The following is a 223,071-nucleotide window of genomic DNA, read 5'->3' on the forward strand; positions in this document are numbered from 1 at the left end:
GCGTGATCTACGATTTCATAATGAAGCTGAAGAGAAATCCCAAAGAACTCGAGATCCTGGGAAACGGCGAACAGAATAAATCATACATCTACATTGACGACTGCATTTCAGCAATGTTCCACGCCGTTAGAAATGCGGACGAGACTGTCAACATATTCAACATAGGCAGTGAGGACCAGATAAAGGTCAGGAGGATAGCGGAAATCGTGTGTGAGGAGATGGGACTGAATCCTGTTTTCAGATTCACCGGGGGAGAAAGGGGCTGGAAAGGAGATGTGCCGGTAATGCTTCTTGCCATAGAGAGACTGAAGAGTCTTGGATGGACACCAGAATACGGCAGCGAAGAGGCCGTAAGAAAGACCGTGCAGGATTTACTCAACGAGGGCGTAATCAACGGTTAAATACCCCACACCGATCATCGCCATCGTGAATGCAATAATTACTGAGAGAGGGGCAGAAATTCCCTCAACGTTACCGTTTACTGCCATGGTAAATGCCTGCACGGTAGACAGTACAACTGGAAAGAGAACGGGAAACAGCAAAACTGGCAGAAGAAGTTCTCTCGCCCTGGATTTTATTACGAGAAGGGATAGTGAGCTGCTGATGACCACAAATGCAAGATTTCCGAGCGTTATAGACACGACAGCAAGAAAGAGATTTTCAGGATAAATGCCGAAAACGGCAATGAATATGGGTATCAGAAGTGCCTGAATCATGAGCATCAACACACCATTGAAAACAATTTTGCCGAAGAGTATCGAGGTTGGTGGCAGGGGTGAGATCTTCAGCGCCTCAAGTGTTCCTGTTTCAACCTCCTTCAGAAAAGCTCTTGAGTAGCCGAGCATTCCGGCAAATATGAAGACGAGCCAGAGAATTGCAGGATCGGGATTTTCCATCGTAGCGCTGAAAAGCATGATCGAAAGCAGCGCAAAGAGAAACATGAAATTGATCGTGTTTTTCGTTCTGAACTCGATTTTCAGATCCTTAAATGCCACTTTCAGAAATTTCATAGCATCACTCTCCGGTAAGTCTCCTCAACGTCCTCGATTTCCCCATCATAGACGATTTCGCCATCTCTCAGCATTACAACCCTCTCGCAGAGTTCTTCAGCCTCGCCGAGATTATGGGTGGTGAAGAGTAAAGTGCTTTTGTAGTCTCTCACTGCCTCAAAAAGCCTTTCCCTGCCCTCAACATCAAGTCCGGTTGTTGGTTCATCCAGTATTAAAATATCCGGCTCGTTGAGCAGTGCCCTTGCAATCGAGAGCCTCTGCTTCATACCCCGCGAGTAGTTCCGGACGAGGTCGTGTCTCCTCCTCCACAAACCGAACTGTTCGAGAAGCTCTCTAATCCTGCCATCATCAACACCATAGATTCCGGCAAAAAACCGAAGATTCTCATAAGCGGTCAGATCATCGTAAAGGAATGTGTTGTGGCTGACAACACCCATTCTCGACTTGACAGACTCATCAATCCTCTCACTTCCGCAAACAACCACGCTACCCCTTGTAGGCCTGATCTGGCCAGTTATTATTCTGACGGTTGTGGTCTTCCCGCTTCCGTTGGGACCGAGCAAAGCAACCCTTTCGTTCTCCGATACCGAGAAACTCACCCCTTTAAGAACCTTTACCCTGCCAAAGCTTTTTTCAACATTTTTAAGCTCAATCATACAGTTCCTCCAGCAAGTTTTCAACGCCGAGAGCTATTCCATCCACCTCGATGTCCTTGCCCTTCGCACCGTCACCGACGACATACACGTTCTCAAATGGCGTTCTGCATCCCGTGTCCTTCCCCGCCATAACCCTGTTCACGGGCCAGTCTCCACGATAGCTCTGGACGGCAATGATCTCATACTCGTATCCTTTAAGAATTTCCCTGAGGTCCCTCAATCCTTCAGCAATCTCCTCAATTCTGCCATCCCTCAGGGGCTGATGTGCCTGAAGCATGTGCTTTTCTCCAAGATTATCGTCAGCATTGGTTACCTCATTCATGCCAGAGATCTTCCTTCCCGGAGTGAGCAAAACACCACTGTGCCCTATGAAGGGTTCCTTCAGGGCGATGGTGTATTTAACACCTCTGCTTTCAGGCGGGGTGCTGATTTCCTTTCCGGCAAGCTTCATGGTGAGCCTGTGGCCGATGTTGGAGATCAGAACGTCAAACTCCCTCTCATCCTTCCCGTAAATCTTAACCGACCCTTCCGGCCTGATAGCACTGATTTCACATCTAAGGTTGATTTTTCCACCGTTGGATTCGATGATTTCCACAAGCTCATCAATCACAGCCCTGCATCCGCCCACCGGTACCCCCGGACCCCTGTATTTCATCGTCTGCTCCACTATCGGCATGAGCTCGCTGAATCGCATCTGGTCAGGAAAAACACTCAGACTCCAGCCGAGGAACGCTTCAAGAGTTTTTGATGCTTTTTCTGATAACGATTTTGAGAATTCGTCCAGCTTTCTGTCTCTTCCGAGCTTCAGAAGCAATGTTTCAAGATTCAGCTTTAACCCGTCTGAAAAAGGGAAGCTTTTCCTTGTAACCTTCTCAAACTCCCCATCCCACAGAATTTCAGCTTCAGGATTTGAATTCACAATTTCAACATCTGCACCTGCCTTCCTGAGAAGTCTGGCCAGTGGCCCCCTGCTCCCGTGAGGTATCATGTGCAGCGCTCCCGTGCTTACCTCATAACCCCTGTATAGGATGGAGGTGAACCTTCCACCGGGAAACGGAAGTTTTTCGAAAATTTCGACTTCTTCTCCCTTCGAAGCCAGAATTGCTCCAGTTAGCAACCCCCCAAGCCCTGCACCGATTATCCCGACTCTCATTCAACCACCAGTGCCGAAAGCGGACAGTAATGTATGCATCTTCTGCAGAGGGTGCATTTCTCGTGATCTATCTCCGCCTTCCCCAGAACATCTATCGCATCAAACCTGCACGAAAGCATGCAGAAGGCACATCCGACACATCTTTCCGTAACAATTACTCTCTCCACAACAGTAAATGAAAGGCCGGAATTAAAAAATTTCTTTCCAAGATTATGCCTTCAGAACCCCAAGCTCTGTGAGTCTTTCCGGCAGATACACATCCGTCACGTAATCGAGACCGTATTTTGCGAGAGCCTGCTGTTCTGATTTCTTTTTAAGATCGAGCTGAAGCTTGACCTCAGTTTTCCAGAAGTCAGTATCAAACCTCGGATCAGTCAGTATGGCGTTCAGTGCCTTTATGTCCTGCTCGGTTAGCTTGTCAGATGGAAGCTTGTACTTCACGATATCGGTTGGCCTTATCCCCACGAACATTGCCGAAGGGGTGGCGAGATACTCACTCAGATGTGCAGATTTTATGCTCCCGTAGGCAACACTGGCGTAAATCCTGTAACTCCAGGGATCACCATCTGTAAAAACCACGACCGGAAGATTTAGTTCGGTGTTAAGCCTTTTAAGCAGTCTTCTGGTGCTTCTTGCTGGCTGTCCCTTGAGGTGGACTATTATTGCATCAAATTTCTCGTCAAAGCCATTCTCAACAAGCCTGTCTCTCATACCACCTGTTTCTATGGCTATGACGAATTTTGCATCGTGATCAACGAATTCAAGCTTATCCACATTAACAGGAATCTGGTATCCTCCCTCACCAACGTCCTCCTGACAGTGAATTTCTCTCACACCCCTCCTCGTCTCTTCCCTGATTCTCACCGGGCCTATGACTGTTGCACCATCCTCTTCAGGCCTTATGTGGAAATGCTCTCTCTGAAAAGCCGTTAGAATTTCGAGGTCTTCAATCAGTCTGTCGCTGTCAGACTGGTCGTCAAACTTCGCCAGGCCCCAGTTCTCTGAAATGTAGTAAAGCTCTCTGAGTGTGGAGGACTTGTTGATTCTCAGCTGATCCTTGATGAAACCCATAACATAAGCCATCCTCAGCATCATGTATGCTCCTTTGAGTGTTTTAGCAGTCCTTGTAGAGGTTCGGTCTCCGTAAACCCACACCTCACTCTCTTCATTGAATTCTATGTTGTACTTCGTCCTCGTGGAGATCTTTATCTCAGGAATTTCTCCATTCTTGAGCTGGTTGTATATAGACTCAGCTATGGAGAGCAGAGACTCAAGTGCTTTCTTCTCCATATTCATAGTTCACAACCTCTGCACCGGCTACAAGTTCCTTCTCAATCCCCTCAACCAGGGGCCTGCTGTTCACGTGTCTCCCACTGAATTCATACTCTATTCTTTCAGTCTCCCCGGGATTTATTTCAACGTCCCACTTTGCAGTTCTGTTACCATTTATCCCTCCGTCACACATCTCATAAATCCTCAACCTTTTTCTGGAATTTGAAAAATTGGATATCTCAACCACAGCTTTATTTCCGTTCACAGCCCTTGAAACGTACACCTTGCCCATAATCCTGGCAATGACCTTTTCGGGATCCACCATCTCTTTTTCCACAACCTCGCTTATCTTTTCTGCAAGCAAAGGCAGAATTCTCATCAGCTCCTCTTCTTTCTTCTTCTTTTTCTGTATCGAAACTTTTCTGTCCAGGTATTCCTTCAGCTTCCTTCCGCACTCCTGAAGGGCAAGCTTTGCCTCGTCTATAATCTCAGGCACAGTGGCAACAGCTTCCTTCGATTCAGACACATAAGGAACGTTTGTCGAAGCGACGTGAACAAGAATCACCATGGGAGCTACCGGAAGCTCGCTTTTAGACTGCTGAAGGCCGTAATTCTTCCAGTTCACACTCACAATCGCCTGGGTTAAGGCACATCCGCTTTGCTGGTAAAGCAGGGGGATCTTGTTTGCAAATCTCAGCACAGACACTTTGTCCTCCTTCAGACTGCCTCCATAAGCTATTCCTGCCTCAACGAGGAAAGGATGGCCGGAATGAACCTTCGGCTTTCTCGTTACGGCATACACAAATTCGGGAGAGTACTCCTGCATGAGACTTTTCATTATGAGCTGGCTTCCGATCGGAGAGAGGCAGTCTATGGGGGGCGGAAGGAGATCAGTCTCCCTGAAAGCATTCACCAGCCTTTCGGCATCTTCTCTCGTGAGCTGAGATGGCGTAAGATCTGGACTCAGGCCCGCTTTCTGGAGAATTTCTTCGCTTATCTTGTCGCCAACCCTGACAAACTCGCTTTTCAGGAAGTTTTTGAGGTCCCTTGCCTTTGTGGTTTTCAGCATTGCCATCAGCGTACCAATCTCAATGCCGTGAGGGTGGGGTTTGATTTCCTTTGGTGGCTCAGGTGGCACATCGCTGACCCTATCAAATTCGAAAACCTCACCATCTGGAGAGATGAAGGTTATCTTGGCATGGGGGTTCACGACGGACGTTTCCTTGAGGTATTCCAGAACGCTCTGCTTCCTCTCCCTCACGTAACTGCCCCTGACTTCGAGCTCAATTCTCGTTCCGTGCGGGCTGTACCACTCAACGTCCTCTTCTCTCAGAATTTCGGGTTCGTTCTTTTTCGTGTCAATCATAATTTCAAATCTGTACGCCTTTCCACCCTCTACCTTGGACGTTACAACAGCAGGTTTTCCAGTAGTAATCTGGGCGTACAGCACAGCCGAAGAGATTCCAATTCCCTGCTGTCCTCTGCTCTGCTTGATTGCATGAAATCTCGAACCGTAGAGAAGTTTCCCAAAAACCCTCGGAACGTGTTCTCTGTCGATTCCAGGACCATTGTCCTCAACAACTATCCTGAACGTGTTTTCCGAGACTTTCGTAATCTTAACAAGAATGTCGGGGAGAATTCCTGCCTCTTCACAGGCATCGAGACTGTTGTCCACCGCTTCCCTCACACACGTTATCAGGGCTTTGGATGGATTGGAGTAACCGAGAATGTGTTTATTCTTCTCAAAGAATTCTGCAATGCTTATTTCCTTATGTTCCGAGCTCATATCATATTTCTGCGCCTATTACCGTGCTCGTTTTTATAACACCCTCTATCTCCCTTATGGTATCGACGGTTTTGTTCAGCTCTGAAAGGCTTGATGCCTCGATAATCACAACGAAATCGAACTCTCCAAACACGTGATAAACATCCCTGACATTTTTCATTGCTTTGAGTTCAGAATAGACCGGTTTTTCCTTGCCGGGCGAGACGCTGACCATTGTAACTCCGATTACCATGTTTTCTTCTTTAACTGGAAAATATATAACGTTTTTCCTCAAAAAAGAGCCTTGAGCCAGGATTCATGCCTGCAGACCTGCCGGGGACATGAGCAGAAAGAAAAGATATACCAGAGCCCAAATCAATCATCAAGTCCAAATTCCCCCAGATATGCATGCACGTTGATCAAAAAATCGTTGAGCTTCTCAAATGGAACGATTACAGAATGGTGAAAATAGACCAGATCGTCAATGAGAGGAACAACCACGGGAACCACCCTCCTTCCAAGAATTCTTTCAAGCCTTTTGCATCTAATCGCATGTTTTTCGGCTTCCCTTTTAATTGCAGAAAGCCTGTACCACTTTTCAGTATATCTCTTCGCATCTATCCCGAGAACAAGATCAAATCGCTCTGCAACAACATCAATCTCCGCTCTGCCAGATTCATCTCTAAAAACATACCTGAACCTCGTCTCGAACCCGTGTTCCTCGAGTATGTTCCTGACGATTTCCTCAAATTCCTGCCAGGAATTCATGGTTCTTCAGCAGATTGACCATGCCGAGGTTTCCAACGACCATGACATCTCCTGCAGGATTTGCCTCTCTGAAATCTGCGATGTGGGCATTGGGGCCTGTTTTTACGAAATCCTTCACATCCACTACTGCATCAATCCACGCCCCATGCCCTCCCTGTTCATACACGGTCTCGTTATCCAGCTCTCCACGAATAAATTTCCCGGCAAGCTCTTCAACATCCATATTCCTCACAATGGACGTGTGATGCTCCATGAGGGAGTAGATTCTGCCATCTCTGTCAACCACCGCAAAAACCGTGTGTCCATTGCCAAAATTCATCACCAGTGCCGGGAATTCCACAGCATCAAGCATTGCCCCCCCTATCGCCGCAAACACAGTATCGATGACATACACCTCAGATTCTCCACCAAGAAAGTCCAATATTGCGGTAACGGCTGACTTCATCCTGTTGTAATGCTCAGGGACTTCATCGGCAGGATAAAGGAAACTCTCCAAGTATGGGGAATTGTTCAATACCTTCTCGAACACCCTGAACCTGAATTTTCTGTTGCTCTCAGTAGGAGAAAAGCCGTGATCCTGCACAGCAACAACAAATTTATCGGGCATGCCAATGCCAAATGACTCCAGCATTGACGAATATGCAGCCATGTCAACATCAGTCATAAACACTTCACGGGCGTTCTCAACCTTCTCATCCACAATACGAATTCCAAGCTCCTCAACCCTCTGAAGGTTATCGTTTATCGTGAGAGCAGGCTTCTCAAAAGCATAAACGCTAACTCTCTCCAGCGCATCCCTGACTGCCCTTGAACTCGGACCTCCTCCCATCGTGTAGCCCGTGAGCAATATATCCTCTCCTTCAGCAGCCAGTTTGCGTACCCTTTCCGCCACAATTATCGTTGGGGAAGGCATTACAGCCTTGGGACAGTTTCGAACATTCTCTCCCTCAATATACAGCAAGAAGTCCTGAGTCCCCGTACCAACATCCAGCGTGAAAACCTTCACATCATCTCAGAAATTCGCATGAGATATAAAGCTTAACCAGTTTTGATTCCAAAGTCCTGAAGCTTCCTCTGAGATGGGTCGAATGCTACCGCGCGCCTGATGCTGAAGCCCAGCTTCTTCAGTTCAAGCAAACTGCGCCCCTCTTCTACAAGCCTGGAGGTTTTTAATCCTAAACCCGGAACCTCCAAGGGTCTCAGCTTTTCCCCTTTCTCAAGCTTTCTGAGTGCAAGAAGTATTTTTGGATCCTCATTCGTGAGATTACCGTCAACCATGACTTCTTCCAGCTCTTTAACATCAAAGCCATACAGTCTGATGAGCGCATCAGCCCTGTAAAGCTTCACGACCCTGACCCTTCTCTCACCCCTCATGTCCTCAAGGGGCGTCCCTTTGAGTGGTGTAAAGCGGGAATAGTACACCCTCTTAACTCCCTTCCCGTAAAGCTTCTCCGCCACCTTAAGAATCTGCACGTCTTTTTCTCCGAGTCCCGCAATCATCTGCGTGGTAAAACTCCTACCAGCTCTCCTCGCCATTTTTAGAGCAATTCTGAGAGTTCTTGAAAAATCGGACCTTGACTTTGTGGAACACAGCTCGGTTAGAAGCGAGTATGATGGGCTTTCCAGATTAACACTGATCCTGTCGGCAAGCATTACCGCCTGTTTTATCTGATCTCTGCTGCAACCCGGTATGATTTTGAGGTGAAGATAGCCGTCAAAATTTCTTCTTATTATCTCCGCGCTTTCGATGATTTCATCCATCGACCTTTCAGGGTCTTTTATAGAGTTTGAGATAAAAGCGCCATTCACAAGCCTCTTTTCCATTAGAAGTTCAAAAGCCCTGGTTATTTCTCCAGGTGTGGCTCTGTAACCCCTATTCCAGGCATTATTGCAGTAACGACAATCGTACGAACATGAAGAGCTTATCAGCGTCTTGAAAAGGTTCAGTCCTGCCGAACGATAGATCGCTCTAAAAGGATCAAACACACACCTTTCATGACATACGTCGAAACGGGAAAGCTGAATCAGCCTTCTAAGCTTAGATAGTTCCACAAAAAAGAACATGCGATGAAGTCAATAAAAGAATTTCTCAGACCGTGTACAGGTCTGTTCCCAGCATATACCTGAGACCGGCAAGGCAACCCGGCACGGGCTTTAGTGACCGCGGGCTGAACGGCTCGCCCGAAGGCTCGCCGCTTACACCCCGGCCCTATCAAACGGGTCTTTTACCCGCGCCCTTAAGGGCGGCTCTTTTCGGGGGCGGTTTCAGGCTTAGATGCTTTCAGCCTTTAACCGCATGGCGCGTAGCTGCCCGGCAGTGCCCTGCCGGACAACCGGTCGACCAGAGGCGCCGGAGGCTCGTTCCTCTCGTACTAGAGCCTCCTTCCCCTCAGCCGCCCAGACACCCCCGTTAGATAGCAACCGACCTGTCTCACGACGGTCTAAACCCAGCTCACGATCCCCTTTAATAGGCGAACAACCTCACCCTTGGCCGCTGCTGCACGGCCAGGATGGGGAGAGCCGACATCGAGGTAGCAAGCCCCCGGGTCGATATGTACTCTCGCCGGGGACAACTCTGTTATCCCTGGGGTAGCTTTTCTGTCGTCACCCGGCCTCATCAAAAGGCCAGGGTGGTTCGCTAGGCCCGCCTTTCGGCTCGTGACTCCTTATTGTGCGGAGTCACGTCAGGCCGGCTTTTGCCCTTGCACTCTACGGCGGAGTTCTGACCCGCCTGAGCCGACCTTTGGGCTCCCCCGATACCTTTTCGGGGGAGTGGCGCCCCACCCAAACTGCCCACCTACCGATGTCCCCGCATTGCGGGTTAGCCCCACAGCTAAGGATGGGCGGTGTCTCATCGACGGCTCCATCCCCCCCGGAGAGGGGACTTCGAAGCCTCCCGCCTACCCTGCGCATCCCCAGCTGTGAGGCAACGGCAGGCTGCAGTAAAGCTCCACAGGGTCTTCGCTTCCCAACGGGGGTCCCCAGACTCTGCACTGGGATGTCGGGTTCGCCGGCTTCCGGCCGGGGACAGTGGGGGGGTCGTTAATCCGTTCATGCAAGCCGCCAATTAAGCGGCAAGGTATTACGCTACCTTAAGAGGGTCATAGTTACCCCCGCCGTTTACGGGCCCTTCGCCCGGTTGAACCCGGGTTTCAGGTACCCGCACTGGGCAGGACTCAGGGGCTGTACTAACCCTTTCGGGGTTGCAGCCCCCTGTGTTTTTAGTAAACAGTCGCCCCCCCCTAGGCACTGCGACCTGCGGTCTCCTAAACCGCAGGCACCCCTTCTAGCGAACATACAGGGCTAATTTGCCGAATTCCCTCGGCCGGAATGTTCCGTCACGCCTTGGCTTGCTCAGCCAGGGCACCTGTGTCGGTTCTCGGTACGGTCCTCCCGTCCCCCTTTTCACGGGCCCCAGGAGTCAGCCGACTTACGCCATCACGCCTTCACCCCCTTCTCTCCATTACGGAACTCCGGGGGCTTCGACGCTTGGACGGGCTGGCAACTCCCGCTCGGCCTATCCCGAGGCGTCGGGGCCTTACGGCAACCGCAGAGCGGTCGGACGGGGGGTGCGGGAATGTTAACCCGCTTCCCTTTTCGGCGGCTCCGAGTTACGGACCACCTTAGGACCGACTAACCCACGGCTGACGAACATTGCCGTGGAACCCTTGCCCTTCCGGCGGCCGGGATTCTCACCCGGCTACGCTGCTACTACCGCCAGGATTCTCGTTACCGACGGCTCCACCCGAGCTTACGCCTCAGGCTTCTACGCCATCGGTACGCCCCCCTACCGGATCACCTTTCGGTGCCCCGGGGTATCGGCGGCCGGCTTGAGCCCCGTCCATTTTCGGTGCCCCGAGTCTCGGCGGGTGAGCTGTTACGCACTCCTTAGAGGGTGGCTGCTTCTAAGCCTACCTCCCCGCTGTCTTCGACCCGGGACCTCCTTTATCGTTTACACTTAGCCGGCACTTGGGGGCCTTAACCCCGGTCTGGGTTGTCTCCCTCGCGGACATGGAGCTTAACCCCATGCCCGGACTCCGCCCATCTACGGCGGTAGTGGATTCGGAGTTTGACAGGGGGGCGAGGGTGTCACCCCCCGACTCCCCCAATCAGTGCTCTACCCCACTACCAGCCTCCGGACGGGTCATACTGCGGTATGTTTCGGGGGGAACCAGCTATCCCCGGGCTCGATTGGACTTTCACCCCTAGACGGGGGTCAGAGGAGCGATTTGAACATCAACACCCCTGCGGGCCTCCACGGCTCTTTCGAGCCGCTTCACCCTGCCCCCGCCTAGATCGCCCGGCTTCGGGTCGTACGGCAGAGACTACAGGCGAGCACACCCCGCCCCTCGCAGAAGCTGCGGGCTGTCGGTTTCCCTTCGGCTCCGGGCTTCAAGCCCTTAGCCTCGCCTCTGCCGTACACTCCCTGGCCCGTTCTTCAACACGTACGCGGCAACTCCGGTGTCCCGGTTCGTACTTACGCCTCGCGGCGCTTTCCTTCACCGGGCTTACCCTTTCGAGCCACCGCTCACTATCCCCGGCCAGTTTCAGGCTCTTTTCACTCCCCTTTTCGGGGTTCTTTTCAGCTTTCGGTCACCCTACTATTGCGCTATCGGACTCGGGACGTATTTAGCCTTGGGGGTTGATGACCCCCTGCTTCCCGCGAGAATTCCAACCCGCGGTACTCAGGGAACCCCACCTTGTAACCTGAGAGCTTACGCCTACGGGGCTATCACCCTCTACGGCGCCGCGTTCCAGCGGACTTCGGCTTCACCCCCAGGCATTAGGCAGGGCCCTACTACACCACATTCACCCTCCCTTACGGAAGGGTGTTCGGTTTGGGCTGTGCCGCTTTCGGTCGCCCCTACTAACGGCATCGCGTTTGCTTTCTTTTCCTGCGGGTACTCAGATGCTTCCTTTCCCCGCGTTCCCGCTCCCTGACGGGAGCGTCCCCGAAGGGACAGGATATCCCATTCGGGGATCCCGGGTTCTACGGCTCCCTGCGCCTCCCCCGGGCTTTTCGCAGCTTGGCACGCCCTTCGTCGGCGCCCGAGCCCAGCCATCCACTGACCGGGATATTTGCCGGAAGAGCCTCACCGGTCCCAGTAAGTACCTGGGAACAGACCTGTACACGGCCTCACCGCCCCCATGGGGCTAAGCCCTTCCCCGGCGACTTTTCCATCGCCGGGTGCACCTGAAATACAAGAATTAATGGACTCGTCGGGATTTGAACCCGAGGCCTCCGCCTCGCAAAGGCGGCGCTCTCCCAGCTGAGCTACGAGCCCATGGACCTGTCAGCATTTAGGCTCCGGTGGGAGAAAGGCCCGCTACGTTAGGAGGTGATCCAGCCGCAGATTCCCCTACGGCTACCTTGTTACGACTTAGCCCCCCTCGCGGACCCTGGGTTCGAGAGTGCCCAAAGAGCACCCCCTCACCCCTGACCCACTCGGGTGGCTTGACGGGCGGTGTGTGCAAGGAGCAGGGACGTATTCACCGCGCCATTTTGAGGCGCGATTACTACGGATTCCAGGTTCACGAGGGCGAGTTGCAGCCCTCGATCCCAGGTTAGACCGGGTTTAGGGGATTACCTACCCCTTTCGGGGTCGGTACCCATTGTCCCGGCCATTGTAGCCCGCGTGTAGCCCGGGGGATTCGGGGCATACGGACCTGCCGTTGCCCGCACCTTCCTCCGGCTTAGCGCCGGCAGTCCCCCCAGTGTGCCCGGCATCCCCGAAGGGATCCGCTGGCAACTGAGGGCGCGGGTCTCGCTCGTTGCCTGACTTAACAGGATGCTTCACAGTACGAACTGACGGCGGCCATGCACCACCTCTCAGCTAGTCTGGTAGGGTCTTCAGCCCGACCTTCATCCAGCTGTCTCCCCCGGTAAGCTTCCCGGCGTTGAATCCAATTAAACCGCAGGCTCCACCCGTTGTAGTGCTCCCCCGCCAATTCCTTTAAGTTTCAGCCTTGCGGCCGTACTTCCCAGGCGGCGGGCTTAACGGCTTCCCTCCGGCACCGGATAAGCTCGTGGCTTACCCGACACCTAGCCCGCATCGTTTACAGCCTGGACTACCCGGGTATCTAATCCGGTTCGCTCCCCAGGCCTTCGTCCCTCACCGTCGGAGCCGTTCCAGCCGGGCGCCTTCGCCACAGGTGGTCCTCCCGGGATTACAGGATTTCACCCCTACCCCGGGAATACCCCCGGCCTCTCCCGGTCCCTAGACTGGCAGTATCCCCCGGCATTCTGACGGTTAAGCCGCCAGATTTCCCGGAGGACTTACCAGTCCGGCTACGGACGCTTTAGGCCCAATAATAGTGGCCGCCACTCGGGCCGCCGGTATTACCGCGGCGGCTGCCACCGGCCTTGCCCGGCCCTTGCTGTGGGGAGCTTTTTAGGCTCCCCGACAGCCGATGCGAGGCATCGGCACTCCGGCTAACCCCGTCGCGGTTTCCCGCATTGCGGAGGTTTCGCGACTGCTGCGCCCCGTAGGGCCTGGACCCGTGTCTCAGGGTCCATCTCCGGGCTCCCACTCTCATGGCCCGTACGGATCTTCGGCTTGGCGGGCCGTTACCCCGCCAACTACCTAATCCGCCGCAGACCCATCCTCGGGCTGCCCGAAGGCACTTTCGGTGATAGGGCATTCCAGCACCTATCACCTATGGGGGTTTAGCCCCAGTTTCCCGGGGTTATCCCCCTCCCGAGGGCAGGTTGTCCACGTGTTACTGAGCCGTCCGCCGGTGCCTGCATCCCCGAAGGGATACAAGCCCCCTGACTCGCATGTCTTAGCCTCAGCCGGATAGCAGCGGCCTCTGGCAGGATCAACCAGAATTGGCGGGGAAAAGGGTGAATACGTCCCTTCTCCCACCGGATCTGCCTTGCTGACAGGCCCATCTCAGACGTGTCTCACCGGACACGTCCTCCTTAGCTATACCGCGGGTGGGAACACCGCCCCTCATTACAGGCATTACGCCCTTTCGGGGCCCTTGCCGGTCCCGCGGTTTTGGTAATATGTTATTGAGACTTTATGATTTATAAGCTTTATCGTGCATCTCAACCCCCCTTGCGGGGATTTTTCTGCTGATGCTTGGTTATATAAACCTTGCCCTTGATCTCAGGGGCCTTCAACCTCGGAAAGCCCCCGCACGTGTAATTCCGCTAAGTACAGGGTGGAAATATAAAGCTTTTGGCTGAAACCCAAGTGAAAAATAATTAAGGATGTTAAGAAAAGAGATTTCTGCAGGGATACTGCCAGATGCTGAATAGTTCAAGTTCTGGAGAAATAATCAAAACTGAATTTAGGGATGTCAGTAAGCTAAAGCCTCTTCCTGATAAATCCGTCAATTTCCCCTCCGATTTCGGATATCCAGTCCACGTTACCGGGGGGAGATGCAGCCTGCCTTAGATATATGCTTTCTACAATTCCGGCAACTTCGTGAGGAGTCTTTCCTGTTGTATCAATTTCGTGCACTTCCGCACACATTTCGAGAGATTCAACAAGGATGTAGTCCACTATTTCCGCTTCAAGGTTCTCCAGAATCTTGTCCTCATCCCAGTTCTTGCTCTTCATCCTTTCTAAAAGCTCGGCCGGGTGACACCTCAGGACAGCACATCTGTCAGCAACATGGTGGCTGAGATGTCCCTCCACAAAATCGCATTCCCATTCGTCCGGATCGAATCTCTCGGCAAGACAGTCGAGGTCGACCACGAGTTCATCTCCTTCTCTGGATATGCAGCCATAATATTCAGCCACCTCATTCAGATGAATGACTCTGTAACCTTTTTTCCTGAGTATCTCCGAAACCGTGGTTTTTCCAACTCCAGGAGTGCCGGTTATTGCGAACATAGTACTTCCCTCAGCGCATCAACGAAGATTCTGTTCTGCTCCTCGGTCCCAACACTCACCCTGACCGCATTTTCGCCAGCGCCATCGAAATTCCTTAGAGATCTTACAATCACGCCCCTCCTTTCAAGCCTCTCTGCAAGATCACGGGAGGAAATATCAGTCTCGAAAAAGATGAAGTTGGCATCAGATTTCACAGGCCTTGCGATTTTTTTAAGCTCGGAATAAAGCCATCCTCTGCCATAAATGATTTTTCTCACCGTTTCCTTCATCCACTCGGTGTCCTCCAGTGCCGCAAGTGCGGCAGATATTGCAATGGATGAAAGAGAGAAAGGTGGATTGACCTTCATGAATGCCTTTCTCAACGACGGGTGCATAATCCCGTAGCCAACTCTGAGGTTCGCCAGCCCAAACGCCTTTGAAAACGTTCTACCTATGATCACGTTCTCATATTCTGCAAGTTTCAGCATATCCCTTTCCGCAAACTCAGCATAGGCCTCATCAATAAACACGTATCCTCTTACAGACTCTATCACCTCCCGGACAAAGTCAAAATCTTCAGAGTTGCCTGTGGGATTGTTTGGCGTACAGATGATTGTAAGTTTCGCTCCTTTCACATATTCTGCCATTCTGTAATTCGCATCCCTTTTCAGCCTGATCTCATCCGCTCTGTAAATTCTGGCGAGAATGGAGTAATACGGAAAGGTTGGAGGAGCATAGCAAACACCATCTCCAGGATCAATGAGCATCTTGAAAACCGATTCAAGGACTCCGTCCATTCCGGCTGAGAGTGCAATCATTTCTGGCTCATATCCGATGTATTCAGAAATTCTCTCCCTGAGTTCCTCAGGATCGGAAGGGGGATAGACGTTGAGGCGATATGGATTCTTCAGAATCTCCGCCACCAGTGGGGAAAAGCCGTAAGGATTCTCGTTGGATGCAAGCTTGATGATTCTCTTCAACCCGTATTTTTTCTTTATCTCTTCGATGCTCTTTCCGGGAACATATTCCGGTATCCTGTCTATGTCACTCCTCATCTTCTCTGCTTATTTTTATTTCAATCTCAGACCATTTCTCCGGCACACCCTTCAGGGTTGACACGAGGGCAACGATGACCTTCAGAAAGACATCCTTCACGTAGCGGTTTACAGGAATCTCCTTTCCATCTATTTTTATCTCGACCAAATCAATCACCCCTGTAATAAGGCTCTCTCAACAGTATCGCATCTCTTATAACGTTTAATAATCTTTCTCCGCTTAAGCCACGAACGTCAACAAGATTGTCGTTTCTCATAAGACATGGTTTTATTTTTCCATCAGCTGTAACCCTTATTCTGTTGCAGGAATGGCAGAACTCCGAATTATCAACAGGCTTTACAAGTTCAACGGCAAAGTCATCGAATATGTACTGCCTTCTTTTCTGCATGCCCCTGACCCTGATTTCCCTCGCACTTCTTTCAAATCGCTCTTTAAGCCGGAACACGTCAAAATACCCCTCCCCATTATAGTTAAGATTGACAAGTTCTATAAATTGCAGAATAAGTTTTCCTCTGAACCTTCTGGCGAATTCGATCATTCCATCAATTTCATCAAGATTCAGTCCAGCAATTAGGACCATGTTGAGCTTTACGGGAGTCAAACCGGCTTTAATTGCTTCTTCTATCCCCTCAATGACCCTTTCAATCTTCCCGCCTCTCGTCATTGCCCGGTATTTTTTCGCATCAAGGGTGTCAAGACTCACGTTAACTCTGTCCAGTCCAGCACGTTTCAAATCATCGACATACCTGCTCAAAAGCTGTCCGTTGGTTGTCATCGAGATTTCATCAAATTTTGGAAGCTTTTCTACGACCTCTACGATATCCTTCCTCACAAGGGGTTCTCCCCCTGTGATCTTGACCTTCCTGATACCCAGTTCTTTGAAAGCTTCGGCAATTTCGGCTATCTCGTCTGGAGAAAGCTCATCTCCACTATGATAACCTTCCCTGTGACAGTAAAAACAGTTCAGGTTGCACCTCGAAGTTACAGAAATCCTCAGATTCGTGATCTTTCTTCCAAATCTGTCGACAAGCATAGTTTTTCAGCTCGCTCCACGTCTTCACGGGTATTTACATTAAAGAAAGATATCAGATTTTTATCAATTTTTCGTAAACATTCAATATCATAAAGAGCAACGTTATTGCTCCGGAATACGGGAGCAAGTATCTTTCTCTCGTTTTTTTCGAAGCTTCTCTCGATTTCGTGAATAATATTCGGAGAGTATACAGCCAGCAAAGGCTCAAGTCTTCCATCATTCCAGACCGGCAGCAGCACATCTGCATCACATTTTTCAGCCTCAGCATACAGCTTTTCCAAAACTTTTGCCTTAACAAAGGGCATATCGCAGGCAACAACTACTGTCCTGCGCCTGAAGTGTTTTAAAGCTGAATGTATCCCTGCAAGGGGGCCAAAATTCCTCACGGAATCCACAACACAGCAGTGGCCTTCAAAAAGCCGCTTTTGGCCTTCATCTCTGCAGACAATAACTGTTTCAAATTCGGCAAATTCCTCTGTGAGCCTTTCAATAATCTTTTTTCCACAAATTCTTATCTGAGACTTTTCAGCACCGCCAAGCCTCCTCCCCTTCCCCCCGACGAGAATTGCGACGTTCACATCAGAAATGGATTAGTTATTTAAATAGTTGTTCCCAAACGCCAGACATGGATGTGATTGAAGAACTCAAAGCTGTCAGAGGCAGAGATATCCCCTACTCGAGAGTTCTCAGCTCAATGTGCACTGTCCCGCATCCTGTTGCGGCTGAAGCTCACAGTTTATTTATTGAAACAAACCTTGGAGACCCGGGCATTTTCGTCGGAACCATGGAGCTTGAAAAAAAGGTCATCTCAATGCTGGGCAGACTGCTGGGCAACGAAAATGCTGCCGGGTACATATCATCCGGAGGGACTGAAGCAAATATTCAGGGAATCAGGGCTGCAAGAAACCTGAAAAAAGTGGAGAAACCAAACATAGTCATTCCAAAATCTGCCCACTTTTCATTCGAAAAAATAGGCGACATCCTCGGAGTAGAGATAAGAAGAGCAAAGCTGGACGAAAACTATTGCGTGGATGTATCGGAAGTTGAAAAACTTGTGAACGATAACACCGTGGCGCTCGTGGGCATAGCCGGAACAACAGAGCTTGGACAGGTGGACGATATCAAAGAGCTGGGAAGAATTGCAGAAGAACAGGACGTTTTTCTGCACATCGATGCAGCTTTTGGTGGACTTGTTCTACCATTTCTTGACGAGAGAATCCCGTTTGATTTCGAAGTAAGGGCTGTGAGCTCGATAACCGTCGATCCCCACAAAATGGGCATGGCCACGATCCCCGCGGGAGGGATACTTTTCAGAGACGAGAACTTCCTCAAAGCCCTCGAAGTTGAAACACCCTACCTGACAACGAGGTTTCAGTACACCCTAACCGGAACGCGACCCGGAACAGGTGTCGCCTCAACCTATGCGGTGCTAAAGCATCTTGGATACGATGGGATGAAAAGGATCGTGAGGGAGTGTCTCAGAAACACCAGAGCGCTCGTGGAGGAGATGAAAACCCTTGGGTTTGAGCCTGTGGTGGAGCCTGTGATGAACGTGGTTTCATTCCACGCACGTGATGCCGGCAGGCTGAAGGATGAACTATACAGGAGAAGATGGGTGATATCAACCATCCGGGAACCTGAAGCCATCAGGATGGTCATAATGCCACACGTAAATGAGGAAATGATAAAGGAATTCATTTCAGATTTCAGGCAGATGCTCATCCAGCTCGGATATCAAAGTTAATCCAAAGATTTAACTAAGAAGCAGGGAAAGGTAAGGTAATGATACTGGGAATATGTGGAAGTCCCAGGAAGAAAGCAACGCATTTCGTTCTTGAAAGAGCCTTGGAAATGCTCGAAGAAATGGGATACGAAACGGAATTTTTCACCGTGAGAGGCAAGAAAATAAATTTCTGCACTCACTGCGATTACTGTCTCAAGCACAAAAAGTGCGTGTTCAGCGACGATGTTTCCGAACTTTACGAGCTGATTGAAAAAGCAGACGGCCTCATTCTCGCCACCCCCACATATAACAGCGGCGTCTCAGCACAGCTCAAGGCGATCATGGACAGGACGAGGGCTATTCTGGCAAAGGACCCAAACATCCTCAGAGGAAAGGTGGGCATGGGCATTGCGGTCGGTGGCGACAGAATGGGGGGGCAGGAGATTGCCCTTCTTCAGATCCACGCATTCTTTATTCTGAACGGAGTTATTCCCGCTGGGGGAGGTGCTTACGGGGCAAATCTGGGGGCAACGTTCTGGAGCAAAGATACGCTTGAGGGAGTCATGGAGGATGAAGAGGGTTTCCGAAGCCTGAAAAAAACAATTAAAAAATTCGCAAAATTTATTGCCGAATACAGAACCGGAAAGGTTAAAAGTGCCTGAAATGTAATTATTTTTATGGATAAAAAGCTCAGAATTGCCTGGGGAATCACGGGAGCAGGGGATAGAATCAAAGAGACATTTGACGTTATGAAGAATATAAAAAGGAACCACCCCGTCGAAATAAAGGTATTTGCCTCCAAGGCAGGTGAGCAGGTTTTAAAATGGTATAAAATGGTGGACGATGTTAAAAACTCTTTTGACGGTTACAGGGTGGAAGTAAACGCCAATTCTCCATTTCTCGCAGGTTCGATTCAAACGGGGAAGTATTCCTGTCTGGTGATAGCTCCCGCAACCGCAAACACAATTGCAAAGATATCGATGGGTATTGCCGACACTCTGCTGTGCAATTCTGCCCTCATGGCTCTAAAGGCGTATGTACCCGTCATAGTAATGCCCTCCGATTACGAGGAAGGAGAGGTCATCACAGACCTTCCAGATGGCAAAAAACTCAGACTGAGAATCAGAAAAGAGGACGTGGACCACGTTGAAAAGCTTAAAATGATAGATGGCATACTGGTCGTAACCGAACCTGAGGAAATCGAGAGAAAAATAGCAGAAATACTGAAATCGAGATTGAATGAAGAATGAACTCTGGCAGCAGAATGCTCTAAACCAGCAGTATGGATTCCGAGGAATATAAATACCACCTGCGCTAACCTGTTATTATGAGTTTGAGAATTCTCGTTTGTCCGGTGTGCAACTCCACGGACGTGGAGCTTGACACAGGCGGGGTTTCTGGAAAGTACTACTGCAAGAACTGCGGGTACATTGGCAGCTATGTAATGGAAATGACTGAAGGGGAATATGAAGAGATGCACAAAATGGAGGAAATGAAAAAGGAACATGATGAAAGTAAATGAGAAACTTCTCAAAAATTATATACCCAGAGTGTCCCCGCTGAGCATGGACTGCAACGGCACAGTAATTCATGATGGAAAAAAGGCAATTGTGAGTTTTCCTGCCGAATTGGTGGATACACAATCCATAAATCTCCTGATGAAGAACTGTGACAGGATTATTCTCGCAATGCCCTGGAAGAATATCGTTTATCTCGGGCTTAACAGGTACAGATTCTATGACGGGAGGTACATACCTGTGGATTACAGAGACAACGGAGAGGCGGGGAAAAAAGCCGAATTCATCAGAAAACTTGCAGAAGGTAAAATAAAGCAGGATGAAATAATATATCCCGGAAATATTTTCGTTGAAGAGGTTAAGGAAAACGGAGTTCTCGAAAGACCCTTTTTTGGCGAAGCCAGTATTGACGTTTCAAGGCTGAATAATCTGAAGCTAACAGCGGTCTACGGGTACCTCATGAACGAGGATGGAAGCTATGCAGACCCGGACTTTGCAAGAGACTTTGCCGACGAGAAAGGTTTCGAGTTTACATCAATACAGGAGATAATCGATAAAAGATTGAAGGGGGAAAAGCTCGTCAGACGGGTTGTTGAGGCAACACTTCCAACCAAATTTTACGGCACGTTCAGAGCGGTGGGGTACGAGACGCCCCTCGGAGAAATCGTGGCCCTCGTGAGAGGAAGCAACCTAAGAGAGGTTCCTGTCAGAATTCATTCTGAATGTCTCACCGGCGACATTTTCCACTCCCTGAGATGCGATTGCGGAGAACAGCTTGAAAAGGCACTGAAAAAAATTGATGTCGAAAACAGAGGTGTTCTTATATACATGAGGGGTCATGAGGGCAGAGGAATTGGCCTGCTCAACAAGCTCATGGCATACAGGCTTCAGGAAGATGGCAAGGATACGGTCGAGGCAAACCTGGAGCTTGGATTCCCATCAGACATGAGAAGTTACGGCATAGCGGCGCAGATCTTGCTTGACCTCGGAGTGAAAAAAGTGAGACTCATGACAAACAATCCGGAAAAAATTGAGGAACTCAAGGCCTACGGATTTGAGGTCGTGAGAGAGCCGATAGAGATTGAGCCGCACGAAGAAAACTACGTTTACCTGAAAACCAAGAAGGAAAAGATGGGGCACATGATCTGCATAAATGATTGATTGTATTTGCAATACCCGTACCCACCACCATTATTTCAGCCATCCGGGTGCCTTGGGAAAGATAAACAAGCTTCAGAACTCCTCCTCCCACGTGAGAATCGTATGAGTGTAGGTGCCTTCTTCCTCCCTGATACCCCTCCTGACCTCGGAAACGTGGGCATGCTTTGCCCCTATCCTTTCGAGAATGAAGTCCACAGCCTCCTCAGGATTGGAGTCGCCACATGTGTAGACGTCTATGGCTGCATACCCAAGCTCAGGCCAGGTATGAATCGAGATGTGAGATTCGGCAATTATAACTGCCCCTGACACCCCGGCAGGCATGAACTTGAAAAAATGAGATGCCTTCACAGTCATTTTTGCGTGCTTTGCAGCATCCTTGAAAATCCTCTCTATCTTCTTTGGATCCGAGAGAACGTCCGGATTGCACCCTGAAGCCTCCACTATAATGTGTGTCCCCTCTGTTCCCACGACGGGAGTCATCGCCTTGAGTTTCTCGTCTGGATTTTAAAATCTATTCCTCTCCTGAGGGCCGATGAACTGCAATCACTACCCCCGACTCTGATTATCTCTGCTCTTCCACTCGAGATAGCTGCAGTAAGGGCAGAACGTCCATGATTTGCCCTTTGAAGGCCTGATTCTGAGAATAGACATGTCATGCTTATCGCATTTTCTGGCTGTGATCTCAAGCCTCCCCTTCTGCGGTAAGGGCAGTGTAAATCTGCATTCAGGATAGGATGTGCATCCGATAAATCTCCCTCTCGCTTTCCTTATCTCAAGGTCTTTGCCGCATTCTGGGCATTTTCCGACAACCCTGTCCTTTCTGACACCCTCACGTATTGCCTTTCCAAGCTCCTCTTCATTGACGTTATCCAGGACGTCCTCGAGGAATTTTGCGCTTTCCTCAACAACTACCCTCTGATCCTGCCTTCCTTCTTCAATCTTATCCATATCCTCCTCCAGCTTTGCAGTCATGTCGGGGAGGGTTATAACCTCGGCTTCCTTTTTGAGTGCATCTATAACAGCAAAGGCCACTTCAGTCGGTTTCAGAGGGTTGCCCCTTATGTATCCTCTCGAATAGAGCTTTCTCAGGATTTCGTGCCTTGTAGACTTTGTTCCGAGGTTGTACTTTTCCATGAGCTTTATTATTGAACTCATCGTGTATCTGCCGGGCGGTTTTGTCTTCTTTTCCTCGATTCTCTTTGAGAGCACTTTCAGGGTCTGACCCTCATGCAATACGGGCAAAAAGCTCTCCTCAGCCTTGTAATAAATGTATATTGCCCTCCATCCCGGATTTACCAGCTGTTTTCCTGTTGCCTTGAAAATCTCACCACTGGCGTCAATTTCCACCTGTCTCACCGCCCACAGTGCGTCAGGAGCGAGAGTGGCAAGGAATCTCCTCACAACAAGCTCGTAAATTCTCCACTCATCTTTGGAAAGGTCTTTTCTGCTCGCCACATCGACGGGATGGATTGGTGGGTGATCCTTCGTCTCCTTCTTACCCCTTGACGGTTTCATGTGCGCTAAAGCAATTTCCGCCTCAGCCTTGAACTCCGAATTCAGAAATTTGCTCACGATCGCTTTCAGATTTATTGATGGCGGATAAACGGTATTGTCCGTCCTGGGATAGGATATGTAACCATTCATGTAAAGGTTTTCAGCAATGCTCATCGCCTTATCTGGAGCCATGAACTTGCCAGCCTCCCTCAGAAACTCGGTTGTGTTGAACGGTATCGGCTTCCTTTCAGAAACATCCTTTTCGACGTACTTCTTTACGACAGCATTATCACCGATCCTTGAAAACGCCTCTTCCGCTTCTTCTTTCTTCAGAAATCTTTTAATGTGTTTGGCAGAAAACTTCTCTCCGTTTTTGAACTCTGCAAAAATTTCCCAGTATGGAATGGGCTTGAATTGCTGAATCTCCCTCTCTCTTTCGACTATAAATCTGAGAGTCGGAGACTGCACCCTTCCAACGCTCAGAAAATCCTTTCCAAGCCTTCCTGATGAAAGGGAAAGAAGTCTCGTGAGCAGCGCACCCCACATGAGATCCACAATCTGTCTCGTCTCTGCCGCCTTGGCGAGATTGAAGTTTATCTCTGTCGTGCTGGAAAATGCCTTTTTTATCTCCTGAGGGGTGATGGCAGAGTATTTTGCTCTATCGGCTTTAACTGATGGATTTGCCTTTTTTATGATTTCCAGAGCCTCTACTCCAATCAGCTCTCCTTCCCTGTCATAATCCGTCGCGATGGTTACTCTCTCTGCTTTCTGTGCAAGCTGAGACAGGGCTTTCGCAATATTTCTCGCCTTCACCTTCTTTACCAGATCTGCCTTAAGCAACGACTTTAACGGAACCTTGCTCCAGTTGTTGTATTCCTTTGGATAATCAAGCTCAACTATGTGTCCTCTCAATCCAACAACCGCATTTTTTTCATCCTGCGAGAAATAAACGTTAACTCCGTCTATCTTCCTTACCTTAACCTTGCCGAAGAGAATTCCGGCTATCCTCCTGGCGGTGTTGTCCTTCTCAGTTACTATCAGCCACATCCAGAACCATCTCAAGGTATGACTTTCTTATGCTTTTCTCTCCACCAAGCCCAAGCATTTCAGCATACTTGAAAATCCTCCTTTTTGCATCCTCGACATCATCGCTCTCAATCTCAAGCTCAACAAAGCTCCCAACACCCTCAAGATGGTCGAGACAGATTACAACATCTCCATCTCTGTAGATCTTCCTTTTTTTCACAACTTCCCCTGCCTTTCTGAATCCCAGTTTTTCAAGTATTTTCCTTGCTGTTTCAGAGTCGTCCAGCCTCACCTTAAACTCTTCCCTCGTTTTCGTCTCCAAGTCAATTTTCCTGCCCTTATATGTCAGCGTTATGCCCTCAACATCTCTTCTGATTCTGAGAGCCTCATCGGTTTCACGAAAATCCCTGCATGGATGATTGAAATAATAATCGTGCTCAATCTTTTCTATTACAAATTCAGCCCTATCCCTCAAAATCCTCTCGATTTTTTCGGGGTCCGAGATTCTGAATTTAATCTCAACTTCCATAACGCCCCTTTAATGGTAAACTTATAACCTTAACCATACTTTTTTAAATCCAGTATTTGAGTGGGTCTCAGGTGGTAACAATGATCAAAAAGGGAGACTTTGTCAGGGTAAGCTATACCGCAAAGCTTGAGGATGGAACCGTGATAGACTCCACAGACGAAAGCGTGGCGAAGGAGCACGGAGTCTATGAGGAGGGAGCAAGATACGGCAGCATTGTTGTCGTGGTTGGAGAGGGGCATGTGCTTAAGGGTCTCGATGAGGACCTTGAAGGAAAGGAGGCAGGCTACAAGGGAAGCGTGGAGGTCCCTCCGGAAAAAGCGTTCGGAGAATATAACCCGGATAACAAGGAAGTAATTTCAATAACAAAATTCAAGGAAAGGCCTGTTCCGGGCCAGAGAGTCCAGGTTGGAGAAAAGGTTGGTACCGTTGAGAAGGTTATTGGGAGGAGAGCCATTGTTGATTTCAATCATCCGCTCGCAGGGAAGAAAATCATATTCGAATACGAGATTGAGGAGATTATAGAAAAGCCTGAAGAGAAGATAAAATACCTCTTCCTGATCTACACCGGGAGAGAGCTTGAGCCAAAAATCGAGGATGGAAAGGTTATTGTCGAAGTTCCTAAGGATGCCTCATTCAACCAGTACTTCCTGCTGGGCAAATACACAGTTGTGGATCAGATCTTCAAGCACATAGAGGGTGTTGGAGAAGTCGTGTTCATGGAGGTCTTTGAAAAACCGGAAGAGAAGAAAGAAGAGCAAAACGACACAGAGGCAGAAAAAGAACAGAAATCTGAAGACACAGAAGAAGAGAAAGAATAAAAACCCTACAATTCTTTTCTTAAATCAAGAACCCTTTTTGCTTTTCCTTCAAATCTTTCAAGGGTCCCCTTCTCAACAAGATCCACATTCACCCTTATGCTGAGTTCCTTCTGCAACGCCCGCATGACATTATTCCTGATCCTGCTGAAGTCCCTCAGTTCACCCGTAAAGATTTCATCTCTCATCTCCACTCTGACAGTAATTTCATCGAGGCTGCCATTTCTCGTTATCACAACCTGAAAATGATCTCCAACCTCAGGCAGATTCATTAAAACATGCTCAATCTGGCTCGGATAGACGTTTATTCCCCTGACCACAATCATGTCGTCTGCCCTGCCAATTATCCTGTGAATCCTGGGATGAGTTCTGCCACAGGAACACCTGTCATACTCCATCAGGTATGTGATATCTCCCGTCCTGTATCTCAGCAGGGGCATTGCTTCCTTTGTCAGCGGAGTTAAAACAAGCTCACCCTTTTCACCTTCTCCAAGCTGTTCGCCCGTTTCAGGATCAACAATTTCAACCAGGTAGTGATCATGCCAGATGTGCAGCCCATTCTGTTCCCCGCACTCGAAGGCAACTCCCGGACCATTCATCTCACTCAAACCATAGCTATCGAAGGCTTTCAAATCAAACGCTTCCTCAAGCCTTTTCCTGGTGCTGTCGCTCCAAGGCTCTGCCCCGAAACATCCGATACGGAGGGGGAGGCTTTGAGTGTCTATGCCCTTTTCCTCCGCAACCTCCTTTATTCTGAGAGCATAGCTCGGGGTTGCATGGATGACCGTGGTGCCGAAATCCACCATGTACTGAAGCTGTTTCTCGGTGTTACCGGTACCTGTGGGAACCACCATCGCCCCTATTCTCTCAGCGGCATAGTGAAAGCCCAGTCCTCCAGTAAAGAGTGTGTAGCTGACAAGATTTTGAAAAACATCTCCCCTCCTCACTCCAACCATGTAAAGACATCTCGCAACCATGTTTATCCAGTTCTCAAGGTCCCTCTCAGTGTAGGCAACGACTTTGGGCTTTCCCGAAGTTCCTGAAGACATGTGAATTCGAACAAGCTCGGATTTATCGACAGCCATCAGGCCAAATGGATAATTCGCTCTCAGATCATCTTTCGTCGTGAAGGGAAGCTTGACAACGTCTTCTATCCTCCTGATGTCATGGGGAGTGATATCCATTTCCCTCATCTTTTTCCTGTAAAAGGGGACATTATCATAAGCCCGCCTGACAACCCATCTCAGCCTCTTGACCTGAAGCTCCTCAAGCTGATTCAGGGGCATGATTTCCTCACGTTGCCAATAGCTACCAAATGGCATACTTTGGACATCGGTGCATGAGGTTTTAAAAAATTTATCTAAAAGAGACGAAGTTGATTCCAGAGACGTTTCACTATCAGGTTGGGTAAAAGGTACCGGTATTGCTGCCAAATTACCGAATCTGCATTTTCGGGATTGAAGCACAGCCAATGGAATTGAGTTTCATAAAGAAGAATAATATCGCCCGTAAGATTGCGAAATTGGGACATGTATTGCGGATTCATATTCCAAAAATAATTTATATTGAATTTATCAAAAATACTGTTGGATGACCCAGTTAGTCGTAAATCTGAACAGCAAGATTCTCGCAAGGTTGCTCGCAAGGGCGTATGTGGCAGAACACACAGAATGCGAGGCCATTTCCGAGACCATGCTTCAGCTGGGAGACGAGAACATATCCAAGTCGTTTTTCAACCTGATAAAAGACAATGAGATCCACAAGATGATGATTGAAAATGTAATCGAAAGATTGAGCTTCAGTATTGAAGATTTCAAAGAGTATTCCATCAGAACAATAGGAGTAAAAAAGTTCGATTTTACGGAAGACTTTACAACCCAGCAGTTAAACGAGATACTCAAATGGGAGAGATGGGCAAGAGACTACTACCGGAACCTGCTTGAGCAGGACTTCTCCCAGATATCACAGGAACTCGGGGAGGAGACTGCAGAATTCGTGAAAGATACACTCAGAAAACTCATCCAGTGGGAAGAGATGCACATAAAACTGATAGAAGACCTGATGTCCAAAGCGTGAGGTAAAAAATAGGAAAGAATCAGAGCTGGCTTGTTGCGAGCTTGATGTCCTCAATCTTGACTGTCTTCCTGCCAGAATGCTTGGCAAGCTCTACAGCCTTCTTAGCAACCTGAAGAGCATAGTCCTCTATTGCCTCCGCCAGTGCTTTCTTTGCATCCTCACTAACCCTCTGCGCACCAGCCTGCCTAATAATCCTCTCAACTGGAGCAAGTGGCAGTTCCATCAAAACACCTCCTTAGCTTTTTTCGAGTATAAATTAAGTAATTCCATTATATAAATTTTTGGGTTGTTTCGGGATGAGACTGAACTCAGTTCAACCAATAAAAGATGTTACCAATCACATCACCAATTCGATATTCCTTCAACGCTCCATTGAGGAAAATCAGCAAACTTTATACTCAGGACAGTATTACTGCCAGTATGGAAAGGCTGTTTGCCCCATGGAGAATAAGATACATCCAGGCTCCAAAATACGAAGGCTGTATTTTCTGCGATTTTCCAGGAGAAAACAGAGACGAAGATAGGTTGATATTATTCAGGGGGAAGAGAAATTTTGTCATAATGAACAACTACCCCTACAACCCGGGACATGTGATGGTGGCTCCTTTCAGACATGTTGGCAATCTTGAAGACCTGAGTCAGGAGGAGCTTACAGAGATGATGAGGCTCGCCCAGACCTGCACAAAGGTCATAAAAGAGGTCATGTCTCCTGATGGTTTCAATATCGGAATAAACATGGGCAAAGTTGCGGGAGCCGGAATAGAAGAGCATATCCACCTGCACATCGTGCCGAGATGGAATGGCGACACCAATTTCATGCCTGTGCTTGCAGATGTGCGGGTGATACCGGAGGCTGTTAAGGAGACCTACAAAAAATTAAAAGATGGCTTTGAGAAATTCAGCGACCTTTGAACCCGAACAGATTCCTTGCAATTATGAGCTTCTCAACTTCTTTCGCTCCCTCATAGATTTCAGTAATCTTGGCATCCCTGTAGAACTGATTCACAGGATACTCATCAATGTAGCCGTAGCCACCATGGAACTGCAACGCCCAGTTGGCGGTTTCAACAGCAATTTCTCCGGCATACCATTTCGCCATTGCCGATAGAGTGTTGTCCGGCTTACCCTGCTCGACCTGAAGCGCTGCAGCTCTGTATGTAAGGGTTCTTGCCGCTTCGATCTTGGTCGCAAGCTCGGCAATCTTGAACTGAATGTACTGGAAAGCTGCCAGAGGCACTCCAAATGCCTTCCTCTGCTTCACATAATCGATGACAAGCTTCAAAGCGCCCCTCGCAATTCCAACTGCCTGGGCGGCCACCCAGACTCTGCTGATGTCAAAGAATTCCATCATGTAGTAGAAGCCCTTACCCTCCTCACCGACAAGGTTGCTTGCCGGAACTCTGACGTTGCTCAGGCTCACTTCTGCGGTGTCCGTCGCTCTTATGCCCATCTTGCCCTTTATCTTGTCCGCTTTATAGCCCTCTCTATCTGTTTCAACGATAAAGTAGCTTATGCCCCTGTGTCTTGTTTCAAAGCTTTCCAGCTCACTCGTTCTTGCAGTTACAAGAATGAAGTCCGCTATCGAACCATTGGATATGAACTGCTTTGTGCCATTCAGCACCCATTCATTGCCGTCCTTAACCGCCCTCGTCTTGATGCTCGCCGAATCACTGCCTGCATCCGGCTCCGTGTTTGCCATGCCCATTATCGCATCTCCGCTGGCAACCTTTGTAACGTACTGCTCTTTCTGCTCCTCACTGCCGTGCAGAAGGAGAATTTCAACTCCAAACGTTGGAAGGAGGCACGCAAGGCCGAGGCCCGGATTGACAGCCGAGAACTCCTCCATCACAATCATCTGTTCGATTGGCCCATAGCCTCCACCGCCATACTCTTCAGGAATCGAGACCGCATGGAACCCGAGCTTTGCGCACTTTTTGAAAAGCTCCCTTGGAAACTTCTCCTCTCTGTCACACTCTATCGCAAGCTCCGGTGTGAATTCCTTTTCAGCAAATTCCCTCGCAGCCCTTCTTATATCCTCCTGTTCCTCCGTAAACTGAAAGCTTATCGCCATAACACCACCTCACAATCAAACGTGAAGATTTAGTGTATTTCGGAGTATATAATTTTTTTCGGTTGGATAATTTGTTTAACGGCTCCGTCAAAACATAGTAAAATATTTAAAAGAAAATTTGAAAAAATCTTAAAATTCATGACAGATTTGGCCAAAATAAAACGTTTTCCATTTTTTTCGAGGTGAAAAAGCCCGGACAGCGTCAAAAGGCTTATATAATGAACTAATGTTACAAATAACTATGGCAGTTGCAATTATTGGCGCCGGACAGACAAAGTTCGGCACAAGAAAAGACGTTAACATGCCAGAACTTGCATGGGAAGCCATTAAACAGGCAATGCAGACAGCAAACGTGGAACAGAAGGACATCGATTTTATGGTTGTGGGCAATGCCGGCATGTGGAGCAGTGAAGCAGCAGTACCCGCCCTGATGTATGAATACGGCAAATTTGAGAATGTTGGGAGCATGAGAGTAGAGGCTGCATGCGCCACAGGAAATGCCGCAATCAGGGTTGGTTACACGGCAATCGAGAGCGGTGAGGCAGATGCTGTGCTTATTCTCGGAGTCGAGAAGATGCAGGAATCACCAAACCCAACAGTCATAGAGCTGATCGGAAGGTTTGGAAGCTATTTCTGGGAGTTTGAGAACCTCGGCCTCACGTTCCCCGGATACTACGCAATTCACGCAACAGCATACATGGCGAAGTATGGGGCAACTGAAGAAGACTTTGCAAAGGTAGCTGTGAAGAACCACCACTACGGGGCCAAGAACCCCTACGCCCAGTTCCAGAGAGAAATAAAGCTTGAACAGGCACTTAACGCCCCGTATGTGGCCTGGCCATTCAAGCTATTCGACTGTTCTCCGATAACAGATGGTTCAGCAGCCGTAATTCTTGCAAGTGAGGAGAAGGTAAAGGAATGGGGCATCGAAGAGAAAATCTGGATACACAGCCAGGGTGTTGGCACTGGCACAGCCAACCTCAGCAGAAGAGAGAGCTTCACTTCTCTGAAGTCGGCATCATACGCTGCAGAGGTTGCCTACAAGAAGGCAGGAATTGATATAGACGCTCCATACAAGTACTTGGATGGAGCTGACGTCCATGACTGCTTCACAGCAGCCGAAGTTATCGCTTACGAGGATTTGAGATTTGCGAAGAGAGGAGAGGGTGTGCAGCTTGTGAGAGAGGAGCAGACATACATAGGCGGAAGAATACCTGTCAATGTTGATGGCGGTCTGAAGGCCAAAGGACACCCGATTGGTGCTACTGGTGTCAGTCAGGCAGTGGAGGCATGGAAACAGCTCCTCAGCAAGGCCGAGAACGGCAGGCAGGTTGATGTGAAGAACGGAAGATATCTCGCTCACAATGTTGGCGGAACAGGTCATTACAGCTATGTTACAATATACGGGCTTGAAAAGCCGAGGTGATGAAGTATGGAAGATTTGAGAAAAGCTGCTGAAACGAATATTAAGGAATACGGATTTCCGGTAGCGATAGATGAGAAAAGCGGGGCCCTTCAGTGGGTCGATATGAGGGAACTCCACCTGAAGTACATAATATCAATCGAGAACATTCAGGAATTCTTCGAGGGGTTGAGAGATGGCAAGCTTCTCGCCACCAAGTGCAAGAAGTGCGGAGAACTGTTCTTCCCCCCACAAAAGGACTGTCCAACGTGCATGGACAGCGACATGGAGTGGTTCGAGCTGAAGAAGGAGGGTGTGCTCGAAACCCTGACAGTTATATTCGTCAGGCCTCCAAGCTTCTCCGCCTATGAGCCATACACGGTTGCGATTGCAAAACTTGACGATGGTGTTAGAGTTACTGCATGGCTCAGAGGAGATCCGCAGAAGGTCAGACCTGGTCAGAGAGTAAAAATCGAAATCGCTAAAAGAAAGGAAGGATACCTGATGTACGAAATCGTTCCTGTTGAGGGGTGATAGAATGGAAATAAAGAAGGTTGCCGTCCTCGGCGCTGGAGCAATGGGTTCGGGAATCGCACAGGTTGTGGCCCAGGCAGGTTATGAAGTCTGGGTTAGAGACATTAAAGAAGAGTTCATTCAGAAGGGGAAGCAAACAATCGAGAAAAACCTGAGAAAGGCGGTAAACAAGGGGAAAATCAGCCTTCCGAAATACAAGGAAATCTCGTCAAGATTGCACTTCACAACAGACATGAAAGAGGCTGTTGAAGATGCAGACCTCGTTATCGAGGCTGTCCCCGAGGTAATGGACATCAAAAAGCAGGTATTCCAGGAAGTGTGCCAGCTCAACAAAAAGGCGATCCTTGCCTCAAACACATCCGGTCTGAGCATAACAGAACTTGCAAAGGCAACGGACAGGCCTGAGAGATTTGTGGGAATGCACTTCTTCAACCCCGTGCCAGTAATGGCACTCGTTGAGGTTATCAGAGGAGAGCAGACAAACGACGAGACTGTTAATGCTGCCGTGGAATTCGTTAAGAGTATCGGAAAGATACCTGTTGTCGTCAAAAAGGACGTTGAGGGGTTCATAGTTAACAGATGCCTCGTACCATACCTCGTTCTCGCAATTGATGATGTCGAGAAAGGCGTTGCTGAACCTGAAGAGATAGACGCCACACTGCTTTACGAGTACAAGATGCCAATGGGACCACTTGAACTTGCAGACTTTGTGGGACTTGACATCCTCTACTTTGCAGGCCAGCAGTGGTCGATTGTTCCAAAATCAAAACTGCTTGAAGAGAAGTTCAACAACAAGGAGCTGGGAATGAAAACCGCCAGAGGATTCTATGACTGGAGAGCCGGCAGGCCGAAGATACCCAAAGAGAAGGCAGGGAAGTACGATGGCCTGAGAATTATCGCACCAATGGTGAACATCGCCGCTGGACTCATAGAGATGGGCGTTGCTGATGCGAAGGAAATCGACACGGCCATGAAGCTGGGCACAAACATGCCGAAAGGGCCTCTTGAACTGGCCGATGAGATCGGGCTCGATGCCGTGCTTGCCAAAGCAGAGGAGATATACAAGGAGAAGGGCTACGAAATCCTCAAACCATCAGAATACCTGAAGAAGCTCGTTTCTGAAGGCAAACTCGGAAAGAAGAGCGGAGAAGGATTTTACAAGTATGAGGCAGGAACATACCAGAACATCAGAATAGAGAAGCTCGAGGGTGGCATAGCAAAGGTCGTGCTTAACAGACCTCACAGACTGAACGCAATAACACTCGAACTTCTTGATGAGCTTAAGAGAGCCTTTGCAGAGCTGGAGTTCGACGATGAGGTCAGGGTGGTCATAATAACAGGAGAGGGCAAGGCATTCTCAGCGGGACTCGACCTGCAGGCCGCTGGCACGGATGACGTGCTCAACCCACCCGTTGCCATGCTTCTCGCCGCAAAAGGACAGGATACCTTCACCACAATAGAGAAGTTCCCCAAGCCTGTGATAGCAGCAATAAACGGATACGCATTTGGAGGCGGATGCGAGCTTTCACTTGCGTGTGATTTCAGAATAATGGCAAAGAACGCACAGATCGGCCTTACAGAGACGGCACTTGGCCTCATTCCGGGATGGGGTGGTACGCAGAGAATGGCGAAGATTCTTGGAATAGCCAAAGCCAAGGAGCTGATAATGTTCGCCGAAAGAATCAGCGGAGAAGAGGCAGAGAGAATAGGGCTCGTGAACAAGGCAGTGGAGCCAGAGAAGCTCTGGGATGAAGTCATGGCATTCGCAAAGAGGCTTGCCGAGGGGGCACCGGTTGCTCTCAGACTTGCAAAGTACGCAATCAACTTCGGTTACGAGCTGCCCGTTGAGACAGGACAGGCTCTCGAATCGGCATACTTCGGCCTTGTGGCAGCCACACAGGACGTCAGAGAGGGATTTGCAGCGTTCTTTGAGAGAAGAAAACCCAATTTCAGGGGCAAATAAACAATTAATCATTTAATTTTTAATTTTTGGAAAGAGTTATTAAATTTCCCGGAAGGAAGTCCAGTTAACCGGAGGTGGTAAATTGAACATTATCGTGCTGGCAAAACATGCAGCTGACCCTGAAAGTGAAATTAGGGTTTCTCAGGATGGAAAAAGTGTTGACGAGAGAGGGCTGGTTTTCGATATAAACGACTGGGACAGGTATGCTGTTGAAGAGGCAATCAGGCTGAAGGAAGAGCATGGTGGAGAGGTCGTGGTTGTAGGTGTCGGGCAAACAGAAGATACACTGAGAAAGTGCCTTGCGATGGGTGCGGACAGGGCGATCAAGGTTCCTGTAGAGCCAGGAATGGATTCATATCAGACAGCGATGGCAGTAAAAGAGGCAATCTCGGGAGAGAAATTTGATCTGATACTTGCAGGCCTGATGAGCCAGGACTACAACAATGCACTTGTGGGTGTCCTTCTTGCTGGAATGCTCGACATTCCGTTCGCCACTGCAGTTACGAGCATAAAGGTGGAGGATGGCAGAGTAAGGATCATAAGAGAGCTTGAAGGAGGCTTTGGAGAGGAAAACGTCCTCTCACTTCCGGCGCTCCTCACAGTGCAGAGCGGTATAAACGAGCCGAGATACGTATCAATCATGGGTATCAAGAGGGCAAAGTCAAAGGAACTTAAGGAGGTAAGCGTTTCTGTTGAGGGTGGCTACACGGAAATCGACAGAATATATACTCCACCTGTAAAGAAGGCTGAACTGATTGAGGGTTCACCGGAAGAGGTTGCGGAAAAGCTTATTCAGATTCTCAAGGACAGGGGGCTGATCTGAAATGAGGGTTTTTGCAGTAGCAGAAATCAAGTTTGGGGAGCTTGATCCGGTCAGCATCGAGCTGCTCAATCTTGCAAACTCCATTAAAGGAGACGGGACTGCTGAAGCAGTAGTTATTGGAAACAACATTTCAAACTACGCTGAAGAGCTTGCAAAGTATGCAGACAAGGTATGGAAAATAGAGGACGCCAGCCTGGAGAACTACAACCCGGAGCTTTACGTGGACGTGCTGTTCCAGCTTTTCAGCAAGGAAAAGCCAGATATTGTACTGGTTGCCAACTCATCCAGAGGTTCCGAGTTCGCTCCGGCACTTGCGACAAAGCTGAACGCCCCAGTAATTACGGACATCGTTGGACTCGACACCAGCAATGGAATAAAGGCAACAAGATACATATTCCAGGGCAAGCTGCTTGTGGATATTCTTGTGAAGGATGGCGAAACCAGCGTGTTCACAGTAAGGCAGGGTGTATTCAAAGAAGGCAGCGAAGTCGGAGGAGAAGTTGTTGATGCGGGTATAAAGCCTTCAATAACTCCAAAAAGAGAGTTCTCACAGATCATAGAGCCAGAAGTTGGAGAGGTGGATATAAGCCAGGCAGACATAATTGTCTCTGTGGGCAGAGGTATAGAGGATGCGTCAAACATAGAGCTTGCAGAAGAGCTTGCCGATGCACTTGGAGGTGTTGTTGCAGGAAGCAGGCCTGTTATCGACAGCGGCTGGCTTCCAAAGGACAGACAGGTTGGTATTTCAGGTAAGACCGTAAAGCCCAAACTCTACCTCGCACTCGGTATAAGCGGTGCCTTCCAGCACATCATGGGTATGAAGGACAGTGAACTCATAATAGCCGTGAACAAAGATCCTGAGGCTCCAATATTCGGAGTGGCACAGTACGGAATCGTCGGAGACATATTCGAAATCGTGCCAGCCCTCGTAGACAAGCTCAGAGAGATAAAGGGCTGAAATCAGCCTTTAATTTTTTATTTCAGGGTGATAGTATGGGTGATGAGGCAATAGTCAACGCCACAGTTCTGCTTGCTGAAAAACTCTCAAAAGATGAGGAAAAGCTCTCCGAGGTTGTTTCAAAAATTGTCGAGCTGGTAGAAAGCGGAAACGCATCGAGATTGCTTGAGCTTGCAGGTACTCTTGCTCCACTCATCGAGACTGCTGGCGTGTTTTTTGACAAGGAAACAGAAGAAGTTGTTCAGAATCTGATTGAAACGCTTGGCGCAGTTGCGCTCAGCATTGACAGCAATACCATCAGGGTTGTTGAGGCCATGGTTGATGCCCTGAACGCAAGCACCGAATTCACCCCGGTCACGCTTACAGGATTGATCAGAGCAATGAGAGATGAGAATGTGCAGAAAACGCTTGGATTCTGTATAAAATTCGCCCAGGAGTTCGGAAAAAGACTTTAACCATTTTTTAGATTTTGCCCAGCAGAAGTAAGGCAATAAGGGCGATTACTACCAGAATAGCCACATCGATAATTCTTAGAATGACCGTTCCATTCTCCTCCGAGCCTGCAAACAGCACGACTTTCTCGCCTGAGGGTACACCTTTTTCCGTGCTACCTCTGCTTTCAGAGGGAGCTTCCGAAATCTCAATCTCACCATCGTCCATTAAAACCCTGAACAGTTCATCTTTCATGCCAACCCCAGAAGATACTTCAGCTTACCATACTTTTTAATTTCGGTCCTGATGCCGGCAATGTTCATGGCCAGTCGGGTCACATCTCTGGATACTGCTGATGAAGGGTGGCTCACAACGAACGGTATGCCGTTCTCCCACGACCTCCTGACGATGCTGGATTCTCTGATGATTCCGGCAATCTCAGTATGGACTCTTTCCTGTATTTCATCAAGAGCCTTTTTATCTCCCCTGTACCTGTTCACCACAACCCCGCTCACATAAACTCCTGCCTCAGTCGCAACATTCACAACCCTGCTGGCATCAGAAACAGAGATTCTGTCCGGGTTCGTTACAACGTATGTTTTTTCAGCAGACAGCATTGGCATCAGAGCGTATTTGCTCAGCCCTGCTGCAACATCAATTATGAGAAAATCATAGTCCGGCTCGAGAATTTCAACTATATCACCAAATCTGGTGATGTCAGCTTTTTCAAGAGAATCAAGTGAGGTCGATGCAGGAAGAACATCGACGGACACCTTCGCCCTTCCGACAACGTACTCCACCCTCTTTATGGCATCCTCAACCATCCCGGGATTTCTGAGGGCATCCAGGAATGTCTGGTCAAACTCCTCAAGTCCTATGAGGACGTGAACATTCGGGAGAGCAATATCACCATCAATTATCAGAGTTCTTCCGACAGACGAAAGAGCGATGGCAGTATTTACGGAAATTGTGGTTTTTCCAACGCCACCTTTCCCAGAAGTGATCGCTATTACGGGCATCCAATCATTTATGCAGCGGATTAAAATATAATTTTTTTGAATTTCTAATTTAGCACGAATTTTAGGTTCCCGAAATTTATTTATTCATTAAGTCTCAAGCTCTGGGGAATGACAGTCATAAGATTTCTCGGAGGATGCAGGGAAGTTGGAAGATCAGCAATAATGGTAGATTCAATCATACTGGATTACGGTCTGAAGCCGTCGTCCCCTCCAGAATTCCCTGTAAATGGTGTCAGCCCAAAGAGCATCATAATATCTCATGGCCACCTTGACCATGTCGGTGTCGCTCCGAACCTGATGGATGTTGACCCCAAGGTATTCATGACCCCGCCAACAAGAGACCTTTCAGACATTCTGCTCAAAGACTCGATGAACATTATGGAGAATCCGCCGTTCGGAAAGAGAGAGTACATGCAGTTCCACAGCAACACGAGAGAGGTTGGTTATGATGAGCCGTTTCTGTTTGACGGATGGGAAGTTACGCTTTTCAACGCCGGACATATTCCCGGAAGTGCCTCAATATACATGTCGAGAGACGTGAACATACTCTACACCGGAGACATTAAGCTCGAAGACACCAGACTGCTCGAAGGTGCAGATACATCATTTCCGGAGACGGACATCCTCATCGTCGAGTCCACGTACTTCGGTGTCAAGCACCCCGAAAGGAAAGAACTGGAGAAGCAGTTCGTCGAGAGCGTGATAGACACGCTCGATAAAGGAGGGCATGCAATCATTCCTGCTTTTGCCGTTGGAAGAACTCAGGAGATTATGATGATCCTGACCAAACACGGGATAACCCCATACGTGGATGGAATGGGAAAGGAAGTTTCAAGAATGCTTGAGAACTACCCCGACTATCTGAAAAGCGTTAGAGAGCTGAAAAGGGCGATTAAAAGATCAATAATAGTGGAGAGGGGCAAAAGAGAGAAAGTCCTGGAAGAGCCGTCAGCAATAGTAACCACTGCGGGAATGCTCAACGGGGGACCTGCACTGTTCTACATCTCAAAACTGTACGGCGATGAGCGTTCCAAGATTATACTGACCGGGTATCAGGTCGAGGGCACCAACGGGGACAAAGCACTCAAAACCGGCGAGATAGATCTCGGAATGAAGACCGTGAAGCTCAAAATGAAGGTCGAACAGTACGATTTTTCTGCGCATGCAGATGATGCCCAGCTCAAGGAACTCGTAAAAAAGGTTGTGGACAGGGGGGCCGAGAAGGTCTTTGCAGTTCACGGAGAGGACACAGAGGCTTTCGCAAGCTGGATTTCTGAAGAAATAGGTGTTGAGAGCTATGCTCCAAGAAATGGAGACATGTATGTAATATGAGGATACTGGCAGTTTCAGACATCCATTCTGAGTTTGAAATGCTTGAAAGGCTGATAAAAAAAGAAAGGGCAGATGTTCTCGCAGTTGCCGGAGATGTAACTCACTTTCGCCCCTCAGACGTCAGAACATTTGAAGCGATAATCGAGGATTTCGACGGCGAAATTTTGGTTGTTCACGGGAACTGCGACTATAGGGACTCACTGGACAGAGAGGATGGAAGGTACAGGTTCATACACGGAAAGAGCTACAGAATAGAGCAGCTTACCTTCCACGGTCTCGGTGGTTCCCCAATCACACCATTCAGCACACCCTCAGAATACCCTGAAAAACATTACAGGGACATCCTCAAAAGTCTGAGCTACGGGGAGACCAATGTACTCCTGTCCCACTCTCCACCATACGGGATACTCGACAGGACATATTCAGGAATCAATGCTGGAAATACGGTGATAAGAGAGAATCTCGATAAGTTCAACCTGATAATATGCGGACACATCCATGAGTCAATAGGAGCAGTGAGGGTGGGGAGAAATACCCTTGTAGTCAATCCCGGTCCGCTGAACAGAGGATATTACTCGATCATCGAGATTGATGATGAGATGCGCCCCACGCTGCTGAAGCTTCCCTGACGGTTTCCACCGGCTGCGGGTCAGTTTCCTGTAAACAATCATCAGCAATACCTTTTTATCCGGCTTGTTAACACAATAAACAGAAAAGTATATCACCTCTACAGGTAACTTAAGAAAAATTGATATGGTATCAAATTAACTTGATGGTGGTAGAATGGAACTGAGCAATACTGCAAAGGTTGTTCTGGAAAAGAGATATCTCCTGAAAAACGAAAACGGGGAACCTGTTGAAACACCCGAAGAAATGTTCTGGAGAGTTGCAAGGGCGATAGCAAAAGCAGAGGAGAATTACGGGGGAGATCCGGAAAAATGGGCCAGGAAGTTTTTCGAGATAATGGACAGGCAGGAGTTCATGCCCAACTCCCCGACACTCATGAACGCCGGCACACCTCTGGGCCAGCTTTCAGCCTGCTTCGTCATCCCCGTTGATGACAGCATCGACGGAATATTCAAGGCCCTCTGGGACATGGCGAGAGTTCAGAAGAGCGGAGGAGGGACTGGATTCAGCTTCTCGAGAATCAGGCCCAAGGGGGACATAGTGAAGTCAACCATGGGTGTGGCAAGCGGGCCTGTGAGCTTCATGAAGATCTTCGATGCCGCGACAGAGCAGATAAAGCAGGGCGGGAAGAGGAGAGGCGCGAACATGGGAGTTCTGAACGTCCACCACCCGGACATAGAGGAGTTCATAACCGCAAAGTGGGAAGAGGGTGTGCTCAGGAATTTCAACATAAGCGTCGCCGTAACCGAGAAGTTCATGGAGGCGCTGAAGAGCGACGGGGATTACGAGCTCATAAACCCGAGAACGGGCGAGGTCATGAGGAGGATTCCCGCCAGGAAGATCTTCAACCTGATTGTTGAGGGGGCATGGAGAAACGGAGAGCCGGGAGTGATTTTCATAGATGAGATAAACAGGCACAACCCCACCCCACACGCTGGAGAGATAGAGGCCACGAATCCCTGCGGTGAACAGCCCCTCCTTCCGTATGAGTCCTGCAACCTCGGCTCAATAAACCTCTCAAAGTTTGTTGACGAGGGCAAAAAGGACTTCGACTGGAAGAGGCTGAGAGAGGTCGTACGACTCGCAACAAGATTCCTCGATAACGTCATAGACGTGAACAGCTACCCCATCCCGGAAATTGCGGAAATGACCAAGAAGAACAGAAAAATTGGTCTGGGAGTTATGGGCTGGGCCGATGCGCTGTTCAAGCTCGGCATACCCTACGACAGCCCCGAAGCCGTAAGCCTGGCAGAAAAGGTGATGAAGTTCATTCAGGAAGAGAGTCACAGAATGTCTCAGGAGCTTGCAGAGGAGAGGGGCGTGTTCCCCAACTGGGAGGGGAGCGTGTGGGAAAAGGAGGGCATCAGGATAAGGAACGCCACCACCACCACAATAGCACCAACGGGGACGATAAGCATCATCGCAGGATGCAGCAGCGGAATCGAACCCGTGTTTGCCTTGGCATACAAGAGGGCGAACATCCTCGACGGCGATGAGTTCTTCGAGGTGAATCCTGTCTTTGAGAGAACACTAAAGGCCCTCGACCTCTATAATGAGGACATCCTCACCAAGGTCGTTGAGGAGGGCAGCATTCAGGGGATCGACGAGATTCCCGAAGAGATTCGGAGAGTGTTCAAGTGCGCCCTCGACATCTCGCCAGAGTGGCACGTCAGAATGCAGGCTGCCTTCCAGAAGTACACGGACAATGCGGTGAGCAAGACAATAAACCTGCCCAACCACGCAACGAGGGCAGATGTGGAGAAAGCGTTCCTGCTTGCCTACGAGCTGAAGTGCAAGGGTATAACGGTGTACAGAGACGGGAGCAGAGAGGAGCAGGTGTTATCTGTAAAGAAGACCGAGAAGAAGAAAGAGGAGGAGAAGGTCAGACCGCCTGCCAGGTTCCAGAAGCCGAGACCCAGACCCAGAATAACGAAGGGGACGACGGTGGAGACGAGGACTGGATGCGGTTCTCTCTACGTCACGATAAACGAGGACGAACACGGAATAGCGGAAGTTTTCGTGCAGCTCGGAAAGAGCGGTGGGTGTGCTGCATCCCAGACAGAGGCAATAGGCAGGCTGTTGAGTGTTGCTCTGCGAAGCTGGGTTGATCCGGAAGATCTGATAAGGCAGCTCAAGGGAATAAGGTGCCCCTCAGTTGGCTTCGACAACGGAGAGATAATAACGAGCTGCGCAGACGGTGTTGCGAAGGTTCTGGAGAAGCACCTAAGGGGAGAGTTCAGGAAGATAAAAATGGACGTTAAGGGCGTGAAGCCACTGACCGAGTTCACCGGTGAGGCTCAGGAGGAAAGCCACGAAGCCCAGAGGACAAAGCTCATAGGCGGGATGTGTCCGGAGTGCGGAAACATTCTCGAGTACGGAGAGGGCTGCATGACCTGCAGGATGTGTGGATTCACCAAGTGCGGCTGACTTCCGATCTCTTTTTTATTTCAGACTTTTATTTCGCGAATTCGTTTTCCCGGCTGTGATGCAGCAACCAAATCCGGGGATGCTTTTTAACGCCTGCTGGAGAGAGTCAAGAGATAGGTATGGGTTTGATGGACAGGCTGTTCAGGAGGGGTGAGAACGCAGCAGGCAGGCCCATCAGTGTCGACCATTCCAGCTTTGACGAGATCCTGAAGTCCAGCAGATATGCAGTCGTGGACTTCTGGGGAAAAAACTGCCCACCATGCGAGGCCATGGAGCCGATCCTGAAAAAGCTCGCCAGAGAGTACGAGGGAGAGGTCATCTTCCTGAAGGTAAATGCAGCTTCCAGTCAGGAGATATCCCGGAGGTTCAGAGTGAAGAGCGTCCCCGCGTTCCTGTTCTTCGAAAATGGAAGGCTGAAGGGCAGAAGGGTCGGAGCAATGTCGTACGAAGCCTTCAAAAAGTGGGTTGAGAGCATGATGTCCTGAAATCACTCCAGATCGATGACCTTCCCCGGATTCAGAATGCCGTTGGGGTCAAAGACCTTTTTTATTGCCTTCATGAGCTCTATGCTTTTTTCGGGCAGGGTTTTCAGCATGTCCGCTTTTTTGACCGAACCTATACCGTGCTCTCCGGTGATGTACCCCCCAAGCCTGCTCGCCACGCCAAACGCAAACTCCTTGAATTTCAGATATTTTTCCAGCCATTCGTCCTCACCCATTCCCGACTTCAGTATCTGCTGGTGGACATTTCCATCTCCCGCATGCCCGAAGTGCAGAACCCGAATGCCGAGCCTTTCAGCCTCCTTCTGGCAGGTTTCAACAAACTCCGCTATGCTCGCAGGCGGAACCGAGACGTCAAGAACCTCAATCGTCTCGCCCTTGAGTCCCTCGTAAATCAGGCTTCGAATCTCAAGTATTTCCCTCTGCTCCCTCCTGCTCACCCCAACAAGAACGTCAAGTGCGCCGTGATTTTTCGATATTCTCTCAATTACCTCAGCCTTTCTGATCAGCTCGTCCTCATCCATTCCATCAACGATTACCATCAGGTGAGCCTTACCTCCGCTGCAAGGCCACCTCTTGCCGGTTACCCTCTCCCCAGCCCTTATGGCCTCGATATCCATGTATTCCATCGCGAGAGGAGTGATCCCGCTCCTGAGTATCTCCGGCACAGCCCTGATTGCGTTCTCTGCGCTTTCAAATGGGATGACGAGCGTGTATGTCGCCCCTGACTCCGGAATCAGGCGGAGAACTGCTTTCGTTACAGCGCACAGCGTCCCCTCGCTCCCAATTATGAGGTGAAGCAGATCGTAGCCTGTTGCGTTCTTTATCACCTTTCCGCCGAGATTCAGCACCTCGCCGGTTGGCAGCACAACCTCAAGGCCAACCACATAGTTTCTCATCACCCCGTACTTCACCGCTCTGGCCCCACCAGCGTTGTTCACGACAAGCCCTCCAATCTGAGCACCCTCGTCACCGGGGTGAGGCGGAAACGACAGGCCTGGAATTCTCTCAACAGCATCGAGCAGCTGTCTAAGCGTAACTCCTGCCTCGCAGACTGCCATCAGATTCTGCTCGTCAATCTCAATTATCCTGTTCATCCTTTCCATTGAGAGAACGATCCCCGGTCTCGTGGGTATTGCTCCACCGCTCAGCCCCGTACCACCGCCCCTGACAAACACCGGAATTTTACGCTCGTTTGCAAGCTTCATTATCCTGGAAACCTCTTCCGTGCTTCCCGGCTTTACCACAGCCACATCCCTTGATGCCTCCGGTCTTATCAGAGGGGGAGTTTCGTCGTAGAGGTAGCTCTCAGGATCGAGAACCACGTTCTCACTACCAACAATTTCCCGGAGCTTCAGAACCACGTCCCTGGAGAGAGAAGAGGACACCGCAACCACCGGGCACATTTGGAAATGATTAATCATAAATGTTACGATATCCCATGAGCCAGATAGAGCCGGAAATTCACCTGGACAGATACTCACAGAAAGGCTTTTCTATAGCTGACCAGATCCAGTACATGACCCTCAGAGACGCAGTATATTACACTGGAATCGCCATATCGGCAATATCCACGTTTCTCCTGTTCGTTTCATACATCATGCTGGTTTCAGGCAGCGCAATCGCCATCACCGGAATACTTCTCCTGGCATATTACATCCTTGCAGGCTCTGCAGGTAGTATTCTCACAGCACTCGGCCGAACCCCGGAAAATCCCACAAGATTTGCACCACCGGTTCTCGGGTTGATTCAAACAGTCATCGTGCTCTTCCTGATCATAAAGATAAACACATTCAGCATCGCAATTCTGCTGCTGTTCATCCCGCCACTTCTGCTGATGGGAAAGAGAGTGATTTTTCGCTGAACTGATACAGCCTTTCGGTCTCTTAAAGGTTTGATTTTAACGGAGATTTACAGCGTTGATGGAGTTCTGCAGGCTTCCTTTCAATCCCTTAAAGGTCTGATTTTAACGAAGAAGGCCATGAGTGGAATTGCTGAGACGAGAAGGACTTTCAATCCCTTAAAGGTCTGATTTTAACCCACTACAGAAGGCCGAACTCACAGAACATATATGAAACTTTCAATCCCTTAAAGGTCTGATTTTAACATATATGCTTGTTTTCGTGTCTGGCTTTATCCTTGCTCTTTCAATCCCTTAAAGGTCTGATTTTAACGAAACTGTCTGAAGTCCTTGAACCTGATTCCTCTGCTTTCTTTCAATCCCTTAAAGGTCTGATTTTAACCACCGAGCATGGCAACGAGATTAAGTCCGACTGCGAGAGTCTTTCAATCCCTTAAAGGTCTGATTTTAACCTTGTACTTCGTTACCTGTGTACATTCCTGCACCACACGCTTTCAATCCCTTAAAGGTCTGATTTTAACAACGAAAACGAGCATATAAGCCCAATTATAAAGATCCCCTTTCAATCCCTTAAAGGTCTGATTTTAACTAGAAACCCTTAAAAAGTTGAATTGCAGAAAAGTTAATCTTTCAATCCCTTAAAGGTCTGATTTTAACTCAATTATTTTTGGAGGTGTATATGTGTGGTGAGGGTCTTTCAATCCCTTAAAGGTCTGATTTTAACGGATTTCGAAAAAACGGCTTTGGTTGATTATGATTTCTTTCAATCCCTTAAAGGTCTGATTTTAACTGAGAGTATTGAGTGTATCACCACGCCAAGCACAAGTACTTTCAATCCCTTAAAGGTCTGATTTTAACCTCCGGTAATAATCTCTCAAATTCCTTTAAAAAGCTTTCTTCCCGCTTCTTTCATTTAAATACTGCAGCGAACCTCCGGTGATGCGTGTTGTTTATAACGTTGTGCGACTTTTATCCTGGGGTTTGTTTTTCGATTGTGGATTTTTTATGGGCTTTTTTCTGAATTTAATAAAATCTGTCAGGGATGAGTCAGATAATAAAAATAAACTGGCTCAATTTCAGGAAAGGAGGAAGCGAAAATTAAAAGTTTTTGCTATAAAAATCTAAGATAAAAAGATGTGCGACCCTGTTTGAGACATTGTTTGAAGAAAAGAAAGCAGAAAAAGTTCGAAAATTTGAAACATGCCTCAATCCTCTAAGATTGCGGATCAGACAATTATGTTGTACATATCCAGCCTGCTCTCAACCTCGTTCATCCTCTCCTGGAGCTCTTTAAGAAAGTTCTCCACCCTCTCGACAGCAAGCCTCTTGCATTTACCGCATAAAAGCCTGCCCTCCCTGCAGTCCCTTTCGATTTCCTCAAGCTCCCTATCGTCCAGCAGGTGTATGGTGTAGAGCTCGAAAATCACGCACTTCTCGGGCTGCCCGCCAAGCCTCCTCTGCTCCTCTGCAGTAGCTCTCCCTCCAGTAAGGGCTCTCATGACCTTTTTTCCAGCATCTTCGGGAGTGTCAAGCAGGGAGATAAAGCTCTCCGGTTTTGAAGAGCTCATCTTCCCGCCCTGAAGTCCGGTTATGAAGCGGTGGTATGTGGAGGATGGGGGAATGAACGCATATCCGCCAGCACTGACCTCCAGCTCCCTGATTCTCTCCTCAACTTCCTCAGGCTGAGCGAAAACATCAACATGCTCCTCGTAGAACTTCATCTCAAAGTCCAGATCTCTCAACCTCTCCAGATATTCACTTCCCTTCCTGCTTCTCACCCTCACACCATTTTCAATCCTCTCGAAAGCAAATATGGAGACTCTCGCAGCCAGATCTCTTGTCAGCCTTATGTGGGGGTCCTGATCAGCCCCGACGGGAACGACGGTGGGCTTGGGGCCGCCATAAAATGCAATCTGGGGCAGGAGAATGTCGCCTGCCTGGACAGATGTCACGAACATCTTTGCGAGAGTTGTTTCACCATCAAAACCGTATATCGCCTTCAGCTCGCTCCAGTTGACCTCCTCGGCAAGCTCGAAGGCAAGACTTTTCACCCTCTCGTTAGCGCTCTGGAAGTAAATGACTGAGTTTTCGCTGAGACCGAGGGCGATTATCGCCTTGATGTACTCCATACCTATTTCTCTTGTCCTCTCCCAGCTCAGTCGCCTTACAGCGTGGGCCTCCATGTCAGCAATGCCAACAAAGGCAATACCACCCATCCGGTTGTGCCAGACAATCTCGTCCATGGTCATCTTGTGGCCGAAATGCGGTAAGCCTGAGGGCATGAACCCAGACATCACCGCAAATTTTTCACCGCTTTTCATCGCCCTGACAATTCTGTAATAATCACGATGTCCGAAAATTATCCCCCTCTTCATCAGGTGCATGGGTTCATCAATCTGATCAAGGATCGGGCTGAATGGCTCGATACCGAATTCCTGAATCAGCCTGTCGTAGTCAACCTCACCGCTGACCTCCCAGGGAGTGATCATGGGCATAGCTCTTGATGAGTAAATAAAAACTCTTTGATTTGCCTGCAGAAAACTATTTATCTTTGACTGTATAAAATAAAAATCATGGCAAAAACATCTCTCGGTCTTGATGAAAACGTTGAGGCTGCTCTGAGCTACGTGCTGGGCTTTCTCACAGGAATTGTATTTTATCTGCTTGAAAAAGAGAGTAAATTCGTGAGGTTCCACGCAATGCAATCCATAGTTGTCTTTCTCTCAATCGCAGTCCTCCAGAAAGTTCTCATGTTCATACCGTTTTTCGGGTGGCTCGTCTCCTGGCTCCTCGGACTTCTCGGCTTTGCACTGTGGATCGTGCTGATAATCAAGGCATACCAGGGTGAGATGTTCAGGGTGCCGGTAGCCGGAGATTTCGCCGAGAAATACGTTTGAACCCACCGCACACCAAATTTTTTACGCCCGCAGTTTTACGGAAACTTTAAAATACGATAAGCAGTGGTGGATTCATGGGTTTCTTCGGCACAAGGGCTGGAACCTTCTCAGACGTGAGCCTCGTGCTTGAGTTCCTCGTCACATTCGCATTTCTGCTGGGATACTATTTCGCAAGGAAAAAGGACATAAGCTCGCACTACAGGACAATGGTATCCGCCTTCGCCCTGGATACGTCGTTCATGGTGAGCTACATGGTGAAGTCACTCGTCGAAGGGAGAACCGAGTTCGTGGGGCCAGCAGTCATCAAGACCTACATTTACCTGCCAACAGTCATTTTTCACTCGATAATCTCCATCGTCGTTCTGGTGATGGCCGGATACATGGTTTACCACGGTTTCAGGAACACGGAGAAGACCAACGGCAGAAGGATGCTGAGGGGCGTGCAGAAGCATCACAGGCTCGGAAGGCTAACCATAATAACCTGGCTGCTTTCGTTTGCGAGCGGGCTCGCGATATACTATCTGCTTTACGTTGCAGAGTTTTAAATCCCCATTTTTTGCGTGCGAAATTCTGAGTCAGCATTTTCATGCGCATAAAACCCAATATGGGACGCCCAAACCAGAACAAAACCCGTGTGAACCTGACAATAAACAGGGATAGATTGAAAGCTTCGAGGCAATACATACCCGATCTCTCCGATTTCGTGGAGAAGAAGCTCTTAGAATTCTTAGAATTCGTAAACCACCCAGTAGAAAAAAGTTTGATATGCGGCCGCCGGGATTCGAACCCGGGCAACGGGCTCGGGAGGCCCGTGTCCTACCGCTAGACTACGACCGCCTTCTCACAGACTTAAGTTGCTCGGGTAATATATCCCTTTCGCTGGGTTCTGGAACCTACCTTCAGAAAGATTTTTGGTAGCCAGCACAGAAAAGCCATGTGAGCATTCTGGATGAACTTGAGAGGATTGAGAAAAAGCTGAAAAGAGGGGAAGACGTCAGGAGAGAATTCTGGTTGCTCGCAGGCAGAATAAAGAGGTCAAACGTTCGGGATGACGACATCCTATCAAGAGTAGCAAGGATCAGAGACGAGATGTTCGACAGAAAAGTTCTCTTCGGATTCAGAGCAGGTTTTTCCGCATTCTCATTCCTGTTTATTCTATCCAACACCCTGCTTTACCTGATTGCCTTTAAACCCATGCCTGACAATCTTAAACTCGTCAGCATTGCCGCTGTGGAACTCGCAGCCCTGTACACCTCATTTCTTGTGGGCAGGTGTCTTTCGGCAACTCTGACGGGGATAGAGGTGGATGGCTTTTACAGATACACCCCTCTCGAGTTTGGAGTCAAGATCAACTACCTGAGCTACCTGAAAGCATCCCAGAGAGACAGAGTGCTGCTCTATTCAGGAGCGATCGTTCTTGAACACATCACAATGCTTGCCCACACGCTGTTTCTTCTCTCCATCAAATCGAGCTGCTGGATCATTCCGGCATTCTTTCTGATCGCAAATCTGCCATTCTCATACCTGATGCACAGAGCTATGAGAACGGGAGAGCTTCACAGACTGATCAGAGAGTACAGAATTTTAAGAGAGGTGAGAGCAAAAGCCAATAAATAATCATTTGGTTTTTACCGTTTTTGTCAAAACCACTCTCAGCTTAAATACATGTTCTGACAAAGTAGGTACTGAGGTGATGAAGGATGATCTCAATAAAGCTCCTCACGTCCCCAACCTGCCCGTACTGTCCGAGGGCGAGGGAAGTCGTAAAGAAACTGACTGAGGAAGACGGGAACGTTATCGCTCTGGAGCTGAGTGTTACCACGGACGAAGGTCTGAAAGAGGCTCTGAAATTCGGAATATCCGGTGTTCCCGCGATAATTATAAACGACGCTGACGTGATACTGGGTGTCCCTAAGCTCTCAGACCTGAAAAGGCTTGTTGAAAAATACAGGTACAATTGAGATGGAGGTGAAAAAAGAATGAAGGCACTCACAGAAAAGGATTTTGATGAGGAAATAAACAAAGATAAGCTCGTTGTAGTGGATTTCTGGGCAGAGTGGTGCATGCCGTGCAGAATGCTCACTCCGGTACTGGAAAAGCTGGAGAAGGAGTACGATGGAGTTGAGTTCGCGAAACTGAATACCGACGAATGCCCCAACGTCGCAATGAGATTTGGGATATTCAGCATCCCCACGGTGATGATGTTTTACAGAGGAGAAGTGGTAAACAGCTTTGTCGGAGCCATGCCAGAGAGCGTTGTCAGAAGAGAAGTGGAAAAGGCGCTTGAAAAGATACAGGCATGAGAGTCATAAATTACGGGGATTGCAGGGTCGATGTAGGCCTTTGCAATCTCCGGTGCCCCTACTGCGTTCATCTGGAACATGAGTTAAGAGACGTCAGCCCGGATGAGATAGCTTCATCGCTCAAAGGCTGTGAAAGTGTGTACATTGGCGGAGCAGAACCGACAGTCCATGCAGACCTTGCAAAACTGCTCGAAAAACTGAAAGAGAACGGTTCATACATTACACTGAAAACAAACGGATATCTGCCGTCAAAGATTGAAGAAGTCCTGCATTATGTTGACAGGTTCGTATTCGAGATAAAGGGAGATTTTAACGACATTGACACCGTGGCATTCATGTCTGGTTTGAGCAGAGAAAGAGCGAGAAAATACATCAGTAATCTGGAAAAGAGTCTGGAAATTGCAAGAAAGGGTGGAAAAACCATAAGACTCTGGTTCAGAATAATTCCCGGATATGTGGATGAAAAACGCTTCACCAGAATGCTTGAAAAAGTTGGCATCGTGGACGAAATCCTCCTCTACCAGTTCCTTTCGAGACCTGACTGGGATAAACCCGTAGAGGGTCTTGAAAAGCCCGATTACAAGTTTGTGAGAAAGCTGGGTGCAATCGCAAAACAGTATGCAGGCAGGGTCATAATCATCGGAGACAGGCGGGAATCGATATGAGAACCATAAAGGATTCAATTACAAGCTTGAACTGCGAAACAATTCTGGAGTGCTTTTACGGGATCAACGACAGTGATGCACAGATATACCGTCTGCTAATAAAAAGAAATCTCAAAATAGAAGAAATAAGCCAGATCCTCGGGAGAGGGGAAAATTCCGTCTACAAATCTCTGCAGAAACTTCTGATTGCCGGACTCGTTGTTAGAGAGAAAAAAGTGCTCCCGGGAGGGGGCTACTACTACACATACAGATCAGTATCTCCAGGCAAGTTAGCTGAAGAGATGCGCAGGATTATGAAAGAATGGTGCGAAAAAGTTGCATTTACGATAAATGAGTTTGAGGAAAAGTTCGGAGGTGATTGAATGCCACCTGCAGTTCTTGGATGTCAGGGTTGCGGAAGGTGTTCACAGGTGTGTCCAACGGACGCCCTGATAAGACAGGGCGGCAAGGTCGTGAGAATCGATGCGGACAGATGTATGGAGTGCTACAAGTGTGTTGAGGTATGTCCGTACGGTGCACTGATAAAGATGGACTGAATGACGAGACGGCACGGAAGGGTTTCACGCTTCTCGAAAAATATGCTGAAAGCGGAATCATACCTGAAAAAGAACTTGACCACGAACTGATTCTGTTCTTTTATTCCGAAAAACTTGCCTTTCCCGTTTCCGCTCGCAAAGACTCTCTGTCATGGGGTATGAGAGAAATATCTCTGCAGGACCTCGAAATCCCGTACATCATAAGAGAGCTTTTGAAAAACAACTGTGACTGGAAGAAGGCAGTGAGAGAATATTTCAGGAGGATCGGTGAAAGTCATCCTGAAGATTTTGTGGAGATTGTTGAAGAACTCATCAAAAGAAGGAGAAAGTTTTTGATTTCAGGGACAGAGATCGTGGATCTCTGCAAAAAATATAACAGAGATGGGGGAGTCGTGATAGCCGAACTAAAAGGCGCCGGTGTGATAAGCCCACATTCAGGCTGTGGCAGAGCAGTTTCCAGGCTGGAAAGGATCCATGGTTCTCCACTGTACGAAATAAACAGATTTCTGATAAAGCTCGTAGAAGGCTAAAGTATGTGCAGAGCCACCTTTCTTTTTCTCTTTCTGGTGTCAAAATTTATCAGGACTATCTGCTGCCAGGTTCCGAGCACGAGCCTCTCCTCACTGAAAGGAACAATCAGGCTCGTCCCGATTACGGCAGATTTCACGTGAGATGAACCATTGTCGTCGTTCCATGTTTCATGGTGTGCATAGTGTTCGCCATAGGGTGCAAGCCGGTCCATCATTCTCGGCAGGTCTTTTTTCAAACCCGGCTCATATTCAAGCGTTGTTACTGCACCTGTCGAACCAACGCTGAATACAAGAACTGCCCCCTCCTTTTTCCCGCTCTGCTTAACAAACTCCTGAACCTCAGGAGTTATATCCATAACCTGATCCCTGTCCATTTCAAACTCCAGAAACTTCATCTGAGTCCCTCCAGTGCAAGATTCACAGCTTCTTCAGGGCTTTCAGCAAGAACCAGCCCATCAAGCTTTACAGCAGGCCTGTAAGCCACCACTCTTTTTCCCTCCTTGAGGGCAATCGCCATCTCGGAGATTGTGCCATAACTGCCCCCAACGGCTATGAGAGCATCGCTCGAATGGACAATGACCATGTTCCTCGCATGACCCATATCGGTTGCAATGATGTAATCACAGTATCTGTTTGCAAGCTTTTTGTCTTTAAATGGGATTATGCCAATGACCGTGCCACCTCTGCTCTTTGCACCTCTGCTAACAGCCTCCATCACTCCCCCAAGACCGCCATTTATCACCACCGCACCGTTTTCGGCAAGAAGCTGTCCTATCCTGTAAGCAGTGTCACAGATATCCCCATAACACCTCCCGCTTCCTATTATTCCTATCTGCATGATACCACCTCTGAGAGAGGTTGAAAAACCCGGACAGATATTTAACGGCCCGAAACAATATAAAAATATGCTTGAAAGGGTCATCGATCCAGAGAAGATTAACGTTCAGGCCGATTGCATCGAGATGAGTGAACTGTACGCTGGAGAGAGAGTGAAGGAGGGCAGAATTGTAAAGGGATTTGAGCTTGTGGAGGTAGGCAGGGGTGACGGGATCGAGATCGTTGGAGATCGCAGAGACATAATGGGTATCCACGTTCTGGTTTCAGGTGTAACTGATGACTCTGCCCAGGCAATTGAGAGCATTTTTTCCGAAGTTATAAACAGGATGAGAGGGGTAGAATACAGATTCAGGAAGGAAAACGTCAGAATAATCGTATCTGAAGAAGTCGAAGAAAAATTTTCGGCTGAATGCGTTGGCAGAATCATATACGACGCAGTAAAATCGATTCCAGCCGTCAAATCGGTGAAAGTCAGAATGATATGCGATGAAAACGAGTTTATGAAAATCATTGAAAAAAGCCGGAGAGTCCATGAAAATCGAGAAAAGAAGTCAGAAAGTTTAAAGGACAGTGACGTGGGCAGGTTTTATGGCTGTGTGTCCTGTCAGGTTTACCTTCCCCATCACGTATGCACAATCACTCCTGACAGACCCTCGCCGTGCGGAACTATCTACAGCGAGGCAAAAGCAGCAGAGGAGCTCAAGCTCGTACACTACTATTTCCCGGTTGACAGAGGCAGAACCATCGACGAACACAAAGGAGAATACGAAGGTGTGAACAGAGCTGTTGAGGAAATGAGTGAGGGAGCAATAACAAAAGTAAAACTGCATTCAGCTCTCGATTCCCCTCCACCCACCGGAAATTATGCCGAAGCGATAGTATTTTACATTCCGGAGGAGGACGGTTTCGGAATTGTTGACAGAGGCTACCGAAAAAAGACACCCACAGGACTCACGTTCGACAGTATGGAAAAAATCATCGTCGGACAGCAGGTTGAGGGGTTCGTTGGAGTGAGCTTCGCATACATGCGATCCAGGAGCTTCCTCAAAGGCGATGGAGGGTGGAACAGGGTGAAATGGGTCTCGCCGAATGTCTATGACTTCATAATGGAGTTCCTGCCATACGAGCTGCTGAAAAGTATAAAAACCATGGGCTAAGCCCTGAAAACTCCAGTTCTTCTAACCATCTACGTATTCCGGGCAGGATGCAGAAAAACCCTCTTCTCCGGACTCGTTTACACAATGCAACATCTGACTCACATAAACCCAAGAATCCTCCCCAGGTAATAAACGTAAAATATCACAAGCATCCCGCCCTCCCACCTTGTCATCTGCCTGTCCTGCGTCATGAAAAAGTACAGCAGGGTCGCAACAACCATCAGGGGCAGTGCAAATGACCTTATAGTCTCAGGGAAGATTACTGTTCCGAACAGTGCTGAAATCCCGGTTACTCCGAAAGAGTTGAAAATATTGGAGCCGAGAATGTTACCTATTGCCATCTCGGATTTTCCTCTTCTCGCCGCCATCAGGCTAACTGATAGCTCTGGTAGAGACGTTCCGAGTGCAACGGCAGTTGCCGCTATTATTTCGGCACCCACACCAAGCTCGTGCGATATTTCAACAACCGACCTTACAGTGTATTCTGCACTCAGGTACAGGAGGATTGCACTTCCTGCAAGCACCACAGCATCTTTAATGCTGAATTGCTCTGATCTGCCCCCACCATCACCCGCAGTCGTAACCGCATATCCGAGATAGACTGCGAGCCCGGCAATCGAGATTACACCATCTGCAATGGAAAAGCTGCCATCGTAAGCAAGGATTGCCAGCATAAAAGCCGATGCAATGAGAAGTGGCAGATCAACCCTGAGCAAATCATACTGAATTGTGATCTTTTTTCCCACAATCCCGGAAAGACCTATGATGAGGAAAATGTTGGTTATGTTCGATCCCACCACGTTACCTGCCACAATCTCGGGAGACCCCATTGCCACTGCGGCAACAGATGAGGCAAGTTCTGGGAGAGAGGTGCCTATCGCAACAACTGTAACGCCAACTATAAAGTGAGGCAGGCCAAGACGGATGCCCAGTTTTTCCGCAGATCCCGTAAAGTAGTCTGAAGATTTTATCAGAGTGCCCAGACTCAAAATGAACACGGCTACCCAGAAAATCACGATGTTTCTGCTACAGCACTACTTTTTATAATTTTCCGAACAGAAGAGAATTCTAAAATACATTTTCCAGCATTGTGACCAAACGGGGGATGAAAGATGATCAGGATTGACGGAAGTTATGGTGAGGGAGGAGGGCAGATTTTAAGGAGCTCCATCGCTCTTTCCTGTATAACCGGTGAAGACGTTGAGATTTACAATATCAGAGCCAGCAGGCCAAAACCGGGGCTTGCGGCCCAGCACCTGAAAGGAATCGAAACGGCAAAGGTGCTGTGTAACGGAAGGGTTGAGGGTCTGAGGGTTGGGTCTACAAGAGTCATATTCAGGCCTGGAAGGATACGCGTAAGGGACCTGAAGGTAGATATAGGCACTGCTGGGAGCATAACTCTCCTTTTGCAGACACTCATGCCCCCACTGCTTCATGCTGGTAGAGAGTGCCGAATCGAAATAACAGGCGGAACGGACGTCAAGTGGAGTCCAAGTGTGGATTATTTCGCATTCGTGCTTGGAGATGTGCTGAAAGAAATGGGTGCAGAATTCGAAATCGAACTGATAAGAAGGGGGTATTACCCCAGAGGTGGGGGCAAAATTGTCGTAAAAATACTAAGCGGAGAACTGAAAGGAAAGAAATTCAAAAGAGTGGAATGCTGCACAGTCAGGGGAATAAGCCACTGCTCGAATCTTCCCGCACATGTTGCCGAAAGACAGGCAAAAAGTGCCGAAGAGGTTTTGAGAGAACATGGGTTACAAAGCGAAATAAGGACAGAGGTCAGGAGAGATGTGTCCACTGGCTCAGGTATTACGCTGTTCTGCAAGTACAAAGGCTCAATATCGTACGGAGAAAAAGGCAAGCCCGCAGAAAAGGTTGGTGGTGGGGCTGCACTCGAAATTATAGGAGAGATTGGCTCGCCCGGTACATTCGACAGACACCTTGCCGATCAGGTGATGATCCCAGGCGTTATCGCAAGAGGAGTTACGGTGTACAGCTCAACAGAGATCACACGGCACATACTCAGCAACGCCTATGTCATCAACAGCTTTATCGATGGTTCCGTAGAAATAAAAGACGACACAATCAGAATATCGGGGATCTGAACCTCATATACCCATACTGGGAGATCTGCTCTTTATGAATAAAAATTAACGGCGAAAACCTTAAATATGAGTTTATATTAATTAATCATGCGAAAAAAAGTAAATGATTAATAGTTATATTTGGAGGTGTCTCAATGCAACTGAGCAGGAGAGATTTTAGCAAAGCTCTTGCAACCCTGGGCGCAACCGGATTTCTGCTGAGATACAAAACAGAGATTGTAAATGCTTTTGAAACGGCAAAAAGCAATGGGGTGAATCTGTTCTGGTTGCAGGGTCAGAGTGATACTGCCTGTACGGTTTCACTTCTTCAGGCCTCCGATCCAGACCTTTACGACGCTGTTGAAGAACTGAAGGTTGGAATCAACTTCCACCCAACAATCATGCCATCATTTGGAGATGAGGCAATAAGTGTTCTGGAGAATACTGAACCAGATATACTCGTTCTCGAAGGTTCCATTCCCACAGGAGACATGGAATACGCATGCACCTTTGGAGAGAGAAACGGAAAGGAGGTAACTCTTGTCGAGTGGCTGGACGAGCTGATTCCAAGGACGAAAGTGGCGATAGTCGGTTTTGGAAGCTGTGCCACGTACGGAGGGATACCCTCTGGAAGGGATTTCGACGGAAAAAGCCCGACAAATGCTGTGGGGCTTTACCAGTTCCTGAAGGACAGGAAACCATCAGTGCCGGTGGTGCTGATACCCGGCTGTCCGGGACACCCAGACTGGCTGATGGTCACGCTCGCAAGTGTGCTGCTCGGGATTGTTCCCGAGCTTGACGACCACTGGAGGCCCAAAGCATTCTTCTCAAACCTGATACACGACAACTGCGCGAGGAGGGGATTCTACGACGAAGGGTGGTTTGCTGAGAGCTTCATGGAGAGCGACATGAGGTACAACAAGTGCCTGTTCAAGCTGGGGTGCAGGGGGCCGATGACGCTCTCCGCATGCAGCGAGACCAAGTGGAACGGAGGAATAAACGTCTGCATGAATGCCGGAGCGCCCTGCATAGGGTGCATGCACCCCGGATTTCCGGACGAGACTTCGCCGTTCTTCAAGGCCCAGAGCAGGCTGGAGATAGACCTGACGAAGACCGTATTCACGACACTGACCGGAGCGGTTCTGGTTGGTGCGGGAGCCTACATTGTAACCCATGCAGTAAGGGAGAGCAAGATTGAGAAGGAAAGGAGGAAAGAGAAATGAGGTACGTTCTGAGGTTTGATGTCCACCAGAGGCTCCAGCATCTGCTCCTTCTCACCAGCTTCATAATTCTCGCAGTCACAGGCCTTCCACTTCTCTACAGATATACGGACTGGGGCATGGGGCTGATCAATGCTATGGGAGGGGTTGAAAACGTACGAGGGTGGCACAGACTTGCCAGTTTCGTGATGATTTTCGCAGGAATTTACCACATCCTGTGGGCCCTGGCAAAAAGACCGACAACAATGATACCCAGGATGAAGGATGTCCGGGACTTCATAGCGGACGTGAAGTTCGCATTTGGCATGTCCAATGAGGTGCCGGAATACCACAAGTTCAGCTACGTGCAGAAGTTCGAGTACTGGGGTGCCTTCTGGGGAATGGTCATAATGATCTCAACCGGGCTCGTGCTGAGCTATCCGGATATTTTCTCTCCATCAGGAGAGTGGTTTGCCGCTTTCAGAGTTGCGCACTGGGAGGAGGCAATTCTGGCTGTTGTTTTCATAGCGAGCTGGCACATGTACTTCAGCCATCTCAGGAAGAAGTTCTTCCCCTTCAACAAGGTCATCTTCACCGGCAGGATGGAACTGGACAAGGCGGAGGATGAGCATCCCCTCTGGGTTGAGGAGGTGATTAAGCGTGGAAGTGGTAATTGATCCGGTTACGAGACTTGAGGGTCATCACGGAGTGAAGCTGAACGTGGAGGGTGGAGTGGTCAGGGAGGCGAAGGCTCTCGCAACGATGTTCAGGGGGTTTGAGAGAATCGTGGTTGGCAGGGATGTGAGGGACGCACCGATAATCCTGCAGAGGATATGCGGGGTCTGCCACAACGACCACAGACTTGCGAGTCTGTTTGCAATTGAAAACGCCGCAGGACTCGGAAACGAATGGGGTCACGGGCTACCCGAACCGGCGCTGCTGCTCAGAAACGTCATCGCAAGCCTTCAATACGTCTTCGACCACCCGGTATGGGCTTACGCTCTCACTGGCCCCGATTACTGCGACCAGATACACAAAACCGGACTTACAAGGTTCAACCCGCTTGTTGGCCAGGGCGTGAAGGAGGCCGTCTTCGCCCAGAGAAGACTTCACCAGGCCATGGCATATATCGGTGGAAAGGTGCCGCACATCATGACACCCATTCATGGCGGGGTAACCCTCGAAATAGACGAGAAGGTGATTAGCAGGCTGATCAGCATCGTTCTCGATGTCAAGAAGTGGGCAATAGGGGTTGGACTCGGAAAGACCACGCTCGAACACACGGCCGATGTGGCCGGATACATCATAGACGACGTCTCCAGAAAGATTCAGGACGGTAAGGAGATCACGCCGCCTTCAGATCCGGAGATCGGCAGGGGCCTCTACGACCTCGTGTCGCTCATCGTGGTGATGGCAAACATGGGCCTGGCTGAAATGGGAGATAGAACACCAGCGATGCTGGCATACGGATTTCTGACAGATGCTGAAGGAAAGCTGTTCTTTCCATCAGGCTTTTTCAACGGAAGCGAGCTTGAGAAGTTCGACTACAGAAAGATAAGTGAAGACGTGAAGCACTCATACTACAGCGACGATGCAGGTGGGGAGTACGTGGGTAATGAGGACACGAGAAAACTCGTTCCGAAATACGGAAAGAGCGGCGCATACACCTGGGCCAAGGCACCCAGATACGCTGGCAAGCCGGCAGAGGTGGGGCCTCTCGCAAGGATGGTGGCCAAGGGTTTCAGAGACGGGTGGGAATACGGAGACCCGCTTGACTTGAGAAAGAGCCTTGCAGGGGGAAGAACCGCAAGCAACGCTCTGGCGAGGAACATTGCGAGGATTCAGGAGGAACTCCTCATGATAGACTACCTCGAAAACCTGCTCCTCCAGCTGAAAGACCATGCAGGCAAGAAAACACACATCGAGTTTCCGGAAAACCTGACGGGAGAGGGTGTCGGACTGAGAGAGGCCCCGAGAGGGGCGCTGGGACACTGGATGAGGGCGAAGGACGGGAAGGTCGAGAACTATCAGGTCATAGCTCCAACGACCTGGAACGTCTCACCGAGAGATTCAGCCGGAAATCCCGGACCGCTTGAGGAAGCGCTTGTCGGAACTCCGATGGAGAATGAAGATCAGTGGGACGTCGTGAGAGTGATACACAGCTTCGACCTCTGTCTGGCATGCACGGTCCACGTTTTCACCAACGATGGCAGAAAGTGGAACTTCATTGTCTAATTTTTTTATCATGCCCTTCCCCTGTTTTCTCCATGGATTATGGCTGAAGCAATCATGTGTGCCATTCTCAAACACTCCGGAATGTTTCCCTTCAGGGATGCAAGCCTCAAGTACTCTCTCGCCTCTTCCAGCCCGCATCCTTTAAACTGGATAAATACCTCTCCTGCATCATAAACAGGTCCGGCTTTTTCAATCATGTTTTTTCTCGTTTCGAAGCCATCCACGTTTTTCAATGCGCTGTAAATGTCATCAAAATTGGGCCGCTTCCTCATCACAACGACAACAGGCATATTAAGCCGCTCATGTATGGCTTCAATATCTGCTATGTTGAACCCCCCGAATGTTATTCCACTCAGAAATATGCAGTGAACAAGTTCTCTGAATTTTGACCTTCCGAGCATGGAGATTATCCGGTCAGTAACGTCAAAACCATCAACAGCAATGCTGTCGACAAGAACCCCTTCGAGATACGAATTGCCCTCGGTTACTGCACCAACAATGCTGGCCCTATCGTTCCTGAAGCTGTCATCAAAACCAACAAATCGATATCTTTTCATCAGCAGTTATAATGGCTTTTCACGTATTTAACCCCATCCACCTTGCTCAATTCCTCTCCGCTATCTGCGTTCACGATGAAGTGATAATCATAAAAAGCCTCATAAACCTCAGGGAATATATCCCTGAGCTTTCTAAAAACCTCTTCTTTCCTCGCCAGGTCCACCCAGACCTCAAAATAGGGCATGCTAACCCCTCAGACCGGCAATATCATATACTCCAAAAACGATTATAAAAAATAAGATTATGCCGACTGCAACCCTGATTGTGCTGATTACCCACCAGTACTTGAGAATCCTCACGAGGTTTTCTTCGTCCATCAACCATCTGAAAATCCGCTCTGAAATCATGCCTCAGCCTGCTCTTTCTTCCCCTTGATCTTCTTCAGCCTGATGATATTCTCTCTGTCCATTTCTTCAAGCTTGAACGTGATATATCCTGCAGCTTCCTCCATCCTCGGGATGACATTGAACTCGAGAGCATTGACCCTCCTCTTGGTCCTCTCAATCTCGTCAATGAGCCTTTTCAGTGTGGTTTCAATCTCAGCAACCTCAAGAATCGCATCTACAAGCTCTTCGTATGCTTCGACAGCCTCATCAATTCTTGCAGTTGTACCAATTATACCGTAATTTCTCTCCCCAACACTCTTTCGGACTTTTTCCCTTTTTATAACCGGAACAACAACACCCATGATGTTCTTTCGCTTGAGGGTGAATGACGGGGGCTTGTCCACAGACAGTGCAATTGATTTCACGGCGATAACACCATCTGCCGCCATTGCAAGAGCGAGCTTCTCCTGAGCCTCCTGATAGCTCCGAACCATCTCGTCAATAACCTTCTTCGCATCTTCGAGTATCGTCCTGAATTCCATTATGAGGCCATCTCTTTTCATTTTCAGGAGCGAGTGCCCCTTCTTTGCCATTGTTATTCTCCTTCTGAGCTTGATGAGCTCCATTCTCGTTGGCTGGACGTCCATTGTCTACCACCTCAAAAAATTAAAAAGTTATTCAGCCGTTTTTTCCTTCTTCTTGTATGCAGGGTGATACTTCACTATGTACTTCCTCTCGATCTTTGTCAGCTCGCTTTCTGGAAGCATCGAGAGGAGGTCCCAGCCAATATCAAGGGTCGTCTCGATGTCTCTGTCCTCGTATCTTCCCTGCTGTACGAATCTCCTTTCAAACTCATCCGCAAATCTGAGGTATCTTCTATCTCTCTCCGAAAGCGCCTCCTCACCAACAATTGCAACGAGACCTCTGAGATCGACACCCTCAGCATAGGCTGCATACATCTGGTCGTTCCACTGCACATGATCATCTCTCGTCTTACCCTCGCCAATACCTTCTTTCATCAGCCTGCTGAGTGATGGCAGAACGTTGATGGGCGGGTAGATACCCTTGGCGTGCAGCTCTCTGCTGAGCACGATCTGTCCCTCTGTGATGTAGCCGGTGAGGTCCGGAATCGGGTGAGTGATGTCGTCTCCCGGCATCGTAAGGATGGGCATCTGGGTGATCGTACCCTTCCTTCCCCTGATTCTTCCTGCCCTCTCGTAAATCGTAGCAAGGTCGGTGTACATGTAACCCGGATAGCCTCTTCTTCCAGGCACTTCTTCTCTCGCAGCGGAGATCTCTCTCAGAGCCTCACAGTAGTTGGTCATGTCAGTGAGGATGACGAGGACATGCAAGTCATACTCGTAGGCGAGGAATTCAGCAGCGGTGAGAGCCATTCTCGGTGTAAGCAGTCTCTCAATGGCAGGATCGTTTGCCAGGTTCAGGAAGACCACTGCTCTTTCGAGTGCTCCGGTCCTCTCAAAATCCTTCATGAACTGGTGAGCCTCTTCGTAAGTGATACCCATGGCCGCAAAGACGACAGCGAACTCTTCTCCTTCCCCTCTAACCTTTGCCTGCCTTGCCACCTGCAGGGCTATATCGTTATGGGGAAGACCTGAACCGGAGAAAATGGGCAGCTTCTGTCCTCTGACAAGGGTGTTCATTCCGTCTATGGCCGATATACCGGTCTGTATGAATTCTCTTGGATACTCTCTTGCGTACGGATTAATAGCCGCACCAATAATCTCCCTTCTCTCCTCCGGAACGATCTTGGGCCCACCATCGATTGGATCTCCTGAACCACTCAGAATTCTCCCGAGCATGTCGTAACTGACGTTAAGCCTGATGATGTCTCCGGTAAACCTCACAGTTGATGAGGTGTCGATACCTCTCGTACCCTCGAAAACCTGAACGACAACGACATCCTTTGAGGTGTCAAGAACCTGTCCTCTCCTCGTTGACCCGTCGGGCAGTGTTATCGTAACCAGCTCACCGTAACCAACCGGCTCTGTCTTCTCAACAAAGACAAGAGGTCCGGAAACCTGAGTGATTGTTTTGTATTCTTTCATTTATTCCACCCCCAGATTTGCCTTAATCTTCTTCAGTGCGTTATCAAGTGCCCCCTGGTAATCTTCCTCAAACTTGGCTCTCGCAAGCTCGTCAATACCCTCGACGCCAATTATTTCATCAACGAGCTTTCCGGATTCAAGTGCCTTGTAGAACAGGTCATTGACGTCCTTTATCGCTTTGAGCAGGTCATACTGTTTCTTGAGGTCACAGTATGTATCAACCGGATGATAGGCATACTGCTGGAGATACACTTCTCTTATCAGCCTCGCAACCTCAAGCAGAAGTCTCTGGGATTCCGGCAGAGCATCGCTACCGACAAGCTGCACAATCTCCTGAAGGTTTGCCTCCTCCTGCAGCACAGTCATTGCCCACTTTCTCAGCTCGCTCCAGTCTGAGGCAATATTCTGATTGAACCAGTCAGCAAGGATGTCGGCATAAAGGCTGTAGCTCTGGAGCCAGTTTATAGCCGGGAAGTGTCTTCTTGCTGCAAGCTTCGCATCAAGAGCCCAGAAAACCTTAACAATTCTCAGAGTGTTCTGAGTCACAGGCTCTGAGAAGTCACCACCGGGTGGTGAGACCGCACCAACAACCGTGACACTTCCAATGTTACCGTTCAGCGTCCTGACTCTTCCAGCCCTCTCGTAGAACTCTGCAAGTCTTGAAGCGAGATAGGCAGGATATCCTTCCTCACCGGGCATTTCCTCAAGTCTTCCAGAGATTTCTCTCATTGCTTCCGCCCATCTGCTCGTTGAATCTGCCATGATACTGACATCATATCCCATATCTCTGAAGTACTCGGCAATCGTGATTCCGGTATAAACACTTGCTTCTCTTGCGGCAACAGGCATGTTTGATGTGTTTGCGATAAGCACCGTTCTCTCCATGAGTGGTTTACCTGTCCTCGGATCCTCGAGCTCCGGGAACTCCTCCAGAACCTCGGTCATCTCGTTGCCCCTCTCACCGCAACCAATGTAAACGACGATGTGCGTGTCACTCCACTTGGCAAGCTGGTGCTGTGTGACTGTCTTACCACTTCCGAAGGGTCCCGGAATTGCCGCCGTACCACCCTTGGCCACAGGGAACATGGTGTCAAGAATCCTCTGACCGGTTATCAGAGGGATCTCAGGTGGAAGCTTTTCCTTGTAAGGCCTTGGAACTCTAACGGGCCACTTGTGAGCCATTTTAAGCTCAGTCCCGTCATCGAGAACGGCAACAGTATCATCAACCGTAAAGCTGCCTTCATATATCTCAGATATCGTTCCCGAAACGTTTGGTGGCACAAGCACCTTATGCTCAAACATCTCTGTTTCCTGCACTGTTCCAAGAATGTCTCCTCCACTAACCTTATCACCCTTCTTGACGACCGGTTTGAACTCCCATTTCTTTGATTTGTCAAGTGCCGGAGCATCGATACCCCTTCCAATGAAGTCACCACTTGCATCTTTCAGTGCTGGCAGAGGTCTCTGAACACCATCGTAGATTGACTTCAGCAGCCCTGGACCGAGCTCAACGCTAAGTGGCATTCCCGTGTTCTCAATTTTGTCCCCCGGCTTTATTCCGGACGTGTCCTCGTAAACCTGAATCAGTGCCTTCTCTCCTACGAGACCTACAACCTCTCCCATCAGTCCCTCTTCTCCGACCCTGCAAACGTCATACATTCTTGCCTTCAGCCCTTCCGCAACCACTAAGGGCCCTGATACACGATAAACCTTTCCAATTAATTCCTTCACTTCCATAAGTCAACACCTATAGCCCTTCTTATCTTTTCTCTAATTTCCTCAACTCCTCCCTCCTCGCCGAGGGCAACAAACGTTGGCTCAACACTTTCATCGACCGCCCTTCTCAGAGCGAGAGGGAGCTTTTTCAGGAGATCATACTTTATGACCGCAACACCAATTTCCTCGCTCCCGAGTACCTTTTCAACAGTTTCAACAAGCTCCTCATCAGTCCTAACATCAAAAATATCCCTGATGCCTACGAGTCTGAATCCCAGGTTGAACTCCGGATCGCCAATAACTGCCAGCCTCTTCATACCATCACCAGCTGCTCCTTAATCTCATCCACACTCATACTGCTCTCCTTGCCCCTCGCTATGATTCTGAGGTTGTCCACTTCAACCTTCTTGAGAATCATATACGCAAGAACGGGGAGTATCGACAGCGGATAGTTATGGGACTTTCTGAGCATCTTTTCAGCCCAGTTTTTCGTGAGCATGTTTTCGATCTTGGACACCGGCTGTGTTCCGATCATCTCCTTCACGCCATCAACGAACCAGTACCCCTCCAGAGACTTAACAAGCTCATCAATGTCCATTGCCGCGAGTCTTCTTGCCTCATCCTCGGATAGCTGATATCCATGGGGAATGATTCGTCCTGCAATCTCTTCGACAGTTGCTCCTTCCTTTTTCAGCCGGAGAATCGTCTTGACGTTGGTGATATCGATCTCCATCCTTATGGAGTCTATGAAATATTTCATATCTATGCTCTCTGCACTGAGCCTTGCAAGAGACGTGTAGTAGAACTTGTCGAGTTCATCCTCAACAACGGACAGCTTCTCTCCGTGCAGAAGCTTCTCGAGAATCGGGTAGAACGGCTTCCCCCTGAACACCTCCACAATCTCCTCGACGCTTTCTCTGGCAATGAGGGACTTAAAGAACTCTTCGTCGAATTCTCCCGCTGGTATAAGTGTCCCTTCAATTTCTTCGTCAGAAAAACCAAACATCTTGCCCCTTATAACGTTCTTTATGTTCCAGTAGTCCATTTTCCTGAGATAGAGGACAATCAGGTCCCTTGGCAGACCCTTTGAGATCCTGATTAACTTCCTGTAAGTTCTGGCAAGATTGAGGGAAAGAGCCTGGTCAATAAGGTCAACGCCAGAATAGCGATATGCCAGCTCATCTATTTCCTTTTTGTATTCAGTCTCTTCGAGATACCTCGCAATTTCGTTGAGATCCATATTGAGAAGCTTCGGGTATTCTTCCTCAGGTATGAGCTTCCTTTTCATCACTCGAACTCTGGCAACAATATATGCCCACTCAGAAATCTTTGTTCTCCTTATTATCTTTGAAATCATTTTCATCACCCGAAGAGCTTCTCGTATATATCCTTCATCTTAGACTCGTAAAGCTCCTGAAGGAGGTTATCAAACGTCAGATTTATTCTGTACTCACCATCCTTCGTTTCAAGCACAACTCCGCCAAGGCACTCAATATTTCCCGCATATTCCAGATTCGTGAGTTTCTTTACAATTGCTTCGTCCCTCTCGTTCGAATAAACAACATACTCTCCATCGCCATACTTCTCCAGCAGAGCCTTAAGCAGCGCTTCCCGGTCACCATCGTCCAGGTTCCTGACCCTGTCAACGAGCGTCTGATAAACCTTCTCAACCACTTCTCTTTTCCTCGCAAGCTCTTCCTTCTTCATTTCGAGATTTATTCCTGAAATCTCCTGCCTCCTGAGCCTCTCAACTTCCTTCTCTGCTTCTTCTCTCGCCTTCTTCAGAATTTCATTGGCCTCCTCTCTTGCATCCTGAATTATTTTCTCCGCTTCCTCTTCTCCAGACCTCTTAATCTCCGCAATCTGCTGCTGCCCCTTCCTGACTATCTCCTCAATTATTGGTTCCAGTGGCATTGTCTGCACCTCTAAAAAAAATGGGTTTGCTGAAGTTACATGAACATCAGCAGGAACGCAACGACAAGGCCGAAGATGACAATTGTTTCTGGGATAACGGTCATCAGCAGACCTCTACCGAAGAACCCAGGATCTTCGGCCATTGCACCTACAGCAGCAGCACCAATTCCCTGCTCACCAAGACCAGCACCAATTCCAGCCAGACCAACAGCCAGACCAGCTCCAACAGCCACCATACCTTCAACCGCCATTTACAACACCTCCATTTTTAATCCTCTTTTGTATATTTTCTCCTCCTACCAAAGGGGCTGTAAAGTTTGCCCCCACCTTCAAAGAACTTAACAAAAAACTCTACATAGTGCAATCGAAGGCTCTGCAACCCCGGATCGAGGATACCGAGGAGAATGTTTATGACATGCCCTATAAGGAACACAACGATTGCCACAACAATTCCTACGGGCCCCGAAGGCCAGAGCATTTCAAAAGCCATGTAGTTGAACGCTATTGCAAAGCCAACACTGGCAAGACCAACAGCCAGCAATCGAGCGTAGCTGATTGTGTTGCTGAGAAGCGTGAGATACTCGATCAGAAACATCGGACCCTCGCCAATGATCGTGAGAATCGCCCAGCCTGCAATGAATGGCATTGCAAGCAGATATGCTGCGTTCATCTGGAACACAGGTACTCCAGCGATATTATTGACTATGAAACCCGTGATAATCAGAGCTATGCTGATCAGAGCCATCAACCAGTTGAACTTCTCTTCAACTGCATGCTTCCATCCGTGTTCCTTAGCAACATTTCTGATACCAATCACGTACGCCAGAGCCATGTGAAGAACACCTATTGCTATGGTGAGGACCAGCAGCTTTGGCGCATCATGAAGTCTGTTTGCAACTGGATGCATCTCTGCAAAATAGCGTGCAATTTCACTTTCATGGCCCAGGAGCTTGGCGAAAAGCGATTCCTCTCCGAACAGCTCAAATCCAAAGAATTCGCCGTATACAAACCCGAACACAATCGTGGAGATTGCAGAATAGTTGAGAACCTTGAGCAATGCCTGCCAGCCCTCTGTTTTGAACTTCGTTGAAAGCCAGAGACCAAGCCCCAGAATGACGAGACCGTAACCGATATCTCCGAGCATAAAGCCAAAGAATATCGGGAACAGCACTGCCATTATCAGTGTTGGATCAACTTCACCATATTTTGGAACAGCATACGAGGTCGTGAGAAGTTCAAAGGGCTTCGCAAATCCCGGATTTTTCATTGCTGTTGGTGGGTCCCACCTTGAATCACTTATCTTAAGGGCAACCACTTTGCCAGCGCTTACCTCCTTAAGATGCTTCTCAAATTCGTCAAACCTCTCCTCAGGCACATAACCTACCAGTACAAAAGCATACTTGGATGTTGCGGCCTTCAGCGGAAGTTCACTCTTCTCAAGCTCTATGCTCAGATACTCCTCAAGAGCAAGGAGCAGATCAAGATTCTCCCCCTCATACCTCTTAAGCTCATCATTCAGCTTCTCAAGCTCGTTTCTCAGAGACCTCTCTTCCTCCTCAAGCTGTTTCAGCCGTTCATCATAACTCACAGAGATCTCGGGAACCTGAATTTCTCTAAAGGCGAATTCCTGAAGTACTTTGAGAACGTCATCAGCATGGTCATTTCTGACGAAGACGGCAACAACCGTCTCACCATCGTACTCTGCCGTGAAAACCTCCAGCTCTTTTGTTACCCCAATCAGCTTTTCAAATGGGTTTGCTTTTACGAAACCCACAAAGACAGAAAGGTTTCTGTATCCGGTCAGCAACTCAGATGGGACTCCAAGAGCCTTCAAAGGATAAATAACTCTTCTCTCGTCGGCAATCCTCCTTAGTCCCTCCTCTATCGCCCTTATCCTGTTAATCCTCGAAGTTATCAGTTCCTCAAGCTCGCCAACTTTTTTGTCGAGTTCTCTATCCAGTTCGCTTACACTGAAGGTCCTTTCCGGCTCGTAACCATCCTTAATTCCGGCATGAGACAGGAGGGACCTCACAGTCACAAGGAACTTTGAAAGCCGGGAGGCTTTTTCAAGTGGCTCACCAATCCTGAAGTACTCGTCCTCTTCACTGTAATCCTCGATATGCAGACTGCTGAGCCTGTAAAGAGCATTTGAGGTTACCTCAAGATATTCCTTCGGTCCCACTACCGAAACTTTAACCATCCTCACAGGCTCAAGCATTTTGGATCATCCTCTTGAATTCATCATAGAGGAAGTTAACAACATCATCAACCCGCGATTCACCCCTCTTCACGATTTCATTTATCTCTGCCATTCTCTTTTCCCTGATTTTCTCCTTTTCCGCCTCTATCTCTGCTCTCGCTTTCTCGATGACATCCGCCTTTATCTTTGCCGCCTCCTTATTAGCATCCTCGATAATCTTCCTCGCTTCATCCTTAGCAGAAAGAATTTTCTTCTTCCTTTCCTCTTCGGCCTGCCTGATCTCTTCTTCAATTTTCTGCTCGGTCTCTTTTATTTTTTTAAGGATCTCTGTTTTTTCCATGACATTTCACCCCATAAAAGTAAGTCTATGCTACAGCGTTCCTTGCAACAACGGTGTGATATTTAAGGATTTTCTTTTTTCACAATTATTAGAAAATCAAAGAGGGAAAACCCTGACCGATTCACCCCTCTCAACCACCTCGGTGTTTTCGTCAATTATCGTATAGCAATTCGCTTTTGTAATGCTGCTCAGAATTCCAGAACCGTAAGATGATATAGGCTGAGCGACCATTCTGCCGAAATCGACTCTCAACCGGACGAAACTCGTAAAGCCTGCCTTTGAATAAATGTTATCAGAAACTCTGGCAAAAAACGACATATCTTCGCTAAATCCAAGCATTTTCTGTATTGCCGGTTTGAGAAAGAGGTAAGCTGATGCAACGCATGCCGCCGGAAAACCGGGCAGTGCAAGAACAGGTGTGTCATCCACCATGGCAAACAGTGTTGGTTTCCCGGGCCTCAAAGCCACACCTCTGAAAACAACATCTCCAAGCGTGTCCAGGACGCTGTATACAAGGTCCCTTTTCCCCACTGACGTGCCGCCCGTTGTAACCACCAGATCATAATCTCCGGCATTTTCAAAGATTCTCCCGAGCTGGGATACCTCATCCCTCACGATGTCAGTAACTTCAGCATCAGCACCCCATTCTCTCAGATATGCGGCAATCATTATTCCGTTGCTCTCGTAAACCTTCCCCTCAACCAGGCGCTCTCCTGGCTTCAGAAGCTCGTCACCGGTGGGAACGACAAGAACCCTCGGCCTTCTGAAGACCTCAACACTCTCCACGCCCGCACTTCTGAGCAGGGCAATGCTGTGTGCCCTGAGCAGTGTTCCCTTTTCAGCAATTACATCTCCTTTCCTGACATCTTCTCCTCTCAGCCCGACGTTTTCATGTTTTCTCACAGCTTTGTAAACCGCAACAAAGCCTTCGATTTCCTCAGTGTCTTCAACCCTGACAACAGCATCAAAACCCTCTGGGAGGGGGTCGCCTGTGTGCACCCACACAGCATTCCTGCCCTTTTCGAGCAAAACAGGATTCATTCTTCCAGCCTGTTTGACCTCTGCGTGTCGGACAGCAAAGCCATCCATTGCTGCCCTGTTGTAATGGGGTATGTCTATCCCGGACATAACATCTCCGGCAAGAATTCGCATGTGTGCATCTTCAATAGGAAGAGTTTCAACGTCCTCACTGCCAAAAGGTTCTATTCTTTCAAGAAGCCTGCGTTTTGCCTCCTCAACACTCGTAAGGCTCCCAAACAGCATCTCAACCACCGCTCACCGGAGGTAAAAGGGCAACGACGTCTTCGCTCTCCAACCTCAGATTTGTATCTTTCGCCTGCCTTCCGTTGACCATGATTATAGCATAACTGTAGAGCTTTTCCATTCCCGGATACCTGAGTTTGAGATTTTCCAAAAGCTCCTCAAGCGTTTTAGCCTCAATCTCCAGATCGTTCGTGCCAGCAACCTCCCTGAAATTTGCAAAAAACTTTACCCTGACCACGCCACTCACCTTCCCGCCTTTCCCCTGTCTCCATGGCTGGGAACGAATTCAACGCCCGGGTGCCTCTGCATTATTGGCTGAGAGTAGAGGTCCATAAGCTCATACACCTCCTCCGGCACATCAGTTGAAACGTTCAGCCCAAATTCCTCAACGACACGGTACGTGAGCGGATAATCATGGGTCCACTTTCCCTCAGTCAGGATTCTGGCTATCTCTTCAGCCTTTTTATCCCCCACCTTATCTTTAAGCAGTGAAAAAACAAGATCTCTCACCTGATTGATTGCTTTTTCGGCTATATCTGCCATTATTACTGTCTGATCATCGATGTCCTTTACGTCCTTCTTTTCCAGAACTTTCAGGATGGATGGGGCAGGGTAGTTCATCAACTGCGGATCCACGGGACCAAGAACCGCATGGGGGTCCATGATAATCTCATCAGCAGCAAGAGCAATCAGCGTACCGCCGCTCATCGCATAGTGCGGAACTATAACAGTGGTCTTTGCCGGGTGCTCGTGAATTGCTCTGGCTATCTGGGTTGCAGCGAGAACAAGCCCACCAGGAGTGTGGATTATGAGATCTATGGGTTTGTCCTTTGGCGTACTTCTTATTGCCCGGAGAACCTTCTCGGAATCATCAATATCAATGTATCTGTAAATTGGAATCCCAAGGAAACCGACGCTCTCCTGCCTGTGGATCAGGGTTATAACGTTGCTCCCCCTTTTTTCAGCCAGTTTTTGCAGAACCTTTCTTCTCGTATTGAAAAGCATTTGCTGCCTCATCTGGGGGGCAAATAGCAGATAGAAAAAGAGCAGAAACCAGATTATGGACAGGGGATCGTACATAATTCTGAGCTTTCTCAATACTATAAAACTCTTTTGGAACTCTCCAGGGACATATTACGGCCTGAACATTACCTGAGACGTGGTTTTCAGCTTTTTCCTGATTCTTTGCATCTCGTACGAATAGAGCATCATGATGTTGTCAACATACCTGTCAAATCCAAACGCCTTCTCAATAAACTCGGCATGCCTCCTGTCCCGGACATATATTACATACTCTCCCCCGATGCTTGCCATTTCGAGGATTATCGGGATCATAAATCTGTCCTGCTCGAATTCATCCACGTAACAGGCTATAAACTCCAGCTCCTCCCGTTCTATGTAGTAATCTATTCCATCCCTGCCCCGGATTTCGGGACTATCCATTTCAAGCAGTGCTTTCAGACTCTTTCTTTTTTCAGGCAGGTGTCGGTTTATTGTCTCAACCAGCTTGAAAAGTGTTCTTTCACCAATCTCCATCATATCCACCCCAGTTCGATATTCCCGAAGTCAACGTTGAAATGCCTTGAAAAATTATCCTCCCTCAAACTGAGCTCGAGGGTGTTGAAACTCCCGATTATTGCGAGAGGTTTTCCCCTCTCAACATCCTCGTATTTTTCGACGAGGGGAATCTCATGACCCCTATACATGAAACCAGTCACAGAATATTCCTCAATCTGATTTCTCGTTATGTTTGTCACAGCGTTCCCAAATCTGTCAATATGCACAACCCTCCCCACAATACGGCCACCCTCAACCCGTGCATCAAAAAGATCAAGCTTTACAGGCTCTCCTTTAAACCTTTCAAAATGTTCCATCCTGCCCTCTCTGATCAGCGCCCCCGCGGGAGCGAATATGTCCCTGCCATGAAAGGTGGACGAGAAAGCGCCAGAAAACTGACTCACAGATTCCTTAATCCTGAGGATTTTCCGTATGCCGTCCTCAACAGCAGATGGAAAAGCGATGCCATTGTCCGGACAGACAAACCAGTAATTTTCAGTTTTGATGACTATCGCAGCCCTGTCACCACCGACTCCCGGATCCACAACGCTGATGAAGATAGTTCCGGCTGGAAAGTATCTGTAAGCAGAGTGGAGCAAAAAAGCCCCTTCAAAAACGTTTTGAGGGTGGATGGAGTGCGTTAAATCAATAACTTCATCCTGTGTGATTTTCCTTATCACTCCTTTCATCACTCCGGGGTAGTAATCACCAAAGTCTGTAAGTAGTGCGATCACCATCTTTCCAAGTGGGTGAGTTCATCTATATTAAACCTTCTTCTTGCCTCCGGCGCCTCAGCAGGATAGCCTACAGGCAGAATTGCCGCTGGTCTTGCGTAGCTGGGAATTCCAAGGATCTCTGAGACCACCTCATCATCATAGGCCCCAATCCATACCGAAGCAAGACCCATGCAGTGTGCCGCAAGAAGGATGTTCTGAACTGCAGCTGCCGCATCCTGTTCGGCATAAATTTTCCCCCTGTCACCGTATACCTTCATGCTCCGGGGATAGTTTGCAACAACCACAATTACCACGGGCGCCTGAGCGATGAACATCTGCCTCAGTGAAGCGACCGCAAGTTTAAGTTTGGTCTCGTCATCTCTCACAACCACAAAATCTCTGGCCTGCAAATTTCCTGCGGAGGGGGCTGCGTTTCCGGCCTCAAGAAGCTTTCTGATCATCTCATCATCAACATCCTTTTTGAGAAATTTTCTGACAGACCTCCGGGAAAATATTGCATCAAGGCACTCCATATTGTTTGTTCATGGGAAAAGACCAATAAATTTCTTTCCTTTACCCACGATCAAAAAACCAGCTAATATAATATGCCCCGGATTTTTAACTGATGAAATGCTTCCCACCAGTACTTCACCCAGAGGTTACCGATGTCATCATGCCATACTCCGGGATACTCAACACAACCATGACCTGCACATACGAACACACACCTTCCCGTAATTTTATCTAAAGAGTTGAATCGGTACAGGAATTAGCATACTTACCTAACGGGCGATAGAAGTAAACTGAAATGAAATCACAACAGAATAAAATTTATATACCTCCAATTCATGAAAAGAGAATTGAGGTGATAAAATGGCTGAGTTGCCACTTGCCCCAATCGACAGATTGATAAGAAAGGCTGGTGCTGAGAGAGTTAGCGAGGATGCAGTAGAAAAGATGGCTGAGGTCCTTGAAGAATACGCACTTCAGGTTGCAAAGAAAGCAGTCGAAATTGCAAAGCACGCAAACAGAAAGACTGTCAAGGCAGAGGACATCAAGCTTGCTCTCAGCATGTAATTTTTCTTTTATTTTTATTTTTGATAGATTTAAAAAGCAAAGTCTTTACCAGGATGGCAGTATCAGCGGGATGTTGCAAGAAAGATGGTAGCTACGATGGTTGCAGATTTGCTCTCCACCTTCCGACTTTCCAGTCCTTTTTACTGGAATTTCTCCATTCATGAATAACAAAAATTTCCTGAAAGATATAATATTTTCTATTATTATTGCAGCGAGTATAGCAGGACATGCAACTGTTATATATTCGGGCACGAAAGCATATTCATGGACGGTAAGGGCAAGATAGAGTGGGCAGAGAAGAACATGAGAGTTCTTTCCAGAATCCGAAAAAGATTTGAAGAAGAGAAACCACTGGATGGGCTGAGAATAGGTATGGCACTCCATGTTGAGGCAAAAACCGCTGTTCTTGTCAGAACTCTTGTTGCTGGCGGTGCTGAGGTTGCGATCACTGGCTGTAACCCGCTCACAACACAGGATGATGTTGCAGATGCACTCAGAAAAGAGGATGGAGTTTCATGCTTTGCCAGAAGAGGCATGAGCAGAGAAGAATACTACCACGCCCTGAATGCAGTTCTGGACTTTGAACCTGATATAATCATAGATGATGGAGCAGACCTCATATACCTGATCCATGAAAAGAGAAAGGTTATAGCCGACAGAATTCTCGGAGCGAGTGAGGAAACCACAACAGGTGTGAACAGGCTCAGATCCATGGAAGAAGACGGCGTTCTGCTCTTCCCGGTTATAGCCGTGAACGATGCATACACAAAATATCTGTTCGACAACCGCTATGGAACCGGACAGTCCACGTGGGACGGGATATTCAGAGCGACAAATTCTCTGATCGCAGGGAAAAAAGTGGTCGTTGCGGGATACGGGTGGTGTGGTAGAGGAATAGCCATGAGAGCGAAAGGATTGGGAGCCAAAGTAATCGTAACCGAGGTAGACGAGATACGGGCGCTTGAAGCCGTTATGGATGGTTTCGATGTCATGACGATGGATGAAGCTTCGCTCATAGGCGACATATTCATAACCGCAACGGGAAACAGAGATATCATCACAAGAAAACACTTCCTGTCAATGAAGGACGGGGCAATTCTCGCAAATGCAGGGCATTTCAATGTGGAAATAAACGTTGAAGAGCTTGAAAAAATGGCCCACGAGATCAGAGAGCTCAGGCCAAATCTGAGGGAGTACAACTTGGGCAATAAGAAACTCTATCTGCTTGCAGATGGGAGGCTCGTCAACTTGGTATCCGGAGACGGACACCCCATAGAGGTTATGGACATGAGCTTCGCAAATCAGGCTCTCGCTGTGGAGTACATCGCCAAAAATGCTGAAAAACTGGAAAACAAGGTTTACAGGATGCCCGAAGAGCTGGACAGAGAGGTTGCAAGAATCAAGCTGGAAACAATGGGAATAAAAATCGATGAGCTGACAGAAGAGCAGGCAAAATACCTCTCTGACTGGAGGGAGGGGACTTGATCTGGATATATCGCCCTTACAAAAACGCTCTTGCGAGAAAAAGATATCTGAGAACGATTGCAGTCTTCTTCGCATTCGCCCTGTTGCTCATTGCGTACAGATACACAAAATACGGACTTACGCAGGAGTTCTACATACCCTCTCTGGCACTCATGCTATCTCTGCTGTTCTTCTCAGCACTGATACTCAGAAAACCGAGAGCATGTTACACAGACTATGAAAACATTTACTGCGGGAGCAAAAGGATAAAAAAAGCTTCAGCCACATTCCATCCTGATTACGAGAATCTCGCAGTGCATGTGGAGGGCGACAAAAAGGCAACACTCTATTTTGAGAAAAAAGAGGACCTCGAAAAATTCCTGAAAGAAGTGGGGTATTAACCGGTGAAAGATATGTTCGAATTATACGACATGCCGCTTTTCAGACCGCCCAGTGAGGCACACAGCCTGATAATTCAGGCGACCATCGGCTGTTCCCACAATAAATGCACATTCTGCGGGATGTACAAGATGAAAAAATTCAGAGTTAAGTCCGTTGAAGAGATCAAGAAAGAAATGGAGATCTTCAAAAAGTTTTATCCCAAAACGAGGAGGATTTTCCTCGCCGACGGTAATGCGCTCTGTATGGAAACCGATGACCTGCTGAAAATTCTGAGATATGCCAGAAAACTTTTCCCAGATCTCGAGAGAGTATCTGCATACGCCACTCCGATGGACATTCTTGAGAAAACGGGAGAGGAGCTTGGAGAGCTTGCGCATGAGGGGCTGAAGATGATTTATCTTGGAGTGGAGAGTGGAGATGACCAGATTCTGGAAGAAATCAGGAAAGGGGTCGATTCTGAGAAAATGGTCAAAGCCGGAAGGAAAGCCATAGAATCAGGAATGATTTTGAGCGTTACTGCAATCACCGGACTTGGTGGGAAGGATTTGAGCTACAAACATGCTAAAAACACCGCAAAAACACTCAACAGAATGAAACCACAGTTCACAGCATTTCTGACGCTGATGATTGTCGAAAACACCCCGCTTTACCCGAAGATGAAAAAAGGAGAATTCAGACCGCTGAATCAGACCGAAGTTCTCCAGGAATTGAGATGGGTTATCGAGGACCTCGACTACAGCACGGTTTTCAGGGCAAACCACGCCTCAAACTACCTGCCGATAAAAGCGAACCTTCCAGAAGACAGAGACAGAATTCTGAAGCTTATAGACCATGCAATGGAACATCCCGAAATTTTAAGGCCTGAATACATGAGAGCGCTGTAATCCCTTTTTTTGGGATTAAACCCAAAAAATGAGAAAGATTTATATACTGAGGCTCGAACCCATTTTTAATGACTAATGTTTATGGCAGGGCAAAGCAGGATATCTTCAGAAAACGGAGTGAAATTGAAGAGATCAAAAACAGAAGGTTCAGGAAGATCGTCAGATACGTTTATGAGAATTCACCCCTGTACAGGAAGAAATTCAAGGAATCAGGGGTAGATATAGACAGGATAAAAAGTGTGGAGGACCTATCAGTGCTGCCATTTACAACCAAACAGGAGCTTAGAGAGAGCTACCCGCTCAAAGCAGTCTGTGTCCCAAAAGAAAAGGTGGTTAGAATTCAGATGTCCGGTGGAACCACCGGTCAGCCTGTGATCATACCCTACACGAGACATGACGTGGAACAGTGGAAGGAAATGATGATGAGGGCTTTCTTCCTTGCAAACGTAACAGAAAGGGATATCATCCAGATAACCCCTGCTTTTGGACTCTGGAACGGAGGATTTGGATTCCACTTTGCGGCAGATGCGATAAATGCATTTGTTATACCCATCGGCCCCGGAAATACGAGAAACCAGATCAGGTTCATGGTAGATTTTGGAACGACTGTTCTTGCCGGAACCGCAAGCTATCCGCTGAGAATTGCAGAAGTTGCGGACGAGATGGGGATAGATGTGGCGGAACTGAACGTCGAGAAGCTCATTCTCGGAGCCGAACCGTGGAGTGAAGAGATGAGAAGACAGATAGAAAAAACATTTGACGCAAGAGCTTATGACATTCCCGGTCTGACAGAGATGGGTGGAGTCGGAACCGTGGGCTTTGAATGTCCCGAAAGGGAAGGTCTGCATATCTGGGAGGACAATTACATAGTGGAAGTCGTTGATCCAGAAACCGGAGAGGTCCTCGATGAGGGTGAAGAGGGAGAGATCGTTTACACGGCTCTCAACAGAGAAGGTATGCCGCTGATAAGATACAGAAGCGGTGAGATCAGCACAATTATCGGCAGAGATGGATGCGAGTGTGGAATTGAGCATATCAAAATAAAGAGGATACGGGGAAGGACGGATGACATGATAATCTACAAGGGAGTGAAGTTTTACCCCACAGACGTCGAGAGCATTCTCGCAGAACACGGCGTGGTGAACTACAGAATTCTCGCCATTAATGGCAGGCTCGAAATTGTTTTTGAAGGGGATGAGCGGATTAAATCTGCGATAGCAAAAGACCTTGCCGAATTCGTTGGCATCCATCCAGCCATCAAAGTTGTTCCCATCGGTCAGCTTGAGCGATTTGAGGGCAAGGCCAGAAGGCTGATAAGGGGTTGAGGTGGTGAATATGGTTATAGCCGCAATTTATGCAATCAGCATTCTGATGATGATCGCCGGAGCGGTGATTGCATACAGAAAGGTGTGAGCATGATTATAGCCGCCGTATTCACTGTATATCTTATTTTAATGCTGATAATAGGTGCTGCAGAGTACAGAAAATCCAGGGGGTTGCTTGACTACTATCTTGCAGGAAAGGGGCTCGGAGTTACCCTCGTGAGTTTTTCCTTTTTCGCCACGTATTTCAGCACGTCCGCATTTCTCGGAGGTGGGGGTTTTGGATTTGTTGCCGGATTCCAGTGGTCCGCATTTCTCACATTTTTCCACGTTTTATTCGCAATACTCGCCTGGTTGCTTATAGCCCCAAAGCTCAAACAGCTCGCAGAGGAGACCTCGTCACTCACCATACCTGAAATATTTGGCTCTAAGTTCGGAAAAGAAGTGCAGATGCTGTCATCAGCGGTGATCATAGTCTTCTTTTCATTCTACATGGTCTCGATATACAAGGGGGCGGGAAATCTCCTGCAGGTGATGCTGGACATACCGTACACCCACGGATTGATTATAACCGCACTGATAGTGGTGCTGTACACATCAATCGGAGGCTTCAGGGCGGTTGTGTACACGGACCTGATTCAGGGATTGCTCACATTCACAGGCGGCATAGTGCTTTTCGCCTCGATCATTTACTTCCTCGGAGGTTTTGAAGTGATGGAAAAACTTGCCGGAACGCAGATATTTGCAGGCAAAGGAGCGCTGCTGTTCGAGGTGGGGAAGCTTGCTCCTCCGCCGATAATGAAGGCGGGAATGGTCATCCCGTTTATCCTGAGTCTTACCTTTGCGATCAGCATCGCCCAGCTTTCATCCCCCCAGCTCGTGATCAGGTTTGTCGCTGCCAAAAATGAGGATGTCCTGAAAAAAGGGGCTCTGCTCACACCCCTGATAATTGGTGTCTTTGCAATATGCGTATTTTCAATTGGACCGCTGGGCTGGCTCATAATACCCCAGTTCGATGACCCGGTCAAGTACCTGAAGGACTCAGACCTCGTTGTGCCAGTCATAGCAATGAAGGTTCTGCCTGAAGGTATCAATGCACTGCTGCTAACCGCAATAATCGCCGCAGCAATGTCAACGGTGAATTCACTGCTGCACATGATGGCAACATCACTCACCAAAGATATTCTCAACAGGGAGAATATAGCCCTGACAAGAACAATGGTCTTCGTTCTTTCCCTGATACCACTCTACATAGCTCTGAAACCTCCAGAGATAATCGTGGGCATTGTTGGCGTGAGCTTCTCCGTGATCACATCCGTTTTCCTGGTACCTCTGCTCGCAATGCTGTATGCAAAGCCATCAAGATACAGCATTCTCGCCTCGATGGTCGTCGCACTGATTGCATCAGTCGTCTGGTATTTCATGTATTACAGAGTTTACTGGATATATCCCGTTGTTCCCGGATTGATTGCGTCAGCTCTGACATACATGATTTTTGAAAAATTTTTTAAATAATTCTGAATTAAGCTTTACAATGGAAAAGATTGACGCTATGGATTTAAAGATTCTTTCGGAACTTCAGGATGACGCAAGAAAAAGCCTCAGGGAAATTGGAGAAAAGCTGGGAGTAACTGAGGCAACAGTCCACAACAGAATAAACAAGCTCAGAAAGCTCGGAATAATTGAGAAATTCATTCCCGTAATAAACTACTCCAGACTCGGTTATGATTTGACGGCCGTTATAGGCATAACAGCCAAAGGCGGAAAAGTTATAGATGTGGAAAAGTTTCTCGCCGAAATGCCGAATGTTACAGCCGTTTACGATGTTACGGGAGAATATGACGTGATTGCCGTTTCGAAGTTTAAGGACAGAGAAAGCCTGAACGAGTTTGTAAAGGAGATTGGAAAGCTCGAATTCGTGGAAAAAACATACACGATGCTTGTGCTTAACGTGGTGAAAGAATCCCACATGATAGACATATTAAAAGTCTTCGAGCTTGATTAAAATAATAACATAAAATATCCATTTTACATTTGGAGCGGAGAAAGCACTTATATATTCATTTTTCAAACCATGTTCGATGGCAAAGAAGAAGGAAGTGAATAAGGAAAACGAGAAAAAAGAGCAGATGAGCCAGTCCTCAAAAAATGCTGATGAGGGAAGCACAGTGCTTGACATTGAAGATCTTCCATTTGTTGGCCCCGCAACGGCTGAAAAACTTAGAGATGCTGGTTATTATTCCATAGAGGCGATAGCCGTTGCATCACCCTCCGAACTCAGTGCCGCTGCTGAAATTGGAGAAAGCACAGCAATGAAGATCATCTCCGCAGCAAGAAAGCTTGCGAATGTCGGTGGTTTTGAGACGGGAGACGTTGTTTACGAAAGAAGAAAGAAGGTGGGTAAGATAACCACAGGTAGCAATGCCCTTAACGACCTGCTTGGAGGAGGAGTTGAAACCCAGGCCATAACTGAACTTTTTGGTGAGTTCGGCAGTGGTAAAACGCAGATATGTCATCAGCTTGCCGTGAATGTTCAGCTACCCCGAGAACAGGGAGGACTCAATGGAGCAGTGGTTGTGATTGACACGGAAGGGACGTTCAGGCCGGAGAGGATCATCCAGATGGCCGAAGCAAAGGGTCTTGACCCGGACAAAGCTCTGAAAAACATTTACGTCGCTCAGGCATACAACTCAAACCACCAGATGCTTCTGATAGATAATGCCAAGGAGCTGGCCAACAAGCTCAAAAAGGACGGAATAAACGTCAGGTTACTCATCGTTGATTCCCTGACAGCCCACTTCAGAGCGGAATACGTTGGAAGAGGGACGCTTGCAGACAGACAGCAGAAACTGAACAAGCATCTCCACGATCTCCTGAGATTCGGCGAAGTCTTCAATGCAGCAATCGTTGTCACCAATCAGGTGATGGCGAAGCCAGACCAGTTCTTCGGAGACCCCACAAAACCCGTTGGCGGACACATTGTTGCCCACACCGCAACATTCAGAATTTACCTGAGAAAGAGCAAAGGCGAGCTCAGAGTTGCAAGACTGATCGACTCGCCCCATCTGCCTGAATCAGAGGCAATATTCAGGGTTACCGAAAGGGGTATTGAAGACAAATAATCGAAATTTTTTATTAATTTAGTAAGATAGATGTCTCTCCAACTCCCAAAAGATTAACCTTAAAAATAGCCTCTTCCTTCATTACAACATGGATATTGAAGACAGACTCAGCATAGCAACAAGAAACATAGAAGAAGTTGTAACTCTCGACGAGCTTAGGACTCTGCTGGAAAGTGGAGAGAAACTTACGGCATACGTCGGCTACGAGCCAAGCGGGGAAATCCACCTTGGACACATGATGACCGTGAACAAGCTTATGGATCTGCAGGAAATAGGCTTTGAAATCACAGTTCTTCTTGCGGATGTTCATGCTTACCTCAACGAGAAGGGAGATTTTGATGAAATAAAAAAGGTGGCAGAGTATAACAGGGCAGCATTCATAGCACTCGGACTGGATGAAAGCAAGGCAAAATTCGTGCTTGGAAGCGAATATCAGCTTGAACAGGAGTACATGCTCGATGTTCTTAAAATGGCCAGGATTACGACGATAAACAGGGCGAGAAGGAGCATGGACGAGGTCAGCAGAAGGAGGGAGGATCCCATGGTCTCCCAGATGGTCTATCCGCTGATGCAGGCCCTCGATATTGCGCACCTAGGCGTAAAGGTTGCTGTTGGGGGTATGGATCAGAGAAAGATTCACATGCTTGCAAGAGAGAACCTGCCAAAGCTCGGTTATGATGTGCCGGTTTGCATGCACACACCCATACTGGTGGGGCTGGATGGAGAGAAGATGAGTTCCTCGAAGGGCAACTACATCTCGGTGAGAGACGACGAACAGACAGTCGTGAAAAAGCTGAAAAAGGCATTCTGTCCTGAAAAGCAGGTGGTGGATAATCCGGTAATGGATATCATGAGATACCATGTATTTCCCAGATTCGAAAGAGTGGTTATCGAAAGGGATGAGAAATTCGGTGGTGATTTAGAGTACGAAAACTTTAATGAACTTGCCGAAGATTATTCAAAGGGTGAAATTCATCCTCTTGATGTGAAAATTAATGCTGCGAGATATCTGAACATGATTCTCGATGGAGCAAGAAAAAAACTGAAAAAAATGGGGTGGTGACTTGAGTGAAGGTGAAGAAGTAATCAGGGTTAAGCTTCCGGATAAAAATAAGAGAGAAATGTTCGGGATCGTTACAAACATGCTCGGAGCCGGACACATTAAGGTGAGGTGCGAGGACGGAAAGGAAAGGCTTGCAAGGATCCCGGGAAAAATGAGAAAGAGGATCTGGATCAGGGAAGGAGACGTGGTCATCATAGTGCCATGGCAGTTCCAGGATGAAAGGGCGGATGTGATCTGGAGATACACCAATCCTCAGGTCGAGTGGCTGGAGAGCAGAGGATACCTGAAATTCTGAGATGAAGGACATAAAAAGAATAGAGAAGCTTCTGGATCAGTTAAGGATAAAGGAAAAGGACAGCGATGCCAGGAAGATTTTTGCAGAGGTATTTGATGAAAGGACACTGAAAACTCTTTACAAGCTCTCAGCCAGAGGTTACATACAGGCTCTGGGAGGAGTTGTGAGCACAGGAAAGGAGGCAAATGTTTTCTACGCCGACGGAAACATCAACGGAGAGTTCAAACCCCTTGCCGTCAAAATTTACAGAATCGAGACATCAGAGTTTTTCAAAATGGACGAATACCTGTTCGGAGATAGAAGGTTTGACATGAGAAGGGTTTCAAAAAAAGAGATTATATTCACCTGGGTCGAAAAGGAATTCAGAAATCTTGAGAGAGCATTCAATGCGGGAGTTAACGTTCCAGAACCATACACATACCTGAAAAACGTGGTGCTTATGGAATTTTTGGGAAAAGATGAGGTGCCATACCCCACCATTTTTGAGCTGAAAAGAGATCTGCCAGAAATTACAGATGTTGAAGAACTCTATTCCAGAATAAAGGAAAACCTGGCCAGACTATACAGGAAAGCAGAACTCGTTCATGCTGATCTGAGCGAGTACAATATTATCCTTAAAAATAACGATCCCTATTTCATCGACATGGGGCAGGCGGTGTTAACAGACCACCCCCTTGCAAACTCATATCTGGAGAGAGACCTGAGAAACCTTATAAGGTTCTTCTCAAGATATGGTATTAAGGAAAGTCCTGAAGAACTGATTTCATCAGTTAAGGGTGATTGAAATGGAAACGATTGAAATCAAGATTCCCTCCGACAGGGTCGGTGTTATAATCGGCAGAGAGGGAGAGGTGAAGAAAAGACTTGAGGAGGAGACTGGCTGCAAGATCAGCATTGACGGCAGAAACGGGATTGTAAGAATAACGAGAGGCGAGGATGCGGTTGGATTTCTTAAAGCAAAAGACGTTGTCAATGCCATTGCGAGAGGATTCAATCCAGATACCGCAATGAAACTGCTTGATGATGACTTCACACTTTTTGAAAGCATTGACTTGAGCCAGTACGTCTCTCCAAAGGCGCTGGAGAGGATAAAGGGAAGGATTATCGGCAAGGAAGGCAAGATCAGGAGAATGATAGAGGAAACGCTGAACGTGAAGGTCTCGGTGTACGATAAATACGTCTCCATAATAGGTCCGATGGAAAACGTTGCCGCTGCAAGAGAGGCAATTATGATGCTCGTCGAAGGTTCCCAGCACTTCACCGTCCAGAAGTTCATGGAGAGAAAGAAAAGAGAGATCGAAATGCGGAGCATGGACTGGTATCCCAGTCCGTAAATTGCGGGAATTCGCATGACTCTGTAACCCCCGACACTTTTTAAACATTTGAATTATTATTCATAAAGGTGGTTCAGATGCATCAGACAGTTAGTGATCGGGAAATTCAGGAAAGACTCGCAGGTATCGGCAGAAAGATAGCGGTAATGAGCGGCAAAGGGGGCGTGGGAAAATCAACCGTAACAGCTCTGCTCGCAATCCACCTCGCCAGAGAGGGCAAAAGAGTCGCTGTTCTGGATGCGGATTTTCTCGGACCGAGCATCCCCAAGCTGTTTGGACTTGATGATGCAAGCATTGGATTCACAGAAAAGGGCATTGAGCCAGCCACTACAAGAAAATACGGAATAAAGATACTCTCGATACAGTTCTTACTGCCAGAAAAGGATACACCAGTTATCTGGAGAGGGCCGATGATTGCGGGCGTGATAAAAGACCTGCTCGGGAAAACAAACTGGGAGGGTATGGACTACCTGCTTTTCGACCTGCCTCCCGGAACTGGAGACGCTCCGCTCACCCTGATGCAGACAGCAAAGCTCGATGGGGTCGTGATGGTTGCTTCACCCACAGAGCTCACATCCATAATTGTTGAAAAAGCCCTTAACATGGCAAATATGATGAACACGAAAGTCGTGGGGCTTGTGGAAAATATGAGCTTCTTCAAATGTCCTCACTGTGGAGAGATCTCCCACATATTCGGAAAACACAGGGCAAGGAAGCTTGCAGAAAAATACGGGCTGGAAGTTCTTGCAGAGATACCCATCGACCCTGAGCTTGCGGAGCTTTCGGATTTGGGAGAGATCGAGAGCTACGAGACCGATTACTTCCGGGAGATCACCCTCTGAGCAAAGTCGTAGAGGTCCCTGAAAACAAAATCTGGAGTTAGCCCAGCTTCATTTACCTTTTTTTCGTAATTATATTTGGTTGTAACCCCTGAAAGCACCAGAACCGTCTTTAACCCGGAATTTTTCCCCGCGAGGACATCAATCTCAATCTGATCCCCGACTATGGCTATCCTGTCCCTCTCGACACCAAGCATCTGCACCGCCTGCTCCACGATAACCTTGGACGGTTTTCCAACCACTGCATCCGGCTCCCTTCCAGTCATCCAGTAAATTGCCCCAATAACAAGGCCTGTTCCTGGAACAGGGCCGTCTTCACCGGGAAATATCCTGTCAGGATTCACTGCAACATATTTCACCTGGTCATTCAGAGCGAGTCTCAGTGCCTTCGTGAAGATCTCGAAGTTTATGTTTCTGTTCGATGCCGCAACAAGGTAATCTGCATCGGGATTTTCAACTACCTCGTGTCCTTCATTTTCCAGCTCCTCCACAAGTCCGTGCTCTCCGGTTGTATACACCCTGGATTTTCCATCACGTTCTCTTATAAAAACAGCAGTTGCGTGTGTTGCCACAATTATCTCGGCCTCACCCACGTCCATCCCATAGCGTGAAAACTTCTCAACCATCATCCTTCTGCTCCTTGCCGAATTGTTGGAGACGAATACTGTTTTTATCCCGGCATCCCTCAAAAGCCTGTAACCCTCAATGGCCCTTTCTATGGGCTTTTTACCACGCGATATGACACCATCAACATCCAGAATGACTCCTTCAATGTCCATCGTATCCACCAGGCCCTCAATGCTTAAAAGAGTGTCGAAAGCGTTTTATCTTTCTAAGTAAAGTGAATATATGGTCCGTCTCACCGGTATGGAAGGCATAGGAACAAAATATGAACTTGAAACGTCAAAAGGAGATAGGATAGCAGTGGTATTTTTACTCAACCGGAGAGTCCAGCTCTACATACAGGAGAAAGGCTGTGAGAAACCATGTTCTATTGAAATGAGCGAAAACGAGTCAAAGAGACTCGCCACGATCCTCAGCGGCGCTCCGGTTGAAAAAGAAAAGGAGAGTATAGAAGTTGATTTCATGGGAATACCGGATTTGACCCTTGCACTCCACACATACACGGTCGGCAGGAGCATGGCGGGAAAAACAATTGAAGAGCTTGCAATAAGAAAAAGAACAGGAGTAAACGTCATAGCAGTATCAAGAAAAGGCAATACCATAATCAGCCCGCCCCCACATCTGATTTTCGAGGAAGAAGATCAAATAGTGGTTATCGGAAACAAAGACCAGATTGAAAGGTTTGAAAAGGAGATACTGGGTGCCTGAATGGAGATCGCAATTGCCGGGCTGGTTTGCCTGATTTTTGCGATAATTGCAAGGAAGCTATCTTTTCCGGCAATCCCGGTCTACATTATCGCAGGACTTGCTTTAGGAAGCTCTGGATTTGGAATACTGCAGGCTGACGAGGTCTCAAAAAAGATAGCCGAGTTCGGCGTTGTTTTCCTGCTTTTCTACATAGGCCTGCACATAAACCCGAGGGAAATAGGAGCTAAGAGAAAAACAATATTCGCTTCAGGCTTTTATGATTTGCTCATAAACTTTGCACTTGTCTTTATTCTGCTGTCGGTCACCGGATTTGAGCTGTCCAGAGCGTTCATCATAGCATCCTCACTGTACATCTCAAGCTCCGCCATCGTTCTTCAGTCACTCATCGAGAACAGGAAGCTCATCCTCAAAGAAGCTGAAATCATTGTCTGGATGATGGTTTTTGAAGATATCGTCATCGCAATCCTGATCGTCCTGAACAGCATAGGCTTTTCCGACCTGATGTATTTTTTTGCCAAGCTGACTGTATTCACGGTCACAGTACTAATCCTTTCAAACACCGCACCCAAGTACCTGGATAGGGCCATGGAAAGAGATGATGAAGTTCCCCTCCTCCTCGTTTTTTCTGCCGGTCTCCTCGGTCTGGCAATTGAAGAGCTTTTCCAGATACCCTACGCATACGCCGCAATACTCATTGGACTGATGTTCTCACAAGTCAAAAGCGTGGAAGAGATGGTCATACCATTCAAAGATGTTTTTCTGATCCTTTTCTTCTTCTTTTTCGGGGTTTCAACAAAGTTCGATATGGGTGGACTTGCTCTCGGAATCGTTCTCGCCCTGGTTGCTATTTCAGGAAAGGTTGCCTCCGGACTCCTCACCGGATTGAGAACCGAAAAATCCTGGAAGTCCGGACTTGAAATCGGGCTCAATACAATTGCAAGAGGAGAATTTTCAATATTCATGGCTTTCGCATTCGGAGATGTGCTGACAGCCTCCGCAATAACAGTAACGGTTTTGATAACGTCGATACTCGGTTCACTGACCTCGAGGTATTCGGAAAAAATAATTTCCATACTGGGCAGAGCCAGTCAATAGTAGTACTCCAGGACGTTATAATACGTGTCCCTCCTGTACGGAATTCTTCCGGCGGATTTTATCCTCACAACAATTTCGTCAACCCTCGCAGGTCGGAATGGCTTTCCAGTAGCTCTGACAACGTTTTCCTCCAGCATCACACCACCAAAGTCGTTTGCACCGAAGCTGAGTGCGAGAGTTGCGATATCCATTCCCTGTGTTAACCAGGAAACCTGGATGTTCCGGATGTTGTGAAGCACTATTCTCGAAACCGCAAGTATCTGCAGGTATCTTGCGGGGGGTGCAGGTCTCCTCACCATTCCATAAAGCTCAGTATTTCCGGGCTGGAAGCTCCAGGGGATGAAAGCTGTGAAACCACCGGTTTCCTTTTGCAGATCTCTGATCCTGAAAAGATGCTCTATGATGTGTTTTTCACTTTCGATATGCCCGAACATCATTGTGGCTGTTGTTTTCATCCCGATCTCATGTGCCGTTTTCATGACTCTCAGCCAGTCATCAACAGTTCCCTTGCTGCTTATTTCAAGCCGAACCTCATCAGAGAGTATCTCTGCCCCTCCGCCGGGAATGGAGTCCAGACCCGCTTCTCTCAGCCTCGATATTACCTCCTCAATGCTGATCCCCTCCATCCTGGAAAGGTAAACGATCTCCGGAGGGGACAGACTGTGAACGTCAACATCGAATTTTTCCTTTATTTTCCTGAAAAGCTCTTCGAACCACTCAATGCCAAGCTCGGGATTAATCCCTCCCTGTAGCATTATCTGGGTGGCCCCGTGATCCACAGCCTCCTTAATTCTTCCAAGAATTTCCTCATGGCTCAGCAGATATGAATCGTGCTCATCTCTTGCATAAAAAGCACAGAACTTGCATTTCGAAACACAGACGTTGGTGTAATTGATATTCCTGTCGATAACAAACCCGACCTCGTTTCCGCATTTCTTCACCCGGATTCTGTCGGCTATGTATCCCAGCTCATACAGCGGCAAATCAAAAAGCTCCAGAGCTTCCTCAAAGCTCAGATCCTCTCCAGCAATGTTCTTTTCAAAGTAATCCACACTCATGACCCAGCTCACCAAAAACCCTGAGGCTCTTTTCTTCCTTCCTGCTCATTTTGTGAACGAGCGCTTTGAAGTAAGTTCTCAGGAATTCGACGGGCATCCGGTATTTCAGGCTTGCTATTTCGGCAATTTCATCGATGTTTTTCAGCCCCCTCTGATATGACCTCAGTATGTCCGAGTCCACATGTGCAGCATCGGCACTCATTAATGAAGCAGAAATTCCGAATACAGCAGGCAACCCTGTGAGGTCCTTCCATTCCTCTCCCACATCCATGACGATCCTGAACACCATTCTTGCGGTTATCGCCTCGTCACCAATAACAAGAGCATGGTCAAAATCCTTCAGCATCTCGAAGAAATTCCCGCCGTGAGGCACGAGACGGTTTATCAGGCCATTCTGCCTTCGTATGATTTCAAGCATGCTCACAGAAGTCAGGGATTTCGAAGTAACGGCAATTGGTGAGTCGTCAAGCCTCTTTTTCCTGGAGACCACAACAACGCTGTAAACCTCTCCATCACTCCCAACGCAGAAGGAGTATTTCCTCAACCTCTCACGGTTCTTCAAATAAAAAAAGCTCGGAACCGGAGCATAGTCGATTTTACCTTCCAGAAGCATTTCTGCGAGTTTTTTGGGGTGTTCCTCAACAAACTCATACTTCTGCTCTTTTTCAAGATGATAGTAGGGCAGAAAGTTGTTGACAAGCCCAAATTTTCCAACCCTCATGAGTAAACCTCCAGAACGTTGAAAAACGCATCCCTCTCTGCAGGAATTTTTCCCGCATCCCTTATCATATCAACAAGCTTCTCCTTTGCAAGTTCCAGAGGTGTTTTCGCTCCGGCGGAGTGTGCTATCCTCTCGCCCATAACTGTACCATCAACATCATTTGCACCGTAGTTGAGAGCGATCTGTGCGAGTTTTTCCCCAATCATTACCCAGTAAGCCTTAACCCCTTTGAAGTTAGAAAGGGCGATTCTCGATACCGCTATGGTCTTCAAAATCTCCTGAGGAGAGACTTTGTGAAGGCTGTCAAAAGAGGTGTTTGCTGGGTGAAATACCAAAGGAATAAAGGAAACGAAACCCCCTGTTTTTTCCTGCAGCCTTCTCAGCCTGTACAGATGGATTGCTCTGTCTCTGTAATTCTCGATGTGTCCGAAGAGCATCGTCGCATTGCTCTTTACTCCAGCGTTGTGAGCAATTTCCATAACCCTGAGCCACTCCTTCGAGTTCGCTTTATCTGGGGCTATTTTTTTCCTTACACGCTCTGCAAGTATCTCTGCTCCACCACCGGGAAGCATATCGAGCCCCGCATCCTTCAGCCTGGAAATATATTCACGAACGCTCATTTTCTCCTTTCTGGCGTAATAGCTCACCTCCGTTGCGGTCAGAGCCTTTATAACCACATTTCCGCCCGTATTTTCCTTTATTTCCCTGAAAATCCTTTCAAAGTACTCAATATCGACGTCAGGATTGTGACTACCAACGATGTGCAGTTCTCTCGCACCAAGCCTGTATGCTCTCAAAGCCTCCTCCACAACCTCCTCAGGCCTCAACAAAAACCCGTCAGACCTGTAATACGCACATATCGGGCACCTGGAAACGCACACATTGGAATAATTTATGTGCTTGTTAACCGAAAAGGTGGCGATCCTTCCGTTAATACCGTCTGCAACTTTTCCAAGCTCGTGCAGATCCCTGTAAAACAGCTCCTCAATTTCTTTCACTTTCAAGTTCTTCAAGCCTCCTCCGGATTTCTCTCATCTCCCTCTTGATCTGAATGTTGACCCTCATCATTGAATCGCTCAGAAAGCCGACGGCAATTATCAGAATCCCGCTCACCACAAGCATTGATACGAGATTGACGAGCAGGAAGTGAGATATGTTCCTGAACCAGTCATACACGACATAAATCCCGCCAGCAAAGCCCAGAAGGAGAAAAACCAGCCCTATGAGGTAAAAGTACCTCCCCGGACTGTATCTCCCAAGAAGATTGTATATCGTATACACAATCCTGTAACCGTCGCTGAACGGTTTCAGTTTGGTTTTCCCCCTCCTCTTCCGGTAGTAAATGGGAACCTCCATGATTCTGAATCCGTTTGCTATTGTCTCGACTGTCAGTTCTGTCTCAACCTCAAATCCCATCTTTTCGAGGTTCACATTTTTGTAAACCTCTTTCGTCATGGCACGATAGCCTGAAAGTATATCCTGAAGGTTTACACCATAAAGAATCCTGAAAATCAAATTGATTATCTTGTTTCCAAGCAGATTTAGCTTTCTGAAGGCTCCTTCCTCAAAATTCAAAAGCCGGTTCCCCACAACGTGGTCAGCTATCCCCTTTTCAATCGGCTCGAGCAGCTTTTGAACATCTTCGGGCATGTATGTGCCATCGGCATCAATCATCACGACAACGTCATCATCAAGAATCTCGAAAGCCTCCCTCACTGCCTGTCCCTTGCCCTTCCCACTCTGAACGATGACCTCTGCCCCTCTCTCCTCAGCTATCTCTCTCGTTCTGTCAGTACTGTTCCCATCCACAACCGTGATCCTGCTAAAGCCCTGCTTTTTGAATCCCTCTATCACATCTCCGATCGTTTCCTCCTCATTCAGGGCCGGAATGAGTATTCTGACATTCATATTCTGAATACCTTGAGAACGCTCAGAACCGGGATGCCCTCCACATCATCGTGGCTCCTCTTGTCAACTATCACCGCTGCTGCTATAACGTTTCCGCCCCTCTTCCTTATGCTCTCAGCCACCTCGTGAATCGTTTTTCCTGTGGTGATGATGTCATCAACAACCACACACGCCTTTCCGGAAACGTTTGCAAAGTTCTCACTGAATGTTCCCCTCGCATGGCTTTCCTCGCCATCCCATTTGAGCTTCTTTGGATAGTATATCGAAAGCTCACAGCCAATCTCCTCAGCGACCATCGTCGCTACCGGAATGCCGGAAGTTGCGACACCAACAATGACATCTGCATCTCCGGCATCAAGAACCATATCGGCAAGTATTCTCGCCATCTCTCTGAGCCTGAATGATGAACCGTTAATGCTTTTCAGCTCAACATAAATATCAGATGGAGGTCTTTCCGTTCTTGAACTGGTTAAAAGCCAGATTGCGGTATCACGGGATATGTTCAATTCATCAGCAATTTCGCCGGTAGTCAGACCCTTCTCCTTGAGCTGCTTTGCTCTCTCAACAAGCTCCTCAATTTTACTCATTTTTTCACCACCTTTTTAAGCCTGGTTTCGCTCCCGCAAATCTCACATACCTCTTTCTCAGTTCTCCTGCCACAACCCTTACATACACGAATCCATTTAAATTCTTTTTCAATGCCCTTCTGCAGAATTCTTTCCAGATTTAACCCGAGCTTTCTCGCCACATTCTGAACAGCATAATCATCGCTCACAACTGTCGCATTATATTCCAGTGCCTTCGCCAGAACCCGTATATCTGTCTCGCTGAGCTTGTAAATGTCCCCGGTTTTTTCTGCCGCTTTTTTCACCTCAGAAATGAACTCTTCCCTCGCATCCTCAACCCGAATATTCTTAATCTCAAAATAGAGCCTGGAGTTCTCATCCCTGATCTCGTTAACAACCTCCGGGACGGTTACCATATCATCAAAAATTGCCTTCCTGAGTATTATTGCAGACGTGTCGAGGACATGCATCATGGTCATGCCAGCGGGAGTGCATAAATTTTTTAGTTCAGAGCCTGCGATGTCTTGGCACAGCACTGCCAAGGTGCGGCAAAAATGGAAAGCTTTATATGCCATTGTGTCACTAAGACTCACAACAACCGAGAGGTGATGAAAATGGACGAGAAAGAGAGAAAAGATGCGGCCGAAATACTGAAGGATCCCAGGCTGTTCAGACCGACATGAGATAAATCCAGCAGTATTGGGCAAAATTCCTATCCAATCCCTTTTACTTTACTCACAGGCTTTTAGGAGTCATCCGGTATTTTTGCACTTAAGCTAATGTTTAATGAAGCGAATAACCCCTCCCAACTGTGGATAGCTCGCCTCTTTAATTCTCCCACCCTTCAATTATTGCTCTTCGTGATTCGATCAGTCTCCCGATTATATCCACATACAATTATGTTATGAAACGGGAAAAGCCATGTCAAAGGAATAGCAGATACACAAGAGCGCTCATGACTGCGATTCCCATAATGAAGCCCAGTGCAATTCCTTTTTTAAATTGACTTTTACCATATTTTTTGTATTCTGAGGACATATCATTGATTAAACTCTTTTTTTCTTTGATTTTATTTTCCAAAACGATTATGGAGTTCTTGAGTTTGCTTATTTCTTTGTTTTTTTCAATTATCATATCGTATACCGAGAAATGTGTTTTTTCTCCGCTCAGGGACTCTTCTAAATTTTCACCCAATACGTATAGTATCTGGAAAACATCCTTTGCTATAGCCCTATTGATTCTCATGAGTTTATCATAAAGCTGCTTAAAAAACTTATAATAATCTTCAATCAACTCCTCTTTTATTGATAAAAGATTTTTGCCATTGTATTTTTTATAAATTTCATCTCTCCACTCTTCGATTTCCTTCGCAAGATGTGCTTCAATAGTAGAGTGCTTTACCGTTGTATAATCCACCCTATTTGTCTTTTCTTCTATGCCTCCATGACCATACAGCAATCCAATAACATTATTTAATTTAGGATTGATAAGTTTTGTAATAAGGTCGTGAAAGTCCTCAACTCTTGTTTTCCCTCCCCTATCTCCAATTCGATTAACGAGCTTTTCACACTCTTCCTCCATTTCACGCAGAGACCGTTCCAGAAAAGCTATTTTTTCTTTGAGATTAGACATATTTATATCTTGTTCTACCATAACATTGTAATACGAGAACAATTCTATGTATCCTGTCAGCTGTTGCTCCAGTACACGGCCCAGCTCATACAGATTCTCAAATACCTCTTTTGACAGACTTATATCCAATTTCTTAAGTTCAGGATAGAGATTCAAAATCAAATTGTGATAATCTTTAAGAAAATCCCTTTTGATTAGCTCAAATTCTCGATTACCATATTTTTTATAAATGCCATCCCTCCAGTCATTAATCTTACCGATAATTAACTCTTCCACAGGTCTCCATCTAACCGAGATCGAATCTACCCTGTATTCTAAGTTTCTCTTATTGCTTTTATGACTCTGAAGAAGCCCGATAACATGATTTAACCTAGGATTTAGGATCTTTGTGACAAACTCGTAAATATCGCTTACTTCGCCCATACCATCTGACATCATTCTCCCCCCACGAGAGAATTATTCGTGTATAACTATTTTAAACTTTTCAATCTATTATTTCAATCTATTCAGGAAAAGTAGAGGAGAATTAGTAGCAATATGCAGTTGAATAATCAATATTACGCATCTTTCCTTCTTTTGCATTTAAAGACCGTCTTCCCCGTTCTTTCTCATCTTTATAGATCAATTAAATATCGAAAATGTTATGTTCAGCAAAATAAATTCAGGTCTAAAATATGGCGAAGTGTCATCACTGCGGTAAAGAAGCTGCACTACCTTTCAGATGTAAGTACTGTGGAAACCTTTTCTGCGAGGATTGCAGGTTACCTCCAAAGCATAACTGTTCTGGTATTAATCTATGGTTTCAAAGAGCATCGCCAAGTAACCTGAAGAGGGAAGACGAATATCTCCCCGTTAGATTCAAACCCAGTACAAGTCATAAAACGAGCAAAGATCCAACCAAAAAGAGTGGTAAATCCAAAAAAATAAAGCCAAAATACAAAAAATCTAAAAGAAAGTCAACAAAATTAAAGATTTTGTTATTATCCATGCTCATTGCCTTGTTGGGAATCGGGGTTTATTATAATACCAGCAATTTGCCGATTAAGGTTAACGACTTGGATGGAATTTTGCCCAATACAACACAAACCGAGGTCGTAGAGAACGTAAAGGAAGAGTTAAATAAAGCCAAAAAAAGTGTAAATCAGACTTTGCAAAAGGTTATCAGAACACCATCAAGAGAGAAGATAACGAATGAGACAATCCATGCAGTTCTTGAATACCTTAATAAAGAGAGAACGAAAAGAGATTTACCAGCGGTTAAGCTGATAAGCACTGGAATTGCCCAATTTAGGGCAGAGGATATGATCAAGCGAGATTATTTTAGCCATTACGATCCTGAAGGATACCCTCCATTCTATTATTACACCCAGAAAGGAGGAGTTTATGCAATGGAAGAAAATTGTGGCGAATATCGAATTGTTGGAGGGTTTTTGTATCCGAATGATGTGCCCGACTACGCTGTAAAAAGCGTTAAGAGTATGATTTATGACGATGCGTTGTCCGACTGGGGACATAGAGATTCTCTCCTAGATCCCAGCAACAATTACGTCGATATCGGTGTTGCTTGGGACTCGAATAGAATGGTATTGGTTCTACACATGACAAAAAAGTATGTAGAATGGACTAAAGTCCCCAAAGTGGACAATATGGTGTTTTCAGCTTCTGGGAAGTTAAACCAGGATCTGAAGTTTGAAGGAGTCATGGTGTATTATCATCCGCCACCCAGAGAGGAATTCAATAAGAGGCACAGTTATGACATAGGAGACCCCATTGCTGGCGTAGTCCCGGGACGAGCCTATTACGAAGATGTTGAGACGTGGAGACCTTTAAAATGGACCATAGCTGGTCAAAAGTTTGATATCTCCTTTAAAATAAGACCAATTAAAGGCCCCGGTTTCTATACAGTAGTGATATGGGCAGAGAATAAAAGTGGACTTAAGCATCCTTTCGACCCTGAGCGCGATAATTACTGGACAGTTCTTGAATATACTGTCTTTGTTCAGTCCTAACCAAATTTCGCCTTTGCAACACAAAAAAACAAGCTTTTTGAGAGATTTTTTAGAAAAAATGTTCTAGTTCAATCGGAATGAGGTGATACCCCTATTTTTCTAAAATAAAAGCAAATGCAGTCAATCCAAACAAGCCCATAACAACAAACAGGAAGAAAAAGCCAGTACCTGCCCACAATGCCCCACTGAAAGATTTAGACGATAAAACAAAATTGATTGCATAAACAGTTAAACCACCATACACTCCCGCAATGTAGCTTGCCATATACTGGTTTCTATCGTTTTTTGGAACCCTTCTTTCAATCTCCTTTTTTATGAACATCTCATAAACAATAACGACTATAGAAAGAGCAAAAAGCAACACACCAATCGCAAAAATATGAAGCCCAAGTGTGACTGTGCTGATTGAAATTTTAATAGGATGTATTGCCATCCAGTAACCCGCACCTGTTATCATGGAAGAAGAGATAAGCAAGATTATTGGTACGTTCCTATTGTTTAATCCCATATTACTACTTATGGATTTTTGGATGTTTTAAAAGTATCTATGTCAGAGGTATTTTTCTGCATAATCTTTCACCCAATCATCTAAGTTATTCTCACCGGCGTCACACCATATAACATACTTTTGAACGGAGTCTATAGAAATCTGGTAAAGAAACATTTATTATTTAGGTGAACAACTCTCCGAAAGATAATCTCATTTTTAAAAAATTCCATAATCTTATTATGTATCCCCGAATTTCAGCATCTCATATTACATCTAACTTCGAAACCAGACTCAAAGAATTCTTAGAATGGGTAAATCACCCATTAGCATCCTCTTCAAACACACAAGTGACGGGCCGGAGGGGATTTGAACCCCAGACACCGGGATTAAGAGGATTGCAACGCCAAAATAAAGCCGTAGAAACGGAGATTTTCGACTTAAAAGACTTCTACGAGGAGTTTAAACCTGAATTTGAAAAATGGCTTAAATAAGGAAAGTTCCAGAACTTTGCCATAGAGCATGGACTGAAAACTGAGGCAGTCCGGTTTATTGTGGGACACTCTCCAACAACTGTTGGGAAAGCTCATTACTACAACCTCAGGAAGTTGGCCAGAGATGAATATCGGAAACTGATTGACAAATTCTCAATCTAACCCCAACTGTGGATCGATTCCACCTCTTTTACTCCTCTCTTTCAGTAATCAGCAAATTAAATATACCATTGTATAACAATAACAGATATGGTAACTGAGAAAGGAAGGCTTGTAATCCCGGTTTCCCTCCCTGAAGGTCTGGTTAAGGAACTTGATGAGCTCGTAAAAAAGAAAGTATTTTCTTCAAGGTCTGAAGCTCTCAGATACGGTGCAAGACTCGTGGTTCTCCTTGAGAAAGGAGTCCATGCAGAGGCTGAAGATTACGCATACGAAATAATCAAGGAAAGGCTTGAAAGGAGAGTCAGGGATGTATCCGGACACTGATGTCATACTATCTCAGATAAAGGAAAAAGACTGGCTCAAAGATATCGTGAAAAGAAAACTCGAATCCATAGATGAGGAGTTTGTTACCTCTGCGATTACAATCGTGGAGTGTCAGATTGTGCTCGTAAGAGAATTCGGAAGGGATGAGGCAGTGAAGGTTCCTGAAAGAATCAAAGAGCTTGGTGTCATGATCCTTCCCCTAAGCAAGGAAGTTCTTGAAATTTCATCTGACTTGCTTGAGAGGTATCCAAAACTGAATGTTTTTGATTCGATACATCTGGCTCATGTAGTCCATGAAGGTGAAAGAATACTATCAACCGACAGGCTGTTTGACGAAGTTGAAAATATTGTCAGGGTGGATCCCTTAAAGTGAGTGATGCCGTTTGTCTTTTTCACCCATTAAATCCCAGTTATCACCTTAGAACGTGCTAAGATTGTGGTGCAAAAATCAGAATATTCCCCTTCCTTGGAACTCGAAAGAATTTTCGAACTCCTCGAGACATGGACCTGTCGAAAGATTGTTAGACGAACTGACCGGGTATCCCCGGTAACACCACATAGTTGGAGTGTATACATTGACAATATTCCGAAATAATTTCACCCTGTAAACAACCACACCATATCACCCCAGAAGCTTCAAGGGAGTGCATCCCTAACCTGTCCCAGTTTCCCGAAAATCGTCTCCTGGAGTTTCTGAAGTGGGTTAATCACCCATTAGCTTCCACTTCAAACACACAAGTGACGGGCCGGAGGGGATTTGAACCCCCGACACCGGGATTAAGAGTCCCGTGCTCTGCCTGGCTAAGCTACCGGCCCTTATCACTCCAACCCACTGAAGCGATTTATCAATTTTTTGGTGATTGATGCCGGACGGAATTCCGGTGAAAGGTGGGAAGAAAGTCCGGACGATATGCACTAAGCCCGAGGGGAAATCACGCTGACACTCGTTCTGAAAATGCAAATTCCCCCACCATTCAATCCGCCCCAAATTTTATAACCCCCTGAGATAATGACGGGATATGATATTCTCTCTGCTGAGGGACAGAGATGCGCAGTTTTTCATAATGTATGCCAGCTCGAAAAACGCAAACTTTCGCTATGCCACAAAATTCTGGATTCCCGATCCCGCATTTTACATGATAGGTGATGATGGCACGGAGCTGCTCGTTGTGAGCGAGATGGAAAAAAAGAGGGCAGAAAAGGAGAGCAGAGTTAGAGAAATCGCAAGCCTGAACGATCTCGGATTCTACGAGAAAATAAAAGAGGGCAAAAACGCAAAAGAAGCCCTCACCGAGACATATATTGAGCTGCTCAAAACACATCATGCCAGAAAAATCTTAGTTCCGGATGATTTTCCTGCATTCATCTACGAAAAGCTCGCTCAAAATTTTGATGTGGACGTGGTGGAAAATCCCTATGCGGACATGAGGAAAATAAAAACTCCAGAGGAGATAGAGCACATAAGGGACGTGAGCAACGCCATAATCGACGCTTTTGAGTTCTTTCTGAAACTGCTTGAGAAGGAGAGAGATTCTGAAAAGCTGAGAAACAGGGTTGAAGCATACCTGTACGAAAGAGGCTATCTTGCCCAGGACACGATCATTGCTGGAAAGGCAAGCAGTGCTTACCCTCACGACATCGGGCATGGGAAAGTTGAAGGCCATGTTATCTTTGACATATTCCCCGGAAGCAAAAAAACCGGATACCATTCGGACTTTACCAGAACAGTTGTAATTGAAGAGAATCGGGAAATTGAAGACATGCTGATGGCATGCATAGAAGCGAAAAACGCAGCGATATCCATGGTGAAAGAAGGTATAAGCGGTGAGGATATTCATTTCAGGGTTTGTGATATCCTCGAATCTTACGGATACAGAACAACAAGACAGAAGGCAAGAGAGGGCTTTATACATTCCACCGGACACGGAGTGGGACTTGAGGTGCATGAAAAGCCGAGAATATTTGATGGTGGGGAAGAACTTAAAGCAGGGATGGTCATAACAGTAGAGCCAGGCCTGTATTACGAAAAAGTTGGCGGTGTGAGGGTTGAGGATGCCGTCGTTGTTAAAAAAGGCGGGTGTGAGATATTAACGAAATTCGAAGATTACGTGAGGCTGGGAAGATGATGGAAAAGCATGTTGAGGCGGGAAAGATCCTGAAAACAGTTAGAGAAGAGGCGGTAAAGCTTATCCAACCAGGAACCAGAATGATTGAAGTTGCTGAGTTCGTGGAGAACAGAATAAGAGAACTCGGCGCAGAACCTGCGTTCCCGTGCAACATCTCGCTAAATGAAGATGCAGCACACTGCACGCCTTCAAAAAATGATGAGAGAGTATTTAAAGATGGAGACTTGGTTAAGCTGGACATTGGAGCTCATATCGAGGGCTATATCGCAGATACGGCAATAACCATCGATCTCGGAGATCATGAAGAGCTGGTAAGGTGTGCTGAAGAGGCACTTAAAAATGCCATCGAGATTATAGAGCCGGGAATAACCACGGCAGAAATAGGGGAGGCTATTGAGAACACCGCAATAGATTTCGGTTTCAGGCCTGTTTACAACCTAACGGGGCACGGTTTCATGCCTTACATCGCCCATGCCCCTCCGTCCATCTACAACTACAAAACAGAGAGAGGTGTGAAGCTGGAGGAAGGGATGATATTTGCCATCGAACCATTTATTACACCCGGAAAGGGAAGAGTCGTCGAAAGGAGTGAGGTCGAGATATATTCGGTTATTTCCAGCAGACCTGTAAGAATGAAAATGGCAAGAGAACTGCTCTCCGAGGTTGAGAAGTACAGAACGCTACCATTTGCGAAAAGGTGGCTTTCGAACCCAAGAGAAATAATAATATCGAAGCTCGTGAGGGATGGGATTTTGAGAGCATATCCCGTGCTTTCAGAGGTGAGCGGAGAACCCGTGAGCCAGGCAGAGCATACAGTAATTGTTACCGAGAGCGGAGCAGAGATCATAACTTGAACTTCTTTATGCCAGAAAAAACAGTGACAATATTTATTTCTCTCGAATTCGGGATGGGGTAGTCTCCATACCTGACGAGCATTTCGGGATTCATCCGCTCAATCGCCTTTATGCATTCAAACATTCCGTCCATTGTGATTTCATCAGGGTCTCCTGAAAAAACTACAAGAGCTTTTCTCGCGCTTTCTATCTCAAATCTCGCTCCAATGGTTGTCAGCGAGGTTTCATAAAGCCTGACCATCCTTTCAGTCCTTTCAGCAATTGTCGTGCTTGAACTCCTTGCCCTCAGCCTTCTAATAATCTTGAACGGCAGAATCTCTCCCGAAGTCCCGGTTACTGTTACTCCGTCCCCCGAAAGAGAATTGAGAAAGTCACTCGTATCAACGACAACCTCCCCGCTCAGCCGTTTTCTTGCATCAATTTCGCCCACGAGAGATAGCACGTTGAACGCCTTGAGCAGGTTGTGCTCAAATCCGGGTGTTTTTTCAAAAACAAACACATAGTCGAAAGAATTCATCAGTTTCTTCACCCTCAGAAGAGAGATCGAGACGCTTGAAGCATCCGAAAGTTCAGGAATCATGGCGATGCAGAGCCTTGGCTCCTCGGTTACAACTTCCAGCTCGTCTCCAAACCTCACTGCTGAATAGAAGGAAAATTCATCCTCCACATCGCATACAACCAGAGATGCTTCGTAAAGCTCGTTGAATGAGAGAATGCTGTTGAACGCGCTTCTGACGTCAACATCTCCATCTCTGAAAACGGTGTAAAATCTCCGCTTATCATCAACGTGCCTTATTGATTTGAGCTTATCAACGCTGTTCACGACTGCAAACGTCTTGAAAAGGCTGATGTTGTTTACCCTCGCACCCCTCGATGCAAAGAGATCTGCAATCCACACTGCATCCCCGGTCCCTATGGTCAGAAGTTTCATTCAGATTTGAATTTAATAATTCAATTTAAATTACTTTTCGAAACCGAAGTTGAGTTTCGCAGAATGTCAGGCTAACCGAGCCTCTCGAAAAAAGCATCTATGCCGCCAAAATTCCGGATTATCCTCATGTACAGGTCATCCAGTATTCTGCTCGATGCTCCCCAGACCAGTTCTCCGTCGCACTCGAAATTGGGTCCCCAGTCAGCAATTCGTCTCGATTTGAGAACGAGGTCGAGTCTGTCGACGAGAACCCTGTCAACCTCGGCATCATTTATTACAAATTCCGCTTTATCAATCACGCCCACCACAGGGTGAATTTTTATCCTGTGCTCAATAACCTCCTGAGGGGTCAGAAAGCCAAGAACCTCAACCTCTTCAGCATCAACACCAATTTCCTCTTCAGTTTCCCTCAAAGCTGTATCCACCGGGCTTTCATCTTCGTCCTTCATCCCACCGGGAAAGGCTATGTGTCCTGCGCTCCTGCTCAGTGTCTTTTTTCTCTTGATCATCACAATCTCAGGATGTTCCGAGTTTACAATCGGTATGAGTATTGCCGCAATTCTCTCGGTTCTCACATATTCGAGCGTTGAATCCAGGATGTTCGCAAGCATTTCATGCAATCTCACAGTCTAACTCCCTCGCCATCCTTTATAAGCCTTCCACAAATTTGAAGGGGACAGGTGTGAAGCACAGAATCCCGACCGCAAACGTTACCATTCCGAGAAAGAGATACCTCAGGGGCAGCGGACTGTCATCGTAAGGCTTTGGATGCCTCTGCATCGAGAAGAAGAATGCCAGTATTGCCCAGAAGAACCAGATTCCCCCCGAATCCTTGAAGAAATATCCTGCAGCGAGCAGAACAAACGGAAAAATCCTCGAAATCGCATCAGCCCTGTTTCCCAGCATCGCCCTCATCACATGCCCTCCATCAAGCTGGCCAACAGGGATTAGATTCAGAGCAGTAACAAACATCCCCACCCAGCCTGCAAAAGCGACGGGATGAATGTACTCACCGGTAAATCCAGCAACGCCTGCCACGAATCTGAAGAGCAGTGGCTCTCCGAGCATTATTCCACCGCCACCCTCAACACTCAGTTCAGGAACCGGCAGTTTCAGTCCTATATAGGTGACGATCAGTGCCGCCACGACTCCGGCAAGTGGACCGGAAGCACCTATCTCCAGCAATGCCCGCCTGCTCTTTATCACACCCCTCTGCCTGATTACGGCACCTAGGGTACCTATGATAGTCGGAAAGGGTATGAAGTAGGGCAATGACGCTTTCATCCCCCATCTCTTTGATGCGATGAAGTGACCCATCTCATGGCTTCCCAGAACGAACATAAGGGCAACTGCAAATTTCAGACCGAGAATTAAGTCAAATGAGCCGTAAAACGTGGATCCTGTAAACGTGATGCTCGCAAAAGTTGCGATGAACAGTATCACGTTCAACCTGTAACTCTCCTTCCTCCTTTTCAGTTCCAGAATGAACTCACCGAAATGTGTCTTCAACCTCACATCATAGTTCTCAGAGAGTTCCTGAAAGAGATACTGCACCTCCTCCGAATTGAGATTCACAAGAGGCAGGACATAATACCTCTCAAAATCATCTCCCCTTTCATGATGGTAAACATGAAAATACTTCTCAATCCTCTCTCTCAATTTCAATCCACCCCTCATCAGCATTGATTCTGACAAAATCCCCTGATCGAATCATGTTGAAACTGCTGGCTTCTGGCATATCCACCAGCGGGATTTCCGCAATTATGGCGCCAACAGCAACAATAGCCTCGCTTTTTTTCATCACAATCCCCGCAGGAGCGCATCCATTCTTTTTCATCCTCAGAAGGATGTACGTGCCGACAGTAGATCCCCTGCCTTCAGGAAAGACGAATATCTTCCCGGCTATGCTCTCACCATAAATATCGCTGTCCGAATCAACAATTACTCCGGTTTCGGGATTGACATCCCCCAGAAAGGATACCGGTTTTTTTGAAACAATCGCATAACCTTCAGCCCTGCCCCTTGAAATGCTCCTCACTCTGAGTTTCATTCGGCAGCCCTCCTTATGCATTCCTCAACAGAGCCAAAAATGGCCTTTACTCCCCTCAGTTTGGGCAGATACTCAAAAGCCTTTCCGCTATTGACCATTACACATTCAAACCTCTCACTCGCCGGTGAGACAACCATACACGTATCCGCAAAAACCCTGACTCCAAAGCCTCTTATTTTTTCGACAAGCTCAGCATACTCATTCATTACTGATCTCGACGTGAAGAGCCATACCTCTCTTTTAACCCTGCCATGTCTCTCGAGAAGGGTGTAAACCTCCTTAAGCTCATCAGGTGATAAATGAGGACATCCGATAGCTATGAGGTCTGGTTCACAGCCTCCAAGCTCTACATCCGGCTCGACCTCGATTTTTTCTGCAAGAATATCGAAATCTTCCCATTCAGGGGTCTGCCCCTTGACATGGAACATTCCTGCTCCACCGCTTGCGGCCAGTGCAGCACCAAACGCCTTGAGTTCGTCCTTAGAAAGCGTTCTGTCAAACTCCACAAAGGGGATGCTGGCACCAACCAGCTTCCCGACCTCGTATCCGGCATACGCAGGTTCAATCCCCCTGACAATTACTCTGATCTCCGGAGCCCTGTTTTCCTTTAAATGCAAACCATACATCGGGGTTTTACCGACAATCGCTGCGGCCAGGGCGGAAATTCCGCTCTCTCTGTTGGTTCTCGCCCCAATCACGGAGTTAGCATAAATCACGGCAGAGCTTTCCGCCCATGCAAGGTGGTCCCCATACGAGGGCGTATCGATGTAATAGGGAGTGCATGTAAGCGTCATTTCTACGCCCAGCCTCTTAAGAGCGCTGAGCACCATCATCTGCTTTTCATAAAATTCCTTGCCAATACCCATTTCTCGCCATTTCTCAATGTCCATGCCCGCAGGATTCACGTAACTCTTAACCGCAACTCTGGCGTTCAGGGATTCAAGCCATTCAAGCCCGGCATCGCCAATATTCCCGTAAGAAATTCCAGAAATTTGTGCAGATTTTATCTCCACGAGCCTTTCAGCCCCGTATATCTCTCCAAGAGCCACAAGAATTTCCATGCACTTCCTTACCGTTTCGTTCTCACTTTCGAGCAGCATTTCTTCATCCTTCGTGAGATACATTGAATGAAATTTCGGGGACAAAAATAAATCAGTTTCCATAAAGCATGGATGAACTTTTTATGTAGCCGTGCATATACCCTGCTGTGCAGCCACCTGAAGACCGGGACATGGAGCTGAGAGAACATCTTGCCGAACTGAAGGACAGGGTTACAAAGGGTATCATACCCTTTTTCCTGGCCACGGGAGCTTTTTTTTACTTTTCAGACAGAATACTGACATTCCTCTGGCAGCAGCTTTTCCCCGAAAAAGACATGGTCGTTTACACGCCTACCGAATACATGATTGCAAGAATTCTGATTTCCGCATTTCTCGCCTTTCTGGTAACATACCCCTGGATAATTTACCAGATATACCTGTTCATGAAGCCAGGACTCTATCCTCACGAGCGGGAGTTCGTCAGGAGGCTCGCACCATTCTCATACGTAACATTTGTAATAGGTGTTCTCTTTTCATACTACATAATTCTGCCAAAACTCTACAGCGTTACGGTTGTTGAGTACTTTGGTGCTGAGCCGTTTCTGTCAGTGAGAAAAGCTCTGAACAACGCGGTAAAGCTGTCCCTCTCCGTAGGGTTATCATTTCAGATTCCGGTTGTAACACTCATAGCCGTAAAGCTGGGGCTTGTCAGCCACAGGTGGCTGAGAGACAAACGACTGGTCGTGTATGTGGTCGTGTTCATCCTCGCCACAAACCTCACACTCGATTTTACAGGAGTTACCCAGATGATTGTGCTTGCGGCAGTTGTCGTGATGTATGAGATAAGTATATTAATAGCCAAGGTATTTGAGAGGGATACGCAATGAGGATAGTGATAGCTGGAGCCGGCGAGGTTGGATACAACATCGCAAAAGAGCTTGCTGAAGATTACGATGTCACGGTAATCGAGAGTGATCTATCAAAAGCCCAGGAAGTTGATAAGCTGAATGTGGAGGTTGTGATGGGAAATGCAGCAAACGTTGCTGTTCTCAAAAGAGCAAGTATTGAATCTGCAGATCTGTTTCTTGCAGTTACTGGCAACGACGAGATTAACCTGCTCTCAGCTCTGGCTGCAAAAAAGCTGGGAGTTAAAACCGTCATAGTAAGGGTAGACAAGCCGGAATACGCAGACAAACCGGTGATACGGAATCATCCTGTGGGATACGATGTCCTCGTATGTCCAAACCTCGTTCTTGCCAGTTATCTTGCAAGGCTGGTAACGATTCCCGGCTCTGTGGAATTTGCAGAGCTTGAGGATGCGATACTTGTGGAGATGGCGGTGAAGGAAAATTCGCTCCTCGCAGGAAAAACGATTGCCGATGCAGGATTCCCGAAAAACGTTATTGTTGCTGCCATACACAGAAAAGGCAAAATCCTGCTCCCGAGAGGAAATACAGAAATACTGCCCGGAGACATACTGGCAGTATTTGGAAAAAAAGAGGAAATTCAGGTTCTGAGGGGAGTGATAGGCGAGCCAGTTGTGAGAAACGTTTTCATTGTTGGTGCAGGCGAAATCGGTGTTTATACTGCAAAAATACTCGAAAAATCAAATCTGAACATCAAGATGATAGATCTGGATGAGAGCATCGCTGAAAGGGCAAAAAAGGAATTGAAGAGGACAAAGGTCATTGTTGGTAACGCGACCGACATAGACCTGCTAATGGAGGAGGAAATCGACAGGGCAGATATTGCAATCGTTGCCACCGAAAGCGATGAGAAAAATCTGCTCATCGCACTGCTTGCCAAAAGTCTTGGGGCAAAAAAGGCGTTTGTCAAGGTAGATAAAAAGGAGTACATACCTCTGTTTGAGAAGGTGGGTGTTGACGCTGCTGTCTCGCCAAGAAGAGCAACATACCTCGAAGTTATGAAACTCCTCAGGCTAATGGACATAAGGGCGATTGGAGAGGTGAAGGAGGGCGTCGTGGTTCTTGAGATCGAGAGCGGGATTGGAGGAAAAAAAGTCTCGGAGATAAAGCTCCCCGAAAGCACAATAATTGTCGCAATCAGAAGGGGAGGTGAGATCGAGATCGCCAAAGGAGATACCGAGATAAGCAAGGGAGATTTAGTATACATCATAACCACGTGGGAGAATGTAGAAAAGGTGAAAAAAAGGCTGGTGGCATGAACACCAAACTGGTGGTCAATTATCTGGGTCAGATTTCGATTTACTATTCTTTCATATTCATCCTGCCACTCATATCGGCCCACATATACGGGGAAGACCTTTCCGCATTCATAATACCCATGGTCATTTCGATGGCGCTCGGGATTGTGTTCTATGTCTCATCAAGGCCTGAGAGCGAATACGCAAAGTACAAGGAGGGTTACGCCATCGTGGGGCTTGGATGGCTCATAACAGTTCTTGTTGGCTCCATTCCGTACATCTACTACGGCGTGGGTTTCATAGATGCCTTCTTCGAGACCATGTCAGGATTCACGACAACCGGTGCCACAATTTTTGACAGAGTGGAAAACCTCCCCAGATCGCTGCTCCTGTGGAGAAGCTTAACACAGTGGCTCGGAGGTATGGGCATTGTCGTTCTCTTCGTTGCAATATTCCCCGCCCTCTCAAAGAAAGGAGAGACTCTGCTACAGGCTGAGGTTCCCGGACTGAAAATAGAGAAAATAAGGCCCAGGATGAGAGACACTGCATTAAGACTGTATGCAACCTACATGATACTGACCGTGCTTGAAATTGTGTTCCTGAAACTGCTTGGCGTTTCATTTTTTGATGCAGTAAACCACACCTTCACAACCCTGTCCACCGGAGGTTTCTCGACGCACACGGAGAGTGTTGCGTATTTCAACAGCCCGGCAATCGAGTTCATAATTTTCGTTTTCATGGTTCTCGGCGGTTCAAATTTCGTCCTGATTTATCTTTTGCTGACCGGAAAGCCAAAATTCCTCAGAGACGTGGAATTCAGGTTTTACATATTTATCCTCATACTCTCGGGAATCATACTGACAGCGATGAACCTGAGCAGCTATGATTTGCTTGAATCCATAAGATACTCATTTTTCCAAGTTGCAAGTATAATGACCACCACGGGGTACACCACAGCCGACTTTGACGCATGGGGCGACTCGGCAAAGATTCTGATTCTGATGCTCATGTTCATAGGAGGTTCGACCGGCTCAACGGGTGGAGGAATTAAGGTAATTCGAATATATCTGCTCTCCCTGTATTCCCTCAATCAGATTCTGAAAAGCGCCGAACCCAGATCCGTCAGGCTGATAAAGCTCAATGGAGAGGTGGTTGACTGGGACATACTGCACAACATCACAGCATTCTTCTCATTATATGTCCTGATCTTCGTCTTTTCAACATTTCTGGTGTCGCTTACCGGACTCGATGCAATATCATCCATCTCTGCAGTCTCAGCAACCATAAACAACGTTGGTCCAGGGCTTGGTGCAGTTGGGGCCACAGAAAGCTATGCCTCACTCCACCCCCTTGCAAAGGTCGTGCTTGCATTCAACATGTGGATTGGGAGGCTCGAACTCTTCACAGTCCTTTCGCTTTTCATACCTTCATTCTGGAGGGAGAGGTGGTAGTCAGCCAATAACTATCTTGAACACTCCCGGAACCTGAAGGAACTCATCCACGAGCTTGCCCGGTATCTTCGTTTCCGTCACCACCGTGAGCTTGCTTTCAACGCTGAGTTCGGGGTCTTCAGCAAGCATGTATCTTATGGATATTCCTTCCCTTGCAAGTATCTGGGTTACAGCAGAGACTATTCCCGGTTTCTGACTGTCCGCATAAACCTCAAGAACACCGAATCCAAGAATTCTGGCAACTTCAGCTATGTATGCAACAGGTCTGAGGGATGAAAAGACCTTCCTAAGCTCTTCGTCATCCTCTATGTTCTGGATGGCCGAGACCACAACCTTTCGGTCAACACCAACCGCATCGGCTATTTTTGTCGGGACGAGCTCAATATTGCCACAGTAGGCCTTACCATCCCTAACAGAGATGCCGAGCTTCAAGAATTCCTTTGCAACGGCTATCTGCGAGGGGTACCTCTCAAATTTTTCCCGAATTTTGCTCCACATGGTCTCACACCAGGTACCTTTCTATCTCATAAACTTTCTTCCCACAGTATTCGCATCTCGCCACAACGCCACCGCTGTTCTCTACTCTGAATCTGGCCAGGACCGGTTCCCTCGGATCGTTGGATATGCAGTTTCTGTTGGGACATTTGAGTATGCCCTCAACCCTTTCAGGCAGCGAAACCTTGAATTTCCTGACTATCTCGTAGTTCTCGATTATGTTTATTGTAGCTTCCGGGGCTATCAGAGAGATTCTGTTCAGCTCCTCCTCACCAATGTACTTTCCCTCCACCTTCACGATATCCTTTCTTCCCATTTTGCTGCTCTCAACATTCATAGCCATGCTGACCCTCTCTCTGCTCCCGCTCCTCACACCAATAATTCTCAGAACTTCGAGGGCCTTGCCTGAAGGGATGTGGTCTATGACGGTCCCATCCCTTATCTTGCTGATTGTGAGCAGATTCATAACAGCACCTCCGCAAGAATCGCCATTCTTACAGGCACGCCGTAAAAGGCCTGTCTGAAGTAAACAGCATTTCTCAGGCCGTCAACATCATAGGCAATCTCGTCAACCCTTGGCAGAGGGTGCATGATTATTGCATCGCTGTCTCCAAGCATCTCCGCAGTTATCCTGTAACTTCCGGCAACCTTTCTGTATTCCTCCTCATCAGGAAAGCGCTCTTTCTGAATTCTTGTTACATAAACTACACCCACTTCCTCGATAGCTGTTTTGAGGTCGCACTCCACAAAGTTGACATCCATTTCAAGCATTTCTTCCGGAAGCTTAAGGGAATCCGGAGACACGAGATATATCCTGGCGTTGAAGAGGGCAAGAGCTTTTATCAGGGAATGAACAGTCCTTGAATACTTCAAATCTCCTACAAGAGCGATTTTCAGATTGTCAAGCCTCGCCTCTTTCTTTATTGTATAAAGATCCAGCAGGGTTTGAGTTGGATGCTGTCCTGCCCCATCTCCTGCATTTATCACCGGAATACTGCATATCTCGCTTGCAAACCTCGCAGCCCCCTCTCTGTAATGCCTCAGCACTATGCAATCAGCATACTGCTCAACAACTCTAAGCGCATCTGCAAGACTCTCTCCCTTGGCAAAGCTTGAAGCCTCAAGGCTTCCAAGATTGATCACATCGCCCCCCAGCCTTTTCATTGCAGACTCAAAACTCATCCTTGTCCTTGTGGAAGGCTCAAAGAAGATGTTGGCAAGAAGTTTTCCCTCAAGGATCCTGAGTTTCCTTTCGCCTCTTGCAACATCCAGAAACTCATCAGCTCTTGAAAGAATGTGTTCGATATCCCCCCTGCTGAGGTCATCTATGGAGATGAGATTCCTGAATTTCGACATCAAAATCTGATTGAAGAGGATATATTTAAGCGCTTTGCAACCTCTTTAAAAGTGAAATCACTCCATCCAGGGTGTATTCTTCCGGAATCAGTGCCTTCACGCCGAAATTCTTGAGCTTTCCTGCCGTTGGCGGGCCTATCGCAACAGTTACAATTCTGTTGAGCTGTCCAACGACTCTTTCAAAAAGATTAATCTCTCTTGCATTTTCCATGAAGCTCTCAGCAATCATTGAACTTGAAAAAATCACTGCATCCACCCTGCCCCCGGCGATTTCCCTCACAGCCTCCTTCTGCATTGTGCCTTTCAGTGGCACTATTCTGTAAAGCTGATATTCCTTTAAATCACACACCTCTGAAAGTTTGTTCAAAACGGGGTCGCCCCTATCACTCCTCAGCAAATTTACCTTTTTGCCTGCAACCATTTCTCTGAATTCCTCATAAAGGGTTTTTGAATCATATTTCGAGGGAAGCAAGGACTCCCTGCCAAGAACATCCCTCGTTTTTGGCCCGATGGCTATTATTGTCCCCCTCAGAAGGTTCTTCTTCAGGGCTATTCTGGCTGCGGTCTGGCTCGTTATTACCGTGAAATCCGCATCCCTCACACTCACATCATTTTCCTCAATGCCTATCATCGGCACTGCCAGAACGTCATAACCCTGGCTCCTCAGGAGGTCCGCTGTCCCGCTCAGATATTCCTCAGGTCTGAATACAGCGACCCTCATTTCTGACAAACTCCAGAATGAATCTGACTATTCCACCAACGTCGTCTTTCTTGAAGACCGGATAGCCGTCAACATCAGCATCGCAAACCACGGCAAGAATTCTCCCATGAGTGAACCTGCCAATTTCTTCAGGCCGGTTTACCACGACAATCCTATCCTTTCCCGCTCTGCTGAACCCCTCTGTAAGAACAAGGTCGTAATCTCCGTCCAGATATCTCTCGAAAATCCAGTCAAGGCTGTCATTTTCGGCTCTTCTTATGAATGCCATTTTTACGGGAGATGAGACTATAACATCTGCACCGCTGCTGTAAAGCTTCCAGGAATCCTTACCCTCCCTGTCAATCTCAAAATCACCGTGTGCGTGGTGCTTTACAACCGCAACCTTCAGCCCCTCTTCCCTGAGCTTCGGAATGATTTTCGTGAGAAGTGTGGTTTTGCCGCTGTTTGAAGTACCAACAAAGCTTATCAGCCTCGTCATAGGAATCGCACCGTCTCCAGATTCATTGGGGCACGGGTTTCAACCCTGTAGGTCTTGTAGATTGCTGAGGCGAGTTCTATGCATTTGTTCTCATCACCGTGAATCGTTATAACCTTCTCAGGTTTCTGTTTCAGCGCCCGCACATAATTCAAAAGCTGTTTTCTGTCAGAATGTCCCGAAAACCCATCAACGGTCTCAACTTCCATATTGATTGTTACAACATCTCTCTTTCCTCCGGATGACGGTAGTGGCACCTCCTTCCACCCTTTCTGAATCCTCCTTCCAAGCGTCCCTTCAGCCTGATAACCCACGAAGACTATCGTGTTCCTTTCGTCTGGGGCAAAGGTTTTGAAGTACTCCATGACGGGTCCGCCATTGAGCATACCGGAAGTGGCCAGAATCACAGATGGTTCGGAGCTTTCTATAACCTCCTGTCTCTTGCCCGGAGAGTCCACCCTGACAAAGCTTTCACTTATGAACGGGTTAATACCCTGGTGGAAGATAAGGTCCCTCAGGTGAGAGTTGAGGTATTCGGGATAGGCCGTGTGGATGGCCGTTGCCTCATAGATCATCCCGTCGAGATACACAGGAACAGGCTCAAGTATCTCGTTCCTTATTGCCTCCTCGAGAACTATCATAACCTCTTGGCTTCTTCCCACCGCAAAAGTCGGAATGAGCACCTTTCCTCCACGTTCAATAGTTCTCTTTATGACCTCTATCAGTTTTTCCTCAGCCTCCTTTCTCGAAGGCTGGAAATCCTCTGCTCCACCATACGTCGCCTCCATTATGAGGCCCTCGATTCTCGGAAAGTTCGTGAATGCCCTGTCGAACAGCCTTGTTTTTTCAAACTTGAAGTCGCCGGTGAAGGCGATGTTGTACAGCCCCTCCCCCACATGGAAGTGTGCAATCGCAGAGCCGAGAATGTGACCTGCATTGTAGAATGTGAGCCTTATATCAGGAGTTATGTCCGTAACAACTCCGTAATCAAGAGGTATCGTGTGCTTCAAGGCCTCCCTGACATGCTGGGACTCATACGGAGTTGGATTCCCCTCTCTCGCTGCAACCTCGATAAAGTCGAGCTGAAGGAGGACCATAAGGTCTCTGGTTGGTGGCGTGAGATAAACCGGCCCCCTGTAACCGTATTTGAAGAGGATGGGCAGCAGACCACAGTGATCAAGATGAGCGTGAGTTATTACGACCGCATCAATACTGTCGAGGGGCTGAATTTCAGGCACATAGAAGTAAGGAGACTGATGAACATTTCCAACATTGACTCCGCAGTCTATGAGCACCTTGCTTTCAGGAGTTTGCAGGAGGTAGCAGCTCCTTCCAACCTCCCTCGAACCACCAAGAAACGTTACTCTGACCCACCTGTCCTCATAAATCGTCCCCCTGTGAATCCTTTCTCCGATTCTTTTGAGAATCTCCTTCCTCTCATCTTTTACATTTATTAGAAACTCCCTGACGTTTTCTATGGTCTTTGATTTAAGAGGGGCGGTCCTCACGGCTTTGGGACTCCATCCAACGGCCTTCATTATTTCTCTGAGTGTAACACCATTCTTTCCGATGACGATCCCGGGCTTCTCCGCCTCAATTATGACCTCACCATTCTCTTCATCAAAGAAAAATCCCGTAATCTGTGCCTCTTCAGGCACAATTTGCCTGATGATTTCCTTTGCTTCTTCTGGAGGTCTGAGGTTCTTTGGATCAGGTCTCACAATGATTCTCTTCCTCAGGTCTTTTGCAAGCCTCCTTACAACATCTCCAGCTTCGGCAAACTCCTGAAGATTGTCCACGTAAATTACAAGGAGCGGCCCCTCAAACTCAATGTTTTTAATTCTTACACTTTCCGGGACCAGCTCCCTGATTTTCTCCTTTAACTGCCTGATGTATTCCTTGCTTGACATGATACCCTAACCTGACAAAATAGATTTATTTTCTGAATTTTGAGAGAATCTGCTCAACTTCCTCTTTCCTAAGCTCATAATACATTTCTGGAGTTATTTTTACCACATCGATCCCATCACCGCTTGCAGAGTCTCTTTTCATTGCTGAGTTTATTGCCCTCACCGCAAGCTCAACTGCCTCATCCACTGTCAGACCCTCTGTGTAGGCATCTTCAAGCACACCGTACGCCATTGGAGAGCCTGAACCTGTCGCAACTATGTCTGTCTCCTCAATAGCTCCCCCAATAGGGTCTATGGAGAATACACTCGCACCATTTTCATCCACCCCTCCAATGAGCAGCTGAACAAGATACGGGAAGTACCTTGTTGAGTGGAGGAGATTAGAAGTCATGGTGGCTATCGCCCTAACCGTAGGTCTTTTTTCTTTCTGTGCCTCATAGAGATTCATCTCAACCTTGATAAGCCTCGCAAGGAACTGTGCATCACCAACACTTCCCGCAGTTGTCATCGCAACCCTGTCAGAGACCTGGTAGATTTTTCTGGCCCTCTTACTGGCAATGAAGTGACCCATTGTTGCCCTTTTCTCCGTTGCCATCACAACGCCGTCACGGCACACTATCCCTACGGTTGTCGTTCCTTTATACACCTTATCCTGTAACATTTCTGGCATCATAAACATCTCCTTTTTTCTGGATTTTTCGAAGAAAAGCCCGATGGCTGTAAACATTTTACCCAGAATGTTTTTAAGTTTTGCGTTTGATGTATTGTTATATGCATAACCGCCAAGATCAAAAGCACAAAACACACCCTGCAAGGGGTCATTTGCCTCCCTGCCCGAAAACCGTTAACCGGCAGAGATGGAAATCTAACTCCTCAGAAGAATCACATCCAAAACGTTGCTGTTTATCTCCCTTGCTTTTTCAAGGACTGTCTTTCTGTATTTTTCAGGATCAATCCCCCTCAGGATTTTTCCCCTCATCTCCGGAATCGCCCACTTGATAATCAGAGACGGCAGCCCGGCGATGACTATCTCCCCATCAAGCTCCCGAAGAGCCTTCTCAAAATAAACCCCCATGACGAACGGTTGAAAACCTTTCAGATTTTCTCTCGCCCACTTCCACCCCTTCCTGCCTGTCGTGAGCACCACGCGATCATACTGCTTGGCTATCATCACCTTGGCATCAACAAGCTCATCACACCAGGGTTCGACGAAGCCAGTGGTTCCGAGGATGGAAATCCCACCCTTTATTCCGATTCGGGGATTGTCCGTGAGAGTGGCTAAAGCATTACCTTTGGGAATAGTTATTCTGACTGAACCATCATAATCGTATTTTGCTCTTGTCATTTCGATATTTCTGAGAATTTGATTCCTGGCCGAGAGACTGACAGCAGGTTTTCGTCTGAACCTACCAATACCCTCTCCAAACTCGAGACTTTCACTCACCTCTGCTCTTATCTCAACACCGTCAGTGACATCAAACGAGTGGTCTCCAGAGAATTTTTTTGCCACTGCCACCCCGTTTTTTGCTTTAACTCCCACCTCGACATATATCCCGGCGGGAGTCCATACCTCGACCTTCTCACTTTCTCCGAAAAGGGATGCTATCGCTCCTATCGCCGAAGCTGAGGCGGTTGTCGCAGTTGTTATACCTCTCTTCAGCCATCCCCTGTGGGTGAGAATGTAAAGTCCTGACTCTATCCTGCTCCTCACTCTGTCAGGGCCTGTCTTCTCTGCCTCCCTTTCGACCCATTCCTCCGGGTAACTGTAAAGTTCAAGAGGGTCTTTCATAAGCAAGATTCACGAGGGCGTTGAACACGGCAACTGCGAGTGTCGAGCCACCTCTCGTGCCTGCGGTCGTGATTGACGGAATATCAAGCTCCCGGATCATTTCCTTCGACTCACTGGCATTCACAAACCCCACGGGCGTTGCTATGATGAACTTTGGCCTCACACCTTCCTGCACGAGATTGTAAAGAGCTATTGCCGCAGATGGTGCATTGCCCACAATGGCGATTCCTCCATCCACCTTTTCCCTCAGAGCGTACATTCCGCACATGGCTCTCGTAAGTCTGGTGTCATTCCCATGCTTAACGGCCACAAACACATCCCCTCTGAACCTTCTCCTGTTTATCCCCGCAGAAACCATGTTCACATCGCACACAACTGTTGTGTTCTCAAGCACCGCCAGTATTCCTGCCTCAACAGCGTTTCCTTTAAAAACGATTAGATCCTTTACATTCGGATCTCCGGTTGCAATTATGCACCTCTGAATGACTTTTTCTTCCAGAGTTTCTCCCCTGACATACTTCTCCACAATCCCGTAACTCTTCCTCACAATTTCGTCCGCATCTAACGTGACGTTGCCCATATCCTGCACATTCACACCTCCAGATCATATTTCTCCGAATATCCTCTTGGAGTTATCATCTGACCACCATCCACGATTGTTCCAGACGAAGGGATTATGATCAGCGTATGCATGTCCGCAAGTCCTACAACCTCATCGAGTCGCACAACCCTGATATCCTCACCATCCCTGCAAACATTTCTGGCGAGGGCAACAAAGCAGTTGCCCCTGTACTCCTGAATTATTTCAACAGCATTTTCCAGCCGGGATTTCCTCTTTCTGCTCGAGGGATTGTACAGCGCAATAACAAAATCCCCCTCAAGTGCAGTTCTCAGCCTCCTTTCGATGAGGGCCCATGGAGTGAGCAGGTCACTCAAACTGATCACGGCATGATCCCCGGCTATGGCAGAGCCAAACAGAGGGGAAGCTGCATTTAAGGCAGAAACTCCCGGAACCACTTCCCAGTCAATTTCGATTCCATTCCTGTAAATGACCTCCGCAACAAGAGGGGCAAGTCCGTAAATGCTGGGATCTCCACCGCTAACAAGACAGACAAGATAACCTTCCCCTGCAAGCCCTATGGCCTTTTTCACTCTCTCAACCTCTCTGCCCATTCCGCTCTCTACGATCTTGCCAGTTATAATATCTCTGACAAAATCAAGGTATCTTTTATGCCCTATAACATAATCTGCACTTTCAAGGACTTCTTTAGCTTTAAGCGTAAGCAATTCCCTGCATCCGGGTCCTATCCCAACGACATAAAGCTTACCTTGCGATTGCAACTGTAACGCCTCCGTAAATTTTTTTGGGAAGTAAAATCTTTTTTTCTCTCGAAAAATAAAGAGCACATGCCTCGCTAACACTCTTAAGTCCGATACGGTCAGCCTTAGATTCAGACAGGACTTCCGTGCTGTTAATTTCCTGATCACTCAGAAACATGAGAGGTCTCTTAAAGTAATCAGACACCCTTATCAGTTCCTCGCTGCCTTTTTTTCCCTCCCACGTTGAAATTACACGGATATCATTCTTTCCAGCCCCAATTTCCTTCAAAGCCCGTTCAATAGCGCAGATTATTTCTTCAGCCATGGAATTTTTCCTGAATCCGATGCCCACACTCAGCCCATCCTCGAACTCCATTGCGGTGGTTATCACTGCCCTCATTCCAAGCTTCTCAAGCCTCAGAGCAATCTCGTTCGCTCCATGGTGCCCTCCCAGGAGAGGTACTGCATAATTCATCCCCTTGTCAATCACCACGATAGCAGGATCAGCCCATTTGCTCTTTATAATTCCACACACCCCCCTGACGACAATGCCGGTGGGCATGATGGCAACGATTGCATCACAATCAGCAAGTTTCTCCCACACATTTTTCTCATAGATTACAATTTCTCCACTTAAAAATCCGGCAACTTTTTTCAGCTTTTCCAGGTCTTTTTCAAATCCAACTACCGCGATGCGTATAGTATCGACCTCCTTGCAGTTTTTATGGCTCTGCCTATGATTATTGTTGCAGTTTTTCTGATTCCTGCCTTTTCTACCTTGTCAGCGATATCGGCAAGAGTTCCCTCAATAACCCGCTCGTCCTCTCTGCTCGCCCTGTAAACAACGCACACGGGCTCATCATAACCTCTGATTTTCCCCACTCTCTCGGCAATATCTCTGATTTTATCTATCCCCAGCAAAATTACCAGCGTGGAATTTGTTCTCGCAAACTCCTCAATCTCATCCTTCTCGAGTGTCATGCCTGCCGGTCTTGTTACCACCACACTCGGGATGTCTGGCGAGGTTAACTCGCTCTTCATTGCGGATGCGGATGCAAAGATGCTGCTGACTCCCGGGATCACCTCAACCTCAATCCCACGCTTTTCAAGCTCCGCAATCTGCTCATTTATCGCCCCGTAAATGCTTGGATCGCCGCTCTGCAACCTGACCACAAGTTTCCCCTCTCTGACGGCCTTTTCAATTAAATCAACGATTTCCTCGAGACTTTTCCCGTAGCTGTCCACCTTTTCACCACTGAATTCATCCAGAAACCCAGCCTCAACAAGCGAACCCGGGTAGATTATGAGATCTGCCTCCTTTAGCAGTTTGTAGGCTTTTACTGTAAGAAGTTCCGGGTTGCCAGGACCGAAACCCGCAAAATATACCTTCATCTCCACCCCACCAGCAAAGTGAAATACGACGACTTTTCTTTCGGCTCCCCAATGGACTCTCCCTCCATGAACATCCTCTCTACCTGGACAACTCTGTAGCCCTCATTTCTGAGCGTTTCAGCCAGTTCCAAAGACTTGACTGCTTTTAAAACAACTACATATCGCTCTTCGCCATCGAGAGCCGAACTTACTCTGAAAGAAGAGTCAACAAACCTTTTAAGTTTTGAGAAAACGGCTGTAAAGCTCGGTACACCTGGAACAAGTTCAACATCAACTCCAGGATTCCTCTGTTTCACAGCATGGAACACATCCTGAAACGTCGAAAAAAATGCAACATCTCCCAGCACACAGAAAGCTATGTCCTCTTCAACGCATCTCTGTGCAAGCTCACTGGAAAGCACATCAACAATTTTCTCAGCATTGCCCATCGGAAATTCAACGACTCTGACATCCTCCCTGTAATTTCTTACCACGTTCTCAGCAAGCCTTCCCGGCACAATAACTTCATCCACCTGCTCGATCACTTTTTTAGCCCTGAGAGTTACAAGTTCCGCATCGCCCGGCCCAAGACTAACTCCGTAAAGCATGCCCGACCACCACGAAAACAGGATTGTAAGATTTAAAAGCCATGCCTCCCGCAAGTTCGTAGCTTTTAGATATGCTTGCAAGAACTATCTCCTCAAACATCCCCTTCTCCTTAAGCTTTTCTGCAACCCTGAGAGCCACATCCATTCTCGCACAGTTAACTGCAATCCTGTTTGCTCTGCAAACATCAATCATCCTCTCTATGTCCCTCGTCCCGCCGAAAAAAACCCCATCAACCTCATGTTCTTTCAGAAAATCGTAACCATCTGAGTATATAACCTCCACATTTGTCCCCCTGAATTTTTCCTCAAGCCGTGAAACCAGTTCTCCATCCACCTCAACCGCATAAACCTTGTGGACATATCTCGAAAAGAATTCTGCCACCCTTCCTGTTCCACTACCTATGTCAGCAAACACCCAGCTCCTGCCCGGCATTAACTTTGAAAACACTATGCCAATGACCTCATCCTTCGTGAACTTTCCTTGATTAAGTTTACTTTCCATTGGAACAAGAAAATTTGACATTGTATTAAAGCATTGCCTTTTGGAGTCGAAAATGTTCGGGATAACAAATAAAGCCTGGAGGGAGAACATACCGCCATGAACGAAACAAAATGGCGTTCATTCATTATTGAGCATTACAGAAGGTTCTTTCAGGTCTTTTTCTTCACTCTTGCAACATATTCATGGGTAAGGCTTTACCTCTTCGTCAAGCATTTCGACGCTGGCTGGCCCTACGTGAGCAGACCTGTATCAATCGAAGCTTTTTTACCAATTGGTGCACTCGTATCATTAAAAAATCTGATCGTAAACCATTACATTGATCCAATCCATCCGGCAGCTCTTGTAATATTTCTTTCAATAATACTATCAGCGGTACTTCTGAAAAGAGGTTTTTGCGGGTGGGTATGTCCGGTCGGATTCCTCTCGGAGATGGTGAGCCTCGCAGGAAAGAAGATTTCAGGGAAAAACCTCAGGGGATTCAGTTATGCCAGAATCATAAAATACCTGCTTCTGCTGTTCTTCCTTTATCTCATCCTCCCGATGAGACCAGAAGAGCTTACAGCGTTCATCTTTTCGCCATACTGGGCGATAGCAGATGTTAAACTGCTGGATTTCTGGCTTAAGCCAGGAACCTTGACAATTGCTGTTACTGCACTGATAATCATTCTAACCCTTTTTGTCAGAAACTTCTGGTGCAGATTCCTGTGCCCTTACGGAGCCCTACTCAGCATTCTATCATACCTATCGCCGGCAAGAATTGAAAAAACCGATTGCACATATTGCAGAAGATGCGACGAAGTATGCCCCTCGTTTATCGAGATAAGTGAGAGGGAATCGGTCAACGGTCCGGAATGCATAATGTGCCTGGAATGCGTTAAAACGTGTCCTCATGATTACCTGTCTCTTAAAGTGGCGGGGAAAAGCATGAGCAGGTTCATATATCCTCTGACGATTGTCGCCATGCTGTTCGGGTTCTTCATAATTGCAAAGCTGAGCGGCCACTGGGACAGCATTCTGACCTACGAGGACTACAAAAAGTTGCTTGCACTGAGAGAGTTCATAGGACACTGAACCACAATTTTTTAAATGCAGTGACGTAATGAAGCTGTGCTGTTCGTTGTCGGAGTTGGACTCAAGAAAGAACATCTCACGGACGAAGCAAAAAAAGCAATTTCAAGAGCTGAGAAGGTTTATGGAAGCGAAAGAGCGTTAACAATTGCCAAAGAGTGGGTTAAGGGAAAAGCGACTGTTTTGAAGAGGTTCGATGAAGACGTTTACAGAAAAATCGAACGTGAAGGTGCAGAGAGAGATGTTGCTGTTCTCTCAACGGGTGATCCGATGGTTGCAGGCCTGGGCAGATTTTTCAAAGATGCAAAAATAATCCCCGGGATTTCGAGCGTTCAAATTGCACTTGCAAGGGTTAAGGCTGACATCTGCGATGTGAGCGTTTTCAATGCCCACAGCCAGAATCCAGAATTTTTGGGGCAGAGAAACATGCTGATCCTGACAAGAAAGGGTGTCCAGCTTGACTTTCCAGGAAAAAAGATGGTGATACTCGAAAATCTCGAAAATGAAAATGAGAAGATTTATGAAGTCCAGGACTCCTTTACCGCTGAGGAGAATTACACAATCGTCTTTGTGAGGGTGAAAGAATGAAAAGGGGTTTGATTATCGTCGGACACGGCAGCAATCGGCCCCACTATGCCGAAGTTATGGCAGAGCATAAGAAGAGAATCCAGAGCTTTGGCATATTCGATGAAGTCGAGATAGCCTACGCCACGGGAGACAGAGAACCCACACCCGATGCAGTTGTCAGAGAAATGCAATCGGAGTTGATTTTCCTCGTTCCAATGTTTCTATCCTATGGGTTGCATGTAACGAAAGACCTGCCAGCGTTCTTCAACCTCGACGAGGGAAGGGGAGTGAAAGTCACGGAAATGGATGGCAAGAAGATTGTCATCTGCGAACCCATCGGCGAGGATACGTTCATAACCTACGCCATTCTCAACTCCGCATTCAGGGCAGGAGGTCAGCAACATCTCCAACAATGAACAGTACCGGCCCTTTGAAATCCCTCATTTTTTCACCTATGTTCTTCAATCTTCCCTTAACGATCCTCTGAGTATCCAGAGTGCCGTTCTCGATTGCAACGGCAGGTTTATCGGGGCTGATACCAATTTCAATCATCCTCTCCGCAACGCTCTGGATGCTATCCCTCCCCATCATGACCACAAACGTTCCTCCCAATATCGCCTCAATCCCGAAATCCTCTCTTCCCGAAAGAACTGTGAGTGATGAAATCCCCCTGGCAGTCAGAGGAATTCCGGCAAGGACAGGAACACCATTCAAAGAGCTTACTCCGGGAATTATTTCAAACGGTATTCTGTTCGCCTTCAGAAAGAGAATTTCGTCCGCAAGCCTGCCAAAAATTCCGGGATCCCCTCCCTTCAGCCTCGCAACAGTCTTCCCCTCAAGCGCATATTTTTTCATCATTTCGTTTATTTCTTTCTGCCTTTTCTCCCCGTTACCATCGCCTTTTCTTTTTCCAGCATAAACAAGCTCTTTGTTTTCACAATCAACAAGCTCAAAGATTCCTTCATCGATGAGCGCATCATACAGAATTACATCCGCTTTTTCAAGAGCCTTGAGTCCCCTGAGAGTTATGAGTTCGGGGTCCCCAGGACCTGCTCCAACAATATACACAAAGCCCCTCATACCCTCACAACCTCTGTTTTCTGAACGGTGACCTTTACAGGATAATTGACCGCTTCCCTCTTCACAACATCTATCATGCTTTCAGAGCATACAAGCATTATCCTTGAACCCCCTATGGCCCTAAGGAAAGCCCTTTCCATTGCAGCAGATGTTATATCCGGCTCAACTCCTTCTCTCTCAAGCCATTCTCTTGCACTTTTCCCCATAACAGCCACGAAGTCAAATTCATCTGGATCCGGGAGGCAGGAATTATCGGGAACAATCACGACCTCTCCGCCATTGTACCATGTCCTGACCCCACACCTCTCCGCGATGGAGTGATCGATGTAAACGTCATCGAAGATGACCCTGCCCTCATTCATGATCAAAAACCTGTCCCCCACAGCCCTTGCGAAGTCGTAATCGTGTGTTGAGATTATCAATCCTCTCCCCTCCTTTTTCATTTCCAGGACAATCTCAATTATCTCTTTCAACCCGAGACCATCCACTCCTGCCGTAGGTTCGTCCATCACCACATAATCCGGCTCCATTGCGAGGACTCCTGCTATTGTTACTCTTTTCTTTTCTCCACCGCTGAGCCTGCTGCAGAGTCTGTTTTCGTAACCACCAAGACCGAGCTTTTTCAGAATTGACATGATTTTACCGTCATCTCTAATCCCCACATTTTCAGGCCCGAAAACGACGTCCTGCCATACGGTCGGAGCGACGATCTGGTCGTCCGGATTCTGAAAAACAAATCCTATTTTCTTCCTCAGCGCAACGAGTGACTTTCTGTCGTATTTCACCTCCACCCCATCAACATAAATCTCGCCTCTGTCAGGTCTTAAAAGTCCGTTCAGGTGCATTAAAAGAGTTGATTTTCCCGCCCCATTCCTTCCCATGAGTATCGTTACCTCTCCTTTCTCAGCAACCATATCGATTCCCTTAAGGACATCCCTGTCCCCGTAAGAAAACCACAGATTTCTGACCTCTATCAGAGTACCACCCCCGCAAGAGTCAGGAGAAGGACTATCACCAGTGCATGAACCGTCCCTCTATTCCCTCCTGTAACGACCGGGACTTTTCCCGAGTAACACCTTGCTTCCATCGCCATGTCCAGTTTTTCCGCTCTATCCAATGATTTCACAAACATCGAATATCCAATCAAAGCAGCAGTCCTCACGAAACTCTTTCTGTTCGCAAAGCCCAGTCTTGATTCTGCAGATGTTTCAAGCCTGAAAAGCTCGTCAAGAAAGATCTGTATGCTCCTGTAAATCAGAGACATCATTTCAACGACAAAATCGGGCAATCTGAGTTTTTTCAGGGCAGACAGCAATTCGGGAATGCTGGTTGTAAAGATCAGGTAGAGCATGAGCGAGAGGGACGAATACGTTCTCAGAAATGTCCTGAAAGCTGTCTCCACACCTTCCCTGCTGATGAGCCATACGAGATGCTCACCAGGCGTGATGACAGCAATCACAAAGAGAGCAGGAGCTATGAAGTATGACGGCACTCTCAAAAACCTGAAGTAGCTGAATCCAGTCGAGTAAAGACACAGGGCTGAGAAGATGAGGAATGCTAAGAGAAAAACCGGTGTTTTGTTGAACGCATACAGGAGAATAAATGAAAAGATAACAAAATAAACGTTCACCGGCCCATCTATGAGTTTTCTTGAGTTTGCCTGGATTTCCTCAAGCGTTTCGTGCATCTCTACCAGCACCGTGCCTGCCGATCACGTAACCAACGACAAACGCTCCGATACCTGCCTGAACACTGAAGAGCAGGCTCTCGATTTCACCGCTCGGTGGTTCCCAGACCGGTGAAAACCACGGCTCATAGTCAGGAGAGAGCTGTTTTATTGCCTCCTCAGCTTTCTCATCCGCTCCTGACCAGTTTTCAGCTTTTGCCAGCGGAAGCTGGAGAACCATAAATGCCAGTATCAGCATGAACAGCATCCTTTTCACGCCACCACCCCTTCCTTCACCGCATTGCGGTCAATCTGTGCAATGTAACCTATGAGCAGAGCAGAGAAAATTCCCTCAACAATCGCAACCGGAATCTGAGTTAGAGCAAAGATGCCCATGAACGTGAGCGCCGAGTTTATCATGCTGGTCCCCGGAAAAGCCAGTGCGAGCTGCAGAGACGTCACAACATAGGTGAACCAGTCGGCAACAACTGCGGTTATGAATGCATTCACCTTGAGGCTCACCCTGCCCTTCAAAGCCCTGTAAACCAGCCACCCGGCAAATGGTCCCACAATACCCATTGACGCCGTGTTGGCACCGAGCGTTGTAAGCCCTCCATGAGCAAGGAGCAATGCCTGATACAGAAGAACTATTGCCGAAAGAAATGCAGTAACCGAAGGCCCGAAAAGCATCGTTGAAATTCCCGTGCCAGTTGGATGAGAGCAGCTACCGGTAACGGGAGAAGGAATTTTCAGAGACGACAGGACAAAAATGAACCCCCCAGCCACAGCCAGCAGAGCTTTGTTTTTCGGGTTCTCATCAATCAGTCTCTTTGACTTCACTGCTCCGTAAACAACGAAAACCAGCGACACTGCATACCAGAACACGGCCCATACCGGTGGAAGAAAACCCTCCATGATGTGCATTAAACCACCTCTCTTGATTTTTTGTCAAGAAAAATTGACAATATTTAAAAAACTTTCGAAGCGGATGATTAAAAAAGAGGGGGAAAATTCATGCACGCCTTCGTAATTGCCGGAACAAACAGTGGTTCTGGAAAAACATCCATAGGAATATCCATAACCTCAGCTCTGATGAAAAGGGGACTGAAAGTTCAGCCGTTCAAGGTTGGTCCCGATTTCATCGATCCAACACATTACTCCTTTTGCGAATGGGGAGTGAACCTCGATGCATTCATGATGGGGGAAGACGGTGTCAGAAGGTCTTTCTGCAGGTGGACAAGAGGAAAGGACGTCGCCCTGATCGAAGGCGTTATGGGGCTATATGATGGATACAACCTGACGACCTTCTCGTCGACCGCCCACATTGCCAGAATCCTGAATATTCCAGTCATACTTACAATGAACGTCAGGGCAATGTCAGTATCGGCACTGGCCATGTTTGAAGGATTCAGAAATTACGACAGAAGGCTTAACGTGGCAGGAGTTATATTCAACAGCGCAACGAAATTCCATGAGAGACTGAAGAGGGTTTTTGAGGAAAAGGGCTACAGGGTATTCGGAGTTGTGCCGGAAACAGACCTGCTGAAAGTGGAGAGCAGACACTTGGGACTGCACTTGGGTATGGAGGTGGAGAGAGACCTGGACAGGATTGCTGAATTTGCCGAAGAACACATAGACATAGACGGAATCCTGGAGATAAGCGAGCTGGAAATTGATTGCAAGGAATTTAAAGAGACTGAAAGAGGCGGATTCAAAATCGGAGTTCCTTTTGACGAGGCATTCTCGTTTTACTACAGAGATAACCTTGAGGCTCTCAGGAAGTTTGGCAAAATTGAGTTCTTCTCCCCCCTGAAAGGAGAAAGAATCGAATGCGATGCATACTACATCGGGGGCGGATACCCCGAACTTTACGAGTTTCCGGAATTCCTCAGGTTTATAAGGAAGGAGGCCCTTGACGAGAAACCCATCTATGCTGAATGTGGGGGCATGATGGTTCTCTCAAGAACGCTCGAGATTGACGGAAAAAAAAGAAAAATGGCGGGTGTCCTTGATCTGGACATCGAATTCACGAAAAAACTCCAGGCACTCGGATACATCAGAGGAGAGGTTATACGAGACAACCCCTATTTCACCGGATCTTTCAGAGGTCACGAATTCCACTACAGCGTCGCTCACCCTGACAGCGATGTGAAGTTCGCCTTCAGAACGGATGGAAAGGGAATCGCATGTGGTCTGGATGGGGCTATGGCCCACAGAACGCTCGCAGGTTACAGCCACATTCATTTCCATTCGGCAAACATCAAAGAATTTCTTAGGGGAAACGCTTAAATCCTTCATAATCTGATTTGATTTTAAGGTGATATGATGAAGGTCGTGATTGATGAGAGCACATGTACGGGCTGCGGGACGTGTGAGAGCATCTGTCCTGAGGTTTTCCAGCTGGGCGACGATGGTCTCGCCCACGTTGTTGGCGAATGCGAGGGTCTTGAGGAGTGCTGCCAGGAAGCCGCGGATAACTGCCCGGTAGAAGCAATAACGATAGAGTGAAAATTTCCATTTAAATTAAGATTTCTATTTATATTTTCCACGGAAAAGAATTTAAAGCACATCTCAGGCCATAAAGTAATGCGAAAACTTGTTGCAGCGGTGGTCATCGTACTGCTATTCTCGGGAATCGCCGGAGCCTGGGATATACAGAGGCTTGAATACAATGCCAGTACCTCCACCCTGAAAATAAACTACGACCTGAATCCGTTTGAAGGCTTCCTTGCATTTATTCTCGGAGGAGAATTTTCAAAGAAAATTACGGAAAATTTCATCCTGGGGAACTACACCTTAGTCCATGCCGGCTTCACATCCGTAACGATTCAGCTCAATGAGACAGTGCATTTCAAGGAACCTGTTGCCGTAAAAATAGTAAACGGAAACGAAAGTTATTTCCTCACAAACGTCACCGAACTGAGGCCAGAGTTTGAGAGACCAAAAAATTAGAGTCTTATCTCCCTTAGAATATATTCAGGAGGTATCTCTTTTGCGAGAACTATATGCTCATTGACCTTTATCAGCCTTATACCGTCTTCTCTCGCCTTTTTTGCATCTATTTCCAGAATTATTGGCTCGTCAGTCCTCAATCTTGCAACTTCCTCGCTTTTTTCAAGTGTCGTTGAGAGATGCACATAAGCCTGGTTGACAGGCTTGATTCCAAGATCAAGAAGTCTCACGGACTCCTCCTCGCTTGTACCATAGTAGAGCAGGTCTTCCTCAGCATCGGGCATGTCTGTAAGCTTAACGTCAACGCTGTGTCCATATCTCGCCCTTATTTTTCCTTCCTTGAGCTCATATCTGCCCTTCCTATCGCTGTAGATCAGGGCTTTTACAACCCACCTGTTCGCCCACCTGTACCTCCTCGAAACTATTCTCAGCAGGCGTTCAAAGTCCACCCATCCATTTTCATCCATTTCCAGACGGAATTTGTCAGGAAAGTGCCTCAGAACGCCCGATATGAACTTTCCGAGTCTCTCAACCTTTTCCTTCGGAATCACAACCTCTCCAGAATAGCCGCAAACATCACAGGTTTCTCCCCTGTAAAATCCATGTTCCGGGCAAATCCTAACATCCTCCATACCTCACCACCCAGACTAACGCGAGTATTGCACCGATTGCACTGCAGGTTTCAAGGCTCACTCCTCTGAATGTTACGTCAAGGTTGTATCTGGCTCTCTTTATTAAATCTTTTGGGAGACCCTTTCTTCCAAGACCGATGAGAAAACAGGCAGATTTAAGTTTCCGAATATCCTCAAGCGACAGAACATTATTTTCCGGTTTGGAAGTTGTTGCAACAACCTCTCCAAAATGGGAAGGGATTTTACTGATTAAATGCAGCCTTCCCTCATCTTCAAGCATTTTTAGATACCTGCCACCCCCACCGATGGTGGTGTAATCCATAACGTCCCTGACAAGCTCGCCCCGTTCCTTCCAGAAATTGAAATCAAAGAGGGCGAGATGAAAGTCGTAAGCATAACAGAGCGGAGCAGCCCTTGCTATTGTCCTGAGATGGATCTCATGAAGCTTCAGTTTATCATACGTGTTAACCAGACATGCAACCATCATTTCAAACCCTCCAGAAACCTAACCATATTCCTGTAATGACTGCCAAGCCAGTACAGCTTTCTGCACTTCTCACAGTACCAGAGCTCGTACCTTTCCATCAGGTTCTCCTCTATGCCTTCCATTTTCATCACCTCCTCTGCCTCATGTTCAGTCGGCTTTCTCAGAGGGGTGTTGCAGACACTGCATCTCTCCATCCTGATCTCTGTATTTATCCCAAATCCCTGCATCTCTCTGATCTGCTCAATTACACTGTCGCTGTCGATGAAAACAGCACTCCTTCCTTTTTTGACGCATCGTTCGTAAAGCTCCTTATCTCTCGTCAGGAGAATTCTGTCCAGGAAGTTTTCAAGAAGAAATGTGTCCTCATCATCAACTTCGAAGTCTCCGATGTAAAGAGTGTCATACCCAAAGATTCTGAGCCAGGTTGCTAGCTTGCCAAGCATCCTGTCAACCACGAACCTCAAATTCCATCCACCACCTTGGATCGGTATTCTCAAGCTTCCTGTAAAGTGATTGCCCTGAACTCGTTTTCAGCTCAATGTTCTGTCCAAAAAGCTCTGCATCAGAGTTTCTCAGCCCATATATTCTGCTCTGTACATACAGTTCAAGCTTATCGGCATCATGGACGATGTCAGCATACCTTTCAAGCATATCTTTCAGCAGTCCCGCTTCCTCAAAATCCATCTGGTCATCAAACGCTTTTTCTGTATCCACATCAACATACATCTTCGCAAGCTTATGAAGGTCAAGGGTTCTTGCCTCTGCTGAATCGTGAAACAGTGCTGCAATACCGCACTTAGCAGCATCATCCAGATTACCGTATTCCATTAAACCGAGAAAGAATGCTATTACGGCTGACAGAAATGAATGCTCGGCAACGCTTTCAGGATTCTCGATACCTACTTTCAGCCAGCCAGACCTCGGAACAGATTTCAGCGAGGCGAGTTCAAATATCAGGCGTTCAAGAGGCATACAGAGAATTTCTCAATGCTTAAATAAATGTTTGCGGTACATTTCTCGATGAAAATTGAGCTGAACGACAGAAGACTCGACATGTTCACAGAACTGAAAAAGGGTGCGAGCGGGGAGGAGCTGGCGAAAAAATTCGGCGTGAGCCGGACATCTGTGTGGAAATTCGTCCATAAACTTGAGGAAACAGGATACATTCTGGAGAGAAGGCCAAAGTACAGAATCGTATCCAAACCTGACCCGTCACCATTCGATATGGCTCTCGCCCTGAAAGAAATTCCGGGGCTGCAGAACTTCCACTACTTCAGAGAAGTTGACTCCACAAACAGACTTGCAAAAGAGGTCGAAAATTCGGCAGTCTTTGCAGAGACCCAGAGTGCTGGAAGAGGAAGGATCGGCAGGAAATGGGAGAGCCAGAGGGGTGGGCTGTATGTTTCATTTTCTCTGAACCTCAGCATTCCTGTAAACGAAATACCAAAACTGACCCTTCTGGCGGGGGTGGCTGTTGCCAAAACACTTGAGAATTACGGAGCAAGGATAAAATGGCCGAATGATGTACTGATAAACGACAAAAAGGTGTCAGGAATACTGAGTGAGTTTGTAGGGGAAGAGCTTTCGGCCAGAGTAATCATAGGAATAGGAATTAACGTTAAGAACGAAATACCAGATCATCTGAGAGATAAAGCAGTATCCCTCAAAGAAATTGACGAAAGTGTCAGCATAACAGATGTTTTTGTCAGGCTGTGCAGAAATCTTTCAGAGCTGATGAAAAGATACCCTTCAGAGTGGGAATCAATACTCGGAGAATGGAAGGGGCTCAGCAGCACCATTGGAAAGCATGTGGTAATCGATGCCGGAGGACGAAGATACATGGGTATGGCCATGGACATCGACATAGATGGGGGCCTGATTATAAGAACAGAGCGCGGGAATGAGAAAATAATTTCCGGGGAGTGCTTTTACACCAACTACTGAACAAAAATTATTTAAATGGATGTTCTCCATGGTAGATGTGCTTACGGGCTATCTCGTCAGAGAGATGAAAGATGAAGAGGTTGAAGAGATTATCATTGCCGAATACGAGCATTTCGGATACAGCGTTTTTGCAGACCTTTCAAAGACCGACTACAGCAAGAAAGTGATAGTGTGTGAAGAAGACGGAGAAATTGCGGGGTTTGCTGTTCTGTACTGGGACGAAAACAGTTTTCACATCGGGAGCCTTATTGTGGACAACAGGTACAGAGGGTCCGGAATAGGTAAGGCTCTCGTGGATGGGGCAAGAAAAGAGGCTTTCAAGCGTGGGTTCAGAAAAATTTACGCAGATGTCTCGGTGAGCAGCTCGGCGCTTGACTTCTACATGAGCAACGGATTTGAAATAGAGGAGACCATAAAGCATTACTACGGAATCTCCAAGCACGCTTTCAGGCTTTCTCTGACCGTTTAGACCTGAGATCTTTTAATGGTTCCGTTTCAATTGGTTTTTCTTTAATCAACCCTTCGGGCCTATAGTAGAGAATCACTATCATCAGAACGCCGAATATTATATACTGCAGCCAGTTCACATCAAACGGAAGATTCAGCAGTGATGCGATCTCATGCTTATACCCGTCAAGCAGCCTCCAGATGACCACAAAGCTCATAACTCCCGCAAGAACACCTCTGTTATTGGAAATTCCCCCGAGGAGGACCATTAGGAAAGGATAAAACGTCCAGTTTACCCTTGCAAATAGATTAACAATCCCAATAACGTTTCCGGCATAATATGAATACAGCACACCGGCCATTGAAGCTACTGCAGAGCTGAATGCAAGGGTTTTGATTCTCACCCACATTATGTCCTTTCCAGAAAACTGCAGAGCGACTGCATCTTCCCTCATCGCCCTGAGCAGTCTTCCATAAGGGGAATTGAGCGCCCTTTCGAGAAAGAGGTACGTAATCAGCGCAAAGAAGAGAATCAGACCCACAAAAACCCATTCTCTCACGCTTCCAGAGACAAACGCAAGAACGTCAGGTACGGGGGCACCATAGTATCCCCCGACAAGGGCAGTATTGTTGTACGCGATCATGAACATTATCTCTGCTATCGCCAGGAGAGTTATTGCAAGATAATCGCTTTCAAGCTTTGCGCTGGGAAGGATGAAGAGGCCACCTATTGCGGCTCCAACCAGCCCCGCCAGTGCCAGCGAGAAAAGCAAAAGCCCTATGCCAAACGCGGGATTGGCTGCGATAACTTCATCGACCACGCTTTTCATGAAACCGCTGGCCTGAGTTATGGTGTCACCCTTTATGGAAAACGCAGATATCAGAATTCGGTTGACAATTGCGCCGGCGGTAAACGCTCCAATAAGCACCGCCAGAGCCTTTCCAAAGTTGGGAATTCCGCCGTAACCATATTCAATGTTCAGACTTAAGGCAATAATCGAATATATTCCAAACCACAGCAGTATTGAGCTTATCAGCGTTTCCAGCGCCATATATACCTCCTCCAGTTAACAGACGTGAGTCCCTTAGGTATGAAGAGCAGGGTTAGAATCAGGATGGTGAGAGAGACGGCTTTGGTGTAAACAAGAACAGACATTCCAAATATCTTACTCAACCAGAAGGTCACAAGACTTTCAGACAACCCCACAAGATAGCCTCCAAGGATTGCACCGTATATCGTCGAAAGTCCCCCAACAATACTGGCAGCGAATATTGAAACAATGATCATCTGACCGGTGGTCTGAAAGGTTTCCTGAAGGAATGGAAGCAAAGCTCCAGCAAGACCTGAAAAAGCTCCGGAAAGCAGCCAGGAAAACAGCCTTGTAGTTTCCACATTGACTCCCATGATCTCCGCCAGTGAGGGATTTTCCATCGATGCCCTCATGGCAACGCCAAACTTTGTGCGGTACAGAAGGAAAAAGAGGAAAGCAAGAGAAAAGACCACTGCCAGGGTCGAAGAGATGAGTATCCCCTTTATCCCGGCCAGCTTGAAATCAAGGCTGATAAAATTGAACTTGGATGCATCAGCCATAATCATCTTGGACATTGACTCAGAAAATATGCCGATCAGACCGAGGAGAATGAGGTCCCAAGAGAGGGTTGCAATCATCAAAATCAAAATTGATGCTTCCTTCTGTATGAGAGGTTTAAGCACCAGCAAATATGTCGACACTCCGATGAGCGCCCCAAACATGATGGAAAACGGAATTGAGAAATAGGGCGTTGGAAAATTGAATATTGTATACGTAAGGTATGCAAAATAAGATGCGAATACTGCGAAACTTCCCTGAGCGAAGTTGGGCACGGAAGTTGTTATGTACGTGATGGTCAGGCTTATTGCCAGAAGTGTGAGAAGATTAGCATAGATTACTGCATTGTTGACAAGCAAACTCATAGCATGCTCTTGCAGTAAACTTTTTAAAAAATTAATGGTCATTATCCATCATGACCTTGAGAAATTGTGTCATAGCCCTGATTATAATGGGGCTAATGCTGCCTTTAGCGGCTGCCGAGGAGATAAAGATTGGCGTTATGGTCGATCTCTCCGGGCCACTGACGACGTATGGAAACGACATAAAAAATACTCTCCAGATTGCGAAGGAGGACATAAACAACTATTTCAAGGAAAAGGGGATGGATTACACTGTAGAGTTCTACGTTGAGGACACGAAAGTCGATCCAAATGTTGCCCTGCAGAAAATCCAGTCCCTGAACAGCAAGGGTATAAAGCTCGTAATCGGACCAATGGGAAGTGGTGAGGTTGCGAACATAAAGGATTACGTGACGTCAAACAAGATAATAATCGTTTCGCCTTCTTCAACCGCCCTGCCAACGATAATCGGATTTGCAAAGCCTGAGGATAAGAAGTTCATATTCAGGTTTGTTGGAACCGATGATCTGCAGAGCAAGGCAATAGCCAGCGAACTGAGAGATGCAGGTGTGAAGGGCGTCGTGATAACATACATAGGAAATGCATGGGGTAAGGGACTTTATGAGGAGATAAAGCCACAGCTCGAAGAGCTCGGCATAGAAGTTGCCAAGGTTGTTGAATATCCTGACCAGGTTCCGGCAGACTTCTCACCCTACATAACAAGCCTTGAAGAGGGTGTTAAGGCTCTCGCAGACAAATACGGATACGATAAGGTTGCCGTTGTTACGTTCTCATACGAGGAAGTTTACACCATGCTTGCTCAGGTTCCTGACGAGTCTCCACTCCTCGGAGTTGTGTGGTTCGGGTGTGATGGAAACGCGCTCAGCGATAAGACCGTTAACGTGAAGGATAAGGTTACCAAGGTGGGGACGTTCTCAACCCTCTTCGAGTCAAGAGGTCCAGCATACGATGACCTCGCAGTGAAGTATAAGGAAGCAGGATACGGAGACTCCCCATACCAGTATGCAATGAACGCATATGATGCTGCATGGGTTCTTGCTCTTGCGTATGCAGAAGTTGTCAAGGAGAAGGGTCAGTACGACCCGGATGCAATGGCTGAAAAGATGCCGGTGGTTACAGAAAAGTACAGCAATGGAGATTACGGGGTTGAGCCGGTCAGCGGAAAGATCGTGCTGAACGAGTGGAACGACAGAGCAAGCGGTGATTACGCGATATACTACGTGAACAAGGAGGGCAAGTGGGAAACCGCAGGAATCTGGAAGTTCGCAACACAGAGTGTTGACTGGCAGCACAAACCTGTCTGGCCAGAGGCACCTGCCAAGAAATCTGAATCAACACCAGGATTTGAGATAGTGGCTGGAATACTGGGCATCGCTCTGGCTATCGGGCTGAGAAGAAGACTATGATTCTCCAGACATACAATCTTTCTAAATTTTTTGAGGGTCTCAAAGCCCTCGATAGTGTGAGCATTTCTGTGCCGAGAGAGTCACTGACACTAATTATAGGTCCCAACGGTAGCGGAAAAACAACGTTTATAAACACGGTTACAGGGTTCTACAGAGCCGACGGAGGAAGAGTGGAGTTTGCCGGCAAGGACATCACCAATTTTCCGCCCCACAGAATATTCAAAGAGGGCATGGTCAGGACATTCCAGATACCGAGACCGTTCAAGAAACTCACGGTTATAGAGAACATGCTCATGCCCCTGGAAAATCCTGGAGAAAGTCTAAGAGGAGCAATTTTAAAAAACTGGGTGGATTTCGAGAACGACGCCGTAGAAAAAGCATACGATATACTTGAATTCCTCAACATAGATCATCTAACCTTCGAGAGAGCCGAAACATTAAGCGGTGGACAGCTTAGACTTCTCGAAATAGGCAAAGCTCTGATGACCGATGCAAGGCTGATTGTAATGGATGAACCCCTGGCAGGAGTTGCACCCGCGCTGGCCCATGAGATACTGAAAAAAATAAAAGAACTGTGTGATGCAGGAAAAACATTCCTCATTGTGGAACACAGGCTGGACATAATTCTCGACTATGCAGACAAGGTGTATGTTATGGGCAATGGGAGGTTAATTGCAGAAGGCGGCAGAGAAGTGATAGAAAAACCTGAGGTCGTGGAGGTGTATCTGGGTGCTTGAAACGAAAGGAGTTTCATCAGGTTACAAAGAACTCCACATTCTTTTTGACATAGATTTTAAGGCAGAAAAGAACAGGATAACCGCAATAGTTGGCCCTAACGGGAGCGGAAAATCCACGCTCCTCAAAACCATCTTCGGATTCACAACCATCTATGACGGCAGGATTTTATTCGAAGGGCGGGAGATAACACACCTTCCACCACACGAGAAGACCAAGCTCGGCATAGCCTATCTCCCCCAGACCGACAACGTCTTCACAGACCTGACAGTCAGGGAAAACCTGGTAATCGCAGGCTACATTCTCGACGAGAGTGAATTCAGAGACAGGCTTGAGCTTGCACTGAACGTTTTTCCAGAGCTGAAGGACAAAATGGACAGGAAAGCTGGAATGCTGAGCGGTGGAGAGAGACAGTTTCTGGGTATAGCTTCAGCTCTGATAAGAAGAGCAAAGCTGCTCATGCTCGACGAGCCCACCGCAATGCTATCCCCAAAGTTCGCATCACAGGTTTTCGAGAGAGTCGTGAGCCTGAGAGACGACCTGAAGTTGACAATAATTCTTGTTGAACAGAATGTGCTGAAAGCACTGGAAATAGCGGACAATGCACTCATGCTGATAGGTGGAAAGGTCGCGTTTTTCGGAGGAGCAAAGGAATTGCTCGAACACGAGAAATTCGAAAGGTTCGTTGTCGGATACACGCTATGAGGGGTAAAATTATATAGCCTCACGTAAAAATATATGCTGAAATGCAGGGATTGCTGATAACCAACGTGATAAAAATTCTGGATCGGGCAGGATATGTCGTTACCGATTTAGCTGAAACTAAACCGAGATGTTTTGATATTGTTGCAAGAAGAGAGGATACAGTCCTATTCCTTAAAGTCCTGTATAACATAGACTCCTTCAAGCAGGAGATGGCCAAGGAAATGAAAATCATCGCAAAGGCGCTCAAGGCAAGCCCCATAGTTATAGGAGAGAGATACAAGGCAGACTTCCTTGAAAGAGGTGTTGTGTACACGAGATACGGAATTCCGGTAATAAATACCGCAACATTTTATGATGTCGTTGTGGACAACGAACTGCCCCTCATCTACTCTGCCCCGGGTGGATATTATGTAAAACTTGACAGCGAAAAAATAAAGAAGGTGCGAGAGGAGAAGGGTCTGTCTGCAGGCGAACTTGCAATGCACCTCGGGATCTCAAGAAGGACTGTTATGCTGTACGAAGAGGGTATCGACACAAACGTCGAAAATGCCATCAAGCTCGAAGAAATTCTCGGAGAATGTGTTGTTAAAGAGATAGATATCTTCAATTTTGTGAAAGATGATGAGGGGGAGGTTGCCCACCCCGGATACGGGGAAAGAGAAGAAAAGATAATACAGGATCTTAGAGAGATTGGAGTTGACGTGATCCCTGTCAAACACGCACCCTTTGACGTGATTTCAAAGCCCGAGAACGAACCTGTTCTCACAGGTATAAAGCAGGTGAGGGAAATAGACAAGAGAGTGGACCTGATGGGGAGAATTAGCAGAATCATTTCGACCATGGCTGCATACATAGTCGAAAAGAAAGTGAAAGTGCAGAGCGACAGCGTGGTTATCGTAATGAAGGAAGAGCTTAGCTGCGTTTCAAATCCAAAGGACTTTTACAATTTGCTTGAGGAAAAGAAAGACAACCGTGCAAAGTAAGATTATTGCCGATTCTATTCTAAAGCTCTCCTCAAACCGGCCAGACGTGGTCCTGATGAGATGTGGTGGCCAAGTAAAGCGCAACACGACTTCATCTGAAACAAATTCCTAAAATCAGACCTGCTCAGGTTGAATAAATATCTTCTGAAGTCTCACCAATTGCGAATTGAAATGCACAGCACTTCTCTTTTAAAGCTACAGAGCCTCGCAGCCCTTTTCTTTACCAAAATATTTATATAGAAGTTTCATTCCACTAATGCCAGAGACCCGGGAGGTGAAAGGTATGGCGGTACTCCAGGGTCAGCCTGTACTGATTTTGAAGGAAGGCACTCAGAGAACTGTTGGAAGGGATGCCCAGAGACTCAACATAATGGCCGCGAGGGTTATTGCTGAGGCTGTTAAAACAACTCTCGGTCCAAGAGGAATGGACAAGATGCTTGTTGACAGCCTTGGAGATGTTGTGATAACAAACGATGGTGTTACAATTCTGAAGGAAATGGACATCGAGCATCCAGCAGCAAAAATGGTTGTTGAAATCGCAAAGACTCAGGAGAACGAGGTAGGAGATGGTACAACAACTGCCGTGGTTCTTGCAGGAGAACTGCTCAAGAAAGCTGAAGAGCTGCTTGACAACGAGATTCACCCGACGATCATCGCCAAGGGTTACAGACTTGCTGCAGAGAAGGCCATGGAGGTTCTCGACAACATTGCCATCTCAGTCGACCCAAGTGACGAGGAGACGCTCAGAAAGATAGCAGCGACCGCAATAACAGGCAAGCACGCAGAATATGCCATAAATCATCTGAGCAGCCTTGTCGTTCAGGCAGTCAAAAAGGTCGCAGAACAGGTGAACGGAAAATGGGAGGTTGACGTGGACAACATCAAGATAGAGAAGAGACAGGGTGGCGGTGTCGAGGACACAGAGCTCATAGATGGTATAGTCATCGACAAAGAAGTCGTCCACCCGGGAATGCCCAAGAGGATAAAGGACGCAAAGATACTCGTGCTTAAGGCAGCCCTTGAAGTTAAGGAGACAGAAACTGATGCAGAAATCAGAATAACCGACCCGGAGATGCTCCAGAGGTTCATCGAGCAGGAGGAGAAGATGATAAAGGACATGGTGGATGCAATCGCAAACACCGGAGCGAATGTCGTATTCTGCCAGAAGGGTATCGACGACCTGGCCCAGTACTACCTCGCCAAGGCAGGAATTCTTGCTGTCAGGAGAGTTAAGCAGAGCGATATTGAAAAGATTGCCAAAGCAACAGGTGCAAAAATAATCACTGATCTCAGAGACCTCAAATCAGAGGACCTCGGTGAAGCAGAGCTGGTCGAGGAGAAGAAGATCGGCGACGAGGAGATGGTGTTCATCAGAGGCTGCAAGAATCCAAAGGCCGTGACACTGCTCGTGAGAGGAGGCACAGAGCACATCGTTGACGAGGTCGAGAGAAGCCTGACAGACTCTCTGAAGGTAACAAAGGCTGCAATAGAAAACGGAAAGGTTGTTGCCGGCGGCGGCGCACCTGAAATCGAGCTTGCTCTGAAGCTCAAGGAGTGGGCACCGAGTCTGGGCGGTAGAGAGCAGCTTGCAGCCGAGGCATTCGCATCAGCTCTCGAAGCCATACCAAGGGCGCTCGCAGAGAACGCAGGGCTTGACCCGATAGACATACTGGTCGAAATAAGAAAGGCCCATGAAGACGGTAATGCCTTCGCAGGCGTCGATGTCTTCGAGGGCAAAGTTATTGACATGAAGGAGAAAGGAGTCCTTGAACCGCTCAGGGTGAAGAAGCAGGCCATAAGTTCAGCAACTGAAGTGGCGATAATGATCCTGAGAATCGACGACGTCATTGCAGCAAAGGGACTTGACAAGGACAGTGACAAGGGCGGGGACGATTTCGACAGCGGTGACTCTTCAGATGATGAATAACCCCCATTTTTTTCATCAATTCATTTTCAAGTATTTCAGGACTTTTGCGAGTTTTTCATCGAAGTTTTCATCCCTGAAAAACGGGTCAGACAGAATGACCTGATCCACAATGGTCATCAGCTCTGAGAGTTTTTCCGCAAAGGCCTTCTGAGTTCCGCTCAGGGTGAATTTCTCCAGCAGGAAGTCTCTATGCTGAAGAAGCTCTATGAAATCAGATTCGTCGCTCAGGTCATCCCCCTTCTGTCTTTTCAGGATGAGCTTCAAAAGGTCTATTCTGGCAACACGCTCGAAAACATCTTGATATCCCATCTCACTCAAAAAACTCTTGCTGCTGCCCATAACGAGGGCGGAGGCAAGAAGGAGGTCCTGCTCAAACTCTGATGGGAGTATCAGCGCCGGACCGTAAGCTGCGTTGAATTTGGCACAGGAATATCTCAGAGCCCAAGTAACGTGTTCGGGAGAGATGTGATTGAGCAGGATGCCATCAGCCGTATTTGAAAGTGTTCTGATTGCAATTTTTCCCGTGCCCCCTGCAACAACGGGGAAATCATATTTCTCCTTGATTTTTCTTATGCATCTCTCTGCCATCCCGACGTTCCCACCGTCTCCAGCAGCAATGCCAACAATAATCCTATCTCCGTACTTTCTGAATTTTCCGAGCTCTGAAATAATGTTTCGGCATTTTGTCGCCCTCAGAATTCCAAAGCCCACGTTCAGTTCAGTATTCTCAGCGATGAGTTCGGCAACATGAAACGGACTCCTGAAAAAGTCTGAATCTCCTATCCAAACGGTTCCCACAACCTTTTCGGCCCTTACAGCCTTTTCGATCAGAACTCTGTCCTCAAAGTCACCGTTTATATTGATGGCAATCCTACCAGTTTTCAATAAGCTTTCGAATGTCATCCTTATCGATTTCTTCTTTTTCCACCTTCATCTTAGGCCTGTAGATTTTCTGTTCAAGTTCCTTTGCAAGTATTTTCGCTGCAAGCTTTGCTACGCTGTAAACTTCCTCTGCATCCTCAAAAACCTTCTTTCCCCGTCTCTCCTCCTTATCCCTGTCCGAAAAATAGTTACAGAACAGGCATTCATAGGGGTGGAGGGGCTGAGGCTCGGAATCTATGTCCAGTCTCGAATATGTCTCAAGAACACAGTATTTCCCGTCGCTGTACCTGCACTTCTTCGCCCTCTCCACACCCTTTTTTCTCGCAAAGTTCAGGAACTCAACCGCCTCTTTCGGAATGTCTCTCTTTCTCTTGAAGAAATACCATTCCAGAAGCTGGATCACGAATTCTGACGGAGAGACTCCAAGCTCCTCACATTTCCTCAACAGTGCCCTTTCGATGTCCGGAGGGATGTCAAATGCTATCTTCATTTCTTCTTCCGGCCCTTCTTTTCTTTCACATCAGCCTCGCCACTTTTCTCAGTCTCACTCTCTGCCGCACTCTCGTTTCTGAACGTTCTCGCAAGCCTGTGGAAGCCCCTCGCATTGGCTGTTACGGGATCATCCGGCACCTTTATCTCGCCGATGTCTCTGAAATGCTCGGCGAATTTATCATACACGCCGGGCAGTTTCGCTCCGCCCCCACTCAGAACAATATTCTCAACAAGTGAGACGGAAAGACCTTCGAGGAGCATGTTCACCCTGTTCACTATCCTCTCCACCCACTCCTCAATAACTCTGTTATATTCCTCCTGAATATCCTCTTTTCTGACGACAATCTTCTTGCCTCCTCTGACCCTGCCTACCTCATACCCTTCCTGTGAAAGAAGCCGGGTCATCTCCTCAGGAGTTATGGAGATTCCAAACCTGTTCCTTATCGTCATCTCCATGGTGTCATAGACCTTGTCCACACCCACCAACATAGTGTCCCCCTTCAGATACTCCATATCAGCAAGAACCACCACATCAGTCGTGCCAAAGCCGATGTCGATGCAAACACCCGTTTTTAGATTCATGTATGCCATTGAGCCCACAGGTTGAGGAAGAAGCAGAACATCAGCACCTATTGCGTTTTTAAGCTCATCAACAAGCTCGGCCCTTTCCTTCTTGGAGCTTTTGACCGGTAAGCCTGTTGTTACAAAACATCCCCCATCTACCCCGAGGAGGTTGAGAGCGTGTTTTGCGAGTTCGATATAGGAGCCATGCATTAGCCTGCCCTCATGCAGAGGTCTCAGCACCTCAACGTTCTCCATGTTCTGCGCCATGTACGCAGCTTCATCACCAACGTAAACCTCACGCTCATCTGTACCCTTCAGACTCCACTCCTTCTCCTCACCGTAAACAACAAGGCTCGGGAAAATTATGACGTTCTCACCATCCGCAGTTGCCTTGGTGTAGTTTGTTCCAATGTCAAGCCCGACGAATTTCATGAGATTACATGGGCATGAAAATTAAAAAAGTTTGCATTAAAATAAAGAAAAACAGGGAGGTTACCTCGCCCCCTGGATAAATGCCTTCACGTCCTCCGGAACGCTTTTCTCTGCCGATTTGTTCAGCACACCATCGTCAAGGAAGTCAATCGTATCATAGATGATCTGCTTCACATACTCCGGGTTGTGGACGAATGCACCGGGTTCGCGAGCAAGCAGGTTGAGGTTGTACGCGGCTCCAAGAACGTCCTTGCTCGGCCAGTCCTTGAACGCGTTTGCAAACGTGTGCTCCTCAGCATTGGGCGTGCCGTAGAAGTACGGATACCTCTCCTCATCGTAGTAGATGCCCTTCTCCGCCAGAAGCTTTTCAATTGTCTTTAACGCAGATTCGTACTGAGATTTTCTCTCGTTTATCGTTGATATCAGGGCATTCTTGTCATCTCCGTGGCACTTCTTGCAGAGCGTGTCGTACGCCTTGATGTCCACTACAGCCCCATTTTCGACCACAACAGCCTCAAATGTGTGGTCTGCATTGTTCATGTGGCATGCGGTGCAGAGAGACCATCTATACTTGCGTGCGGGTTGGATGCAACATAGTCCCTTCCCTCAAACTCGTAGGGCAGAGTTCTGAAGATTATGCCTCCCGCAGCCAGATAGTGAGAGTTGAACGCTCCAAAGTGCTTGCCCTTTATCTCCTCAGCCAACTTTATCGCAGCCCCGCTGCTCCTTCCCGAATGGCACACCATACACAGATTGGATTCGCCGAGATCCGGCACTGATGAAATCCTGTCCGCGGGCTCTGAATACTCCGCAACCCTCTCAAATTTACCGGGGTTTCTCAGCTCAAAGCTTCCATCCTCAACCCTGTGGCAGGCCCAGCAGTACAGGAATTCCTTCTGCTGTCCTGTCAGCAGGAAAGTGTTGTTCTCCGGGTTGTAGTTTTCAGGATCGCTTACAAAGTTTCTGAAACCCGTCGAGGTGTGGCATTTCTGGCAGGGCTGCCTGTTGGGCTGCTTGAAATCATAGTGGACCCATGCTGGCGCATCTTCTTCGGTTACGGCCTTGGTGACGTCCTCCTCTTTCACCTCAAGCACATGCCCTCCATGGGCGGAGCGTCCCCACTCCTCCATCTTTGGAACTGCCCCTTTGGAGAAAGAGTTCCAAGCTTCATGCCCCCCACAACGCCATACCCGAAAATCTTAGGGTTAACTATTAATAATTAAAAACATAAAAAAGAGTTTCGGGTGAATTGCCATGAGAAGAGTGTTGCTGGCACTCTTGATTTTTGCCCTATTGATTACCATAGCGAGCGCAAATGAGTGCATCGACTGCCACAGACAGGTGACTCCCGGCATAGTTGACCAGTGGCTTTCAGGGAATATGAGCAAGTACTTCGGCTGTGAGGCCTGTCATGGAAGTGATCATAAAAACTCTGACGACTGGCAGAATGCGAAAATGCCAACTCCAGACACCTGCAAAGCCTGCCACCCTAAGCAATACAACCAGTATGCAAGCGGGAAGCACTACTATGCGTGGATAGCCATGAACGCCATGCCCGCACTCCAGCACGTACCGAATCCTCAAAGAGATCTTGAGGGATTTAAAGGATGCAGCGGATGCCACAAAATAGGACACATCGAGGAGAAGGAGGGGTACAGGTACGGTGCTGCTGCATGTGATTCCTGCCACACCCGCCACAAGTTCAGCAAAGAGGAAGCAAGAAAGCCTGAGGCCTGTTTACCGTGCCACATGGGCTTTGACCATCCACAGTACGAGATGTGGTCAACCAGCAAGCACGGAGTCATATACAGGATTGAAGGAGACACGGGCAGGGCACCAAAATGTCAGACCTGCCACATGGCCAACGGAAATCACAGCGTCATGACCGCATGGGGATTCCTGGCCCTGAGGGTTCCTGAAGATGATGAAGAGTGGTGGAAGGATAGAGTAACGATCCTGCAGGCCCTCGGAGTGCTGGATGAGGACGGAAATCCGACGGAGAGGTTTGAAATTGTCAAGGCGGGCAAGGTTGCGAGACTGAGCAAGGAAAAATGGCAGACAGAGAGGGAAAGAATGATCACAATATGCAGCCAGTGCCATTCTGAGAACTTCGCCAGAGAACAGCTTGAAGCTGGTGACAAAATGATAAGGGAAGCAGACAGAGTGTTTGCAGAAGCTATAAGGACTGTTAAGGAGCTTTATGATCTCGGAATACTTGAAAAGCCAGATGACTGGAAATATGCTCCCGACCTGCTGCAGTTCTATGAGGTCAAAACACCGATAGAGGAAGAGCTTTACCTGATGTTCATGGAGTACAGAATGAGGACATTTCAGGGAGCGTTCCACATGAACCCGGACTACAGCTTCTGGTATGGGTGGGCACCACTCAAAGAGTCACTGATCAAAATAAAGTACGAGGCTGAGAAACTTAAGGCTGAAAAGCTCGGAGAGAGCGAGGTGGTTACAACGACAACACCAGCTCCGGAAAAAACAGAAGCTCAAGAAACTAAATCAACTCCAGGATTTGAAGGCATCGTTACAGCCTTAGCAATAGTTTCGGCAATGATATTTGCAGGAAGGCGTGCAAAATAACTCCTTTAATTTTTTATCCTGAAGGCTTTACTGCCGAAGCACAAAACCCGAACTTTTAAATTTTATTCTGCAAAATCAGAGACCATGTTCGACAGAAAGACGAGGATGATGCTCATAATGGGTGTGCTGAACGACTGTTTTGGAGATGTAAGAACCACAATAGCCAATCTCTCGGAGTTTATAGCATCACACCCGGATTTTAAGGAAATTGACGAGCTTGAGTTGAGGGAAATACTCAACAAAGCTTACGAACTTGAGAGAAAAATATTAGAAACGATGGATAAAGCCAAAAAAGAAGTTTATGACTCGACGTAAGAAATAACGGCATTGGCCATTTCCATTGTTTTTAACTCTCCACCAAGATCTGGTGTTGTTCTGCCCTCGGATATGGCTTTCTCGACCGCACCCTCTATCCTGTCTGCATGATCCTGATAACCAAAATGCCTGAGCATCATGCACGCCGTCAGGATCATTGCCGTCGGGTTGGCAATACCCTTTCCGGCTATGTCGAAAGCTGCCCCGTGCACGGGCTCGAAAATTGCATAGCTCTCCCCCACATTTGCCGATGGTGCAAGCCCGAGCCCGCCAACAACTCCCGCTGCAAGGTCTGAAACGATGTCGCCGAACATGTTTGTCGTCACGATCACATCAAACATCTGGGGTTTCATGGCCACGTACATGCAGGCTGCATCTATGTAGTAGTCGTTCGCCTCTACGCCCTCATACTCTCCGGCAACCTCGTAGAACACCTGCCTGAAGAGTCCGCACGTCTTCTTCATCACGTTCGCCTTGTGCAGGGCCGTAACCCTTTTCCTGCCCTCCCTTTTTGCAAGCTCGAAGGCGTACCTCACAATCCTTTCGCTCGCCTCTCTCGTTATCACCCTCACAGCCTCGGTTATGCCATCAGCGACCTCAAACTCCAGGCCTTTGTAGAGACATTCGGTGTTCTCTCTCACAATGACCATGTTGACGTTCTCGTGCAAAGCCGGAACGCCATTAAACGTTCTTGCAGGCCTTATGTTGGCGAAGGTGTTGAGCTCCTGCCTCAGCCTGACTATGACGTCCGCTGCGGTCTCTCCAGCCGCTCCAAAAAGCACCGCATCGCACTTCCTGACCTCCTCGAGCGTTTCGTCCGGCAGGGCCTTGCCGTATTTTTTCTCCGCCTCATCCCCTGCCTCAAGCCAAACATATTTGAAGGGAAGATTGAAATTTTCCAGTACCAGCATTGCTGCTTCCATTACTTCCTGTCCGATACCATCTCCAGGGATGACTGCTATTTTTTTCATTTCAGCTCACCGTAAAGATTTCTGGCAAAATTAACAAGACCCCCACTGTCGAGAATGTTTCTGAGAAATTCCGGTAACGGGTTGAATTCGTATTCCTCATTCTTCGTTTTATTCACAATAACATTTCTCTCATAGTCAATTTCAAGCTCATCCCCATCATCAATCCTGTCCGCATTACTGCATTCGATAACCTTCAGACCTATATTTATCGCATTTCTGAAGAAGATTCTGGCGTAGCTTTTGGCAATCACCGCCTCGATCTTTGTTGCCTTCAGTGCGAGGGGTGCGTGTTCTCTGCTGCTCCCACAGCCGAAATTCTCTCCTGCCACTACAAAATCCCCTTTCTGAACGTCCTGTGCAAAATCAGGTCTGACGTTCTCAAAAACATGCTCCGCAAGTTTATCCGGCTCATTTATGACAAGATATTTTCCCTGAATTATTACATCAGTATCAATGTCATCCCCAAATTTCCATGCTCTGCCCATGTGAAGGTGTGGCATCCTTCCAGTTATAAATCTTTCACTTTCAAGTTCAAAAAGATTTAATTGAGGCATGCTCGAAGCATAAACCATGAAGGTCAGATTCATCACCTCAAATAAAGGCAAATTCGAGGAAATGAAGCACATAGGGGAAAAATACGGCATAGATGTCGAGTGGGTCAGCATGGAATATCTGGAACCCCAGGGTAGCAGCTTGGAGTTTGTTGCCAGAAAGAGCATTGAGATGATTGGTGCCAAACCACCGTTTTTCATTGAGGATAGCGGTCTTTTCATTGAGGCACTGAATGGTTTTCCGGGCGTGTACTCATCATACGTTTTCAAAACAATAGGCAATGAGGGGATACTGAAACTCATGGAGGGTGTGGAGAACAGAAAAGCCAGATTCGTATGCGTTATAGCATACACTGATGGAAATGAAATGCAGATTTTCACGGGAGAAGTCGAGGGCGAGATTGCACATGAGGCGAGAGGAGAGGCCGGTTTTGGATACGATCCCATCTTTGAAGTTAGTGGCAGGACATTTGCTGAGATGGGTGAGGAAAAGAATGCTGTGAGCCACCGGAGAAGAGCAGCAGAAAAATTTTTCAGCTGGCTGGCAAAAAGTTTTTAATCGATAGGTACTGCTGAGTGGAAGGGGTTGATAAAGATGGCAAGGATGCATGCAAGAAGGAAAGGAAAATCAGGATCAAATAGAGTTTACAGAGATTCTCCTCCTGAATGGGTGGATTTGAAAGCGGAGGAGGTCGAGAAACTCGTTATCAAGCTCTATAACGAAGGATACGAGCCGAGTGTTATCGGAACAGTCCTGAGAGACACCTACGGAGTGCCTTCAGTAAAGCAGATTACAGGAAAGAAAATAACGGAAATACTCAAGGAGAACGGTGTTGAGATAAAGATACCTGAGGACCTGAAATCCCTCATAAGGAAGGCAATAAACCTGAGGAAGCATCTGGAGACTCACAGAAAGGATCTGCACAACAAGAGGGGATTGCAGCTGATTGAAGCAAAGATCCACAGGCTCTCATGGTACTACAAGGAAAAGGGAGTCCTGCCCGAAAACTGGAAGTACGATCCGGTCAAGCTTGAAATTGAGCTGTTCAGATAATGGCACACCTCAGAGGTCATCACCTTATCTGCCTAAATTTTTTTAGAGGCGAAGGATACAGTCAGGATTTTGTGAATAACCTGTTCAGAATTCTCAAAGAAGATCAAATCAGCGTAATTTTCGGTGCCGACGATGTCTGCACGAGATGTCCACATCTTGAAGATGGACTATGCAATTACGAGGAGAATGCAGAAGAACACATTGTTGAGCTTGATCAGATGGCGTACAGGTTGCTGAATGTTTTCCCGGGAATGGAGATTTCCTGGAAAGATGTGAAAAACAGGCTGCCAGAGATAATGGGGGCCTGGAAGAAGTTTGCATGCGAAAACTGCGACTGGAGACGTGTCTGTGAGAGCGATGATGAGTGGAACAGTTACTGATGAGATTCACGCAAAAGGCCATGAGAACATAACGGCAAGACACAGGACCACCTTGGAGGTCACCAAAGATGCAGAGATTACGCCAAGGGGAGACTGCATCGTGGGTGTGAGGGCAGACAAATCTGTAAAAGATCTGAACGAGGAGATAAAACGCAGAATTAGAGAGGGGGCAGAACTGAAAATCAGCCTCATACTGCCAGACTACGGGAAAAAAATCACATTCCATGCAGCTGGCAGTGAAAAGCTTGAACTCACTCACCCCACTGACGTAGTTATAAGAAAAAGTGATTATACCTGTCCGAGAACCCTTGGAATTCACTCGGAGATCGCTTCAGCAGACATAGACAGAGAGTTTGCAGACCTGCTCAGAGACAGAAAAACCACTGTGATTCTGAGAATAGAGGTCTGAAAAAATTTATATTCGGATAATACAATTAAAAATCAATGATGCAAAGCAGTCCGATTCTAAGAAAGCTGTATATGAATCTCGCAGCGTCATTCATAGTGGGATTGGTACTCTATTTCATGCTCTTTGGACTGTACAAGATAGTAGCCGGAATGAATATAATCCTGAACACTTCACTGATATTTGCGGTCTTTGCAGTCTCGTTCATAATATCGGGAGTGATTCTCGAACACAGAAGTCAGAATCCTGAAAGGCCATATTACCTCATAGGCGCCCTTATTATTGCACTTGTTATAACCTTTGTATTCCTCTGTACAGTAAATGGACTGCTCGTTACTGCCAAGGAAGGCCTGCCAGATACTGAGATTTTCGTGACATATGTATCCGCACTGACGGCAATGGCCTTTGCGATAATAAAAATCCTGAGCAGGGGAATTCCAGAAACGAGATATTAAAAAATTGGTTTAAATTAGTCCGGCTCTCTGGAGAAGCAGAATATCTTCGGTCTCCAGTTTTTCTCCTCTCTTGAACATCTCGTAGATCTCCTTCGCTTTTCTGATCAGTTCCTCTTTCTCTCTCTGCTCCTTACTCTTGCTCTGCTTGGCCTTCAGCGCCTTGATAATCTTGTCAAGGTCCTTTATGTCCTTCCTGGTTTTGATTATCTCAGCATGATACCTGTCTGCCTCTTTCCTCGCCTCAACCGCTTTTGCATGGTATTCGTCGGCCTTCTTCCGAGTTTCATCGACGTTCTTCAGAAGCTCAACGATCTGCTCATGCACGCCATCTGCCTGCTCCTGATAACCCTTAATCTGCTCCGTTAGACTTCTGACCTCTTCTTTCAGCTTCTTTATCTCTGCTATGAGCTTCTTGAACTCCTCGTGCTTCTCAAGCTGTGTTTTTCTCTCCTCAAGTTCCCTCTTGAGCTTCGCAATCCTCTCAACAAGCTGTCTTTCTTTTTCAATCGTAAGAACGGCAGTCTGCTGCTTGAACTCAAGTCTCCGTATCTCCTTCTCTATCTCCCCAAGTGGCCTTCCTCCTCGGTCTATGTTCCTCCTGAGCTTGTCAAGGTCCTTGTAAAGGGCATCTATCTTCTTGTGAAGTTCGCTTCTCTCCGCTCTAAGCTCCTTTGCTTTCGAATTTAGCTCATCTCTGGACTTTTTCAGCTCTCTGACCTTGTTCAGCAGTTCCTTTACCTGCGCATTCAGTTCATTTCTCTTTTCAGCCAGCTTCTTGGACTCCTCGTTCAGCTCGTCCCTCTTCCTGATAAAATCCTTAAGATCCTTCTCCAGCTGTTCTCTCCTCTCAACCAACTTCTCCAGCATCATGGTCTCACAACAGCAATCTTTGTAGTTGCTTAAAGGCAGGATTATGGGGGGAATTTAAACTTTATGCTGTCCGGTTCCGAGGAATGAATATAAAAGTTTCGGGATTTTGTTTCAGTAGCCCACCAGAGTTCTGTAAGGATTATTCATTGATTTTGCAGGCTTCATGCTTACAGTTAATGGCGAGCATGTGGAAAAACTAAAAAAGAGTTTTCAGCAAATTTTCGGGAATTCATAAGCCGGATGTTCCTCAAACGTGTACTTTACCGTGTTGAACTGAGATTTGAGCTGCTTCACCCTGTTTCCTGCCTCCTTTTCAGAAATTTTTCCAGTGATGACTCCGTGGATAATCTCGGCAATCTCTTCCATCTCAGGTTCTTTCATTCCCAGCCTCGTCAGTTCCTGAACACCCATCCTTATGCCAGACGGATTTGCAGTATCCTTCAAACTGTCCCATGGCAAAAGATTTTTGTTCAGTATTATCCCCGCAGCTTCAAGTTTTTCGGCAACCCTCTCTCCTCCACCGTGCCTGCTCACATCAACGGCAACCTGATGCGTTTCCGTGAATCCCCTGTTCTCTCCAACAACATCCAACCCAAGCTCATGAAGTCTCTCAGCAAGCTTCCTGGCGTTATCAATCACCTGTCTTGCATAGCCCTCTCCGTAAATCTTCATTTCCATGGCCGATACGGCGTAGCCTGCAAGTGTGTTCAGGTGGTGGTTGCTGACCACTCCCGGAAAGACCGCTCTGTCTATAACATCTGCCAGCTCTTTTCTGCAGAGTATTACCGCCCTCTGCGGGCCGAAGAAAGTTTTGTGGGTTGAACCGGTCATGACATCCGCCCCTTCTTTGAGCGGCTTCTGAAACTGTTTTCCCGCAATCAGTCCGAGAACGTGGCTTGCATCAAACATTATTTTCGCATTTATTTCGTCCGCAATTTCTTTAAGTTCTTCCACAGGTTGTTTGAAGAGAATGAGACTCGTGCCAAGAACAAAAAGCTTCGGTTTTTCCTTCAGAGCGATTTTCCTCGTTTCTTCAATATCTATCTCAAAGCTATCGTTATCAAACGGATAGTAAAGGGTTGAAAGTCCCCTCAACCCGGCAGCCGATACCCTGTCATGGCTTATGTGCCCACCACAGGGAACTGAGTAGGCCATTATCTTATCTCCCGGATCTGTCAGAGCGAAGAATACTGCAAGATTTGCAACAACACCACTTACAGGCTGAACGTTGGCATGCTCCGCTTCAAAAAGCTCCTTTGTGAGAGAAATGGCGAGGCTCTCAATCTCGTCTATGAACGCGCATCCCTGGTAGTACCTCTCGCCAACCCTGCCCTCGGCATATCTGTGACCCAGGTCGGAAACGTAACACCCCCTCACAAACCTGCTCGTCAGATTTTCGCTCGCAATCATGGGGAGGGAGTCAGCGTAAAACCTGTGATGCCTGTCAATTATCCCGTACACTTCCCGGTAATCCATGGATTTCAGGTGTTCAGATTACTTTTTAAATTTTTGCGCTGCGCGGTATCTGCCCTGAAGGCATGAGATCAGCCGGAGCTTCTTGAGAGCCACACAACGACCAGCAGGACGAAGACGAGTCCCGAAAAAGCAGTCCCGAGCACAACCTTTCCGGAAACGAGCCCCAGGTTGTAGATCAGGGTGGCTGTGAACACCGCAGCCAGCAGCACCTGCACTGTCAGGAAAACCACATAAGGTCTCTCCACCGGAAGCCTGAGTATCAGAGGCTCCTTCGCCGAGAATGCTGTCAGAGCGATCACCGCAAGCATCACTGTTGAGGGGATCACCAGAATCCCGGCAATCTTGCCCGCAAACCCGTCTGGCGTCCCATCAATGGTAAAGTGAACTGCGACGACATCCGGAAGGGAGTTCCAGGAAAGGGCTGCGATGAGCAGATATGCGAGCAGTGGGACGGTCTGAAGCAGGATGGGCTTCTCCACACTTCCGGCAGAGAAGGGTTTCATTTCTCCTGGAGGGGATGACATGTCTTCCATCTCGTACGTCTCCTTGGCTATCCGGTAGCTGACGTACACAAGGGGAACGAGGGATAGAAGATAGATGGCGATGAAGGCGTGGATCGGGGGGTTGAGCAGAAGGACAGCGAGCAGCATGGCCACTCCAACGAGCACGCTGTAAGCGCCGGCAAACGCGTTGGCTTTCTTCCACGCCTCTCTCGAGAGGTAAGTGTATCCCATTCTCACCCCAACGTACGGGTTTGGCCTGTCCCTCACAAGCAGCGTGACGATTCCCATAAAGACCAGCAGCAGAGAAAGGGACACCTCAATCTCCACCATCACCACCTCCGAGAACCTCCAGAATCTTTTTAATTTCGAGTTCGAGCTCACTTAAAACCTCTCTGCCAAGTTCGGTGAGCCTGTAGCACTTTCTCGGCCTGCTTTCCACCACCCAGAAGCCCTCTATCAGCCCCAGCCTCTGAAGACTCTTCAGCAGGTCGTACATCGCACCCTCACTCGGAGCGAAGCCCATTTCCTCGAGCTTTTTTCTGATGAAGTACCCGTGCATCTCCTCCTTTTTCAGCATTGAGAGGATCAGGTACGAGTACACTCCCGACCTGAGCTCCCTCCTGAGCTTCTTCAGCGCTCTCCCCTTCCTGTCGAACATACCTCTTAATGAGAGGTATCGAAGCTCGATGTATAAAAGCATTGCGAAGCGTGACAATGGATGTTTCAGCGGCAACATTCCGTTCCAGAAGTCGTCAGTCCAGCGCGATCTTGCCTGCTGGGAAACATTTTAAAGCCCGAAAAAAGACTGTTTGCATGCGTTACGTGACTCTAACAGTGCTGCTCGTCATCTCAGCTGTCCTCATCGCGGCCCTCCCTTCAGAAAGCAGGCTCGGTGAAACGTACAAGCTCGTCTACATTCACGTCCCGATTTCTCTGGTCACGATAGCCACCACCCTCCTGCTTCCGCTCGTCCACCTCAGATTGCCGGGGTTCGTAAAGGGTGTTTCGCTCACAACCACAGCATATGCGGCAGTTCACCTCATTCTCTCCGCAGTCTTCATGTACGCAGCGTGGGGAGGAATAATCTTCTCCGAGCCCAAGTTCGTTTTCAGTCTCGTTCTGCTGTTCTTCACAGCGACTCACACAGCCCTGTGCCTTGTGGATTTGAGACTCGCCAGATACTACTCCCTCCTTGCAATTGTGATTGTTCCGTACTTCTACTTTCAGGCGGCCTCGGCGGGCTTTCAGCTCCACCCAAAGGGCGTAGAAATGCCGGCCTTTCTGTACCTTCCGTACACTCTCACATTCCCGCTGGTCGCACTCACGTACATCACGCTGGCCGGAAAACTGCAGAAGCTCTGACCAGCACCGCTTTTTTATATAAAAGATGATGACAGTATGCAGGTATGAGCAGGTGGGTTTACCCCATTCTGGGCATGATCATACTGACCATGCTCGGCGGAATATACACCTTCAGCCTCTTCTACAAACCCCTCCAGGAGTTCTACGGGATCTCAAATGTTGCGCCCCTCACACTCGCGTTCTCCCTCATAACGCTCACCTACTCGATCTTCATAATCCCCGCCGGCCTTCTGTACGACAGGCTCGGTCCGAAGATCCCGCTCATCACCGGTGCGTTCACCATATTCTCGGGATACCTGCTCGCGAGCCAGATGAAGAACTTTGACTGGGACACGGCAAGGGTCCTGTACTACGTCGGCCTGGGCTTTCTGCCCGGGCTCGGAATAGCGCTGGTTGACGCGGTCCCGAGACCGCTCGCATCCAAGTGGTTCCCCGACAGGCCAGGAACTGCTATCGGGCTCGTTGCTGTTGGATTCGGGATCGGAGCTGCGGTTATGACGCCCGTAATAACCGGCATGCTTGAGAAGTTTGGAGTGTTCAGGACCTTCGCCCTTGTGGGGCTGATGTACTTCGCCGTGATCGTTTTCTGCGCGCTGCCAATGAGGGATCCTGAGTCGAGAAAAGGAGAGTCCGCTCACGACCTCGATCTCGGCATGGTTCTGAGGAAAGGAAGGTTCTACAGGCTGTGGTTTGCGTTCTTCCTCTCGTCATTTGCAGGGCTGATGGTGATAGGCAACGCGGCCCCAATTCTGCGTGAGGGGGCAAGGAACACTCCGGAGCTTGCTGGACTCGTTGCCGCGTTTCTGATCATCACCTCCTTCGCGAACGCTGGTGGCAGATTCGCTTGGGGTTTCGCTCTCGACAGGCTCGGAGTTTTCAGGGCACTCAGGTTCAACTTCCTGCTGTCCGCAGCTGCCTCGCTTCTCTTAGCCTTCACGTACTCCACCTACGTCGTCTTTCCCCTCGCATCCGTGATATACGCGAACTACGGCGGAGTTCTTGCGATGTTTCCGGCCGCTGTTTCAATTTACTTCGGCAGGAAGTACGCTGGCAGGATATACGGGGCGATATTCACCGCATGGGGTTTCTCGGGACTGCTCGCTCCGTACACGGGAGGGCTGATAAGGGATCTGACGGGGGAGTACGTCTACGCGTTTTACGTTGCATTCGCCGTGAGTTTGATTGCGGTGGTGCTGATGATGGGGAAAGAAGAGGTGACGAGAGAGCCGGACAGAGTAGGAAACAATTAAAATGAAAGCCTACCCGGAGTGTCTAAGCCAGACTGCAGCCAGAACGGATAGCAGCGCGGCAATTACAGTGAAAGCTGGGGTTTCGGCCCCTCTACTACTCCCGGCAGCGGTACCGTTCTCCCCGGGTGTTCCCACTGACCCGGGAACCGTGCTCCTGTTTTCCGTTACAGATGGTCCAGGTGTTTTTTCGCCAGATGTTCCGGGAGCTTTCTGAGGTGGCACAACATTAGGTCTGCTCTCCGTCACGTTTTCGCCCTCCGCATTCTCCGTCCCGTGCTGTTGCGGGGGGGAAGTGCCGTTTATCTCATGCCCGGGTGTCACCGTGGGACCGGGTGTGCCGATCTGTCCGGGCCCACTGGGAACCCCGCCACCTCCACCTGTGCTTCCTCCAGAGAGCGTGGAGACTGGCGCGGGAGTGAGAGACTCCTCAAGTTCCGGAGTCTGAGCTGGCTGAGGCGTGGGCTTAGGTGTTGGAGTGAGTTCAAGGGTTGCCGTCGGTTCAGGTGTCGGGGTCGGCGTCTGAAGCGGAGACGTGTTTACAACATCAAAGCTTACAGAGGAGTAATTGATAAGCTTCGGTGGGTCACTCCTATCGTAAACGTACACCACCACTTCCCAGCTCCCGGGAAAGACCACAAAGGAGTCCGAAATAGATGTAGATGTGAAGTCCTTCGTTACTTCGCGATAAACAGTTCCGTTGTGTATCCACTGAAACCTGGCAGAACCCGCAAGGTCTTCGTAATTTGAAACATAGGCCTCCACAGTGTCCCCATCCCGGGGATTTTCTGGAAATACTGTCACCGGGAAATACGGTACATTTTGCGCAGAAACCACTGCTACGAACACCAGAATGCCAGCCACCAGTATCAGGAATGTCCTTATACCTACCATGTTATCCCCACCCTGTCTCCAGCAAGTTTTCTGGAGTTTGCATCCCATACCTCTACAACAACAACAATATTCGTCCCGCTTTCGGGAACATCTTTTTTCTCCATCCCTATGTATGCTGTAATGTTGTCTCCAACAGTATTAATGCTTACCGGAGCAACCGGTGTGATCACTATCCTGCCACTCTTGTTATAGATTGCATAAACATGTATGCCGGGAAAAGGAGGAGAGTTCGTTACTCTGACCTTCTCAATTTCAACCTCAGCTCTTTTCGCTGAATTGATCTTCACAATGTGCTGACCAGAGATCACGTAGTGACTGAAGTTGACCTCAATCACAGGAACCTTCTCTGGCTTCTGCTGGACGCATCCGTAAAGGAAAGTTGCAAGTATGACAGAAATCGCAAGCACGATTATCCTCCACTCATGGATGGATTTTTTCGCCATCTCTCACACCCTCCCTCCATTGTAATACACAAGGTTGTTCGGTTCAGAGTATGAAACAAATGGGCCGGTGGGTGGTGTTGGCGCCCCCGCTCTCTTGCAGGATATGCAGCTATCAGCGTGCAGAATGAGCGGAGCATTGAAAATGCCCACATCTAAGTTGCCCATGATATTGGGGGGCCATGGTGCAGCTACGTACCCTCCAGAAGTCTTGTCGAAGACAGAAACGGAGTAGCTGTCAGTATGGCAGGAGTAGCATGACAGTCTTCTCGCCACATGAACAGCATCTGTCAGCTCTGGAGGCAGGGTTCCCGAAACCTGCGGATTGTGACAGGACGAAAGGCAGTAATCGGAAATGTTTGCATAGGCTGTTCCAATTTTGCTTATATCGTGTATCGGAGCCTGAGGGTTATTACTCCTGCCACCCCAGTACCAGATGACGTGGGATGAATTGGGAGTTAGGCCATTAGGGCTCGGTTCCGGATGGTTTATTGCATTCCAGATGTCAGCATGGCAATCAGTGCAGTTTATCGAACTCAACGGCCTCCAGATGTGCTTCGCTCCAGAGCCACCCTTAAAAACCACAGTCGTGTTCGCTGGGCCCAGCGAATTCACAACCACTGACGTCCACGACTGAAAGGTGAAGTTATAGTACTGCGGCCTGACAAACTCAATATTCAGCTTGAAATCTGTGTGACACGCCAAGCATGCTTCGTTCTCACCAACACCAAGGCTGAAGTTGAGGGCGTCCTGAACGAATTTCTTGTGGGCTGAGTAATCAGTCCCGTAGTTTGGGTCTCCAAACGCATTTGCCTTTGGGACTGAAACGGTGGTTCCGTTTGCAAGGGTTATGCTGGTTTTTGAGTGGCAGTCAAGGCAGCGGGGCTTTACTGCAGCGTGTGCTTCACCTCCCGAAACCCATGTGCCGTTGTCGTAAGCTACGGTCTGGCCGAGGTAGGGGTTGCGGTGGCAGTCCTCACATGTCATGCCGGAATGGTAGGTTGAGTTGCTGAGCTCGGCTGCGATTTTTGAATGGCATTGAGTGCATGGGATGTCGTTTGAAGGAGAGGAGATGTCCTTGACATTGTGGGTTTGAAGAAGAACTGAGTAGGTGGAGTTGGGAAGGGTGTATAGGAAAATGGCAACAAGCGATATTATTACGAATACGAGAAATCTGAGGTTCACCTCACTTCACCTCGGTATAAACGATAAAGTCAGTAGGAGAAATGTCAGACACGCTCCATTCCGAGGTATTCCCAACGATATTGTTCGAGACGGTTAATGAAAACCCGGTATATGTCGTAATATTGAACTTTACCCCCACATCTGTGTGGCAGAAGATACAGGCTTCACTCTCCCCAGGATAGACGTTGGCTTCAAAAGCAGTTCCGAAGATTAGTTCAAAATGTGTCGAATTCAAACCGGAGTCGTCAGGATGGTTGCTCAATCCAAAGCCACCTGCCGCCCCGTAACTGGACAGAGCAGGATTGGAGTTATGACACCTGCAGCCAGCTGTATCATAACCAAGCACTTTGCTCAGGTTTCCATGAACTGCGTAGTGCATGTTCGTGGTGTTGAAATGACAGTAAGTGCAATCTGCCCTCGTTGCCGCATGTGCCTCAAGACCGGGCTGATTTGCTGAGCCGTTAGCATACGTTACACTTGCATTCCCCCTGTGACAGGCCTCACAGTCCTTTGTATCTGCTATCGTCGGATCGCCCCATTTTTTGTGGAGTGGCGAGAGCTGAAGCTCTTCATAAATGTCCGCATGGCATTTTTTACAGTCTACGTCAGAAGTCGGATTTGCATCCAGATAATACCATTCATGTATACCTGCAAATAGAGATACTGTCTTGGGAAGCACGAATACTCCCACCATCACGGTGGTCACAAGGATCAGTGCAAGCCTCGAAGGTCTCATTACAATTAAAAATCAGATAGAAGCTTTAAAACGTTACCGCATCTCATCACAGGAAGCTACCTGACCACTGCACCACTCGGCTCCGACTCGATCACAACACTCAGAGAATATCCACTTCCAGTATTTATGTAGCTCCGGTGACAGGGGCCGCACGAACTCCCGCCTCCAGCATTATGGCATGGGCCACATCCCATCCCCATCGTGCCAGTGTGGTCCGCAGCCTCGTGGCACCCCATGCACATGTCACCGTTGAACGTGTTGGCGTACAGACCTATCACGTCAGATATTTTCCTGTGATCCGCGCTAATGTTTAGAGCTGAATAGCTCGCGCTGTATCCGCTGTACCTCATAACCGGAGAAGGGTCCTTCGTTTTTCCTGAACCGTGGCAGGTTACACACTTTATCCTTTCTGCAGCATGAACGAAATTCGAGTTCGTGTCCGAGACAACGGCAGAGAGACCATATGTTGATGCAGCAGATGGATTGATGGCAGCATACCTCGCAACGTTGTGGCATTCGTAGCAGTAGGTGGAGTTCACCCAAGTAGCTCTGTAAGCATCCGGCACATAGTGGTACCTCAGATTTCCCCAGTAATTGTTGGTCTCCCAGTTGTAGCTTATGGAGTCATCAATCTCGATTGGTGCGTGAGTATACTGCGTGTATGGCGAACCTGGGGTTCCATTAATAAGAGCGTCGTAGATGTTTTTGTGGCACGAAGTGCAGTCTATCGAACTCAAGGGTTTCCATATATGTTTTGAGCCGTTCCCAGTCAGAGAGATCTGATAAGTTCTTGTTCCATTAACATTAAAGTTCGTTATACTCCAGTCGAAGCTCTTGGTGTAGCTGATGTTCCAGAAATACCTGAACTCAATATTCAGCTTGAAATCTGTGTGACACGCCAAGCATGCTTCGTTCTCACCAACACCAAGGCTGAAGTTGAGGGCGTCCTGAACGAATTTCTTGTGGGCTGAGTAATCAGTCCCGTAGTTTGGGTCTCCAAACGCATTTGCCTTTGGGACTGAAACGGTGGTTCCGTTTGCAAGGGTTATGCTGGTTTTTGAGTGGCAGTCAAGGCAGCGGGGCTTTACTGCAGCGTGTGCTTCACCTCCCGAAACCCATGTGCCGTTGTCGTAAGCTACGGTCTGGCCGAGGTAGGGGTTGCGGTGGCAGTCCTCACATGTCATGCCGGAATGGTAGGTTGAGTTGCTGAGCTCGGCTGCGATTTTTGAATGGCATTGAGTGCATGGGATGTCGTTTGAAGGAGAGGAGATGTCCTTGACATTGTGGGTTTGAAGAAGAACTGAGTAGGTGGAGTTGGGAAGGGTGTATAGGAAAATTGAGACGAGAACGATTACCAGAAGATAATACCTCAGTTGCATTAACAAAAATAGAAATGAAATAATTTAAAAATTTACTGCCCTGGCCAGTTGGCCGAACCAGGATAGGTGTTCACCCAGCCCTGACCGGTAGCGTTGCCCCAGATGACGTTTGTCACGGCGGTGGATGTATTAATTGTATAGTTACTTGTCGCATACTGCTGAAGCAGAGTGTCCCAGTTAACATCGAACTCCATTGCACCGTAGTGAGTGAAGTTAATTTTAACTGCAACATGAGTATGGCATGCAATACAGGCTTCGTTCTCCGCAAGGAGTACATCACTGCTCAGATCGGCAGAACTGACGAAGTCGGAGTGTGCTGCAAGCGATCCCGTATCATTGGCCAATCCAGTTATACCAAATCCTCCGGCTGCTGGTGCACCACCAACCTGCTTCTGATCATGGCAGTACATGCACTCTACCGTAGAGGCTGCATGAGCACCCCATTCCAGAGTAGCATCAGTCGGACCATTTGCAGTTCCACTGGCATACGCTATGCTTGTGTTTGCCTGGTGGCATCCCCTGCAGTCGTCCTCATCAGCAACTCCTGGAGTGCCCCAGCCCTTGTGATACGGGCTGTTGTTCAGCTCCTCATACACATCAGCATGACATTTCTGACAGGGTATCTGGTTGCCCGTTGCGTCAATATCGTACCAGTCATGCTGACCAACAAACAGCGATACTGTAGGAGGAAGCACTAAAACACCTACCGCAAGGAGCACGATCGCACCTAATATCAACCTACCATTCATTTATTTTCACCCAATGTATAGTTTGTTAAAAGATTTTATAAAGTTTTCCTTCGAAAACAGCACTCACAAAGAACTAAAACAAAAAATAATGAAAATTATCCAAGTTCTCAGTACACTGCCACCTCATCGAACAGCACGTGGTTTGCACCCTCGCTGAAGAGCTTGATCTGCAGGTACTGCTTGCCTGCGGGCATTTTGCCCGAGGTTATCACACCGAGCCATCCGCTGGTGACACTGTCTACATAGACTCTGTACGTCTCAGGAGTGCCTGCGTTGTCTCCAACGTCCTTGTAGGACCTGTACACGAACTGTATTCCTGCCCTGCCGTTCATGCTGTCTGAATAGATCTTGAACTGTGCCGTGAAGGTCTTGCCCTCGGCGAGGTTTATTGCGTAGTACTGCTGGTAGTACCTGTAGAGAGTTCCGAAGCTCGTGTCTGCGTATGGTGTGGTCCAGTATCCTGAACCATAGATGCCTGCAGACCTCTTTCCGATTGCAACAGTGGTGTTCACGTCAAGGCCGTTGCTGGCAATTCCCTTCGGCTCCCAGGCCTTTATGGGCTCGTATGGTTTTTGCTTGTACTCAGCACTTCTGAAGTACCTGTCAGGTCTTCCCGTGCCCCAGTCGCTGTCAAATCCTCCGTTGACCACGTAGTTCGTGGTGACGGGTGGGGTTATGATAACACTGACGTCGTCAAAGTAGGCGGTGGTGTTGCTGGCGTAGAGCCTTATGCTGAAGTTGGTAGCGCTGCTGCTTGCCGTGATCTCAACTCCCAGCAGCACCCAGTCCGAGGTGTGGCCCTCCAGCTTCACCACTGGCGTTTCGGAGATGACGGTGTTGCCGTTCCACTGGACGAGGCTGATTCCCGCATAGCCTCCGTCTGCAGGTTTCTTAACGTAGACCGTTACCTGGTATGATGCACCCGGTGTCACCTGGAACCTGGCTGACTCCAGGTAGCCTGCAGTGGCTGATGCGAGACCTGCAGATGCGCTGCCGGACTTTGGAGCTGACTGGGTGACTGCTGCCGAAACGTTGGTCCAGCTGACGGGGGTGCTGCTGACCGTCCAGCTCTCGAATCCGAAGTTGTATGCTGTTGGGGACGGGACGACACCTCCCTTCGAGAGCGTGAATGTTGTGAATGTCGTTGCACTCTTTCCTGTGTCCTTCTCTCCGGTCACGTATATCCTGTACTCTCCAGGCTCAAAACCGGTTGTGTCAATGCTGAACGTGAACTTCTCGTATCCAAAGCCCCTGCTGTCAACACCGCCGAACCTGCCGTCGTCAGGGGTAAGCTGTCCCTGCTCAACCACAACGCCATTGTGCACGAGTCTGTAGGTGGCGTTGTAGATCTGGACGTTATATCCGATTACCTCTGCAGTTATGGTTATCGTGTCTCCAACGTATGCGTAGGACTTGGATGCTGAGACGGTCACTATTGGCGGTGAGAGGTATGGAACGGTAACCGTGTCATGTATCTGTCCGTTTCCGTGGCAGTTGCCTCCTCCGCATGAGGTGTACATCGTGGCCATGTATGTGCCTATGCCCGGAGCGTGGAACGGCTCGTCCCTCTTGCTGTGGGTGTAGTGGCAGTCGCTGCACTTGACAAACGTTCCCGTCCACCCTGGCCAGCCGGGCTCCTTTACCGCTCCGTAAGGTGTTGAGTAGTTCCAGTGGTAGTATCTGCCCTCCGCATATCCTCCTGCAACGTGGCAGGACTTGCAGTCGTTGTTGCCGTGCTGGAAGGTGGTGAGCCTGACGTCTGAAGGCACGTTTACCGGGGTGCCGTTGAGGTGGCAGTCCTGGCAGCTGTAGGTTGCGACACTCCAGCCCGGATCGAACATCTTGCTCGTGTCGTAGTGGCAGGTTGTACAGTCCGCATCCGTCAGATTGCCAGTTCCATCTGTTGTGTTGACGTTGACGTGTCTGCCATAGCTTGAAACGTTTATTCCAATGCTTCCGGTGTAGCTCTCGTGGCAGGCAATGCACCCTCCTCCAGTCCCTTCGCTGACAGCGTGCACAAAGTCCTTGAGAGTTGTTGCAGACTGAGCAACACCACCATGACACTGCTTGCACACGCTGTCTGTGAAGCTTGACGAGAGGAATCCAGAGTGATCAACCCATGTTGTGCCGTCATTTGCTGTGCCTTCATCAACATCTATGCGTGGAGGAACTGGATTCAGCTGATTGCCCTTGTAGTCAGGAGAGCTCTGGTAGTGGCAGTTGGCACACCAGGTGCCTGAGAGGTCTTTTGCCCCATCTGCAATTAGTGTAACGTTGCCCAGCAACCCTGTCCTGTCCTTGTGGATTCCGCTCTGGTGGCAGTAGTAGCACGCCTCAATATCTGAGGTCCAGTAAGTACCCCACTTCTGTCCAGCAATAGGATCATTGCTGTGGTTGAGCTTCGGAATTGCAGGAATGGTGTAACCCCATGCTGTGAGGCTCGCAGATGTGTTCTGATTCTCATGACAGTCCACACAGTTGGCAGCATTGGTCTTGTCCCACATTGTGTATGTGCCGTCCGAACTGATGAACTTGATGCCATGTATCTGGGCCGTGACGGTATCATATGTCTCATCCTTCGGATCCATGTGGCACGAGTAGCAGTTCATCGTGCTGTTGTGTGCAGTTGGAATAGGTTTCGCACTGCCAATACCACTCTGATGGCATCCGAGACACAGGCCATTGCTTATCTGGGGTTTGACGTGCGTCTGGTCATGAATCCTTCCCGCACTGTGGCAGTTCCAGCACTTGGGCGAGTTGGGGCTGTCGGTGTGGTCATACATGTAGCTGTGGTTTGGATTCCGCATCACGTTCTTGAAGGTCGTCGTGGTGTTCTGGTGGCAGTAGTAACAGTCGGTCAGCACGTCACCGTTTATGTTCAGAACAAGGTCCGTTCTCTTCTTGCCATAGTGGCTTATCGTCGCGTTAACACTGCCGGCATCCGGATCGCTGTTGGCGTTGAGCATCTCGCCCTTGCTGTGGCAGTCCTGGCATGTGGCCTGCACAACAAGGTCTTCTCCAGCGTAGTAGTGTTCAGCCACAAGCGGAGCGCTGAACTGAGTTGTGCCGGTGTGGCAGTCTTCACACTTCTTCGGATTCTTGTAGCTGGCTGGATGTTCGGTAGGCTCTGTTCCGTCTCCGTGGCAGGCCCAGCATGCCTTGTCTATGGTATCCGTGAGCTTTGTCGTGTTCGCTGCATTGCTGTTCAGGTTTGCGTGGATGCTCTGCTTCATCGCCGAAACGTCAACGTGTTTCGGTGCGAATCCGCCAACATCGTGGCAGCTAACACAGTCTGGGCCACCGTTCGTGCCCTCGTCCACCTGGTGAATGAATTCACCAACAGTCGACGCGCTCTGCGCGGCTCCACCGTGACAGGACTTACAGAGACTGTCAGAGTCTCCATTTGCTATCAGACTGCCGTGGTCGAACCACTTCGAGCCCGCACTGTTAACCGCCTTTCCGGTGTTATTTACATCTATGAACGGCGGCTCTTTCGGAAGCTCGTTACCATACTTTGTGGAAACGTGGCACTGGGCACACCAGTTTCCGCTGAGGTCTTTTGCTCCGTCCAAGTTGGCCACAGTGCCAAGGGCGCTGGAAGTGTGAACAGCGTTAACGTTCGTACCGCCACTGGCGTGGCAGAAGAGGCACGCGGAATTGTCATCGCCTTTTGTCCAGTAGCTGCCCCAGTTCTGTCCCTCCCACGTTGCGTTTCCATGCTGGAAGGCTTTGTCGCCGATGTATGGCGGATTCATAGTGTACGTTCCAGTTCTCGTTGTGTACGTCCTTCCTGCAGCATTCGGATTTGCATGACAGTCCGTACACTTCACAGCGTTCGCCTTGCTCGTGGTGTAGGTCTGAAGGTCTGACGACAGGAACCTTGGCCCTCCATGTGGTGACGGGGAGTGACAGACCTCACAGGGCACGGCGTTGTTGTGCTTAGCATCGACCTGCGGTGGGTTATAACCCTTGGCCTGCACAACTGATTTCACAGCATCATTGACTCCGGGCACGTGGCAGTCCTCACAGCTCACGGCCTGAGTTTTGTCTGTTGAGTATGTTCCTGAATGAGTGAGGAACTTTACGGTGTGGAAGTCGGTCGCGTCATGACAGACATTGCAGTTCACAACGCTGTTGTGCTTGGCTATGGTGTAGCCGAAGCTATCAGTTTGCGGCTGGTAGTTGTTGGTGTAAGCACTGGAATCGTAGCTGGTCAGGCTGTTGAAGAAGTTGGATATCGCTCCGGGGGAGTGGCAGGATTCACAGTCGGCCTTGGTTACGGCGTTAGCCGAGCCAAGAGTCGTGTAGGTTGGCTGGGTCGCTGCTGTTTTGTCGAGGATGCCTATTCTGTGAGCATCCTGGGAGTGGCATGCAGTACAGTAGACTGGGTTGTCCGGGGAGTGTTTGCCCTGGTTGGTGTGGCAGGTGAGGCACTGCTCGTCTTCGGTGTATGAGTTGGAGGTTCCAGAGACAGCCGGTTTAGACAGGTCGTGGGCTGGCCCGTGGCAGCTCAGACACGGGATTGTCTGAGGAGATGTGTGAGCTTTGCTGGGCTGGCCGGTGTTGACGTCATAGGAGTAAATCGTTCTGTATGTGCCACCAACGCTGTAGCCAGTTGTGGTGTCAATTGCGGTGAGCTTGGTGTTCTTCTGGGCGTGACAGCCAGGTGTGTCGTAACACCCGGCGATTTCTGGGGCAGGATAATTCTTATTTTTATCGAAGTTTCCAAGCTTCCAGAATCCTTTCTTAGAGTCCCAATTCAAATTGTTTGTAGACACACCAAGATCGGCGTTGACGTGGCAACTAACGCAGTCTTTGTTATGAATATCTGATGCTTTCGCAGCCTTTGTCGAGTCGTAGGACCAGCCATTTCTGGCGTAACCATAATCACCCCGAACATGTATCTTGTCGTAGCCATTGTGGCACGCAGTACACTCTCCCGCAACTATCGCTCCAGCGTGTTCGCTCTTCTTAGGTTTCTGATGGAATTTGTAGCCCATTGAATATGGAGATTTTGGAGTGTAGGCGCTGTAACTGCCCGGAGTACCCCATTCACCAGCATCGCCGTGACATCTCGCACAGCCCCACCAGTTGTACATGAATGTGGCTGTTGCTTGTAGATTCTGACCGTTTACCGTCGCAGTAGCCTCAACAGTCCAGTATCCGTAGTAATTCATCCCATTAAGATTGTAGCTGAAAGACGCCACGCCAGAACTATCCGTGCTGGATTGTATTGACGTAACTGCCGTCCCATCCGGCTTTCTGATTGTAAAAGTCACTGTTACTCCGCCAATACCCCCATCTTTATCCATGACTATCGCATAACCCTTGATCGTTGTCGATTCACCACTCCAGTAGTCGTTACCCCAACTTTGTGGCGGATTGCTGAATCCATTCGCAGTGTCTGCCTGCCCGCTCTTCGGATCATCGAGCACCACAAGCCTCGAAAGGTTCAGTTTGAGAACTGGTTGTGCCGCTGCACTTCCTGTAATCGCTATTACAATCGCTATCGCTAAGAGCATCATCAGGATCGGTTTCGTTTTTATTTTCGACCTCACAATTTTCCCCTCCTAAACCCCCCAGACGGGGAGTTTAAACACATAATCTGCACCTCAATTAATAAATTTTTTTTACTGCTACTTAAGCTTTGCTGGTTATTATGAGTATTATCAACAAAACAGCCAGAAAAGCGTGAATCGACGCATGAATACACAAAGATATGAAGATTGTTTGAAAAATAAAGACATCAAGATACTGTCAATAAGCCCAAACGACCAACACCATATTCACATGTAACTGACGGATTAACGGCATAGCAGAGAAAGAGTATTGATATTGTTTAGAAAACCATTTTATACAGCAGGGGTAAAAATCGGCATTAATGAAATTGAAGTTGAATATCCTGATATTTATTACCTTAATACTGATTTTGTCCGGAATAGCATCGGCGAATTTTACCGGGCCAATAAAAATAGGAAAAGGCAGATATCCGACGATCGCACAGGATGAGAATGGCATGTACTGGCTCGTTTTCAACAACGAGAGCGGTATTTACATGATGAACTCTTCAGACCTGGCAAACTGGAGCTTGCCGGAAAAACTGCCATTTTCACAGCCAGATGACTACGATGCATACCTGAGAATCTACGACGGAAAGTTCTACATAGCATTCACTCGCCACAAGCTTGTCAATCCCCACTCTCTGTTCGGCTTCGACTATGATGTTTACCTGGCCATAGGCGATGGTAAAAACTGGAAGCTCGTGCCGATAAACACGAGCAACTCGAGCGTCGACTGGTACCCCTACATCTACCGCGATCCGTTCGGCAAGTTCTGGCTGGTGTACAGCAAGGACTACAAGGACGGAAATGGTTCGACGATAGTTGTGAGGTATTCTGACGATGCTGTCAACTGGAGCAGGGAGTATCCGGCAATACCCCCGAGCTCTCTTTTCGGCAGCATGTTCTACTTCAAAGACCGCTACTGGATGGTTTACGCACTCTACACAGGCAATTACACCATACCGGAAATCATGAACCTCCACGACCTGTACATCGCCTACAGCTTCGACGGAATAAACTGGGTCAGGGCTGCAAAGCTGACGAACACCCCTCCGCCCTACAACTTCACCCTCTACGTCGATGCTGAGACTGACGGTAAGAACATCTGGGTGTCCTACACATCCACGATCGAGGGAAACGAGGAAGTTTACATCTTCGGCTCTCCTGATGGCTTTAACTGGAGCGAGCCAGTGAGGTTGAGCAGGAACATAGAATATATCCGCAGTCTCGAAAACCCCTACAACTTCAAGTGCGATCAAAAAGACCTGCTGATAGATGAGAAGGGAAAAGCGATCGTAGTATACCAGTCCGCCATATTCCCAAACGCCACGACACTCTGGATCGTCTACGGGAAACCTGTGACCATGAAAGGGTTCTCAAAGGCAGAATACAACATAACTCTGCCATACAGATACAGTTCAGAGAAAAATCCAACATCTGAAAAAGAAAATTCCAAAAAAACGCCCCTTGGTGCCATACTACCACTTATAGCATTGGGATCTGCGCTGCTGACCGCAAGAATTGCAAAAAAGAAGAATGGATGACAGAAACTTTTAAATTTACTCACACAGAAAACTAAAGCAATGAAGTCCTCAGATAATCTCATAACACTTATAGCATTCATAATTGGCATTTCCGTACTTGCACTGTCCCTTTACTCATTTTACACAGATTACAGCATGGGCAGGCCCGCCATAAATCTGGCAATAGACGTGATCTTTCTAATGTTTTCAGCAGTGCTCGTAGGTGGATCACTCAATCTCAGAAAAAGGTTGAAGGGATATGAAGTATCGGTCAATGCTGCATTCAACGAGGTCGTGTACAGCAGACTCAAACCGATCATGGAGGAGGTTGCGCTGGGCATAGTTGAGATGAACAGAGTATCAAAGAAAATCGAAAACCTTGAAAGAAAAATCTCTGCAATAGAAGAGCTTGCAACAACTCAGAAGCTGACTCCAGAAGAGAGAATAAACTTTTACTTTAAAGCAGTTGTAGTTATGGTGTTTTATATAGGACTTTTTATGTACATGACCCAGTACACGCTGCCTTACAACTACATCCTCTCCGCCCTCCTGTTCATTATCTGGTGGGGATTCATAACCTTCGAATTCCAGATATTCGATAAGGGCGAGGCGCTCGTGATGCTCATTGCCCCGGTTCTCATAATCCCCTCACTATATACACTTACCAGAACACTTGCTGGCATTTCAATCGCTCAAGGAATGGTTTTCATCGCATCCGCATTTTATGCATATTACTACTACATAGTGGCAAAGGGAATCACCGGAACGGGCAATAAAGGGCTCAAAGACATGCTTGGAGAGTTCAGATCAAAAATTACAAGGAGGCAGGGTTAGCGCAATTCTCTGAGCAGTGAGTAGATGTATGCGGAGATCCCAATCACAACCACGGAAAGGGCATACTGCCGAAGGACATCCAGCATTTTCTTGTAGAACAAATATTCCTGCCCGTATGGCCCAATATCCCTAAGCTCCTTAGCATCGAGAATGAAGTAATTCCCCACACCCTTGACGACAATCGGTTTCCCGAAAACAAGGACAGCCTTACCAATTATATCACTCTTACTGATGGGGTTTGGGTCAGGTCCAGAGGCGTCGCCACCAGTATACACTTTATCACCCACAACCTTCAGAACCCGATGAGTAACAGAATAACCTACATCCTCTCTCACGAACATTATTATGTCTCCCTTTTCCGGCTCCTTGAAAATGGTCTGAACCAGGACAATATCTCCTCTCTCAAAAGTGGGATACATGCTGTTTGTAACTACTGCAGCGAAAAAAATCTTCATTGTAATGCCAAGGTAGACTATCACAAGGAAAACAGCAAATTCTGCAACAGCCATCGCTATTGTGGCATTTCTACTCCTGCTACTATTCTCCAAAAGCTCGTGAATGTGCTTTCTCGTTCTTACCAGACTAATTTTTCTCCCAATTCCTTCACGATGGTTGTAAGCAAAGAATGCGGTGGCGAGAGCGCCTGCAATCAGCAGCTCAATCATTGCAACCACCATACAATGTAAAGCAGCAGATTTAATGTGATGTACAGAATTACCACATCTATCAGCAAATTCAGTGCATTTCTCCCTATTTCAATCCCTCTCGCCCCGTTTTCCGCCCTGATGCTGCCATCCCCATAAAACTTCAGAACAGCATTAACAAGTTCCAAAGGTAGTTTTGTCTCTGCAGATATTTTCTCAGGGTCTTTGATCCCCCGTTCAAGCTCCCTCAATACCAGGATTTCGTATTCAGACCTCATCTTCTCAGGTAGAACCTAAGAACTATAAGCACCGCCAAGACTCCTACCAGTATTGTTACCGTGCCTGCATCCTTTCTGCCATTCTCACCGTTTTCCACTGCAGGAGTAGGTGTGGGCGATGCACTGGTTACGTTTTTCGCAAAAAAGACCTTTGATATACTGGAGTCATCAAGAAGCACTTTATAAGATCCCTCCTGTTTCGGGATATACTCAAACTCCACGTGCTTTTTCTCGTTCTGATAGATGTTAACGGTCTCATTGTAAGCAACAATACCATTTATCTTGACCACAATCTCTGCCGTCCCTGTCCCACCCTCATTTTTAACGTCAAAGGATACCTTCACCGGCTGACCAACATCAACTATGAAATCACTGACCGACAGGTTCGAGTACTTCAGCTCCGGCGGAAGCTTCAGTTCAGTTTTCAATCTTATCGAGACAGTTTTGTTGATAGATGAAAAGTCATAGAAAGAGGTCAGCAGGTCCGGAGCCTCTCTCAACCCATACTTCCTTTTTAAACCCGCATCGCTGAAGTAATAGTTGGTTACGTCCAGAACCACCTTTCCGCCCCTCTTCAAATAATCGCTGAAGGCAGTCATTTCCGGTTTATCAGTAACGTAGAACACGATGTCCGCCTTATCCAGCTCGTAATCTTCCACAACACCAACATACGATACTGGCGCTTTATTCAACTGTCTGATATATTCAAGAAGGTCCGGAAGAATCTTCTCTGCCCTCTCATCGCTCTTGTAATAAAGCGCCACCTTCATTTCATCGCTGTAGTTTCCGTTCTTCCACAGATAAGCAAGAACGTTCGTGAGCATTTTTGCAGCATTATCTCTATTCATATCGTAGGCTTTTTCAAAATCGAAGTCTCTTGCCTTATTGTCCATCCCGCTTACACCAACGCTACCGAGAACGTAGTTGTTGGCCGAGAGTACAAGAGTCCCATTACCCACTTTTCCGATCTTCAGGGGCTTGTTAAACAGATATGGCTGGACATAGACCGGCAGAACCTGCAATCCAGCTACTTTGCTCCATCCCGCAGAAATTTCGAGTTTGTGATCACCAATGTCAAGTTGAGGAACGCTGAACTCCACCCTGGTAGATTCATAAGGTCCAAGCTCCACTTTTTTCTTTGAAAAATACTCACCATCAATCAAAAGCCTCAAGTAAAAGGACACTTTTTTGTTACCTGCGTTAAACACAGATACCTGAAGCGTATTATTCATACCTTCCGGCAAAATTGCAGCTTTTAAATTCGAATCAAATAAGTAGACCGTGCTTTTGACTTCATCAACCACATTAAACCTGATCTCTTTTTTGAGGTAATCCACATCATTTCTCTTCTCAGTATAAACAAACAAACTTGCATCACTGCCATTGATCAGTCTTTCAAGGAAGCTTTTATACTCTTGTTCTGTTGCAGTTGTATTCAGAACATCGAAAACATAAACCACCGCTCTGTACTCGCCAGTCTTCCAGCTCTCCGGTATGTTTATATCAAAAACAGTGAAAATGCTGTTGGTCCAATCAAGACCGGACTTTCTTATCACCTTCCCTGCCACCGGATAACCATCGGGATCGTATACAACCACCAGAAAGTCCACGGCATACGCTCTGAAGTGATTGATATCCGAGGCCTGAACGTATATCTTCGCAGTTTCCCCTTTTTCATAAGGAATTTTTCTTTCGATAAACTTACCATAGCCATCAACGTGGTCAACCAGTTTAATAGCAAAATTGTCTATCGCTAAAGTTGGACTCACCATGAACAGAAAAATAAGACATGCCAGGCAGACAATTCTCCCCCTCACATACATGCATAGAACAAAAGAAATAAATAATTTACCAGAGAACCACAAACTGTGAAAAAAGTTGCGTTGCTCTCGGCAGCGATCCTTATACTGACAATAATGTTCGCATCTCTCACGCAGGCATCAGAAGTAAACAACCCTCTGTACAAACAATACGAAGGTTTTTTTGCTCCCTGGCATAAAGCAAAGATTTGCATGCCCTGCCACATAAACACTCTGTCGGGAGAAGAGCTCGAGAAGTTTCTGAGGTGCACACCATGCCATAACAGAGAAGTGGACCTAAAAGACCAGAACCAGCTCCTCAAACTGCATGGGGCGACAGTCTGCATAAAATGTCACGTTGGAAGCAATTATGACATTAACAACATTGGATTGAAAGTCCACGTACCCCACATGAAGGTCTCATGCGATAATTGCCACGGAACCGATGGAGCCATATCCAAACCAGACAGAAACAAATGCACTGATTGCCATGGTTCAAATCCCCACAGTGTTCACAGCAGAGTTCTTGATGATATCTGCTTTGACTGTCACTCGGAATACATGAAGGACTACCTGCCAAAAATAAACAAAAAAGAACTGGAAAGCGTAGGGCTGCAGGTGACTCCAACCCCAGAAAGACCCCAGGAAGCCCAAGTATCCTTCAAGAGCCTTTCGGACTTTATCTTGTGGATAGTCGATCTCCTGTTCTGATTTTTGAAAAACTATTTAACCAAAACCCATCGCTTTTTTCCATGCTCACCCCATTTGAAATCAAACTCCTCAAATCACTCGAAAAGAGCAGAGAATACAGTATCGACGATGCCGCCGAGATTGCTGGAATGAAGAAAGACGCTGTAATAAAAGCAATTTATCTGCTTGCAGAAAAGGGATTCGTCAAAATTGAGGAAAAAATCTGGAAAGAATATGAACTGACCGAAGAGGGAATAAAATACCTGACCGAAGGACTTCCAGAAGAGAAACTCGTTTCAGAACTGGGGGAAGGTAAGAGGTCAATAAAGGAGCTTGAAGAAAAGTTTGGAAAAAGGCTGGTGGGCATTGCTCTCGGGAACCTCAAGAAAAAGGGCGCGGTAAAAATAGAAGGCGGAGTCGTTGAGCTCATTTCAGAGCCAGAGTTTTACGAAAAAACTGCACTTGAAAAAATTTACAGCGACAGAACTGCCAAGCTGGACGAAAAAATTCTGAAAGAACTGAAGAAGAGAAAGCTTTTGAGAGAGGAGCAGTTCAAGGAAGTATTCTTCAAAATAATCAGAAAACCCGATGTCGAGCTGAAGGAGAAAATTTCGGACATCACACCTGAGATCCTCATTTCAGGAACATGGAAGGGGAAAGAATTCTTAGAATATGACATAAAAATTCCCTCGAAAGAAGTATTCGCTGCCAAAATTCACCCATACGAGAGAATAATCAGAGAATGCAGAAAGATCTTTCTGGAGATGGGCTTCACAGAGATAAAGGGCCACTACATCCAGCCAGCATTCTGGAACTTCGATGCGCTCTTCCAGCCACAGGATCACCCCGCAAGAGAGATGCAGGACACGTTTTATCTGGAGAGATATGTCGAGCTTGAAGGGGATGCTGTTGAAAGAGTTAAGCTGACACATGAAGATGGGTGGGTGACCGGTTCCAAGGGATGGGGTGGAAAGTGGAGTCTTGAAAAGGCAAAACAACTCGTGCTGAGAACCCACACAACTGCAATAACAATCCACTACCTCGCTCTGAATCCCGAGCCCCCCGTTAAGGCGTTCTGCATAGATAGGGTTTACAGAAGAGAGACCATAGATGCCACCCATTTACCAGAATTTGACCAGCTTGAGGGTGTGGTCCTCGACAGGGACGTTGGATTTGCTGACCTGCTTGGCCTGCTGAGGGAGTTTTTCCACAAGATGGGTTTTGAGGATGTAAGATTCAGACCCGGATATTTCCCGTACACAGAGCCGAGTGTGGAGCCAGAGGTCTATGTTGAGGGTCTGGGGTGGGTCGAGCTTGGAGGGGCAGGAATATTCAGAAAAGAAGTTACCGAACCTCTCGGAATAAAGGGGAAAGTTCTCGCCTGGGGTCTCGGAATTGGCAGACTTGCGATGCTCAGGCTTGGAATGAAAGATCTGAGAAGGCTTTACATACCGGATATTGGCTGGCTGAGGTCACTTCCAGCAATAAAAAGGTAAACGCCCTCTTTGGACTTTTCCAATTTTTCGCCATGTTTATAAATCAAATGGACTTTAGATTCTGTAAAAATCCCTTGACTGTGGTATGATGCCGAGACCGCACACTAAATTTGCTATCCTGATCATCGCCGGAGCAATCTCATTTTTAGTCGGCATCAGCACAGGCTCATCAAAAATCGGTCTGAACGAGATACTGGGCTTAATTTCAGGTGTTGAAAAAGAATACGTATCAAACATACTCGATTTCAGGCTGAGGCGCACACTCCTGTCAATACTCGTTGGGGTGGCGTTATCGTCGTCAGGATGTGCCATGCAATCCCTTTTCAGAAATCCCTTGGCGGACCCGTACATCATAGGGGTTTCAAGCGGAGCAAGTGTTGGGGCTGCCATTGCAATCCTGACAGGTCACGGTTCTTCCATCAACATAATGGCTGCAGCATTCGTATCTGCCATAATTACAGTATTTGTGGTATATTACCTGGGAAAAGATTCCACATATTCTCTCCTGCTCGCAGGTGTGGCGATGGCCACATTCCTTTCGGGAGTCACATCACTTCTCATATACATCTCGGGACAGAGCCTGCACCAGGTTCTCTTCTGGATAATGGGTGGATTCTGGAACGCAAACTGGTTCAAGGTGAAAATCGCATTTGTAGGATCCATAATAGGCGTTGCAGTAATCCTGTACAACTCGTGGAGACTGAACGCCCTTTTGCTTGGAGAGGAACATGCACTTAGCGTGGGAATAAACATCGAAAGGCTCAAAAGAGAAATTATCGCTGCCACCGCATTTCTGACGGCAATTGCAGTATCGGTAAGTGGAGTTATAGGCTTCGTAGGCCTGATAATCCCGCACACAATGAGGTTGCTCTTCGGGGAAGACAACAGAATAATTGTTCCGACATCTATTCTCTTTGCATTCACATTCATGCCAGCCGTGGACACGATTGCGAGAATAGTCGTTCCGGGTGAGCTTCCGGTGGGAGTTATCACATCACTTCTCGGCGCTCCATTTTTCATTTATCTCCTGAGGAGGAAGAGGTATGAAGCTAAAGGTCAATAATGTTACTGTCAGGCTCAACAGTACCGAAATACTCAAAGATGTGAGTTTAGAGATAAACAGAGGGGAATTCGTAAGTCTGCTTGGGCCGAATGGCAGTGGTAAATCAACAATACTCAGGACAATATATGGCATTCTTAAGCCGACCGGAGGCGCAGTATATCTGAATGGAAAAAAGATGAACGGTGCCGGTTTTGAGGAGGTTGCAAAGCTCATAGGATACCTGCCACAGGAACAGTCTGAAGCCAATCTGAAAGTTCTCGATGTTGTTCTGCTTGGGAGAACTCCATACATAAGGATAAGCCCGGGCAAAGACGATTACGCACTCGCAATGAAAGCCCTTGAACTCGTTGGAATGGAGAATTTTGCACAGAGAAGATTCTCAGAGCTTAGTGGGGGAGAGAAGCAGAAGGTCATGCTTGCGAGAATTTTCTGCCAGAACACAGAGTTCATGCTTCTCGATGAACCCACCGCCCACCTCGACGTAAGGAGTCAGCTCGAAATTCTGGAAATTGTGAAAAAAATGGTGAAAACCGGTAAAAGCACCCTCATCTCCCTGCACGACATAAATCTCGCAGCAATGTTCAGCGACAGAATCCTCATGATCAGGAATGGTAAAATCATCCACGTAGGGACTCCTGAGGAGGTTATCCGGCCCGACAGGATAGAGGAGGTCTTCGGGATTCGGGCAGAGGTTATCAGGCACAACCAGAGAATCCTCGTAATTCCGGAGGTTGTCAGATGAGGTATCGAGTTGAGGACAACACCCTCATTGTAGAGGGCAAATTTGATGCATTAAGCTCAGGTCTGAAGGGTGGCTGGAAAAAGGTTAGCAGCATATTCAACCATACGGTTTCGGATGATTTCCTCGATTCTGATCCAGTCCATTATCTCGAAACCGTTGCAAAAAGACTTGGACTGAAAAATTACTTCGGGTTACTCACCTCAGTCCCTATGGAAAAGCTGGCAATCGTGAAAAAGGACGAAGTCACAGCATTCGTAACTGCGGGGGTCAAAAACCCCAACGAAGTCATCGGGACGATAAACATCATCCTGATAATTGATGCAGAACCATCAGATGGTGCGATGGTGAACACCATAATAACCGCAACTGAGGCAAAGAGTCATGCCCTTCTGGAGATGGGTTATGGCTTTACAGGGACAAACACAGATGCTGCTGTGGTCGCAAGGACTGGTGGCAGATACTATGAATATGCCGGCCCCGCAAGCGATTTAGGGAGCAAAATCTGGTACTGCGTGAAAAGAGGAGTCTTAAAGAGTTTGAGCAAATGGTGACTGGAGAACAATTCGTTAAAGTTAAATACAATTTTCTTTATCAAGCATCAAAAAAAATTTAGAGGTGGTATAGAATGGAGTGGAAAAAAATTTTCATATTCCTGACACTGGCTGCACTGATCCTCATATCAGGCTGCGCAGATATCAAAAGTCCCGAAATACAGAACAAATCCGGTGAAAATCTAAAAACCGAAAAATTTCCCATTACCGTAACAGACGACTTTGGATTCAACGTAACAGTGGATAAAAAACCGGAGAGAATCATTTCCTTAGCACCATCGAACACAGAAATCCTGTTTGCTCTCGGTCTTGGAGACAGAATAGTTGGAGTTACTGAATACTGTAACTATCCCGAGGAGGCGAAAGAAAGACCGAAGGTTGGTGGATACTCCACAATTGACATCGAGAAGGTGCTCAGCCTGAAACCGGACCTGGTCGTTGCATCGTTTGGAAATGGCGAAGAGACCATACAAACCCTCAAGGAATACAATCTGACAGTAATAGCGCTAAATCCAAAAGATCTCAAAGGAATAATAAGAGATATTGAAATGCTCGGCAAAGTTACCGGAGAGGAGGAAAACGCAACCAGACTCATAAAAATGATGGAAAACAAAATTGAAACCGTGAAAGCCAAGGCTGAAAAAATGGAAGCAAGACCGAAGGTTGCCCACATCCTGTGGCATGATCCGATTTACGTCAGCGGTAACGGCACATTTGTAAATGAACTGATAACAATTGCCGGAGGACAGAACGCTTTTGGAGACGTTGAGGGCTGGAAGGTCGTAAGCATCGAAGACCTCTACTCAAAAGACCCAGACATAATCATCGTGAACAGCGGCGATGGAATGAATGCAAACGGTGAAAATATCATATACGAGTGGGTTACAAGCGAGCTTAAAGACCTCAGAGCAGTAAAAGAAGGAAAAGTGTTCGTAATAAACTCCGACATGATCTCAAGACCATCCTACAGACTCGTCTATGCTCTCGAGGAGATTTCAAACATAATAGCTGAAAATAGTGGTTAAACTGCTAAATATCAGTAAATTTTTTCGTATTTTTTCTTATCTCCCTTGAAAGTCGCATCAATTCCAAGTTTTGCGGTGATATTGTCTTTAGCAGAGGGGTCAAGGCTGCTTCCCCTCGCATTTGTTATCACCACCAGGTCTCTGTCCGCCTGGAATCTCGTCGCAATGGCGTACTCAACATCTTCCATGCTGTAAATATCAATGTCATCATCCACCACAACCACATGCTTCAGGCTCGGGTGGGCGGAAAAGGCAGCGAGTATCGCATTCTTTCCATCCCCGTCAGTTATCTTCTCAATCTGAACTATGGCATGGAGGTAATGCCTGCCCCCAGCAGTCATGATTACATTCTTCACCCTACAAACCCTCGCAACAGCTCGATAAATTTCGGGTTCATAGGGTACGCCCATGAGCATCTGGTGCTCGTAACCCGCCGGAGTTATCGAATAGAACATGAAATCCTCCTTTGCGTAGATGGTGTCCACTTCAATTACCGGTGCTCTCCTTATCCGGTCGTATGTACCCGTTATGTCTATAAACGGACCCTCATCAACCATCTCCCCAGTTATCCTCCCCCTGATAACTATTTCGGACTCAGGAACATGTATGCCATCAACGTTGCTCACCTCAAGTGTTTTCATCAGCGACGAGGCGTAGTGGTATTCCATGCCCTCATCAACCCTTGTCGCTGATGCAAACATGAATAGCGGGTGTGGTGATATAGATATGGCAATTTCAAGCTCTTCGTCCCGATCAATGGCGGATTTCCACCTCAGATACGTGTGTCTTGGAGGCACGAGTCTAACAGCCATTTTCTTTTTACCCAGAATGAGCATTCTGTGGAAGCTTGCATTGTAACTTCCATAATCGTTACCATTTCCTGTAACGATGATGCCTGCAGTTATGTACCTGCCGGCGTCGTTCTCAAAATACTTCGGAACCGGCAGATCTTCCAGACTGTCCAGCTCCACATAGTCAACATCCCGTTCAACAATCCTTCCCCCTATTTTCAGATTCGCAAGATATTTTGCAAGGTCTGAAACGCAGATGTCCATATAGCCACACAAAAGCTCCCTGGTTGCGAGAAAGTTTGTGGCTACCTTTTTTCCCTCCACATTGATAATGGCAGGAGTTTTCTCAAGTCCATTCTCTCCAATGAATTTCACAACCTCCTCATGGCCGATTTCCTCTTCAAAGACCCTGTGACCAGCAGCCCGGATCGCATCCCTGAAATTCATAAAAATAACAGCAGGGAAAATTATAATAATTTTATTGCAATTTTCAGCTTATGCCATCGTCAAGGATTCCGGGATTCTACAAGATGAGTGTTCATGAAAGAATCGAAAAGATTTCCGAATTTGCAGGATTGACTGAAGAGGAGAAGAAGATGCTCTTCGAGAAGGGTCTTCCCCTGGAAATAGCAGACAGAATGATTGAGAACGTCATAGGCACTTTCGAGCTTCCTTTCGGGATAGCGACGAACTTCCTGATTGACGGCAAGGACTACCTCATCCCCATGGCCATCGAGGAGGCGAGCGTTGTTGCCGCTGCAAGCAACGCAGCAAAAATGGCAAGAGAGGGAGGAGGTTTCACAACAGATTATTCAGGAAACATCATGATCGGGCAGATTCAGGTAGTGGATCTCAAAGATCCGTATTCTGCAAAATTTGAGGTTTTGAGAAACAGAGAGGAGATAATAAAGCTCGCAAATGAGCAGGATCCCATTCTGGTTAACCTGGGTGGAGGGTGCAAGGACATAGAGGTGAGAATAATCGAAAGCATAAAGGGGAAGATGCTGGTTGTCCATCTGATCGTGGATGTGAAGGACGCAATGGGTGCAAATGCAGTAAATACGATGGCAGAAGCCGTTGCCCCCCTTATTGAGGATATAACCGGTGGAAGGGTGTATCTGAGAATAATATCAAACCTTGCAGTTTACAGACTTGCGAGAGCGAAAGCTGTTTTCAAAAAGGACGCAATAGGAGGGGAGGATGTCGTTGAAGGCATAATGAACGCCTACGCTTTTGCCGAGGCGGATCCATTCAGATGTGCCACCCACAACAAGGGGATAATGAACGGAATCTCCGCAGTGGTTATAGCAACCGGAAACGATTTCAGGGCGGTTGAGGCGGGGGCGCACAGCTACGCCGCTCTTAGAGGCTACAAGCCTCTGACAACCTACGAAGTGAATAAGGACGGAGATCTCGTAGGAACAATTGAGCTGCCCATAGCGGTCGGAACAATTGGCGGTGCGACAAAGGTAAACCCCTTAGCCCAGCTGAGCCTCAAGATTCTCGGAATAAATACTGCAGAAGAACTTTCGAGGGTCATGGCTGCTGTTGGACTCGCACAGAACTTTGCAGCCTTAAGAGCTTTGGCCACAGAAGGAATACAGAGAGGACACATGGAACTCCATGCGAGGAACATCGCAATAATGGCTGGGGCCAGCAAGGAAGAAGTGGATCAGGTTGTAGAAGAGATGCTGAAAGCCGGTAAGATAAGGATGGATATCGCCAAGGAGATAATAGAACGGCTGAGAAGCAAAAACTGACATCAATTATTTTTGATTCCCCCTACAGTACCTTCACAAAAAATCTTGCAGGCTCTATCCACTCGCTCCTGCATTTCGGGCATCTTCCCGGATTCATTTTTTCAAACTCAAAGCCACACTTTTTGCACATCGGCGGAGACATAAGCAGCATTTTCCCCTTCCTCTTCAGAACTTTCGATGCCTTCTTCAGGGCATCATAAACCTCTTTTTCCCTGGAAATATCCATTTCCAGGGCATAGCAGATTTCTCTGGCAGTCAATGGCCTTTCCTCGATGAGTGCGATAATCCTCTCAAGCTGCACGAGTTAAAGCAGGTCTCGTGCATAATATAAAATCTGCCTTAAACTTATCAGTAGACAGAGCGTCAAAAACATATCACATCACAGGCGGTAAAGATGGTACTTCTTCCCGAAAGAGGCGAAGCTGAAGATTTAGAAGACATAACCACAGACTTCATGGTGGATATAGACATGACAGGAGACAATGGACACCACAAAAGAGCCTGTTCGAAGCAGGAATGATTGCAAAAAACATTTCAATCTGCAGGTTCACAAGGGATTTTGCATTTACAAAATTTAATTCCAAGTTCCCGAAAATGGAAGAGAGGAGTGCGGAACTGGGGATGTTCGGCATAGAAGGGGTTCAGAAAGCATGTTGAAGGAGCAAGAAAGAGACCCGAGTTCACAGGGATAGAGCCAGAGTTTGTCAAAGGACACGCAGAGAAAATGCATGAGTAGTTTTAGAGAGTGTCGATCATGTCATAACTGATCCCCTTATGGAATCAGGAATACTCCCCAAACTTTGAAAGGTATGGTGCGAAATACGGGGGCTTGCACACGAACAAATTTCAAGTAAAAAATATAAAAAACATCTTAGAAAATTACCTCGTCAGACTGGCGGACAAAAAAATTATATAATTCATGGCTCACTTTTTCCTCCAGGAGGTGGTACTGGTGGGAACTGTAAAGCCAGCATATATCAAGAACATCGCAATGGAATTGCTCAAGAAATATCCGGATGCGTTCACGAACAGCTTTGATGAAAACAAAAAGCTCGTTCAGGAGTTTACCAATGTCAGAAGCAAAACTGTAAGGAACAGAATAGCCGGATACATTACAAGAAAAATAAACAAGGGCTGGAAGAATGTTTGAGGGTGTAATTCCTGCCCTCGTAACACCATTTAAGGAGAATTTCGAAGTAGATTTTGAAGGTATTGCGAGGAATCTGGATTATCTCGAAAAACACGTTTCTGCATTTGTGCCTACTGGCACCACCGGAGAAGCTGCAACCCTTAGCTACGAAGAACACATAAAGGTTGTGAGGTACGTCTGCGAGGTTTCGAAAAAACCGGTTATCGCGGGAGCAGGGTCCAATTCCACGAGAGAAGCCGTTTATCTTGCAAAGGAGGTTGAGAAGGCTGGAGCCGATGCGGCAATGTTCGTAACACCCTACTACAACAAGCCAAACCAGGATGGGCTTGTGGAGCATTACCGGGCCATTGCGGAAGAGATCAGCATCCCCATGATCGTATACAATGTCCCGAGCAGAACAGGAACGAACATTCTGCCGGAGACGGCCAGAAAACTGGCGGAAATCGACAGCATCGCAGGAATAAAGGAGGCCAGCGGAAATCTGAAGCAGATAGCCCAGATACTAAAGCTCTGTCCCGACGATTTCACAGTCCTCTCCGGAGATGATTTCCTCACCCTGCCAATTATGCTGATGGGCGGAAAAGGTGTAATCAGCGTTGCAGCCAATGTTGCACCTCACTTAATGAACGAGATGTACCAGGCGTTTGTTTCGGGCAACATTGAAAAAGCAAGGGAAATCCACTACAGACTGATGCCGCTTTTTGATGCCCTGTTCATAGACACCAACCCGATTCCGGTCAAAAAAGCTCTCGAGCTTATGGGTCTTGCGGGTGGAAAACCCAGACTTCCCCTTGTGGAGCTGAGTGGCGAAAAAACAGAAAAACTCAGGGAAGTTCTGAAAGACCTTGAACTAATTTAGCTCTCTTCATTTCTGACACTCAGTTCTTCACCCAGTCACTCAGATAGAGCCTGTATGTCTTTCCAAACCTCTCACGGTAGATCAAGTCCTTTTCCTCGAGCTTTTTAACAATCATGGATACCTTCGATGTGGAGAAGCCTGTTCTGAAATTTGCCTGTATCTGAGAGGCGTAGGAGTTTCAGATGCGATTCTCATCCTTTTCCCCGATTTGTCTTTAAAACAGACGATAAAAGGAGCGACAATCAGTGTTATTCCCGCAACAGACAGAATTGATGGCAAAGAGGAATAGAATGACGAATAAACTGAAGGGCGCATCATCGTGCATTCATTCTTGTATGCCTGAGACCCAGAGACCACAAAAGAAGACAGTATCAGGAACATGCCGACAATGACTGCCGCGAGATGAACGGGTCTCATGAAAGATATTGAACGATGTGGAAAATTAAACATTACACTCCTTCACGCCTGAACCGGAGGTATGGGGGGACTGCTTAAAATCCTGAACCATCCCCTGATTCGATAAACCTTTATGAAACATCTCCTCGCCAGTTTCACCCTCGTTTTCACCCCCAACAAATATTGCCTCTCAGGACAAAGTTATGTTCAGAGGTGATGTAAAATGATGGGTTACGGTGGAATGATGGGCGGCTATGGATTCGACGGCATGGGTTACTACGGCCTCGGGTTCATCTGGCAGATAATCTGGCTGGTCGTTATAGTCGCGGTAATCTACCTGGTAATAAATGCGCTCAGCCAGAACAGGGGAAGTTCAAACTCAGGAGGAGAGAGCAGGGCGCTCAGAATACTGGACGAGAGGTTTGCGAGGGGAGAGATTGATGCCGAGGAGTACAGGAAGCTCAAAGAAGAACTTCTGAGATGACACCTCCCCAACAGGGAGTTTTTTTCAACTCCCTTAATGCTGTTTCTCAGAGTTACGCATTATCTCAATCGGCCTATCTTTGCGTAATGTGATTGTGTCGCTTAAACAAAACCTTTTTCTGTATCCCATCCAAATAAAAAATCATGAAAATCGCTGTTCACGGCGCAGCAGGGAGAATGGGAAAACTTGTGGTTAAGAACGCAGTTGAAGAGGGTTTTGAGGTTGTCCAGGCCTTCGACGTATCAGGGATTGGAGAAGACGCCGGAGAAATTGCCGGAATTGGAAAGATTGGCGTTCCGGTTTCAGATAATGTTGAAGAGCTTTCATGCGACGTCGTGATTGACTTCTCAGTTCCATCTGCAACCATGAAACTGCTCGAGGTGTGTGCTGAGAAGGGTGTAAAGGCTGTTGTGGGGACAACCGGTTTGAGTGAGGATCAGAAGAAGAGGATCGAAGAAATTGCTGGCAAAATTCCTGTTGTTCTTTCACCAAACTTCAGCGTCGGTGTGAACATATTCTGGAAGGCACTGGAGATGCTTGCTGAGAAACTTTCCGACTACGACATGGAAATCTTTGAAATCCACCACCGTTTTAAGAGAGATGCACCAAGCGGGACTGCTCTGAGAGCGGGAGAGGTTTTGAAAGAGGCATCAGGTAAAAACCTGAGGTTCGTGTTTGGCAGAGAGGGCGAAAGCCTCAGGAGCGATGAGGAGATCGGCATGTTTGCAGTCAGAGGCGGGGACGTGGTAGGAGAACACACAGTATTTTTCATAGGCTTCGGAGAGAGAATTGAGCTGACTCACAGGGCATGGAACAGAGAAGCATTTTCGAGAGGAGCTGTGAAGGCTGCAGGCTGGATTGCGGGTGTTGATGAGCCGGGCCTTTATTCCATGAAAGACGTTCTCGGCATTTAATTTCGAAGCCTTTATCTCTTTCTTCATCAACTTTTCCGGGGGATAATCATGGTGTCCTTTGAAGAGGTTGCTGAGACTGTTGTTGAGCTTTTCAGGAAGGCCGAGACTGAACTGCCTGAGGATGTTATTCAGGCTTTGAAAAACGCATACGAGCAGGAAGACAATGAAGTGGCGAGAAACACGATTGGGGCAATTCTGAGGAACATTGAGGCCGCAAGGGGTTTGAAGGTTCCCATGTGCCAGGATACCGGCCTTCCAATAATCTTCGCCGAGGTTGGAAGAGATCTTCGCCTGGACTTCAATCTGAGGGATGCGATAGTTGAGGGTGTAAGAAGAGCCACAAAAGAGGTCCCGCTCAGACCGAATGCCGTGCATCCGCTTACGAGAGAGAATCCGGGAACCAACATCGGCCCCCACGTACCTCTGATAACGATGGATGTCGTGGAAGGGGATGCCCTCAAACTCACGGTACTGCCCAAGGGTGCCGGAAGCGAGAACGTCTCCGCTCTAAGGATGCTCCTCCCCAGTCAGGTCAATAACGTGGAGAGGTTCATAATCGAGGTTGTGAAGAATGCGGGAGGAAAACCCTGTCCACCCATAATAGTTGGAGTCGGGATCGGCACCACCTTTGATGGGGCCGCAAAGCTTGCTAAGAAGGCTCTTCTCAGAAACGTGACCAGCATGGACGAATTTGAGAGGGGATTGCTGGAGAAAATAAACAGCCTCGGCATCGGTCCGGGAGGACTTGGCGGAAAAACAACTGCTCTGGCAGTTCTTGTTGAAACCGGCTACTGCCACACCGCATCTTTACCAGTGGCAGTGAACATCCAGTGCTGGGCGAACAGAAGAGCTTCAGCCATGCTGAGGTGATGGTTATGGTGGAACACTGGTTAAAAACCCCTATTGGTAAGGACGAGATTCTGAACCTGAATGTTGGCGACGTGGTTTACATAACCGGTACAATGATCACAGCAAGAGATGAGGCCCATGTCAGAATGCTGGAGTACTTTGATGAGGGAAACGAACTGCCATTCAGGATTGAAGACGTGGTTATCTACCACTGTGGACCAATAATCGTGGAGGATGGCGGAAAATACAGAACAATCTCCGCTGGCCCAACGACCTCTGCCAGAATGAATTCTCTCACACCAAAGGTCCTGGAGAGGGTTGACAGAATGGTTATTGTGGGAAAAGGTGGCATGAACGAGGAAGTGATAAACGCTCTGAAGGGCAAGGGAGTGTATCTTGCGTACACCGGAGGGGCAGGAGCGCTTGCAGCACAGACCATAAAGACAGTCAGGGATGTTTACTGGAAAGACCTTGGAATGCCTGAAGCTGCCTGGGTTTTTGAGGTGGAGAACTTTGGACCGTGTATAGTTGGAATAGACTCCAAGGGCAACAGCCTTTACAAGGAGGTTGAAAAAACGGTTGAAGAAAACTTCAGGAAAATCCTTTCTCAGCCATAACTTCATCAACTATTTTATTGAACCGGGCATCCTCTGCATTGTCCCAGAGGTAAGTGAACAGATGCTCACACCATGTTATGAATCTCTTGTCCTCGGAGACATAGAACCTGTCAACCCTGTCATTCAACTGCAGAATCGCAAACTCACCGTCAATAACTCCAAGCTGTATCGGAGTGTCGAAAACCTTCACGTGCACCTTGCGCTTGATCAGTTCGTATTCCTCCTTTGTGAGATTCATATCCTGGAGAACTTTTCTGAAAGTCGAACCTCTGCCATAGAGGGTTTCGCGGTTTGAGATAACCCTTTCTTCCACCCCCTGCAGGTTCTTCTCCACCATTAGTTTGTAAACGTCGTAGCTTATGACCTTGTCAACATAAAGGCCGTACTCCTTTGCTTCAGCAATTCTTTCAACACCGAGCTTCAGCGCACTTTCAATGTCCATTACCTCGGCCCTTCTCAGATTGTGTATTCCTGCCAGGAACCCCGGTGGTAGAATCTCAACAAACTCCGGAACACCGTTAATGTCGTCTTTGAATTCATACACTGCCTTTATAACGTCAATGACTTTCAGAAATGCCAGTCCCGCTCCGGTAAGACAGTATTTCTCGTCCTCCCGTCTCACAAGGCCCTCTTCCTCGAAAATTGTGAGGGTTCTTGATAGTGTGGAAGGAGCATAGCCGTTGATATTGAGAATCTCTCTGAAAGTGCAGGGCTTCCCCATTAAACTTTCAAGAATTCGAACCTTTTCCTCCTTTACGAGTTCCTTTGAGATACTATCAAATCCCATGTTATATTCAATCGGCTCTCGGAGATATATTTTTCTCTTTTCGATAATATCTGCAGTGGATGGAAATCTTGCACTCCTCGCACATGGGTCTGAGAGGTTTGCATACCGTCTGACCGTAACCCACGAAAGCCCTGTTCACCCTTCTCCAGAGCTTTTCGGGAATCCTCTTCTTAAGTTCGATTTCTGTTTCCTCAGGGGTTTTTGTTTCAACGACTCCGAGTCGGTTGGCAATTCTGTGGACGTGCGTGTCCACGGCTATGGTTTCAACACCAAAGACCTCAGAGAGGACAATATTTGCAACCTTTCTCCCAACTCCGGGAAGTTTCAGGAGACCTTCGAGTGTTGAGGGAATCTCTTTTCCGTCAAGCTCCTCAGCAAGCTTCTTCAGGATTTTTGCCTTGTTTCTGTAAAATCCAACACCTTTCAGGAGGTCTTCAAGTTCCCGGGTTTCCATGTTTTTCAGATCTGAAAAATCGCTCACCCTCTGAAACAGCCTGTCTGCAACACTCACGGTCTGTTCGTCTCTTGTCCTTGTGGAGAGTATTGCGGAAATGAGCACTTTAAATGGGTCAGATGTCCTTTCTTTCAGCGTGTAAACGGGTGCATTTCGCCTCCTTGCCTCATCCTCCATAATGTCGAGAATTTTATCAATGCTCACTGAGCCTCATCTCCAGGATTTTCACGAGTTCTGCATGGGACCTGAATGTGAAATCTGGCGTGAACCCGAATTTTTCTGCAAGGCCCTTATTTCGCCCATTTTCAAAAAACCAGAATTCAATACCTGTGTTTCTTGCAGTGAGATAGTCATATACGTAGTCTCCAACCATGGCCGCCTCGCTTTTGTCCACCCCGACCTCCTCCATGGCGTGAATCACGGGCAGGGGAGAGGGTTTGATGTCGTCCTCTCTCGTAAACACAAAATCGAATTCAAGTCCGTGCCTTTCCATGTTAATTCTCACACTTTTGATTGAGTTTCTTGTGTATAGGGCCGTGTAGATATCCCTCCGATCAAGATACTCTAACAGGTCTTTCACGCCAGGATAAAGCCGTGATCTCTTCGCACACTCAAGCTCATAACTTTCCAGAACCTTCAGCATCTCTCTGCCTTTTTCACTCCGGATTATCTCCTCAAGAATGGGTCCATTTATCCTGAGAACGCTTTTTATTCTGTCAACCGGAATGTTGAATTCCACCAAGGTACCATCAAGGTCAAATATTATCAGCTTCACAGCAAAAAGAGATTTTACGCTGGAGTATTAAAAAGCTATGTCGAGGGGATAGTGGCAGGCAAAGCCGTGTTTTCCTTCGGTGATCTCCGGTTCCTCCTTTCTGCATCTGTCCTTTGCAAATGGGCAGCGTGGATGGAATCTGCAACCCTTGGGTATGTCTATCGGGTTGGCGATCTCGCCCTTTATGTCCACTCTATCCCTTCGCCTTACGAAGCTTGGGACTGATGACAGCAGTGCAGCCGTGTACGGGTGTCTCGGGTTGTGGATGACCTCGTCAATATCCCCGATCTCGACGATCTTGCCCAGATACATCACTGCAATCCTGTCGCTGACGATCTTGCCTACGGAGATGTCGTGAGTGATGAACAGCATGCTAAGGTCGTAGTCTCTCTTGAATTCCATGAGTAGCTGGAGGATTGACGCTCTCAGACTGACGTCGATCATGGAAACTGCCTCGTCAGCAACAACAAATTCGGGCTTGAGAATCATTGCCCTTGCGATCACGACTCGCTGTCTCTGTCCACCTGAAAGCTGGTGCGGCATTCTGCTGTAAAATTCTTCTCCTGGAAGGCCAACCCTGTCCAGCATCTTCATTGCAGTCTCTATTGCCTCATTTTTCTCTGCCAGCCCATGAATGAGCAGAGGGTCAATTAGGTGGTCTCCTATTCTCATTCTCGGGTTGAGGGATGCGTAGGGGTCCTGGAATATCATCTGGATTTTTCTTCGTATTGCTCTGTATTCCCCACCCTTCAACCGGGTAATGTCTTTTCCGGCGTAGAATATGCTGCCTTCTGTAGGTTTTTCAAGCCCGACAATCATTCTCCCGGTTGTCGTTTTACCGCAACCACTTTCACCGACAAGCGAAAGGACTTCTCCCTTCCCCATGCTGAAGGATATCCCATCAACTGCCCTGATGTACTCTCTCTTCCTCGAAAGCATGGCTTCAATTGCAGATTTCTGGACGGGATAGTATTTCTTCAGATTTTTTACCTGGATCATTCTCCCACCTCGTAAAGCCAGCACTTCACAACCCTGCCGTCCACAATCGTGCTGGGTGGCTCTTTTCGGCAGACCTCCTTTGCGAACCTGCATCGCGGTCTGAACCTGCACCCCTCTGGAGGGTTCGAGAGGTCGGGAGGCGATCCGGGGAGGGGTTTGATTTCCCTGTCTATCCAGAGGTCCGGAACAGACTGAATAAGTCCTTTTGAGTACGGATGCAGCGGCTCATTCACGAGCTTTTCTGCACTGCCGTATTCCACCAGCCATCCGGCATACATCACCGCAATTTTATCACTCCTCTCAGATGCAAGGGCGAAGTCATGGGTGATGAGCATAATTGCCTTGCCCTCACTTTTAAGGCCGTCCAGAAGGTCCATAATCTTTTCCTGAACTATAACGTCCAGTGCTGTTGTTGGCTCATCGGCTATCAGGAGCTTGGGATTGAGCATAACAGCCATGGCAATCATTATTCGCTGCCTCTGTCCGCCTGAGAGCTGGTGCGGATAGTAATTCAGCCTGTTTCTGGGCAACCCGACCTTTTCAAGCATGTCTCCGGCAAGCTCTCTGGCATCGTTTCTGTCCATGTCTTTGTGTGCGAGGATCGTTTCAATCATCTGGTCACCTATTCTCTCGAGAGGATCGAGGCTGGTCATCGGATCCTGGAACACCATCCCGATTTCCTTCCCTCTTAGGTCCCTCATCGCTTCCTCGCTGAGACTGAGCAGGTCTCTACCGTCAAATCTGACAGCCCCCCCTGTTATCCTCCCTGGTGGGGAAATCAAACGCATTATTGAGTATGCAAGTGTCGATTTTCCGCAGCCACTTTCACCAACGACGGATATGAATTCCCCGGAATCGAACGACATAGTAACCCGATCAACTGCCTTTACAACTCCCTTTCTCGAGATGAAATGAGTCTCCAGATTTTTGATTTCTATGAGCATCATCTCTCCCTCCTCGGAGCGTAAACCTCGCTGAGACCTTCTCCAATCAGGGCGAAACCCAGGGACAGGAGCATGACCATAAGTCCAGGGAACGTGATCATCCACCAGTAACCTGCCGGCAGGTAGGGTCTTCCCGAACCCAGCTCAAATCCCCAATCCGGAGTGGGGGCGCTGACGATGAAGCCCAGGAAGCTCAGACCTGCTTCAGTCAGAATCGCATCGGCAATGTTCAGTGAGAACACGACGACAAGAGTGGGAACTATGTTGGGCAGAATGTACTTTCTGAGAATCCTCGCATCATTTGCTCCAATGGTTTTTGCGGCTTCAACAAACAGCCTCGTTTTCAGGCTCAGCACCTGTCCTCTGATCATTCTGAAGTATGTCGGGACGTAAACAACTGAGATTGCGATTACCGCGTTAATAACACTCGGACCGAGGACTGCTGCGATTGCAATTGCCAGAATCAAACTCGGGAATGCATACATGGAATCCATAATCATGGAGAGTGCCCGGTCGAGTTTTCCCCCATAATATCCGGAGATAAGGCCGAGAGGAACTCCTATGATCATGGAGAACAAACCTGCAGTGAACACGACCATAAGGACGATCCTTGAGCCGTGAATTATTCTTGAAAAAACGTCTCTTCCGAGGTTGTCAGTGCCCATGAGGTGCTTGGCACTTGGCGGCTGAAGCACGTCGTTGGTCATCTGTACGGGGTCGTAGGGAGCAATCAGATCTGCGAACACTGCCATGAACACGATTGAGAGGACTATCGCGAGCCCCGCTATGACCATGTATCTGCCTTCGTACTTGGGTATGAATCCGAAGATCGCCCTGGCGAGATTTTTTACCTCCATTTCACCACCTCAGTACCTAATTCTGGGATCAAGCAGTGCGTAAATGACATCCACTATCAGGCTTATTAGGGCAACAAACACCGCATAGAAAACAATGGCTCCCTGCACTGCGTTGTAATCCCTGTATTCAATCCTCTCAAGCAGGAATGTACCCATACCCGGCCATGAAAACGTCGATTCCGTAAGAACCGCTCCTGCAAGCAGTATGGCGAACTGCAAACCCATCAGGGTGACAACAGGTATGAATGCATTTTTCATCGCATGCTTGATGACCTTCCACTCTCTGACTCCTCTTGCCCTGTATGCAACAATGAAGTCCTGGCTCAGCACGTCTATCAGGTTGTTTCTCAGGATTCTTGTGTACGCCCCGGACAGGACAATGCCGAGAGTCATGGACGGGAGGAAGAGGTACAGAAGTGAGGTCTTCAGGGATTCGAGATTGAGAGTGAGAATTGAATCGAGGACATAAAGACCCGTGATGTGATCCGGAGCGAGACCCGGAGTTATTCTCCCGCCAATTGGCAGGATTTTCAGGTAAACGCCGAAAAACATCTGGAGAAGCATTCCAAACCACGGGATAAAGAGCGTGTATGCAACCACACTGTATATTCTCATTCCCGTGTCGGCTTTGCTACCTCTCCTGAATGCCGCGATTGAACCCGTCAGTACACCGAGGAGCACGCTTATTGTAAATCCGAATACTGTCAGCTCGAGTGTTGCTGGAAAACGGTCCATTATTTCTTCCATGACAGGTCTTCTTCCCCAGATCATGGAATTGCCGAGGTCTCCGGTGAACACCCCTTTCAGGTAATCTATATACTGGATCACAAGAGGCTTGTTCAACCCTGCCTCTTCTCTCATCCTTTCGAGGACTTCTGCAGGCACCTTCTGACCGACCATGGCTGAAATCGGATCTCCTGGCAGGATCCTCATGATAAAGAAAACAAGGGTCAGAAGGATAAGAACGGTGGGAATTACCATCAGTGTCCTCGTTACTATATACGCCTTGAGGGAGGACATGGCTCTGATTCAAAAAGGCAACATAAAAAGCTATTTGTTAATAAAAAATAATAAAAAATTTAGGAGATGTCAAGCAGGTAGTACCTGAAGATCATTGTCGGGTCGAGGGTAATGCCCTGAATGTTGCTCTTTGCCACAACCGTGAGCTTGCCCTGAACCAGCGGAATTATTGGTGCATCCTCTGCAAGCTTCTCCTGAATCTGCTTGTAAAGTTCCTCTCTTTCCTGCGTTGACGTTGCCTTTGACGCTTCTTCAATCAGCTTGTCCATCTTTTCATCGGCATACGGATATCCAAGCCAGTTGTTGGCTGTGCTCTTGAGGAATGGGGCGGTGTAGTCATCGGGGTCGAGGTAGTCCGGATACCATCCGAAGAGCGAGAGCATCATTGCGGACTTTCTCGCATAGTCGGTGTAGGTTGACCACTCTGCGCTCTTGAGCTCGACCTCTATCATCCCCGTCTTCTCAAGCTGAGCCTTCAGGATCTGTGCCACATCCTTTTCAGTGTCTCCGTAGTGTGTTGGAGTCCACCAGAGTTCAAGCTTGAGCTTGTTGCTCTCGCTGTAACCTGCCTGGCTGAGAAGCTGCTTCGCAAGCTCGATGTTGCCATCACCGTACTTGTCCTTGAATGCGTCAATGTGGCTCCACATTCCGTTTGGAACGAGTGAATAGAGCGGCTCCATCGTGCCCATGAATACCTTATCTATGATCTCCTGTCTGTCTATGGCCGCAGCTATTGCCTGTCTCACGAGTTTGTCCTTGGTCGGATAGTCCGTGTTCTCATTTCCGTTCAGAACGAGGTATCTGATGAATCCACCCGGTGCCTCGATGACCTGCAATCCCTCTTTACCCTTCAGGGACTGGATGTCGACAGGTGAGAGCGTTCTCCAGGCGATATCGATCTCTCCCTTTTCGAGAGCAAGCCTCAGGGTTGTTGCGTCCTTGTAGAACTTCACAACAATCCTGTCGACCTTTGGCTTCTCTCCGAAGAAGTTCTCGTTGGTCTCAAGTATCAGCTCCTGATCTCTGACCCAGCTTGCAATCTTGTATGGGCCAACTCCACCGGCAGTCTGGTCAGGATCGATTGCATCGGGCTTGTAGTTGGGATGCACGGGGAAGTAAGGCGGTGTTGCCGTCAGTGCCAGGAAGTACGAGATCGGCTCCTTCAGCGTGAATTTGACCGTGTAGTCATCAACAGCCTCAACGTTCTCGACGAACTCTGTAACAAGCCATGATGGATCTCCCTGGAGTTCCATTACTCTCTTTATGCTCCTGACGACATCCTCTGCCGTGCATGGCGTGCCATCAGCGAACTTCAGGTCCTTCCTCAGGTGGAAGATGTAGACCTTGCCTCCATCCTGTACCTCATAGCTCTCAGCTAAGAATGGCTCAAGTTCAGTTGTTCCGGGTTTGTATCTCATCAGTCCGCCCATGATGTTGTTCATTACTTCCCAGGTGTAGAAGTCGTAGGCGTTGGCCGGGTCAAGCTCTGTAATTTTGTCCGTGACTCCGATTGTTATTGTTTTCACTTCCGCTTTTGGAGCCTCCTGCTTCTCTCCGGCACAGCCGAAGAACAGCACTGCAAGAAGCAAGAGGCCCACTATCAGAACCTTATGTTTTGCCATGACATAACGTAAACTGACAAATATATTTAATTTACTCTAAAATTGAGCAGAGGGTCAAATGCGAAAAAGTGGAAAATGTCCGGGCAGCTAAAGCAAAACGCTAAACTCTCTTTCTGAATTCAGCCGGTAACTTCAGAATGCTTGCAAGTCCAATGAGGTTTTCTTTGCTTATGAGGCCATCTGCGACCTCCTTTAAAGCCTGTTTTGCATTGAATGCAATGCCAAGTCCAGCCTTCTCGATCATAATTCTGTCGTTTGCACCATCGCCAATTGCGACAATGTTCTCCTTCTTTATTCCCTCTTTTCTTGCAATCTCCTCGATAATTCTCGCCTTTTCCTCAGCGTTGATGATTTTACCCTTTATTCTGCCCGTAAGCTTCCCATTCTCGATTTCAAGCTCGTTTCCAAAGGCGTAATCAAGCCCCAGCTCGTTCTTCAGCTTATCTGTGAAGTATGTGAAACCACCGCTGACAAGAGCAACCTTGTAGCCTGCCTTTTTCAGGGACTCAATAAGTTCTTTGGCCCCCTCCGTAAGCCTTATGTTTTCGTAAATTTTTTCCATCACCTCAACCGGCAATCCTGCAAGAAGTTTTACCCTCTCTCTCAAAGCGGTCTCAAAGTCAATCTCTCCACTCATTGCCTTTTCTGTTAGCTTTTTGACCTCTTCTTCAACACCTGCAACCTTTGCAAGCTCATCGATGATTTCCATGTCAATAAGGGTCGAGTCCATGTCGAAGACAATCAGCCTCTTTTCTTCCTTCGCAACACTGTACGGCTGTATAACCACGTCAAGCCCCGTCTTTTCGATCTCCTGTTTTAGCTTGTTTTTCACTTCCTGAACATCGGCCTCGCCCATATCCACCACTATGGAGATGGATATCAGCTGATCTCTTGCCGTCAGTGACGTCCTCTCTATGTTGGCTCCGTAGGAGAACAGTATTCCTGAAACATCCCTTACTATGCCGACTCTGTCCTTTCCAATGACTGTTACGATGTATCTGTTCTTTCCACCAACCTTGACTCTCTCAAAGGGGGAAAGATGGTAGTAGACCCCAATTTCATGGGAAATTCTGTCAAGTTCGGCCTTAAGCTCGTCTATGCTTAACCCCGCCCCGGTGGCATCACCGACGATGAACATCGTGAAAATACCCTGTAGAACGTTCTGCTCGATATCCACTATGTTTACATTGGCTCTGGCAAGCAGATCAGTAATTCTGAACACTATTCCGGGTTTGTCAATTCCGAATATCGAAAGAGCGAGCAGTTCCACAATTTTACCCGGAAAAAATTGTTAATAAGAGTTTTGAAAAATGCTGTCAAATACAAGAAAGATTAAAAATTAGCTTCCCACTATCAATTACAAAGATCACATCATGGTGACTGTATGAAGATCGGCGTGTTTGTGTGTCACTGCGGTCTAAACATCGCAAGGGTTGTTGACATTAATGAAATAGTTGAATACGTGAAAAATCTTCCAGATGTCGGTTATGTGAGCGACATAAAATACAGCTGCTCCGACAGCGGTCAGGAGGAGATAATTAAGGCCATAAAAGAGTTCAACCTCGATGCGATTGTGGTTGCTGCGTGCAGTCCAAAGCTGCACGAGGTTACATTCAGAAGGGCGGCAATGAGGGCCGGCCTGAATCCCTACATGGTTGTCATGGCAAACATAAGGGAACAGTGCTCGTGGGTCCACCAGGAAAGGCCAAAAGCAGCAACGGCCAAGGCAAAAGACCTCGTCAGAATGGCAGTTGCAAGTGCAAGAGCACTCGAACCTCTGTCAAGAAGGCATACTGAAGTAAAGCAGGCTGTGGCTGTTATTGGGGGAGGAGTTGCCGGGATTGAGGCTGCGCTGAACATAGCCGATGCAGGGATAAAGGTGTATCTAATAGAGAAAGCCCCGACCATTGGCGGTCACATGGCAACTCTGAATGAGGTATTCCCCACAAACGACTGTTCAATCTGCATTCTCGCTCCGAAAATGAGTGAAGCCCTGAACCACGAGAATATTGAGGTGATAACCAACGCCGAGCTTAAGGATTTTGATGGGCATGTGGGTAACTTCAGGCTCAAAATTGTCAAGCATCCGAGATACGTTGATGAGGGCAAGTGCAAAGGATGCATTGACGATTGCAGCTCGGTATGCCCGGTGGAGGTTCCAAACGAGTTCGATTATACTATAGGGACGAGAAAGGCAATTTACCTGCCGATACCCCAATCAACACCGCTCTATGCGGCAATAGACTGGCAGCACTGTATTGGATGCAGATTGTGCGAGAAAGCGTGCGAGCCTGAGGCGATAGATTTCAGCCAGAATCCAGAGGAGATTGAAATTGAGGTTGGGGCAGTTATTGTTGCCACTGGCTTCAAACCGTTTGACGCACGGAGAAAAGAAGAATACGGATATGGGATATACAGAAACGTCATCACATCACTCGAACTGGAAAGATTGCTTTCAGCCTCCGGACCCACGCTGGGAGAACTTTTGAGACCTTCAGATTCGAGCATTCCCAGGAAAATCGCATTCATTCAGTGTGTTGGTAGCAGAGACGAGAAAACGAACAGATACTGCTCAAGAGTTTGCTGCATGTCGAGTTTAAAGAACGCATTTGCAATAAAGGAGCGTTATCCTGATTCGGAGGTTACTGTATTTTATATTGACATCAGAGCCTATGGAAGAATGTATGAGGAGTTTTATGCAAGAACACAGGAAAAAGGCATCCGCTTCATCAGGGCAAAGGTTGGAGAGATTTACGAAAAGAGCGATGGCAACCTGATTCTGAGTTATGAGAACACGCTGCTTGGGGAAGTAATTGAGGAGGAATTCGACCTCGTGGTCCTATCAATAGGAATGGAGGGCAACACAGAGGCTGCGAGAAAGCTTGGGATATCTGTTGGAGAGGATGGATTTTACGAGGTGGCGCATCCAAAACTCAGACCTGCAGAAACCGATGTGAAGGGCATATTTCTTGCAGGCACTGCAAGCGGTCCTAAGGATATTCAGGACAGTGTTGCATCGGCTGGCCTGGCTGCTGCAAAGGCAATGGAACTGATTGTGAGCGGTCAGGCCGAATTTGACCCGTACAACGCTTATGTAAATCCTGACAAATGCATTGGGTGCGGACTCTGTGTTAGCGTGTGCAACTTCAGCGCTGCGTTTATGGAGGGTAAGAAAGCAAAGATTGACCCGAATTCGTGTGTTATGTGTGGCGTGTGCGTTGCTTCATGTCCTGCAGATGCGATAGACATGGGCTTTTTCAACGAAAAATCCATAATCTCGGCAATAGATGCGCTGGCCGAAGAAAAAAGTGCTGAACCATTAGTTCTCATGTTTGCGTGCCATTTCTGCAGTTATGGTGCCCTCGACCTTGCGGGAACAACGAAGGTTCAGTATGAACCAAATGTGAGGGTCATCAGAACGCTCTGTTCCGGCAGAGTTGATCCTGAATGGATCCTGAGGGCGTTGAAGAACGGCATAGATGGGGTCATGATAACGGGATGCAGGCCGGGAGAGTGCCATTTCAAGGTCGGCAACTATCACGCACAGGACAGGGTTAATGCCATGAGAGAGGCGCTCAGGGAAGTGGGAATAAATCCTGAAAGGGTAACAACAAGCTGGCACTCTGCTGGGGAGGCAGGAGGCATTGCGGAGGACATCAGCAGGTTTGTGGAGACACTGAAGCAGATCGGATCAATTGAGAATGAGGTGAACGGAGATGGTTGATGTTGAGCGGGACATAGACATGGCTGGAGAAACAAAGTTCAGGTACATCCAGAGAGCGGGGGATGAGGTCAGAGAGCTTGTTTACGATTATAAAATCTGCAACGGATGTGGAATATGTGTTTATGCCTGCCCCGTAAATGCGATTGAGCTTGGTCCCGTGCATGACATTGCCATTGGACTCGAGATGCCTCCAGTAACGATAGATCACACAAAATGTGCGTACTGTGGAATATGCTATGCGTTCTGTCCGTTCAGTGCCTATGAATTCTACGTAAATGGGGAGAAAGTCGGAAAAGAGGACCTTCCTCTCTCTCCTGTCGGGTTTACTGAGATCGATTGCGAGAAATGCGTTGACTGCACACTCTGTTACAGGGTGTGTCCGGAGGACGCCATTACGAGGGAGGTAAAGATAACGAGAGATGCAATTCAGCAGAAAAATGAAGATGTAAGGGGCAAAGTGGTCATAGACAGGGAAAAATGCAACCTGTGCGGGATATGTGCTGAATTCTGTCAGGTTTTCAAGATGGTCGAGAGAGAACCGGGGCCCACCAATCCGATGCCCTATGAGGATATTCTGCTTGACGAATCTACATGCGATTACTGCGTGCTGTGCGAAGATGTTTGTCCCGAAGGCGCGATAAAAGTGGATGGCGGGAAAAGGATTGAGTTCAGGCTTGAAAAGCTTGCCAACATTTCTGTGGACAATGAAAGATGCTCTAACTGTGCGTACTGTGAGGTTGTCTGTCCCTACGATGCCATAAAAACCACCAAGCCCATGGAAGGGGAACTGTTCCTTTACGAGCCGAGAATGTATCGCTGCGATCCCGTTGGATGTGGAGCGTGCATTAAAATATGCCAGCACAACAGGGTGTGGTACGTTTCTGAGGACAAGGGAAGGGTTCATTTCAATGAGGATCACTGTATTTATTGCGGAGCATGCGAAAATGCCTGTCCGTATGATCTCATAGGGGTCAGGCGGGAGAGCTACTATACCAAGGAGAAGGTTTCATGGGAGCCATGGGTGGAATCGTGGCATCAGGCTTTGAGCAGAATAATTGAAAAGAGAAGAACCACTGAGCCTGAAAGGAAACTGTACAGAGAGGAAATGGGAGGGATAATTGCTGAAGAGGAGATCATCGTCAGAAAAGTTGATGAGCGTGTGAGAGCAGAGCTTGAAGAGAAATTGAGGGTTGTTGAGGCGTTGTTGAAACGACCGTATTATCGAAGGGTTATCGAAAAGGGCAATACGGAAGCTTTTATAAACGGATTGAGAAAGGAGCTAAGCGAAGGGTGAACCTATGCATCTCGAAAGAATAAAGGGGAGTAAAAACGGAAAACTGACAGGTAAAAAGATTGTTCTTGGAGTTACTGGAAGCATTGCCGCAATCGAGGCTGTCAAGCTTGCGAGAGAGCTTGTCAGGAGGGGAGCAGAAGTCCATGCAGTGATGAGTGAGGCCGCTAAAAACATAATACACCCGTACGCTATGGAATTCGCAACCGATAACAGAGTTATAACGGAGATTACGGGCAGGATAGAACATGTCGAATTTTTCGGAGAGGGAGGAACTGCAGATCTTTTTCTAATAGCTCCAGCAACAGCAAACACGATCGCAAAAATAGCGGCGGGAATTGATGACACCCCCGTAACCACAATGGCTACAACAGCGATAGGGACCGGAAAGCCAGTCATGATTGCTCCGGCAATGCATGAGACGATGATGAATCACCCTTCTGTCAGAAAGGCAATTGAAAAACTCAAAAAAATGGGGATTGAATTCGTGGAGCCGAAATACGAGGAGGGCAAGGCAAAGTTTGCCGAAATCGAAAAAATATGTCTTCAGGTTGAACGGAAGCTTCACAGAAAAGATCTTGAGGGCATGAAGGTTGTGGTCACTTCAGGCCCGACAATGGAGTTTCTTGATCCAATAAGATACATTACCAACAGGAGCAGCGGAAAGTTTGGATATGAGATTGCCCTCGAATTCTGGAGAAGGGGAGCAAAGGTTGATCTGATCACATCCAGGCCTCCTGAATTTAATTTACCTGACTTTACGGTGAGAAAGGTTGTCTCGGTGAGAGATATGCTTTCAGAGAGTCTGAAGGCCATTGAAGATGCAGACGTTTTTGTATCCGCAGCAGCAGCAGCTGACTTTACCGCGCCAAGAAAGGAGAGCAAAATCAAATCCGATGAGAAGCTCATTCTCGAATTGGAAATAGCTCCCAAGGTTTTGAGAGAGGTAAGGAAGGTCTTCGATGGAAAAGTCATAGCTTTCAAAGCTGAAACGGGTATTGATGACGAGGAACTTGAGAGAATCGCCATAGACAAGATGAAAACCGACAGGGCAGAAATGATAGTCGCCAACGATGTTCTTGAGAGGGGCATGGGAACAGAGGATACCAGAGTTCTCGTCATAACTCCTGACAGAAAGGTTTGGCTTGAGGGCAGAAAACAGGAAGTGGCGGAGAGAATTGTCGAGTACTTCGTTCAGGACTGCTTATGACGTTTGTTTCCGCAAGCATCACCGCATTTTTTTCATCAAAAATTTTGGATTCTCCGGAGAATACCGGATCTTACGGTGTGGGATTCACGATAGACAAGGGAGTAACCGCAGCGATTTCGGAAAGGGAAGGAGTTTATCTGAATGGCGTGAAGGTGGACTTTCCGACGGTCAGCTACGTCCTTGAAAAACTTGGTGGACGTGGTGTGGAACTTTTTTCAGATGTCCCTATTTCATCTGGATTCGGAGTCAGTGGTGCCAGCGCTCTGGCAACAGCCATAGAAATCAGCATGGAAAACAATCTGGACCATTCGTTTCTTGAGCTTGCAGATCTTGCACATGAGGCAGAGGTGGTTAATCTAACAGGCCTCGGGGATGTCGTAACCCAGAGTCATGGCGGCATCGTTGTGAGGATAAGTCCGGGCTGCCCGTCAAGGGCGAAGGTGGTGAGATACCTCCAGAGAGCAGACGTTAAATTCCTTGTCATGGGAACGCTCCCCACGAGAGATATACTCTCTGATGAGGTAAAGAGAAGGAACATCAACAGGCTCGGAAAGGAGCTTCTGAAAGAATTTTTGAAGAAGCCACTGATGGATAGTGTTTTCGAGCTATCAAAAAAGTTTGCAGTGGAGAGCGGGCTTGCAGATGGGGATGTGATTGACGCAATTGAGGCGGTGGAGAGTGCAGGAGGAAAGGCTGGCATGGTCATGCTCGGAAAGACAGTTTTTGCGATGAATGATGCGGGAGTTCTTGAAGAATTTCGGGGTGAAACTTTTACGGCCAGAATTGCCTCATGCGGCCTATCCGTTTAATTTATATTCTTTGTGGTTGAAAATAGCTGTGTGAAAATTCTTTCCACCGGAATAACACTGCTGGATAAAAGACTTGGTGGAGGCGTCCCAGCTGGCTCTATGGTCTGCGTTTATGCAAACCCCATAAGCATGCCTGAAGCCTTTCTTTATCAGTTTGCAAGCAGCACAGTTTCGTATTACTTCACAACATCAAGATTACCCAAGTTCATACTCGAGGATATGGAGAGTTTGGCTCTTGAAGTAGGAAATGTGAATTTTATCGACGTTTACAGCCGTTACTATCTTTCCGATACGGGAGGATTTATTGTCGAGGATCAGTACAGAGACAGGGATATTTTTGATTTCATCGACGAAAAGCTGTCGTCGATCGATACTGATGAATGTGCCATAATTTTCGACAATCTCTCGTTCTTCCTCAACCTTCACGTACCTCCGGGATTAAAGGAGTGGCTCGTGAACAAGATCTATCACACGACGAAGAACCTCAATGCTGTGGCGTACTGCTACATGATAAAGGGAAGCCATCCGAAGGAGATAGAGAACATGGTGATAAACCTCTCTGACGTGGTTTTCGACATCGACTCGGAAAAGGCCGGAGACAAGATGGTCAACAGGCTCGGAATTCCAAAGATGAGAAAGATGAAGCCGATAGACGAGACGTTCAGATACTACATCAGTGAGGGAGTGCAGATAGACACATCCAAGGACATCGCATGACAAAGCTTTTATTTTTCTCCACGTATCCCTTTCTATGAGGGAGGAGAGGATAATAAAACAGCTTTCAGTTTTTGCAGAAAATAAGCCCGGAAAGCTCGCAACAATAACCGGGAAGCTTTTTCAGAATAACATTAACATAAGGGCATTCACAATTGCTGAGGCAGGAGATTTTGGAATCATCAGAATGGTGGTGGATAACACAGACCTCGCTTACAGGGTGTTAAGGGAGGCAGGATTCACCGTCTCGCTGACGGAAGTCCTTGCGGTTGAGGTGGCTGATGAACCGGGGAGTCTTTACAGGATAGCGAAAGCGCTTGGGGATGCGGGTGTTAACATAGAATACGTCTACGCATTCACATCAGAAAAGCATAAAGCACTGATAATTCTGAGGGTGGATGACATCGAAAACGCCATAAAGGTCCTGGAGCAAGAAGGGGTGCTCTTTAAGGGCAGGATAGATTAATTTCACTTTTCGTTAAGTTTATAAATACATATAAATCATGACAGTTGAATGATTCCCGAAGAAGACGTAAAGGTTGCGATTATTGGCGGTGGAGCCGGAGGAATGGCTGCAGCCTCGAGAATTAAAAGATTGAGGCCAGACTGGAGAGTGGACGTTTTTGAAAAAACATCCTATGTCAGTCACGCTCCGTGTGGGATACCTTTTTACCTGTCTGGAATGGTGGAATCAGTTTCGGAACTGTGTGCCTACGATGTGAACTTCTTCAGGGAAAAAAGAGGAATTAATGTGCACCTCAATTCAGAGGTTGTTAAAGTGGAAGACGGTAGGGTAGAGGTCCTTGAAAGGGGGAAAGTACAGGAATACGAATGGGACAGGCTCGTTTTTGCAACCGGGGCAAAGGCAAAGAGACTGAATGTCAGGTGCATGGAGCTGGATGGCGTTCTCTGCGTGAGTGGCATAGAAAGGGCGCCAATCATAAGAGAAATAGCGTCAAGGTACGACAACATTGTGATAATTGGAAGCGGGTACATTGGTGTTGAGGTGGCAGACGCCCTCTCGAGGAAGAAACGAATTACGGTGATAGAGCAGGAATCTCACCCAATGCCGGGTTACGATCACGAAATTTCTGACATTCTTCTGGGGGAGATGCGCCAGAAGGTCAACCTGAGACTCGGAGAGAGGGTTCTGGAAATCAGCGGGAGCGGGAGAGTCGAGAAGGTGGTTACAAGCGCAGACGAATATCGGGCGGACCTGGTCATACTCGCCATAGGCGTCGAACCAAATGTAAAGCTCGCTCTTGAGTATGGCATCGAAATGGGGCAGAGTGGCGCAATAAAGACTAACGAGTACATGGAGACAAGCAAGGACAACGTTTATGCTGTTGGAGACTGTGCAGAGACGACCAACATCATTACCGGAAAACCGGACTGGATACCTCTGGCAGCTCCTGCGAACAAAATGGGTTATGTTGCTGGCTCAAATATTGCTGGAATCCGCATGAGATTTCCGGGAGCGATGAAAAGCCAGATCACTTCATTCTACGACCTTGAGATAGGGAAAGCGGGTTTGAGTGAAAAGGAGGCGGTAAGGCATGGTTACGATGCTGTCTCTGTTACCATCACCACGAGAAGCAGGGCAAAGTACATACCTGGAGAGGGGAACATAACACTCAAGATGGTTGCGGATGCGAAGACGCACAGGGTTCTTGGAGTCCAGGCCATTGGTAAAGGGGTCTCCAAGAGAATCTATGGGGCTTCCGCACTCCTATACAAAAAAGCCACTGTTGAAGACTTTTTCTTTGCAGATTTCCCGTTCTATCCTCCCAAATCTCCGGTGTGGGATCCTCTAGTTCTTGCCGCAAGAAATATGTTCAGGAAACTGGGAATCAACTGAGCAATCCGATGAGTCTGTTTATTTTTTCAAGCTCTTCTCTTATCTGCTCTATTGCTCCAGAACTGTCCAGGAATTCGAGCATGTCCCCGCATTTCGGGCATGAAAACCCGAATTCCATGGCCTCCTCATAGCTGACCTTCACACAGCCGTTCACGCAGATGTAATAAACGCTCCCGTCTTCAATCTCGAGTTTTGCCTCAAGTTTTTCTCTTGTTTTTTCCAGTTCCTTTCTCAGCACGTCTCTTTCTCTGTCGTAGCTGATTTTCCAGTAATACTCCATCCAGCCCGTTTCTTCGTCTCTTGTTCTCCTGTAAGTTGCAAGTCCGATTTCATACAGGGCAAACAGAACTCTTCTAACGTCGTTTATTTCAACTCCAAGCTCCTGAGATAACTGTTCGTCTGTGAATTCACCCTCAATCCCAAGAGAATAGATTATGACTCCCAGCTCCCCTGCAACCCTTTCAATCAGCTCTACAAGAAGTTCATCCAGCTCACTTATCTGTGTCTCCACGTATGTTTAATTTGTCCTCAACATTATTTAATTTTGCGGTGGATGAATTGTACTGGTTCGAGGTTCGAAAGTGGTGATTGCAGGTTCTTCCTGTTCAGGTTTCGACTCTTCAAACTGCCTGGAAGCTTCTTAATACGAAAAAAGTAGAGGATTATTTCCTTTTCGGCTCTATGAAGTCTTTGGGGGCGCTTTCGATCGGTTCGAGATATTTTCTCAGCACCTTTGGTATTTCAACTCTTCCATCTTCAAGCTGGAAGTTCTCGATTATTGCCGTTATCGCTCTGGTTGTGGCTATTGCCGTGGAGTTCAGAGTGTGGACAAAACCCTTTGATGGCATTCCTCTCTTCTCTGCAAACCTTATGTTCAGCCTGTAGCTCTGCCAGTCCGTGCAGTTTGAACATGATACCATCTCCCTGTACTTGCCCTGAGCCGGCATCCAGGCCTCGAGATCGTATTTTTTGGCAGCGACTATGCCCAGATCACCAGTGCAGATGTTCACTATCCTGTAGGGTATGCCAAGACCCTGCCAGATTGCCTCAACGTTTTCAAGGAGCTTATCGTGCCAGTCCCAGCTTTCTTCTGGAAGGCAGTATATGAACTGCTCCACCTTGTGGAACTGATGGACTCTGAATATCCCTTTCGTATCCTTTCCGTGAGCTCCGGCTTCTTTCCTGAAGCAGGGTGAGACTCCGGCGTAAAGCAAGGGCAGCTCATCCTCCCCAAGAGTTTCGTTCATGTGCATTCCTGCAATGGGGTGTTCGGAGGTGGCGATGAGGTACAGGTCCTCATCTTCAATCTTGTAAAGCACCTCTTCAAAGTCACTGAAGGCGGTTACGCCAGAATAGGCTTTTGAATTCATCATGTACGGGGGATTGACGATCGTAAAGCCTTTCTTTTTCAGGAAATCGATTGCGTACGTGATCAGAGCGAGATCAAGCCAGACAAGGTCGTCAAGCAGATAGAAAAAGCGTGAACCGGCAACCTTGGCTGCCCTCTCAATATCTGCCCAGCCGAACTGCTCCACAGCATCGGCATGCCCTACGACCGGTGTGTCTATAACCTCATACTCTGCCTTGCCTTCACTCTGCTGGAGGAAAGCGTCGAGATGTTCCCTGAAAACTCTCGCCTTTCCCCAGAATTTTACGGGAACATTTTCGGTGTCATCCTCTCCAACGGGAACTGACTCGTGAACCATGTTCGGTATTGAAAGCAGAACCCTGTCAAGCTCATCTTCAATTCTCTTAAGCTCCTCCTCGCCTTTTTTTACAAGCTCGGATAATTTTTTCGCCTCTTCAATGAGCTTTCTCTTCTCCTCTCCCTGTGCCTTCTTTACCTTGGCAGAGAGCTGGTTTCTTTCTCTTCTGAGCTGATTCAGCCTGTAAAGCTCTTCCCTCCATTTTCTGTCAAGGGCAATTGCTTCCCCGATGATCTCGATACTCTCGCCTCTTTTCTTCTGAGATTCGATGAGGACCTCCGGGGCCTCTCTCAACGCTCTGAGTATGCTCCACATCGTTTCATACCTCCAGGAAGTGTGATGTCAGGGTTACATAATTTCCGTCCAGCTCAACCTTTATTTTTTGCGGCAGATATTTCCCTTCTATGGTGTATTGGCCATCCTCAAAGTTTCCGAGTATTTTTAGCATGTTGTTAACTGCATAATAAAACTCTACCGCATCTTTTCTGCTGTCGAATGATATCTTCCACTGCCAGCCAGTGTCATTCAGGGTGTACGCATCCCCGTTCCAGCCTTCTGCCGCAACCCACGCTATGGAATCGTCGGTGTGAGCCCCGAGGAAAAACAGCATGAATAGCTCCCCGAGCCTGTTCTGGTTGTCTCCAATGGAAACTCTCTCGAAACCCTCTCCTGCGAAGTACTTCTCAGGATGAATCACCTGTTCCATTGTGGTTGGCGGACGTTTTAACAGAGAAACGGTGTCGTTTGTTCTGTTAAACACCTCGATGGCCAGGTTGTACCCAAAGAGGTAGGGCGCATAGCCGAGCAGGAAATATGCGTTTTCTTCATCAATCTCGCTCAGGGATTCCTTTGTGTAGTTTTCTCCGGCAAGCACCCTGGAAATTAACTTTGCATCTCCCTCAATGGTTGAAGCTTTTGCCTTTTCACCGTCGAAAGTTCCATCGGAAGTTATGTTGAACCTTTCCTGATAGAGGTGTTCAAGTTCATGGTAAACGGTCCTCCTGAAAGTTTCCTCGTTAAAGTTGTCCTTCACGACGTATATCTTTCCTTCCCAGGTGAATGCAACAAAACTCGACAGATCATGTTCTTTGGCTTTTTTGAAGCTGTAGTTTGCTGGAAGGAGCATCATTGCCTTGTAAAAAACCTCATCTTTTTGGTCATAGCTTCCCCATTTTTCTATTACCCATTCAGTATCAACAATCTTCAGTTCAGGATTGAGATCGGTGTTTCGGAATGCGTTGAAGGTTTTCAGGGCACCATCGTAATTTTTTCTTATATCTGCATCAGTCTGAGTTGTACAGGCAAGAACGAGTGCTGTGAGAAAAATAAGTGAAAGGATTCTCCAATTCATAAAAGGTCTTTTTCGACCAGACTTATAGCCTTGTCGATTTCCGCTTTCAGCATCTCTGGAATGTCCTTAATCTCGAGGTCAAGGAACCCCCGTATAATGGCAGATGTGGCTTCATCTCTCGAAAATCCCCTCGCCATGAGATAGTAAATCTCCTCCTCGGCAATTTTTCCTATTGCTGCCTCGTGACTCAGCTCCACATCAGGATATTTTGCCTCAAGTTCGGGGATCGCAACAATGCTTCCGTTCTGAGAGAGCATGAGTCCCTTGCATTCAAGGTGTCCCTTTACCTCCGGAGCATTACCGACAAGACTTCCCCTCGCGACAATCCTCCCTCCTCTGCTGATAGCTCTTGAAATAATCTCTGCACTGCTGTTTTCACCGTTCAGCACGGCTCTGCTTCCAATATCCACAATGGAACCTTCAAGCCCAACGACAATGCTGCTGAAAATTGCTCTTGAGTTCCTGCCATTCAGAAATGCCGTGGGATACATCTGAACGAGCCTGACAGGATTCATGAGGACGTAGTTGCTTATGAACGTGCCGTTTTCCTCGACAATTGCAGCACTTCTTGGTCTCACCTCTATGTCGCTTTCCCAGCTGTGTATCATTGTGAATGTAAGTCTGGCGTCCTTTTTAACGAAGAATTCCGATATTCCGATGTGCAATCCGGCGGCAACTCCCGGGTGGGAAGTGCAGCCGGAAATTATGTTGAGCTCACTCCCCTCCTCTGCTATGATTATGTTGTGCACTTTCTGTTTGTGTCCCTGTGTCCTCAGGTAGAGGCAGGCTTCTACAGGAAACTGGACTCTGACTCCTTTTTTGGCCCGGATAAAGTAACCATTAACGTCGGGAGAATCGGCTTCTCTTGTATAGTCGTCCTGATCCTTCTTAACAGCTTTCCAGAAATAGTCTCTCAGCCAGTCATACTTTTCCAGGGCGTTTTTTATGCTCATTATCTCAACGCCCTCAAAAAAGCTCCTGGAGATCACGCTCTCCTGATCGATCTGAACAAATGTTGCGCTCCTTCTGTCACTTTCAAGCTCTATCCCAACGCTCTCCAGTCTCCTTTTTACTTGGTCTGATTCAAGTTCTGAAATTCTCTCAGACATTTTTTCACACACCCCTCATACCCGTATTTCCTGACATCATCGAGGATTTCATACGGATTGCCGATGCAGGCGAGCTTGCCTCTGTACAGAATTACACCGTAATCCGCATCGACATAATCGAGAATGTTGCCCGTGTGGGTGATTATAATCCCGGATTTTCTCCGTTCTTCTTTTGGAACTTCTCTCTGCAGGAGCTTTCTTATTGCCTCTCCTACGAGAGCAACATTCTCTATATCCACGCCGCTGTCAGGTTCATCAAGCATTATAAAGTCAGGATCCATCACAAGTAGCTGGAGCAGTTCGCTCCTTTTCACCTCCCCTCCTGAAAAACCTCTGTTTATGTCTCTATCCAGAAAATCGCTCATGTTCAGGTATTCTGCATACTCATAAATTCTCTCCTCTGGAATTCCTCTTTTCTCGGCAATCTTTTTCAGAACATCAATCAGCTTGACTCCATTTATCGCCGGAGGGGTTTGAAAAGCTATGCCCATCCCGAGATTTGCCCTGTAATCCGTGTCTTTTTCGGTTATATCCCTGCCTTTGAACACGATTCTGCCGTCGAACACACGGTAGTTCGGATTTCCTATCAGCGTGTTCATCAGTGTGGATTTTCCGCTGCCATTGGGCCCAAAAAGCGCCAGCGTTTCGCCCCTCTTGATGTACAAATTTATGTTCGTCAGAACTTTTCTCTCTCCGACCTTTACGCCAAGATTGACGACTCTAAGCATATCCTTGTCCATGAGCATCACCTTTTTTGTGTCAGAAGTTGTTTATTCCCTCAGGTCATATAAATAGGTTGCAGAAGTGTCGAAAATTTGCTCAAATCCGGTCATATTTTTTATTTAACAGTGTTATACTTTTAGCATCTCAGATTAATGAAAGCATGCAGTAAATGGAAAAGAAAAATCCGGGCTTCAAATCAAAAATTTTTAAAATTCCACTATACTAACAACCCCATCCTCGTATATCGCATAGCTTCTTTTACCTGTCAGATATCCGCAGGACTCTCCGGGGTTTATTACAAGTTTGCTGCCATCTCTGACTATCCTGGCCTCGTGCGTGTGGCCGGTAACCACGATATCGTATTTCTTCTCCAGAATCTTCAGCAAGCCCGGATTAGTGCCGTGATAGACTGCAATGCCCTCTGCATAAACAACCTCTCCCGAAACCCATCCCATTTCCAGTGCGATTTCTGTCAGCTTGCTCCTGTCACCGTCGTTGTTTCCAAAAGCAATGTACAGTTTTTCAATCTCTGAAAACCTTCTCAATGCGAATGGAGAGATCACATCTCCAGCGTGTACAAAAAAGTCGACCTTTTCATTTTTTATTTCCGAAATCAGGTCATTTATGGCGTCAATGCTGTCGTGGGTGTCTGAAAAGGCGACGAACTTCATGTTCTCAATACTCTTTGGAGAAATAATAAGGTTTATCCTCCTAGCTCAGAGACCGCATGCAGATTCAAGCATGCAGATCGCCTTGTATGTGGCGTAAAGACTCGTTTTGGGCGTATCGCCAAATCCGGCAAATCTCGCTTCTGCACGTTCGAAGATTTTGAGGGTCTCTTTTTCGAATTCGCCATGAGGGAATGCCCCAATACAAACTGTTATATTTTTGACCCCCCTCTCAAGCAACGCTTTCCGGTCATGGCCTTCTCTCAGGACCACAGTATTTTCGGTGAGGAGTTCTGGCAGAGAGAGGTCTGTAAAACTCAGAAGAATCTCATCTCCTGAGGAAATCGTTTTTTTCCTGAACAGGTCTTCCATCAAACCCACAAACCGGTTGTAGTTTCTGGGAATTCTCGTCCTGCAATTCACCATGATGACCTCGCCTTTGAGTGTATGGATATAGATTTCCGGTTTAAGTGCGGAATCCAGCACCGCCAGCAGACACTGGTGAATTATGTCTGGCCTGCCCCTTTTTTCTCGATTTTCAATGTTTTTCATGGCCTGATGATGTCTGGAGTCATCAAGAATCATAGTTTCGGGACTCTTTTTTCTCCTTTTGGCGTCACGCATGATTGCGGGGTGGTTGGAGATCTCTTCAGGTATTGTTTCAAGAGATGCCTCTACAAAAATAAACCTCATGAATGACGTTTTGAAATAGTCGTATTGAAATTTTACGCTTCCCTCACAATACTGACGCATTTTGTCGGGCAGATTTTCTCACATTTCCTGCATCCAATGCATTTCTCCTGATTTACCGGGAATGGCATCGGCTTTTTGAATTTCCTTCCAAGGAAGTTGAACTCGACCATTCTCCACTCCCAGACGCCCTGATCACACACATCAATACACTCCCCAGCGCCACCGCATCTCCTCGCATCGAATTCCACTTTGAACATAACTCCTCCGAAAAAGCTATTTGATTAAAAACAGGTTCTGGTTTTGATGGACAATAACAAAACCGACCTCCTGCAGATGATTGGTGAGCTGAAAAACTTTCCGGGCATAATCAGAAAAAGGCATGCTGGACTTTTCAGGGATCTCACATCAGATTTCTTTGGAGAGGATGCAGGGTACTTTGAGCTTGGAGATTATGATGTGGTGATCACCGCCGACGGAATCTGGCACAGGGTACTGGAAGCAGACCTTTACTGGGGGGGTTTTGTTTCAATACTCGTGAACATCCACGACATCTACGCAATGGGTGCCAGGCCGGTGATGGCGGTGAACGTCGTTTCGGCGAGAGATGAAAAAAGCCTGCTTGAAATTAAAAGGGGAATGAAGGATGCTGTGGAAAAGTTTGGCGTGAGGGTCGTGAAGGGACATGTTCATCCGGATGCAAATGAGAATTCTGTGGATGTTGCGATGCTCGGGATTGCGAGGAAAGGAATGATAATCAGATCAAACGGAGCAAGAGATGGGGATTACATTATTGCGGCCGTTGATGTTGATGGCAGCCCTCACAGACTGCTTCCTCTGAATTTCGACTCCACGAACAAACCGGGCAAAGTTCTGATACACCAGCTGGAATCTATGGTTGAGCTTGCAGAAAAAAAACTTGTCAATGCCGGGAAAGACATAAGCAATGCCGGAATTTTGGGCACCGTGGCAATGATGCTGGAGTCAAGCGGTAAAGGAGGTTACATTGACCTGAGGAGACTGCCCCTCCCTGAAAACATCTCGCTGATTCAGTGGCTTAAAACATATCCTGCCTGCGGTTTTGTTGTTTCTGCCGGGAATCCTGACCGGGTTCTTGAGGTGTTCAGGAATCACGGGCTATGTGCTGAGGTTATTGGCAGGGTTGATGACTCACATGAGCTGAAGTTGAGAGATGGAGTGGATGAAGCCATTTTCTTCGATTTTAGAAATGAAAGCATCTTCGGCTTAAAGTAGCCGGGTGATCAGGTAAGTGAGGACGTCTCCCAGAAAGAAGGCGATAACGTAGCCGACTGTGATAAAAATTATAAACGGTATTTGCGGAGTGACCCAGACTTTTTCGACCTTTCCTTCTCTCTTTGCTTTTTTGAGGGCTTTGATCATCGCACTGTCGGGTTCCACTCCTCTTTTAACTCTCGTGAACTCCCCTTTGTCATTCACAAATTCCAGCAGGGCGTGATGCTCGGGAATGGATTCCGCATCCACCCTTTTCCCTATGAAGTAATAGAAAGGGTATTTCCTGAATCCCCTCGCTCCTTCCTTCAGAAGGTTCCGGATAAGGAAATAGACAACGAACAGGGGAGCAAATATGACTGCATTGGCAAGGGTTGAGAACGCAAAGGAAAAGCCTTTCATCAGGACTGGAAACACGGAGAATGATGGGTAGAACGGGAATGCAACCGAGATAACCATCAGGGCTTTCGCATCTGCACCGCCGTAAAATCCGAGGCAGTAGAAAACGTATGATATAAGAATGACGAAAACTGCCTGAAAAATGGCAAGATAGAGTTCGAATCTGAGATGCGGATAAAGTACAAGCTCCAGGAACACAAATGGCAAGAGTGCAGCGAGAAAGACCTTCCATACCCTGTTGGGAATTATTCTGCTTTTCCAGTCCAGCCTGCTTGCGTAAATTAGTATCGCAAGGCCTGTGAGAAATTTAATGGCCGTTATCCCTTCCATAGATATCTACCATGTCGGAGATTATTGCGCTTGCTGTTTCCCTGTCTCCTGCGCCCTTTCCGATAACAAAGACTTCTCCAGCGAGATCTGTCTCCACGAGCAGGGCGTTCAACGTTCCGTATATTGCAAGAGGGTTGGTTACCTTAATGAGTCTTGGCGAGACCTCGAGTTTGCCCCTGCTGTCCGCCTCTGCAACAAGCCGTATGGTGTATCCTTTTTCGCCCGCGACCTCAAAGGCCTCGGGGGTTATGTCCTCTATACCCACAATCCTCACACTGCTGAACTTTGCATCGAAGGAAAAGGCTGTGTTTGCAAGAATAACGAGCTTCGCTCCTGCATCGTAGCCCTTTACATCATACTCGGGGTTTGCCTCGGCAATTCCCAGTTCCTGCGCTTCGCTCAGAATCTGAGAATATGGCATTTTTTCCCTCTCCATTCTGGAGAGTATGTAATTGGTCGTGCCGTTAAGAATTCCCCTCAACCTGAAAATCTGGTTGCCTGCAAGCTCTCTCTTTATGAGCTTCACAACGGGCATCGCTCCCCCCACGGTCGCCTCATAGCCCATTCTTGCTCCGTTCTTCTCGGCAAGCCTGAACAGCTCTCTAAATGCCACAACAAGGGGGCCTTTACTTGAGGTTATCACATCCCTCCCCATGCTGAGAGCCTGTTTGATGTAGCTTAATCCCGGCTCTCCCGTAAACACGTCTGTTGGTGTCGTATCAATCAGAAGGTCAAATTCCACATTTTCCATAAGCTCATCAGCTTTCATATCTCCGGGCAGCCTTCCATGTCTGAGTTTGTATTCCACGGCATATTTCAGATCAATATCTCCATGAATCGAGCTTTTTGAATCAGCTATGGCGACAACTTCGAATTTGCCTATCTTTTTCTCGATAAGCTCTCTGTTGTTTGTCAGCGCCCTTGCAACGCCTCTTCCCACGTTTCCGAAGCCAAAAATCGCCACCCTAATCATACGCATCCTCGTTTAAAGGTTCTATAACCGTGATATTTTTGTCCGAACATATTTCCTTGAGAATCTGTATTGCTTCCTTCAGCTCTTTCTTGCCTCTCGCTGAAATGGTGATAAGGGCTGTCGATGGGGCGTTCAGTTTCGGCATCGTTATGTGCATCTCCACGACCTCTGCAAACCCTGACTCATCTATTCTGTTCACCGTGTCGCTCAGGTCGGTGTGAATTATATGTCCGATCAGCAAAACGCTTGCAGTAGCCTTCAGCCTCACTTCGTTGAAGCTTCTGATGTATATTCCCGACTCTCTAATTCTGCCAATAACCTCGTCGAACCTGTCAGAGTCAATGTCGATCACGAATTCCACCGGTATTCGTTTGAGCGGCGAAATTCTGTGCCTGTCATGGACTATGCTGATTATATTGCCACCAAGCCGGGAAATCGGCTCAATAACTCTCAAGAGCTGTCCGGGCTTATCTTCCAGCTCGACGACCAGTGTTACAATCATCTGTATATTTCAACCCCCTCGTTTTCTGTTCTCTCCCTGAACTTTTCCATCAGCATTTTAGTAACTTTTCCTGGCTTACCGTTACCAACAGTCCTGCCATCTATATATGTTACGGGAGCTATTTCCGCAGCAGTACCGGTGACGAAAATCTCGTCAGCCGAATACAGGTCAAACAGTCCGATATTTGCCTCTCTGAAAGGAATTTCCAGCTCATTTATTAGTTCTATCACGACCTGTCTTGTTATGCCCTTCAGGTTATTCAGGGTTGGAGGAGTTGTAATCGTGCCGTTCTTAACGATGAAGATGTTGTCCCCGCTCCCCTCTGAGATGTATCCGTTGTGGTCAAGGAATATGGCCTCGTCTCCACCCTTGGCGTTTGCTTCGATCTTGGCAAGGATGTTGTTCAGATAGTTCAGGGACTTGATGTTTGGTGGCAGCGAATCGATTGCATTTCTTCTTATCGCCACTGTAATGGCTTTCAGGCCCTTCTCATACAAATCTCCGTAAAGCTTTCCCCAGGGTTTTGTTATAATTATCACGTTCGGGCTGGGACATTTTCTCGGATCCAGACCGAGGTCTCCGGCACCTCTCGTCACGATCGGCCTTATGTACGCATCTCTCAAATTGTTCCTTCTCAGCGTTTCGAGAATTGCCTCGGCAAACTCCTCCTTGCTCAGAGGAATTTTTAAATCAATGACTCTCGCACAGTCGTAAAGCCGGTCAATATGCTCATAGAGCTTGAAAACCTTTCCGTTATACGCTCTTATTCCCTCAAAAACTCCGTCCCCATACAGGAAACCGTGATCAAATACACTCACCTTTGCCTGACTTTCCGGGACAAATTCTCCATTCATGTAAACGAGCAACTCGCTCATGCTACCCCCCGCCAACCTTGTCAGTATGTATCAAATAAATCTTTCGAATCCAGAGACACGGTATTTCTGTGGATTTCAATAGGCTCTAAACGAAGGGCCAAGCAGATAATTTGACAGGGGCATTCTGGATAATGTCGCCAGGTCTTTATTGTTCCGGCATCCCTGTAATCGCAATATATTAATGTCTTGCAAACAATAAATTACCATGTTAAATCTCCTCATTGATTTTGTGAGAGACCTTGCCAGAAAATATGAGATAGGCAAAGTCATACTTGTTTCTGATGCAGACATTGAATTCGACGATATTGAGGTTATAAAGGCTCCAAGAAGCTATATAGAGGCGGTTAAAAACACATTTGCAGTTACAAGTTCCTGTGGCCTGACGGAAAGCATAATGACGATTCCCGGAATATCTGAATTCGTTGAGGCATATCTTGAGGCGAGGGGCTACGACTCGAAGGCCATAGTCTGTGTGTATCTTCCAAACCTCAAGGGAGCATTTGTTATAGATGGGGAGAGCAAGCTGAGCAGAATATTGAAAGAATGCTCGGAATACGTACATCCTGAGGCGCTGAGGTCTGCTCTTGGTGTTGCGCTCACAATTGCATTCAAGGGCAGGGAAGGAAAGAAAATCGGCACGGCATTCGTCATAGGGGACCCTGAAAATGTCCTGAGGAGGTCGAGGCAGATTGTCATCAACCCCTACGAGGGCCACCCTCCTGAAAAAAGGGACGTCAAAAATCCAGACAACTGGGAGAGTATTATGGAGTTTGCTCAGCTTGATGGAGTGTTCGTTCTCGACTCGAACGGAATAATCCTTTCTGCTGGAAGGTATCTCGATATTGAAGGCGAGATATCTCTGAAATACGGTCTCGGTGGAAGGCACATTGCCTGTGCGTCAATAACCAAATCCACAAAAAGCATAGCGATTGTCGTGTCAGGCAGTGGAGGAGATATAACAATCTTCAAGGATGGGGAAGCTGTCATTGAAATACCGGTTTCAATGATGTAGCAAACCCACACAATACTTTTAATTTTATCAGCCGAGAATGAAATATGCTCAGGAATATTCCCTACAGGGACGATTATGTTGAGAGATATCTTTACTCCCACGACATCTCCGCTCCACCATTGGTTTCAAGATTCTATAGAAAAGCTGATGGAATTTTTCAACCAGAGCATGAAGAAGACGTCGCTGAGATCTTAAAGCTGTCAAAAACCAGTAAAAAACCGGCGATCCCGAGAGGCTCTGCAACATCGGGATACGGTGGGGTAATTCCGGTTAAAGGTGGCTATGTTGTTGATTTCTCGAGAATGGATGGGTTTGAGATTGACGAGGAAAAAAAACTTCTCATTGCTGAGCCCGGTGCCGTGTGGTGGGATGTTGAGGAGAGGCTGAACAGAAAAGGCCTCACCCTCAGAGTTTACCCCACAAGTGCCCCATCATCTACGGTTGGGGGGTGGATTGCCCAGAACGGATATGGCGTGGGAAGCCTGAGATACGGCAGCATAGCCGAAAACGTTGAAAGGCTGAGAGTTGCGGACTTTGAAGGGATAAGGGAGACTGAGAAAGTAGAGTTCTACGCCGGGCTTGAAGGAACAACCGGCATAATCACAAAAGCGTGGGTGAAGGTTAAGGATCTGGAAGATCTCAGATACTATGCTTTTCACGTGGATGCCGGCAGGGCCGCAAAGCTCGTCCATTCGGGAGACCATTATTCAGCTTTATTTCTCAACAGAGAGTACGTGAAAATGAAAAATCAGGTTTTCGATGAGCAGATTCCTGAAAAAGATACTCTCATCATAGCCACGACCGAAAGCATGGATGGCGATGAAGCCCTCGGCGAGGAGATATGGGAAACCAGATTTTACCCGATGAGGATTAAAAGGCTTGGGCCGGGAATAATTCCTGCTGAGGTGATTATACCAGAAAACAGACTTGGGGAATACCTTTCAAAAATATCCGGGTTCGGTGCGGGGAGTGAGGTGTGGTTCCTGAACAATGGCATGTGCTCTGTCCTCTCGTTCCTGCCTTACGACGAGAGGAAAACAGGATATGCTCTGAAATGGAGGCTCAGTATCAGGGCGCTGAAAATAGCGAAAAAACTAGGTGGAAAAAGCTACTCTTCGGGTCTTTACCTCAGCAAAGAATCCCCTGTGATCTACGCATTGTTTGACGAATTGAGGAGGTACAAGAAGAAAATAGACCCTGAAAATCTCCTCAACCCTTTAAAGGTTTTTCCTGAAGGATACATGCCCCTCATTATGACCCTTGCGGAGGTGTTTTCGTGAAAATCACAGGCAGACTCATAGAGGATGAGGCTTTTGTCTGCGTTCAGTGCCATTACTGCAGAGTCTGTCCCGCATATCAGGCGATAAAGTGGGAGAGCGTTTCGCCGAGGGGAAGGATCTACCTGCTCAGAGGGGTGCTGAAAGGGGAGATTGATCCTGACAGCACTGCTGTTGAGGATTTTTACAGATGCACCACCTGTGGGGCCTGCGAGACAGTATGTCAAACATCCATTCCTCTCGTGGATGTGCTGGAGATGGCAAGAGCCGAGTTTGTTAAAGCTGGAAAAGCTCCACTGCCGGTTCACAAAAAGCTCAGAGATGTGGCCGAAAAGAACTGGAATCCATACGGTGAGGAAAGGGGAGAGCGAGCCAGATGGGCCTCAAAATACAGCTTTAAAGATAAATCTGACACCATCTACTTTGCAGGCTGTACCGCAAGCTACAGAATGCATGAACTTGCAGAAAATACTGTGGAGTTTCTCTTTAAAATGAATGTTGATTTTACGTATGCTGGAGAGGATGAATACTGCTGCGGTTCGCCCTTTTTGAGAACCGGTCAGAGAGAGCTTGCTTACGAGTTTTTCAGGAAAAACTACGAGGAATGGAAGAAGAGAGGCGTTAAAAGGATACTTGCCACATGTTCGGGATGTTACAGAACTCTGAAAAGAGATTATCCGAAAATAGCTGAAGAACTCGGATATGAATGGGACTTTGAGGTCATGCACACCTCTCAGTTAATACATGACCTTGTAATGGCAGGAAAGGTCGTGTTTGAAAAGAAAGACGAGAAGGTCACCTATCACGATCCGTGCCATCTTGGCAGGCACATGGGCGTTTACGAGGTGCCAAGACTGGTTTTGCAGGAGATGGGGCTTGAAATTGTTGAGATGGAACACAACAGAGAGAATGCGCTGTGCTGTGGGGCAGGGGGTGGAGTCAAATCACAGTTCAAAGACCTTGCAAACGATATTGGGGAGAGAAGAATCGAGGAGGCTCTTGAAACAGGAGCAGAGTATATTGTGTCCTGCTGCCCGTTCTGCAAGCTTCACCTGAATCAGACAGGCGAGGGGCGGATTGTGGTTGTAGATCTCGTGGAGCTTGCGAATAAAAGAACAAAAAGTTTAAATAATGGCGTGGAAAAGGAGAAGGAACAGCAAACCAGGAGGAGTTGAAGTTGGTAGAAATAACGGAAGTTAGAATATACAAATCGAAAGGAGAAGGGGCCGTTAAGGCCTATGCATCTGTAAGTCTGGATGGAGAGTTTGTGGTTAAGGGCCTGAAAGTTATTGAGGGCGAAAACGGGCTCTGGGTAAGCATGCCGAGCAGGAAGGGTAAGGATGGCAGCTATCAGGACATCTTTCACCCGACCAGCAGAGAGGCGAGAGACAAAATTGTTAATGCCGTGATGGAGGCATACAACAATCTTGAGTGAATGGTGCCGGGGTTTCCGGAATTTTTAAACATCAAGCTTTTATTTTAATTCGGTTTTGTTTCTTCAGTTCTCTGCTGCAAACAGTTCCGTCTGGGCTAAGCTTTTATATTTCTCCGGGTATTTATACCCCATGGAGGAGAACATCACCAGAATTGGTGTCAGTCTGCCCCGCAACCTGCTTGAGGAATTTGATTCAATAATCCTGAACAGAGGATATTCTTCAAGAAGTGAGGCAATAAGAGATGCCATAAGGAATTACATCCTCGAGTACAAGTGGATGGAAAGGGAGGAAGGCGAGGCTGTCGGGGTGGTCAACATCCTGTACAACCACAGTGTGAAGGGCATAAACGATGCAATTGTTGCTCTTCAGCACGACTTCCATGAACTAATAACCAGCTCGATCCACATTCACCTCAGCCACGAAATGTGCCTGGAGATGGTCATGGTTAGGGGTGACATGAGCGACATAAAGCGGCTTGTGGACAGGGTTTCATCAACAAGGGGAGTGATAAACGTCAAGCTGATTACTGCCCTGAAAGAATGATGGAGAATGATTGATCTGATTTTGATCGCTCTGCTTTTCAGCCTTCATCAGATCTGCATAAAGAAAGGAGTCTCTTATGGTGACGCAAACTACGGGGCATTCATAAGCCTTCTCACGACCTCAGTAATCTTTACGATCCTCTCGTACAACAGAGTTGTTTTTAACTGGCTTTTTATCGGAGTTATGGTTGTAGCGGGCTTACTGCACTTTTTCATAGCAAGGGTGGCGTTTTACAATGCCATCAGCAGGATTGGGGCCAACAGTGCGGGCAGCCTTTCTGCCACCAGGGTCTTCTTTGCCTCGCTCATAGGCATAATGCTGGGAGAGAACATCACATTCAAGGTATTCATGATGTCCGCACTGATATTCATGGGGATCTGGCTCATATCCTCTCCGGCAGGAGTCAGGGATCGAAGAGGCATTGTTCTTGCAGTTCTTACAGGATTCATCACCGCTCTGTCTTCGGGTGTCGTGAAATACGGAATGCAAATACGTCCGGACCCTGTTTTTGGGAGCGCAGTTGGATATGTGGCATCCACCGCAATCCTGCCTTCCGTTTTCAGGTTTGAACGGAAGGGCGGGGAGAGGTACTTCATTCTGGCGGGAATTTTTGTGGGTGCGGGGCACTATCTGAGATACAGGGCGCTGATAAGCTACCCCGTGAGTGTTGTTGAGCCGTTTCTCAGTGTTTATCCACTTTTCACACTTATCCTTACTGGTCTGGTTTTCAGAAACATTGAGAAGGTCAGCAGAAACATCGTAATGGGTTCGCTGCTCATAATACTGGGAATCGAAAGCTATTATCTGCTATGAGAATAGGTGTGGTATATCCTCTGAACTGCGGTTATGTGGGCAAGAATGGCTATCAGGAGGAGAGCATGGTAAACGTATCCCGTTAGAAGGCCGATAATCAGTATTATAGTCCTCTCACCTCTTTCCGCAATTCCAACATCGCATTTTTCTATTATCGCCTCGGCCCTCGCTCTGGTGTAACTCACGAGCAGCGCCCCTGCCATGGCTATCGTGGCGAGCAAAATGTGTCCGGAGTAAACTCCTGCCCCAATAATGATGGCGATATCGACATATCTGTCGAGAACGGAATCCAGAAATCCACCGAACTCTGTCTTGAGATTTTCGTTTCTTGCAAGGGCTCCATCGAGAGCGTCCATTAAACCGCTCAGTATCAAAAAGAACACACCGGGAAAACGCATGCCATAAACCAGCAGCAATGCTGATGTGATGCCGAACAGGAAACCCAGTACAGAAAGGTGATTTGGACGAATGCCGAGAGTGCTTAACCGTCCTGTTAAAAAGCCAAGCTTCGGGGTCAGACCAGCTTTATATCTGCTTAACATCAACCTCCCTTCTGAATATGCTGCAAATCTCGCACAGCAAGGAGGACTTCTCCTCTTCGGTCATCGTGCCTTCCTCGATAGCATCGGCAATTTCCTTTATCTTGCTCTTGATGTACTCGTTTTCAGCCACCCCCCTTTTTCTGTGAACGTACTGGCTTACCGCCGAAACGGTGATTCCCAGCATTTTTGCCACGTCTTTCTTTTTGTGTCCTCGCCCCACGAGTTCTCTCGCAAGCTCTCCTCTGATTGCAGGGACTATCTTTGAGGCATAGAGTTCGCATGGTGTTTTCATCACTGGAATTAAACGCCGATAATATTTAAGATTTTATCAATTTTATCCTGTTGAGGTGAAAAAAACAGGATACGCTTAAATCTTGCATGTTTGCCTTTTGCAGAAGATTTCAGACCATCCATTGCATTGCAGCACCCCGTATCAAACAGGATTTGACGATGTGTTTGGGCGTAATTAAACCACAGACAACGGTGCAGCTTGCATGGGGATGGGACTCGATCAGTGGAGTGGCAAATCTGAACCTGTGGACAGTGCTGCCCCAATTGAAAATTAGAATTCCGTCTTCTCAATTTTTCTGCCCGTACTCCTGAATATGGCCAGAGCCATGCAAAAGCTTAAATAAATCCAGAATCAAGTTATTCCCAAATGCCCAAAACCGTAAAGGAGTTGCTTGTAGAAATTAAAGACACCACCGAGCTGATGGTTGACCTGGCATATTCCGCTATTCTGTTCGATAACGAAGATATTGCCGAGGAGGTTCTTGATCTCGAAGGAAAAATAAGTGATCTGATCAGACAGCTCAGGGTAGTTTCAATTCTTGCAGGGAGAAGGGCAGAGGAGGCAGAACTGGTTTCGTCTGTCCTGCACATAGCTTCAGCCGCACAGAAAATCGGTGAATCTGCAGGTGATATTGCTACTCTGGTTTTGAGGGGTTTCAAGCTACCCAAGGAAATGGTCAACGAAATCCTTCTGGAAAGCGAGGAAACCCTCGTCAGGGCTGTGGTCTCCGAGGACTCGGAAATAGCAGACAGAACACTCGGAGAAATACGGCTTCACAGCATTACCGGCATGAAAGTGATAGCCATAAAAAGGGGGTTTGACTGGATATTTGACCCGGACAGAGATGTGAAAATAAGGAGAGGAGATGTGCTTTTTGCAAGAGGCGACATTTCAGGAGTTAAGGACTTTTTCAGACTTGCAAGCAACAAGGAGATTCACATGGAAAGCTCTGAAATCAAGGATAAGCGTCTCGAAAAAACCGTGAGCATTCTGATCGAGATAAAGGATCTCTCCGAACTGTCTGTGGATCTGGGGTACTCGTCCATAATCTTCTACAATGAGGACATAGCTCAGGAGGTGTACTATCTTGAAGAGAAGATAGACAATCTGAAGATGGAATTACTGAAGTGGACCCTTCAGGCAGCGAAAAATGCAGAAGGTGATGACGAAATAAAGATTCTGATGTCCCTCATAGAAATTGCATACTCTTCGGAGGTTATTGCAGATGCCGCAAAGGATATCGCCGGAATTGTCGTCAATCAGCTTGAAATACACCCGATTTTCAAAACCGCAATGCTTGAAAGTGATGAGATTATAGCGGTTGTTGAGGTTCTTAAAGGCTGCGAGCTTGATGGAAAGACCCTCGGAGAGGCAAGAGTTGAAACCAACACTGGAATGCACGTGCTTGCAATTAAAAGAGGCAACAGATGGATAACGAAGCCAAGAGCATCAACAAAAATTGAGGCGGGAGACCTGCTCTTTGTAAAGGGTCCAAAAGAAGGAGAAAAGGCACTCACGCAACTCTGCTCTATCTCACTGCCTGCATGAGCTTTGACACGAGTTCGCTTTTTATCTTTGAGTTTCTTCCGCTCTCACACACCATTGTTCTGACACCGATTATATCGGGGCGAAGGTCCTTCAGAATGTCTATGTGTTCCCAGGAAAGCGTCCCTGCAAGCGCACAGAACATTCCCCCATCCCTCGCAGAGTCGATGAATTTCTCCAGATCTTCTCTGGTCATGAACTCAAACAGGTTTTTTCCGTCCTTTATTGCCGTATCGACCATTATTCCATCGCATCCAGCATTGGATGCAGGCTCAGCAATTGCAAGAGGTGAAACCGATCCCACTCTCGAGTGATCAGCGTATGCTGCCGCAACAACGTATGCCGAGGGGTTGTAATCCTTAACGGCCTTTACGACCTTCTCCATCATCTCGTAAACCTGCTCTGAACTTCTAACTCCATAAAGTCCAACCTTTATGTAATCTGCCCCAGCAACTGCCGCCCCCAGAGCCGCAAGGCTTGCAGTTCCTGGCTTGAAATCGAGATCTCCCACGGTGGCGCTCAGAAGCTTTCCGTGTTCTTCGACCAGACCCTTAACACTTCTGATAACCCACGGAAAATTCGCCCCGAGAGACCCCTCAGCCGGGTTTTTCACGTCTATTATGTCTGCTCCGCCCTTTAGAGATTCCAACGCCTCTTCGAGATTCATGGGTGATACGAGCACCTTCATCGCAACACATGGGATAAAGCAGTATATATAGATGTTGAAAATTTTCCATGGACATTTACTTCGTGATGGACATCAAAAATGGTAGGGCAGTTGCAGGCAAGGCGGGCAGAAGGGATGAATATGTCGAGGTCGGGAAAGTTAGCCGTGCCGTAAACACGAGCGATCCTTTGGAGATTCTTGAGATTTTGAGGCCCAGAAATGTCTATGTGGCGGATCTCGACAGAATTGAAAGCAAAGGGGACAACTCGGACATAATTTCGGGAATTTCTGACATGTCCGTTAAGCTGATTGCTGATCTGGGATACCGGACCTTAGATGAGGCAAGAGACCTGCCATTCACTCCGGTCATTGGTACAGAAACTTTTGATCTCATGGAGCTTGAAGATGGCAACTACATCGTGAGCATCGACATAAAATCCAGGCTGCTCGACAGAAGCGGAAAATTCCGGAATGTCGAAGAGGTGCTTGAGTACCTCAACTCCTTCAGGCTCTCAGGGGTTCTCGTTCTGCCCATTCACAGTGTGGGGACCATGAAGTTCGATTTTTCCGTAGTTGAGGAGGCACTCAGGATTTCAGATCATGATGTGCTGACAGGAGGTGGCATTTCCAGCTATGAAGACCTGGAGATTGCAAGGGATATGGGCATCAGCGGTGTGCTGCTTGCTACAGCGATACACAGGGGCACGATAGATGTCGAGGTTTTGAGAGTGGGGAAATTATAGAAAAAAACTTAACTCCTTGAATGTACGGAAGGATATGAAACTCATTGCAGGCCCATCTTCTCCATTGCTTGCAAAGAGGCTGTCTGAGGCTGCAAAAATTGATATCGCCGACACAACGTACAGAAAGTTTCCTGATGGGGAACTCTACGTCAGGGTAAACGATGCATCCGATGACAGATATGTGGTCGTGAACAGCATAAATTCAAATGAGGATCTGGTTTATCTTCTTCTGATTTTCGAAGCTCTCTCTGAGAAGGAGATCATCGCAGTAATCCCGTACATGGGTTATGCCAGACAGGACAGGGCGTTTCTTGAGGGTGAGGCTGTCAGCATAAGGGCGATTGCAAGGCTGATTGAGGGTTATGCCGAGAGGGTAATAACGGTCAACATCCACAGCAGCGAGGCAAAAAATCACTTCAGGAAGCTTGTTGAGGTCGATGCCATGCCTCTGATTGGGGAGCATTACAGGGAAAGAGATGTTATTATGCTCTCACCGGATAAGGGTTCTCTCTCAAGGGTTAGGGTTGCTGCACAGGTTGCAGGCTGTGATTTTGATTATCTCGAAAAAACGAGGATTGATGCGGAAAATGTTGTGATACAGCCAAAAAATCTGGATGTCGGGGGCAGGAAGGTCGTGATAGTTGATGATATCATCTCCACGGGAGGCACGATGGTTACTGCAGCAAAACAGCTTGCGGGAAATGCTGAAGGCATCGAAGCTGCCTGTGTGCATGCAGTTCTTGCCTCAAACGCTCTGAACAAGCTGTATTCCGCCGGAATCTCTGAGGTCATTTCGACTGATACTGTGGAGAGGCAGATAAGTAAGCTAAGTGCAGCGGAACTGATCTCAGAGGTGATACTGGATTGAAGTTCGAGATTGAGATCTGGTTCGGGGACCTTGATGCCTACGGGCACGTTAACAACGCAGTTTTTGCGAGATTTCTTGAGACTGCGAGAGTGAAATTTTTCAGAGAGAGGTTTGGAAAGGTGGAGCCCACCTTTGTGCTGAGACGCATTGAAATCGACTTCATTTCTCCAATGTTTCTTGGAGAAACTGCTGTGGTCGAAATGGGTGTGGGCGAGATTGGTAACACGAGCTGGGAATTTGTATACACGATAAGAGAAAAGAAAACCGGACGGGAGGTTCTCAGAGCCAGAACGATTCAGGTATGGGTGGATCTGAAAGAAAATAAGAAAATACCCATTCCGGATGGCGTTAAAAAAGTTCTTGAGGCGGAGAAGGTGAGCCCATGACAGATGTGTTTATCTGGCTTACAATAGCCGTTGGCCTTTACATGGCCTGGAATATCGGTGCAAACGACGCTGCAAACTCCATGGCGACATCATACGGAAGTAAAGCATTAACGCTCAGACAGATCATAATAATGGCCGGTATTCTTGAGTTTCTTGGAGCGTTTCTGTATGGAAAAAGAGTTACGCATACAATAGCAAAGGGCATAGTCCCCATTGAAGCCCTCGATAGCAATCTTGTTGTTATCGGCGCCCTTTCAGCCATTCTGGCGGCGAGTATATGGATAACAGTGGCAACATACTACCGGCTCCCTGTTTCCACCACGCACTCGATTGTGGGGGCGATGGTTGGCTTTGGACTCGCTGCGGTAAGCCAGGATTACATAAGGCTTGAGGACATACAGTGGGGCGCTCTCTATAGGATCGTACTCAGCTGGATTGTATCTCCAATTGCGGGCGCAGTGATCGCCTTTCTGCTCTTCACGATAATAAAAATCTCTCTTCTTTCAAGATTCCGCAATGAGTCTGTGGAACATGTTTTCAGGTATCTTCAGGTTATTACGGCCGGTTACATGGCTTTTGCACATGGAAGCAACGACGTTGCCAACGCCACAGGTCCAATGGCTGCCGCCATGGGTTACCTCGGCACAGAAACTCCAGCTTGGATACTGATGCTCGGAGGTATTGGAATAACCATCGGAATTGCTACATGGGGATACAGGGTGATAATGACAGTAGGAGAGAGAATTACCGAGCTCACATACACAAGAGGGTTTTCGGCGGAATTCGCAACTGCCACCACAGTCATAATGGCATCCACACTCGGCATGCCCATATCGACAACACACACTCTTGTGGGGAGTGTCATAGGTGTGGGTCTTGCAGGAGGTATCGCAAGCATCGACCTTTCAGTGGTGAAAAGAATTATAGCATCCTGGTTGCTTACTGTTCCTGTGGCAGCAGGTCTGGCGATAGTGTTTTACACCCTGATGGTGGTGCTTGTATGAAGTTTGTTAGAAGTGTTGCAGACGTGTTTGGGTATTCGCCATTCGAAGACCTTCACAGGCATGCTGAACTCTGTGACAGGGCGGTTGAAAAACTCATGGAGCAGTTCAGGTTCAGTAAGGATGGTGAATGTGATAGGGTGAGAGAACTTGAAAAAGAGATAGACAGCATGGAGTATCAGGCTGACCTGATTAAGCAGGAGATCCGGGCGAATGTTACCAAATCACTGTTGATGCCTGTCGACAGGCAGGATCTGCTGAATTTTCTGAAAATGCAGGATCAGATCATCGATAACTGCGAACATGTAACCCACATGATCTCATACAAGATAATCTCTGCCAATGAGGAAATCTGGGAGTTGCTGTTCGAACTTCTTTCCCGGGTGAGGGAGACTGTGAATGAGTATGAAAAACTTGTAGAGCACTTCAAAGGTCTCATTGAGTCATCGTTCTCCAAAAAAGAGATAAATGAAGCTCTCGATCATGTCCCGGTAATAGAGGAGCTTGAGCACAGATGTGACAAAATACAGATCAAGCTGCACAGAAAAATTTTCAATTCTAAATCGGAGAATGTTCTCGACCTCATACTTCTGAACGAGATTGTTGTTAAGCTGGGGGAGATCGCAAACAGCACTGCGAGGGCCGCCAACACGTTCAGAACCATGATCCTGGGGAGGTAGCAGATGAAGCATCTCATCCTCATTCCTGATGGACTCGCGGACTGGGAAGTCGAGGAACTCGGGAATAAAACGCCCTTGGACTATGCCGATCCTGAGAACATGAACTATCTTGCAAAAGAGGGCATCTGCGGAGTGGCGGAGACAATCCCGGATGGCTTCGAGCCGGGGAGCGACATAGCCAACATGACGATACTCGGGGTGGATCCCAGAAGATACTACACCGGCAGAGGCCCAATAGAAGCAATGGCGATGGGCGTTGAGGGCAGGATATTCTTCAGGTGCAATCTGGTGTACGTGGAGAAGGGCGTGATGGTGGACTACAGCGGGAACAGGATTGGCAATGAGGAGGCAAGAAGGGCTTTCGAGGCACTCAACAAAGCCTGCAGTTATGACTTCGTAAGCTTCCACCACGGCGTAAGCTTCAGAGGGATTCTCTCGCTTCACAGTGAATTTGACGAAATCCCGAGGACGTATCCGCCCCACGACATTATGGGGGAGAGGTTCGAGAAATATCTGCCAGCAAACGGTTCTTTGGCCAAGCTGCTGAACGAGCTGATGGAGTGGAGCGTGGAAGTTCTTGCAGAAATTGAGAGCAGAGCGAACATGATATGGCCGTGGAGCGGAGGAAAAAGGCCAGAATTTCCGAAATTCGCTGAGAAGTACGGCCTGAGAGGGGCGATGATCAGCGAGGTTGACTTGCTCAGGGGTGTGGGAAAGGCGATGGACATGGACGTCATAGAGGTGGCTGGAGCTACAGCCTACATGGACACCAACTACAGGGGGCTCGCCAGGGCTACGCTCAAAGCCCTAAAGAGCCATGACGTTGTCGTGCTCCATACCGAGGGCATAGACGAGGTCGGGCATGAAGGTGAGGCTGAGAAGAAGGTCGAGGCGATACTGATGTACGACGAGAAGATTGTTGGATACCTGCTGGACAGGCTGGATCTGGATGAGACGAAGATAATGCTCATCCCAGATCATCCAACACCGGTGAAGCTGAGAACCCACGTCGCCGAGGAGGTGCCGTTTGTGATCAAGGACGGTAAAAGAGATGGTGTCAGCAGGTTCACGGAGAAGGAATGCAGAAAAGGGAAGCTGGGAAGGGTTGACGGGCTCAGGCTCATGGAGCTTTTGATGGGGATTTGAAGCTAAAACACCATTTTTCATTCTGGTAGTCTGAGAAGATACAGTCCATCACTCGATCCGAGCAGGAAGCTTCTGCTGCCCAAGGACAGTATCGAGAAGGCTTTAGCGTTTAATGGGAATTCTATCTTCTCCTGCATCCTGCCGTTCACGTATTCAAGCCCGGTGAAAAAGTTCCCGGTTTCGTTGTGAATTACAGCAAAAACTTCATCTTGTCCATCGCCATCACTGTCGTCCACCTCTACGGGAGTAAGATAATACCCCTCTTTCGCCTCGTAGAGCTTCGCAACGCTTGCATCACTGAGATCCAGCAGATATATGCTCTTTGGACCGTACAGAAGTATGGCTTCTTCTCCTTCAAACTTCGCCAGAATTATCCCCCAGATGTTCTCGTTCAGCAGCTCAAACCTTCCGTCTTCGACAAAGCTGCCGGATCTGTTCAGAAACACAGAAATGATGCTTTTCGTGTGATTTTCAAAAACCACGCCTGCAACAATGAAATCTTCCGCCCCATCTCCATCCAGGTCGTGGACGAGGCTGCCGAGAACCCTGTTACCCATGCTTCTCTCAAAAATCTTCTTTGTACCCTTAATCAGCACAACCTTTCCCGTTCCGGTTTTCACATCAAAGCCCGTTAGAATGAGAGTGCCATCACTCATTCTGGCCACCTTAAGAACAAACTCTTCCAGCTCGGCGATTTCTCTGATTCTGCCATCAGGAGTTATTTCAATCAGCTCAGAGTGTTCGTGAACATTCGGGCTACCGGTTACAGCCACATATACGTGTCCATTCGATACGCAAGGGTATGAGAAAATCCGGTAACCTTCAAGCGTGTAATTCCAGAGCACATTCATGCCCGAATCTTGGGGGATGAGCTCGAAAGTGCTGAGCCTGCCCTCTCCCCAGTTGACCGATATGCTGTCATCATCTTCCACCAGAAAGGACTTCATTGAAACCATAAGGTAGGCGGTCGCATTCACCTTTTCAAGGCCCACAACAGGCCACTCCGATTTCATTAGCTGGATCAGCTCAGGAGGGGCCGGTGGACGATTGCAATCACAACAAAAAATAATGTAACAAGGGATAGCGCTACCTTCTTTCCCACCACTGCTATCACCCTTCATAGCACGATGCACGCCATTCTACGTCAATGTAGCAGCCATAAATGGTGGAGCATGAGGCTGAGACTGTCCCATAGACCATAGAACAACTACCCCCACTGCCCCAATAATTGCAGGAGTCATAACCGTACCAGTCCAATACTGAGAGGGAGTTACATCTTGCAGTTTTGTTGCTGCCACTATGCTGGCCCCAACTACTCTCAACAACAACAGAGCCAGCAGCACTACCAAAGCTCTCTTCATCGTATAACCCCCACATCCGAAATTAGAGCTTCAAGGGCATCCAACTCTCTCTTTTCCACCTTTACCACATACATCACCCATACACCCTACAATCCACACACTAACAAAAAACAATCCAAAAATTGTAGCTATTAATTGAAACAATCCGTAAAATAAGAGCAGGCTCTCTCTGATTAAATGGTGCTCAGTGAAAAGCACGTCATAAGCTGAGGTATCAGTGTTAAAGCAGAATAGAGCAGTACAAAAACTGAAAATCCAATAACAGCTTGTTTTCCGACCTCGATATTGCTGTAGAGAAAAATCGAAGCACAGATTATTAAACCCGATAATAGAGCGTATTCGATTACAGCAAAGCTGTCGTGAGTTGGGAAAATGTCTGGATATATTCTGTAGGTTGATATCAAGAATACATAAGCCAGAAGAGAAAATGCAAAAGGTATGGCAGATTTCTTATTTTCCACCTCCATGCTCAGAAAAATCAAACCGATTAGTGAGATTACTGCAAGCAAACCTCTGAATTCGTAAAAAGACAATTTTGTAAATACTATGTAGATCAGATAGTTCATAAACACCAACGAAGTTAAAAACGATGAAATAAAAATTTTAAAAAATTTGAAAGTTAATTTCGGCATAAGGTCACCCTATCAGCACGTAGAAGTCTGTTATTTTGCCCTGATCTCCGCTCCAAGCATCGCAAGTTTTCATACTACCACATCCTCTGATAGACCATTCTGATTCTTTCCTCACCATCAACCACCTGCCAGCCTTTCTTTTCTATCTTGAATTCTAAGGTTTTTCCCCCAGTATATGCTTTCCACCCATATCTCGGTTCCCATGGAATCGTGTAGATGAAAAAGAAAGGCAGAGCTTTGAAACCAGAATGGACAGAGAATTCCACAAATATTGTCGAATTGCCTTCGAATTCTGCGTAGACCGGAACATTAATCTTGTATTTTTCTGATAACTCCTCTTCATTTTCGGTTCTTGAAATAAATTCTTTTTCAAGCAGTGGGGAAAGTGTTATATTGGCTCCATAATGTCTATTGTTTTGCCACTTGTGACGGAGATAACTACGGGAAATAAATCTACTTCCTTCAGCTCAACTTTCAGCATTTTTCCATAAGATGTATCGATTATGGAAACATTCGTATTGGAAGATTGACTTATCACAGGTTTTCCATCCATATACGGGATTGGTAGAATAAGTGTAACATTTTTTGGTTTTTCTCTCCCGTAAAAGGTGATCTTATATCAATATTCGGCAGGCAGGTTTACGAAAGCCAGAGTAAATCCTGAAAAGAGAAATCCTATGAAGAAAATTAAAAAAAGAAAGGAGAATATGATTTTAATTCTCTTGCTCATTTATTTACCCCCGAAGGAGTGCTGTAAGCATTCTCGTTGTAATACTCGATGAGTCCTTTCACGTATCCTGCGGTCTTTCTCACAAGATCCTGGGTTATTTGTTTCACTTGATCCATGTCCTCCGGCATAATGTATGGTGTACCTGTATCCGGATCGATTTTTATAAGTGCATCCAAATCGTCTCGATATTGTCTTGAATAGCTAGCAAGGTCTTTCACTGCTTGTTTTGGATCGGATATAGATATGATAGGAGCGTTGTATGCTATTGATTTAAGTCCCCAGGAATCTTGATCGTCAAATTTACTGTGTACAGGGCTTTCATAGAAGTCATACCATCCTCGGAAGAGATGTTGATACTGCTGAACAAGAATCAAACTGTTGTTTTTAGTCAATGTCTGGAAGGATTTTGCAAACATCAAGTTACACCACCTTCAATTAGCCTTGCCGTCTTCACCCCATAGTATGTGGTGATAATCGTTGGTTTTTCGTCTTCTGCCGTAAAACTGAACCCACCAACTTTTCGCTTACACCTTTCCAGAAATTCAAGAACTCCATCGGGATTTTCTGGAGTTTCACCCAATATTTTGAGACTCTTCACAACAAAATACGTGCTTAGAATGTTCGACTTGTTGTCCAATCCGAATCCGCCATCGCTATTTTGCTGTGATTTTAGCCACTCCACCAAGCTCTCTTTGTTTTTCGGCTCGGTGTTCAGGTATTTCAGCACCTCTATGAATTCCATTGTCTCTTTTTGAGCTTCCACGATGTTGCAATCTTTTTCCATGCAAAAGTATCCGTCCCTTTCGAACCCATAAATTCTGTATATTATTTTATCCCTTGTATCACCTTTCAGAGTTGTATTTACTAATTTGAGAGCTGTCATGCACTCATAAAACACCTGAAGATTGTCAAGTTCTCCACTTGCAAACATCTCGACATACGGCATACATGCATCGATAACAACGTCTCTCTCCACAGCCTTCCCCAGAAGAGTTAATCCTGCAATGCTTGGGTAGAAATCAAAATTGTACCTTCCAGATTTCAGGTCTTCGACAGCTTCCCAGAATCTATGCTCAAAAAAAGTCTCCACAGATTTGTCGTAGGATTCATTTAAATCCTTAAGGATGCTTACCGCATAATACGTGTATTTTGCTGCAGCCAGACCTCTTACGATCGGCGTGTATCCTCCTGTAGGCAATTCATGAAGTGTCACGAGCTTGGCTATTTTTTCCCTATTTGGGATTTCATAACCTGATTCCACGATAATTTTAAGAGCCGCATACGTTCCAAATTCGTTAGAAACAGGACTAAAATCAAAACCGAAACCTCCATCCCTGTTTTGTTGGGAGATTATATATCTAATCACTTCATCTGGTATTCCTGGAGACTCATTTAATATACTTGCAACATTTAAATACGCAAGTACATACGCCAGATTTCCTGATTTTTTCAGCTCTTTTAGGGAAAGAATTTCTTTTTTAACCTCGTTTAGATAGTCTTTTCTCTGGTCAATATTTGGCAATCTTTTCACATCCACTCCTATGTTGTGGAGAGAGACGATAACTTCTTCAAGGTGGAATAAGTCTCTCATATAACTATCATTCAAGTATTTACTATACATGTATTCGTAAAATTTTTCAGATGGGATTTGATACAAGCCCATTAACTCAGAGGCTGCAAGATTGGCAAATCCGGTTGGAACACCCCCAACAGCATTTGCAAAACCTCCACTTTCCACCTGGTATGAACTCAGCAGACCCATTATTTTATTCCTGTGCTCATAAGACCTTGCTTTGTCGAGATAATACAGAGATTTGGAGATATAGTAGAGGTCTTCAAGTGTATTTTTTGATGTGTCGAACTTTTCAAGTTCCCTCTCCAAATGTTCTACAGTTTCCTGCCTGTATAGTGGCTCCAAACCAATGAAATCTGAAATCATTACAAAATAGTACGTAGAATACAGTTCTGGTTTAGTATTGAATCCTGCGTAACCACCATCCACAGTTCTTGATGCTCTTATAAGCCTGAGAGTGTTTTCTGTCCAGTTGCTTTCAAAGAAATCATGATTTGAAAACTTGCTGCCAGATTCCTTTTCTGAGTTCAAATTCACCTTAATCCCCATAACTGTTAAAAACAGTAGGAGAGAAACAAGCAATACAGATTTTTTGTTCACAACTTTTCACCTCTTGAAGATTTATAAAATTTGTAAAAATTTAAAAATAAACTTCCGAAATGACATGTATCGCATTATTCCCTATTCTGACGTTTGCATCGTCTCGCTGGCGCATACCAGTGATGCCCAGCCAGTCTTCTGCATGGAGGTTTGCGTAGCTGTGCATCGCACTTGAAACATCGTTAAACGTGTCTTCAAAAGTTCCGGTGTTGCTGTATTGTGTAAATGATGGAGGCCATGATATTGTCACGAAAAATCCGCTGATTGTAACTTCTGTAATTAGCTTTATCTCATCCGCATTGCCGCTTCCATACCACGTTCCTGAGGACCAGCCTTTCAGATCGCAGCTAGTATATATGGGGTCGCACTTTGCCACAAAATAAGTCTGTCC

259 protein-coding genes, 3 tRNA genes, 2 rRNA genes, 1 pseudogene and 1 CRISPR repeat array (2 of these 266 running past the window's edge) are annotated in these 223,071 nt (G+C 47.4%); of the genes and pseudogenes, 119 read left to right on the top strand and 146 right to left on the bottom strand.

Features of this window, described 5'->3' with window-relative positions; translation table 11 throughout:
• Positions 1-401, top strand: partial view of an NAD-dependent epimerase/dehydratase family protein gene (locus tag GACE_RS08160; RefSeq protein ID WP_048092606.1) — the final stretch only. The gene continues 526 nt to the left of window position 1, outside the view; only the last 401 of its 927 coding nucleotides appear in the window; its start codon lies off the left edge, out of view; it ends in the stop codon at positions 399-401.
• Here the strand turns inward: GACE_RS08160 and GACE_RS08165 are convergent.
• The 18 genes from GACE_RS08165 to mobA all read right to left on the bottom strand — a co-directional run bounded on the left by GACE_RS08165 (position 372) and on the right by mobA (position 17,114).
• Positions 372-1,010 (bottom strand): heme exporter protein CcmB, encoded by a 639-nt coding sequence (locus GACE_RS08165; protein ID WP_048092607.1) that lies wholly within the window; start codon positions 1,008-1,010, stop codon positions 372-374. The genes GACE_RS08160 and GACE_RS08165 overlap by 30 nt on opposite strands.
• Complete coding sequence (locus tag GACE_RS08170; protein WP_048092609.1) at positions 1,007-1,666, bottom strand: ABC transporter ATP-binding protein; 660 nt, start codon at positions 1,664-1,666, stop codon at positions 1,007-1,009. The genes GACE_RS08165 and GACE_RS08170 overlap by 4 nt, the downstream gene beginning before the upstream one ends.
• Positions 1,659-2,819: an NAD(P)-binding protein gene (locus GACE_RS08175; RefSeq protein WP_048092611.1), complete on the bottom strand. Its 1,161-nt coding sequence runs from the start codon at positions 2,817-2,819 to the stop codon at positions 1,659-1,661. Before GACE_RS08175 ends, GACE_RS08170 begins: the two co-directional genes overlap by 8 nt.
• On the bottom strand, positions 2,816-2,986 hold the full coding sequence (locus tag GACE_RS08180) for a 4Fe-4S binding protein (RefSeq protein ID WP_048092613.1): 171 nt from the start codon (positions 2,984-2,986) through the stop codon (positions 2,816-2,818). Before GACE_RS08180 ends, GACE_RS08175 begins: the two co-directional genes overlap by 4 nt.
• Before the next feature lie 43 nt (positions 2,987-3,029).
• Complete coding sequence (locus GACE_RS08185; protein ID WP_048092614.1) at positions 3,030-4,115, bottom strand: DNA topoisomerase IV subunit A; 1,086 nt, start codon at positions 4,113-4,115, stop codon at positions 3,030-3,032.
• Complete coding sequence (locus GACE_RS08190) at positions 4,090-5,877, bottom strand: DNA topoisomerase VI subunit B (RefSeq protein ID WP_048092615.1); 1,788 nt, start codon at positions 5,875-5,877, stop codon at positions 4,090-4,092. The genes GACE_RS08185 and GACE_RS08190 overlap by 26 nt, the downstream gene beginning before the upstream one ends.
• Before the next feature lies 1 nt (position 5,878).
• The gene (locus tag GACE_RS08195; RefSeq protein ID WP_048092616.1) at positions 5,879-6,109 is read right to left on the bottom strand and encodes an Lrp/AsnC ligand binding domain-containing protein; all 231 of its coding nucleotides are present in this window, start codon (positions 6,107-6,109) and stop codon (positions 5,879-5,881) included.
• Between the two features lie 122 nt (positions 6,110-6,231).
• On the bottom strand, positions 6,232-6,624 hold the full coding sequence (locus tag GACE_RS08200) for a restriction endonuclease (RefSeq protein WP_048092618.1): 393 nt from the start codon (positions 6,622-6,624) through the stop codon (positions 6,232-6,234).
• A complete protein-coding gene (locus GACE_RS08205) occupies positions 6,602-7,630 on the bottom strand; it encodes a DUF1786 domain-containing protein (RefSeq protein ID WP_048092620.1) in 1,029 nt (342 codons plus the stop codon). Before GACE_RS08205 ends, GACE_RS08200 begins: the two co-directional genes overlap by 23 nt.
• Before the next feature lie 32 nt (positions 7,631-7,662).
• Positions 7,663-8,676, bottom strand: a complete 1,014-nt coding sequence (locus tag GACE_RS08210; RefSeq protein ID WP_048093807.1) for a radical SAM protein — start codon at positions 8,674-8,676, stop codon at positions 7,663-7,665.
• Between the two features lie 85 nt (positions 8,677-8,761).
• Positions 8,762-11,715, bottom strand: a 23S ribosomal RNA gene (locus GACE_RS08215).
• A 121-nt stretch (positions 11,716-11,836) separates the two neighbouring features.
• Positions 11,837-11,909 (bottom strand) — tRNA-Ala (locus GACE_RS08220).
• A 49-nt stretch (positions 11,910-11,958) separates the two neighbouring features.
• Positions 11,959-13,454 (bottom strand): 16S ribosomal RNA (locus GACE_RS08225).
• Together the 16S and 23S rRNA genes with 1 tRNA gene alongside form the textbook arrangement of a ribosomal RNA operon.
• A 483-nt stretch (positions 13,455-13,937) precedes the next feature.
• Complete coding sequence (locus GACE_RS08230; RefSeq protein WP_048092621.1) at positions 13,938-14,468, bottom strand: adenylate kinase family protein; 531 nt, start codon at positions 14,466-14,468, stop codon at positions 13,938-13,940.
• Positions 14,456-15,502: a histidinol-phosphate transaminase gene (hisC, locus tag GACE_RS08235; protein WP_048092623.1), complete on the bottom strand. Its 1,047-nt coding sequence runs from the start codon at positions 15,500-15,502 to the stop codon at positions 14,456-14,458. Before hisC ends, GACE_RS08230 begins: the two co-directional genes overlap by 13 nt.
• Positions 15,492-15,650 (bottom strand): hypothetical protein, encoded by a 159-nt coding sequence (locus GACE_RS11725; protein ID WP_158413827.1) that lies wholly within the window; start codon positions 15,648-15,650, stop codon positions 15,492-15,494. The genes hisC and GACE_RS11725 overlap by 11 nt, the downstream gene beginning before the upstream one ends.
• A 1-nt stretch (position 15,651) precedes the next feature.
• Positions 15,652-16,536, bottom strand: a complete 885-nt coding sequence (gene moaA, locus GACE_RS08240; RefSeq protein ID WP_048092624.1) for a GTP 3',8-cyclase MoaA — start codon at positions 16,534-16,536, stop codon at positions 15,652-15,654.
• Positions 16,497-17,114, bottom strand: coding sequence for a molybdenum cofactor guanylyltransferase (gene mobA, locus GACE_RS08245; protein ID WP_048092626.1), 618 nt, complete (start codon positions 17,112-17,114; stop codon positions 16,497-16,499). The genes moaA and mobA overlap by 40 nt, the downstream gene beginning before the upstream one ends.
• 47 nt (positions 17,115-17,161) lie before the next feature.
• Between mobA and mfnA the strand changes: the two genes are divergently transcribed.
• The 5 genes from mfnA (at position 17,162) to ribA (ending at position 20,937) form a co-directional block, all read left to right on the top strand.
• Positions 17,162-18,280, top strand: coding sequence for a tyrosine decarboxylase MfnA (gene mfnA / locus GACE_RS08250; protein WP_048092628.1), 1,119 nt, complete (start codon positions 17,162-17,164; stop codon positions 18,278-18,280).
• A 38-nt stretch (positions 18,281-18,318) separates the two neighbouring features.
• Entirely contained in the window at positions 18,319-18,921 is a 603-nt protein-coding gene (locus GACE_RS08255; protein ID WP_048092630.1) for a flavodoxin family protein, read from the top strand.
• A gap of 15 nt (positions 18,922-18,936) precedes the next feature.
• Entirely contained in the window at positions 18,937-19,509 is a 573-nt protein-coding gene (gene afpA, locus GACE_RS08260) for an archaeoflavoprotein AfpA (protein WP_048092631.1), read from the top strand.
• Between the two features lie 77 nt (positions 19,510-19,586).
• Positions 19,587-19,781: a hypothetical protein gene (locus GACE_RS08265; protein ID WP_048092633.1), complete on the top strand. Its 195-nt coding sequence runs from the start codon at positions 19,587-19,589 to the stop codon at positions 19,779-19,781.
• A 43-nt stretch (positions 19,782-19,824) separates the two neighbouring features.
• Entirely contained in the window at positions 19,825-20,937 is a 1,113-nt protein-coding gene (gene ribA / locus GACE_RS08270; RefSeq protein ID WP_048093809.1) for a GTP cyclohydrolase II, read from the top strand.
• A gap of 72 nt (positions 20,938-21,009) precedes the next feature.
• On the opposite strand, the gene speD is transcribed toward ribA, so the two are convergent.
• From speD to cyaB, 3 genes are all read right to left on the bottom strand, one after another.
• The gene (gene speD / locus GACE_RS08275; protein ID WP_048093811.1) at positions 21,010-21,405 is read right to left on the bottom strand and encodes an adenosylmethionine decarboxylase; all 396 of its coding nucleotides are present in this window, start codon (positions 21,403-21,405) and stop codon (positions 21,010-21,012) included.
• Between the two features lie 78 nt (positions 21,406-21,483).
• Positions 21,484-23,478, bottom strand: coding sequence for a DNA topoisomerase I (locus GACE_RS08280; RefSeq protein WP_048092634.1), 1,995 nt, complete (start codon positions 23,476-23,478; stop codon positions 21,484-21,486).
• Positions 23,459-23,986, bottom strand: a complete 528-nt coding sequence (gene cyaB, locus GACE_RS08285; protein WP_048092636.1) for a class IV adenylate cyclase — start codon at positions 23,984-23,986, stop codon at positions 23,459-23,461. Before cyaB ends, GACE_RS08280 begins: the two co-directional genes overlap by 20 nt.
• A gap of 80 nt (positions 23,987-24,066) precedes the next feature.
• On the opposite strand from cyaB, the gene GACE_RS08290 reads away from it, so the two are divergent.
• Entirely contained in the window at positions 24,067-24,804 is a 738-nt protein-coding gene (locus GACE_RS08290; RefSeq protein WP_048092637.1) for a peptidylprolyl isomerase, read from the top strand.
• 5 nt (positions 24,805-24,809) lie between these two features.
• Here the strand turns inward: GACE_RS08290 and GACE_RS08295 are convergent, their stop codons facing one another.
• Positions 24,810-26,123 (bottom strand): AMP-binding protein, encoded by a 1,314-nt coding sequence (locus tag GACE_RS08295; protein WP_048092639.1) that lies wholly within the window; start codon positions 26,121-26,123, stop codon positions 24,810-24,812.
• Positions 26,124-26,391: 268 nt separating this feature from the next.
• Between GACE_RS08295 and GACE_RS08300 the strand changes: the two genes are divergently transcribed.
• On the top strand, positions 26,392-26,877 hold the full coding sequence (locus GACE_RS08300) for a hypothetical protein (RefSeq protein WP_048092640.1): 486 nt from the start codon (positions 26,392-26,394) through the stop codon (positions 26,875-26,877).
• A gap of 19 nt (positions 26,878-26,896) precedes the next feature.
• On the opposite strand, the gene GACE_RS08305 is transcribed toward GACE_RS08300, so the two are convergent.
• Positions 26,897-27,103 carry a histone gene (locus GACE_RS08305; protein ID WP_048092641.1) on the bottom strand — a complete coding sequence of 69 codons (207 nt, stop codon included), beginning with the start codon at positions 27,101-27,103 and terminating at the stop codon, positions 26,897-26,899.
• Positions 27,104-27,297: 194 nt separating this feature from the next.
• Between GACE_RS08305 and GACE_RS08310 the strand changes: the two genes are divergently transcribed.
• Positions 27,298-27,789 carry an HIT family protein gene (locus GACE_RS08310; RefSeq protein ID WP_048092643.1) on the top strand — a complete coding sequence of 164 codons (492 nt, stop codon included), beginning with the start codon at positions 27,298-27,300 and terminating at the stop codon, positions 27,787-27,789.
• On the opposite strand, the gene GACE_RS08315 is transcribed toward GACE_RS08310, so the two are convergent.
• Positions 27,776-28,948: an acyl-CoA dehydrogenase family protein gene (locus tag GACE_RS08315; protein WP_084063706.1), complete on the bottom strand. Its 1,173-nt coding sequence runs from the start codon at positions 28,946-28,948 to the stop codon at positions 27,776-27,778. The genes GACE_RS08310 and GACE_RS08315 overlap by 14 nt on opposite strands.
• 241 nt (positions 28,949-29,189) lie before the next feature.
• Here GACE_RS08315 and GACE_RS08320 point away from each other — a divergent pair, with 241 nt between their 5' ends.
• The 6 genes from GACE_RS08320 to GACE_RS08345 all read left to right on the top strand — a co-directional run bounded on the left by GACE_RS08320 (position 29,190) and on the right by GACE_RS08345 (position 35,083).
• On the top strand, positions 29,190-30,374 hold the full coding sequence (locus tag GACE_RS08320; protein ID WP_048092645.1) for a thiolase domain-containing protein: 1,185 nt from the start codon (positions 29,190-29,192) through the stop codon (positions 30,372-30,374).
• 6 nt (positions 30,375-30,380) lie between these two features.
• Complete coding sequence (locus tag GACE_RS08325) at positions 30,381-30,884, top strand: Zn-ribbon domain-containing OB-fold protein (protein WP_048092647.1); 504 nt, start codon at positions 30,381-30,383, stop codon at positions 30,882-30,884.
• Positions 30,885-30,888: 4 nt separating this feature from the next.
• Positions 30,889-32,847: a 3-hydroxyacyl-CoA dehydrogenase/enoyl-CoA hydratase family protein gene (locus GACE_RS08330; RefSeq protein WP_052400260.1), complete on the top strand. Its 1,959-nt coding sequence runs from the start codon at positions 30,889-30,891 to the stop codon at positions 32,845-32,847.
• An 82-nt stretch (positions 32,848-32,929) separates the two neighbouring features.
• Positions 32,930-33,670 (top strand): electron transfer flavoprotein subunit beta/FixA family protein, encoded by a 741-nt coding sequence (locus GACE_RS08335; protein WP_048092649.1) that lies wholly within the window; start codon positions 32,930-32,932, stop codon positions 33,668-33,670.
• Position 33,671: 1 nt separating this feature from the next.
• Complete coding sequence (locus GACE_RS08340; RefSeq protein WP_048092651.1) at positions 33,672-34,628, top strand: electron transfer flavoprotein subunit alpha/FixB family protein; 957 nt, start codon at positions 33,672-33,674, stop codon at positions 34,626-34,628.
• A gap of 35 nt (positions 34,629-34,663) precedes the next feature.
• Complete coding sequence (locus GACE_RS08345; RefSeq protein ID WP_048092653.1) at positions 34,664-35,083, top strand: DUF1641 domain-containing protein; 420 nt, start codon at positions 34,664-34,666, stop codon at positions 35,081-35,083.
• 7 nt (positions 35,084-35,090) lie between these two features.
• Here GACE_RS08345 and GACE_RS08350 read toward each other — a convergent pair whose 3' ends face one another.
• Both GACE_RS08350 and GACE_RS08355 read right to left on the bottom strand, forming a co-directional pair.
• A complete protein-coding gene (locus GACE_RS08350) occupies positions 35,091-35,315 on the bottom strand; it encodes a hypothetical protein (protein WP_048092655.1) in 225 nt (74 codons plus the stop codon).
• Entirely contained in the window at positions 35,312-36,079 is a 768-nt protein-coding gene (locus GACE_RS08355) for a P-loop NTPase (protein ID WP_048092657.1), read from the bottom strand. Before GACE_RS08355 ends, GACE_RS08350 begins: the two co-directional genes overlap by 4 nt.
• 108 nt (positions 36,080-36,187) lie before the next feature.
• Here GACE_RS08355 and GACE_RS08360 point away from each other — a divergent pair, with 108 nt between their 5' ends.
• From GACE_RS08360 to GACE_RS08375, 4 genes are all read left to right on the top strand, one after another.
• Positions 36,188-37,411 carry an MBL fold metallo-hydrolase gene (locus GACE_RS08360; protein WP_048092660.1) on the top strand — a complete coding sequence of 408 codons (1,224 nt, stop codon included), beginning with the start codon at positions 36,188-36,190 and terminating at the stop codon, positions 37,409-37,411.
• A complete protein-coding gene (locus GACE_RS08365) occupies positions 37,408-38,040 on the top strand; it encodes a metallophosphoesterase family protein (RefSeq protein ID WP_048092662.1) in 633 nt (210 codons plus the stop codon). The genes GACE_RS08360 and GACE_RS08365 overlap by 4 nt, the downstream gene beginning before the upstream one ends.
• 154 nt (positions 38,041-38,194) lie before the next feature.
• A complete protein-coding gene (locus GACE_RS08370; RefSeq protein ID WP_048092664.1) occupies positions 38,195-40,465 on the top strand; it encodes a vitamin B12-dependent ribonucleotide reductase in 2,271 nt (756 codons plus the stop codon).
• A gap of 119 nt (positions 40,466-40,584) precedes the next feature.
• Positions 40,585-40,950, top strand: coding sequence for a thioredoxin family protein (locus tag GACE_RS08375; protein WP_052400261.1), 366 nt, complete (start codon positions 40,585-40,587; stop codon positions 40,948-40,950).
• A 2-nt stretch (positions 40,951-40,952) separates the two neighbouring features.
• Here GACE_RS08375 and GACE_RS08380 read toward each other — a convergent pair whose 3' ends face one another.
• Complete coding sequence (locus GACE_RS08380) at positions 40,953-42,362, bottom strand: FAD-binding oxidoreductase (RefSeq protein ID WP_318249179.1); 1,410 nt, start codon at positions 42,360-42,362, stop codon at positions 40,953-40,955.
• Positions 42,363-42,406: 44 nt separating this feature from the next.
• On the opposite strand from GACE_RS08380, the gene GACE_RS08385 reads away from it, so the two are divergent.
• On the top strand, positions 42,407-42,829 hold the full coding sequence (locus tag GACE_RS08385) for a hypothetical protein (RefSeq protein ID WP_048092668.1): 423 nt from the start codon (positions 42,407-42,409) through the stop codon (positions 42,827-42,829).
• Between the two features lie 11 nt (positions 42,830-42,840).
• A CRISPR array of direct repeats spans positions 42,841-43,684; the repeat unit is 30 nt; unit sequence CTTTCAATCCCTTAAAGGTCTGATTTTAAC.
• Between the two features lie 368 nt (positions 43,685-44,052).
• Here GACE_RS08385 and GACE_RS08395 read toward each other — a convergent pair.
• A complete protein-coding gene (locus GACE_RS08395; protein ID WP_048092672.1) occupies positions 44,053-45,315 on the bottom strand; it encodes a tryptophan--tRNA ligase in 1,263 nt (420 codons plus the stop codon).
• Positions 45,316-45,399: 84 nt separating this feature from the next.
• Here GACE_RS08395 and GACE_RS08400 point away from each other — a divergent pair, with 84 nt between their 5' ends.
• Both GACE_RS08400 and GACE_RS08405 read left to right on the top strand, forming a co-directional pair.
• A complete protein-coding gene (locus GACE_RS08400; RefSeq protein ID WP_048092674.1) occupies positions 45,400-45,723 on the top strand; it encodes a DUF4870 domain-containing protein in 324 nt (107 codons plus the stop codon).
• 74 nt (positions 45,724-45,797) lie between these two features.
• Entirely contained in the window at positions 45,798-46,268 is a 471-nt protein-coding gene (locus GACE_RS08405) for a DUF420 domain-containing protein (RefSeq protein ID WP_048092675.1), read from the top strand.
• A 221-nt stretch (positions 46,269-46,489) separates the two neighbouring features.
• Here GACE_RS08405 and GACE_RS08410 read toward each other — a convergent pair.
• A tRNA-Gly gene (locus GACE_RS08410) sits at positions 46,490-46,560 on the bottom strand.
• A 99-nt stretch (positions 46,561-46,659) separates the two neighbouring features.
• On the opposite strand from GACE_RS08410, the gene GACE_RS08415 reads away from it, so the two are divergent.
• The 7 genes from GACE_RS08415 to GACE_RS08440 all read left to right on the top strand — a co-directional run bounded on the left by GACE_RS08415 (position 46,660) and on the right by GACE_RS08440 (position 49,757).
• Positions 46,660-47,340 (top strand): hypothetical protein, encoded by a 681-nt coding sequence (locus GACE_RS08415; RefSeq protein ID WP_048092677.1) that lies wholly within the window; start codon positions 46,660-46,662, stop codon positions 47,338-47,340.
• A gap of 83 nt (positions 47,341-47,423) precedes the next feature.
• Positions 47,424-47,684, top strand: a complete 261-nt coding sequence (locus GACE_RS08420) for an MJ0307 family thioredoxin (protein ID WP_048092679.1) — start codon at positions 47,424-47,426, stop codon at positions 47,682-47,684.
• Positions 47,685-47,702: 18 nt separating this feature from the next.
• Positions 47,703-48,026, top strand: coding sequence for a thioredoxin (gene trxA, locus GACE_RS08425; protein WP_048092681.1), 324 nt, complete (start codon positions 47,703-47,705; stop codon positions 48,024-48,026).
• On the top strand, positions 48,023-48,691 hold the full coding sequence (locus GACE_RS08430; RefSeq protein ID WP_048092682.1) for a radical SAM protein: 669 nt from the start codon (positions 48,023-48,025) through the stop codon (positions 48,689-48,691). The genes trxA and GACE_RS08430 overlap by 4 nt, the downstream gene beginning before the upstream one ends.
• The gene (locus GACE_RS08435) at positions 48,688-49,053 is read left to right on the top strand and encodes a helix-turn-helix domain-containing protein (protein WP_048092684.1); all 366 of its coding nucleotides are present in this window, start codon (positions 48,688-48,690) and stop codon (positions 49,051-49,053) included. Before GACE_RS08430 ends, GACE_RS08435 begins: the two co-directional genes overlap by 4 nt.
• On the top strand, positions 49,054-49,227 hold the full coding sequence (locus tag GACE_RS11440) for a 4Fe-4S binding protein (RefSeq protein WP_084063707.1): 174 nt from the start codon (positions 49,054-49,056) through the stop codon (positions 49,225-49,227).
• A complete protein-coding gene (locus GACE_RS08440) occupies positions 49,194-49,757 on the top strand; it encodes a hypothetical protein (RefSeq protein WP_048092686.1) in 564 nt (187 codons plus the stop codon). The genes GACE_RS11440 and GACE_RS08440 overlap by 34 nt, the downstream gene beginning before the upstream one ends.
• Here the strand turns inward: GACE_RS08440 and GACE_RS08445 are convergent.
• The gene (locus tag GACE_RS08445; RefSeq protein ID WP_048092688.1) at positions 49,754-50,152 is read right to left on the bottom strand and encodes a secondary thiamine-phosphate synthase enzyme YjbQ; all 399 of its coding nucleotides are present in this window, start codon (positions 50,150-50,152) and stop codon (positions 49,754-49,756) included. The two genes, GACE_RS08440 and GACE_RS08445, sit on opposite strands and share 4 nt — an antisense overlap.
• A complete protein-coding gene (locus GACE_RS08450; protein ID WP_048092690.1) occupies positions 50,149-50,595 on the bottom strand; it encodes a TIGR00725 family protein in 447 nt (148 codons plus the stop codon). The genes GACE_RS08445 and GACE_RS08450 overlap by 4 nt, the downstream gene beginning before the upstream one ends.
• Before the next feature lie 67 nt (positions 50,596-50,662).
• Between GACE_RS08450 and GACE_RS08455 the strand changes: the two genes are divergently transcribed.
• Positions 50,663-51,751, top strand: a complete 1,089-nt coding sequence (locus GACE_RS08455; RefSeq protein WP_148305952.1) for a hypothetical protein — start codon at positions 50,663-50,665, stop codon at positions 51,749-51,751.
• Positions 51,752-51,849: 98 nt separating this feature from the next.
• Here the strand turns inward: GACE_RS08455 and GACE_RS08460 are convergent, their stop codons facing one another.
• Positions 51,850-52,767 (bottom strand): calcium/sodium antiporter, encoded by a 918-nt coding sequence (locus GACE_RS08460; protein ID WP_202962734.1) that lies wholly within the window; start codon positions 52,765-52,767, stop codon positions 51,850-51,852.
• A gap of 96 nt (positions 52,768-52,863) precedes the next feature.
• Between GACE_RS08460 and rtcA the strand changes: the two genes are divergently transcribed.
• The 4 genes from rtcA to GACE_RS08480 all read left to right on the top strand — a co-directional run bounded on the left by rtcA (position 52,864) and on the right by GACE_RS08480 (position 57,272).
• The gene (gene rtcA / locus GACE_RS08465; protein WP_048092693.1) at positions 52,864-53,859 is read left to right on the top strand and encodes an RNA 3'-terminal phosphate cyclase; all 996 of its coding nucleotides are present in this window, start codon (positions 52,864-52,866) and stop codon (positions 53,857-53,859) included.
• Between the two features lie 134 nt (positions 53,860-53,993).
• Positions 53,994-55,061: a hydrogenase small subunit gene (locus tag GACE_RS08470; RefSeq protein ID WP_048092695.1), complete on the top strand. Its 1,068-nt coding sequence runs from the start codon at positions 53,994-53,996 to the stop codon at positions 55,059-55,061.
• On the top strand, positions 55,058-55,714 hold the full coding sequence (locus tag GACE_RS08475; RefSeq protein ID WP_048092697.1) for a formate dehydrogenase subunit gamma: 657 nt from the start codon (positions 55,058-55,060) through the stop codon (positions 55,712-55,714). The genes GACE_RS08470 and GACE_RS08475 overlap by 4 nt, the downstream gene beginning before the upstream one ends.
• Positions 55,698-57,272 carry a nickel-dependent hydrogenase large subunit gene (locus tag GACE_RS08480; protein WP_048092699.1) on the top strand — a complete coding sequence of 525 codons (1,575 nt, stop codon included), beginning with the start codon at positions 55,698-55,700 and terminating at the stop codon, positions 57,270-57,272. The genes GACE_RS08475 and GACE_RS08480 overlap by 17 nt, the downstream gene beginning before the upstream one ends.
• Positions 57,273-57,280: 8 nt before the next feature.
• On the opposite strand, the gene GACE_RS08485 is transcribed toward GACE_RS08480, so the two are convergent.
• From GACE_RS08485 to GACE_RS08565, 18 genes are all read right to left on the bottom strand, one after another.
• Positions 57,281-57,829, bottom strand: a complete 549-nt coding sequence (locus GACE_RS08485; RefSeq protein WP_048092701.1) for an endonuclease dU — start codon at positions 57,827-57,829, stop codon at positions 57,281-57,283.
• Positions 57,829-58,014: a hypothetical protein gene (locus tag GACE_RS08490; protein WP_048092702.1), complete on the bottom strand. Its 186-nt coding sequence runs from the start codon at positions 58,012-58,014 to the stop codon at positions 57,829-57,831. The genes GACE_RS08485 and GACE_RS08490 overlap by 1 nt, the downstream gene beginning before the upstream one ends.
• Before the next feature lies 1 nt (position 58,015).
• On the bottom strand, positions 58,016-58,177 hold the full coding sequence (locus tag GACE_RS11780) for a hypothetical protein (protein WP_193363915.1): 162 nt from the start codon (positions 58,175-58,177) through the stop codon (positions 58,016-58,018).
• Positions 58,174-58,803 carry a V-type ATP synthase subunit D gene (locus tag GACE_RS08495; protein WP_048092704.1) on the bottom strand — a complete coding sequence of 210 codons (630 nt, stop codon included), beginning with the start codon at positions 58,801-58,803 and terminating at the stop codon, positions 58,174-58,176. The genes GACE_RS11780 and GACE_RS08495 overlap by 4 nt, the downstream gene beginning before the upstream one ends.
• Before the next feature lie 27 nt (positions 58,804-58,830).
• On the bottom strand, positions 58,831-60,222 hold the full coding sequence (locus GACE_RS08500) for an ATP synthase subunit B (protein WP_048092706.1): 1,392 nt from the start codon (positions 60,220-60,222) through the stop codon (positions 58,831-58,833).
• On the bottom strand, positions 60,223-61,959 hold the full coding sequence (locus GACE_RS08505; RefSeq protein ID WP_048092708.1) for an ATP synthase subunit A: 1,737 nt from the start codon (positions 61,957-61,959) through the stop codon (positions 60,223-60,225).
• Positions 61,950-62,255: a V-type ATP synthase subunit F gene (locus GACE_RS08510; protein WP_048092710.1), complete on the bottom strand. Its 306-nt coding sequence runs from the start codon at positions 62,253-62,255 to the stop codon at positions 61,950-61,952. The genes GACE_RS08505 and GACE_RS08510 overlap by 10 nt, the downstream gene beginning before the upstream one ends.
• Positions 62,252-63,295, bottom strand: coding sequence for a V-type ATP synthase subunit C (locus GACE_RS08515; protein WP_052400328.1), 1,044 nt, complete (start codon positions 63,293-63,295; stop codon positions 62,252-62,254). The genes GACE_RS08510 and GACE_RS08515 overlap by 4 nt, the downstream gene beginning before the upstream one ends.
• 5 nt (positions 63,296-63,300) lie before the next feature.
• A complete protein-coding gene (locus GACE_RS08520; protein WP_048092712.1) occupies positions 63,301-63,852 on the bottom strand; it encodes a V-type ATP synthase subunit E in 552 nt (183 codons plus the stop codon).
• Between the two features lie 35 nt (positions 63,853-63,887).
• A complete protein-coding gene (locus tag GACE_RS08525) occupies positions 63,888-64,103 on the bottom strand; it encodes an ATPase (protein WP_048092713.1) in 216 nt (71 codons plus the stop codon).
• 17 nt (positions 64,104-64,120) lie between these two features.
• Positions 64,121-66,070 carry a V-type ATP synthase subunit I gene (locus GACE_RS08530; protein WP_048092714.1) on the bottom strand — a complete coding sequence of 650 codons (1,950 nt, stop codon included), beginning with the start codon at positions 66,068-66,070 and terminating at the stop codon, positions 64,121-64,123.
• Entirely contained in the window at positions 66,063-66,392 is a 330-nt protein-coding gene (gene ahaH / locus GACE_RS08535; protein WP_048092716.1) for an ATP synthase archaeal subunit H, read from the bottom strand. Before ahaH ends, GACE_RS08530 begins: the two co-directional genes overlap by 8 nt.
• Before the next feature lie 96 nt (positions 66,393-66,488).
• Positions 66,489-67,655 (bottom strand): molybdopterin molybdotransferase MoeA, encoded by a 1,167-nt coding sequence (locus GACE_RS08540; protein WP_048092718.1) that lies wholly within the window; start codon positions 67,653-67,655, stop codon positions 66,489-66,491.
• Between the two features lies 1 nt (position 67,656).
• Positions 67,657-67,893 (bottom strand): MoaD/ThiS family protein, encoded by a 237-nt coding sequence (locus GACE_RS08545; RefSeq protein ID WP_048093819.1) that lies wholly within the window; start codon positions 67,891-67,893, stop codon positions 67,657-67,659.
• Between the two features lie 5 nt (positions 67,894-67,898).
• Positions 67,899-68,735 (bottom strand): SDH family Clp fold serine proteinase, encoded by an 837-nt coding sequence (locus tag GACE_RS08550; protein ID WP_048092720.1) that lies wholly within the window; start codon positions 68,733-68,735, stop codon positions 67,899-67,901.
• Between the two features lie 54 nt (positions 68,736-68,789).
• Complete coding sequence (locus GACE_RS08555) at positions 68,790-69,194, bottom strand: DUF61 family protein (RefSeq protein WP_318249181.1); 405 nt, start codon at positions 69,192-69,194, stop codon at positions 68,790-68,792.
• Positions 69,191-69,949, bottom strand: a complete 759-nt coding sequence (locus GACE_RS08560) for an SAM-dependent chlorinase/fluorinase (RefSeq protein WP_048092722.1) — start codon at positions 69,947-69,949, stop codon at positions 69,191-69,193. The genes GACE_RS08555 and GACE_RS08560 overlap by 4 nt, the downstream gene beginning before the upstream one ends.
• On the bottom strand, positions 69,943-70,461 hold the full coding sequence (locus GACE_RS08565) for a nitroreductase family protein (protein WP_048092724.1): 519 nt from the start codon (positions 70,459-70,461) through the stop codon (positions 69,943-69,945). The genes GACE_RS08560 and GACE_RS08565 overlap by 7 nt, the downstream gene beginning before the upstream one ends.
• A gap of 340 nt (positions 70,462-70,801) precedes the next feature.
• Here GACE_RS08565 and GACE_RS08570 point away from each other — a divergent pair, with 340 nt between their 5' ends.
• The 13 genes from GACE_RS08570 (at position 70,802) to GACE_RS08630 (ending at position 81,733) form a co-directional block, all read left to right on the top strand.
• Complete coding sequence (locus tag GACE_RS08570; RefSeq protein WP_048092726.1) at positions 70,802-71,005, top strand: histone family protein; 204 nt, start codon at positions 70,802-70,804, stop codon at positions 71,003-71,005.
• Between the two features lie 240 nt (positions 71,006-71,245).
• Positions 71,246-72,490: an adenosylhomocysteinase gene (locus GACE_RS08575; protein ID WP_318249317.1), complete on the top strand. Its 1,245-nt coding sequence runs from the start codon at positions 71,246-71,248 to the stop codon at positions 72,488-72,490.
• Positions 72,487-72,870, top strand: coding sequence for a hypothetical protein (locus tag GACE_RS08580; protein WP_048092731.1), 384 nt, complete (start codon positions 72,487-72,489; stop codon positions 72,868-72,870). The genes GACE_RS08575 and GACE_RS08580 overlap by 4 nt, the downstream gene beginning before the upstream one ends.
• A 12-nt stretch (positions 72,871-72,882) precedes the next feature.
• Positions 72,883-73,755 carry a radical SAM protein gene (locus tag GACE_RS08585; RefSeq protein WP_048092733.1) on the top strand — a complete coding sequence of 291 codons (873 nt, stop codon included), beginning with the start codon at positions 72,883-72,885 and terminating at the stop codon, positions 73,753-73,755.
• Positions 73,756-73,823: 68 nt separating this feature from the next.
• The gene (locus tag GACE_RS08590; RefSeq protein WP_048092735.1) at positions 73,824-75,080 is read left to right on the top strand and encodes a phenylacetate--CoA ligase family protein; all 1,257 of its coding nucleotides are present in this window, start codon (positions 73,824-73,826) and stop codon (positions 75,078-75,080) included.
• Between the two features lie 90 nt (positions 75,081-75,170).
• A complete protein-coding gene (locus tag GACE_RS08595) occupies positions 75,171-76,592 on the top strand; it encodes a sodium:solute symporter family transporter (RefSeq protein ID WP_048092736.1) in 1,422 nt (473 codons plus the stop codon).
• A gap of 19 nt (positions 76,593-76,611) precedes the next feature.
• Positions 76,612-77,082 (top strand): Lrp/AsnC family transcriptional regulator, encoded by a 471-nt coding sequence (locus GACE_RS08600; protein WP_048092739.1) that lies wholly within the window; start codon positions 76,612-76,614, stop codon positions 77,080-77,082.
• Between the two features lie 124 nt (positions 77,083-77,206).
• Positions 77,207-78,199, top strand: a complete 993-nt coding sequence (gene radA / locus GACE_RS08605) for a DNA repair and recombination protein RadA (RefSeq protein WP_048093822.1) — start codon at positions 77,207-77,209, stop codon at positions 78,197-78,199.
• 88 nt (positions 78,200-78,287) lie between these two features.
• The gene (locus GACE_RS08610; RefSeq protein WP_048092741.1) at positions 78,288-79,262 is read left to right on the top strand and encodes a tyrosine--tRNA ligase; all 975 of its coding nucleotides are present in this window, start codon (positions 78,288-78,290) and stop codon (positions 79,260-79,262) included.
• A gap of 1 nt (position 79,263) precedes the next feature.
• Positions 79,264-79,557: a translation initiation factor eIF-1A gene (gene eif1A, locus GACE_RS08615; RefSeq protein WP_084063708.1), complete on the top strand. Its 294-nt coding sequence runs from the start codon at positions 79,264-79,266 to the stop codon at positions 79,555-79,557.
• A 1-nt stretch (position 79,558) separates the two neighbouring features.
• The gene (locus GACE_RS08620) at positions 79,559-80,341 is read left to right on the top strand and encodes a serine protein kinase RIO (protein ID WP_048092742.1); all 783 of its coding nucleotides are present in this window, start codon (positions 79,559-79,561) and stop codon (positions 80,339-80,341) included.
• A gap of 1 nt (position 80,342) precedes the next feature.
• On the top strand, positions 80,343-80,891 hold the full coding sequence (locus GACE_RS08625; protein ID WP_048092744.1) for a KH domain-containing protein: 549 nt from the start codon (positions 80,343-80,345) through the stop codon (positions 80,889-80,891).
• A gap of 77 nt (positions 80,892-80,968) precedes the next feature.
• Positions 80,969-81,733 (top strand): Mrp/NBP35 family ATP-binding protein, encoded by a 765-nt coding sequence (locus GACE_RS08630; RefSeq protein ID WP_048093825.1) that lies wholly within the window; start codon positions 80,969-80,971, stop codon positions 81,731-81,733.
• Here the strand turns inward: GACE_RS08630 and GACE_RS08635 are convergent.
• Complete coding sequence (locus GACE_RS08635; protein ID WP_048092746.1) at positions 81,709-82,509, bottom strand: HAD-IIA family hydrolase; 801 nt, start codon at positions 82,507-82,509, stop codon at positions 81,709-81,711. The two genes, GACE_RS08630 and GACE_RS08635, sit on opposite strands and share 25 nt — an antisense overlap.
• 70 nt (positions 82,510-82,579) lie before the next feature.
• Between GACE_RS08635 and GACE_RS08640 the strand changes: the two genes are divergently transcribed.
• Both GACE_RS08640 and GACE_RS08645 read left to right on the top strand, forming a co-directional pair.
• On the top strand, positions 82,580-83,062 hold the full coding sequence (locus tag GACE_RS08640) for a cation:proton antiporter regulatory subunit (RefSeq protein WP_048092748.1): 483 nt from the start codon (positions 82,580-82,582) through the stop codon (positions 83,060-83,062).
• Positions 83,063-84,157, top strand: coding sequence for a cation:proton antiporter (locus tag GACE_RS08645; protein WP_048092749.1), 1,095 nt, complete (start codon positions 83,063-83,065; stop codon positions 84,155-84,157).
• On the opposite strand, the gene mqnC is transcribed toward GACE_RS08645, so the two are convergent.
• Genes mqnC through GACE_RS08675 form a run of 6 tightly spaced genes read right to left on the bottom strand, consistent with a single transcriptional unit; the run spans position 84,151 to position 88,889 of the window.
• A complete protein-coding gene (gene mqnC / locus GACE_RS08650; protein ID WP_048092750.1) occupies positions 84,151-85,215 on the bottom strand; it encodes a cyclic dehypoxanthinyl futalosine synthase in 1,065 nt (354 codons plus the stop codon). The two genes, GACE_RS08645 and mqnC, sit on opposite strands and share 7 nt — an antisense overlap.
• A complete protein-coding gene (locus tag GACE_RS08655; protein ID WP_048092751.1) occupies positions 85,196-85,936 on the bottom strand; it encodes a menaquinone biosynthetic enzyme MqnA/MqnD family protein in 741 nt (246 codons plus the stop codon). The genes mqnC and GACE_RS08655 overlap by 20 nt, the downstream gene beginning before the upstream one ends.
• On the bottom strand, positions 85,933-86,949 hold the full coding sequence (locus tag GACE_RS08660; protein ID WP_048092752.1) for a CofH family radical SAM protein: 1,017 nt from the start codon (positions 86,947-86,949) through the stop codon (positions 85,933-85,935). Before GACE_RS08660 ends, GACE_RS08655 begins: the two co-directional genes overlap by 4 nt.
• Positions 86,921-87,844 carry an S-layer glycoprotein N-glycosyltransferase AglJ gene (gene aglJ, locus GACE_RS08665; protein WP_048092754.1) on the bottom strand — a complete coding sequence of 308 codons (924 nt, stop codon included), beginning with the start codon at positions 87,842-87,844 and terminating at the stop codon, positions 86,921-86,923. The genes GACE_RS08660 and aglJ overlap by 29 nt, the downstream gene beginning before the upstream one ends.
• Entirely contained in the window at positions 87,841-88,431 is a 591-nt protein-coding gene (locus GACE_RS08670) for an orotate phosphoribosyltransferase-like protein (RefSeq protein WP_048092756.1), read from the bottom strand. The genes aglJ and GACE_RS08670 overlap by 4 nt, the downstream gene beginning before the upstream one ends.
• Positions 88,428-88,889 carry an NOB1 family endonuclease gene (locus GACE_RS08675; RefSeq protein ID WP_318249184.1) on the bottom strand — a complete coding sequence of 154 codons (462 nt, stop codon included), beginning with the start codon at positions 88,887-88,889 and terminating at the stop codon, positions 88,428-88,430. The genes GACE_RS08670 and GACE_RS08675 overlap by 4 nt, the downstream gene beginning before the upstream one ends.
• 75 nt (positions 88,890-88,964) lie before the next feature.
• Here GACE_RS08675 and GACE_RS11935 point away from each other — a divergent pair, with 75 nt between their 5' ends.
• Positions 88,965-89,093: a hypothetical protein gene (locus GACE_RS11935; RefSeq protein WP_318249185.1), complete on the top strand. Its 129-nt coding sequence runs from the start codon at positions 88,965-88,967 to the stop codon at positions 89,091-89,093.
• A gap of 241 nt (positions 89,094-89,334) precedes the next feature.
• Here the strand turns inward: GACE_RS11935 and GACE_RS08680 are convergent, their stop codons facing one another.
• Positions 89,335-90,480, bottom strand: coding sequence for a hypothetical protein (locus GACE_RS08680; RefSeq protein ID WP_048092760.1), 1,146 nt, complete (start codon positions 90,478-90,480; stop codon positions 89,335-89,337).
• A gap of 236 nt (positions 90,481-90,716) precedes the next feature.
• Between GACE_RS08680 and GACE_RS11785 the strand changes: the two genes are divergently transcribed.
• Positions 90,717-92,051 carry an AN1-type zinc finger domain-containing protein gene (locus GACE_RS11785; RefSeq protein ID WP_084063709.1) on the top strand — a complete coding sequence of 445 codons (1,335 nt, stop codon included), beginning with the start codon at positions 90,717-90,719 and terminating at the stop codon, positions 92,049-92,051.
• 91 nt (positions 92,052-92,142) lie between these two features.
• Here GACE_RS11785 and GACE_RS08690 read toward each other — a convergent pair whose 3' ends face one another.
• Positions 92,143-92,559 (bottom strand): hypothetical protein, encoded by a 417-nt coding sequence (locus GACE_RS08690; protein ID WP_048092762.1) that lies wholly within the window; start codon positions 92,557-92,559, stop codon positions 92,143-92,145.
• A gap of 221 nt (positions 92,560-92,780) precedes the next feature.
• Here GACE_RS08690 and GACE_RS08695 point away from each other — a divergent pair, with 221 nt between their 5' ends.
• From GACE_RS08695 to GACE_RS08705, 4 genes and pseudogenes are all read left to right on the top strand, one after another.
• Positions 92,781-93,032, top strand: a complete 252-nt coding sequence (locus GACE_RS08695) for a hypothetical protein (RefSeq protein ID WP_148305954.1) — start codon at positions 92,781-92,783, stop codon at positions 93,030-93,032.
• Positions 93,033-93,050: 18 nt separating this feature from the next.
• Positions 93,051-93,194 (top strand): annotated as a pseudogene (locus GACE_RS12020) (integrase); the annotation flags it as partial.
• A gap of 87 nt (positions 93,195-93,281) precedes the next feature.
• The gene (locus tag GACE_RS08700) at positions 93,282-93,518 is read left to right on the top strand and encodes a ribbon-helix-helix domain-containing protein (RefSeq protein WP_048092766.1); all 237 of its coding nucleotides are present in this window, start codon (positions 93,282-93,284) and stop codon (positions 93,516-93,518) included.
• Positions 93,502-93,891 carry a type II toxin-antitoxin system VapC family toxin gene (locus GACE_RS08705; RefSeq protein ID WP_048092768.1) on the top strand — a complete coding sequence of 130 codons (390 nt, stop codon included), beginning with the start codon at positions 93,502-93,504 and terminating at the stop codon, positions 93,889-93,891. Before GACE_RS08700 ends, GACE_RS08705 begins: the two co-directional genes overlap by 17 nt.
• Positions 93,892-94,260: 369 nt before the next feature.
• Here GACE_RS08705 and GACE_RS08710 read toward each other — a convergent pair.
• Positions 94,261-94,334: transfer RNA gene (locus GACE_RS08710), tRNA-Lys, on the bottom strand.
• Between the two features lie 203 nt (positions 94,335-94,537).
• On the opposite strand from GACE_RS08710, the gene GACE_RS08715 reads away from it, so the two are divergent.
• Complete coding sequence (locus GACE_RS08715; protein WP_048092771.1) at positions 94,538-95,644, top strand: M24 family metallopeptidase; 1,107 nt, start codon at positions 94,538-94,540, stop codon at positions 95,642-95,644.
• Positions 95,641-96,498, top strand: coding sequence for a type II methionyl aminopeptidase (gene map / locus GACE_RS08720; RefSeq protein WP_048092773.1), 858 nt, complete (start codon positions 95,641-95,643; stop codon positions 96,496-96,498). Before GACE_RS08715 ends, map begins: the two co-directional genes overlap by 4 nt.
• Here map and GACE_RS08725 read toward each other — a convergent pair.
• From GACE_RS08725 to GACE_RS08745, 5 genes are all read right to left on the bottom strand, one after another.
• Positions 96,488-97,429, bottom strand: a complete 942-nt coding sequence (locus GACE_RS08725; RefSeq protein WP_048092774.1) for an FtsZ/tubulin family protein — start codon at positions 97,427-97,429, stop codon at positions 96,488-96,490. The genes map and GACE_RS08725 overlap by 11 nt on opposite strands.
• A 71-nt stretch (positions 97,430-97,500) precedes the next feature.
• Entirely contained in the window at positions 97,501-98,055 is a 555-nt protein-coding gene (locus GACE_RS08730; RefSeq protein WP_318249186.1) for an NUDIX hydrolase, read from the bottom strand.
• Between the two features lie 22 nt (positions 98,056-98,077).
• The gene (locus GACE_RS08735; protein WP_318249187.1) at positions 98,078-99,094 is read right to left on the bottom strand and encodes a site-2 protease family protein; all 1,017 of its coding nucleotides are present in this window, start codon (positions 99,092-99,094) and stop codon (positions 98,078-98,080) included.
• Positions 99,072-99,479, bottom strand: a complete 408-nt coding sequence (locus tag GACE_RS08740; RefSeq protein ID WP_048093829.1) for a DUF126 domain-containing protein — start codon at positions 99,477-99,479, stop codon at positions 99,072-99,074. The genes GACE_RS08735 and GACE_RS08740 overlap by 23 nt, the downstream gene beginning before the upstream one ends.
• The gene (locus GACE_RS08745) at positions 99,476-100,603 is read right to left on the bottom strand and encodes an aconitase X catalytic domain-containing protein (protein ID WP_048092776.1); all 1,128 of its coding nucleotides are present in this window, start codon (positions 100,601-100,603) and stop codon (positions 99,476-99,478) included. The genes GACE_RS08740 and GACE_RS08745 overlap by 4 nt, the downstream gene beginning before the upstream one ends.
• An 83-nt stretch (positions 100,604-100,686) precedes the next feature.
• Here GACE_RS08745 and tatC point away from each other — a divergent pair, with 83 nt between their 5' ends.
• The 3 genes from tatC to GACE_RS08760 are packed head-to-tail and all read left to right on the top strand — an operon-like array spanning position 100,687 to position 104,134.
• Positions 100,687-101,406 (top strand): twin-arginine translocase subunit TatC, encoded by a 720-nt coding sequence (gene tatC / locus GACE_RS08750; protein WP_048092778.1) that lies wholly within the window; start codon positions 100,687-100,689, stop codon positions 101,404-101,406.
• Complete coding sequence (trkA, locus tag GACE_RS08755; RefSeq protein ID WP_048092780.1) at positions 101,403-102,704, top strand: Trk system potassium transporter TrkA; 1,302 nt, start codon at positions 101,403-101,405, stop codon at positions 102,702-102,704. The genes tatC and trkA overlap by 4 nt, the downstream gene beginning before the upstream one ends.
• Positions 102,701-104,134: a TrkH family potassium uptake protein gene (locus GACE_RS08760; RefSeq protein WP_048093831.1), complete on the top strand. Its 1,434-nt coding sequence runs from the start codon at positions 102,701-102,703 to the stop codon at positions 104,132-104,134. Before trkA ends, GACE_RS08760 begins: the two co-directional genes overlap by 4 nt.
• On the opposite strand, the gene GACE_RS08765 is transcribed toward GACE_RS08760, so the two are convergent.
• The 14 genes from GACE_RS08765 to GACE_RS08830 all read right to left on the bottom strand — a co-directional run bounded on the left by GACE_RS08765 (position 104,135) and on the right by GACE_RS08830 (position 114,681).
• A complete protein-coding gene (locus GACE_RS08765) occupies positions 104,135-104,632 on the bottom strand; it encodes an ACT domain-containing protein (protein ID WP_048092782.1) in 498 nt (165 codons plus the stop codon). It lies immediately after the preceding gene.
• 4 nt (positions 104,633-104,636) lie between these two features.
• A complete protein-coding gene (gene pyrI / locus GACE_RS08770) occupies positions 104,637-105,095 on the bottom strand; it encodes an aspartate carbamoyltransferase regulatory subunit (RefSeq protein ID WP_048092784.1) in 459 nt (152 codons plus the stop codon).
• Positions 105,092-105,985, bottom strand: coding sequence for an aspartate carbamoyltransferase (pyrB, locus tag GACE_RS08775; protein WP_048092786.1), 894 nt, complete (start codon positions 105,983-105,985; stop codon positions 105,092-105,094). Before pyrB ends, pyrI begins: the two co-directional genes overlap by 4 nt.
• A gap of 25 nt (positions 105,986-106,010) precedes the next feature.
• Complete coding sequence (locus GACE_RS08780) at positions 106,011-106,706, bottom strand: uroporphyrinogen-III synthase (protein WP_048092788.1); 696 nt, start codon at positions 106,704-106,706, stop codon at positions 106,011-106,013.
• Positions 106,681-107,184: a molybdopterin-guanine dinucleotide biosynthesis protein B gene (mobB, locus tag GACE_RS08785; RefSeq protein ID WP_048092789.1), complete on the bottom strand. Its 504-nt coding sequence runs from the start codon at positions 107,182-107,184 to the stop codon at positions 106,681-106,683. The genes GACE_RS08780 and mobB overlap by 26 nt, the downstream gene beginning before the upstream one ends.
• The gene (locus GACE_RS08790; RefSeq protein WP_048092790.1) at positions 107,181-109,091 is read right to left on the bottom strand and encodes a beta-CASP ribonuclease aCPSF1; all 1,911 of its coding nucleotides are present in this window, start codon (positions 109,089-109,091) and stop codon (positions 107,181-107,183) included. The genes mobB and GACE_RS08790 overlap by 4 nt, the downstream gene beginning before the upstream one ends.
• A gap of 25 nt (positions 109,092-109,116) precedes the next feature.
• Complete coding sequence (gene psmB, locus GACE_RS08795; protein ID WP_048093833.1) at positions 109,117-109,752, bottom strand: archaeal proteasome endopeptidase complex subunit beta; 636 nt, start codon at positions 109,750-109,752, stop codon at positions 109,117-109,119.
• A 204-nt stretch (positions 109,753-109,956) separates the two neighbouring features.
• The gene (locus GACE_RS08800; protein ID WP_048092791.1) at positions 109,957-110,880 is read right to left on the bottom strand and encodes a cobalt-precorrin-5B (C(1))-methyltransferase; all 924 of its coding nucleotides are present in this window, start codon (positions 110,878-110,880) and stop codon (positions 109,957-109,959) included.
• Positions 110,864-111,460: a precorrin-8X methylmutase gene (locus tag GACE_RS08805; protein WP_048092793.1), complete on the bottom strand. Its 597-nt coding sequence runs from the start codon at positions 111,458-111,460 to the stop codon at positions 110,864-110,866. Before GACE_RS08805 ends, GACE_RS08800 begins: the two co-directional genes overlap by 17 nt.
• A gap of 11 nt (positions 111,461-111,471) precedes the next feature.
• On the bottom strand, positions 111,472-112,221 hold the full coding sequence (gene cobJ, locus GACE_RS08810) for a precorrin-3B C(17)-methyltransferase (protein ID WP_048092795.1): 750 nt from the start codon (positions 112,219-112,221) through the stop codon (positions 111,472-111,474).
• The gene (locus tag GACE_RS08815; protein WP_318249190.1) at positions 112,205-112,804 is read right to left on the bottom strand and encodes a cobalamin biosynthesis protein; all 600 of its coding nucleotides are present in this window, start codon (positions 112,802-112,804) and stop codon (positions 112,205-112,207) included. The genes cobJ and GACE_RS08815 overlap by 17 nt, the downstream gene beginning before the upstream one ends.
• Before the next feature lie 80 nt (positions 112,805-112,884).
• Positions 112,885-113,592, bottom strand: a complete 708-nt coding sequence (locus GACE_RS08820; protein WP_048092799.1) for a cobalt-precorrin-4/precorrin-4 C(11)-methyltransferase — start codon at positions 113,590-113,592, stop codon at positions 112,885-112,887.
• Positions 113,589-114,179 (bottom strand): SAM-dependent methyltransferase, encoded by a 591-nt coding sequence (locus tag GACE_RS08825; protein WP_048092801.1) that lies wholly within the window; start codon positions 114,177-114,179, stop codon positions 113,589-113,591. Before GACE_RS08825 ends, GACE_RS08820 begins: the two co-directional genes overlap by 4 nt.
• Positions 114,163-114,681: an rRNA adenine N-6-methyltransferase family protein gene (locus GACE_RS08830; protein WP_048092802.1), complete on the bottom strand. Its 519-nt coding sequence runs from the start codon at positions 114,679-114,681 to the stop codon at positions 114,163-114,165. The genes GACE_RS08825 and GACE_RS08830 overlap by 17 nt, the downstream gene beginning before the upstream one ends.
• Positions 114,682-114,777: 96 nt before the next feature.
• On the opposite strand from GACE_RS08830, the gene GACE_RS08835 reads away from it, so the two are divergent.
• The 3 genes from GACE_RS08835 to GACE_RS08845 are packed head-to-tail and all read left to right on the top strand — an operon-like array spanning position 114,778 to position 116,732.
• The gene (locus GACE_RS08835) at positions 114,778-115,752 is read left to right on the top strand and encodes a 4Fe-4S binding protein (RefSeq protein ID WP_052400265.1); all 975 of its coding nucleotides are present in this window, start codon (positions 114,778-114,780) and stop codon (positions 115,750-115,752) included.
• 36 nt (positions 115,753-115,788) lie between these two features.
• A complete protein-coding gene (gene cbiE / locus GACE_RS08840; RefSeq protein WP_052400266.1) occupies positions 115,789-116,337 on the top strand; it encodes a precorrin-6y C5,15-methyltransferase (decarboxylating) subunit CbiE in 549 nt (182 codons plus the stop codon).
• Positions 116,334-116,732 carry a sirohydrochlorin chelatase gene (locus GACE_RS08845; protein WP_048092803.1) on the top strand — a complete coding sequence of 133 codons (399 nt, stop codon included), beginning with the start codon at positions 116,334-116,336 and terminating at the stop codon, positions 116,730-116,732. Before cbiE ends, GACE_RS08845 begins: the two co-directional genes overlap by 4 nt.
• Here GACE_RS08845 and cobA read toward each other — a convergent pair.
• From cobA to GACE_RS08870, 5 genes are read right to left on the bottom strand one after another with little or no spacing between them, the layout of a single operon-like run.
• Positions 116,698-117,396, bottom strand: a complete 699-nt coding sequence (gene cobA / locus GACE_RS08850; RefSeq protein ID WP_048092804.1) for a uroporphyrinogen-III C-methyltransferase — start codon at positions 117,394-117,396, stop codon at positions 116,698-116,700. The two genes, GACE_RS08845 and cobA, sit on opposite strands and share 35 nt — an antisense overlap.
• Positions 117,393-118,373, bottom strand: a complete 981-nt coding sequence (locus GACE_RS08855) for an ATP-binding cassette domain-containing protein (RefSeq protein WP_048092805.1) — start codon at positions 118,371-118,373, stop codon at positions 117,393-117,395. The genes cobA and GACE_RS08855 overlap by 4 nt, the downstream gene beginning before the upstream one ends.
• Complete coding sequence (cbiQ, locus tag GACE_RS08860) at positions 118,370-119,083, bottom strand: cobalt ECF transporter T component CbiQ (RefSeq protein ID WP_048092806.1); 714 nt, start codon at positions 119,081-119,083, stop codon at positions 118,370-118,372. The genes GACE_RS08855 and cbiQ overlap by 4 nt, the downstream gene beginning before the upstream one ends.
• Positions 119,067-119,330, bottom strand: a complete 264-nt coding sequence (locus GACE_RS08865) for an energy-coupling factor ABC transporter substrate-binding protein (protein ID WP_048093837.1) — start codon at positions 119,328-119,330, stop codon at positions 119,067-119,069. Before GACE_RS08865 ends, cbiQ begins: the two co-directional genes overlap by 17 nt.
• Positions 119,331-119,335: 5 nt before the next feature.
• On the bottom strand, positions 119,336-119,986 hold the full coding sequence (locus GACE_RS08870) for an energy-coupling factor ABC transporter permease (protein ID WP_048092808.1): 651 nt from the start codon (positions 119,984-119,986) through the stop codon (positions 119,336-119,338).
• A 90-nt stretch (positions 119,987-120,076) separates the two neighbouring features.
• Here GACE_RS08870 and GACE_RS08875 point away from each other — a divergent pair, with 90 nt between their 5' ends.
• The 3 genes from GACE_RS08875 to GACE_RS08885 all read left to right on the top strand — a co-directional run bounded on the left by GACE_RS08875 (position 120,077) and on the right by GACE_RS08885 (position 122,014).
• Positions 120,077-121,351, top strand: a complete 1,275-nt coding sequence (locus tag GACE_RS08875; protein WP_048092810.1) for a cobyrinate a,c-diamide synthase — start codon at positions 120,077-120,079, stop codon at positions 121,349-121,351.
• Positions 121,352-121,384: 33 nt separating this feature from the next.
• Entirely contained in the window at positions 121,385-121,570 is a 186-nt protein-coding gene (locus GACE_RS08880; protein ID WP_318249192.1) for a ferredoxin, read from the top strand.
• A 78-nt stretch (positions 121,571-121,648) separates the two neighbouring features.
• The gene (locus GACE_RS08885) at positions 121,649-122,014 is read left to right on the top strand and encodes a hypothetical protein (RefSeq protein ID WP_048092812.1); all 366 of its coding nucleotides are present in this window, start codon (positions 121,649-121,651) and stop codon (positions 122,012-122,014) included.
• Here the strand turns inward: GACE_RS08885 and GACE_RS08890 are convergent.
• The 4 genes from GACE_RS08890 to GACE_RS08905 are packed head-to-tail and all read right to left on the bottom strand — an operon-like array spanning position 122,011 to position 124,105.
• The gene (locus GACE_RS08890; RefSeq protein WP_048092814.1) at positions 122,011-122,646 is read right to left on the bottom strand and encodes an RNA 2'-phosphotransferase; all 636 of its coding nucleotides are present in this window, start codon (positions 122,644-122,646) and stop codon (positions 122,011-122,013) included. The genes GACE_RS08885 and GACE_RS08890 overlap by 4 nt on opposite strands.
• Positions 122,633-123,133: a DUF531 family protein gene (locus GACE_RS08895; protein ID WP_048092816.1), complete on the bottom strand. Its 501-nt coding sequence runs from the start codon at positions 123,131-123,133 to the stop codon at positions 122,633-122,635. Before GACE_RS08895 ends, GACE_RS08890 begins: the two co-directional genes overlap by 14 nt.
• Positions 123,130-123,588 carry a Mut7-C RNAse domain-containing protein gene (locus GACE_RS08900; RefSeq protein ID WP_318249319.1) on the bottom strand — a complete coding sequence of 153 codons (459 nt, stop codon included), beginning with the start codon at positions 123,586-123,588 and terminating at the stop codon, positions 123,130-123,132. The genes GACE_RS08895 and GACE_RS08900 overlap by 4 nt, the downstream gene beginning before the upstream one ends.
• On the bottom strand, positions 123,581-124,105 hold the full coding sequence (locus GACE_RS08905; RefSeq protein WP_048092818.1) for an HD domain-containing protein: 525 nt from the start codon (positions 124,103-124,105) through the stop codon (positions 123,581-123,583). Before GACE_RS08905 ends, GACE_RS08900 begins: the two co-directional genes overlap by 8 nt.
• Before the next feature lie 48 nt (positions 124,106-124,153).
• Between GACE_RS08905 and GACE_RS08910 the strand changes: the two genes are divergently transcribed.
• Entirely contained in the window at positions 124,154-125,077 is a 924-nt protein-coding gene (locus tag GACE_RS08910; protein ID WP_048092820.1) for a biotin--[acetyl-CoA-carboxylase] ligase, read from the top strand.
• Positions 125,078-125,105: 28 nt separating this feature from the next.
• The gene (locus GACE_RS08915) at positions 125,106-125,546 is read left to right on the top strand and encodes a GNAT family N-acetyltransferase (RefSeq protein WP_158413828.1); all 441 of its coding nucleotides are present in this window, start codon (positions 125,106-125,108) and stop codon (positions 125,544-125,546) included.
• Here the strand turns inward: GACE_RS08915 and GACE_RS08920 are convergent.
• Both GACE_RS08920 and GACE_RS08925 read right to left on the bottom strand, forming a co-directional pair.
• Positions 125,524-126,576, bottom strand: coding sequence for a branched-chain amino acid ABC transporter permease (locus GACE_RS08920; protein ID WP_048092825.1), 1,053 nt, complete (start codon positions 126,574-126,576; stop codon positions 125,524-125,526). The two genes, GACE_RS08915 and GACE_RS08920, sit on opposite strands and share 23 nt — an antisense overlap.
• A complete protein-coding gene (locus GACE_RS08925) occupies positions 126,558-127,478 on the bottom strand; it encodes a branched-chain amino acid ABC transporter permease (protein ID WP_048092827.1) in 921 nt (306 codons plus the stop codon). Before GACE_RS08925 ends, GACE_RS08920 begins: the two co-directional genes overlap by 19 nt.
• A 50-nt stretch (positions 127,479-127,528) precedes the next feature.
• On the opposite strand from GACE_RS08925, the gene GACE_RS08930 reads away from it, so the two are divergent.
• The 5 genes from GACE_RS08930 (at position 127,529) to thsB (ending at position 133,231) form a co-directional block, all read left to right on the top strand.
• Positions 127,529-128,881 carry an ABC transporter substrate-binding protein gene (locus tag GACE_RS08930; protein ID WP_048092828.1) on the top strand — a complete coding sequence of 451 codons (1,353 nt, stop codon included), beginning with the start codon at positions 127,529-127,531 and terminating at the stop codon, positions 128,879-128,881.
• A complete protein-coding gene (locus GACE_RS08935) occupies positions 128,878-129,618 on the top strand; it encodes an ABC transporter ATP-binding protein (protein ID WP_048092830.1) in 741 nt (246 codons plus the stop codon). The genes GACE_RS08930 and GACE_RS08935 overlap by 4 nt, the downstream gene beginning before the upstream one ends.
• Positions 129,611-130,321, top strand: a complete 711-nt coding sequence (locus tag GACE_RS08940) for a branched-chain amino acid ABC transporter ATP-binding protein (RefSeq protein ID WP_193363917.1) — start codon at positions 129,611-129,613, stop codon at positions 130,319-130,321. Before GACE_RS08935 ends, GACE_RS08940 begins: the two co-directional genes overlap by 8 nt.
• Before the next feature lie 41 nt (positions 130,322-130,362).
• Positions 130,363-131,304, top strand: a complete 942-nt coding sequence (locus tag GACE_RS08945) for a transcriptional regulator (protein ID WP_048092833.1) — start codon at positions 130,363-130,365, stop codon at positions 131,302-131,304.
• A 283-nt stretch (positions 131,305-131,587) separates the two neighbouring features.
• Positions 131,588-133,231 (top strand): thermosome subunit beta, encoded by a 1,644-nt coding sequence (thsB, locus tag GACE_RS08950; RefSeq protein ID WP_048093840.1) that lies wholly within the window; start codon positions 131,588-131,590, stop codon positions 133,229-133,231.
• A 15-nt stretch (positions 133,232-133,246) separates the two neighbouring features.
• Here the strand turns inward: thsB and GACE_RS08955 are convergent, their stop codons facing one another.
• From GACE_RS08955 to GACE_RS08975, 5 genes are read right to left on the bottom strand one after another with little or no spacing between them, the layout of a single operon-like run.
• Positions 133,247-134,116 (bottom strand): hypothetical protein, encoded by an 870-nt coding sequence (locus GACE_RS08955; RefSeq protein WP_048092834.1) that lies wholly within the window; start codon positions 134,114-134,116, stop codon positions 133,247-133,249.
• Positions 134,103-134,603: a hypothetical protein gene (locus GACE_RS08960; protein WP_048092835.1), complete on the bottom strand. Its 501-nt coding sequence runs from the start codon at positions 134,601-134,603 to the stop codon at positions 134,103-134,105. Before GACE_RS08960 ends, GACE_RS08955 begins: the two co-directional genes overlap by 14 nt.
• On the bottom strand, positions 134,600-135,601 hold the full coding sequence (locus tag GACE_RS08965; protein WP_048092836.1) for a rod shape-determining protein: 1,002 nt from the start codon (positions 135,599-135,601) through the stop codon (positions 134,600-134,602). The genes GACE_RS08960 and GACE_RS08965 overlap by 4 nt, the downstream gene beginning before the upstream one ends.
• 60 nt (positions 135,602-135,661) lie before the next feature.
• The gene (locus GACE_RS08970) at positions 135,662-136,141 is read right to left on the bottom strand and encodes a hypothetical protein (protein WP_048092837.1); all 480 of its coding nucleotides are present in this window, start codon (positions 136,139-136,141) and stop codon (positions 135,662-135,664) included.
• Entirely contained in the window at positions 136,138-136,731 is a 594-nt protein-coding gene (locus GACE_RS08975; RefSeq protein ID WP_048092839.1) for a hypothetical protein, read from the bottom strand. The genes GACE_RS08970 and GACE_RS08975 overlap by 4 nt, the downstream gene beginning before the upstream one ends.
• Positions 136,732-136,855: 124 nt before the next feature.
• On the opposite strand from GACE_RS08975, the gene GACE_RS08980 reads away from it, so the two are divergent.
• Together GACE_RS08980 and GACE_RS08985 are read left to right on the top strand one after the other, a co-directional pair.
• Positions 136,856-138,193, top strand: coding sequence for a multiheme c-type cytochrome (locus GACE_RS08980; RefSeq protein ID WP_048092840.1), 1,338 nt, complete (start codon positions 136,856-136,858; stop codon positions 138,191-138,193).
• 84 nt (positions 138,194-138,277) lie between these two features.
• On the top strand, positions 138,278-138,508 hold the full coding sequence (locus GACE_RS08985; protein ID WP_048092842.1) for a hypothetical protein: 231 nt from the start codon (positions 138,278-138,280) through the stop codon (positions 138,506-138,508).
• On the opposite strand, the gene GACE_RS08990 is transcribed toward GACE_RS08985, so the two are convergent.
• Both GACE_RS08990 and GACE_RS08995 read right to left on the bottom strand, forming a co-directional pair.
• A complete protein-coding gene (locus tag GACE_RS08990; RefSeq protein WP_048092843.1) occupies positions 138,493-139,479 on the bottom strand; it encodes an isocitrate/isopropylmalate family dehydrogenase in 987 nt (328 codons plus the stop codon). The two genes, GACE_RS08985 and GACE_RS08990, sit on opposite strands and share 16 nt — an antisense overlap.
• The gene (locus GACE_RS08995) at positions 139,476-139,964 is read right to left on the bottom strand and encodes a LeuD/DmdB family oxidoreductase small subunit (RefSeq protein WP_048093841.1); all 489 of its coding nucleotides are present in this window, start codon (positions 139,962-139,964) and stop codon (positions 139,476-139,478) included. Before GACE_RS08995 ends, GACE_RS08990 begins: the two co-directional genes overlap by 4 nt.
• Before the next feature lie 85 nt (positions 139,965-140,049).
• On the opposite strand from GACE_RS08995, the gene GACE_RS09000 reads away from it, so the two are divergent.
• The 5 genes from GACE_RS09000 (at position 140,050) to GACE_RS09020 (ending at position 142,325) form a co-directional block, all read left to right on the top strand.
• A complete protein-coding gene (locus GACE_RS09000) occupies positions 140,050-140,589 on the top strand; it encodes an XTP/dITP diphosphatase (RefSeq protein ID WP_048092845.1) in 540 nt (179 codons plus the stop codon).
• A gap of 36 nt (positions 140,590-140,625) precedes the next feature.
• Entirely contained in the window at positions 140,626-141,084 is a 459-nt protein-coding gene (locus GACE_RS09005; protein ID WP_048093842.1) for a 30S ribosomal protein S15, read from the top strand.
• A gap of 71 nt (positions 141,085-141,155) precedes the next feature.
• On the top strand, positions 141,156-141,464 hold the full coding sequence (locus GACE_RS09010) for a DUF1284 domain-containing protein (protein ID WP_052400267.1): 309 nt from the start codon (positions 141,156-141,158) through the stop codon (positions 141,462-141,464).
• The gene (locus GACE_RS09015; protein WP_048092849.1) at positions 141,442-141,873 is read left to right on the top strand and encodes a DUF371 domain-containing protein; all 432 of its coding nucleotides are present in this window, start codon (positions 141,442-141,444) and stop codon (positions 141,871-141,873) included. The genes GACE_RS09010 and GACE_RS09015 overlap by 23 nt, the downstream gene beginning before the upstream one ends.
• A 35-nt stretch (positions 141,874-141,908) precedes the next feature.
• Positions 141,909-142,325, top strand: coding sequence for a hypothetical protein (locus tag GACE_RS09020; RefSeq protein WP_048092852.1), 417 nt, complete (start codon positions 141,909-141,911; stop codon positions 142,323-142,325).
• 9 nt (positions 142,326-142,334) lie between these two features.
• On the opposite strand, the gene GACE_RS09025 is transcribed toward GACE_RS09020, so the two are convergent.
• The 4 genes from GACE_RS09025 to GACE_RS09040 form a co-directional block, all read right to left on the bottom strand.
• Complete coding sequence (locus GACE_RS09025; RefSeq protein ID WP_048092854.1) at positions 142,335-143,195, bottom strand: DUF7121 family protein; 861 nt, start codon at positions 143,193-143,195, stop codon at positions 142,335-142,337.
• Between the two features lie 210 nt (positions 143,196-143,405).
• Positions 143,406-144,671, bottom strand: a complete 1,266-nt coding sequence (locus tag GACE_RS09030; protein ID WP_048092856.1) for a serine hydroxymethyltransferase — start codon at positions 144,669-144,671, stop codon at positions 143,406-143,408.
• Positions 144,672-144,739: 68 nt separating this feature from the next.
• Positions 144,740-145,504: a DUF1648 domain-containing protein gene (locus tag GACE_RS09035; RefSeq protein WP_048092858.1), complete on the bottom strand. Its 765-nt coding sequence runs from the start codon at positions 145,502-145,504 to the stop codon at positions 144,740-144,742.
• Positions 145,491-145,832, bottom strand: coding sequence for a PadR family transcriptional regulator (locus tag GACE_RS09040; RefSeq protein ID WP_048092860.1), 342 nt, complete (start codon positions 145,830-145,832; stop codon positions 145,491-145,493). Before GACE_RS09040 ends, GACE_RS09035 begins: the two co-directional genes overlap by 14 nt.
• A gap of 155 nt (positions 145,833-145,987) precedes the next feature.
• On the opposite strand from GACE_RS09040, the gene GACE_RS09045 reads away from it, so the two are divergent.
• Together GACE_RS09045 and GACE_RS09050 are read left to right on the top strand one after the other, a co-directional pair.
• Positions 145,988-146,536 carry a hypothetical protein gene (locus GACE_RS09045; RefSeq protein ID WP_048092862.1) on the top strand — a complete coding sequence of 183 codons (549 nt, stop codon included), beginning with the start codon at positions 145,988-145,990 and terminating at the stop codon, positions 146,534-146,536.
• 44 nt (positions 146,537-146,580) lie between these two features.
• Positions 146,581-147,786, top strand: a complete 1,206-nt coding sequence (locus tag GACE_RS09050) for an MFS transporter (protein ID WP_048092863.1) — start codon at positions 146,581-146,583, stop codon at positions 147,784-147,786.
• Positions 147,787-147,795: 9 nt separating this feature from the next.
• Here the strand turns inward: GACE_RS09050 and GACE_RS09055 are convergent, their stop codons facing one another.
• From GACE_RS09055 to GACE_RS09085, 7 genes are all read right to left on the bottom strand, one after another.
• A complete protein-coding gene (locus tag GACE_RS09055) occupies positions 147,796-148,677 on the bottom strand; it encodes a hypothetical protein (protein WP_048092864.1) in 882 nt (293 codons plus the stop codon).
• Positions 148,671-149,120 carry a hypothetical protein gene (locus tag GACE_RS09060; protein WP_048092866.1) on the bottom strand — a complete coding sequence of 150 codons (450 nt, stop codon included), beginning with the start codon at positions 149,118-149,120 and terminating at the stop codon, positions 148,671-148,673. The genes GACE_RS09055 and GACE_RS09060 overlap by 7 nt, the downstream gene beginning before the upstream one ends.
• Before the next feature lie 3 nt (positions 149,121-149,123).
• A complete protein-coding gene (locus tag GACE_RS09065; protein WP_048092868.1) occupies positions 149,124-150,302 on the bottom strand; it encodes a hypothetical protein in 1,179 nt (392 codons plus the stop codon).
• Between the two features lies 1 nt (position 150,303).
• Complete coding sequence (locus GACE_RS09070; RefSeq protein ID WP_048092870.1) at positions 150,304-151,038, bottom strand: cytochrome c3 family protein; 735 nt, start codon at positions 151,036-151,038, stop codon at positions 150,304-150,306.
• Between the two features lie 56 nt (positions 151,039-151,094).
• Positions 151,095-152,417: a multiheme c-type cytochrome gene (locus tag GACE_RS09075; RefSeq protein ID WP_048092872.1), complete on the bottom strand. Its 1,323-nt coding sequence runs from the start codon at positions 152,415-152,417 to the stop codon at positions 151,095-151,097.
• A gap of 32 nt (positions 152,418-152,449) precedes the next feature.
• Positions 152,450-153,166, bottom strand: coding sequence for a cytochrome c3 family protein (locus tag GACE_RS09080; protein WP_048092874.1), 717 nt, complete (start codon positions 153,164-153,166; stop codon positions 152,450-152,452).
• A gap of 107 nt (positions 153,167-153,273) precedes the next feature.
• The gene (locus tag GACE_RS09085) at positions 153,274-158,724 is read right to left on the bottom strand and encodes a multiheme c-type cytochrome (RefSeq protein ID WP_048092876.1); all 5,451 of its coding nucleotides are present in this window, start codon (positions 158,722-158,724) and stop codon (positions 153,274-153,276) included.
• A 323-nt stretch (positions 158,725-159,047) separates the two neighbouring features.
• Between GACE_RS09085 and GACE_RS09090 the strand changes: the two genes are divergently transcribed.
• Together GACE_RS09090 and GACE_RS09095 are read left to right on the top strand one after the other, a co-directional pair.
• On the top strand, positions 159,048-160,271 hold the full coding sequence (locus GACE_RS09090) for a hypothetical protein (protein WP_048092878.1): 1,224 nt from the start codon (positions 159,048-159,050) through the stop codon (positions 160,269-160,271).
• A gap of 39 nt (positions 160,272-160,310) precedes the next feature.
• On the top strand, positions 160,311-161,084 hold the full coding sequence (locus tag GACE_RS09095) for a hypothetical protein (protein ID WP_048092880.1): 774 nt from the start codon (positions 160,311-160,313) through the stop codon (positions 161,082-161,084).
• Here the strand turns inward: GACE_RS09095 and GACE_RS09100 are convergent.
• From GACE_RS09100 to GACE_RS09110, 3 genes are read right to left on the bottom strand one after another with little or no spacing between them, the layout of a single operon-like run.
• The gene (locus GACE_RS09100; RefSeq protein WP_158413829.1) at positions 161,081-161,749 is read right to left on the bottom strand and encodes a signal peptidase I; all 669 of its coding nucleotides are present in this window, start codon (positions 161,747-161,749) and stop codon (positions 161,081-161,083) included. The two genes, GACE_RS09095 and GACE_RS09100, sit on opposite strands and share 4 nt — an antisense overlap.
• Entirely contained in the window at positions 161,746-162,006 is a 261-nt protein-coding gene (locus tag GACE_RS09105) for a hypothetical protein (RefSeq protein ID WP_048092882.1), read from the bottom strand. Before GACE_RS09105 ends, GACE_RS09100 begins: the two co-directional genes overlap by 4 nt.
• On the bottom strand, positions 162,003-163,823 hold the full coding sequence (locus tag GACE_RS09110) for a hypothetical protein (protein WP_148305957.1): 1,821 nt from the start codon (positions 163,821-163,823) through the stop codon (positions 162,003-162,005). The genes GACE_RS09105 and GACE_RS09110 overlap by 4 nt, the downstream gene beginning before the upstream one ends.
• 51 nt (positions 163,824-163,874) lie before the next feature.
• Here GACE_RS09110 and GACE_RS09115 point away from each other — a divergent pair, with 51 nt between their 5' ends.
• From GACE_RS09115 to GACE_RS09140, 6 genes are all read left to right on the top strand, one after another.
• Positions 163,875-164,516, top strand: a complete 642-nt coding sequence (locus GACE_RS09115; protein WP_048092885.1) for a cytochrome c3 family protein — start codon at positions 163,875-163,877, stop codon at positions 164,514-164,516.
• A gap of 41 nt (positions 164,517-164,557) precedes the next feature.
• Positions 164,558-165,991, top strand: a complete 1,434-nt coding sequence (pheS, locus tag GACE_RS09120; protein ID WP_048092887.1) for a phenylalanine--tRNA ligase subunit alpha — start codon at positions 164,558-164,560, stop codon at positions 165,989-165,991.
• Between the two features lie 85 nt (positions 165,992-166,076).
• Positions 166,077-167,054: an iron chelate uptake ABC transporter family permease subunit gene (locus tag GACE_RS09125; protein WP_048092889.1), complete on the top strand. Its 978-nt coding sequence runs from the start codon at positions 166,077-166,079 to the stop codon at positions 167,052-167,054.
• Positions 167,035-167,796 carry an ABC transporter ATP-binding protein gene (locus GACE_RS09130; protein ID WP_048092891.1) on the top strand — a complete coding sequence of 254 codons (762 nt, stop codon included), beginning with the start codon at positions 167,035-167,037 and terminating at the stop codon, positions 167,794-167,796. The genes GACE_RS09125 and GACE_RS09130 overlap by 20 nt, the downstream gene beginning before the upstream one ends.
• Positions 167,793-168,347, top strand: a complete 555-nt coding sequence (locus GACE_RS09135) for an adenosylcobinamide amidohydrolase (RefSeq protein WP_048092893.1) — start codon at positions 167,793-167,795, stop codon at positions 168,345-168,347. Before GACE_RS09130 ends, GACE_RS09135 begins: the two co-directional genes overlap by 4 nt.
• Positions 168,348-168,421: 74 nt before the next feature.
• A complete protein-coding gene (locus GACE_RS09140; RefSeq protein ID WP_048092894.1) occupies positions 168,422-169,372 on the top strand; it encodes an ABC transporter substrate-binding protein in 951 nt (316 codons plus the stop codon).
• Between the two features lie 11 nt (positions 169,373-169,383).
• Here GACE_RS09140 and GACE_RS09145 read toward each other — a convergent pair whose 3' ends face one another.
• The gene (locus GACE_RS09145) at positions 169,384-170,610 is read right to left on the bottom strand and encodes a UbiD family decarboxylase (RefSeq protein WP_052400268.1); all 1,227 of its coding nucleotides are present in this window, start codon (positions 170,608-170,610) and stop codon (positions 169,384-169,386) included.
• 50 nt (positions 170,611-170,660) lie between these two features.
• Between GACE_RS09145 and GACE_RS09150 the strand changes: the two genes are divergently transcribed.
• A complete protein-coding gene (locus tag GACE_RS09150; protein ID WP_048092896.1) occupies positions 170,661-171,923 on the top strand; it encodes a hydroxymethylglutaryl-CoA reductase, degradative in 1,263 nt (420 codons plus the stop codon).
• A 22-nt stretch (positions 171,924-171,945) separates the two neighbouring features.
• Here GACE_RS09150 and GACE_RS09155 read toward each other — a convergent pair whose 3' ends face one another.
• Entirely contained in the window at positions 171,946-172,224 is a 279-nt protein-coding gene (locus tag GACE_RS09155) for a transcriptional regulator (protein WP_048092897.1), read from the bottom strand.
• A 93-nt stretch (positions 172,225-172,317) separates the two neighbouring features.
• Between GACE_RS09155 and GACE_RS11940 the strand changes: the two genes are divergently transcribed.
• The 3 genes from GACE_RS11940 to dapA all read left to right on the top strand — a co-directional run bounded on the left by GACE_RS11940 (position 172,318) and on the right by dapA (position 173,932).
• Entirely contained in the window at positions 172,318-172,443 is a 126-nt protein-coding gene (locus GACE_RS11940) for a hypothetical protein (protein WP_318249193.1), read from the top strand.
• A gap of 432 nt (positions 172,444-172,875) precedes the next feature.
• Positions 172,876-173,073: a 30S ribosomal protein S17e gene (locus tag GACE_RS09160; RefSeq protein ID WP_048093845.1), complete on the top strand. Its 198-nt coding sequence runs from the start codon at positions 172,876-172,878 to the stop codon at positions 173,071-173,073.
• On the top strand, positions 173,066-173,932 hold the full coding sequence (dapA, locus tag GACE_RS09165) for a 4-hydroxy-tetrahydrodipicolinate synthase (RefSeq protein ID WP_048092899.1): 867 nt from the start codon (positions 173,066-173,068) through the stop codon (positions 173,930-173,932). Before GACE_RS09160 ends, dapA begins: the two co-directional genes overlap by 8 nt.
• A gap of 19 nt (positions 173,933-173,951) precedes the next feature.
• Here dapA and GACE_RS12055 read toward each other — a convergent pair whose 3' ends face one another.
• A complete protein-coding gene (locus GACE_RS12055) occupies positions 173,952-174,047 on the bottom strand; it encodes a hypothetical protein (protein WP_449267230.1) in 96 nt (31 codons plus the stop codon).
• Positions 174,044-174,349: a hypothetical protein gene (locus GACE_RS09170; protein ID WP_048092901.1), complete on the bottom strand. Its 306-nt coding sequence runs from the start codon at positions 174,347-174,349 to the stop codon at positions 174,044-174,046. The genes GACE_RS12055 and GACE_RS09170 overlap by 4 nt, the downstream gene beginning before the upstream one ends.
• Before the next feature lie 202 nt (positions 174,350-174,551).
• On the opposite strand from GACE_RS09170, the gene GACE_RS09175 reads away from it, so the two are divergent.
• From GACE_RS09175 to GACE_RS09190, 4 genes are all read left to right on the top strand, one after another.
• Positions 174,552-174,812, top strand: coding sequence for an SHOCT domain-containing protein (locus GACE_RS09175; protein WP_048092903.1), 261 nt, complete (start codon positions 174,552-174,554; stop codon positions 174,810-174,812).
• Between the two features lie 140 nt (positions 174,813-174,952).
• The gene (gene dapB / locus GACE_RS09180; protein ID WP_048092906.1) at positions 174,953-175,726 is read left to right on the top strand and encodes a 4-hydroxy-tetrahydrodipicolinate reductase; all 774 of its coding nucleotides are present in this window, start codon (positions 174,953-174,955) and stop codon (positions 175,724-175,726) included.
• A gap of 48 nt (positions 175,727-175,774) precedes the next feature.
• The gene (locus GACE_RS09185) at positions 175,775-176,596 is read left to right on the top strand and encodes a fumarate hydratase (RefSeq protein ID WP_048092907.1); all 822 of its coding nucleotides are present in this window, start codon (positions 175,775-175,777) and stop codon (positions 176,594-176,596) included.
• Entirely contained in the window at positions 176,596-177,192 is a 597-nt protein-coding gene (locus tag GACE_RS09190; RefSeq protein WP_202962735.1) for a FumA C-terminus/TtdB family hydratase beta subunit, read from the top strand. The genes GACE_RS09185 and GACE_RS09190 overlap by 1 nt, the downstream gene beginning before the upstream one ends.
• On the opposite strand, the gene GACE_RS09195 is transcribed toward GACE_RS09190, so the two are convergent.
• The 9 genes from GACE_RS09195 to serB all read right to left on the bottom strand — a co-directional run bounded on the left by GACE_RS09195 (position 177,167) and on the right by serB (position 185,920).
• Positions 177,167-177,979, bottom strand: a complete 813-nt coding sequence (locus GACE_RS09195; RefSeq protein WP_048092908.1) for an ArsR family transcriptional regulator — start codon at positions 177,977-177,979, stop codon at positions 177,167-177,169. The genes GACE_RS09190 and GACE_RS09195 overlap by 26 nt on opposite strands.
• A gap of 7 nt (positions 177,980-177,986) precedes the next feature.
• Positions 177,987-178,637 (bottom strand): endonuclease III domain-containing protein, encoded by a 651-nt coding sequence (locus GACE_RS09200; RefSeq protein WP_202962736.1) that lies wholly within the window; start codon positions 178,635-178,637, stop codon positions 177,987-177,989.
• Positions 178,627-179,208: an HAD-IA family hydrolase gene (locus GACE_RS09205; protein ID WP_048092911.1), complete on the bottom strand. Its 582-nt coding sequence runs from the start codon at positions 179,206-179,208 to the stop codon at positions 178,627-178,629. Before GACE_RS09205 ends, GACE_RS09200 begins: the two co-directional genes overlap by 11 nt.
• Before the next feature lie 27 nt (positions 179,209-179,235).
• Complete coding sequence (locus GACE_RS09210) at positions 179,236-180,207, bottom strand: ABC transporter ATP-binding protein (RefSeq protein ID WP_048092913.1); 972 nt, start codon at positions 180,205-180,207, stop codon at positions 179,236-179,238.
• The gene (locus GACE_RS09215) at positions 180,204-181,151 is read right to left on the bottom strand and encodes an ABC transporter ATP-binding protein (protein WP_048092914.1); all 948 of its coding nucleotides are present in this window, start codon (positions 181,149-181,151) and stop codon (positions 180,204-180,206) included. Before GACE_RS09215 ends, GACE_RS09210 begins: the two co-directional genes overlap by 4 nt.
• On the bottom strand, positions 181,151-182,008 hold the full coding sequence (locus GACE_RS09220) for an ABC transporter permease (RefSeq protein ID WP_048092916.1): 858 nt from the start codon (positions 182,006-182,008) through the stop codon (positions 181,151-181,153). The genes GACE_RS09215 and GACE_RS09220 overlap by 1 nt, the downstream gene beginning before the upstream one ends.
• A gap of 9 nt (positions 182,009-182,017) precedes the next feature.
• Positions 182,018-183,028, bottom strand: a complete 1,011-nt coding sequence (locus GACE_RS09225; RefSeq protein WP_048092918.1) for an ABC transporter permease subunit — start codon at positions 183,026-183,028, stop codon at positions 182,018-182,020.
• Between the two features lie 59 nt (positions 183,029-183,087).
• On the bottom strand, positions 183,088-184,650 hold the full coding sequence (locus tag GACE_RS09230; protein ID WP_048092920.1) for an ABC transporter substrate-binding protein: 1,563 nt from the start codon (positions 184,648-184,650) through the stop codon (positions 183,088-183,090).
• 100 nt (positions 184,651-184,750) lie between these two features.
• Positions 184,751-185,920: a phosphoserine phosphatase SerB gene (serB, locus tag GACE_RS09235; RefSeq protein ID WP_048092922.1), complete on the bottom strand. Its 1,170-nt coding sequence runs from the start codon at positions 185,918-185,920 to the stop codon at positions 184,751-184,753.
• Between the two features lie 114 nt (positions 185,921-186,034).
• Between serB and hdrA2 the strand changes: the two genes are divergently transcribed.
• The 7 genes from hdrA2 to GACE_RS09270 are packed head-to-tail and all read left to right on the top strand — an operon-like array spanning position 186,035 to position 194,256.
• On the top strand, positions 186,035-188,374 hold the full coding sequence (gene hdrA2, locus GACE_RS09240; RefSeq protein ID WP_048092924.1) for a CoB-CoM heterodisulfide reductase HdrA2: 2,340 nt from the start codon (positions 186,035-186,037) through the stop codon (positions 188,372-188,374).
• Entirely contained in the window at positions 188,367-189,668 is a 1,302-nt protein-coding gene (locus GACE_RS09245; protein WP_048092925.1) for a 4Fe-4S binding protein, read from the top strand. The genes hdrA2 and GACE_RS09245 overlap by 8 nt, the downstream gene beginning before the upstream one ends.
• Before the next feature lie 4 nt (positions 189,669-189,672).
• Complete coding sequence (gene coaBC / locus GACE_RS09250; protein WP_048092926.1) at positions 189,673-190,875, top strand: bifunctional phosphopantothenoylcysteine decarboxylase/phosphopantothenate--cysteine ligase CoaBC; 1,203 nt, start codon at positions 189,673-189,675, stop codon at positions 190,873-190,875.
• Positions 190,872-191,684 carry a pantoate kinase gene (locus GACE_RS09255; protein WP_048092928.1) on the top strand — a complete coding sequence of 271 codons (813 nt, stop codon included), beginning with the start codon at positions 190,872-190,874 and terminating at the stop codon, positions 191,682-191,684. Before coaBC ends, GACE_RS09255 begins: the two co-directional genes overlap by 4 nt.
• A 30-nt stretch (positions 191,685-191,714) precedes the next feature.
• A complete protein-coding gene (locus GACE_RS09260) occupies positions 191,715-192,401 on the top strand; it encodes a DUF7125 family protein (protein ID WP_048092930.1) in 687 nt (228 codons plus the stop codon).
• 34 nt (positions 192,402-192,435) lie between these two features.
• Positions 192,436-192,864 carry an ACT domain-containing protein gene (locus GACE_RS09265; RefSeq protein ID WP_048092932.1) on the top strand — a complete coding sequence of 143 codons (429 nt, stop codon included), beginning with the start codon at positions 192,436-192,438 and terminating at the stop codon, positions 192,862-192,864.
• A gap of 48 nt (positions 192,865-192,912) precedes the next feature.
• Entirely contained in the window at positions 192,913-194,256 is a 1,344-nt protein-coding gene (locus GACE_RS09270) for an FAD-dependent oxidoreductase (protein WP_048092934.1), read from the top strand.
• On the opposite strand, the gene tfe is transcribed toward GACE_RS09270, so the two are convergent.
• The 8 genes from tfe to GACE_RS09310 all read right to left on the bottom strand — a co-directional run bounded on the left by tfe (position 194,249) and on the right by GACE_RS09310 (position 200,763).
• Positions 194,249-194,767: a transcription factor E gene (gene tfe / locus GACE_RS09275; RefSeq protein WP_048092935.1), complete on the bottom strand. Its 519-nt coding sequence runs from the start codon at positions 194,765-194,767 to the stop codon at positions 194,249-194,251. The genes GACE_RS09270 and tfe overlap by 8 nt on opposite strands.
• A 151-nt stretch (positions 194,768-194,918) precedes the next feature.
• Positions 194,919-196,277 (bottom strand): serine--tRNA ligase, encoded by a 1,359-nt coding sequence (gene serS, locus GACE_RS09280; protein ID WP_048092936.1) that lies wholly within the window; start codon positions 196,275-196,277, stop codon positions 194,919-194,921.
• A 4-nt stretch (positions 196,278-196,281) separates the two neighbouring features.
• Entirely contained in the window at positions 196,282-197,313 is a 1,032-nt protein-coding gene (locus GACE_RS09285; RefSeq protein ID WP_048092941.1) for a hypothetical protein, read from the bottom strand.
• The gene (locus GACE_RS09290) at positions 197,310-198,422 is read right to left on the bottom strand and encodes a SufB/SufD family protein (RefSeq protein WP_048092944.1); all 1,113 of its coding nucleotides are present in this window, start codon (positions 198,420-198,422) and stop codon (positions 197,310-197,312) included. The genes GACE_RS09285 and GACE_RS09290 overlap by 4 nt, the downstream gene beginning before the upstream one ends.
• The gene (locus tag GACE_RS09295) at positions 198,383-199,162 is read right to left on the bottom strand and encodes an ABC transporter ATP-binding protein (RefSeq protein WP_318249198.1); all 780 of its coding nucleotides are present in this window, start codon (positions 199,160-199,162) and stop codon (positions 198,383-198,385) included. Before GACE_RS09295 ends, GACE_RS09290 begins: the two co-directional genes overlap by 40 nt.
• Positions 199,163-199,351: 189 nt before the next feature.
• Positions 199,352-199,816 carry a metallophosphoesterase gene (locus GACE_RS09300; RefSeq protein WP_048092947.1) on the bottom strand — a complete coding sequence of 155 codons (465 nt, stop codon included), beginning with the start codon at positions 199,814-199,816 and terminating at the stop codon, positions 199,352-199,354.
• Between the two features lie 45 nt (positions 199,817-199,861).
• Positions 199,862-200,506, bottom strand: a complete 645-nt coding sequence (locus GACE_RS09305) for a 16S rRNA methyltransferase (RefSeq protein ID WP_048092950.1) — start codon at positions 200,504-200,506, stop codon at positions 199,862-199,864.
• Positions 200,507-200,538: 32 nt separating this feature from the next.
• Positions 200,539-200,763, bottom strand: coding sequence for a 4Fe-4S dicluster domain-containing protein (locus GACE_RS09310; RefSeq protein ID WP_048092953.1), 225 nt, complete (start codon positions 200,761-200,763; stop codon positions 200,539-200,541).
• A 46-nt stretch (positions 200,764-200,809) separates the two neighbouring features.
• Here GACE_RS09310 and GACE_RS09315 point away from each other — a divergent pair, with 46 nt between their 5' ends.
• Positions 200,810-201,757 carry an AIR synthase related protein gene (locus GACE_RS09315; protein ID WP_048092956.1) on the top strand — a complete coding sequence of 316 codons (948 nt, stop codon included), beginning with the start codon at positions 200,810-200,812 and terminating at the stop codon, positions 201,755-201,757.
• Here GACE_RS09315 and GACE_RS09320 read toward each other — a convergent pair.
• From GACE_RS09320 to ilvE, 4 genes are read right to left on the bottom strand one after another with little or no spacing between them, the layout of a single operon-like run.
• On the bottom strand, positions 201,749-202,483 hold the full coding sequence (locus GACE_RS09320; RefSeq protein ID WP_048092958.1) for an A24 family peptidase C-terminal domain-containing protein: 735 nt from the start codon (positions 202,481-202,483) through the stop codon (positions 201,749-201,751). The two genes, GACE_RS09315 and GACE_RS09320, sit on opposite strands and share 9 nt — an antisense overlap.
• The gene (locus tag GACE_RS09325) at positions 202,461-203,462 is read right to left on the bottom strand and encodes a homoserine dehydrogenase (protein WP_318249199.1); all 1,002 of its coding nucleotides are present in this window, start codon (positions 203,460-203,462) and stop codon (positions 202,461-202,463) included. The genes GACE_RS09320 and GACE_RS09325 overlap by 23 nt, the downstream gene beginning before the upstream one ends.
• Complete coding sequence (locus tag GACE_RS09330) at positions 203,449-203,958, bottom strand: ACT domain-containing protein (RefSeq protein WP_048092962.1); 510 nt, start codon at positions 203,956-203,958, stop codon at positions 203,449-203,451. Before GACE_RS09330 ends, GACE_RS09325 begins: the two co-directional genes overlap by 14 nt.
• The gene (gene ilvE, locus GACE_RS09335) at positions 203,955-204,833 is read right to left on the bottom strand and encodes a branched-chain-amino-acid transaminase (protein WP_048092964.1); all 879 of its coding nucleotides are present in this window, start codon (positions 204,831-204,833) and stop codon (positions 203,955-203,957) included. The genes GACE_RS09330 and ilvE overlap by 4 nt, the downstream gene beginning before the upstream one ends.
• A gap of 205 nt (positions 204,834-205,038) precedes the next feature.
• On the opposite strand from ilvE, the gene GACE_RS09340 reads away from it, so the two are divergent.
• The 6 genes from GACE_RS09340 to GACE_RS09365 all read left to right on the top strand — a co-directional run bounded on the left by GACE_RS09340 (position 205,039) and on the right by GACE_RS09365 (position 209,914).
• Positions 205,039-205,845 carry a DNA integrity scanning protein DisA nucleotide-binding domain protein gene (locus tag GACE_RS09340; RefSeq protein ID WP_048092965.1) on the top strand — a complete coding sequence of 269 codons (807 nt, stop codon included), beginning with the start codon at positions 205,039-205,041 and terminating at the stop codon, positions 205,843-205,845.
• 44 nt (positions 205,846-205,889) lie between these two features.
• Complete coding sequence (locus tag GACE_RS09345; protein WP_048092967.1) at positions 205,890-207,125, top strand: FAD-binding oxidoreductase; 1,236 nt, start codon at positions 205,890-205,892, stop codon at positions 207,123-207,125.
• Positions 207,122-208,297, top strand: a complete 1,176-nt coding sequence (locus GACE_RS09350) for a (Fe-S)-binding protein (RefSeq protein WP_048092968.1) — start codon at positions 207,122-207,124, stop codon at positions 208,295-208,297. Before GACE_RS09345 ends, GACE_RS09350 begins: the two co-directional genes overlap by 4 nt.
• Positions 208,298-208,299: 2 nt before the next feature.
• Positions 208,300-208,557, top strand: a complete 258-nt coding sequence (locus GACE_RS09355; RefSeq protein ID WP_048092970.1) for a SpoVG family protein — start codon at positions 208,300-208,302, stop codon at positions 208,555-208,557.
• A 130-nt stretch (positions 208,558-208,687) separates the two neighbouring features.
• The gene (nikR, locus tag GACE_RS09360; protein WP_048092972.1) at positions 208,688-209,101 is read left to right on the top strand and encodes a nickel-responsive transcriptional regulator NikR; all 414 of its coding nucleotides are present in this window, start codon (positions 208,688-208,690) and stop codon (positions 209,099-209,101) included.
• A gap of 6 nt (positions 209,102-209,107) precedes the next feature.
• Entirely contained in the window at positions 209,108-209,914 is an 807-nt protein-coding gene (locus GACE_RS09365) for a DMT family transporter (protein ID WP_048092974.1), read from the top strand.
• Here GACE_RS09365 and GACE_RS09370 read toward each other — a convergent pair.
• The gene (locus GACE_RS09370; RefSeq protein WP_048092975.1) at positions 209,902-210,456 is read right to left on the bottom strand and encodes a CDP-alcohol phosphatidyltransferase family protein; all 555 of its coding nucleotides are present in this window, start codon (positions 210,454-210,456) and stop codon (positions 209,902-209,904) included. The two genes, GACE_RS09365 and GACE_RS09370, sit on opposite strands and share 13 nt — an antisense overlap.
• The gene (locus GACE_RS09375) at positions 210,440-210,748 is read right to left on the bottom strand and encodes a transcriptional regulator (RefSeq protein ID WP_048092977.1); all 309 of its coding nucleotides are present in this window, start codon (positions 210,746-210,748) and stop codon (positions 210,440-210,442) included. The genes GACE_RS09370 and GACE_RS09375 overlap by 17 nt, the downstream gene beginning before the upstream one ends.
• Positions 210,749-211,114: 366 nt before the next feature.
• Between GACE_RS09375 and GACE_RS09380 the strand changes: the two genes are divergently transcribed.
• A complete protein-coding gene (locus tag GACE_RS09380; RefSeq protein WP_052400270.1) occupies positions 211,115-212,296 on the top strand; it encodes a potassium channel family protein in 1,182 nt (393 codons plus the stop codon).
• Here GACE_RS09380 and GACE_RS09385 read toward each other — a convergent pair.
• Positions 212,277-212,981, bottom strand: a complete 705-nt coding sequence (locus GACE_RS09385; protein WP_048092981.1) for a (5-formylfuran-3-yl)methyl phosphate synthase — start codon at positions 212,979-212,981, stop codon at positions 212,277-212,279. The two genes, GACE_RS09380 and GACE_RS09385, sit on opposite strands and share 20 nt — an antisense overlap.
• A 47-nt stretch (positions 212,982-213,028) precedes the next feature.
• On the opposite strand from GACE_RS09385, the gene GACE_RS09390 reads away from it, so the two are divergent.
• The 6 genes from GACE_RS09390 to GACE_RS09415 are packed head-to-tail and all read left to right on the top strand — an operon-like array spanning position 213,029 to position 217,784.
• Positions 213,029-213,703: a HisA/HisF family protein gene (locus GACE_RS09390; protein ID WP_048092982.1), complete on the top strand. Its 675-nt coding sequence runs from the start codon at positions 213,029-213,031 to the stop codon at positions 213,701-213,703.
• A 34-nt stretch (positions 213,704-213,737) separates the two neighbouring features.
• The gene (locus tag GACE_RS09395) at positions 213,738-214,571 is read left to right on the top strand and encodes a ribose-phosphate diphosphokinase (RefSeq protein WP_048092983.1); all 834 of its coding nucleotides are present in this window, start codon (positions 213,738-213,740) and stop codon (positions 214,569-214,571) included.
• Positions 214,568-214,957 carry an acyl-CoA thioesterase gene (locus GACE_RS09400; protein WP_048092984.1) on the top strand — a complete coding sequence of 130 codons (390 nt, stop codon included), beginning with the start codon at positions 214,568-214,570 and terminating at the stop codon, positions 214,955-214,957. The genes GACE_RS09395 and GACE_RS09400 overlap by 4 nt, the downstream gene beginning before the upstream one ends.
• Positions 214,954-215,961, top strand: a complete 1,008-nt coding sequence (locus tag GACE_RS09405) for an inorganic phosphate transporter (RefSeq protein WP_048092987.1) — start codon at positions 214,954-214,956, stop codon at positions 215,959-215,961. The genes GACE_RS09400 and GACE_RS09405 overlap by 4 nt, the downstream gene beginning before the upstream one ends.
• Entirely contained in the window at positions 215,958-216,638 is a 681-nt protein-coding gene (locus tag GACE_RS09410) for a TIGR00153 family protein (RefSeq protein ID WP_048092989.1), read from the top strand. The genes GACE_RS09405 and GACE_RS09410 overlap by 4 nt, the downstream gene beginning before the upstream one ends.
• 3 nt (positions 216,639-216,641) lie before the next feature.
• Complete coding sequence (locus GACE_RS09415) at positions 216,642-217,784, top strand: cofactor-independent phosphoglycerate mutase (RefSeq protein ID WP_048092991.1); 1,143 nt, start codon at positions 216,642-216,644, stop codon at positions 217,782-217,784.
• A 17-nt stretch (positions 217,785-217,801) separates the two neighbouring features.
• Here the strand turns inward: GACE_RS09415 and GACE_RS09420 are convergent, their stop codons facing one another.
• The 7 genes from GACE_RS09420 to GACE_RS09445 all read right to left on the bottom strand — a co-directional run.
• Positions 217,802-218,797: a hypothetical protein gene (locus GACE_RS09420; RefSeq protein WP_148305959.1), complete on the bottom strand. Its 996-nt coding sequence runs from the start codon at positions 218,795-218,797 to the stop codon at positions 217,802-217,804.
• A 521-nt stretch (positions 218,798-219,318) separates the two neighbouring features.
• Positions 219,319-219,711 (bottom strand): hypothetical protein, encoded by a 393-nt coding sequence (locus GACE_RS09425; RefSeq protein WP_048092995.1) that lies wholly within the window; start codon positions 219,709-219,711, stop codon positions 219,319-219,321.
• 140 nt (positions 219,712-219,851) lie between these two features.
• Entirely contained in the window at positions 219,852-220,043 is a 192-nt protein-coding gene (locus GACE_RS09430) for a hypothetical protein (RefSeq protein WP_048092997.1), read from the bottom strand.
• A 122-nt stretch (positions 220,044-220,165) separates the two neighbouring features.
• Positions 220,166-220,330 carry a hypothetical protein gene (locus GACE_RS11730; RefSeq protein WP_158413830.1) on the bottom strand — a complete coding sequence of 55 codons (165 nt, stop codon included), beginning with the start codon at positions 220,328-220,330 and terminating at the stop codon, positions 220,166-220,168.
• Positions 220,331-220,503: 173 nt separating this feature from the next.
• Positions 220,504-220,923, bottom strand: a complete 420-nt coding sequence (locus GACE_RS09435; protein WP_048092999.1) for a hypothetical protein — start codon at positions 220,921-220,923, stop codon at positions 220,504-220,506.
• Entirely contained in the window at positions 220,923-222,680 is a 1,758-nt protein-coding gene (locus GACE_RS09440; RefSeq protein ID WP_148305960.1) for a prenyltransferase/squalene oxidase repeat-containing protein, read from the bottom strand. The genes GACE_RS09435 and GACE_RS09440 overlap by 1 nt, the downstream gene beginning before the upstream one ends.
• 40 nt (positions 222,681-222,720) lie before the next feature.
• Positions 222,721-223,071 carry the 3' end of a hypothetical protein gene (locus GACE_RS09445; RefSeq protein ID WP_048093003.1) on the bottom strand. It continues 438 nt past the right edge of the window, so 351 of the gene's 789 nt are visible here — the last part of the coding sequence; its start codon lies beyond the right edge, outside the window — the gene reads right to left on this strand; the stop codon is at positions 222,721-222,723.

The sequence above is a fragment of the Geoglobus acetivorans genome, from assembly GCF_000789255.1.
GTDB classification, from domain to species: Archaea; Halobacteriota; Archaeoglobi; order Archaeoglobales; family Archaeoglobaceae; genus Geoglobus; species Geoglobus acetivorans_B.

Coding starts and splice junctions, on each gene's coding strand:
- GACE_RS08165 (WP_048092607.1), bottom strand. CDS start 1,010: ATGAAATTTCTGAAAGTGGCATTTAAGGATCTGAAAATCGAGTTCAGA.
- GACE_RS08170 (WP_048092609.1), bottom strand. CDS start 1,666: ATGATTGAGCTTAAAAATGTTGAAAAAAGCTTTGGCAGGGTAAAGGTT.
- GACE_RS08175 (WP_048092611.1), bottom strand. CDS start 2,819: ATGAGAGTCGGGATAATCGGTGCAGGGCTTGGGGGGTTGCTAACTGGA.
- GACE_RS08185 (WP_048092614.1), bottom strand. CDS start 4,115: ATGAATATGGAGAAGAAAGCACTTGAGTCTCTGCTCTCCATAGCTGAG.
- GACE_RS08190 (WP_048092615.1), bottom strand. CDS start 5,877: ATGAGCTCGGAACATAAGGAAATAAGCATTGCAGAATTCTTTGAGAAG.
- GACE_RS08195 (WP_048092616.1), bottom strand. CDS start 6,109: ATGGTAATCGGAGTTACAATGGTCAGCGTCTCGCCCGGCAAGGAAAAA.
- GACE_RS08200 (WP_048092618.1), bottom strand. CDS start 6,624: ATGAATTCCTGGCAGGAATTTGAGGAAATCGTCAGGAACATACTCGAG.
- GACE_RS08230 (WP_048092621.1), bottom strand. CDS start 14,468: ATGTTCGCAATAACCGGCACTCCTGGAGTTGGAAAAACCACGGTTTCG.
- hisC (WP_048092623.1), bottom strand. CDS start 15,502: ATGAGGAGTGACATAGACAGGATACCGGAATATGTTCCCGGAAAGAGC.
- moaA (WP_048092624.1), bottom strand. CDS start 16,536: ATGCTTGTCGACAGATTTGGAAGAAAGATCACGAATCTGAGGATTTCT.
- mfnA (WP_048092628.1), top strand. CDS start 17,162: ATGGATGTGATTGAAGAACTCAAAGCTGTCAGAGGCAGAGATATCCCC.
- GACE_RS08255 (WP_048092630.1), top strand. CDS start 18,319: ATGATACTGGGAATATGTGGAAGTCCCAGGAAGAAAGCAACGCATTTC.
- afpA (WP_048092631.1), top strand. CDS start 18,937: ATGGATAAAAAGCTCAGAATTGCCTGGGGAATCACGGGAGCAGGGGAT.
- GACE_RS08265 (WP_048092633.1), top strand. CDS start 19,587: ATGAGTTTGAGAATTCTCGTTTGTCCGGTGTGCAACTCCACGGACGTG.
- ribA (WP_048093809.1), top strand. CDS start 19,825: ATGGACTGCAACGGCACAGTAATTCATGATGGAAAAAAGGCAATTGTG.
- GACE_RS08280 (WP_048092634.1), bottom strand. CDS start 23,478: ATGTGGCTGATAGTAACTGAGAAGGACAACACCGCCAGGAGGATAGCC.
- cyaB (WP_048092636.1), bottom strand. CDS start 23,986: ATGGAAGTTGAGATTAAATTCAGAATCTCGGACCCCGAAAAAATCGAG.
- GACE_RS08290 (WP_048092637.1), top strand. CDS start 24,067: ATGATCAAAAAGGGAGACTTTGTCAGGGTAAGCTATACCGCAAAGCTT.
- GACE_RS08295 (WP_048092639.1), bottom strand. CDS start 26,123: ATGCCATTTGGTAGCTATTGGCAACGTGAGGAAATCATGCCCCTGAAT.
- GACE_RS08300 (WP_048092640.1), top strand. CDS start 26,392: ATGACCCAGTTAGTCGTAAATCTGAACAGCAAGATTCTCGCAAGGTTG.
- GACE_RS08310 (WP_048092643.1), top strand. CDS start 27,298: ATGGAAAGGCTGTTTGCCCCATGGAGAATAAGATACATCCAGGCTCCA.
- GACE_RS08315 (WP_084063706.1), bottom strand. CDS start 28,948: ATGGCGATAAGCTTTCAGTTTACGGAGGAACAGGAGGATATAAGAAGG.
- GACE_RS08320 (WP_048092645.1), top strand. CDS start 29,190: ATGGCAGTTGCAATTATTGGCGCCGGACAGACAAAGTTCGGCACAAGA.
- GACE_RS08325 (WP_048092647.1), top strand. CDS start 30,381: ATGGAAGATTTGAGAAAAGCTGCTGAAACGAATATTAAGGAATACGGA.
- GACE_RS08330 (WP_052400260.1), top strand. CDS start 30,889: ATGGAAATAAAGAAGGTTGCCGTCCTCGGCGCTGGAGCAATGGGTTCG.
- GACE_RS08340 (WP_048092651.1), top strand. CDS start 33,672: ATGAGGGTTTTTGCAGTAGCAGAAATCAAGTTTGGGGAGCTTGATCCG.
- GACE_RS08345 (WP_048092653.1), top strand. CDS start 34,664: ATGGGTGATGAGGCAATAGTCAACGCCACAGTTCTGCTTGCTGAAAAA.
- GACE_RS08350 (WP_048092655.1), bottom strand. CDS start 35,315: ATGAAAGATGAACTGTTCAGGGTTTTAATGGACGATGGTGAGATTGAG.
- GACE_RS08355 (WP_048092657.1), bottom strand. CDS start 36,079: ATGCCCGTAATAGCGATCACTTCTGGGAAAGGTGGCGTTGGAAAAACC.
- GACE_RS08360 (WP_048092660.1), top strand. CDS start 36,188: ATGACAGTCATAAGATTTCTCGGAGGATGCAGGGAAGTTGGAAGATCA.
- GACE_RS08365 (WP_048092662.1), top strand. CDS start 37,408: ATGAGGATACTGGCAGTTTCAGACATCCATTCTGAGTTTGAAATGCTT.
- GACE_RS08370 (WP_048092664.1), top strand. CDS start 38,195: ATGGAACTGAGCAATACTGCAAAGGTTGTTCTGGAAAAGAGATATCTC.
- GACE_RS08375 (WP_052400261.1), top strand. CDS start 40,585: ATGGGTTTGATGGACAGGCTGTTCAGGAGGGGTGAGAACGCAGCAGGC.
- GACE_RS08385 (WP_048092668.1), top strand. CDS start 42,407: ATGAGCCAGATAGAGCCGGAAATTCACCTGGACAGATACTCACAGAAA.
- GACE_RS08395 (WP_048092672.1), bottom strand. CDS start 45,315: ATGATCACTCCCTGGGAGGTCAGCGGTGAGGTTGACTACGACAGGCTG.
- GACE_RS08400 (WP_048092674.1), top strand. CDS start 45,400: ATGGCAAAAACATCTCTCGGTCTTGATGAAAACGTTGAGGCTGCTCTG.
- GACE_RS08405 (WP_048092675.1), top strand. CDS start 45,798: ATGGGTTTCTTCGGCACAAGGGCTGGAACCTTCTCAGACGTGAGCCTC.
- GACE_RS08420 (WP_048092679.1), top strand. CDS start 47,424: ATGATCTCAATAAAGCTCCTCACGTCCCCAACCTGCCCGTACTGTCCG.
- trxA (WP_048092681.1), top strand. CDS start 47,703: ATGAAGGCACTCACAGAAAAGGATTTTGATGAGGAAATAAACAAAGAT.
- GACE_RS08430 (WP_048092682.1), top strand. CDS start 48,023: ATGAGAGTCATAAATTACGGGGATTGCAGGGTCGATGTAGGCCTTTGC.
- GACE_RS08435 (WP_048092684.1), top strand. CDS start 48,688: ATGAGAACCATAAAGGATTCAATTACAAGCTTGAACTGCGAAACAATT.
- GACE_RS11440 (WP_084063707.1), top strand. CDS start 49,054: ATGCCACCTGCAGTTCTTGGATGTCAGGGTTGCGGAAGGTGTTCACAG.
- GACE_RS08440 (WP_048092686.1), top strand. CDS start 49,194: ATGTCCGTACGGTGCACTGATAAAGATGGACTGAATGACGAGACGGCA.
- GACE_RS08445 (WP_048092688.1), bottom strand. CDS start 50,152: ATGAAGTTTCTGGAGTTTGAAATGGACAGGGATCAGGTTATGGATATA.
- GACE_RS08450 (WP_048092690.1), bottom strand. CDS start 50,595: ATGCAGATAGGAATAATAGGAAGCGGGAGGTGTTATGGGGATATCTGT.
- GACE_RS08455 (WP_148305952.1), top strand. CDS start 50,663: ATGCTTGAAAGGGTCATCGATCCAGAGAAGATTAACGTTCAGGCCGAT.
- rtcA (WP_048092693.1), top strand. CDS start 52,864: ATGATCAGGATTGACGGAAGTTATGGTGAGGGAGGAGGGCAGATTTTA.
- GACE_RS08470 (WP_048092695.1), top strand. CDS start 53,994: ATGCAACTGAGCAGGAGAGATTTTAGCAAAGCTCTTGCAACCCTGGGC.
- GACE_RS08475 (WP_048092697.1), top strand. CDS start 55,058: ATGAGGTACGTTCTGAGGTTTGATGTCCACCAGAGGCTCCAGCATCTG.
- GACE_RS08485 (WP_048092701.1), bottom strand. CDS start 57,829: ATGAAAAGATATCGATTTGTTGGTTTTGATGACAGCTTCAGGAACGAT.
- GACE_RS08490 (WP_048092702.1), bottom strand. CDS start 58,014: ATGCCCTATTTTGAGGTCTGGGTGGACCTGGCGAGGAAAGAAGAGGTT.
- GACE_RS11780 (WP_193363915.1), bottom strand. CDS start 58,177: ATGATTTCAGAGCGGATTTTCAGATGGTTGATGGACGAAGAAAACCTC.
- GACE_RS08495 (WP_048092704.1), bottom strand. CDS start 58,803: ATGGACGTCCAGCCAACGAGAATGGAGCTCATCAAGCTCAGAAGGAGA.
- GACE_RS08500 (WP_048092706.1), bottom strand. CDS start 60,222: ATGAAAGAATACAAAACAATCACTCAGGTTTCCGGACCTCTTGTCTTT.
- GACE_RS08505 (WP_048092708.1), bottom strand. CDS start 61,959: ATGGAAGTGAAGGAATTAATTGGAAAGGTTTATCGTGTATCAGGGCCC.
- GACE_RS08510 (WP_048092710.1), bottom strand. CDS start 62,255: ATGAAGAGGCTGGCAGTTATTGGCGATCCGGAGTTCAACCTGGGATTC.
- GACE_RS08515 (WP_052400328.1), bottom strand. CDS start 63,295: ATGATTTCAAAGATAATAAGGAGAACAAAGATTTCTGAGTGGGCATAT.
- GACE_RS08520 (WP_048092712.1), bottom strand. CDS start 63,852: ATGCCACTGGAACCAATAATTGAGGAGATAGTCAGGAAGGGGCAGCAG.
- GACE_RS08525 (WP_048092713.1), bottom strand. CDS start 64,103: ATGGCGGTTGAAGGTATGGTGGCTGTTGGAGCTGGTCTGGCTGTTGGT.
- GACE_RS08530 (WP_048092714.1), bottom strand. CDS start 66,070: ATGCTTGAGCCTGTGAGGATGGTTAAAGTTTCGGTAGTGGGACCGAAG.
- ahaH (WP_048092716.1), bottom strand. CDS start 66,392: ATGGAAAAAACAGAGATCCTTAAAAAAATAAAAGAGACCGAGCAGAAA.
- GACE_RS08540 (WP_048092718.1), bottom strand. CDS start 67,655: ATGCTGTTTGGGAGCCTTACGAGTGTTGAGGAGGCAAAACGCAGGCTT.
- GACE_RS08550 (WP_048092720.1), bottom strand. CDS start 68,735: ATGTACGATCCCCTGTCCATAATCTGGTTTCTGCTCTTTTTCTATCTG.
- GACE_RS08555 (WP_318249181.1), bottom strand. CDS start 69,194: ATGATGGAGATTGGTGAAAGAACACTTTTCAAGCTGGTTGAGACAATA.
- GACE_RS08560 (WP_048092722.1), bottom strand. CDS start 69,949: ATGGTGATCGCACTACTTACAGACTTTGGTGATTACTACCCCGGAGTG.
- GACE_RS08565 (WP_048092724.1), bottom strand. CDS start 70,461: ATGGAGTGCCTTGATGCAATATTTTCCCGGAGGTCTGTCAGAAAATTT.
- GACE_RS08570 (WP_048092726.1), top strand. CDS start 70,802: ATGGCTGAGTTGCCACTTGCCCCAATCGACAGATTGATAAGAAAGGCT.
- GACE_RS08585 (WP_048092733.1), top strand. CDS start 72,883: ATGTTCGAATTATACGACATGCCGCTTTTCAGACCGCCCAGTGAGGCA.
- GACE_RS08590 (WP_048092735.1), top strand. CDS start 73,824: ATGACTAATGTTTATGGCAGGGCAAAGCAGGATATCTTCAGAAAACGG.
- GACE_RS08595 (WP_048092736.1), top strand. CDS start 75,171: ATGATTATAGCCGCCGTATTCACTGTATATCTTATTTTAATGCTGATA.
- GACE_RS08600 (WP_048092739.1), top strand. CDS start 76,612: ATGGAAAAGATTGACGCTATGGATTTAAAGATTCTTTCGGAACTTCAG.
- radA (WP_048093822.1), top strand. CDS start 77,207: ATGAGCCAGTCCTCAAAAAATGCTGATGAGGGAAGCACAGTGCTTGAC.
- GACE_RS08610 (WP_048092741.1), top strand. CDS start 78,288: ATGGATATTGAAGACAGACTCAGCATAGCAACAAGAAACATAGAAGAA.
- GACE_RS08620 (WP_048092742.1), top strand. CDS start 79,559: ATGAAGGACATAAAAAGAATAGAGAAGCTTCTGGATCAGTTAAGGATA.
- GACE_RS08625 (WP_048092744.1), top strand. CDS start 80,343: ATGGAAACGATTGAAATCAAGATTCCCTCCGACAGGGTCGGTGTTATA.
- GACE_RS08630 (WP_048093825.1), top strand. CDS start 80,969: ATGCATCAGACAGTTAGTGATCGGGAAATTCAGGAAAGACTCGCAGGT.
- GACE_RS08635 (WP_048092746.1), bottom strand. CDS start 82,509: ATGGACATTGAAGGAGTCATTCTGGATGTTGATGGTGTCATATCGCGT.
- GACE_RS08640 (WP_048092748.1), top strand. CDS start 82,580: ATGGTCCGTCTCACCGGTATGGAAGGCATAGGAACAAAATATGAACTT.
- GACE_RS08645 (WP_048092749.1), top strand. CDS start 83,063: ATGGAGATCGCAATTGCCGGGCTGGTTTGCCTGATTTTTGCGATAATT.
- mqnC (WP_048092750.1), bottom strand. CDS start 85,215: ATGAGTGTGGATTACTTTGAAAAGAACATTGCTGGAGAGGATCTGAGC.
- GACE_RS08655 (WP_048092751.1), bottom strand. CDS start 85,936: ATGAGGGTTGGAAAATTTGGGCTTGTCAACAACTTTCTGCCCTACTAT.
- aglJ (WP_048092754.1), bottom strand. CDS start 87,844: ATGAATGTCAGAATACTCATTCCGGCCCTGAATGAGGAGGAAACGATC.
- GACE_RS08670 (WP_048092756.1), bottom strand. CDS start 88,431: ATGAGTAAAATTGAGGAGCTTGTTGAGAGAGCAAAGCAGCTCAAGGAG.
- GACE_RS08675 (WP_318249184.1), bottom strand. CDS start 88,889: ATGACCATGATGCATGTCCTCGACACGTCTGCAATAATACTCAGGAAG.
- GACE_RS11935 (WP_318249185.1), top strand. CDS start 88,965: ATGGAAAGCTTTATATGCCATTGTGTCACTAAGACTCACAACAACCGA.
- GACE_RS08680 (WP_048092760.1), bottom strand. CDS start 90,480: ATGATGTCAGATGGTATGGGCGAAGTAAGCGATATTTACGAGTTTGTC.
- GACE_RS11785 (WP_084063709.1), top strand. CDS start 90,717: ATGGCGAAGTGTCATCACTGCGGTAAAGAAGCTGCACTACCTTTCAGA.
- GACE_RS08690 (WP_048092762.1), bottom strand. CDS start 92,559: ATGGGATTAAACAATAGGAACGTACCAATAATCTTGCTTATCTCTTCT.
- GACE_RS08695 (WP_148305954.1), top strand. CDS start 92,781: ATGTATCCCCGAATTTCAGCATCTCATATTACATCTAACTTCGAAACC.
- GACE_RS08700 (WP_048092766.1), top strand. CDS start 93,282: ATGGTAACTGAGAAAGGAAGGCTTGTAATCCCGGTTTCCCTCCCTGAA.
- GACE_RS08705 (WP_048092768.1), top strand. CDS start 93,502: ATGTATCCGGACACTGATGTCATACTATCTCAGATAAAGGAAAAAGAC.
- GACE_RS08715 (WP_048092771.1), top strand. CDS start 94,538: ATGATATTCTCTCTGCTGAGGGACAGAGATGCGCAGTTTTTCATAATG.
- map (WP_048092773.1), top strand. CDS start 95,641: ATGATGGAAAAGCATGTTGAGGCGGGAAAGATCCTGAAAACAGTTAGA.
- GACE_RS08725 (WP_048092774.1), bottom strand. CDS start 97,429: ATGAAACTTCTGACCATAGGGACCGGGGATGCAGTGTGGATTGCAGAT.
- GACE_RS08740 (WP_048093829.1), bottom strand. CDS start 99,479: ATGAAACTCAGAGTGAGGAGCATTTCAAGGGGCAGGGCTGAAGGTTAT.
- GACE_RS08745 (WP_048092776.1), bottom strand. CDS start 100,603: ATGTATCTCACGAAGGATGAAGAAATGCTGCTCGAAAGTGAGAACGAA.
- trkA (WP_048092780.1), top strand. CDS start 101,403: ATGAGGATAGTGATAGCTGGAGCCGGCGAGGTTGGATACAACATCGCA.
- GACE_RS08760 (WP_048093831.1), top strand. CDS start 102,701: ATGAACACCAAACTGGTGGTCAATTATCTGGGTCAGATTTCGATTTAC.
- GACE_RS08765 (WP_048092782.1), bottom strand. CDS start 104,632: ATGTGGAGCAAAATTCGGGAAAAATTTGAGAGGTACCCCTCGCAGATA.
- pyrI (WP_048092784.1), bottom strand. CDS start 105,095: ATGAATCTGCTCACAATCAGCAAGATAAGGGATGGGACCGTCATAGAC.
- pyrB (WP_048092786.1), bottom strand. CDS start 105,985: ATGTCGAAATTCAGGAATCTCATCTCCATAGATGACCTCAGCAGGGGG.
- GACE_RS08780 (WP_048092788.1), bottom strand. CDS start 106,706: ATGAGGGTCGCTGTATTCAGACCTGAGGAATATCTGAGCGGGACAGCG.
- mobB (WP_048092789.1), bottom strand. CDS start 107,184: ATGACGAGGCTGATAAGCTTTGTTGGTACTTCAAACAGCGGCAAAACC.
- GACE_RS08790 (WP_048092790.1), bottom strand. CDS start 109,091: ATGTCAAGCAAGGAATACATCAGGCAGTTAAAGGAGAAAATCAGGGAG.
- psmB (WP_048093833.1), bottom strand. CDS start 109,752: ATGTTACAGGATAAGGTGTATAAAGGAACGACAACCGTAGGGATAGTG.
- GACE_RS08800 (WP_048092791.1), bottom strand. CDS start 110,880: ATGAAAGACCCTCTTGAACTTTACAGTTACCCGGAGGAATGGGTCGAA.
- GACE_RS08805 (WP_048092793.1), bottom strand. CDS start 111,460: ATGGGCAACGTCACGTTAGATGCGGACGAAATTGTGAGGAAGAGTTAC.
- GACE_RS08820 (WP_048092799.1), bottom strand. CDS start 113,592: ATGAAGGTATATTTTGCGGGTTTCGGTCCTGGCAACCCGGAACTTCTT.
- GACE_RS08825 (WP_048092801.1), bottom strand. CDS start 114,179: ATGCTTTACGGAGTTAGTCTTGGGCCGGGCGATGCGGAACTTGTAACT.
- GACE_RS08830 (WP_048092802.1), bottom strand. CDS start 114,681: ATGGAAAGTAAACTTAATCAAGGAAAGTTCACGAAGGATGAGGTCATT.
- GACE_RS08835 (WP_052400265.1), top strand. CDS start 114,778: ATGAACGAAACAAAATGGCGTTCATTCATTATTGAGCATTACAGAAGG.
- GACE_RS08845 (WP_048092803.1), top strand. CDS start 116,334: ATGAAAAGGGGTTTGATTATCGTCGGACACGGCAGCAATCGGCCCCAC.
- cobA (WP_048092804.1), bottom strand. CDS start 117,396: ATGAGGGGCTTTGTGTATATTGTTGGAGCAGGTCCTGGGGACCCCGAA.
- cbiQ (WP_048092806.1), bottom strand. CDS start 119,083: ATGCACGAAACGCTTGAGGAAATCCAGGCAAACTCAAGAAAACTCATA.
- GACE_RS08865 (WP_048093837.1), bottom strand. CDS start 119,330: ATGCTGTTCATGCTGATACTGGCATTTATGGTTCTCCAGCTTCCGCTG.
- GACE_RS08870 (WP_048092808.1), bottom strand. CDS start 119,986: ATGCACATCATGGAGGGTTTTCTTCCACCGGTATGGGCCGTGTTCTGG.
- GACE_RS08875 (WP_048092810.1), top strand. CDS start 120,077: ATGCACGCCTTCGTAATTGCCGGAACAAACAGTGGTTCTGGAAAAACA.
- GACE_RS08880 (WP_318249192.1), top strand. CDS start 121,385: ATGATGAAGGTCGTGATTGATGAGAGCACATGTACGGGCTGCGGGACG.
- GACE_RS08885 (WP_048092812.1), top strand. CDS start 121,649: ATGCGAAAACTTGTTGCAGCGGTGGTCATCGTACTGCTATTCTCGGGA.
- GACE_RS08890 (WP_048092814.1), bottom strand. CDS start 122,646: ATGGAGGATGTTAGGATTTGCCCGGAACATGGATTTTACAGGGGAGAA.
- GACE_RS08895 (WP_048092816.1), bottom strand. CDS start 123,133: ATGATGGTTGCATGTCTGGTTAACACGTATGATAAACTGAAGCTTCAT.
- GACE_RS08905 (WP_048092818.1), bottom strand. CDS start 124,105: ATGCCTCTTGAACGCCTGATATTTGAACTCGCCTCGCTGAAATCTGTT.
- GACE_RS08910 (WP_048092820.1), top strand. CDS start 124,154: ATGAAAATTGAGCTGAACGACAGAAGACTCGACATGTTCACAGAACTG.
- GACE_RS08915 (WP_158413828.1), top strand. CDS start 125,106: ATGGTAGATGTGCTTACGGGCTATCTCGTCAGAGAGATGAAAGATGAA.
- GACE_RS08920 (WP_048092825.1), bottom strand. CDS start 126,576: ATGGCGCTGGAAACGCTGATAAGCTCAATACTGCTGTGGTTTGGAATA.
- GACE_RS08925 (WP_048092827.1), bottom strand. CDS start 127,478: ATGAGTTTGCTTGTCAACAATGCAGTAATCTATGCTAATCTTCTCACA.
- GACE_RS08930 (WP_048092828.1), top strand. CDS start 127,529: ATGACCTTGAGAAATTGTGTCATAGCCCTGATTATAATGGGGCTAATG.
- GACE_RS08935 (WP_048092830.1), top strand. CDS start 128,878: ATGATTCTCCAGACATACAATCTTTCTAAATTTTTTGAGGGTCTCAAA.
- GACE_RS08945 (WP_048092833.1), top strand. CDS start 130,363: ATGCAGGGATTGCTGATAACCAACGTGATAAAAATTCTGGATCGGGCA.
- thsB (WP_048093840.1), top strand. CDS start 131,588: ATGGCGGTACTCCAGGGTCAGCCTGTACTGATTTTGAAGGAAGGCACT.
- GACE_RS08960 (WP_048092835.1), bottom strand. CDS start 134,603: ATGAAGATAGCATTTGACATCCCTCCGGACATCGAAAGGGCACTGTTG.
- GACE_RS08965 (WP_048092836.1), bottom strand. CDS start 135,601: ATGAAATTCGTCGGGCTTGACATTGGAACAAACTACACCAAGGCAACT.
- GACE_RS08970 (WP_048092837.1), bottom strand. CDS start 136,141: ATGAACAATGCAGACCACACATTTGAGGCTGTTGTGGTCGAAAATGGG.
- GACE_RS08975 (WP_048092839.1), bottom strand. CDS start 136,731: ATGGAGGAGTGGGGACGCTCCGCCCATGGAGGGCATGTGCTTGAGGTG.
- GACE_RS08980 (WP_048092840.1), top strand. CDS start 136,856: ATGAGAAGAGTGTTGCTGGCACTCTTGATTTTTGCCCTATTGATTACC.
- GACE_RS08985 (WP_048092842.1), top strand. CDS start 138,278: ATGTTCGACAGAAAGACGAGGATGATGCTCATAATGGGTGTGCTGAAC.
- GACE_RS08990 (WP_048092843.1), bottom strand. CDS start 139,479: ATGAAAAAAATAGCAGTCATCCCTGGAGATGGTATCGGACAGGAAGTA.
- GACE_RS08995 (WP_048093841.1), bottom strand. CDS start 139,964: ATGGGCAGAGCATGGAAATTTGGGGATGACATTGATACTGATGTAATA.
- GACE_RS09000 (WP_048092845.1), top strand. CDS start 140,050: ATGAAGGTCAGATTCATCACCTCAAATAAAGGCAAATTCGAGGAAATG.
- GACE_RS09005 (WP_048093842.1), top strand. CDS start 140,626: ATGGCAAGGATGCATGCAAGAAGGAAAGGAAAATCAGGATCAAATAGA.
- GACE_RS09015 (WP_048092849.1), top strand. CDS start 141,442: ATGATGAGTGGAACAGTTACTGATGAGATTCACGCAAAAGGCCATGAG.
- GACE_RS09020 (WP_048092852.1), top strand. CDS start 141,909: ATGATGCAAAGCAGTCCGATTCTAAGAAAGCTGTATATGAATCTCGCA.
- GACE_RS09025 (WP_048092854.1), bottom strand. CDS start 143,195: ATGATGCTGGAGAAGTTGGTTGAGAGGAGAGAACAGCTGGAGAAGGAT.
- GACE_RS09030 (WP_048092856.1), bottom strand. CDS start 144,671: ATGGATTACCGGGAAGTGTACGGGATAATTGACAGGCATCACAGGTTT.
- GACE_RS09035 (WP_048092858.1), bottom strand. CDS start 145,504: ATGGTGGAGATTGAGGTGTCCCTTTCTCTGCTGCTGGTCTTTATGGGA.
- GACE_RS09040 (WP_048092860.1), bottom strand. CDS start 145,832: ATGTTCGACAGGAAGGGGAGAGCGCTGAAGAAGCTCAGGAGGGAGCTC.
- GACE_RS09045 (WP_048092862.1), top strand. CDS start 145,988: ATGCGTTACGTGACTCTAACAGTGCTGCTCGTCATCTCAGCTGTCCTC.
- GACE_RS09050 (WP_048092863.1), top strand. CDS start 146,581: ATGAGCAGGTGGGTTTACCCCATTCTGGGCATGATCATACTGACCATG.
- GACE_RS09055 (WP_048092864.1), bottom strand. CDS start 148,677: ATGGTAGGTATAAGGACATTCCTGATACTGGTGGCTGGCATTCTGGTG.
- GACE_RS09060 (WP_048092866.1), bottom strand. CDS start 149,120: ATGGCGAAAAAATCCATCCATGAGTGGAGGATAATCGTGCTTGCGATT.
- GACE_RS09070 (WP_048092870.1), bottom strand. CDS start 151,038: ATGAGACCTTCGAGGCTTGCACTGATCCTTGTGACCACCGTGATGGTG.
- GACE_RS09075 (WP_048092872.1), bottom strand. CDS start 152,417: ATGCAACTGAGGTATTATCTTCTGGTAATCGTTCTCGTCTCAATTTTC.
- GACE_RS09080 (WP_048092874.1), bottom strand. CDS start 153,166: ATGAATGGTAGGTTGATATTAGGTGCGATCGTGCTCCTTGCGGTAGGT.
- GACE_RS09090 (WP_048092878.1), top strand. CDS start 159,048: ATGAAATTGAAGTTGAATATCCTGATATTTATTACCTTAATACTGATT.
- GACE_RS09095 (WP_048092880.1), top strand. CDS start 160,311: ATGAAGTCCTCAGATAATCTCATAACACTTATAGCATTCATAATTGGC.
- GACE_RS09100 (WP_158413829.1), bottom strand. CDS start 161,749: ATGATTGAGCTGCTGATTGCAGGCGCTCTCGCCACCGCATTCTTTGCT.
- GACE_RS09105 (WP_048092882.1), bottom strand. CDS start 162,006: ATGAGGTCTGAATACGAAATCCTGGTATTGAGGGAGCTTGAACGGGGG.
- pheS (WP_048092887.1), top strand. CDS start 164,558: ATGCTCACCCCATTTGAAATCAAACTCCTCAAATCACTCGAAAAGAGC.
- GACE_RS09125 (WP_048092889.1), top strand. CDS start 166,077: ATGATGCCGAGACCGCACACTAAATTTGCTATCCTGATCATCGCCGGA.
- GACE_RS09130 (WP_048092891.1), top strand. CDS start 167,035: ATGAAGCTAAAGGTCAATAATGTTACTGTCAGGCTCAACAGTACCGAA.
- GACE_RS09135 (WP_048092893.1), top strand. CDS start 167,793: ATGAGGTATCGAGTTGAGGACAACACCCTCATTGTAGAGGGCAAATTT.
- GACE_RS09140 (WP_048092894.1), top strand. CDS start 168,422: ATGGAGTGGAAAAAAATTTTCATATTCCTGACACTGGCTGCACTGATC.
- GACE_RS09145 (WP_052400268.1), bottom strand. CDS start 170,610: ATGAATTTCAGGGATGCGATCCGGGCTGCTGGTCACAGGGTCTTTGAA.
- GACE_RS09150 (WP_048092896.1), top strand. CDS start 170,661: ATGCCATCGTCAAGGATTCCGGGATTCTACAAGATGAGTGTTCATGAA.
- GACE_RS11940 (WP_318249193.1), top strand. CDS start 172,318: ATGGTACTTCTTCCCGAAAGAGGCGAAGCTGAAGATTTAGAAGACATA.
- dapA (WP_048092899.1), top strand. CDS start 173,066: ATGTTTGAGGGTGTAATTCCTGCCCTCGTAACACCATTTAAGGAGAAT.
- GACE_RS12055 (WP_449267230.1), bottom strand. CDS start 174,047: ATGATTGTTAAAAAGCTCGAGGAAAAGGACTTGATCTACCGTGAGAGG.
- GACE_RS09170 (WP_048092901.1), bottom strand. CDS start 174,349: ATGAGACCCGTTCATCTCGCGGCAGTCATTGTCGGCATGTTCCTGATA.
- GACE_RS09175 (WP_048092903.1), top strand. CDS start 174,552: ATGATGGGTTACGGTGGAATGATGGGCGGCTATGGATTCGACGGCATG.
- GACE_RS09185 (WP_048092907.1), top strand. CDS start 175,775: ATGGTGTCCTTTGAAGAGGTTGCTGAGACTGTTGTTGAGCTTTTCAGG.
- GACE_RS09190 (WP_202962735.1), top strand. CDS start 176,596: ATGGTTATGGTGGAACACTGGTTAAAAACCCCTATTGGTAAGGACGAG.
- GACE_RS09195 (WP_048092908.1), bottom strand. CDS start 177,979: ATGGGATTTGATAGTATCTCAAAGGAACTCGTAAAGGAGGAAAAGGTT.
- GACE_RS09210 (WP_048092913.1), bottom strand. CDS start 180,207: ATGATCCAGGTAAAAAATCTGAAGAAATACTATCCCGTCCAGAAATCT.
- GACE_RS09215 (WP_048092914.1), bottom strand. CDS start 181,151: ATGCTCATAGAAATCAAAAATCTGGAGACTCATTTCATCTCGAGAAAG.
- GACE_RS09220 (WP_048092916.1), bottom strand. CDS start 182,008: ATGGAGGTAAAAAATCTCGCCAGGGCGATCTTCGGATTCATACCCAAG.
- GACE_RS09225 (WP_048092918.1), bottom strand. CDS start 183,028: ATGTCCTCCCTCAAGGCGTATATAGTAACGAGGACACTGATGGTAATT.
- GACE_RS09230 (WP_048092920.1), bottom strand. CDS start 184,650: ATGGCAAAACATAAGGTTCTGATAGTGGGCCTCTTGCTTCTTGCAGTG.
- hdrA2 (WP_048092924.1), top strand. CDS start 186,035: ATGAAGATCGGCGTGTTTGTGTGTCACTGCGGTCTAAACATCGCAAGG.
- GACE_RS09245 (WP_048092925.1), top strand. CDS start 188,367: ATGGTTGATGTTGAGCGGGACATAGACATGGCTGGAGAAACAAAGTTC.
- coaBC (WP_048092926.1), top strand. CDS start 189,673: ATGCATCTCGAAAGAATAAAGGGGAGTAAAAACGGAAAACTGACAGGT.
- GACE_RS09255 (WP_048092928.1), top strand. CDS start 190,872: ATGACGTTTGTTTCCGCAAGCATCACCGCATTTTTTTCATCAAAAATT.
- GACE_RS09265 (WP_048092932.1), top strand. CDS start 192,436: ATGAGGGAGGAGAGGATAATAAAACAGCTTTCAGTTTTTGCAGAAAAT.
- GACE_RS09270 (WP_048092934.1), top strand. CDS start 192,913: ATGATTCCCGAAGAAGACGTAAAGGTTGCGATTATTGGCGGTGGAGCC.
- serS (WP_048092936.1), bottom strand. CDS start 196,277: ATGTGGAGCATACTCAGAGCGTTGAGAGAGGCCCCGGAGGTCCTCATC.
- GACE_RS09285 (WP_048092941.1), bottom strand. CDS start 197,313: ATGAATTGGAGAATCCTTTCACTTATTTTTCTCACAGCACTCGTTCTT.
- GACE_RS09290 (WP_048092944.1), bottom strand. CDS start 198,422: ATGTCTGAGAGAATTTCAGAACTTGAATCAGACCAAGTAAAAAGGAGA.
- GACE_RS09295 (WP_318249198.1), bottom strand. CDS start 199,162: ATGGACAAGGATATGCTTAGAGTCGTCAATCTTGGCGTAAAGGTCGGA.
- GACE_RS09300 (WP_048092947.1), bottom strand. CDS start 199,816: ATGAAGTTCGTCGCCTTTTCAGACACCCACGACAGCATTGACGCCATA.
- GACE_RS09305 (WP_048092950.1), bottom strand. CDS start 200,506: ATGAGGTTTATTTTTGTAGAGGCATCTCTTGAAACAATACCTGAAGAG.
- GACE_RS09310 (WP_048092953.1), bottom strand. CDS start 200,763: ATGTTCAAAGTGGAATTCGATGCGAGGAGATGCGGTGGCGCTGGGGAG.
- GACE_RS09315 (WP_048092956.1), top strand. CDS start 200,810: ATGGACAATAACAAAACCGACCTCCTGCAGATGATTGGTGAGCTGAAA.
- GACE_RS09320 (WP_048092958.1), bottom strand. CDS start 202,483: ATGGAAGGGATAACGGCCATTAAATTTCTCACAGGCCTTGCGATACTA.
- GACE_RS09325 (WP_318249199.1), bottom strand. CDS start 203,462: ATGCGTATGATTAGGGTGGCGATTTTTGGCTTCGGAAACGTGGGAAGA.
- GACE_RS09330 (WP_048092962.1), bottom strand. CDS start 203,958: ATGATTGTAACACTGGTCGTCGAGCTGGAAGATAAGCCCGGACAGCTC.
- ilvE (WP_048092964.1), bottom strand. CDS start 204,833: ATGAGCGAGTTGCTCGTTTACATGAATGGAGAATTTGTCCCGGAAAGT.
- GACE_RS09340 (WP_048092965.1), top strand. CDS start 205,039: ATGTTAAATCTCCTCATTGATTTTGTGAGAGACCTTGCCAGAAAATAT.
- GACE_RS09345 (WP_048092967.1), top strand. CDS start 205,890: ATGCTCAGGAATATTCCCTACAGGGACGATTATGTTGAGAGATATCTT.
- nikR (WP_048092972.1), top strand. CDS start 208,688: ATGGAGGAGAACATCACCAGAATTGGTGTCAGTCTGCCCCGCAACCTG.
- GACE_RS09365 (WP_048092974.1), top strand. CDS start 209,108: ATGATTGATCTGATTTTGATCGCTCTGCTTTTCAGCCTTCATCAGATC.
- GACE_RS09370 (WP_048092975.1), bottom strand. CDS start 210,456: ATGTTAAGCAGATATAAAGCTGGTCTGACCCCGAAGCTTGGCTTTTTA.
- GACE_RS09375 (WP_048092977.1), bottom strand. CDS start 210,748: ATGAAAACACCATGCGAACTCTATGCCTCAAAGATAGTCCCTGCAATC.
- GACE_RS09380 (WP_052400270.1), top strand. CDS start 211,115: ATGCCCAAAACCGTAAAGGAGTTGCTTGTAGAAATTAAAGACACCACC.
- GACE_RS09385 (WP_048092981.1), bottom strand. CDS start 212,981: ATGAAGGTGCTCGTATCACCCATGAATCTCGAAGAGGCGTTGGAATCT.
- GACE_RS09390 (WP_048092982.1), top strand. CDS start 213,029: ATGGACATTTACTTCGTGATGGACATCAAAAATGGTAGGGCAGTTGCA.
- GACE_RS09395 (WP_048092983.1), top strand. CDS start 213,738: ATGAAACTCATTGCAGGCCCATCTTCTCCATTGCTTGCAAAGAGGCTG.
- GACE_RS09405 (WP_048092987.1), top strand. CDS start 214,954: ATGACAGATGTGTTTATCTGGCTTACAATAGCCGTTGGCCTTTACATG.
- GACE_RS09410 (WP_048092989.1), top strand. CDS start 215,958: ATGAAGTTTGTTAGAAGTGTTGCAGACGTGTTTGGGTATTCGCCATTC.
- GACE_RS09415 (WP_048092991.1), top strand. CDS start 216,642: ATGAAGCATCTCATCCTCATTCCTGATGGACTCGCGGACTGGGAAGTC.
- GACE_RS09420 (WP_148305959.1), bottom strand. CDS start 218,797: ATGAAATCGGAGTGGCCTGTTGTGGGCCTTGAAAAGGTGAATGCGACC.
- GACE_RS09425 (WP_048092995.1), bottom strand. CDS start 219,711: ATGAACTATCTGATCTACATAGTATTTACAAAATTGTCTTTTTACGAA.
- GACE_RS11730 (WP_158413830.1), bottom strand. CDS start 220,330: ATGGATGGAAAACCTGTGATAAGTCAATCTTCCAATACGAATGTTTCC.
- GACE_RS09435 (WP_048092999.1), bottom strand. CDS start 220,923: ATGTTTGCAAAATCCTTCCAGACATTGACTAAAAACAACAGTTTGATT.